A 230,686-nucleotide genomic window follows, 5' to 3' on the forward strand; every position below is an offset into this window, starting at 1 on the left:
CACGTCGGCGACATGGACGACCTCGCCACCCTCACCGCCTTCGAGCGCGCCACCGGCCACCTCACCGACCTGACCGACGTCACCCCGCGCCTCCTGATCGCCGACCGGCACCCCGGCTACCGCTCCACCCAGTGGGCCCGCCGCACCGCCGAGGCCCGCGGCCTGCCGCTGCGCCAGGTCCAGCACCACCACGCCCATGTCGCCTCCACGATGGCCGAGCACGGCCTCGACGGCGCCTCCCCGGTGATCGGGGTCGCCTTCGACGGCACCGGATACGGCGACGACGGCGCGGTCTGGGGCGGCGAGATCCTGATCGCGGACTACGACGGCTTCGAACGCTTCGCCCACCTCCGCTACGTCCCGCTGCCCGGCGGCGACGCGGCGGTCCGCAACCCGTACCGGATGGCGCTGTCGCACCTGCGCGCCGCCGGACTGCCGTGGTCGGAGGCCCTGCCCTGCACCGCCATCGCGCCGCCCGGCGAACGGCGGCTGCTGGAGCGGCAGTTGGAGCGCGGCCTGAACTGCGTACCCACCTCCAGCATGGGCCGCCTCTTCGACGCGGTGTCCTCGCTCGCCGGTGTCTGCCACCGGGTGGAGTACGAGGCCGAGGCCGCGATGCGCCTGGAGAACGCGGCGCTGACCGGCGCGGACGCGGTCCCGGGCGGCGACGACGGGCGCGAGCCCGCGTACGGGTTCATCCTGGGAGCAGAGCCGGACGGGCCGGCGGCCCCCCTGATCGCCGACCCGCGACCGGTCCTCGCCGCCGCCGCGGCGGACGTCCTCGCGGGCGCCCCGGCCTCCACCGTGGCCCGCCGCTTCCACCGCGCGGTGACCGTCCTCGTACGGGAGGTGTGCGCGGCGGCCCGGCAGCGCACGGGCATCGCCACCGTGGCCCTGACCGGAGGTGTCTTCTGCAACGCCCTGCTCACCGAAGGCTGTTGTACGGGACTGGAGGCGGACGGCTTCACCGTACTGAGGCACCGCAAGGTGCCCCCCAACGACGGCGGACTCGCCCTCGGTCAACTGATCGTCGCCGCCCGGACGAAGGAGTGAGGGAGGAGAGCGCCATGTGTCTGGCCGTACCCGGCCGAGTGCTGGAGATCGAGGAACGCGACGCCACGCGAATGGCCAAGGTCGACTTCGGCGGCGTCGTCAAGGACGTGTGCCTGGAGTACGTCCCCGACATGAAGGTCGGCGACTACGCGATCGTCCACGTCGGATTCGCCCTGCAACGGCTCGACGAGGAATCGGCGCGCCAGACCCTGGACCTCTTCGAGAACCTCGGTGTGCTGGAGGAGGAGTTCGGCGACCACTGGGGCAAGGCGGCCAAGGACGCGGGCGCGGAACGCCCGGCCGGGACCGAACTCCCCGCCGACGGGAGTGAGAAGGAGGCGAGGTCATGAAGTATCTCGACGAGTTCAGCGACCCGGTCCTCGCGAAACGGCTCTTCGACGACATCCGGGCGCTCACCACGAAGCCCTGGTCCCTCATGGAGGTCTGCGGCGGACAGACGCACTCGATCATCCGCCACGGCATCGACCAGCTGCTCCCCGACGGGATCCGGCTGATCCACGGTCCGGGCTGTCCCGTCTGTGTCACCCCGCTGGAGATCATCGACAAGGCCCTGGAGATCGCCTCCCGCCCCGACGTGATCTTCTGCTCGTTCGGCGACATGCTCCGCGTCCCGGGCAGCGGCCGCGACCTGTTCCAGGTCAAGAGCGAGGGCGCGGACGTCCGCGTGGTCTACTCGCCGCTCGACGCCCTGCGCATCGCCCAGGAGAACCCGGACAAGCAGGTCGTCTTCTTCGGCATCGGCTTCGAGACCACCGCCCCGCCGAACGCGATGACGGTCTACCAGGCGAAGAAGCTGGCCATCCCCAACTTCAGCCTGCTGGTCTCGCACGTACGCGTGCCCCCGGCGATCGACGCCATCATGAACTCGCCGGACTGCCAGGTCCAGGCGTTCCTCGCCGCCGGACACGTCTGCACGGTCATGGGCACCAAGGAGTACCCGGCCCTCGCCGCCGAGCACGAGGTCCCCATCGTGGTGACCGGCTTCGAACCCCTCGACATCCTCGAAGGCATCCGCCGCGCCGTACGGCAGCTGGAGGCCGGCGAGCACCGGGTCGAGAACGCCTACCCGCGCGCCGTCAACGAACAGGGCAGCCCGGCCGCCCAGAAGATGCTGGCGGATGTCTTCGAGGTCACCGACCGGTCCTGGCGCGGCATCGGGATGATCCCGCGGAGCGGCTGGCGGCTGTCGCCGAAATACCGCGAGTACGACGCCGAGCACCGCTTCTCCGTCACCGGCATCGAGACCGAGGAGTCCACGGTCTGCCGCAGCGGCGAAGTCCTCCAGGGCCTGATCAAGCCGCACGAGTGCGCCGCCTTCGGCAAGGAGTGCACCCCGCGCAACCCGCTCGGCGCGACCATGGTCTCCAGCGAGGGCGCGTGCGCCGCGTACTACCTCTACCGGCGGCTGGAAGCCCCGAAGGGGACCACCGGGTCCCCGGCCAAGGAGGCGAGTTCCGTTGGCTGACATCGCCCCGGCCCCCGCCGACTTCTCCGGCTGGACCTGCCCCGCCCCGCTGCGCGACCACGAACGCATCGTGATGGGCCACGGCGGCGGCGGAACGCTCTCCGCCGAACTGGTCGAGCACCTCTTCGCGCCCGCCTTCGGCAGCGACGTCCTCGCCGAGCTCGGCGACTCCGCCCATGTGACCATGGGCGGCGCCCGGCTCGCCTTCTCCACCGACTCCTTCGTCGTCCGGCCGCTGTTCTTCCCCGGCGGCAGCATCGGCGACCTCGCCGTCAACGGCACGGTCAACGACCTGGCCATGGCGGGCGCCGAGCCGGCCTACCTCTCCTGCGGCTTCATCCTGGAGGAGGGCATCGAGCTGTCGGTGGTGGGGCGGGTGGCGCAGGCGCTCGGCGACGCGGCCCGCACGGCGGGCGTGACCGTCGCGACCGGCGACACCAAGGTCGTCGACGCCGGGCACGGCGACGGGATCTTCATCAACACCGCCGGGATCGGCCTGGTCCCCGACGGCGTCGACATCCGCCCGCAACGCGCCGCCCCCGGTGACGCGGTCCTGGTCAGCGGGCAGATCGGGGTCCACGGCGTGGCCATCATGAGCGTGCGCGAAGGGCTGGAGTTCGGCGTCGAGATCCAGAGCGACACCGCGTCGCTGGCCGGCCTGGTCGCCGACATGCTCGCCGTCTGCCGTGACCTCCACGTCCTGCGCGACCCGACCCGGGGCGGCCTGGCCACCTCGCTCAACGAGATCGCCGGAGCCGCGGACATCGGCATCACCCTGGACGAGGGCTCCCTCCCGGTGCCCGAGACCGTCGCCAACGCCTGCTCCTTCCTCGGCCTCGACCCGCTGTACGTCGCCAACGAGGGCAAGCTCGTCGCCTTCGTACCGCCGGACCACGCCGACGCGGTCCTGGAAGCGATGCGCGCCCACCCGCTCGGCAAGGAGTCGGTCCGGATCGGGACCTGCGTGGCGGAGCACCCCGGCATGGTGGTGGCGGCCACGGGCCTCGGCGGCACCCGGGTGGTGGACATGCCGCTGGGCGAGCAGCTGCCGCGCATCTGCTGAGCTGGTCCGCCCCGTCAGGGCCGCCCCGTCAGGACCGGTGCGCCGCACCAAGCGGCGGGCTCGGGCGGCGGCGGCTTCGGGATCCTGCCCCACGGCTCCACCGCACCCGCATGCGCCGGATTCCGGCGCGGTTCCCGGAGGTGTTGGCCGAGGCCGTCTCGAACCCGCGCCCGTGGAAGGTTAGGCTGGCCTAAGTCAATTCGGTTCTCTCGTCCGGCGGGCGAGGCGTTCAGGCCGACCACGCGTACGAAGGGGCAGTGTCCATGACGATCCACCGAGCCGTCGTCGCCCGAGTGCGGCCGCTCTCCGCGACCATGACCCGCGTCACCTTCCACGGCGAAGGCCTGGCGGGCTTCGGGTCCACCGGGGTCGGCGACGAGTACGTGCGGATCTTCCTGCCGCACGGCCCGGACCGCACCGACGTCTCGCTGCCCCGGACGACCGAGCAGGGCGGGTGGGAGACCCCCGAGGGGCAGCCCGTCGCGCCGATGCGCACGTACACGATCCGCGCGGTGCGCCCGGAGGAGGGCGAGGTCGACATCGACTTCGTGCTCCACGAGGGCGGTGTCGCGTCCGGCTGGGCCGCCGAGGCGCGGCCCGGCGACGTGGTGGGCGTCAACGACCCCACCGGGCTCTACAGTCCTCCGGACGATCTCACCTGGCAGGTGCTGGTCGCCGACCAGACCGGTCTGCCCGCCGTGGCCCGCCTGCTGGAGAACACCCCGGACCACGTCAGGACCCGGGTGGTCCTGGAGGCGCCCGACCCCTCGGCCGTACTGCCCCTGCGGGAGCTGCCCGACTCCAAGGTGACCTGGACCTACGGCGGAAACGGCCACGGGCCGAGCCGGCTGGCCGACCTGGTGGCCGCCGCGGTCCCGCCCGGCACGGATCTCGCGGGCGGGTACGTGTGGGTCGCGGGGGAGACCAACGCCCTGCGTACGGTGCGCCGTTACCTCCGCCGCGAGCTGGGTCTCCCGGCGGAGCGCTTCAAGGTCGTCGGCTACTGGATACCGAACTCCGACACCTGGTCCGAGCGGTTCGAGGCGCTGCCCGACGCGGTGCGCTCCGAGCTGGAGGCCCTCTGGGACAACCCGGCCGGCGACTCCGAGGACCTCACCATCCGCTACGAGGCCCGCCTGAGCGACCTCGGGCTCTGACCGGGCCCGGGACCGGTCTCCTCAGTCGATACGATTGTGGGTAAGGTCAGCCTTACTTCGCGGGGGGCTCCGCCTTGCTCGACCGGTCAACCGGCCTGTGCGACAGGTCGGTTGACGGTACGTGGCGCCACTGCGATGACTGTGGACGCGACGGAAGGCAGCACCAGATGCGGGTGGTTATGTTCGGCTCTCGGACCGGGGGGCCTCGCGCACCGCAGGCATTAGGGGAGGGTCCTCCTCGATCGCTCCTGACGGGCGGGACGCCGACATGACCGCCCCGCCCGCCGCGCTCGGCCGCCGGTCCGCCGCACGGAAGCCGCAGCCGGAACCCACCGCCGCCCGGTCCGCCCTGCGCGGCGGCGGACTCCTCGTCCTCGCCGGGCTGCTGCTGGTCCTCGTCGTGCTGAGCACCTGGATCGGCACCAAGGACACCACGCTCGGACAGGTGTGGACCGCCCTCTGGAACGACGACGGGGCCTACGCCACCGACGTCATCCGCCAACTCCGCCTGCCGCGCACCCTCGTGGGCCTGATGACCGGTGCGGCGCTCGGCGTGGCGGGAGCGGTCATGCAGGCCGTCACCCGTAACCCGCTGGCCGACCCGGGACTGCTCGGCGTCAACGCGGGCGCCTCGGCGGCGGTGGTGTTCGGCATCGGCATCGTCGGCCTGGCCGGCTTCGGCTCGCTGGTGTGGTTCTCCTTCGTCGGCGCCGCGCTCACCACCGTGATCGTGTACGTGCTCGGAGCCTCCGGAAGGGCCGGACCCACGCCCGTACGCCTCGCGCTGGCCGGTGCCGCGGTGAGCGCGAGCCTCAGCGGCGTCATCGCCGGACTCACCGTCTTCGACTCCGCGACCTACGACTACCTGCGGTTCTGGATGGTCGGCTCGCTCGCCGGACGGGAGCCCGAACTCGTCGTGCAGCTCGTGCCGTTCGTGGCCGTCGGCCTGGTGATCGCCCTGCTGCTCGCCCGCCCGCTGAACTCTCTCGCCCTCGGCGAGGAGTTGGGCCGGGCGCTCGGGGCGCGGATCGCCCGGACCCGGATCGCCGCGGTGATCGCCGTGACCCTGCTCTGCGGAGCCTCGACGGCGGCCGCCGGACCGATCGGCTTCGTGGGCCTGGTCGTTCCGCTGGTCGCCCGCTGGCTGACCGGGCCGGATCTGCGCTGGGTGCTGCCGTACTCGATGCTGCTGGCCCCGGTGCTGCTGCTGGTCTCCGACATCATCGGCCGAGTGGCGTTGCCCGGTGATGAGTTGGAGGTCGGCGCGGTGACCGCGGTGATCGGCGCGCCGGTGTTCATCGCGATGGTGTGCCGACGCAAGGAGGCCTCGCTGTGACGGCGACCGACGTCCGTACGGCCCCACAGAAGAGCCCCCGCGCCTCGGACGCCGCCCGCCCCGTGCGGTGGTGGTCCGGCAGGGTCAGCTTCCGGATGCACCGGCGTACGGCCCTGGTGAGCGGCGGCGCGCTGCTGCTCGCGGCGCTCCTGCTGCTGGTCAGCCTGTGCGTCGGCTCCTACCCGGTGCCTGTGCCCGAGGTGGCCCGCGCCCTCTTCTACGGGACGGGCGATCGGCTCGCCGTCCACTTCGTCAACCAGGAACGCCTGCCCCAGGCCCTGTTGGCGATCCTGGCCGGCTGCGCGCTGGGCATGAGCGGTGCGATCTTCCAGAGCGTGTCGCGCAACGCGCTCGCCAGCCCCGATGTCATCGGCTTCAACAGCGGCGCGGCGACCGGGGCGATCCTGGTCATCGTGACGTTCGGCGGAGCCGCCGCCTCGGTGGCCGCCGGGGCGATCGTCGGCGGCCTGGTCACCGCGCTGCTGGTCTCCGTCCTGGCGAGCAGGGGAGGGCTGCACGGCATCCGGCTGGTCCTGATCGGGCTCGGCGTGACCGCCATGCTCGGCTCGGTCAACTCCTATCTGCTGACCCGGTCCTCCCTCAATGACGCCCAGAACGCGCACATCTGGCTCGTCGGGACGCTCAACGGGCGGGGCTGGAGCTCCGTGCAGATCATGGCCGTCGCTCTGGCGGTCCTCCTGCCGGCGGTGCTGCTGTTCGGCAGACGGCTGCGGATGATGGAGCTCGGCGACGATCTCGCCACCGGCCTGGGCGTCCGGGTGAACCGCTCGCGGCTCGCCCTGACGGTGCTCGGGATCGGGCTGTGCGGGGTGGCCGTGGCCAGCGCCGGGCCCATCCCGTTCATCGCCCTGGCCGCCCCGCAGATCGCCGTCATGGTCAGCCGCAGCCCCGGAGTCAGCCTGGTCTCGGCGGGGGCGGTGGGCGCCGGACTGCTCTCGGCCGCGCACCTTGCTTCCAGCCAGTTCTTCGCCGCCCTGGTGTGGGCCGACCGGCAGATCGGATGGATCCGGGTGGTGGAGGAGTCCCAGCGAAACAACCTCCTCCCGGTGGGCGTCACCACCGCCGTGCTGGGCGGTGTGTACCTGGGCTGGGTGCTGTTCAAACGGCGCGGAACCGGCAGCGCGTGACGGGGGCGCCCCGGGCGACGGGACGCCCGGGGCGCTCAATTCAAGCCATCAAAAGCCGTGTTGAGTACGTGAGTTGTGGGATCGGTGAGTCAACCGCGAGATCGGTGGGTAGGGTCGCTATCGATCAAGTAAAGATAGCCTTACCTAAGTCGATGGAGGTTGCGGTGACCAATCCGTTCGAGGACGAGGACGGCACCTACCTGGTGCTCGTCAACGACGAGGGACAGCACTCCTTGTGGCCCGCGTTCGCCGAGGTGCCCGCCGGATGGACCGTGGCCCACCCGGAGGACACCCGCCAGGCCTGCCTGGACTACGTCGAGCAGAACTGGACCGATCTGCGGCCCAAGAGCCTGATAGAGAGCATGGCGGCCGATCCCACATGAGAACTCCCCCCAAGCTGTCGGACCTGGTCGCCCGCCGGGGGTTCCTCATCGGAGCCGGCGTGGCGGGCGCGGGGGCCGCCCTGGGCACCGGACTCGCCCTCCCCGGCGGATCCGGCCGCGCCATGGCCGCCACCGCCCCGCCCCGGTCCGCCCTGATGACGGCGGCCCTCGGCACCCCGCTCGACGACCTGCCCGACGCCGTCCGCGAGGCCCGGGAGGCCGGACCCCGGCTCACCGGGGACGCCGCCGAGAAGGCCGCCCGCGCGGCGAAGGCGGCGAAAACCCTCGTGCCCTTCCTGGACCCGCTGCCCGTACCCCGGGTGATCAGCGGCCGCAAGGGCGAGCTGACCGTCACGATGCGCTCGGCCCGCGTCCGCCTCCACCGCAGCCTCCCGTACACCCGGCTGTGGACGTACGAAGGCACACACGTCGGCCCGACCATCGAGGCGAAGCGCGGCAGCAGACTCCGGATCGCCTGGGAGAACGACCTCACCGGCGGCTACCCCCTGCGGGCCGTCCGCGTGCCGTTCGCCTACGACCCCGAGCTGCCCCTCATGTGGGACCGCCCGGGCCGCGAGGGAGCCGCGGTGCGCGCCGACGTCGCCGCACTGCCCCCATGGGCCGTGGTCCATCTGCACGGAGCCGTCACCGGCGGAGGCAACGACGGCTGGGCGGAGAACGCCGTCCTGCCGGGCGCCGCCCAGCTCGCCGAATACCCCAACGAGCAGCCCGCCGCCGGACTCTGGTACCACGACCACGCCATGCACATCACGCACCTCAACGTGATGACCGGCCTCGGCGCGGGCGCCTATCTCATCCGCGACGAGGAGGAGAGGCGGTTACGCCTGCCCTCCGGCGACCGGGAGATCCCCCTCCTCTTCTTCGACCGCAACCTCGACCTCGACGAGGACGGCGCGTTCACCGGCGACCTCCTCTACAAGGGCATCGTCGTCGCCGACGACCCCTACGAACTGGTCCGCCCCTTCACCGGACCGTTCAACCTGGTCAACGGAGTGATCTGGCCGCATCTGGAGGTCGAGGCCGGGTGGTACCGCTTCCGCGCCCTCAACGCCTCGAACAACCGCCCCTACCTCCTGAAGATCCTCGACGAGGAGGGCAGGGAACTCCCCGCCGACGCGTTCCGGCTGATCGGCACGGACAGCGGACTGCTGCCGAAGCCCGACCCGGTGACCGACGGCGTCCCGCTCACCCCCGGTGAACGCGCGGACCTCCTGGTGGACTTCACCGCCCTGCGCGGCAGACGGCTGCGGCTCGTCAACGCCCTGCCCGAACCCGGAGCCCGCCCCGACCTGATGGAGTTCCGCGTCGCCTCGCGGGCCGGACACGACACGTTCGTCCCGCCGAAGCGCCTCGCCACGTCCTTCACCCCGGCCGAACCGTCGGCCGGCGCCCCCGAACGCCTCGTCATCGTCACCCCCGTCTACCCCAAGGACCCCGAACTCTGGGAGATGGAGGAGACCGAGGCGCCCGAGGGCGAGCTCCCGATCGACGGAATCGTCCAGATCGAGGACGAGCGCGGCACGGTCCGCACCTTCCGGCGGGTCTCCGCCACCTTCGAGGACCCGGTGCGGTTCACCGTCGCCGCCGGAGCCACCGAACGCTGGAGATTCCTCAGCCTGGAGAAATCCGAAGGCGCCTACCCGCACCCGATGCACCTCCACGCGGTCGCCTTCCAGGGGCTGAGCCGCGAGGTGTACGACGTCAGCTCCTTCACCTTCTTCGAGCTGCCGGGCGGCGGTTACGGAGCCGGCACCACCACCCCGATCCGCTGGCGGAAGAACGCCCCGCTGACCGCGGCCGAACAGGGACCCAAGGACGTCATCTCACTCGCTCCCGCCCAACTCATCACGGTCGGAGCCACGTTCGACGGGCCGCCCGGACGGTTCATGCACCACTGCCACGTCTACGAGCACGAGGACATGATGATGATGCGGCCCTTCGTCGTGCAGCCGAAAGCCGTCCTGGCCCTCGCCCCCCACCACGGTCACAGACCCCAGGCCTGACCCACCCCGGGTCCGGCTCCGGGCCCCGCCGAGCACACCGCACCGGGACACCGGCCCGCACCACCGGCCGGTCCCGGTGCCCCTCCGCGCCCGGGCCGCACCACGCCCCCCCACCTGCCCCCCACCCACCTTCGCCCCCACCCCCAGCGTCACACCGCCGCGCCGACGGCCTCGTCCGCGTGCCCTCAGGCACGCCCTGCCCACGAACCTGCCCACCTCACCGGGAAAGCCGGCCGAGGTTTCCTGCCGGGAGAATGCGCATGAGTACCCACCGCGAACGCCTGCCGCTGACCGAGGCCCAGCTCGGTCTCTGGTCCGCGCAGCGACTCGACCCGGCGAACCCCGTGTATCTCACCGCGGAGTACGTCGAGCTGACGGGACCGCTGGACGAGCGGGCGTTCACGGCGGCCGTGACCCGGGCCGTCGGCGAGGCCGACGGGCTCTCCGTACGCCTCACCGCCGACGGCGACGACGTCCACCAGGAGACCGGCGCGGTCCCTCCGGCCGGCCCCGACGTCCTCGACCTGCGCACCGCCGACGACCCGCACACCGCCGCCCTGACCTGGATGGAACAGGAGCGCTCCACCCCGGTCGACGTCGAACGCGGCCCGCTCTACCGCCACACACTGCTGCGCACCGGCGACGAACGATGGCTCTGGTACCACCGCTGCCACCACATCCTCCTCGACGCCTACGGCTACGCCCGCCTCGCCGAACGCGTCGCCGAGCTGTACGGCCACGCACGCGCGGGCACCGAAGCTCCGGCGGCCTCGTTCGGCTCGCTCCGCGACGCGATCGAGGAGGACCGGCGCTACACCGGTTCCGAACAGCACACCCTCGACGCCCGGTTCTGGCAGGAGCTGCTGGCCGACCGGCCGCACCCGCCGACCCCGGCCCGCACCGCACCCACCCGCATCGCCCCGCGCCCCCTGCGCAGCCGCCTGACCCTCGGAGCCGAGGACGCCGAACGGCTCGCCGCGTTCGCCCAGCGGTCCCGCGCCACCTGGCCGGAGGCGGTGACCGCCGCGTGGGCGCTGTATCTGACCCGGCTCACCGACGCACCCGAGGCCGTCATCGGTCTGCCCGTCAGCAACCGCACGGGCAGCGTCCTCGCCCGCACCCCCGTCACCGCCGTCAACGTCGTCCCGCTCCGGGTCACCGTCGACGAACGCGAACCGGTCGGCGACCTCCTGCGCCGCATCACCCGCACCCTGCGCCGCCAGCGCCGCCACCAGCGCTACCGGGGCGAACAACTCCGGCGCGACCTCCAGCTGTTCGGGCACGGCAGACGGCTCGTCGGCCCCCAGCTGAACATCAAGCCGTTCACCACCGAACTCGCCTTCGGCGACTGCGCGGGCGCGGTCCACTCCCTGGCCGCCGGAGCCGTCGAGGACCTCAACGTCACGGTGAACGGACGGGGCGGCCCGGACACCGGGCTCACCGGTCTGGACCTCGTCCTGGACGGCAGCCCCGAGCTGTACGGAGCCGAGGAGCTGGACGCCCACCTCCACCGGTTCGCCACCCTCCTGGACCGGCTCTCCCGCGCGGAACCCGACCTCCCGGCGGCCCGCGTCGGATTCCTGGAGGAGGCCGAACACCGGCGCGTCCTGGAGGAGTTCAACGCCCCCGCCGACCAGGACGCCGAAGCCGCCCCGGCCCCCGGCCTCACTGAGGGCTTCGCCGCGCAGGTCCGCCGTACCCCGCACGCGGTGGCCCTCCGCCACGGCGACGCCCACCTCACCTACGCGGAGCTGGCGGACCGGGCCGACCGGCTGGCAGCGGTCCTCCGGGCCCGGGGCGCGGGCCGGGGCAGCCTGATCGCCGTCGCCCTGCCCCGGGGCGAGGCGCTCCTGGTCGCACTGCTGGCCGTGGCGTCGGCGGGAGCCGCGTACGTACCGCTGGACCCGCGCTACCCGGCCGACCGGCTCCGGCACATGCTGGCCGACAGCCGGCCGCTCCTGCTGCTCACCGACCGGGACCACCCGTGGGGCGCGGACCTGCCGCTGCTCACCGTCGCCCCGGACGGAACGGTCCCCGGCGCGGAGGCGGCCGCGACCCCGGGAGTCGGGGCCGACGCTCCGGTTCCGACGGCGGAGGCCGGCCCGGGCGACCCGGCCTATGTCATCTACACCTCCGGCTCCACCGGCCGCCCCAAGGGCGTCGTGGTGCCCCGGCAGGCCCTCGCCAACTTCCTCACCGCCATGGGCCGGCTGCTCGGCCTGTCCGGCGAGGACCGCCTGCTCGCGGTCACCACCGTCTCCTTCGACATCGCCGCCCTCGAACTCTTCGTCCCGCTCCTCGGCGGGGCCACCGTGGTGCTCGCGGCCGACGACGACGTACGCGACCCCTTCGCGCTCGCCGCACTCGTCCGGTCGAGCGCACCCACCGTGATGCAGGCCACCCCCTCGCTCTGGCGCGTCCTCGCCGACGCCGCCCCGGACGCGCTCGGCGGCCTGCGGGCGCTCAGCGGCGGAGAGCCGCTGCCCGCCGACCTGGCGGACATCCTGACCCGGCACGCGAACGGGCTCGTCAACCTCTACGGGCCCACCGAGACCACCATCTGGTCCACCGCCGCCGTCCTCGGCCCCGGAACCCCGCCGCACGTCGGCCGGCCCGTGCGCCGCACCCGCGCCTACGTCCTGGACCGCATCCTCGCCCCCGCCCCCGTCGGCGTGACCGGCGAACTGCACCTCGCCGGGGACGGGGTCGCCGACGGCTATCTCGGCCGCCCCGCGCTGACCGCCGAACGCTTCGTCGCCGACCCCTACGGCACACCCGGCGGCCGGATGTACCGGACCGGCGACCTGGCCCGGTTCCGCGCCGACGGCACCCTGGAGGTGCTGGGGCGCGCCGACCACCAGGTCAAGATCCGCGGCCACCGCGTGGAGCCCGGCGAGATCGAGGCCGCCCTGCTGGCGCACCCCTCGGTCGCGGAGGCCGCCGTCACCGCCGTCCCCACCCCGGGCGGCGACCTGACGCTGGCCGCGTACTGCGTTCTCACGCCCACGGAAGCTCCCGTCCGCCCGGACGTTCCTGTCCGCCCGGACGTTCCCGTACCTACGGGGCACGAGCCCGCTCGTACGGAGAAGGAGCGTGCCGCCGAGATCGGGGCGGGCGGCGACGGCCGCTGGGCCGATCCGCTGCGCGCCGCGCTCGCCGAGCAGCTTCCCGAACACCTGGTGCCCAGCCACTTCGTGGCGCTGGACCGGCTGCCGCTGACCCCGAACGGCAAGACCGACCGGGCCGCGCTGCCCGCCGTCGGGCCCACCGCCCGCCCCACGGCGGGCCGCGCCCCGCGCTCCGGGGCGGAGTCGCTGCTGTGCGAGCTGTTCGCCGAGGTACTGGGCCGGAGCGGCGCCGCGCCCGACGACGACTTCTTCCTCCTCGGCGGCCACTCGCTGTCCGCCGCCCGGCTGGTGACCGCACTCCGCTCCCGTACCGGGGCCGAACTGCCCGTCCGCACGGTCTTCGACCACCCCACCCCGGCCCGGCTGGCCACCGCCCTGGAAGCGGCCGAGGCCGCCCGGCGTCCGGCCGGGGCGCTGTCTCCGCTGACCCGGCGGCCCCGGCCCGAGCGCCCGCCGCTCTCCTTCGGGCAGCGGCGGCTGTGGTTCCTCGCCCGCAGCCAGGGAGAGGACGGCTCGTACAACATCCCGCTGGCCCTCGACATCACGGGCCGGCTCGACCCGGCCGCGCTGCGCCGCGCGCTCGTCGACGTCGTCGCCCGCCACGAGATCCTGCGCACCGTGCTGCCCGTCCACGACGGCGAGGCCTGGCAGCAGGTGCTGGACACCGCGTCGGCGGAGCCCGGACTCGATGAAGTCACGGTGCCCGAGGACGAGTTGGCGGGCCGCATCGCGGCGGAGGCGGCGAGGCCCTTCGCCGTGGAGCGCGAAACCCCGCTGCGCGCCGTGCTGTTCACCGCGACGACCGAAGCCGGGCCCGAGGGCGGTGCACCGCTACGGGCCGTGCCCGCGGCCGGTGGGCCCGTCCGGCAGACCCTGCTGCTCGTCGTGCACCACATCGCCGCCGACGAATGGTCCCTGCCGCCGCTCCTCGACGATCTCGCCGCCGCCTACACCGCCCGGCTCTCCGGCGCCGCCCCCTTGCTGCCGCGCCTGCCCGTGGACCACGCCGACTTCACGCTCTGGCAGCGGGACGCCGTGGCCGCGAACGAGGAGACGGACGCCGAGCACTGGCGCACGCGGCTGAGCGGAGCCCCCGAACAGCTCACCCTGCCCTGGGCCCGGCCCCGGCCCGACCGGACCGGCGGCCCCGCCCGTACCCACGACTTCGTCCTCGACGCCGAACTGCACCAGCGGGTACGGGCGGTGGCCCGACGCACCCGCACCACGACCTTCATGGTGCTGCACGCCGCGTTCGCCGCCACCCTCTCCCAGCTCGGCTGCGGCGACGACCTGGTCATCGGCACCCCGGTCGCGGGCCGCGACGACGAGGCGCTCCGCGACAGCGTCGGCTTCTTCATCAACACCCTGCCGTTGCGCACCACTCTGCACGGCACACCCAGCTTCCTCGACCTGCTGGAACGGACCAGGCACGACGACCTCGCCGCCCTCGCCCACCAGCGCCTCCCGCTGGAACGCATCGTCGCCGAGATCAACCCGCCCCGCCTGCCGGGCGTGAGCCCGCTGTTCCAGGTGCTGTTCGCCGTACGGGAGGAGTTCCCCGACCGGCCCGTCCTGCCCGGCCAGACCGGCCGGCCCCGCCTCGTGCCGACCGGGACCGCCAAGTTCGACCTCCAGTGCACCATCAGCGAGGACCCGGCCACCGGCCGGGCGACCGGGCAGCTCGAATACCGCACCGAGCTCTGGGACGCCTCCGCCGCCGACCGCTTCGCCCGGACGCTGCTGCACGTCATCGACCAGGCCACCGACGCCCCCGAACGCCCCGTCGTCACCCTCGCGACGGCCCCCGGCGCCCTCCCCGGCGCGGCGTCCGCCACACCCGAGCCGCGCCCCGTCCCGGCCACCTCGCCCGCCGAACTGTGCGCCGCCCAGGCCGCCCGCACCCCCGCCCGCACCGCCCTGGTCAGCGGGGCCGACGAGATCAGCTACGCCGAACTCGACGCGCGCTCCGCCCGGCTGGCCCGGCTGCTCGCCGAACGCGGGGCCGGCCCCGGCGTCCTCGTCGGCGTCAGCCTGCCCCGGGGCGTCGACCTCCTGGTCACCCTGCTCGCCGTCGGCCGCACCGGAGCCGCCCACCTCCCCGTCGACCCCGACTTCCCGGCCGACCGCATCCGGCTGCTGCTGGCCGACGCCGCACCGGCCCTCCTGGTCACCGACCGCGCCACCGCCCGCTCCCTCGACACGGACCCGAGCACCGCCCTCCTCCTGGACGACCCCGCGACCGTGCGCGCCGCCGCCGACGCCGTACCGCTCGCACCCCGGCCCGCCCACGGCGACGCACCCGCGTACGTCATCCACACCTCGGGCTCCACCGGCCGCCCCAAGGGCGTCGTCGTCACCCGGGCCGCCGTCGTCAACTTCCTGCTCTGCCTGGCCGACACCCTCGAATTCCGCGGCTCCGAACGGCTCCTCGCGGTCACCACCGTCGGCTTCGACATCGCCGTCCTCGAACTGTTCCTGCCGCTGATCACCGGCGGCACGGTGGTCCTCGCCGACCGGGAACAGGTCCGCGACCCCGCCCTCCTCGCCGGTCTCATCGACACCGCCCGCCCCACCGTCATGCAGGCCACCCCCTCCCTGTGGCGAGCCCTACTGGACGCCCGGCCCGACACGGTCGACGGCCTGCTCGCCCTCGCCGGGGGAGAGGCACTCGCCCCCGACCTCGCCCGCCGGCTCGTCGCCCACGGCGCGGAACTCGTCAACCTCTACGGGCCCACCGAGACCACCATCTGGTCCACCTCCGGCGCCCTCGACGCGACGGCCGCCGAGGCCCCGCACATCGGCACCCCGCTGTGGAACACCCGCGCCCTGGTCCTCGGCCGGGGCCTGGTCCCGCTGCCCGCCGGAGTGACCGGCGAGCTGTATCTCGCGGGCGACGGACTGGCCCTGGGCTATCTGGGCCGCCCCGGACAGACCGCCGAACGCTTCACCGCCGAACCCGGAGGCCCGCCCGGGGCCCGTATGTACCGCACCGGCGACCTCGCCCGGCTGCGCACCGACGGCACCCTGGAGATCGTCGGCCGTGCCGACCACCAGGTGAAGATCCGCGGCCACCGCATCGAACCCGGCGAGGTGGCCGCAGCCCTCCGCGCCCACCCGGCGGTCGAGGACGCGGCCGTCGTCGCCCACCAGGACCCGTCCGACCCGGCGCCCCGCCTGATCGCCCACCTCACCGGACTCACCGGCACCCCCGAGGCCCGGGCGGCCACCGCGGCCCGGATCCGCGAGGAGCTGCGCACCGTGCTGCCCGGCCACCTCGTCCCGGACCTCTGCCTGCCGCTCGACGCCCTCCCGCTCACCCCCAACGGCAAGCTCGACCGCGCCGCCCTGCCCGCACCCCGGCCCACCGCCGCCCCCGCCGGACGCGCCCCGGCCGGACAGCGCGAGGAACTGCTCGCCGCACTCTTCGCCGATCTGCTCGGCCTCGAACACGTGGGCGCGGACGCCGACTTCTTCGCCCTCGGCGGCCACTCCCTGCTCGCCGCCCGACTGGCGGGCCGCGCCGCCGACGTCCTCGGCCACCCGCTGCCGGTCCGGCAGATCTTCGACACCCCGACCGTCGCCGCACTCGCCGCCCACTCCGCGCCCGCGGCCACCGCGCTGCCCGCGCTCGAACCCGTCGTGCACGAAGGCCCGTCGCCGCTCTCGCCCGCCCAGGCCCGGCTGTGGTTCCTGAGCCGGCTCCAGCCCGGCCCCGGCTACCACCTGCCCTTCGTCCTCACCCTCACCGGCGAGGTCGACCACGACGCCCTGACCGCCGCCGTCGGCGACCTCGCCGAACGGCACGCCGTGCTGCGCACCGTGTTCCCCGAGGCCGAAGGGGAACCGGCCCAGCACATCCTGGACCGCCCCGCACCCGTTCGCGTACGGCCCGTTCAAAGCCCCGAAGAGACAGAGGAGTTGCTCGCCGACCTCAGCGCCGAACCCTTCGACCTCGCCACCGAACCGCCCTTCCGCGTCACCGTCCTCACCGAGCCGGACCGCACCACCGTCCTGCTGCTCATCCACCACATCGCCGCCGACGAATGGTCCGTCGAACCGCTGCTCACCGACCTGTCCGCCGCCTACCGCGCCCGGCTCGCCGGAGACGCCCCCGAACTGCCGCCGCTCCTCGCCCACTACACGGACTACGCCCGCTGGCAGCACACCCTCCTGGACGGCGGCCACCTCCAGCTCCAGGCGGACTTCTGGCGGCACACGCTCCACGGCGCACCCGCCGCCCTCGACCTGCCCACCGACCGCCCCCGGCCCGAAACACCCACCGGACGCGGCGGATTCATCCCCTTCACCCTCCCCGACGAGGTCGTCGCCGGGCTGCGTTCGCTGGCCGCCGACGCCGGAGTGACCCCGTTCATGGTGACCCAGGCAGCGCTGTGCGCCCTGCTCGCCGGACTCGGCGCCGGGGACGACATCCCCCTCGGCGTACCGACCGCAGGCCGGGGCGACCGGCGTACGGAAGACCTGATCGGCTTCTTCGTCAACACCCTCGTCCTGCGCACCGACCTGTCCGGCGACCCGTCCTTCCGTGAACTCCTGGGCCGGGTCAGGGCCGTGGACCTCGACGCCTTCGACCACGCCGACCTGCCCTTCGAGCGGGTCGTGGAGGAGGTCAATCCCGAACGCGGCCCGGCCAACCCGCTGTTCCAGGTGATGCTGACCTACCAGAACCGCACCCCGGTCCCGTTCACCGCACCCGGCGTGGAGGCCGCGTTCACCCTGCGTGAGACGGACACCGCGAAGTTCGACCTCATCGTCGGGTTCACCGACCACCTCGCCGGCGGCTCCATCGACGGGGCGATCAACTACAGCGCCGACCTGTTCGACGCCGCCACCGTCCGGACGCTCGCCGACCGGCTGGTGACCGTCCTGGCCCGCGCGGTCGCCCGCCCCGACACCCCGATCGGCTCCATCGGCGTCCTCACCGCGGAGGAGGAGGACACCCTCCCGCACCGGTGGAACCCGACCGGCGACCACCGGGGCACCCCGTCCGTCCTCGACCGCTTCGCCCGCGCCGCCGCCGAACACCCCGGAGCCCCCGCCCTCACCCACGACGGCGACACCCTCACCTACGCCGAACTCGACAGCCGTACCAACGCGTTGGCCCGACTGCTCATCGCGTACGGCATCGGCCCCGAGGACCGGGTCGCCCTTCTGCTGCCCCGCTCCTCGACCCTCGTCGAAGCGGTCCTCGCCATCGCCAAGACCGGGGCCGCCTACGTCCCCGTCGACCCCGCCCACCCGCAGGACCGCATCGCCTGGACCCTCCAGGACGCCGCCCCCGCCCTCGTCCTCACCGACACCGCGACCGTCTCCAGCACCCCCGTCACCTGCACCGCCCCCGTGCTCGTCCTCGACGAGGAACCGCACGCCGGGAGTTGGCGGCGACAGCCGCACGGACCGGTCACCGACGCCGAACGCACCACGCCGCACCACCAGGACAACGCCGCCTACCTCATCTACACCTCGGGCTCCACCGGCCGCCCCAAGGGCGTCGTCGTCACCGGCCGCAACCTCGCCCGCCTCTTCGACGCCACCGCCGAGGACGCCTTCGGCCCCGACGACGTCTGGACGCTCTTCCACAGCTACGCCTTCGACTTCTCCGTCTGGGAGATGTGGGGCGCCCTCCTCCACGGCGGCCGCCTCGTCGTCGTCCCGCACACCGTCACCCGGTCCCCGGACGACTTCCTGGCGCTGCTGCACCACGAGGGCGTCACCGTCCTCAACCAGACCCCGTCCGCCTGCTACCAGCTCACCGAAGCCCTCACCGCCCCCGGCTCGCCCGGCCTCCCGCCCGCCCTGCGCCTGATCGTCCTCGGCGGCGAGGCCCTCGACCCCGCCCGCCTCGCCCCCTGGCTCCGGACCCCCGACGCACCCCGGGTGGTCAACATGTACGGGATCACCGAGACCACCGTGCACGTCACCACCCACGACCTCGCCCCCGACACCCTCGTCCCCGGCACCAGCCCCGTCGGCCGGGCCATCGACGACCTGCGGATCCACGTCCTGGACCGGCGGCTGCGACCCGTGCCGCCCGGCGTCACCGGTGAGCTGTACGTCGCCGGGGCCGGCCTCTCCCGCGGCTACCGGGGCCGCCACCCGCTGACCGCCGAACGCTTCGTCGCCGACCCGTTCGGCGCGCCCGGCACCCGGATGTACCGCAGCGGCGACCTCGCCCGCCGGTCCGCCGACGGCACCCTCCACTACCTCGGCCGGGCCGACAGCCAGGTGTCGCTGCGCGGGTTCCGCATCGAGACCGCCGAGATCGAGACCGTGCTGTGCGACGCGGGCGGCGCACGCGCCGCCGCCGTCCTCCTGCGCGAGGACCTGCCCACCGGACCCGGCCTCGTCGCCTACACCACCGGCGGCGTCCCGGCCACCGACCTGCGCGCGGCCTGCGCGTCCCGACTGCCGGACTACATGGTGCCGACCGCGTTCATGGACCTGGACCGGCTGCCGCTGACCGCCAACGGCAAGCTCGACCGGGCCGCCCTGCCCCTCCCGGACGCCGGCACCGCTTCGGACGGGCCGCCCACCGGACGCGCCCCCCGCACCGCACAGGAACGCCTGATCGCCCGGCTCTACGGCGAAGTACTCGGCCGCGCCCCGGTCGCCGTGGACGATGACTTCTTCGCCCTCGGCGGCCACTCCCTGCTGGTCACCCGCCTCGCCGGACGCGTCCGCGCCGAACTCGGCCTCGACATCCCCGTCCGGACCCTCTTCGAAGCCCCCACCGTCGCCGCGCTCGCCACGCGCCTCACCGGACTCACCCGCACCCGGGACGCCCGCGTCCCCGTGCTCACCCCGGCCGCCGAACGCCCCGGCCGGCTCCCGCTGTCACCCGCCCAGGCCCGGCTGTGGTTCCTCCACCGGCTCGGCGGCTCCGCCGTCACCTACGCCGTACCGCTGCTGCTGCGGCTGCACGGCCCCCTCGACGCGGACGCCCTCGGCCGCGCCCTCACCGCCCTCACCCGACGCCACGAGATCCTGCGCACCTGCTACCCCGAGCACGAGGGACGCCCGGTCCAGCAGGTGCTGCCCGAGGCCGCCCCCGTACCCCTGACGACCGCGCTCCTGGACGGCGAGAGCATCGAGGACGCGGCCCGGCGGCTCGCGGCCGAACCCTTCGACCTGGCCGACCGGCCCCCGCTCCGCGCCCACCTGCTCACCGGCCCCGGCGACGAACGGGCCCTGCTGCTCGTGGTCCACCACATCGCCTATGACGAGGCCTCCACCGGGCCACTCGTACGGGACCTCGCCCAGCTGTACGCCGTCGAACTCGACCCGGACCGTACGCCGTCACCCGCCCCCGCCCTCCAGTACGCCGACTACACCCTCTGGCACCGCGAGGCGACCGCCGCCCGGGAGGACGGGCTGCTGGCCTACTGGCGCACCGCGCTCGCCGGAGCACCCCAGGAGATCGCCCTGCCCCTGGACCGGCCCCGGCCCGCGGAGGTGGACGAACACGGGGACTCCGTGGAGTTCGCCCTCCCCGCCGACGCCCACCGGGCCGCCGTCCGCATCGCCCGCGAGGGCGGGGCGACGCTCTTCATGGTGCTCCAGTCCGCCCTCGCCGTCCTGCTCACCGCCCACGGGGCGGGCCACGACCTGCCGATCGGCACCACGCTCAGCGGTCGCGGCGAACCCGCCCTGGAGGAGCTGCCGGGCCTGATCGCCAACACCGTCGTCCTGCGCACCGACACCTCCGGCAGCCCCACCTTCGCCGAACTCCTCGCCCGGGTCAGGGCTGTCGACCTCGACGCCTTCGACCACGGCGACCTGCCCTTCGAACGGCTCGTCGACGCCCTCGCCCCGGACCGCTCGCTCTCCCGCCACCCGCTCTTCCAGGTCGCCCTGATCCACCAGAACGCCCCCGACCGCACCCACCCCTTCGGCCCCGGCACCGCCGAGGCGGAACTCGTCGAGACCCGCGCCGCCAAGTTCGACCTGACCCTCGCCGTCGTCGAGGAACCCGGAACTTACGGGCTGCGCGCCGCCCTCAACTACCGCACCGCCCTCTTCGACCGCCCGACCGTCGAAGCCCTCGCCCGCCGGCTGACCGCCCTCCTCCAGCGGCTCTGCGCCCACCCCGACCTGCCCGTGGACCGGGTGCCCGTCCTGGACGAGGCCGAGACCCGGCAGGTGCTCGCCGCCGCCACCGGCCCCGAGGCCGAACTGCCCGCGCGCACCCTCGTCGACCTGGTGCGCGAACAGGCCGCCCGCACCCCGGCCGCCGAAGCCCTGCGCGACGGCACCCGCAGCTGGAGCTACGGCGAGTTCGACACCGAGGCCGACCGGCTCGCCGGACTCCTCGCCGAACACGACGTCCGACGCGGCGACACCGTGGCCGTCGCCCTGCCGCGCTCCGCCGAACTCGTCCTCGCCGTCCACGCCGTCCAGCGCGCCGGGGCCGCCTACCTGCCGCTCGACCCGGACCTCCCGGCCGCCCGCATCAGCTCCCAACTCCAGGACGGGGAAGCGGTCCTGCTGATCACCGACCCGGCCGTGCCGTTGCCCGAGGACGCCCTCGACGGCCTGCCGGTCCTCGACATCACCGCCGACGAGGTGCCCCGCTTCACCACCGTCCTCGACACACCCCGCCCCGCCGACCCCGCCTACCTCCTCTTCACCTCCGGCTCCACCGGCCGCCCCAAGGGCGTCTCCGTGCCGCACAGCGCCGTCGCCAACCGGCTCCGCTGGGCCCAGGACGCCTACCGGCTCACCGACGAGGACCGCGTCCTCCTCAAGACCCCGGCCACCTTCGACGTATCCGTCTGGGAACTCTTCTGGCCGCTGCTCGCCGGGGCCACCCTCGTCACCGCAGGACCCGACGACCACCGCGACCCGGCCGCCCTCGCCCGGCTGCTCCGCGAACACCGCGTCACCACCGTCCACTTCGTGCCGTCGATGCTCACCGCCTTCACCGGCGTCGCCGCACCCGAGGACTGCGCATCGCTGCGCCGCGTCCTGGCCAGCGGCGAGACCCTGACCCCGGCGGCCGCCGACGGACTGCTGCGGCTCGCCCCGCACACCGAGCTCCACAACCTCTACGGGCCGACCGAGGCCGCCGTCGACGTCACCGCCCACCCCGTCACCGCCGCCGACATCACCGCGGGGCACATCCCGATCGGCCGCCCGGTGTGGAACACCACCGCCCTCGTGCTGGACGCACGGCTGCGCCCCGCCCCGCCCGGCGCGGCGGGCGAGCTGTATCTCGCCGGAGCCCAGCTGGCCCACGGCTACCACGGCCGCGCCGCCCTCACCGCGACCCGCTTCGTCGCCGACCCGTACGGCCCGCCCGGCAGCCGCCTCTACCGCACCGGCGACCTGGCCCGGCTGCGGGCCGACGGGGGACTGGAGCACCTCGGACGCGTCGACGACCAGATCAAGCTGCGCGGGCAGCGCATCGAACCCGGCGAGATCCGCGCCGCACTCGACGCCCACCCCGAAGTCACCGGCAGCGCGGTGGTGGCCCACGAGGACACCGCCACCGGCGCCACCCACCTGATCGGCTACGTCGTTCCCCGAGTCGTGTCCCGTGCCGTCTCCCGTGTCGACTCCCGTGTCGACTCCCGTACGGAGGAAGGCGCCGCGCTGCCCGCCGGTCTGGACGAACACCTCGCCGCCCGGCTCCCCGCCCACCTCGTCCCCACCGCCCTGATCCCGCTGCCCGCCCTGCCGGTCACCGCCAACGGCAAGCTCGACCGCGCCGCGCTCCCGGCACCCCGCCTCACCTCACCGGAGACGCGCACCGCACCCCGTACGGACGAGGAAGTGCGGCTCGCCGCCCTCTTCGCCGAACTCCTGCGGGCCGAACACATCGGCGTCGACGACAGCTTCTTCGCCCTCGGCGGCGACAGCATCCTGTCCATCCAGCTCGTCGGCGCGGCCCGCAAGGCCGGACTCGTCTTCACCCCGCAGGACGTCTTCCGCCACCGCACCGTCAGCGGCTTGCTCGCCGTCGCCGAACGCGCCACTCCGGCGGCCGGGCCCGCCGCCCTGCCCGTCGCACCGGACGACGCCGCCCCCGGCCGGCTCACCCCGCTCCAGGAAGGGCTGCTCTTCCTCTCCCAGTACGACGGCCCGGGCGCCACCGCCACCGGCGGCGAGCCGCTGGACGTCTACCACGTCCAGGTCGTCATCCGCCTCGCCGACGACCTCGACGGCGAGCGCCTGCGCACCGCCCTGCGCACCGTCGTCCATCGTCACGCGCCCCTGCGCACCGCGTTCACCGGCGACGAGGACGGCTGGACCCAGCGCGTGCGCGCCGACGCGGAACCGGACTTCGAGGAACTGGACCTGCGCCGACGCAAGCCGAAGGAGCAGGAGCGGCGCGCCGTGCGGCGGGCCGACGACGACCGCCGCCGTCGCTTCGACCTGGCGGCCCCGCCGCTGCTGCGCACCACGCTGATCCGCCGCTCGGATTCCTGCGAACTCGTGCTCACGGGACACCATCTGGTGCTCGACGGCTGGTCGTTGCCCCACCTCGTCCGCGAACTCCTGCACGCCTACGCGGACATCGAGCTGCCCGCCGCGCCGGACTACCCCCTCCACCGCTCCTGGCTCGACGCCCAGGACCAGCAGGGCGCCGCCGAGGCGTGGCGGGCCGCGCTGGCCGGTGTCGCCGAGCCCACCCGGCTCGTTCCCGACGACCCCGGCGAGCAGGAACTCCCCGACGAGCACACGGTGCTGCTCGACGCCGAACTCACTAGCCGGCTCGCGGCGTTCGCCCGGGAACGGGAACTCACCCTGAGCACCCTCACGCAGACCGTGTGGGGGCTGGTGCTGAGCGCCCACACGGGGCGGCGCGACGTCGTCTTCGGCACGGTCGTCTCCGGCCGGCCCGCCGAGGTGCCCGGTGTCACGGACATGATCGGCCTGTTCGTCAACACCGTTCCGGTACGCGTCACCGTGCGCCCCGACGAGACGCTCGCGGCTCTCGCGGCCCGTGTCCAGGACGAGTTCACCGGCCTGCTGCCGCACCACCACCTGGGCCTGGCCGAGATCCAGCGGGCCGCCGGACACGGCGTCCTCTTCGACACGCTCACGGCTCTGGAGAACTATCCGGCCGACGGCGTTCCCGCGCTCGCCGAGGCCACCGGCCTCGCCCTGGAGGGGATCCGGGGCCGGGACGCCACCCACTACCCGTTGACCTTCGCCACCGTGCCCGGCGAACGGCTCACTCTGCGCCTCACCCACCGCCCGGGGGCCGTCACCCCGGCCCGGGCGCGGGAACTCGCCGTACGTGTCGAACACCTGCTGCGCACGCTCGTCGCCGCACCGGACACCCGTATCGCCGCCCTCGACGCGCTGACGGACGCCGAACGCACGACGCTCACCGCCCACCGCGCCGGACCGCCCGCCCCCACCGCCCGCACCTGGGCGCGGCTCTTCGCCGAGCAGCGCGACCGACGGCCGGACGCGGTGGCCGTGGACGCGCCGGACGTCTCCTTGACGTACACGGAACTGGATGGTCGGGCACGCGAGTTGGCCGGTGCCCTGCGTGCGGCGGGGATCGGGGCGGGGCAGTCGGTCGCCGTGATCCTGCCGCGCTCGGTCGACCTGGTCGTCGCGCAACTCGCCGTCCAGCAGGCGGGCGCCGCCCATCTGCCCATCGACCCGGACTATCCGGAGGACCGCATCGCCGCGATGCTCCAGGACGCCCGCCCGGCGGGGATCCTCACACACGTGGCGCTCGCCGATCGCTACCCGGACGCGCTGCTCACGGACGCGCCGGTGGTCACGGGCACGGACGCGTCCCCGGCCGAGGACAGCGCGCCCGCCCCGGACACCGCCGTCACCCCCGACCACCCGGCCTACATCATCTTCACCTCCGGGTCGACCGGCCGCCCCAAGGGCGTGATCACCCCTCACCGGGGACTCGCCGCCCTCGCCACCGCCCAGGCGGAGCGGCTGGGCATCGACGACTCCGCCCGGGTCCTCCAGCTCGCCTCCCCGTCCTTCGACGCCTCCGTGATGGAGACGCTGATGGCCCTGGCGACCGGCGCCACCCTCGTCGTCCCCGAACCCGGACCGCTCGCCGGGCCGCTCCTCGGCGAGACGATCGCCCGCCGCCGCGTCAGCCACGCCCTGATCCCGCCCACCGCCCTCACCGGCCTCGAACCGGACGGCCTCGACTGCCTGCGCACCCTGATCGTCGGCGGCGAGGCGTGCACCGCACCGCTCGCCGCCCGCTGGGCCCCCGGCCGCCGCATGATCAACGCCTACGGGCCCACCGAGGCCACCGCCTGCGTCACCATGAGCGCCCCCCTGAACCCCGGCGCGACCCCGCCCATCGGCACCCCGCTGCACGGCGTACGCGCCCACGTCCTGGACACCCTGCTGCGGCCCGTGCCGCCCGGCGGGACCGGCGAACTGTACGTGGCCGGGCCCGGCGTCGCCCAGGGCTACCTCAGCCGCCCCGGGCTCACCGCCGAACGCTTCACCGCCGAGCCCGGCGGCCCGCCCGGCGCCCGCATGTACCGCACCGGCGACCTGGTGTCCCGGGCGCCCGACGGCTCCCTGCGCTACCACGGGCGCGCCGACGACCAGGTGAAGGTCCGGGGCTTCCGCGTCGAGCCCGGCGAGATCGTCGCCGCCCTCCAGGCCCGCCCGGAGATCCGCGCGGCGGCCGTCGTGCTGCGCCAGGACGACCCGGCGGGGCCGCGCCGGCTGGTCGCCTACCTGGTCCCGGCCGAACCCGGCGAGACGTCCCCGGCCGTCGAACCGGGCGACATCTCCCCGGCCGCCGGCCGTACGGACACACCCCCCGCAGCGGGCGGCGCACCCGACACCGCCGCCCTGCGCACCGCCCTCGCCCGTGTGCTGCCCGACCACATGGTGCCCAGCGCCTTCGTGACCGTTCCCGGGCTGCCGGTCACCGCGAACGGCAAGCTCGACCGCGACGCGCTGCCCGCACCCGACTTCGGCGCGGCCACCGGCGACAGCGCCCCCGAAGGCCCGGTCGAGGAGACCCTGGCCGCGCTCTTCGCCGAGGTGCTGGCCCTGCCCTCGGTGGGCGCGGAGGACAACTTCTTCACCCTCGGCGGAGACAGCATCCTCTCCATGCAGCTGGTGGCCCGCGCCCGCGCCGCCGGGCTGCGCCTCACCCCGCGCGAGGTCTTCGAGCAGACCTCCGTCCGGGCGCTCGCGGCCCTGCTCTCCGACCGCGCACCGGACCCGGCGACCGGCCGGCCCCCGGCCCCCGCCCTCTCCGACGCCGGACCCGCGCCGCTCACGCCCGTCATGCGCTGGATCGCCGAACGGCCGGGCCCCACCGGCAGGTTCAGCCAGTCCATGCTGCTGACCCTGCCGCCCGGCATCGACCAGGCCGCGACGGCGAAGGTCCTGGACGCGGTCCTGCGCCACCACGCCGTGCTGCGCGCCCGTATCGATCTGGCCGCCGGAACGTTCGTGATCCCGGAGCCGGACGCGACCGCCGCCCCGGCCCTGGACGAAGGCCCCTCCGGTACGGGGGCGAGCCCCGAGGCCCTGGCCCGCGAGGTCGACGACCTCGCCGCCCGACTCGACCCGGCCGAGGGGCTGATGGTGCGGGCCCGGCGCTACCCGGGGGCGGACGAGCACCCCGGCAGGCTGCTGCTCGTCGTCCACCACCTGGCCGTCGACGGCGTCTCCTGGCGCATCCTGCTCGACGACCTCGCCCAGGCCTGGAGCGACATCGGCCAGCGGCGGACACCCCAACTGCCGCCCGTCACCACCTCGTTCCGGAGCTGGGCCCACGCACTCGGACGGCAGACCGCCGCCCGCACCGCCGAACTCCCGCTCTGGAACGAGATCCTGGCCGCCCCGGACCGGCTGCCCGCACCCGGCGCACCGGACGAGAAGCCGCGCGCCCTGGGCACGGTCGCCGAGGCCCGCCACCTGGTCCGGACCCTGGACGGCGACCTCACCCGCCCCCTGCTCACCGGGGCCGCCGAACGCCACGGCGCACGCGTCCAGGACCTCCTGCTCACCGCACTCGTCCGCGCCGTACGCGAGTGGAGCGGGCGCGACCGGGTGGACCTCGCCGCCCATGTCGAGGGCCACGGCCGGGAACAGCAGATCGAGGACGGCGCCGACCTCTCCCGTACCGTCGGCTGGTTCACCAGCCTCTACCCCGTACGGCTGACCGCGACGGCCGCCGAACCACCCGGCGACACCCTCGCGCGCACCCGCGACCACCTGGAACGCCTCCCCGACAGCGGCATCGGCTACGGCCTGCTGCGGTACGCGGCGGAGCACGGCGACCCCGGCGGGCCCCTGGCCGCGGCGGAGACCGACGGGCCCGGCGCACCCCTGGTCGCCTTCAACTACCTGGGACGGTTCGGCACAGCGCCCGCGGCCGGGGGAGCGGCCTGGACGCCCGCGCCCGAGGCCGGTGTGCTGGGGGGAGCGATCGATGACGCGCTCACGATGGCGCACGCGGTCGAGATCAACGCCCTCACCCGCGACACCCCCGAAGGCCCCCTGCTGGACACCCGGCTCACCTGGTCCCCGGCGGCCCTCGACGACAAGGCGGCACACGCCCTCGCCGACTGCTGGCAGCGCGCGCTGACCGCCCTCGCCGCCGACACCCCGCCACCTCCCGGACCGGACCCCACGGCCGGACCGGAGAACACCGCCGGACCGGAGCCCGCCAGCGGGCCCGACGGCCGTCCCACCGACAGGCCCGCCCACGGCCTGTCCCCGCTCAGCCCCGAACAGACAGCCATGCTCGAAGCCCGATGGAGGAACCGGTGAGTGCGGACCACGGCCTGGAAGACATCCTTCCCCTGGCGCCCCTTCAGGAAGGCCTGCTCTTCCACGCGGACCTCTCCGACACCGGAGGAGCCCCCGGTACGACCGACGGGCTCGACGTCTACACCATGCGTCTGGTCTTCCGCCTCGACGGCGACCTCGACACCACCGCCCTGCGCCGGGCGACGGACACCGTGCTGGACCGCCACCCGCACCTGCGGGCGGCGTTCCTCCAGGAAGGCCTCGACCGGCCCGTCCAGGCGATCCCGCGCACGGCGGAGGTGCCCTGGCGGGAGATCGACCTGCGCGAAGCGGCCCCCGACCGGCAACGGGCCGAGGAGCAGCGGATCCTGGACGAGGAGCGCGCCCACCGCTTCGACCTGACCCGGCCCCCGCTGCTGCGGCTCACCCTGCTGCGCCACGGCGACCAGGACCACACACTCATCCTGACGACCCATCACATCCTGCTCGACGGCTGGTCGGTGCCGCTGCTCGGCAAGGAACTGTTCACCGCCTACGCCCAGCACACCAAGGCCCCCGCCGCCCCCGCCCTGCCCGCCGTCCGCCCCTACCGGGACTTCCTGGCCTGGCTGGCCGCCCAGGACCGGCCCGCCGCCGAGACCGCCTGGCGCGCGGCGCTCGCCCCGCTGACCGCACCCACGCTCCTCGCGCCGACCGCCGCGGGCGCAGCCGTGCCCGAGCCGACCGTCCAGCTCGATCTGCGGCTCTCCGCCCCGGCCGGCGAAGGGCTCGCCGCCTTCGCAGCGGCCCGGCAGCTGACCACGGCGACCGTCCACCAGGCGGCCTGGGGGATCACCCTGGCCCGGCTCACCGGCCGCGCGGACGTGGCCTTCGGCACCACCGTCTCCGGCCGCCCCGCCGACCTCGACGGTGCCGAGTCCATGATCGGCCTGTTCATCAACACCCTCCCGGTCGTCGTGCACGCACCTCCGCGCGCCCCGCTCGCCGACATCGCCACCACCCTCCAGGCCGACCGCACCAAGCTCCTCGGCCATGAACACCTCGGACTCCCGCGGATCCAGCAACTCGCCGGAATCGGCGAGCTGTTCGACACCCTGCTGGTGGTGGAGAACTTCGGCGTCGACACCCGGGGCCTCGCCGACGCCCAGGCGGCGGGCGGACTCACCGTACGGTCCGTGCGCGGCGAGGACGCCACGCACTACCCCGTCACCGTCGTCGTCCACCCGGGCCCCGAGACCCGGATCGCCCTGCGCTACCGGCCCGACCTCCTCACCGCCGACCGGGCCCGCACCCTCGGCACCGCCTACGTCCGCGTCCTGGAGGCCCTGGCCACCGCCCCGGCCGCCCCGGCGGGCACGGTGGAACTCCTCGCGGCACAGGACCGCCGCCGCGTCCTCGAAGACGGCGAGGCGCTCGCCCCCGACGACGAGCCCCCCACACAGTCCATCCCCGACCGCTTCGCCCGGGCCGTGGCCCTGGACCCCGACGCGACCGCCGTGACCGACGGCGACCGCACGACCGGCTACCGGGAACTCGACGCCCTGTCCGACCGGATCGCCCATCTGCTGCACGCACGGGGCGCGGGCCCCGGCACCCTGGTCGCCCTCTCCCTCGAACCGTCCGCCGAGCAGATCGCCGCGATCCTCGGCGTCCTCAAGACCGGCGCGGCCTATCTGCCGCTGCCCACCGACGCCCCCGCCGACCGCATCCGCCCCCAACTCGCCTCCGCCCGCCCGGTGACGGGCCTCACCACCACCGTGCGGCAGCGGGACGGACTGCCCGCCACCGACGGTGACGCCGACCGCCCCGGCGCGGGCTGGCTGACCCTCGACGACCTCCCGGCGGCGGCCCCCGACGACACCCCGTACCCCACCCCCGCCATCTCCCCGCACGCCGCCGCCTACGTCATCCACACCTCCGGCTCCACCGGACGCCCCAAGGGTGTGGTCGTCGAACACCGCAATGTGCTGCGGCTGTTGGACGCCACCGACGACGATTTCGGCTTCGGCCCGGACGACGTATGGACGCTCTTCCACAGCTACGCCTTCGACTTCTCCGTCTGGGAGATCTTCGGGGCCCTGCTGCACGGCGGACGCCTCGTCGTCGTACCGCGCGCCACGACCCGCGCGCCCGAGGAGTTCGCCGCCCTCCTGCGCCGCGAACGCGTCACCGTGCTCAACCAGACCCCGTCCGCCTTCCACCAGCTCGCCGACGTCCTGCTCGAAGCCTCCGACGAGAACGAACTCGCCCTGCGTACCGTCGTCTTCGGCGGGGAGGCGCTCGACCCCGGACGGCTCACCGGCTGGTTCGCACGGTACGGGGACGACGGCCCCGAGCTCGTGAACATGTACGGCATCACCGAGACCACCGTGCATGTCACCCACCGGGTCATGGAACCCGAGGAGACCGAGGGGGAGGGCGGCCAGGACACCGCGCTCAGCCCCGTCGGCCGGCCGCTCGACGACCTCGCCGTCCGGCTCCTCGACTCCGCCCTGCACCCCGTCGCCCCCGGCGCCACCGGAGAGCTGTACGTCGCCGGGCCCGGCCTGGCCCGCGGCTACCTCGGCCGGCCCGCTCTCACCGCCACCCGCTTCGTCGCCGACCCGTACGGAGCGCCCGGCACCCGCATGTACCGCACCGGCGACCTGGCGCGCTGGACGGCGGACGGCGAACTCGACTACCTCGGGCGCGCCGACGAACAGGTGCAGATCCGGGGCTTCCGGGTCGAGCCCGGCGAGGCGCGCGCCGCACTCGCCGCACTCGACGAGGTCGCCGACGCCGTCGTCCTGGCCCGCCCCGCACCCGGCGGCGGCACCAGGCTCCTCGCCTACGCCACCCCCGCCGCCGGCCCGCTCGCCCCGGACCGGCTCCGCGAGGCCCTGCGCGAACGGCTGCCCGACTACCTCGTCCCGGCCGCCGTCATCCCCGTCGACCACTGGCCGCTGACCGGCAACGGAAAGCTCGACCGCAACGCCCTGCCCGAGCCGGAGGAGGCCCACGCCCCGGGCGGGCGCGCCCCGGCCACCCCGCAGGAGGAGATCGTCGCCCACCTCTTCGCGGAGATCCTGGAACGCGAACAGGTCGGAGCCGACGACGACTTCTTCGCCCTCGGCGGCCACTCGCTCCTCGCGACCCGCCTCGCCTCCCGCATCCGGTCCGCCCTCGACGTCACCCTGTCGGTACGCGACGTCTTCGAGGCCGCGACCGTCGCCGCCCTCGCCCGCCGCGTCCAGCACGCCGGCCGGGCCCCCGACCCGCTCCGGCCCCGGCCGCGCCCCGCCGCCCTGCCGCTCTCCCCGGCCCAGCGCCGGCTGTGGTTCCTCCAGCAACTCCACGGCATCGGGGCCGACTACACCATCCCCTTCGCCGCCCGGCTGACCGGCCCGCTGGACATCCCCGCCCTGCGCGCCGCCGTCATCGACGTGATGACCCGTCACGAGGCGCTGCGCACGGTGTTTCCCGCCATCGACGGACGGCCGTACCAGCACATCGTCGACATCTCCGGGCTCCCCGATCCGCTCATGGTGACCGATGCCGTCGGAGCCGAGGACGAACTCCGGCGGTACGTCGAGGAGATGGCGGGCACGGCCTTCGACGTCGAGCAGGACGTGCCGCTGCGCGCGGGCCTGCTGCGGCTCGCCCCCGACCAGCACCTCATCGTGCTCGTCGTCCACCACATCGCCGCCGACCAGTGGTCGGCCCACCCGCTCCTCACCGACCTCGCCACCGCCTACGCCGCCCGCACCGGTGGCGACGCCCCCGCGTGGCCGCCGCTGCCCGTCCAGTACGCCGACTTCACCCTGTGGCAGCGCGAGACCCTCGGCTGGGACGACGAAGCGCCGGACGCGGACGGGGCGGCCGCCGCCCAGCTCGACCACTGGCGGACCACCCTCTCCGGCCTCCCCGCCGAACTGCCCCTGCCCACCGACCGCCCGCGCCCGCCGGTCCCCAGCCACCGCGGCGGCTTCGCCCGGTTCACCGTGCCGCCCGAGGTGCACACCGCGATGCGCACCCTGGCCCGGACCGAGTCCACCTCGCTGTTCATGGTCGCCCACGCGGCACTCGCCGCCCTGCTCTCCCGCACCGGGTCCGGCCAGGACATCGTCGTCGGCACCCCCGTCGCCGGACGCCACGACACCGCGCTGGACGACCTCGTCGGCTTCTTCGTCAACAACCTCGTCCTGCGCACCGACCTGTCCGGCGACCCGTCCTTCCGCGACCTCCTGCACCGGGTCCGGGAGGCCGACCTCGCCGCGTACGCCCACGCCGACGTCCCCTTCGAGCACCTCGTCGACGCGCTCGCCCCGCACCGTTCGCTCTCCCGTCACCCGCTGTTCCAGGTGATGCTGGCGTACGAGAACCGGCAGGCGGGCGAGATCGGGCTGCCCGGGCTCACCACCACGACCGTCCCGGCGTTCGGGCGCTCCGCCAAGTTCGACCTGACCTTCACCCTCGCGGAGCGCGCCGGGGCCGATGGCATCGAAGGCGTTCTGGAGTACGCCGAGGACCTCTTCGAGCCCGCTACCGCGCAGGCCCTGGCCGACCGCCTGGTGCGGGTCCTGACCGAGGCCGTGGCCGCCCCCGCGACTCCTCTGCACCGGCTGGAGATCCTGAGCACCGCCGAACGCGCCGCACTCCTCGGCCGCCCCGAGGACACCGCCGTACCGCACGGCGACGCCTCCGCCACGCTGCCCGGACTCTTCGCCGCCGTGGCCGCCGCGCACCCCGACGCCCCCGCCGTCGCCGGACCGGACCTGGCCACCGGGCAGCGCACCGAACTGGACTACCGGCAGCTCGACGCCGCCGCCAACGCCCTCGCCCGCGACCTCGCCGCACACGGCGTACGGCCGCAGGACCGGGTCGCGGTCATGCTGCCCCGTACCGTCGAAGCCGTCGTCGCCCTGCTCGCCGTGGCGAAGACCGGAGCCGTCTATCTGCCCGTCGACCCGGACTACCCGGCCGAGCGGATCGACCACATGCTCACCGACGCGGCCCCCACCCTCGTCCTCACCGCCCCGGGAACGCCCGCGTCCGACGGCGTACCCCGCATCGAGGCCGACGCGGCCCTGCTCGGCCGGTCCGCCGACGACCCGGGCCTCTGGCGAACCCAACGGCCCGACGCGGCGGCGTACATCATCTACACCTCCGGGTCCACCGGCCGCCCCAAGGGCGTGGCCGTCACCCACACCGGGCTGCCCGCCCTGGCCCGCACCCTCGCCGACGCCTTCGGGGCCGGGCCGGGCGACCGCGTCCTCCAGTTCGCGTCGCTGAGCTTCGACACCTCGGTGTGGGAGATCGTCATGGCGCTGTTCTCCGGCGCGGCCCTGGAGATCGTGCCCGCCGACCGCCGCCTGGGCGAACCGCTCGCGGAGTTCCTCGCCGAACACCGCGTCACCCACCTCACCGTCCCGCCCGCCGTCCTCGCCGCGCTCCCCGAGGACGCCGTCGCCCCCGGCACCACCCTCATCGTCGCCGGAGAGGCCTGCACCCCCGCCCTCGTCCGCGCCTGGGCCCCGCACACCCGCATGTTCAACTCCTACGGCCCCACCGAGACCACCGTCGACGCCACCCTCTGGCGCTGCGACCCGGACCGGCTGCGCACCGACGACAACAGCCCGGTGCCCGTCGGCACCGCCGTCGCCGAAACCGCCGCCCTCGTCCTGGACGCGGCGCTGCGACCGGTACCGCCCGGCACCCCCGGCGAGCTGTACGTCGCCGGGTCCGGGCTCGCCCGCGGCTACCTGGGCCGCCCCGGCCTCACCGCGACCCGCTTCGTCGCCGCCCCCTACGGCCCGCCCGGCACCCGGATGTACCGCACCGGCGACCTGGCCCGCCGCCGCGCCGACGGCGAGCTGGAATACCTCGGCCGCGCCGACCACCAGGTGAAACTGCGCGGATTCCGGATCGAACTGGGCGAGATCGAGTCCGCCCTCACCGCGCTCGACGGCGTACGGCAGGCCGCCGCCGTGCTGCGCGAGGACCGGCCCGGCAACCGGCAGCTCGCCGGCTACGCCGTCGCCCGGCCCGGCGCGCACCTCGACCCCGACCGGCTGCGTGCTGCACTCGCCCGCACCCTGCCCGACTACGCCGTCCCTGCCACCCTCACCGTGCTGCCCGCCCTGCCGCTCGGCCCCACCGGCAAGGTGGACCGCGCGGCACTGCCCGCCCCGGTCGTCGCCACCGCCGACGACGCCCCGCTGACCGGCGCGGCCGCCACCCTGGCGGACCTGTTCGCCGACGTCCTGCGGCTGGACGGACCGCCCGGCGGCGACGACTCGTTCTTCGCGCTCGGCGGCGACAGCATCTCCTCCATCCAACTCGTCTCCCGCGCACGGAAGTCGGGCCTGGCGCTCAGTGCCCGGCAGATCTTCGAGCACCCCACCCCGCGTGCCCTCGCGGACGTGCTCGCCGAGGAGCCCGCCCCGCACACGGCCGCCGGGCCCCGGCCCGCCGACGCCGACCACCACGCCCCGGCCCTGTTCACCCCGCTCATGGACTGGCTGCGCCGGAGCCCGGAACACTGGGGCGGCTTCCACCAGTCGATGCTGGTCACGGTGGCGGACACGCTCACCGAGGACCGCCTGCGGACCGCGCTCGGCCACCTTCTGGCCACGCACGACCTGCTGCGCGCCCGCGTCACCACCGACCACCCCGACGGCCGCCCCCGGCTCACCCCCTCCGACACCGCACCCGACCCGGCGACCCTCCTCACCGTCGTCCCGGTCGACGGCGACGAAGCCGAACTGCGCCGCGCCGTCGCCACCCAGTCACGCGCCCGGGCCACCGAACTCGACCCGGATCAGGGCGTGTTGGTGCGTGCCGTCTGGTTCCCGCGCGGGCCGGGCCGGGACGCCCGGCTGCTGCTGATCGTCCACCACCTCGCCGTGGACGGCGTGTCCTGGCGCATCCTGCTGCCCGACCTCGCGCACGCCGTCACCACCGGAACACCGCCGGCCAGGCCCGACACCTCCTTCGCCCACTGGACGGGCGCGCTCCACGGCGACACCGAGCGCTTCGCCGCCGAGCGGCCCCACTGGTCCGGCGTCCTGGCGGACCCGCCCGCCCCGCTCGCCCCCCACGACACGGCGAACACCCCGCACACCCCGGGCGAACTGCGCACCGAACTGGCCCCCGGCCTCACCGGCCCGCTGCTCACCGCCACCGCCGCCGCCTTCCACGCCCGCCCCGACGAACTCCTCCTGGCCGCGCTCGTCCACGCCGTCGGCGGCGACTCCCCGGTCCTGGTCGACCTGGAATCCCACGGCCGCCACGAGGAGCTGGCCCCCGGAGCCGATCTCTCCCGCACCGTCGGCTGGTTCACCACCCAGTACCCCGTCCGCCTGGACCCCGGCACCGGAACGGTCGGCCAGGACGTCAAGCGGGTCCGCGACCGGCTCGCGGCCGTTCCCGGCCGGGGCACCGGCTACGGGGCGCTGCACGGGCAGGCCGCCAGCGGGGCCCAGGTCGCCTTCAACTACCTGGGCCGCTTCACCGCCGACACCCCGGACGGGCACTGGGTTCCCGCACCCGAGTCCGACGCGGTCCACCCGGGACCGCAGCCGGTCCTCCTCGACGGGCACGTCCTGGACCTCAACGCCTCCACCCTGGACGGCCCCGAAGGTCCCGTCCTCACCGTGCGCTGGACGTACGCGAGCGACCTCATCGACGCGGACCGGATCCGCACCCTCGCCGACCGGTTCACCGCCGCCCTCACCGAACTCGTCCACCGCCGCGACGAACCCGGCTTCGCCGGACACAGCCCCGCCGACTTCCCGGTCACCCTCGACCAGCACGAGATCACCGAACTCGAAGCGGCGATCCCCGCACTCGACGGCGTACTGCCCCTGACACCCCTTCAGCACGGCCTCGCCTACCACGCGTTGACGGAGGAGACCGGTACCGATCCCTACGTCGTCCAGCTGGAACTGGAGCTCACCGGGCCGCTCGACCCCGGCCGTCTGCGCGACGCCGCACGCGCCGTCGTGGACCGGCACGCCAACCTCCGCGCCGGATTCCGCCGCCTCACCACCGGCCGCCTGGTGCAGTACACGACCGCCGACGCCCCGCCCGAGTGGACCGAGCACGACCTGCGCGCCGACGCCCTGGCCTCCGACGGCCCGACCCGCCCCGACGGCCTCACCGCCCTGGTCGCCGACGACCGCACCCGGCCCTTCGACCCGGACCGGCCGCCGTTGCTGCGCTTCACCCTGATCCGCACCGCCGACGACCGGTGGCGGCTGCTGTTCACCAGCCACCATCTGCTGCTCGACGGCTGGTCCGCGCCGCTCCTGCTCACCGACCTGTTCGACGCCTACGCCGGACGCCCCGCGGTCCGCCGACGCCCCTTCGCCGACTACGCGCGATGGCTCGGCGACCGCGACCGGCCGGCCGCCGAAGCCGCCTGGCGGACCGCCCTGGACGGCATCACCGAACCCACCCTCACCGCCCCCGACGGCACCCCGGCCGCCGCCCAGGTCCCCGAGGAGACCGCGACCGTTCTCGACCCGGCCCTCACCGCCGCGCTCCAGGACCGCGCCCGCACCACCGGCACCACCCTGAACACCGTCGTCCAGACCGGCTGGGGACTCGTCCTGGCCCGGCTCACCGGACGCGACGACGTGGTCTTCGGCAGCGCGGTCTCCGGCCGGCCCGCCGAACTCGACGGCGTGGAAGGGATGCTGGGGCTCTTCGTCAACACCCTGCCCACCCGGGTACGGACCGCGCCCGCCCGCTCCCTGGGGGACGCGGTCGCCGACCTGCACGCCCGCCAGGTCGCCCTGCTCGACCACCAGCACCTCGGCCTCGCCGACATCCAGCGACTCGTCGGCCTGCCCGCGCTGCTGGACACCATGACCGTGTTCGAGAACTACCCCTTCGACGACGAGGCGCTCACCGGCAGCGAACGCGCCGCCGGGCTCGACGTACGCGGCGTCGGCGGGCGGGACGCCACCCACTACCCGCTGACCCTCGCGATCACCCTCCAGGGCGGCCGGCTGCGGCTCGTCCTCAAGCACCGCCCCGACCTCTACGACGCCCCGGCCGCCCGGGCCGTCCTCGACCGGCTGACCCGCGCCCTGGACCACCTCGCCCACCGGCCGGAGCTGCCCGCCGGTCAGGTGGACCTCGCGCCGGAGGCCCCGGCCGGACTCACCGGCCGGCCGGGCGTACCCGCCACCCTGAGCTGCGCCGGCACGGTCGCGGCCGTCGCCGCCGAACGCCCGGACACCGTCGCCGTACGCCCGCTCGACGACGGGCGACCGGTGACGTACGGGCAACTCGTCGCTCGGGCAAGCCGGTTCGCGGACCGGCTGCGGGCGGCAGGAGCCGGGCCCGAGAGCGTGGTGGCGCTGCTGCTGCCGCGCTCCGTGGACCTGGTCGTCACCGAACTCGCCGTGGCCTGGGCCGGAGCCGCCTATCTGCCGCTGCACCCCGAATGGCCCGCCGAACGCATCCGCACCGTTCTCGGAACGGCCGACGCGGTCGCCCTGGTCTGCCGCCCCGGCGCCGACACCGACGCGTACGGCCCCGTAACCGTGCTGCACCCGCCGGTCGAAGACACCTCGGCCGGGCCGGGCGGTACGCGCCCGGCGGCCGCCGCCCCCGACCGGCTCGCCTATGTGATGTACACCTCCGGCTCCACCGGCGAACCCAAGGGCGTCGCCGTCCCCGAGAGCGCGGTCCTCGCCCTCGCCGCGGACAGCCGGTTCACCGGCGACGCCCACCGGCGGGTCCTCGTCCACTCGCCGCACTCCTTCGACGCCGCCACCCACGAGGTGTGGGGCACCCTGCTGCGCGGCGGCGAACTCGTCCTCGCCCCCGACGCACCCCTCGATCCGGCCCGCTGGCACGAGCTGCTGACGGGCGGTGCGGGCCGGGGCGGGGGAGCGGACAGCGCCTGGTTCACCGCCGGGCTGTTCGCCCTCCTCGCCCAGGACGCCCCCAAGACCTTCACCGCCCTGCGCGAGGTGTGGACCGGCGGCGACATCGTGGCCCCCGGAGCCGTTGCCGCCGCCCGCGCCGCCGCCCCGCACCTGCGGGTCGTCAACGGCTACGGACCCACCGAGACCACCACCTTCGCCACCGCCCACCCCCTCGGCCCCGACACGTCCGACGGCGGCCCGCTGCCCATCGGACGGCCGCTCGACGGGATGACCCTCCGGGTGCTCGACAGCGCCCTGCGCCCCGCCCTGCCCGGCACCCCCGGCGAGCTGTACATCGGCGGAGCCGGCCTCGCCCGCGGCTACCACGGCCGCCCCGGGCTCACCGCCGAACGCTTCGTCGCCGACCCCCACGGGCAGCCGGGGGAGCGGCTGTACCGCACCGGCGACCTGGTGCGTATCCGGCCCGACGGGGCCCTGGACTTCCTCGGCCGCACCGACGACCAGATCAAACTGCGCGGCCACCGCGTCGAGCCCGGCGAGAGCGAGGCGGCCCTCCTCGCCGAACCGGGCGTCGCCCGCGCCGCCGTGGTCCTGCGCACCGACCTCCCGGGCGGCCCCGCCCTCGTCGGCTACGCCGTCCCCGAACCGGACACCGCCCTGGACCCCGAGGCACTGCGCCGACGCCTCGCCGCCCGGCTGCCCGACTACCAGCTGCCGGCCCGCATCGTCGCCGTCGAGGCGTTCCCCCTCACCGAGAACGGCAAGATCGACCGCGCCGCGCTGCCCGCCCCGGAGGCCGCAGCCCCGGCGGGCCCCGGCCACCGGCCGCCGCACGACCAGCGCACCGAACTGCTCTGCCGGCTCTTCGCCGACGCCCTCGGGCTGCCCGGCTTCGGCCCGCACGAGGACTTCTTCGAGCGCGGCGGGCACTCGCTGTCCGCCATGAGCCTGGTGGGCCGGGCCCGGGCGCCCCTCGACGCGGAGCTGTCCGTCGGCGACCTGTTCACCGCCCGCACCCCGGCGGCCACCGCAGCCCTGCTGCGCGGACCACGCGGGATCGCCCGGCCGGTGCCGCCCGTCGACCGGCCGCGCCCCGCCGAACCGCCGCTCTCCGCCGCCCAGCAACGCCTCTGGTTCCTCCACCGGCTTGAGGGGGAACCCACCGCCGCCTACAACGTGCCCATCGCCCTCCGGCTCGCCGGAACGCTCGACGCACCGGCGCTGGAGTCGGCCCTCGCTGACCTCACCGCCCGCCACGAGGTGCTGCGCACGGTGTTCCCCGAGCGCGAGGGCCGCGCCGTGCAGCACATCCTCGACCCGGGCGACGCCCCCGTACCCCTCACCGTCCGCACGGTCACGCCGGACGCCCTGGACGCCGCGCTGTCCGAGGCCGCGGGCGTGCCCTTCGCCCTGGACCGGGAGACACCGCTGCGCGCCGGACTCTTCCGGGTGGCCCCGGAAGGCGGCACCGGCGCGCACCACGATGTGCTGCTCCTCGTCCTGCACCACATCGCCGGTGACGAGTGGTCGGTGCGCCCGCTCCTCGACGACCTGGCCACCGCCCTCGCCGCCCGCTCCGAGGGCCGGGCCCCCGCGTGGGCGCCGCTGCCCCTCCAGTACGCCGACCACACCCTGCGGCAGCGGGAACTGCTCGGCGACGAGAGCGACGAGGACAGCGAGATCGGCCGACAGGCCGGCTACTGGAAGGACCAGCTGGCCGGACTCCCGGCCGAACTGCCCCTCCCGCTGGACCGGCCGCGCCGGCCGGACACCGGCCACGACGGAGGCATCGTCACGTTCGGACTCTCCGCCGAGGTCACCGCCGGGCTGCGGCGGCTCGCCTCGCGCACCGGCGCGACCCCGTTCATGGTCGCCCACGCGGCGCTCGCCGTTCTGCTCCACCGGATCGGCGGCACCGACGACGTGCCCGTGGGAACCCTCGTCGCAGGGCGCGACGACGCAGCCGTGCACGACCTCGTCGGCTTCTTCGTCAACACCCTCGTCCTGCGCACCGACGTCGGCGGCGACCCGACCCCCGCCCAACTCGTGGCCCGCGCCAGGGCCGCCACGCTCGACGCACTCGACCACGCCGACGTCCCCTTCGAACGGCTGGTGGACCTGCTGGACGTCGAACGCTCCCTGGAACGCCACCCGTTGTTCCAGGTCATGCTGAACTACCAGACCCGCACCGCCGAAGGACCGGAACTCGGGGGCCTGGCCAGCGAACCCGTCGCGGTGCACACCCGCACCGCCAAGTTCGACCTCACCGTCACCCTGGTCCAGGAACCGGGAGCCGACGGTGCGTTGAACGGCGGCATCACCTACCGCACCGGGCTCTTCGACGAGACGACGGTACGCAGGATCGCCGACTGGTACGGACGCGTCCTGGCCACCTTCGCGGAGCGGCCCGACCGGCCCGTCGGCGGCTGCCGACTGCTCACCGACGCCGAACAGCACCAGCTCCTCACCACCTGGAACAGCGCCGAGGAGCCCGTACAACCGCCATCCATCGCCCGGGAGTTCGCCGAGCGGGCCGCGCTCGCACCCGACGCCCCCGCCGTGATGGACGGCGACCGCACCGTCCGGTACGGCGAACTCCTCGACGACGCCCGGTCGCTCGCCGCCCTCCTCCGCGAGCACGGGGTGAGCCGCGGCGAACCCGTCGCCGTACTCCTGCCCCGCTCGACGGAGCTGGTCACCGCCGCGCACGCCGTGCTCCAGGCGGGCGGCGCGTATCTGCCGCTGGACCCGGACCATCCGGCCGCCCGGCTCGCCGCCATGCTCGGCGACAACCCGCCCAAGGTGCTCCTCACCGACCGCGCCCACCGGGGCCTGCTGCCCGACGGGTTCGACCGGCCGGTCCTGCTGCTCGACGACCCGCGCCCGGCGGCCCCCGCCGGTCCCGCCCCCGCCGAACCCCATCCCGCGCAGCCCGCGTACATCCTGCACACCTCCGGCTCCACCGGCCGCCCCAAGGCCGTCGTCGTGCCGCACGGGGCGCTCGCCAACCGGCTCGCCTGGAACCGGCGGCGCTTCCCCCTCGGACCGGGCGACCGCATGCTGGCGAAGGCCGCCCCCGGCTTCGACGTCTCCGTCTGGGAGCTGACCGGACCGCTGCTCACCGGAGCAGCCGTCGTCCTCGCCGGACCCGACGGCCACCGCGACCCCGCCCACCTCGCCCGGCTGATCCGCGAACACGGCGTCCACGCGGTCCACTTCGTGCCCTCGATGCTCGCCCTGTTCGCCGCCGAACCCGAGGCGGCGCACTGCACCTCGCTGCGATGGATCTTCAGCGGCGGCGAAGCCCTCACCGACGAGCTGGTGCGGCGCTGCGCCGAGGTGTTCGCCGCGCCCGTCGTCAACCAGTACGGGCCGACGGAGGCGGCCGTCGACGTCACCGCCCGCACCGCCGTGCCCGGTGAACAGCCCCTCGTCCCGCTCGGCGCACCGGGAGCCGGCACCCGCGCCTACGTCCTGGACGCGGCCCTGCGGCCCGTACCGCCCGGGGTGAGCGGCGAACTGTATCTGGGCGGGAAGCAGTTGGCGCTCGGCTATCTCGGCCGGCCGGCACAGACCGCCGAACGCTTCGTCGCCGACCTGTTCGGCGCACCGGGGGAGCGGCTGTACCGCACCGGCGACCTGGCCCGCTGGAACGCACACGGCGAGCTGGAGTATCTGCGCCGCGCCGACGACCAGGTGAAGCTGCGCGGTGTACGGATCGAACCGGCGGAGGTGCGCACCGCCCTGCTCGGCCGTCCGGGCGTCCGGGACGCGCTCGTCCTCGTACGCGACGACCTGCCCGGAGCCGCCCGCCTCGTCGGCTACGTCACCCCCGACGACCCGTCCACGCCGCCGACGCCCGCCGATCTGATCGCGCACAGCGCAGGCCTGCTGCCCGGGGCTCTCGTGCCGTCCGACGTCGTCGTCCTGGACCGTTTCCCGCTCACCGTGAGCGGCAAGGTGGACCGCTCCGCGCTCCCCGCGCCCGCCGTCACGGACCCGACAGGAGGGGGGCTGCCGCAGGACGCGACCGAGGAGATCATCGCCGAACTCATCGCCGACCTGCTGAAGGTGCCCGCCGTCGGACGGCACGACAGCTTCTTCGGCCTCGGCGGCGACAGCATCACCTCCATCGTGCTGGTCAGCGCCGCCCGGCGGCGCGGCCTCGTGATCAGCCCCCGCGACGTCTTCGAGCAGCGCACGGTGTCCGCCCTCGCCCGGGCGGCCCGGCGCGAGGAGGCCGCCGCCCTGGTCCACGACCCGGGGGCCGGGCCCGTCCCGCTCACCCCCGTCATGCACGCGCTCCGCCGGCGCGGCGGCGACCACCGCACCTTCCACCAGTCCCTCCTGGTGACGACCCCGCCCGGGCTCACCGCCGAGCGGCTGCGCCGGGCACTGGCGCGTCTCGTCGCCCACCACCCCGTCCTCGCCGCCCGGCTGGAGAGCGAACAGGGCGAACAGGGCGACGCGTGGACGCTGTACGTCCCCGAGGACCCGGCCCTCGGCGACGACGCACTACGCCACGTGGAAGCGCACGCGGGCACGTCCCTCACAGCCGCGATCACCGACGCTTCACGTACCGCAGTCGGCGAACTCGACCCGCACACCGGCCGAATGCTGCGCGCCGCCTTCCTCGACCCCGGCGACGGGGACCCCGGACGGCTGCTGCTCGTCGCCCACCACCTGGTGGTCGACGCGGTGTCCTGGCGGATCCTGCTCCCCGACCTCGCCCAGCTGTGCGCCGACCCGGACGCACCGCTGCCCCCGGTGGAGACCTCCTTCCGCACCTGGTCCCGGGCCCTCACCGCGAACGCCGCCGACCGGCGCACCGAACTCCCGTACTGGAGCGAGGTGCTGGGCGATCCCGGTCCCGCCCCGTACGGCCGGGATCCCGATCCCGCGACCGACACCCCGGACACCGTCCACCGGCTGACCACCATCGTCGCCGCCGACCTGGCCGAGCCCGCCCTGAATGAGGTGACCGCGGCGTTCCACTGCACCGAACAGGACGTCCTGCTCACCGCGTATCTCCTCGCCCACAGCCGCTGGCGCGGCGAAAACGGCGCTCTCGTGCTGCTCGAAGGACACGGCCGTGACGCGGCACTCCCCGAAGTCGCCGCCCCCGCACGGACGGTGGGCTGGTTCACCAGCCAGTACCCGTTCCGGGCGCGCCTCACGGAAGCCGGTCCCGACGCCGTCATCGCCGACCCGGACGCGGCCGGACGGTTCCTCAAGCAGATCAAGGAGCAGCTGCGCGCCGTCCCCGGCCACGGCATCGGCTACGGCCAACTGCGCCATCTGGACGCCGATTCCGGGACCGTGCTCGCCGCCCGCCCCGAACCCCTGACCGGCTTCAACTACCTGGGCCGCTACGACGTCGGCGAGAGTGACGCCGCCGCACCCGAACCCTGGACCCCGAGCCCCGAGTCGGCCGCCGTATGGCGTCCGGCTCCCGCGCTCGGCGTCCACACCGCGGTGGACCTCGACATCACCGCGCTGCGCCGCCCCTCGGGCACCGAGCTCTCCGTCGGCTGGCACCACGCGAGCCGGCTCGTGAGCGACGAGGAGATCGCGGTCCTGGACCGCTGGTGGCGCACCGCCCTGGAAACCCTGGTGGCGGCCGCCCGCACCGGGGCCGCCGGGCACACCCCGTCCGACCTCGGCCTGCTGTCGCTGAGCCAGGACGAAATCGATGAGTTCGAAGACGAGTGGAGGACCACGTGACCGGCGCACCCCAGGGACTGCAGGACATACTCCCGCTGTCCCCGCTCCAACAGGGGCTCTACTTCCTGTCGTCCTACGACGACAGCGCGCTGGACGTCTACAACGTGCAGCTCGGCCTGGACCTGACGGGACCGCTCGACACGGACCGCCTGCGCCGCGCCGCCGAAGCCCTCCTGAGGCGGCACCCCAACCTCAAGGCCGCCTTCCGCACCCGCCGCAACGGCGACCCGGTGACTGTCGTCCCGCACAGGGTGGACATCCCCTGGCAGGACGCCGACCTCTGCGGCCTCGACCCCGCCGAACGCGACCGGCGGGTGCTCCGGCTCACCGACGCCGACCGGCACACCCGCTTCGACCTGGCCCGGCCGCCGCTGATCCGCTTCACCGCGATCCGGCTGGCCCCCGAACGCCACCGGCTGCTGTTCACCCACCACCACCTGCTGCTGGACGGCTGGTCCACCGCCCGGGTCGTCCAGGAGCTCTTCGCCCTGTACGCCGCCGACGGCGCGCCCACCGCACTGCCCGAGGTCCGCCCGTACCGCGACTATCTGGCCTGGGCCGCCGCCCAGGACACCGCTGCCGACGAGCACGCCTGGAGCGAGGCGCTGGCCGGCCTGGACGGGCCGACCGTCGTCGCACCCGGCCTGGACGGGCAGCCGCAGGCCGAACCGGCCGCGCAGGACGTGGAGCTGGCCCCCGGCGCCGGCGTGGCGCTGGTCGCCGCCGCCCGGGCGCTGGACGTCACCGTGCCCGTCGTCGTACAGACCCTGTGGTCCCTCGTCCTGGCCGATATGACCGGGCGTCAGGACATCGTGTCGGGCACCACCGTCTCCGGCAGGCCCGCCGAGCTGGCCGGGGCCGAGTCCATGGTGGGGCTCTTCATCAACACCCTGCCGGTACGGGTCCGGATCCGGCACGACGAGACGCTCGCCGCACTCGTCCGGCGCACCGCCGCCGAACAGGCCGCGCTCCTGGCACACCACCATGTCGCGCTCGCCCGGATCCAGAAGCTCACCGACACCGGCGGCCCGCTGTTCGACACCCTGTGCGTGTTCGAGAACTACCTCGTCGACACCGGGGCCGACGAGCACCCGGCCGCCGAGGCGAAGGAGTTCGCCGGGCTGCGCGTCGAAGCCGTCACCGGCCGGGACGCCACCCACTACCCGCTCACCCTGGTCGCCGCCCCCGGTCCCGACACGGGCCCCGTCCTGCGCCTGCGCTACCGTGCCGACGCCCTGAGCGAGGCCGACGCTGCGCGGGTCGCCGCCCGACTGCGCCGCGCCGTCGAGGAGTTCACCGCCGATCCGCACCGCCCGCTGCCCCGCACCGACCTCCTCACCACCGAGGAACGCCACCGGGTGCTGCGCACCTTCAACGCCGACACCGTCGACGTGGAGCCCGCCACCCTGCCCGTGCTCTTCGAACGGCAGGCGGCCGCACACCCCGCAGTGCCCGCCGTCGACGACTCCGGACGCGTCCTCACGTACGCCGAGCTGAACACCCGCGCCAACCGGCTCGCCCACGCCCTGATCGCGGCGGGCGTCGGCCCCGAGGACATCGTCGGCGTCGCCCTGCGCCGGGGAGCCGAGGTGTACGTGGCGCAGCTCGCCGTCGGCAAGGCGGGCGGCGTCTTCGCCCCGCTCGACCCGGACCAGCCCGCCGAACGCCTCACCGGCCTCATCGCCGACAGCGGGGCCACGGTCGTCCTCGCCCACTCCGGCACCGACCACACCGCCTGGTCCGGCGGCACGACCGTCATCACGACCGACCGGCTGCCCGACGGCCTGCCCGACCACAACCCCACCGACGCCGACCGCCGGGCCCCGCTGCGGCTGCACCACGGCGCGTACCTCATCTACACCTCCGGCTCCACCGGCCGGCCCAAGGGCGTCCTCGTCGAACACCGGCCGCTCGTCGACCTCATCGCCTGGGCCAACGCCTGCTTCGCCACCGGGCCCGGCGACCGGGTCACCCAGTTCGCGTCGCCCAGCTACGACGTCACCTTCTGCGAACTCGCCAACTCCCTGTTCTCCGGGGCCACTCTGGTGATCGTCCCGGAGGAGGAGCGCGCCGGGGCGCCGCTCGCCGGCTTCCTGAACCGGGCCGCCGTCACCCTGGCCGTGATCCCGCCGACCGTCGTCGCCTCCCTGCCGCTCGACGCCTCCCTGCCCGACGGCATGACCCTCATCGTCGGCACCGAGGCACTGCCCCCCGAGGTCGTCCGCGCCTGGGCGAGCCGGCACCGGCTGTTCAACGCCTACGGTCCCACCGAGGCCGTGGTGAACTCCGCCACCTGGGAGGTCCCGGCCGAGTGGACCGGCGGACCCGTGCCGATCGGCCCTCCGGACGTCAACAAGCGCGCCTACGTCCTCGACAGCGCCCTGCGCCCGGTCGCCCCCGGCGTCCTGGGCGAGCTGTACATCGGCGGCCCCGGCCTCGCCCGCGGCTACCTCGGCCGCCCGACGATCACCGCCGACCGCTTCGTCGCCGACCCGTTCGGGGAGCCCGGCACCCGGATGTACCGCACCGGCGACCTGGCCCGCTGGAACGAACGCGGCGAGCTGGAGTACGCGGGCCGCACCGACCACCAGCTGAAGATCCGCGGCTTCCGCGTGGAGCCCGGCGAGGTCGAGGCCCGCCTCACCGCCCACCCCGGCCTCGCCCAGGCCGTCGTCACCGGCCACACCGACCACCGGGGCGTCCGCCGCCTCGTCGCCCACGCCGTCCCCGCCCCGGGCGGCGACCCCCGGCCGGCGGACCTCATCGCCTGGGCCGCCGAGACCCTGCCCGACCACATGGTCCCCGCGGCCGTCGTCCTGCTCGACGCGCTGCCGCTCACCGCCGCCAACAAGACCGACCGATCGGCCCTGCCCGCCCCCGACTTCACCGCTACCGGCGGCGGCACCGCACCCCGCACCGACCGGGAGAAGGAGCTCGCCGCCCTCTTCGCCGAGATCCTCCACCTGGCCGAAGTCGGCGTCGAGGAAAGCTTCTTCGCTCTCGGCGGCGACTCCATCTCCGCCATCCAGCTCGTCGGGGCCGCCCGCCGCCGGGGCCTGCGCCTGAGCCCCCGCGATGTCTTCGAACGGCGTACGGTCGAACAACTCGCCGCCCTCGCCCGCACGGTGGACGACACCGCCGCCCCCGTCGAACGCACCGCGCGCAGCGCCCCCCTCACCCCGATCCTGCGCCGGCTCGTGGAACGCGGCGGGCCCATCGCCGACTACCACCAGTCCACCATCCTGCACACCCCGGCCGGAGCGACCGCCGAACAGCTCACCGCCGGACTGGAGCGCGTCCTCGACCACCACGACGTCCTGCGGGCCCGGCTCACCGACCGCACCCTGGAGATCCCCGCCCCCGGCGACGCCTCCGGGCCGACGCCGCTGACCCGGATCGACGGCGTCGAGACCGCCGACGAGGAGCTGCTGCCCACCCTGCGCGCCCGGGCCCGCGAGGCCGCCCGGCAGCTCGACCCGTACGCCGGAACCATGGTCCGGGCCGTCTGGCTGGACGCCGGGCCCGACCGGGGCGGGCTGCTCGCCCTGCTCATCCACCACGCGGTCGTCGACGGGGTCTCCTGGCGCATCCTCACCCAGGACCTCGCCACCTCCCTCGAAGCCGCACGCCACGGCCGTACCGTCGAACTCCCGCCGGTGGAAACCTCCTTCGCCGACTGGGCGCAGGGCCTGGAACAGGCCGCGCAAGAGCCCGCACGGGCCGACGAGGCCGCGCACTGGACCGCGGTCCTCGGCGACGGGGGAGTGGCCCTGCCCGCCCTCGACCCGGACCGGGACACCCTCGCCACCGTGACGACGGTCCCCGTCGAACTCGCACCCGAGCACACCCTGCCCCTCCTCACCGGCCTGCCCGAACGCTTCCACACGGGCCCCGACGCCTTCCTCGTCACCGCGCTCGCCCTCGCGCTGGCCGCCTGGCGCGGCGACACCGAACCGGTCCTCGTCGACATCGAGGGCCATGGACGCGCCGACCACCTGGTGCCCGAGGCCGAACTGTCGCGCACCGTCGGCTGGTTCACCGCCGTCCATCCCGTACGCCTGGACCTCGGCGGACTGGGCGGCCTCGGCCGGTCGAGCGGCGACGAGCTCACGGGCGCGGTCAAGCGGATCAAGGAACAGCTGGGGGCCGCACCCGACCACGGTCTCGGCTTCGGCCTGCTGCGCCATCTGCGTCCCGAACTGCGCGACACCCTCGCCGCCCTGCCCGAGCCGCGCATCGCCTACAACTACCTGGGCCGCTTCGGGAGTTCCGGCACGACCGGCCGGTCCGGCCCGCCCGCCCCCTGGAGCCCGGCCCTGACCGGATCGCTGGGCGGCGGAGCGGACGACGCGCTGCCCGCCTCGCACACCCTCACGCTCAACGCCTCCGTCGTGGACGGCCCCCGAGGGCCCGTCCTCCAGGCCGGCTTCAGCTTTCCCGGGCGGCTGCTGGAGACCGCGGAGGTCGAGCACCTCGCCGCCCTCTGGGCCACCGCCCTGCAGACCCTCGGCCGACTCCTGGACGATCCGGCGGCCGGCGGACACACCCCCGGCGACTTCCCGCTCGTCGAGGTCGACCAGCCGGAGATCGACGCCCTGGAGGCCCGCGCCCCGCTCGCCGACCTGCTGCCGCTCTCCCCGCTCCAGGCCGGGCTGTACTTCCTCACCGGCTTCGGCGCGGAGGGCGACGGGCCCGACGTCTACACCACCCAGACCGCCCTGGACATCGAGGGCGACCTCGACCCCGAGCGGCTGCGCCGCGCCGGACGCGCCCTCCTGGCCCGCCACCCCAACCTCCGGGCCGGATTCCACGGCCGCCGGGGAGCCGACCCGCTCCAGGTGATCCCGGCCGAGGCCGAGATCCCCGTACACGCCTACGACCTCACCTCACCCGAGCTGACCGAGGGGCGGCGACAGGGCCGGGCGCAGAACATCCTGGCGGCCGACCGGCGGCAGGGCTTCGACCTGACCGCACCGCCGCTGCTGCGGCTCACCCTCGTCCGGCTCGGCGAACGCCGGCACCTGCTCGCCGTCACCTCCCACCACATCCTTCTCGACGGCTGGTCGGGACCGCTGCTCGTACAGGACCTGCTCGCCCTCTACCGGGGCACGCCCGGACCCGCGCCCCGCCCCTACCGCGACTACCTGCTCTGGCTGCGGGACCGCGACCGCGCCACGACGCAGAGCCTGTGGCAGGAAGCGCTCGCCGGGATCGACGGCCCCACCCGGCTCGTCCCGGAAACCGCCGCGATGCCCGCGGGCACGCCCGAACGCGTCGACATCCCGCTCCCCGACGACCTGGTGGCCCGCGTCCAGGCCTTCGCCCGCGCCCGCGACGTCACCGTCAGCACCGTGCTCCAGAGCGCCTGGGGCCTGCTGCTCGGCCGGCTCACCGGCCGCACCGACGTGACGTTCGGCGTCACCGTCTCCGGACGCCCCGCCGACCTCGACGGCTCGCACGACATGATCGGCCTGTTCATCAACACCGTGCCCACCCGCCTCACCCCGCGCCCCGACCAGAGCATCGCCGCACTCGTACAGCAACTCGGCGCACAGCAGGCCGTGCTGATGGACCATCAGTACGAGCCGCTCGCCGAGCTCCAGCGGCTCGCCGGACACCGCGAACTCTTCGACACCCTCGTCCTCTTCGAGAACTTCCCGGTCGACGCGGAGGAGTTGCGCCGCACCGAGGAGCGGGCCGGACTGCTCGTCACCGGGGCGCGCGGCCACGACGCCACCCACTATCCGCTGGTCCTGGTCGCCCTGCCCGGCCGCGACCGCCTCGCGCTCGCCCTCGACCACCGCCCCGAACTCCTCACCGCCGACCAGGTCGCCACCATCGGCGACCAGCTGCTCGCCGTCCTGGAACAGCTCGTCGACCACCCCGACACCACCGCGGCCGCCGTCCTGCCCGGCCTCGCCGAGCCGGCCCGCCTCGACGGGCCCGCGCGCGCCGTCACCCCGCTCGGCCTCGCCGGACGCTTCCTGCGCCGGGCCGCCGAGACGCCCGAGGCGACCGCGCTGCTCGCGGGCGACGAGGAGTGGAGCTACGCCGACCTCGCCGCCCGGGTCACCGCCGTCGCCGGCCGGCTGCGCGACCTCGGGGCCGGGCCCGAGCGGCTGATCGCCGTCGCCCTGCCCCGGAGCGCCGACCTGGTCGCCGTGCTGCTCGCGGTCTCCGCCACCGGAGCCGCGTACGTCCCCGTCGACCCGGACTTCCCGGCCGACCGCGTCGCCTACCTCCTGGCGGACTCCGACCCGCTGCTGGTGATCCGCCCCGACCACCCGGTCCTGGCCCCGGGACCGTACGACGGCCCCCTCACCGAACTGCCCGGCACCACGCCCGCGCCCGAGGCGACCGCGTACGTCATCCACACCTCGGGCTCCACCGGCAACCCCAAGGGTGTCGTCGTCACCCACCGGGCCCTCGCCAACCTCCTCGACGCGGTCGCGGAGAGCCTGGAATCCGGGCCGGGCCACCGGCTCCTCGCCGTCACCACCGTCAGCTTCGACATCGCGGCGCTGGAACTCTTCGTCCCCCTCGTCACCGGGGCCGCCGTCATCCTCGCCCGGCGCGAGGAAGTCCTCGACCCGCTGCTGCTGTCCGGCCTCGCCGAGCGCACCCGAGCCACCCACCTCCAGGCCACCCCGTCCCTGTGGCGCGGCATCATCGACGCCGCACCGGAGCTGCCGGCCGGGCTGTGCGTCCTGAGCGGCGGCGAACCGCTCCCCGCCGACCTCGCCGAACGCCTCGCCACCGGCGGAGCGCGGCTGCTCAACCTCTACGGGCCGACCGAGACCACCATCTGGTCCACCGTCGCCGACCTCGCCCCCGACGGCCGGGCCCCGCACGTCGGACACGCCCTGCACAACACCACCCTGCGCGTCCTGGACCCCTGGCTGCGGCCGGTGCCCCCGGGCGTCCCCGGCGAGCTGTACATCGGCGGCGCGGGGCTCGCCCGCGGCTACCTCGGCCGGGGCGCGCTCACCGCCGCCCGGTTCACCGCCGACCCGTACGGCACACCCGGCAGCCGGATGTACCGCACCGGCGACCTGGCCCGCCTCCAGGACGACGGCACCCTGTCCGTCCTCGGCCGCACCGACCACCAGCTGAAGGTCCGCGGCCACCGCGTCGAGCCCGGCGAGATCGAGACCGTCCTGCGCACCCACCCCGAGGTCACCGACACCGTGGTCGTCGGCCTGCCCGACCCGAGCGGCGCGGTACGCCTCGTCGCCTACGTCACCGGCACCGCCACCGGGCTGCGCCCCTACCTCGCCGAACGGCTGCCCGAGCACCTCGTGCCCTCGGTCGTCATGGAGCTGCCCGCCCTGCCCCTCACCCCCAACGGCAAGGTCGACCGGGCGGCCCTGCCCGCACCCCAGGCCGCCGGAGGGGAGCGGGCCCGCGCGCCCAGGGACGCCCGCGAGGCCGTCCTCGGGGAGCTCTTCGCCGATGTCCTCGGCCTCGCCCACGCCGGACCCGACGACGACTTCTTCCACCTCGGCGGACACTCGCTGCTCGCCATGCAGCTCGCCAACCGGCTCCGCTCCACCCTCGGCGTCGAAGTCGCCCTGCGCGACATCTTCGAGCACCCCACCCCGGCCGCCCTCGCCCGGACCGTGCTGCCGCGCCCGGTCGCCCGCACCGCCCCCGTACGGCGGGAGCGCCGCCCCGGCGAGACGATCCCGCTGTCGTTCGCGCAGAGCCGGCTGTGGTTCCTGCACCGCCTCGACGGACCCAGCGCCACCTACAACCTGTTCATCGTGGTCCGCCTCGGCGGGGAGCTGGACCGGGAGGCACTGAGGTCGGCCGTCGGCGACGTCGTCACCCGCCACGAGAGCCTGCGCACCGTCTACCCGGACGCGGACGGGCTGCCCCACCAGTACATCCTTGAGGAGGAGAGCGCCCGCGCAGTCTGCGACCGGGCCCTCGCCGAGGTGGCCGAGGTCGCCGAGGCGGACCTCGAAGCGGCGCTGCGGGCCCGGGTGACCCAGCCCATCGACATCATCGAGGAGATCCCGCTCAGGGCCCAGCTCCTGCGCACCGAGACCGACCACGTCCTGGCGCTGACGCTGCATCACATCGCTGGCGACGAATGGTCGATGCGCCCCCTCGTCGACGATCTGCGCACCGCCTACACCGCACGCGTCACCGGCACCGACCCCGACTGGCAGCCGCTTCCGGTCGACTACGCCGACTACGCGCTCTGGCAGCGCGACGTCCTCGGCGAGCTGACCGACCCCACCAGCCAGGTCGCCCGCCAGGCCGCCTTCTGGCAGCGGACGCTCGCCGGATCGCCCGACGAACTCGCCCTGCCGTACGACCGCCCGCGCCCCGCCGAGGAGACCCACGAAGGGGCCACCGTCACCTTCGCCGTCGACCCGGCGGTCCACGCGGACCTGCGGACCCTCGCCGCCCGCAACGGCACCAGCGTCTTCATGGCGGTCCAGGCGGCCCTGGCCGTCCTCCTCTCCGCGCACGGCGCGGGCACCGACATCCCGCTCGGCACCCCGGTCGCCGGGCGCACCGACGAGAAGTTCGACGATCTGATCGGTTTCTTCGTCAACACCCTGGTCCTGCGCACCGATCTGAGCGGCCGCCCCACGTTCCACGAACTGCTCGCCCGGGTCCGGGACGCCGACCTGGCCGCCTTCGACCACGCCGACCTGCCCTTCGAGCAGCTCGTCGACATCGTCGCCCCGGAACGCACCCTCGCCCGCAACCCGCTCTTCCAGGTCCTGCTGGTCTTCCAGAACGTCTCCGAGGACACCTTCACCCTGCCGGGGCTCGACGTCACCCCGGTCAGCGCGGACCCCGGAGTCGCCAAGCTCGACCTCCAGTTCACCCTCGCGGAGCGACCCGACGGGGCCGGCATCAACGGCATGCTGATCTACCAGACCAGCCTGTTCGACCACACCACCGCCCAGGCCCTGGCCGACCGCTACGTCACCCTCCTCACCGCCCTGGTCGCCCGCCCCGAACTCCCCGTCCACCGGGCCGCCGTGCTCAGCGCCCCGCAACGGGCCCGGGTGCTCGCGGCCTCCACCGGCGCGGAACACCCCCTGCCGGAGGCGTCCCTGCCGCATCTCCTCGCCGAGCGGTACGCGGCCCGGGCGTCCGCCCCCGCCCTGATCGACGGCGAGAACACCATCTCGTACGAGGAGTTCGACCGGCGCGTGGGGCGGCTCGCCGCCCTCCTGCGGGACCGGGGCGTCGGACCCGAGGCCCGGGTCGCCGTGGCCCTGCCCCGGAGCACCGACCTGGTCGTGGCCCTGCACGCCGTCCAGCGCGCGGGCGGAGCCTATGTGCCCGTCGACCCGGAATACCCGGCCGAACGCGTCGCCCACATGCTCGGCGACGCCGACCCGCGCCTCCTGATCACCCTCACCGCGCTCCGGGAGCGGCTGCCCGTCCCCGACGGCCTCACCGTGCTGGAGCTGGACGCCCCGGACGTACGGTCCGAACAGGACGCGGCCCCGGCCGTCGGCGTCCACCCCGGGCTGCGCCCCGAGCACGCCGCGTACGTCCTCTACACCTCCGGCTCCACCGGCCGCCCCAAGGCCGTCGTCATCACCCACACGGCCCTCGTCAACCGGCTCCGCTGGATGGCCGGCCACTTCCCGTTCACGGCCGAGGACCGCGTCCTGCAGAAGACACCGGCCGGATTCGACGTCTCCGTATGGGAGTTCTTCCTGCCGATGCTCACCGGGTCGGCCCTCGTCGTCCTGCCCGACGGGCTCCACCGCGACCCCGCCGAGGTCGCGGAGGCGATCATCCGGCACCACGTCACCACCGTGCACTTCGTCCCCTCCATGCTGGCCGCCTTCGCCGCCGAACCCCGCGCCGCCGACTGCACCGGACTGCGCCGGATCATCGCGAGCGGCGAGGCACTGCCCGCCTCCCTGGCCCGGACGGTGCGCCGCGTCCTGCCCGGCGCGAGCCTGCACAACCTGTACGGACCCACCGAAGCGGCCATCGACGTCACCGCCTGGGAGGCCACCGGGGAGCCGGACGGGACCGTGCCCATCGGCCGCCCCGTCCACAACACCGGTACGTACGTCCTCGACGCCGGACTGCGCCCCGTCCCGGACGGCGTCACCGGCGAGCTGTACCTCAGCGGCCCGCAACTCGCCCGCGGCTACCTCGGCCGGCCCGCCCTCACCGCCGGCCGCTTCGTCGCCCACCCGTTCGGCGCACCCGGGGAACGCCTCTACCGCACCGGCGACCTCGTACGACGGCGGGCGGACGGCGCACTGGTCTACGTGGGCCGCACCGACGGCCAGATCAAGCTGCGCGGCCTGCGCGTCGAACTCGGCGAGATCGAGGCCGTCATCGCGGAGGACCGGCAGGTCGCCGCCGCGGCCGTCGTCCTGCGCGAGGACACCCCCGGGCGGCCGGTGCTCACCGGCTACCTCGTCCCCGCCGCCGGTGCCTCGCCCGACACCGGGGAGATCACCGAACGCATCGCCCGGCGGCTGCCCGACCATATGGTGCCCACCGCCCTGATCGCCCTGGACGCCCTGCCGCTCACCCCCAGCGGGAAGCTCGACCGCGCCGCCCTGCCCGCCCCCGACCTCGCCGCCACGGCCACCGCCATCGCGCCGCGCGGCATCCGGGAGGCCGTGCTCACGGCGCTCTTCGCCGAGCTGCTCGGCATTCCGGCGGCCGGGGCCGAGGACAGCTTCTTCGCCCTCGGCGGCGACAGCATCCTCTCCATCCAACTGGTCGCCCGCGCCCGCAAGGCCGGGATGACCCTCACCCCCCGGGACGTCTTCGAGCACAAGACCCCGGCGGCCCTGGCCCGTGCCGCCGCGACCGCCGGACCCGTCGCCGTGCCCCGGCTGGACCCCGCCGGACGGGCCCCGCTCACCCCGATCATGCGGTGGGCGCTCCAGCACGGGCCGATCGACGGACTCCACCAGTACGCCCACCTCGTCACCCCGCCGGAGGCCACCCACGCCACCCTGACCGCCGCTCTCGGCAGGCTGATGGACCGTCACCCGATGCTGCGGGCCGCCCTGGTGGGCGAGCCCGGCCGACAGGCCCTGCACATCCCCGGACCCACGGACCCGCCCGCCGAACCGGTGCTGCTCCCGGTGGACGCGGGGGAGGAGACGGCCGAGCGGGCGGCCGGGCTGACCGCCGCCAGGGCCGCCGAAGCCGTCGACCAACTGAACCCCGAGCAAGGTCAGTTGGTGCGGGCCGTCTGGTGCGACCGGGGCCCCGGACGTACGGGACGGCTGGTGCTGGTCATCCACCACCTCGCCGTCGACGGCGTCTCCTGGCGGATCATCACCGCCGACCTCGCCACCGCCCACGACGACGTCCTCGCCGGAAACCCGCCCGCCCCGCCCGGCGACTCCACCTCCTTCCGGCAGTGGGCCCTCGGCCTCGCCGACGCCGCGACCACCCCGGCCCGCCGCGCCGAAGCCCCCGCCTGGCGGGCCCGCGAGGAGCGCGACGCCCCCGCCCTCGGAGCCCGCCCCCTCGACCCGGCCCGCGACACCCAGGAGACCGTCGCCCACCTCGAACGCACCCTGGACCCCGACCTCACCCTGGCCCTGATCACCCGTGTTCCCGCCGCCGTCCACGGCTCTGTCCACGACGTCCTCGTGGCGGCCGCCGCCCTCGCGCTCGCCCGCTGGCGCGAGGAACGCGCCGAGCCCTCGGGGCGCGACGTGATCGCCGTCGAGGGGCACGGGCGCGAGGAGAGCGTCGTGCCGGGAGCCGAACTGTCCACCACCGTCGGATGGTTCACCAGCTGGTACCCGGTCGCACCGGACCTCCCCGCACCGGCGGGATCACCCGGCGACGAGGCCCGCCGCGCGCTCATGGCCGTCAAGGAACACCTGCGGGAGACCCCCGACCAGGGCATCGGGCACGGGCTGCTGCACCACCTGGACGACCCGGCCGGCCCCTCCCGCACCCCGGAGATCGTGATCAACCACCTCGGCCGCTTCTCCGGCCCCGGTGGCACGGCCGACGCCGAACCGGCCGCCTGGTCGCCCGCCCCGGAGGCGCTGCCCGCCCTGCGCCCGGTCCGCAACACCGTCCCGGTGCTCTTCCCGCTGGAGATCATCTCCTCCACGGTCGACGGCCCGGAAGGCCCCAGGCTCGCCACCCGCTGGACGTACGCCACCGGCATCCTCGACGCCCCGGGGGCCGAGCGCCTCCTGGACCTGTGGTGCGAGGCGCTCCGCAGCCTCGCCGACGCCCCGGCCGACCCGGTCCACACCCCGTCCGACTTCCCCCTCGTACGACTGGACCAGGGGCAGCTCGACACGCTCCGGGAACGGTGGCCCGCCCTCCAGGACATCTGGCCGCTCACCCCGCTCCAGGAAGGGTTGTACGCCCTCACCCACCTGGCGGGCGACGACCTCGACGTCTACACCATGCAGCTCGCCCTGCGTCTCACCGGCGAGCTCGACCCCGCCGCCCTGCGCCGGGCCCTCGCCGGACTGCTCGACCGCAACCCCGGGCTGCGCACCGCCTTCGTCGACGCGGGAGGCCGCCCCGTACAGATCGTGCTCGACGACGTCGCCCCCGACTGGGCCGAGAACGACCTGAGCTCCGAGCCCGCCGACGTACGCGAGGGCGCCCTGCGGGCCCTCGCCGAGGACGACCGCACCCGGCCCTTCGACCTCACCGCGCCACCGCTGCTGCGCCTGCGGCTGGCGCACCTGGGGGAGCGGGAACACGCCCTGCTGGTCACCAACCACCACGCGATCCTCGACGGCTGGTCCGTGCCCGTCCTGATCCAGGAACTGCTGTCGCTGTACGCCTCCCTCACCGGCCCCGCCGAACCCCCGGCCCCGCGCCGGTCGTTCAGGGACTTCCTGGCCTGGCGCACCGCCCAGGACGAGCGGGCGGCGAAGGACGCCTGGCGGGAGGCGCTGGAAGGGATCAGCGAGCCGACCCTCATCGCCCCCGCCGACCCCGGCAGGCGTCCCGCCCTGTCCGACCGGATCCCGCACCGGCTCGACGAGGCGCTGCGCGAACGCCTCCAGTCGCTCGCCAGGAGCGCCGACGTCACCCTCAACACGGTGATGCAGTTCGCCTGGGGGCTGCTGCTGGCCCGGCACACCGGCCGCGAGGACGTCGTCCTCGGAGCCACCGTCTCCGGGCGGCCGCCGGAGCTCGACGAGGTCGAGAGCATGACGGGCCTCTTCATCAACACCCTGCCGGTCCGCGTCGACCTGCGCGCGGGCGGCACCGTACGCCAGGCGCTGGCCCGGCTCCAGGCGGAGCAGGCGAAGCTCTCCGCCCACCAGCACGTGGGTCTGGCCGACATCCAGCGGAGCACCGGAGCGGGCGAACTCTTCGACACCCTGCTGGTGTTCGAGAACTACTTCGTCGACGGGGAGGGGCTGCGCCGCGCGGAGCGGTCCGGGGAACTCGCCGTCACCGGCAGCGAGCACACCGACGCCACCCACTACCCGCTGACCCTCGCCGTCGTCCCCGGCGGTCACCTCACCCTGGAATACCGGCCCGATCTCTTCGGTCCTGAGGAGGCGGCCGCCCTGCTGGGCCGGTTCGTGCATCTGCTCGCCGAGGTGAGCAGCCGCCCCGACACCCGCGTCCACCGCCTCCAGGCGCTCGACCCGGCCGAGCGCCGCCGCGTACTCGACGACTGGAACCCCGCCCCCCGGCCGCACCCGGACCGGACCCTGCCGGACCTCTTCGCCGAGGCCGCCGCCACGGACCCCGATGCCCCGGCCCTGGTCTGCGGCGACACGGCCCTGACCTTCCGCGAGGTGTCCGCGCGCGCCGCCCGCCTCGCCCACGAACTGATCGCCCGGGGCGTCGGACCCGAGGACCTCGTGGCCCTGATGCTCCCGCGCACCGAGGAGATGCTCATCAGCGTCCTGGCCGTGCATCAGGCCGGAGCCGCCTATCTGCCGCTGGATCCCGACTACCCGGCCGAACGGCTCGCGTTCATGCTGGCCGACGCCTCGCCCGCCCTCCTGCTCACCACCACCGCCCTCGCCGGCCGGACCGGGCACCCGGCCACCGTGCTGCTCGACGACCCCGGGACAGCGGCCGCGCTCGCCGCCCGGTCCGCCCAACCGCCCACCGACGCCGACCGGTTGCGGCCGCTGCGCCCGGAGAATCCGGCGTACCTCATCTACACCTCCGGCTCCACCGGCACCCCGAAGGGAGTCGTGATCACCCATCGGGGCATCGTCAACCTCTTCCACAGTCACCGCCGGGCCCTGTACGAGCCGGTCGTCGAGCGCACCGGCCGGTCCCGGCTGCACGTGGGGCACGCCTGGTCGTTCTCCTTCGACGCCTCCTGGCAGCCCCAGCTGTGGATGTTCCACGGCCACTGCGTCCATGTGCTGGCCGAGGACATCCAGCGCGACCCGGAGCAGCTGCACCGCTATCTGCGGGAGCACGCCATCGACTTCATCGAGGTCGCCCCCACCGTGCTCGCCCAGTTGGAGCAGGCCGGGCTGACCGAGGGCGGAAGCTGCCCGCTGCCGCTGCTCGGCGTCGGCGGCGAGGCCGTCCCCGACAGCCAGTGGGCCCGGCTGCGGGAGCTGCCCGGCACCGACGTGGTCAACCTGTACGGTCCCACCGAGGGCACCGTGGACGCGATGGTCGCCCATGTCCGTGACAGCGAGAGCCAGTTGATCGGCCGTCCGGTCGACAACGCCCGGGTGTACCTGCTGGACGCGGGGCTGCGGCCGGTGCCACCGGGGGTGCCGGGGGAGATGTACCTCGCGGGCGCCGGTCTGGCCCGTGGCTACCGGGGCCGGGCCGCGCTCACCGCGACACGCTTCGTCGCGGACCCGTTCGCCGCCGACGGCGGCCGCCTCTACCGGACCGGCGACCTGGCGCGCTGGACCGAGGACGGGGCGGTGGAGTTCCTCGGCCGGGTCGACGACCAGGTGAAGATCCGGGGCTTCCGGATCGAGCCCGGCGAGATCGAGACGGTCGCCGCCGCCCACCCGGACCTGGCACGCGCGGTCGTCACCGCCCGGGAGGACGACGGGGTGCGCCGCCTGGTCGCGTACGCGGTGCCCCGGCCGGGCACCGCCCCCGACCCGGTCGCGCTGCGGTCCTGGCTCGCCGAGCGGCTGCCCGCGCACCTCGTTCCGGCGGCGGTCGTGCTGCTGGAGACGCTGCCCATGACCGCCAACGCCAAGCTGGACCGGGACCGGCTGCCCGCCCCGGACTTCGGCGCGGCGGTCGGCGGCCGGGAGCCCGCGGGGGAGCGGGAGAGCGCGGTGTGCGCCGCCATGGCCGAAGTGCTCTCGCTGCCCAGGATCGGTGCGGACGACGACTTCTTCGCGCTCGGCGGCGACAGCATCGTCACGGTGCGGCTGGCCGGGGTCCTGCGGGCCGGGGGCTGGGAGGCCGCCCCGCGCGACGTCTTCCGGCACCGCACGGCCGCCGGTCTCGCCGCCGTACTGCGGCGGCAGGGCACGAGCACGCCCGCTGCCGGCGGGCGCGACGGTGGCTGACCGGACGTACCAGGCCCGAGGGGGATCCGGCCAGTGCCGGATCCCCCTCGGGTGCGCCCCACGGACCACGGGCGCGACACTGCCCGGCGGCCCGCTACATCTTCTTGAGCATGCCCTCGATCTCGTCGACCGTGGCGATGGCGAAGGTGTAGTTGGCCATCACGAAGTGCCGCGAGGGGAAGGCCCGTCCGGCCTTGACCGCGGGCACGCCCTTCCACAGTTTGTGGTCCAGCAGCTGCTGGGTGGTGGGCGTCGCCTTGCCGTCGGCCTGCACCGAGTAGATCAGCGCGTCGCAGTCCTTGAGGACGTCCATCTCCTCGTAGCTCTTCGGCACGAAGCCCGCCTCCTTCTCGGGCAGCCCCGCCCCGATCCGCAGACCGACATCGTGCATCACGGTGACCAGCGGCGTCCCGAGGAAGAACTTGCCGTTCGGGCCACCGCTCAGCGGGGCCCAGGTGGTGGTCTCGATCTGCTTGCGGTAGGCGGTTTTCACCTCCGCGATCCGGTCCTCGTACTCCTTCTTCTTCTCGGCCAGCCGGCTCTCGCGGTTGACCGCCTTCGCCACCTTGGCGATCTGCTCGTTCCAGAACGCCCCGCTGGTGTGCCAGTCGAAGTAGGCCACCGGCGCGATGGTCTTGAGCGGGGCCGACTTCTCCTTGTAGAACTGATCGATGATCAGATCAGGCTTCAGTGCCGCGATGGCCTGGGAGTTGGGCGTACCCGACGCGCCGATCGTGGCGACGTCCTTGAGCTGCTCGTAGCTGTCCTTGGGCAACAGCTGAGGGTTGGCCGCCCCGTCGGGGATGCCGACGGGAACGATTCCGAGGTCGAGGAGCATCAACGCGTCGTAGTTCTCCAGAACCACCACACGCTTGGGGTCCTGCGGGACCTTCACGGTCCCGTTGTCCGTCTCCAGGCTGCGCGTCGCCGCGCCGGACGGCTCCTTCGAGCCGCCGTCCGACGTCTTGCCGTCGGACTCGCTCACGCCACAGGCCGTCAGCCCTAACGCCGCCGCGGCACCCGTGAGTCCGCCGAGGACGCGCCTGCGCTCCACCGGTGCGGACAGGAAACGTGAACGTGCCATGTTCACTCCTTCGTTCAGGAACAGAGAGATCTTCCGACCGCATCAGGACGCAGCCGGAAGTAAGGTATGCCTAACCTATCGCTTCCGGGCAGGATTCAGGGAGCCGACCGTCCCGATCAGTCATGAGGAGTCCGCACGCCATGAGTACGGCCGCGACCGACGAGCACCGAAACCGCAGGCCAGGGCGCATACATGTGACCACCGTGCGCAGCATGCGACGCATCACGCCCCGCATGGTCCGGCTGACCCTGGGAGGTGAGGACCTGTCAGAATTCAGCAGCAACGGGAGCGATCAGCATGTCGCCCTCTATTTCTACGAGCCCGGCGTCGAACTGCCCAGGCCCTTCACGAGCGATGCGGCCCGAGCCCTGCTGCCCGTCGCCAAGCCGCGCCTGCGCCGCTACACCATCCGCGACCACCGTCCCGAACTCCGCGAGGTCGACATGGACTTCGTGCTGCACGGCCCCGACCAGCTCGCCTCCGGATGGGCCGAGCGGGTCCGGCCGGGGGACGAGGTGATCTGGTTCGGCCCGAGCCCGGCCTACCCGGTGGCTCCCGTCACCGACTGGACCCTCCTCCTGGGCGACGAGACGGCACTGCCCGCCATCGGCGCGATCCTCGAAGAACTCCCGCCGGGCCACCGGGTCCTGGCCGTCGTCGAGGTCGCCGACCGGGCCGAGGAACAGCCCCTGCCCACCCGGGCCGACGCCACCGTCACCTGGCTCCACCGCCACGACCGCGCCCACGGCGACCTCCTGCGCGAACACGCCACCACCCTCCGACTCCCGGACGGAAAAGGCCGGGTGTGGGGCGGCGCGGAACGCGGCGTCATGCGGGAGCTGCGCCACCACTTCGTCCATGTCCGCGGCCTCGACCGCGCCGACACCCACCTGACCGCCTACTGGACCCAGGGCGAAACCCAGGACAGCGAGGTCTGACCCCCACCATGCCTTCCGCATTCCTCAACGGCATCGACCTCGTGTACGACGACACGGGCGGCGACGGAGAGCCGGTGCTGCTCGTCAACGGCACGGGCGCCACCCGCACCGCCTGGCGCGCCCACCAGACCCCCGCCCTGGTCACCGCGGGCTACCGGGTCATCGCCCCGGACAACCGCGGCATCCCGCCGAACGCCTTACCTCCCGGCGGCATCACCCTGGAGGCCATGGCCGCCGACCTGGCCGCGCTGATCGAGCACCTGGCCCTCCCGCCCTGCCGCGTCGTCGGCTTCTCCCTCGGCGCGTCGATCGTCGGCGAACTCCTCCTCACCCGGCCCGAACTCGTCGGCCAGGCCGTGCTGATGGCCGGCCGGGCCCGCGTCGACCCCTTCGGCTCCGCCGTCTCCCGCGCGGCCGCCGACCTGTACGACAGCGGAGCCGCCGTCCCCGCCTCGCACCAGGCCGTCTTCAAGGCCCTGTGCTACCTCTCGCCGCACACACTGCGCGACCCGAGCGCCGTACGGGACTGGCTCGACGTCTTCACGTACGCCGACGGCGCGACGGGCCCGGGCGTCCGCGCCCAGTACGAAGCGATGGGCGACATCGACCGGCTGCCCCGGTACGCCACGCTCGACGTACCGCTCCTGTGCATCGGCTTCGCCGACGACGTCATGATCCCGGCAGCTGCCACCCGGGAGATCGCCGACACCGTCCCCGGAGCCCGCTACACCGAGATCCAACGCTGCGGCCACTACGGCCATCTCGAACGCCCCGCGGAGGTCAACGCCGCCATGCTCGACTTCTTCGCCCGCCCTTCCGAAGCCGCGAGCGCGGCCGCCCGGGGCGAGAGCCCCCGCACCTCCGGACGGGGTGGAGCGTGAACGCCCCGGCCGAGCAGCCGCGCCCGTACGAGCCCACCACCCGCGACGGGCTGAGACTCCTCGCGGGCTGTCTGAGGGACCGCCCCGGCCTCGCCGCGCTCGCCGTCCTCGGCGGACTCGTCTACCAGCTCGCCCTGATCGCCCTGCCCTGGTTCATCGAACGCGCCGTCGACCAGGGCATCGTCCACGAGGACCGCTCCGCCCTGTGGCACTGGGCCCTGATCATCGTCGGCGCCGGCATCCTCGCCGCCCTCGCGGAGATGGTCCTCGGCTGGTACTCCACGCTCCTCGCCACCACTCAGGGCAACCGCCTCTACATCGCGCTGGCCGACCGGGTCTCCCGCCTCGACGCCCGGGCCGTCGCCCGGTACGGCGAGGGCGACCTCGGCATGCGCGGCACCCGCGACGTGGACCTGGTCCGCGGCTGGCTCTCCGGCGTCGCCTCCTTCCTCACCGGCGTCACCGGCTTCGTCGTGATGATCGTCGCGATCATGCGGCTCGATCCGCTCCTCGCCCTGATCTGCCTCCTGTGCGTGCCGCCCCTGGTCTGGATCAACACCTACTGGTTCCCCAAGCGGTTCGGCGCGGCCAACACCGCGCTCTCCGCCGCCCACGGCAGCCGCGCCGACGCCGTCGAGGAACTGCTCTCCGCCAGCGCCGCGGTCCGCGGCCTCGGCGGCGAACCCGCCCTGGTGCGACGCCACCACGAGCGCAGCGCCACCGTCACCGAACACACGCTCACCACCGGCCGGGTCTCCGCCGGCTGGGCCGCCCTCTCGCCCTTCGTGCCCGCCCTCGCCATCGGCGCCGGCCTCGGCCTCGGCGGCGTCGCCGTGCTGCGCGGCACCATGTCCGTCGGCGGTATCGTCGCCTTCACCAGCTGGATGAGCATGCTCGTCCTGTGGGTCGGCGTCATCACCCTGCGGATCAGCCAGCTCAGCCAGGCCACCACCGCGGCCCGCCGCCTCCAGGACGTCCTGCTGCCGCACCCCACCGACCGCGCCCCGGGCACGGAGCCGCTGCCCGCGACCGGCGACCTCACCGCCGAGGGAATCAGCAACAGCGCGGGCGGCCATCTGATCCTGGCCCCCGTCGACCTCACCGTCCGCCCCGGCGAACTCGTCGCCGTGACCGGCCCCACCGGCTCCGGCAAGACGACCCTGCTGAGGATCCTCGCCGGACTGCTCCCGCCCACCACCGGCACCGTGCGCTTCGGGGGCCGCCCGCTGGAGGAGGCCGACACCGCCGAGGTCCACGCCCGGCTCGGCTACGTACCCCAGCGCCCCGTCACCGTCAGCGGCACCCTCGCCGACAACCTCCGCCTCGGCTCCGCCCACACCGACGACGAACTGCGCCGCGCCTGCCGTACCGCCGCCCTCGACGACTACCTCGACACGGCCCCCGACGGCCTCGACACCCTCGTCGGCGAACGCGGCAGCACCCTCTCCGGCGGCCAGCTCCAACGCCTGGCCCTCGCCCGCGCCGTCCTGCGCAAGCCCCCCGTCCTCCTCCTCGACGACATCACCTCCGCGATCGACACGACCACCGAACGCACCCTGCTGGAGAGGCTGCGTGCCTGGTCCGGCGAGACCGCGATCGTCTGCGCCACCCACCGCGGCGGCTTCCTCGACGCGGCCGACCGCACCCTGACCCTCGCCCCGGCCGAGGCGGCCGCCCCCGACGACATGGAAGAGCGGGTGACCACCGGTGGCTGAGCACCAGCGCCTGAGCGCGACCCCCGACCAGCGCCGCGTCCTGCGCAGGGCCTGGCCCCATATGCGCCCCGAGCGCCGCGGCATCACCCTCGCGCTGCTGGCCGGCGCCGCCGCGACCGCCACCACCGTCGCCGTGCCCGCCGTCATCGGCGCGGGCGTCGACCAGATCCTGGAGCGGGACCGCTCCGGCCTCTTCACCGCCGTCGCCGCCCTGACCGTACTGGCGCTGCTGCGGCTGTTCCTGTTCCGCCAGTCCGAACTGCTGCTCATCGCCGTCGGCGAACGCGTCGTGCGCGCCCTGCGCGAACTGGCCGTCACCCGGCTCTCCCGCGCCCCGCTCCGCTTCCTCGAAGCCCACCCCTCGGGCGATCTGCTCCGACGCACCACCACCGAGATCGCCGACCTCGCCAACTTCGTGCGCAGCCAGCTCCCCGACGTCCTCACCGTCGCCGCGTACCTCCTCTTCACGACCGTCCTGCTGCTCACCTACTCACCGCTGCTGACCCTCGCCCTGGCCCTAGTGTTCGTCCCCGCCATCGTCGCCGTCCTGCGGCTCTTCAAGAAGGCCGCCAACCCGGCCTTCGCCGCCGAGGCCGCCGCCGCCGGCACCGTCGCCACGACCTACCGCGAGCTCGTGCAGTCCCGCGAGATGCTCCGGACCGGCGGCGGCACCGGCTTCTGGCGCGAGCGTTTCCTCGCGGACAACGAACGGCGCTACCGCGCGGCCCGGCGCAGCCAGCGCAGCCTGTTCCTGATCAGCCTCGCCCGGATCGTCCAGAGCCTCACGACGGCCGTGCTCCTGCTGGTCGGCGGCTGGCTCGCCGCCCGGGGCTCCATCAGCGTCGGCACGGTCGTCGTCTTCATCCTCGCCACCCGCCAGCTGTTCGACTCCGCCACCCAGGCGTCCAACCTCGTCGGACAGGTGCAGATCTCCCTCGTCGGCCTCGCCCGGCTGCTCGACCTGCTGACCACCACGGCCCCCCGCGCCGGGATCCACGCCCCCCGGCCGGCGCCGGACGACGCCGCGCCGCGGGGCCCGGTCACCGCCGAACGCGGCGCCCTGGACATCGAGGACCTCCACTACTCCTACGTGGCGGGCACCGAAGTCCTGGGCGGACTCTCCGTACGGGTGGAGGCGGGCGAACGGGTCGGGCTCGTCGGCCCCACCGGCTCCGGCAAGACGACCCTCGCCAAACTGATGACCGGCCTCTACACCCCGGACAGCGGCACCATCCGCTACGACGGCCACGACCTCGCCGCCCTCGACCCCGCCGAACTGCGACGCCGGATCGTCCTGATCCCGCAGCGCGTCCACATGATCGAGGGGACGCTCCTCGACAACCTCCGCCTGGTGCCCGGCGACCCGGACGAGCACCGCATCGCCGAGGCGGTCGAACACCTGGGCCTGGCCGACTGGATCGCCTCGCTCGACGAGGGCCTGCACACCGACCTCGGACGCGGTACGGGCCGGCTCTCGGCCGGTGAACTCCAGCTGATCGGCCTGGTCCGCGCGGCGCTCCTGGACCCGGCGGTCCTCGTCCTCGACGAAGCCACCGCCGACATCGACCCCGAGACGGCGCGCACCCTGGAATCCGCCATCGACACCCTGCGCGCCGACCGCACCCTCATCGTCATCGCCCACCGCGAAGCCACCATCAAACGGCTTCCCCGCATCATCCGCCTCGACGAGAACGCCCTGCTCGCCCACAACTGAACTCCCGCCGACGGCAGCCCCGCACACCCGTGCGGGGCTGCCGTCGTCACCCGCTCCGACCCCCTAGGCTGCGACTCCGAGCCGGCCCGACCCGACCCAGGAGCGCACACCCTCATGCACGACCCCGTCCGTCAACTCCCCTTCCCCGACGCCCTCCGCCCGGACGCGTCCCCCGCACCGCATCCGCTGCTCGCCCCGGTGACCGGATACCTCGGCACCTGGCGGGGCACGGGCCGCGGCGGGTATCCGACGCTGGAGGCGGAGTTCACGTATGCGCAGGAAGTCACCTTCAGCCACGACGGACGGCCCTTCCTCGCGTACGAGGCGCGGGCCTGGCTGCTCGACGCCGACGGGCAACCCCTGCGGCCGTCCGCCCGGGAGAGCGGCTGGTGGCGGCTGCAGCCGGACGGCCGGGTGGAGGCCCTGATCACCCAGCCCACCGGCATCGCGGAGATCTCGTCGGGCCACGCCCGCGACGGCGTCGTCGATCTCACCACCGAGCAGGTGTCGCTCGCCCCCACCGCCAAGGAGGTCGAGGCCACCCGCCGCCGCTACACGCTGACGGACCGGGACACGCTCGCCTTCGTCCACGATCTCGCCGCGATCGGCCTGCCGTTGCAGCACCACCTCTCGGCCGAGCTCCACCGGGAAGCCCCTGGCCAGCGCATTTAGTTGCCGGAGCGTGACCAAAGCGGCGATTGGCGGCCGCCGCGCGGGGCAGGTGCACGGGAAGCCAGGAGAACAGGAGCACCATCCCGATGTCCCTTCCCTCGTACCCGGATCCCTCGTACCCGGGGCAGCCCGCGGCCGGTCAGGACCCCTACGGCAGCCAGGCGCCCGCACGGACGAACGGCTTCGCGGTCGCCGCGCTCGTCCTGGGCCTCGTCGCCTGCCTGCTCTTCTGGACCGTGCTGGGCGGGCTGCTCCTCGGTCTGCTCGCCATCGTCTTCGGCATCGTCGCCGCGCTCCGCACCCGCCAGGGCCGCGCGCCGCGCCGGACGATGGCGATAGTCGGGGCCGTGTTCGGGGCGCTCGGGCTCATCGGGTCCGCGGTCGTCCTCGTGGTGGCCATCTCCGTGTTCGACTCCGAGGAGTTCAAGAACTTCGAGGACTGTGTGGACCGGGCCAGTGGCCAGGCGGCCGAGAACCGGTGCACGGACGACTTCATCGACGAACTGAGCAACTGACGGACCCGGGAACCCGCCCCGCGGGCCCGGTCCGACGGCGTACGCTCGGCCCATGGTGCACGTACTGGGCAGCAGGATTCTGCTGCACCCCACCGACCCCGAGCGTTCCCGCGCCTTCTACGGCGAGGCCCTGGGCCTCGCCGTCTACCGGGAGTTCGGCACGGGCCCCGAGCGCGGCACGGTCTACTTCCTCGGCGGCGGGTTCCTGGAGGTCTCCGGCCGGAGCGAGGAGCCGCCCTCCCCGGCCGTGCGGATCTGGCTCCAGGTCGACGACGCCGAGGCCGCCCACGAGGAACTGCGGGCGAAGGGCGTGAGCGTCCTGCGGCCGCCGAAACGTGAGCCCTGGGGGCTGGTCGAGATGTGGATCGAGGATCCCGACGGGGTGCGGATCGCGGTCGTCGAGGTGCCGGACGACCATCCGCTGCGCTACCGGCCCTGAGCGACGGCCCCGTCCGTCAACGGCCGCAACTCCCGTGCCACGAACGTGTCGAAGTCGCCCGGCGGCCGCCCGGTGACGCGCAGCACGGTGTCGGTGACCCGGTCCTCGGCCCCCTCGGCGATGGTGCGGTCCAGTCCGGCGAGCAGCTCCGCGAACGGGACGGGTATCCCGGAGGCGGCGAGCCGGTCGCGCATCGCCCCGTGCCCCAGGCGCTCATGGACCACCGGCCGTCCGGTGCCCCGGCCGACGGCCGCCGCGACCTCGTCGTAACTCAGCGCCTGGGGCCCGGTGATGACCAGGTCGGTGTCGGGGGACCGCTCGTCGGTGAGGGCGTGCACGGCGACGGCGGCGATGTCCTCCGCGTCCACGAACCGGACCCGCCCGTCGCCCGTGGCCGTCCTTATGACCCCGGCCTCGCGGATGCTGAGCGCGTGCAGATGGGCGCCGGTGAAGTTCTGCATGAACCAGGACGGCCGCAGCACCGCCCACGCGCCGAAGAGGTCCGGCAGGGCCTGGTGGACGAGGCCGGTCGCGGGCCCGCCGGAGGGGATCGCGGAGGAGCTGAGCAGCACCGCGCGGCCCACACCGGCGTCGCGGGCCCGCTCCAGGAAGGGCAGCATCGGCCCGGCGGGCTCCGGGTGGCCGACCGGCGGCACCAGATAGACCCGGTCCACTCCGGTCAGCGCCGGGCCGTGGCTCGTGGGGTCCTCCCAGTCGAAGCGGACCTCCTCGGCGCCGGGGACCGCGCGGGCGGTCCGGGAGGCGGCGCGCACCCGGTGGCCCGCGGCGGAGAGCCGGGCGGCGACGCGGCTTCCGGTGGTGCCGGTCGCGCCGATGACCAGGGTCGCGGGGGCTGAGTCGGGGTTCATGGAGGCTCCGTCACCTAGAATGTGGACCCTGGGTCCGTTTCATGCCCGACGATACGGACCGCTGGTCCGTTTTGCAATCGAGGAGCGCCATGACCGCCCGCACACCCCGCAAGGACGCCGTCCGCAACCGTGCGGCCGTCCTCGCCGCGGCCGATGAGCTCTTCGCCCGCAGCGAGAGCCCCGCGACCATCACGATGGCCGACATCGCGGCGGCGGCCGGCGTCGGCAAGGCGACCCTCTTCCGCGGCTTCGGCGACCGCACCGGGCTGATCCGGGAGCTGTTCGCCACCCGCCTCGAACCGGTCAGGGCCGCCGTCGAGGACGGCCCCCCGCCGCTCGGCCCCGCCACCCCGCCGCACCGGCGGATCCCCGCCCTGCTCGATGCCGTCCTGTGCCTCAAGCTCGACAACCGTCATCTCGCCCTCGCCCTGGAGGACACCGGCGACGCGGGGCCCTACCGGGCCGAGCACTACGAACGCTGGCACCGCGTCCTGCGGGACATGCTGGAGCGGATCGACGGCCTCGCCGACAGCGCGTTCGCCGCCCACGCCCTGCTGGCGGCCACCCGCGCGGATCTCGTCGAACACCTGGTCGCTGAGCAGGGCATGTCGCACGAGGAGATCCGCGCCCACCTGGCGCGGTACACCGCCCGGGTGATCGGAGCCGGCGCGCCCGACGCCTGACCGGCACACTCCGCACACCTGTCCACACCCGCCCGCCGCGCACCGCCGGTTGCATGCGCACCAGGTGTTTGCCACGGTGTCCCTGGGCAGGCGTCCCGGTGATCTCCGGGCCGTGCCGCCCGGTGACCGCCCGCTACGGAAGCACACCGCAGAGAGAAGGAGGGGTCGATGTCCTCGAAGCGACGTCGTAAGAAGAAGGCCCGCCGGAAGAACGGCGCGAACCACGGCAAGCGTCCGCAGAGCTGAGACGACGCCGCGGCCCCACCGGGCGGAGGAGCCCGGTGGGGCCGCGGCGTTTCCGTGGGCCGGGGGAGGGCCGTGCGGAACTCGGGTCCCGATGGTGATGCCCGACCAGCGCCGGGTTCACACCCCAAGCGGTGCCGTGGGTTCCGTTCCCGCCCTGGCGCAGACCGACGCCGCCGTCCCGACCGCGTACTCCAGCATCGCCTTCGTCCGCCCGGCGGACAGCGCCGGATCCCACCCGGCCTCCGCCCCGAGCCAGGTCAGCATCCCCGCCATGAACGCGTCGCCCGCGCCGATGGTGTTCACCACCCGCACCGGCAGGGCGGGGACCGAGACCGCCGGGGCGTCATGGACGTACGCGGTCGCGCCCCGCGCCCCCCGTGTCATCACCACCAGCCGCCCCTGCCCGGCCAGCCTGCGGCAGCTCTCCTCCGGGGCCGCGTCCGGCCACAGCCGCACCAGGTCCTCGTCGCTCGCCTTCACGACCTGCGCCAGCGAGCACAGCTCGCGCAGCCGCTCCAGGCTCCGCACCGGATCGAGCGTCCGGTCCTCACGCACATTCGGGTCCACCACGAGCAGCCCCGCGCGGGAGGCAGCCCGCGCGGTCGCGGCCACGACGCCGGCCGCCGGCTCCACCACCGCGGCGAGCCCGCCCACGTACACCGCGCCGAAGCGCGCCGCCTCCGGCGCCCGGTCCGGCAGCCGGAAGGTCGCCGTGTCCCGGAGATGGAAGTGGTACGTGTTCCCGTGATCGCCCAGGTCGGCCACCGCGAGCGCCGTGGGCAGCGCCGGCCGGGCGCTCAGCGAGAGGTCGACGCCCGCACCGGACAGCCACGCCTCGATACGGCGCCCGAAGGCGTCGTCGCCGAGCCCGCCCACGAAGGACGGCCGCCCGCCGAGCCGGGCCAGGCCCACCGCGACGTTCGCGGGCGCGCCGCCCGGCTGGGCCGACAGCACCCCGGAGTCACCGCCGGCCGGGACCAGATCCACCAGCGCCTCGCCCAGCACGAGGACGGCGCCGGGGTCCGGAGCGGCGTCCGGGAGCGCGGACTCCGTCACGGCTCCACCACGATCTTGCGGCCGATGCCCGCCTGGAAGCGCTCGATCGCCTGCGGGTACTGCTCCAGCGGCAGCCGGTCGCTGATGAACACCGACGCGTCCAGCACCCCGCTCGCGAAGAGCGCGGCGGCCCGCTCGTAACTGTGCAGGACCGCCATCGAGCCGGTGATGGTGATCTCCTGGTTGTAGATCCGGTACGGCTCGATCACCGCCGTCGTCGCGTAGTCGGCGACCCCGAACTGGAGGAACGTACCGCCCTTGGCGACCCTCCCCAGACCGTCCTGGATCGCCCCGGCGTTGCCCGTCGCGTCGATGACCACGTCCCAGCCGCCCGGACGGTCCAGCTCCTCGGCACGGGCCGCCGCACCGGTGCAGCCGAGCGTCGTCGCGGTGGCCAGCCGCTGGGCGTTGACGTCCAGCACGTCCACCGACGCGGCGCCGGTGCGCTTGGCCAGCTCCAGCATCATCAGCCCCATGGTCCCGGACCCGTAGATCAGCACCTGGGCCCCGAGATTGCCGTTGAGGACGTCGTAGCCGCGCACCGCGCAGGACAACGGCTCGATCAGCGCCGCGTCCCGGACGTCGATGTGCTCCGGCAGGCGTACGCAGTTGGCGACCGGCGCCACCGCGAACTCCGCCGCGCCGCCGGGCACCGTGACACCGATCGCCGCCCAGTTGTCACAGAGGTTGCCCCGGCCCGAACGGCAGTATCGGCACTCGTGACAGTGCAGCGAGGGGTCCACGGCCACCTTGTCGCCGATGGACAGCTCGGTGACGTCCTTGCCCAGGCCCACGATCTCCCCGGCGAACTCGTGCCCCGGGACGATCGGCAGGGTCGGCGCGAACTCGCCCTGGAGGATGTGGAGATCGGTGCCGCACAGACCGCACGAGGCGACCTTGACGACCACGTCGCGGGGGCCGGGCGTGGGGTCCGCGACGGTGGTCACGGAGACCTTGCCGACGGATTCGACGATGGCTGCCCTCATTTGACTGCTCCCAGCGAGAGGCCCTGGACGAGTTTGTCCTGGGCGGCGTAGCCGGCGACGAGCACCGGCAGGGACACGACCACGGACGCCGCGCACAGCTGGGCGAGGAAGAGACCCTGGCTGGTGACGAAGGTGGTCAGATGGACGGGTGCGGTACCGGCGACCACGCCGGTCAGCACCCGTGCGAACAGCAGCTCGTTCCAGCTGAAGATGAAGCAGATCAGGGCGGTCGCGGCGATCCCGGGACCGGCGACCGGGGCGACCACCCGGCGCAGCACGGTCGGCAGCCGGGCCCCGTCGACCTGCGCCGCCTCGATGATGGAGACGGGGACGTCGGCGAGGAAGGACTGCATCATCCACACCGCGATCGGCAGGTTCATCGAGGTGTAGAGCAGGACCAGCAGCCAGATGTTGTCCAGCAGGCCGGTGTTCTTCGCGAACAGGTACACCGGCAGCAGTCCGGCGACCACCGGGAGCATCTTGGTGGACAGGAAGAAGAACATCACGTCCGTCCACTTGCGCACCCGTCGGATGGACAGCGCGTACGCGGCCGGAAGCGCGAGCAGCAGCACCAGCACGGTCGAGAAGAACGAGGCCGCCAGCGAGTTGACCAGCGGGGGCCACGGCGTCGGGCCGCCTCCGCCGCCGAAGAACGTGCGGTAGCCGTCCAGCGTCAGCGCGGCGGCGAGCGAGGGCGGGTTGGTCGCCGCGTCGGCCTCCGCGTGGAAGGACGTCAGCACCATCCACAGCGCGGGCAGACAGAAGCCGATCCCCACCACCCAGGCGACCACGCCCAGGGCGGCCGAGCGCCGACGCGCCTTGCGCGTGGTGGCGTCGGCGGAAGCGGCGGATGCGGACACGGATGTCGCGGTCGAGACGCTCATGCGCGGCTCGCCTCCTCACGGAAGAGGGAGGAGACCACCCGGAGCGCGAAGGTGGCGATGATGATCGTGCCGATCACCACGACCACACCCGCGGCGGACGCCAGCCCGTACTCATGGGCCCGGTAGAAGGTCTCGTAGACGGTGTACGGGAGGTTGGCGGTGCCGAGACCGCCGGAGGTGATCGTGAACACCGCGTCGAAGTTCTGCACGATGTACACCGACCCGAGCAGGATGCCCAGTTCGAGGTAGCGGCGCAGATGCGGCAGGGTCAGATAGCGGAATATCTGCCAGGGCCCGGCCCCGTCCAGCCGCGCCGCCTCCATGATCTCGGCCGGCCGGCTCTGCAGCCCGGCCAGCAGGATCAGCATCATGAACGGCGTCCACTGCCACACCAGCGACGCCTCGATGGCGATCAGCGGCATCTCGGTGGTCCACTCGGGCTGCACCATGGACTCGATGCCGAACAGCTCGCCGAACCAGGTGAGCGCCCCGTTGAACAGCCCGTACTCCGGGTTGTAGAGCGCGTGCTTCCACAGCAGCGCGGCGGAGACCGGCACCAGCAGGAACGGGGTGATCAGCAGGGTGCGGACGAATCCCCGGCCGAAGAAGGTGCGGTCCAGCAGCAGGGCGAAGACGAGCCCCAGCACGACGCTGACGATCACGACGGACGCGGTCAGGACGACGGTCGTCACGACCGATTCGCGCAACGCCTCGTCGGTGAAGACCGATGCGTAGTTGGACAACCCGGTGAAGTGGCGCTTCTCCGGCTTGAGGGAGTTCCAGTCGAAGAGCGAGATCACCAGGGTCGCCACGAAGGGCAGCTGGGTGACGGCGATCAGGAAGATCAGCGCGGGCAGCAGGGGAGCGCGGGTCGCCCAGGCGCGCCGACGGTTCCCGGCGCCCGGCTTCTTCGCCGGAGCCTGCGGTGAGGCCGTGGTCTCTCTGGTTGCGGTGACGGTCATCGGTACTCCTCCGCGACCTTCTCGGCCAGCTTCTGGGAGGCGGCGAGCGCGGCGTCCACCGACTGGCGGCCCGCGATGGCGGCGCTGATCTCCTGCGCCACCCGGGTGCCCAGATCGGTGAACTCCGGTACGCCGACGAACTGGATGCCCGCCGTCGGGCGGGGCTGGGTGCCCGGGTTCTTCGGATCGGCCTCGGAGATGGCCCGCTCGGTCACGTCGGCGAACGCGCCGGCCTCCGCCCGGTAGTCCGGGTTGGCGTAGGTGGAGGCCCGTTTGCCGGCGGGCACGTTGGACCAGCCACTGGTGGCCCCGACGAGCTCCTCGTACTCCTTGCTGGAGGCCCAGGAGACGAACTTCCAGGCGTCGTCGGACTTCTTGGACGCCTTCTGCAGCCCCCAGGCCCAGGTGTAGAGCCAGCCGGAGCTGTCGGTCCGCTCGACGGGGGCGGGGACGTAACCGATCTTCCCCTTCACCGGGGAGCCCTTCGCCTCCAGGGAACCGGCGCCCGCGGTGGCGTCGTACCACATGGCGGTCTTGCCCTGCGTCATGTTGTTCAGGCACTCGGCGTAGCCGGACTGCGGCGCGCCGAGCTCACCGTGCTTGCGCACCAGGTCGACATAGAACTTCGTCGCCTTCTTGAACTCAGGTGCGGTCAGGCGCGGTTCCCAGTCCTCGGTGAACCAGGTGCCGCCCATCGTGTTGACGACGGTGGTCAGCGGGGCGATGACCTCGCCCCAGCCCGGGAGACCGCGCAGGCAGATGCCCTTCATCCCGCGCTCCGCCCCGTCCGTCTGCTCGGCGAGCTCGGCCACCTGCTCCCAGGTCGGCTTCTCGGGCATCGTGAGGCCCTGCTCCTCGAAGACGTCCTTGCGGTACATCAGGAAGGACGACTCCCCGTAGAACGGCTGGGCGTAGAGCTTGCCGTCCTCGGCGGTCAGCGAGTCCTGGAGCGGTTGAAGGATGTCCTCCTGATCGAAGGCGGTGTCGGCCTTCGCGTAGTCGTCGAGGGGGTGGAGCCAGCCGTTCTTCGCGAAGAACGGCAGCTCGAAGTTGCTGATGGTGGCGATGTCGTACTGACCGGCCTGGTTGGAGAAGTCCTGGCTGATCTTGTCGCGTACGTCGTTCTCGGGCAGCACCGTGAAGTGGACCTTGATGCCGGTCTCCTTCGTGAAGTGCTTCGCCGTCAGCTTCTGCAACTCGACCATCTGCGGGTTGTTCACCATCAGTACGTTCAGCGCGTCACCGCCGCCGAAGGAGGTCCCGCCCGCTCCGGCACAGCCGGTGGCGAGCAGGGCCAGGGCGGCGGTCACGGCACAGGTCCGACCGCGCATACGTGGTCGGCGGCGGCGTCCTGGATGAGGCATGGGGGCTCCTGATCAGTCGTAGCGGCTCGGTGATCGGGTCGTTGAGGGCATGGCGAGCCAGGCCCCGGCGGGTGGGGTGGAGCGGTGGTTTGGGGAGCGGCTGCGGGAGCCGTGCGGTGGCGGTACCGGCGGGGGGCCCGGTCAGACGCGGATGACCTGGGGGCCCAGGAGGGAGTAGCGCTGGGCCTCGGCCGAGGGGAGCCCGGCGTCGGTGACGATCGCTTCGAAGTCACCGACCCCGGCGAACCGGCAGAAGCTCACCGCCCCGAACTTGCTGTGGATCCCGGCGAAGATCCGCCGCCGCGAACTCCGCAGCGCCTGCGCCTTCACCTCGGCGACGGCGGGGTCCGGGGTGGTGAGGCCGTACTCGCGGGAGATGCCGTTGGCCCCGAGATACGCCAGGTCGATGACGAAGTCCGCGAGCATCCGGGAGGCCCAGTGGTCGACGGTCGCCATCGTCGAGCCGCGCACCCGGCCGCCCAGCAGCAGCACCGAGGTCTTCTCCGCCCCGGCGAGGGAGGTGGCGACGGCCAGGGAAGCGGTGACCACGGTCAGCGGCCGGTTCTGGGGAAGCGCCTCGGCCACCAGCTGCGGGGTGAAGCCCTCGTCGACGAAGACCGTCTCGGCGTCGCCGAGCAGATCGGCGGCGGCGGCCGCGATCCGCGACTTCTGCGGAACGTTACGGGTGGTGCGGACGGCGAGCGTGGTCTCGAAACCGGCCGACTCCACCGGGTAGGCGCCGCCGTGGGTCCGCCGGACGAGCCCGTGCTCCTCCAGCACGTGCAGATCGCGACGGACGGTCTCCTTGGCCACCTTGAACAGGTCCGCGAGGGCGTTCACCCCGACCGACCCCTCCCGCCGGGCCGTGTCCAGAATTCCCCGCCGGCGTTCCTCGGTGTCCACGGCGCACTTCCCTGGTCGCTGCTGGGCCCGTTACGGGCAGGGCCCGCTTGTCCGTTCGGGCTCATGTGTCGTTTGTACAAGCAGTACCGGGGCCACGAACAGCCGCTTCACCAGATCCGCTCGGTCCGTTCATGCCCGTTTCCGTGAATACGGCGGTGCTGGTCAGGGCCGGTGCGGCCGTTGATCCGGTCGCCCGGGACGCCCGTTTTCCCGTGATCGATGCCCGAATGGCGCCCGAAGCGCGGAGGCGCGGCCTCCGCGGTGCCGGGAAGAGGCACGGGAAGGCCGGCTCACGAGGCGCGGGAAGACCGGGCCCGAGGTCGGCGAGGACCAGCCGCTCGGGACGACGGGTGCGACGTGTCGACAGGTGGGGCTCGGGTGCGTCAGAGCCCGTCGCCGAACGCCTCGGCCAGCTCACGCCATGCGGCCCGCGGCAGCCCCGCCCCGCCCTCCTCGGCGGTGAGCACCTGCAACGCGACATGGTCCGCACCCGCGTCGAGGTACTCCTGGGTCCGGCGCCTCACCTGCTCGGCGTCGCCCAGCGCGAAGAGGGCGTCGAGCAGGCGGACGCTGCCGCCGCCGTCGAAGTCGCCCTCCGTGAACCCCAGGCGCAACAGGTTGTCGGTGTAGTTGGGCAGTTGGAGATACATCCCCAGCATCGTCCGCGCGGTGGTGCGGGCCCGATCGAGGTCGGTGTCCAGCACCACGGTCAGCTCCGGGGCGAGCAGCGCGTCGGGGCCGAGCGCCTCGCGGGCCTCCGCGGTGTGCTCGGTGGTGACGAGATAGGGGTGCGCCCCCAGCGACCGGCCGGCCGCGAGCTTCAGCATCTTCGGCCCGAGAGCCGCCAGGACCCGATGTCCGGAGCCCACGGACGGTTCGGCGGCGTCGAGCGCGTCGAGGTAGGCCACCATCGCGCTGTACGGCTTCGCGTACTGCGGCACCATCGGTCCGTGGCTGACGCCCAGACCGAGGACGAACCGGCGACGTGCCTCCGGATCGATCGCCGCGACCCCGGCCGCCACCTCCTCGGCCGTGTGGTTCCAGATGCTCAGGATGCCGGTGGCCACCGTGAGCGTACGGGTGGCGGCCACGACGGCGGCGGCGTCCCCGGGCGTCGGACTGCCCCCGATCCACACGGTGCCGTACCCCAGCCCTTCGAGCTCGGCGAGCGCCTCGGTGATCGCGCCCCTGCCCGCGTCGTCCACCCGCGAAGGGTGCAGGGCGCCGCTCCAGATCCCCACGCGTCCGAAAGCCCTGCCCGTACCGGAAGTCTCAGAAGTCATGGTGTGATCAACAACGGTCCGGGCCGACTATTCCTGCCCGGCCGGGATTCACCCGGCCGGGTGTGCGGATCCTGCGCGCTCCTCAGCCCTCCGGGACGTCCTTCATGAACACCACGCCGTCGATACGGGCCAGATGCGCCGGGTCGAGAGGCGCGTAGCCGAAGTACGGGGAGGTGCGCCGCACGGGGCCCGTCGCGGCGAGGGCGGCGGCCAGCTCGGAGGCGCCCAGCAGACCGGCCTCCTCGGGGAGCGCGTACAGAGCCCCTTCGAGGGTGTCCGGCGGCGGGACGTCGACCCCTTGGTGCCGCATCGTGCCGAAGGCGGTGGCCAGAAAGCCGTACTCCTCGCCCAGGCGGGCGTCGACGATGGAGCCCGCGCTCCACCACTCCAGCCGCCGGCCGCCCATCCGCATCGAGCTCATGTCCCGCTGGAGATGGGCGTTGTGGGCGTGCACCAGGACCGGCCCCCGCTCGGCGAGCGCGAGGAGATTGTCGGCCATCATCTGATCCCGCAGGCCCGTCAGCCGTGACAGCCGGCTCGGCGAGGTGTCGGCCATCCAGAAGTGGTAGCGCAGCAGACCCGAGGCGGACCGTGCGTACAGGCGCGCCCGGTCGAACGCGTCCCGCGAGGTCTGTGCGATCAGCCGCGGGGTCCACGCGTCGAGCAGCGCGCCCAGATCATCGGCGAGCAGCCGCAGTTCCCCGGCCTCGGCCGACCGCCCGAACGACGCGGACGGATCCAGCATCGCCGCCGGGTCGGTCCACCGGTCGTCGGCGCCGAGCAGGCGGTCGAGCGTCTCGGCGGTGCAGGGGAGCAGATCGGGGTCCACATGGTCCGCGAGACAGCGGTGCAGCCGGGTGAGGGCCTGCCGGGGGCTCGCGGCGTACGCCATCTCCAGCGGGCCGTCGAAACCGGCGAAGCGAAGCCGGTCGGAGGAGGGCCGGCCGTCGTTGAACGCACGCATCCAGCGCACCAGTTCACGATTGGCCGTGGATGCCCCGAGACCATGGCTGAAGCCCCGCTCCAGCACCTCCTCCGGCGAACCCGCGCCCGTCGTCACATGGTCGTCCACCAGCAGCCCCGCGACGCAGTCGCTCTCGATGGCGATGGTCCGGTAGCCCTCCCGCTCGACGAGCTGCCGGAAGAGCGCGTTGCGCAGCCGGAGCGGAGCGTCCACCCCGTGAGTGGGCTCGCCCAGGGCCAGCATCCGGGGCGGGGAGGCGAACAGCTCCATGACGGCGGCCGCGTCTACGGCGTGGGCGATGTCCCTGATGTCGTTGGCCATGGCTTCAACCGTATCGTTGAACCCTCGGTTGAAACTTTTCCGCGATAGCGTCAGGGATCATGCGGCACAACCTTCAAACCACGGAACGCCTCAGGCCCGTCGACCTGGCCCGCCGGCACGGGTTGTCGACGCAGGCCGTCAGGAACTACGAGGAGGCGGGCATCCTCCCGGCCGCCGGACGTACGCCCCACGGCTACCGCACCTACACACCGCTGCACGCGCACGCCCTCGACGCGTTCGTCGCACTGATCCCCGGCCATGGGCACGGGGGCGCGACGTCGATCATGCGGGCGGTGAACCGCGACGAGCCGGAGGAGGCGTTCCGTATCGTCGACGAGAGCCACGCCCAGCTCCTGGAGGACCGGCGGACGCTGCACGCCGTCGAGAAGGCCCTCCGGGACCTGGCACCCGGCGCCGTGCCCGCACCTGACGAGGCATCGGGCCCCGGCGACATGTTCGTGGGGCCGCTGGCGGGCAGGCTGGGCATCAGGCCCGCCACCCTCCGGAAGTGGGAGCGTGCCGGTCTCGTGGCCCCGCGCCGCGACCCGCGGACCGGGTACCGGGTGTACGACGCGACCGACGTACGGGACGCGGGCCTGGCCCACCAACTCAGGCGGGGCGGCTACCGGCTGGAGCAGATCGCCCCGCTGATCGCCCAGGTGCGGGCGGCCGGCGGCCTGGAACCGCTGGCGGCCGCCCTGGGCGACTGGCACGCCCGGCTGACCGCCCGGGGACGCGCGATGCTGGCCGGGGCCGCCGAGCTGGACGCCTACCTCCGCCGTCAGGCCGGCAGCCGCCCCAGCAGCGCCGCGAAGTCCGTGCCCGCGGGAAGCGTGCCGAAGGCGAGCCCCTGATCCCCGGCGAGGCGGGAGGCGCAGAACGCGTCGGCCACCGCCCCCGGTGCGTGGCGCACCAGAAGGGAGCCCTGGAGCACGAGAGCGGCCCGTTCGACGACCCGGCGGGCCCGGAGCTGCGCGTCCTGCGGGCGCGCCAGCTCGTCCCGCAGCTCCCGCCAGGCCGCGTCCAGACGCGCGTCCGTCCCGGCCGCCGCCTCGATCTCGGCGTGGAAGGCCGCGACGGACTCGGGCTCACGCGTCAACGCCCGCAGCATGTCCAGGGCGTTGACATTGCCCGAGCCCTCCCAGATGCCGTTGAGCGGGGCCTCGCGGTACAGCCGCGGCATGCCGGACGCCTCGTCGTATCCATTGCCGCCGAGGCACTCCAGGGCCTCGGCGACCGCGACGGGCTGCCGCTTGCACACCCAGTACTTCCCGACGGCGGTGGCCAGGCGCAGGAAGGCACGTTCCCCGCCGTCGCCCCGGTGCGCACGGTCGGCGGCGCCCGCCAGCCGCAGGGCCAGGGTCGTGGCGGCCTCGGACTCCAGGGCCAGGTCCGCCAGAACATTGCGCATCAGGGGCTGGTCGATCAGCTTGGCGCCGAACACCGAGCGGTGGCGAGCGTGATGGGCCGCCTGCGCCAGCGCGGCACGGATGCCCGCGGCGGAACCGAGGACGCAGTCGAGCCGGGTCATCGTCACCATGTCGATGATGGTCCGCACCCCCTTGCCCTCGTCACCGACGAGCCAGGCGACGGTGTCGTCGAACTCGGGCTCGCTGGAGGCGTTCGAGCGGTTTCCGAGCTTGTCCTTGAGCCGCTGGATGCGGAAGGTGTTACGGCTCCCGTCCGGCAGCACGCGCGGCACCAGGAAGCACGACAGTCCGCCGGGCGACTGGGCGAGCACCAGGAAGAGGTCGTTCATCGGGGCGCTGGTGAACCACTTGTGCCCGCGCAGCCGCCAGGTGCCGTCGGCCTGCTCGACGGCGGTCGTGGTGTTGGCCCGCACATCGGTGCCGCCCTGCTTCTCCGTCATGCCCATACCGGCGAGCAGACCCTGCTTGGCGGTGGGGGTGCGCAGGCCGGGCTCGTACACCCGGCTGGTCAGCAGCGGTTCGTACACCTTGGCGAGGTCGGGGGAGCGGCGCAGCGCCGGGACGACGGCGTACGTCATCGAGACCGGGCACAGGTGTCCCTGCTCCAGCGTCGTGGCCAGCATGAAGCCGCCGGCGCGGGCGACATGGGCCCCGGGGCGCGTGTCGGCCCAGGCGGAGCCCGCTAGACCCGCGCCCACCGACGCGCTCATCAGGGAGTGGTAGGCGGGGTGGAACTCGACCTCGTCGACCCGGTGGCCGAAACGGTCATGGGTGCGCAGCTCCGGCTCGTGGCGGTTGGCCTGGTCGGCCCAGCGCTGGGCCTCCTCGCTGCCGACGTAGCGGCCGAAACGGTGCAGCTCGTCGATGTGCCACTCCGCGCCCTCGCGGCGTACCCCTTCGAGCAGCACCGCGTCGTCGGCGGCGTCGTGCCCGGTGAGCGGCGGTGGCTGATTCGTCACCTCGTGCGTCACGGCGGTGGGGTGGCTGCGCGGTGCGTCGGACGTGGGCATCGGATCTCCTCCGGGAGGCGGGGTGGCGGCGGGGTGCACGGGGGCAGGACGGCGACGGCCCTGGTCAGGGGCGCGCGCCCGCGCCCGCGCACCGCAGGGCCAGGGCGGTGAGGCGGTCGATGAGCCGGTCGGTGTCCTGCGCGGCCGAGGCGCTCAGCGGGTACACCAGGACCTCGCCGATGGCGCCGGTGAGCGCGGCGGCGGTGCTCTCCGCGTCCTGGCCGGGCAGCAGCTCCGCGGAGATCCCCTCGTCGATCACCGCGGCGAACAGCGCACGGTAGCGGCGCCGGAAGGCGAGACGCTCCGCGCCGACCGCCGGTTCGGCGGGCGCCGCGAGCAGCGCGTACGCCAGGCCGGGGTTCTCCAGGGCGCGGCGGGCGAACACCTCCACCCCCAGGCGCAGCCGCCCGACCGGGTCGCCGTCGCCCTCCAGCACCTCACCCAGCACGTCCACCTCGCGCTGTGCGGCGCGCCGGAACACCTCCACGGCGAGCGCGGACTTGGACGCGAAGTGCTGGTAGACGGAGCCGGCGGCGATCCCGGCGGCGTCGGCGACGGCCGTCACGGAGGCCTGCGCCCAGCCGACGTCCGCCACGACCTCGGTGGCGCGGACGACGAGATGTTCCCGGGCGGCTTCGAGGCGACGCACCTCGGCCGGTGTCTTGCGGTAGGCCATGAAAGAAGTGAACCATCATTCAGAGCTTCCCGCCATGCCCGCTTCAGCCGAAGTCGTCCGGGACGATGCGCAGCTTCTCGGCGATGCGGACGAGGGCCTTCTGGTCGGTCGTGTTGAGCGAGTCGAGGACGGTACGGCGTACGGCGCGCAGGTGGGTGGGTGCTGCCAGGCGCACGATGTCGAAACCGGCGTCGGTGAGTGCGGCGAGGGTGTACCGGCCGTCGGCGGGGTCCGGGGTCCGTACGACCCAGCCACGCTGTTCGCAGCGCTTGATGACGTTGGACAGCCGGGAGAGCGACCCGCTGGCGAGAAAAGCGAGCTCACCCATCCGCAGCTTGCGCCCCGGCGCCTCGGAGAGATGGCTGAGTACGAGGTACTCGAACAGGGTGAGACCGTGCTCCTGCCGCAGCGGCGACTCCAGCTTGCCGGGCAGCAGCAGGACCAGGGAGATCAGCCCCGTCCACGCCGCCTTCTCCTGCTCGTCGAGCCACCGCAGCTCCTCGTCGTCCTCGTGCCCGTTCGTACCGCTCATGGGCCCTCCCGTGCTGCTCATGGACCTTTCCATCCCTTCGGCGAAGCCCGCCATCACTTTGCGCTTGAAGTCATTGCTTGCTAGTCTCACTTTACGCGTGAAGTCATATGAGGGGAAACGCGCCCCCACGGCCAGGAAGAGGAATCATCATGAGCACCGTCACCTTCGGCATCGTTCCGGGCTTCGGCGAGAAGCTGCACGCCGCCCTCGGCTACAGCGGGGCCGTCCGCGTCGACGACCGGGTCGAGATCTCCGGCCAGGCAGGCGTGGACGACGACCTGAACATCCCCGACTCGCTGGAGGACGAGATCGTCCAGGCCTTCGACAACGTGGAGCGCACGCTCGCCACGGTCGGCGCCACCTGGAAGGACGTCATCCACGTCAACTCGTACCACAAGGTCGCACCGGGGGATGACGTCATCGGCGACGACCACAACGCGGTCATGGCGGAGCAGTTCCGCCGTCGCCTGGACGGCCGCGCGCCGATCTGGACCGAGACCGGAGTGACGGTCCTCGGCCTCGCCGCCATGCGCGTGGAGATCCGCGTCACCGCTATCGTCGGCTCCGGGAACTGAACCGCGACGCTTCGCGACAGGGCGCGGTCGCACGTCGGCACCATGCGATCGCCGGCCGACCCGCTACTCGTACCGGTACTTCAGCGAATCCGCCTCCGTCTGCTCGATGTCGGCGATCGTCAGCTCCGGGTTCCGCAGCTGGGTCAGCGTCACCTCCGCCGAGGTCGGCTGGGCGTCCGCCGGCAGCCACTGCTCCGGCTTCCACGCCGCGCTGCGCAGGAGCGACTTGGGGCAGTGCGGGTAGACCTCCTCGATGCCCAGCACCAGCGCACTGGCCGGCGGCTTGCCCACGGCGGTCAGCTGGGACAGCAGCTCCGGCCGGGTGGAGACACAGGCCCGGCCGTTCACCCTGAGCGTCGTGGTGCGCCCCGGGATGACGAACAGCAGCCCGGCCCGTCCGGTGGCGATGACGTTCTGCAGGGTGTCCAGACGCTTGTTGCCGGTCGCGTCCGGTATGGCCACCGTCCGCGCGTCCAGGACGGAGACGAACCCGGCAGGTCCGCCCCGGGGGGAGACGTCACAGTTGCCCTCGGCGTCCGCGCTGGCGACCAGGACCAGTGACGAGCATCCGATCAACTGCCGGGTCTGATCGGTGAGCTCGGTCGTCTGCTTGCGCAACGCCGCGTCTCTGGGGAGCTCGTAGGCGCGTCGCAGTGTTTCCTGGTCGGACACGGCGTCGAGACGGAGGGAGTCGAAGGCGGTGCCGGTAAGGGGTGGTGTCATGCCCCGACCCTAATAGGCCCGGCTGCCCGCCTTCCGGTGCTCCGGTGTCCTGATCGATTGACGGAGGCCGAGGCCGAGGGCGGCACGTGCGCGTCAGGAATGCATGGCCGCACGGTCGGACTCGCTGCGCAGAACGCAGAATTCGTTTCCTTCGGGATCAGCGAGAATCGCCCAGCCCGAGCCGTCGGGATTCCGGTGATCGGCGACGAAGGCCGCACCGAGCTCCAGCAGCCTCTCCACCTCCCGGTCGCGCGTGGTGTCGGGGCGCAGGCACAGATGGATCCGGTTCTTGACCGTCTTGGCCTCGGGCACCTGGTTGAAGTGCAGCACCGGTCCCTCCGCCAGCAGCACCTGGGTCTCCCGGCTGCCGGGACCGTCCTCCGGGTGCAGCGGACGACCTGTCACACCGCTCCAGAACCGCGCCAGCTCGTAGGCGTTCGCACAGTCGATGGCCACGTTCTGCAGTACCGAGATCATGCGCGCGAGCCTCCCCGATTCCCCCGCGGGACGCAACCGGGTTGCCCCCTCCTCGACGAGCGAGGTCAGCTCCCGACGACACCGTCGTTCCTCCCCCGCGCGAGGGAGGCGGATGGTCTTCGCGGGGGATGCGGCAGGTGTGGCGGCGGCGGGAATCTTGAGTCCCAACACGCGGAACCGGAGGTCACGGTGGCTGTTCCCACGACATGGCGGACCTGCGCGGGCTCCGGCCCGCCGTTACGGGACACGGGGTGGGCGGTGTGGTCGCGGCGCTGGCCCGCGTGGGCGCCGCACGCCGCCGCGGTGTGGGGCGTGGTGTTCGCCGCGGTCCAGGTCGTATGGGCCGCGTCGGGCGCCACCGTGCTCTGGTCGCCGGATGTCGCGTACGCGCCGGCGGTCCAGCTTCTGCTGGCGGCCATCGCCGTGCTGGCCGCCGTGGCCTGCCTGGCCACCACCCGGACGCTTGCCGGGCGTGGCCGAACGCTGGTGGCGGCGGCGCTGACCCTGGCGGTCCCGGCCGCTGTGACGGGGATGGCCAGTCTGCCGGCGCACTTCGTGATGCTGGTGTCGTTCTCCGGGGTGGACAGCGTCACCGGCCTGGCGCACGACCTGTTGAGCGCGGTGGGCGCCGCGCTTCTCATCCTCGTCGCACTGTCGTACCGCCGACGGCTGCGAGGCCGATGCCCCCGGTGCGGACAGGAGCACTCGGGAGGATTCGACGGTCCGCTCGCCCACCCCGCCCCTTCCGTCGCGTCGAAGCGCACGCGCGTCACGGTCCACCTGCTCTTGTTCGGGCTTGTCCCGTGGGCCGGGGTCAAGACCGTCTGGACCCTCGGTGGCGATGCGATCGGCGTCACGGCCCAAGGATGGCGGGAGGCGAACGCAGGCGAGTCGGGGGTGGCGAAGGCCCTCGCGACGGTGGGCATCGATGTCACCGTGCTGGCCGCGCTGGCCGCGATCTTCCTGTCGCTGGGACTGCTGTACCGGTGGGGGCAGGTGTTCCCCCGATGGACCCCGGTCCTCTCCGGACGGCGCGTCCCCCGCCTGCTGCCCCTGCTGCCGGCGTGGCTGAGCTCCGTCGGCCTGTCGGCGTACGGGGTCTGCCTGCTGTTCTACGCCTCGCTCAGCGCCGCCGGTGTACTGCCGAGGCTGAAACCGTCGGGGGTGTTCACCACCGGTTCCGGGGTCACCTGGATGGTCGCCTTCGGCGGTCTCGCCTTCGCCGGCCTGGGCTTCGGCCTCATAGCGGCCGCCCGCTCCTACTCCGCCCGCACCCGTCCCGTCTGTGCTTCCCCGTCGGCCTGACGGGGCGAGCGGAGCACGAGCAGGGTGATCTCGCTGGGGGCGAAGACACGGAACGGCGGGCCCCAGAAGCCGGTGCCGCGACTGGTGTAGAGGAGGGTGCGGGCGCCGTGGCGGCTGAGGCCGGCAAGGGCCGGCTGGTCGATGCGGACCAGGTGGTGGAAGGGCCAGATCTGGCCGCCGTGGGTATGACCGGAGAGCTGGAGGTCGATGCCGTCGGCTGCCGCCCGGTCGACGAACTTGGGCTGGTGCGCCAGGAGCAGGACGGGCAGGTCGGGGTCGGCGCCGCTCAGGGCACCGGCGAGGTGGGCGCCATGGCCTGCCAGACCGGAGGACTCGGCGGTGACGTCGTCGACGCCGGCGACCACCAGGGTGTCGCCTCCGCGTTCGAGCAGCAGATGCCGGTTGCGCAGCGGCTCCCAGCCCAGCTCGCCCATCAGATCGACCCAGCCCTGGGCCTCGCTGTAGTACTCGTGGTTGCCGGTGACGTACACACGGGCCCGGGTGGCCTGCACGGTACCGAGCGGGACGGCCTGGGCGCGGCGGCGTTCGGCCGTGCCGTCCGCGATGTCGCCGGTGTGGCAGACCAGGTCGGCCTCCAGTGTGTTCACCGTCTCGCACACCCGCGCCGACCACCGAGCCCGATCGAGCGGGCCGTAGTGGGTGTCGGTGATCAGGACGACGCGGAGGCCGTCCAACCCCGCGCCCAGGCGCGGGAGTCGCACATCGAGTCGGCGCACACGTGGTACGCGACGGGCCTCGGCGTATCCCCAGGCGAGCAGGGCGGCGGACACACCGAGGACGGCCCAGGTGACGATGCGGGCCCGGTCCTGGCTCTCGCCGACTCCGGCCACGGTCAGGACCAGACGCAGGAGGACCCCGAACAACACGGACCAGGTGAACAGCACCCAACAGGCGCCCAGCAGGGTGTCACCGATGATCGCCGCCGCGTCCTGCTGACGCCGGCCGTGGCCGCGCGCCATCGCGAGCGGCATACCGACAAGGCCGAGGACGAACAGGGCGGTGCCGGCCACGGTGACGGCCGACGGCCAGTGCTGGCCGCCGTACAGGAGTACCCAGCAGGGCACGGTCCAGAGCAGGACGGGGGCGATCAGGGGGATGTAGCGCATCAGGCGGCGCAGTCGGTTCTGCCGCGATGCTTCCGCTGCACCCGCGGCGGGCTGAGTGTCGCTCGTGTCGGTCACCGTTCGCCTGTCCCCTCCTCGGCCGGGCTGACGTCTGGCGCACTGTATCCGGTCGCCCCAGGACCGGTGTCCACGGGGGAGTCCGGCTGCCGGTGGGACGGAAGGAGTAGCCGGAAGCACGCTCCGCGGTCCGAGGGGACGAGGTCGAGGGTGCCTCGGTGGCGATGGGCGAGTTCGCGGGCGATGGCGAGGCCCAGGCCGGTGCCCCCCTGGTCACGGGAGCGGGCGTCGTCACGGCGGACGAAGCGTTCGAAGATGCGCTCGGCGTCCTCGGCGGGCACGCCCGGCCCGTCGTCGTGCACGGACAGGACGACCTGCTCGTCCTGGTTCCGGACGGTGACCCGGACGCGGTTCGCGGCGTGGCGAGCGGCGTTGTCGAGGAGGTTGCGCAGCAGCCGCTCGTAATCGCCGGACCCGCCGTGCACGTGTGCGGGTCCGGAGGCTTCCGCGATGAGTGCCACCGGCCGGTCCGGCTGCTCGTACTCCGCGACGAGTCGGCGGACGAGGGCGGCCAGGTCGGTGGACCCGTCGGCGGTCGTCGGTGCGTGGGCGTCGAGGCGGGCGAGGAGCAGCAGATCCTCGGCGAGGGTCTGAAGGCGTTCGGTCTGCCGTGCGGCGGTGGCGACCGCTCCGGGCCAGTCGGTGCGTTCGGGATAGGCGAGCGCCACTTCCAGACTGGCCAGCAGAGTGGTGAGGGGGCTGCGCAGTTCGTGTGCGGCGTCCGCGACGAAGCGTCGTTGCTGCGCGGCGGCCTCGTCGAGACGTTGCAGGGTGGTGTTGATGGTGGCGGCCAGGGCGCTGATCTCGTGCCCCGTGGCGGGCACGGTGACGCGCTCTCTGGGGTCGTTCGCGGTGACCGAGGCGGTGACCACGCGGATCGCTTCGACCGGCCGCAGCGCGATGCGTACGGTGAAGTAGGTGACGGCGGAGATCAGTACGAGGCTCACGAGCCCGGCCCGCAGCAGCAGGAGGTCCATGTTGTGGGTGATCGCCTCGGCGGTGTGGGGGAGCACCACCACATGGACCCGCAGGGTGGCATCCGCGTCGACTCCCAGAGCGGCGGCTTCGGCACCGCTCAGCTCACCGGCCCAGATGTCGGTGTAGAGGACCGGGTAGGTCCGGCCGGCCATGTCGAAGCTGCCCGCGGGATCGTCGTCGCCGCGCTCCGGAATGCGCATGTCGATGGTCGTGTAGGACCAGCCCGGACCGGTGTCAGCGGGTTCGGAGAGCGGGGGCGGGGCGGGCAGCACGGGGCGGGCGCCCGGGGCGAAGACGTCCATTCCTCCGCCGGCGGCGACAGCCGTACCGCGGCCGGTCGCGACGACCTCGTACGGCACCGCGCTTCTCCTGCTGGGAATCACGCCCTCACGCAGTTGGTCGGCGAGCGCGAGCAGCGGGTCCCGGGCCTGGTCCTGGGCGATCTGCGTGCTCTGCCGGTAGACGTCGTGGTGCAGCCACCAGCCGATGGCGACCAGGATGACGGCGGCGGTCGAGGCGACGGCCACGGCGGTACGGGCGCGTACGGACCGGGGCCACCAGCGGCGTCGCGGCTCAGCCGTGTTCACGGTCGTCGACCAGACGGTAACCGATGCCCCGTACGGTCTGCAGGGACTGCCGGCCGAACGCCGCGTCCACCTTCTTGCGCAGAACGCTGACGCGCGCCTCCACCAGATTCGGGTCCAGGGCGTCATCGGGCCACGCGTGGTACAGCAGATCCGCCTTGGAGACCGCCTGGCCCGCCCGGCGGGCCAGCAGCTCCAGCACCGAGAACTCCCTGGGGGTGAGGTCCACCCGCGCCCCGGCCGGCGGCAGACCCGGGCGGCGACATCCAGCGAGAGGTCGCCCACGGCGAGGACGGGCGGGGCGACGGCGGCGGCCCGCCTGACCAGGGCCCGCAGCCGTGCGACCAGCACCGGGTACGAGAAGGGCTTGGCCAGGTAGTCGTCGGCACCCGTGTCCAGGGCCTCCGCCTGGTCCCACTCCCCGTCCTTGGCGGTGAGCACCAGGATCGGGGTCCCGTTGCCCTCGCGGCGCAGCTGGGCGCAGACCTTGTAGCCGTTGAGGCCGGGCAGCATCAGGTCCAGGACGACCACGGCGTACTCACCGCTCCTGGCCATCCACAGCCCGTGCCGGCCGTCATGGGCGAGATCGACGCTGTAGCCCTCGGCGGTCAGACCGGTGTGCAGGGTCCGGGCAAGGTCCACCTCGTCTTCGACCACCAGGATGCGCATGCCGTGCAGCCTCGCACAGTGCAGGCGGCGGTTCCTGATCGGCCGGTCAGGTCGGGTCAGCAACCGGTCAACCGGGCCCGGGCACGCTGGCGACGTGTCCACGCCGCCGAAAGGTCCCGCCGACGATGTCCCTCGATGTACGTGCCCCCGCCGCTGCCACCCGGACGGTTCCGTCCCGGCCGCCCGTCGCCCGGGCGCCCTCCACCCCGGCCAAGGCCCTGGTCGTCATCGCCCCCGCGGCGCTGACCGCCGCCCTCGGCGCGTGGGGTGTCCGCAGACAGAACACGATGTGGGGTGACGAGGCCGTCACCTATCAGCTCGCGCACCGCGAGCTGTCCCGGATCTGGGACACGGCCCAGCACGTCGACCTGGTCCATGCCCTGTACTACGCCGTGATGCGGGTGATCTTCGATCTGTTCGGTTCGGGCCTGCTGTCCTTGCGGCTGCCGTCCGTGCTGGCCATGTCCGCCGCGGCGAGCGGGGTCGGTCTTCTCGGGCTGCGCCTGGCGGGACCCCGGGCCGGAACGCTGGCCGGGCTGGTGTTCCCGCTCCTTCCCCAGGTGCAGAAGTACGCGCAGGAGGGCCGGTCCTACGCGATGGTGTGCGCACTGATCGCCTGGGCGACCTATGTCCTGGTGGTCAACGTTTCGCGGCGCGCCCGGTGGTGGTGGGCGGTGTACGGCTTCACCATGCTCCTGGCGTGCCTGCTCCATGAGTTCGCGGTCCTGGCCCTGGCCGCACACGGCGTCACGCTGATCGTCTCCCGCCCTCCGAAAGGGGTGCTGAGGGCGTGGAGCGTCACTGCTGCCGGTGTGGTGATCGGACTGCTGCCGCTGGCAGTCGTCAGCGCGGGGCAGTCGGAGCAGGTGTCCTGGATCGGCGGACCGGTGCGCCCCGACCACCTGCTGGTCGCGATGGTCGTCGGGGTGGCGTGTGCGCGAGCGACGCCGCGTGGCCGGGGCCCCGTGAGCCTTGCCGCGCTGGCTGTGCCGATGCTCGTGCTTCCGGGTGCTCTGCTGCTGACCGCCTCGCTGGTCAAGCCGCTCTTCGTCGACCGGTACGTCCTTTTCAGCAACATCGGGATCGCCCTGTTGCTGGGCGCCTGGCTGGACCACGTCCGCCGACTGCCGCGCTGGTCCCCGACCGTGTACGTCGCGGCGGTCGCGGCCCTGGTCGCGCTCGTACCGGTGAGCCTTTCACTGCGGACCCCCCAGAGCCGGAGCAACGACGCCACCGCCGTCGGCGCCGCCGTCCGCGAAGCGGGCCGGCCCGGCGACGGCCTGCTCTATCTCTCCGGCCGGCAACGGATGCTGACCGCCGCCGCCCCCGAGGACACCCGCCTCCTGGTGGATCTCGCCCTGGCCCAGGACCCCGTGGCATCGAACACGCTCGCAGGCATCGAGCTCGCCGCCCCCGAGATCGCGGCCCGCATGAGGCAGTTCGACCGGATCATCGTGGTGCGGGCGGTGGGGGTGCACGCACCGGGCAACCCCCAGGAGGAAGCGAAGGAAGCCACCCTGCGGCGGCACTTCCGCGTACACGGAACAGCCGAGGTGAACGGCGCACGGGTATCCGTCCATGTCCGAGAGGAAGGCTCCTCCCGTCCCGTGCGCCGATCCGGCGGAGGGTCTCCCTGACCCGGCCGGGCGAAGGGCCCGGCGCGCGACGACTTAGGGTCACAGGTATGACGCCGCTCCTTGCCGACCGTGCCTTCGACCCGCCGCCCGGGCCCGCGCTCGCGGCAGGGCTGCCGCGCACTCGGACCACGACGTATTTCCACGGAGGACTGTGTCATGACTGACCGGCCGTTGACCCTCATGGCAGTGCACGCCCACCCGGACGACGAGGCCACCAGCACCGGAGGGGTCCTGGCGCAGTACGCGGCGGAAGGCATCCGCACGGTGCTGGTGACCTGTACCGACGGCGGTTGCGGTGACGGCCCGGGAGGGGTGAAGCCGGGCGAGCCCGGGCACGATCCGGCGGCCGTCGCCCGCATGCGGCGCACGGAGCTGGAGGCGAGCTGCGAGGTCCTGAGGATCAGCGACCTGGAGACGCTGGACTACGCCGACTCCGGGATGACGGGCTGGCCCGGCAACGACGCCCCCGGCTCCTTCTGGCAGACCCCCGTGGAGGAGGGCGCCGCGCGCCTGGCCGAACTCATGCGCCACTACCGGCCCGATGTCGTCGTCACCTATGACGAGAACGGCTTCTACGGCCATCCCGACCACATCCAGGCCAACCGCATCACGATGGCGGCGCTGGAGCTGACCGAGCTCACTCCGAAGGTGTACTGGACGACGGCGCCGCGCTCGATGATGCAGCGCTTCGGCGAGGCCATGCGCGAGTTCGGCGAGGACATCCCGGAGCCGGACCCCGAAGAGGCCGCCGCGCTGGCCGAGATCGGGCTCCCGGACGACGAGATCACGACCTGGGTGGACACCACCGCCTTCAGCGGCCAGAAGTTCGACGCGCTGGCCGCGCACGCCAGCCAGGGCGAGAACATCTTCTTCCTCAAGATGGGCAAGGAGAGGTTCGGCGCGTTCATGGGCATGGAAACCTTCGTCCGGGTCAGGGACACCACCGGCGCGCCCGTACCCGAGAACGATCTCTTCGCCGGACTGCGCTGACCACGCCCTCCGGCCCGGTGCGCGAGTGGGCCCCCCGCCCGTCCGCCGTGGTTCAGGCGCTCGGTGCCAGTACCGCCGTGCGGTCCCGGAGAACGGCGGAGAACCGGTCGGTGACCTCGGCGAGCGCCTCCGCCGCGCCTGCCGCGAGGCTCACGGCCCCGTCCTCGCCGACGGTGATGTCCTTGTCGAGCGTGAACCAGCCCGGTACGACGTGGGCCGCGCCCATCGAGGTGAGCACCGGGCGCAACGCGTAGTCGATGGCCAGCACATGGGCCACGCTGCCGCCGGTGGCGAGCGGCAGCACGGTCTTGCCGGTCAGCGCGTACTGCGGCAGCAGGTCGAGCAGCGACTTGAGCAGCCCCGAGTAGGCGGCCTTGTAGATCGGGGTGCCGATCACCACCCCGTCCACCCGCTCGAACAGGGCGGTGGCCCCGACGATCGCCGGATGCCCGAAGTCGGCTCCCAGCAGGGCTTCGGCGGGCAGGGTGCGGACGTCGAGGGAGACCACGTCGTGGCCGTGGTCCCGGAGCCGGTCGTCGAGGTGGAGCAGGAGCCGCGCGGTGCGGGAGGTGGCGGAAGGGCTTCCGGAGACGGACAGGATGGTGGCCATGGGCGACCTTTCAGGATGCGGTGTGCGCGGGGTGGCTCGCCGGCGGGGGCCGGGCGGGGTGCCCGGGCCGCCGGGCTCGCTCACCAGGCGCTGGACTCCACGGTGACGAGCGGGACGAGTTCGTTGCGCAGGGTTTCGAGGAAGGTGACGATCTCGGCGGCGACCGAGCGGTGCTGCATGTCGTTGAGGACGTCGTGGTGGGCGTCCCTGACGACGGAAAGGCGGGCCCGGGGCAGGGACTTGGCGGTACGGGTGAGAGCGTCGCGGTCCGCGAGCGGATCGGCGTCCCCGGCCAGGATCAGCGCCGGGACGTCCGCTTCGCTCGCGTAGGCCGCCGCGAGGAGGCGCTCGGGCACCACCTCGTCGAGCGCTCCCCGGCCGAAGGCGGCATCGTCGGTGAGGGTGGAGCGGTGGGCGGGACAGAAGGTGCGCACGTCGAGCTCGTCGTCCCAACCGCCCGACGGAGGGGCGGTCGTCCGCGCCGGGAGCCCGGCGAGGACGACGGCGTCCGGGCGGAGGCCGGACGTCCCCGCACCGTCCTCCCGGCCGAGCAGCGCCGCCACCGCGACGGCCCCCGTGTCGGAGCCCACCAGGATCACGGGGTGGACGACGGCCCCGTCCGGATCCGCCGTGCCCGCGACGGCTTCGGCGATCCGGCCGCCGAGGCGGGTGAGCGATCCGTCGGGGTCCTCGGCGTCGAGCCGGGCCGCGTCCACGACGCGCACCCGGTAGGCGTCGGCGGCGAGCCGCTTGCCGAGGCGGGCGTAGGTGTCATGGGTCTCTCCCCGGCCCGGCACCACGACGACGGTGCCGCGCACGGCGGGCCCCCGGGGGCCGAAGTGGTCGGTGTACCGAAGGTCCTGCTGGGTGTTCCGTTCGGTCATGAGGGTCTCCTCGTTCGGCGGCAGGGCCGCTCAGCCGCCCGCGAGTTCGCGCTCGCGGGTGTGGCGGTTGGCGGGGATCGGGAGGCCGAGGTTGCCCCGCAGGGTGTCGGCCTCGTACTCGGTGCGGAACAGGCCCCGCTTCTGGAGCAGCGGCACCACCCCGTCGACGAAGAGTTCGAGGTCGTCGTTGTTCCGGAAGGCGAGGTTGATGCCGTCGAGCGTGCCGGCGTCGTACCACTGTTCGATGGTGTCGGCGACGGTCTCGGGCGCCCCGACGAACGGGGACCGCCGGAACGCGTTCGCGCCCTCGGCCACCTGGCGCAGCGTCAGCTTCTCCTCGCGGGCCCGCTCGATGATCTTCGCGGCTCCGGTGCGGCCGCCCTTCTCGGCGAGATGGGCGACGTCGGGGAAGGGGGCGTCCAGGTCGTGGACGCTGAAGTCGTACGCGCCGAACGAGCGGCCGAGGAGGGCGAGGTTGCGCTCGAAGTCGTTGTCCTCCTCGAAGATCTCCCGCTCGCGCCGCCGGGCCGCCTCGTCGGTGGCGGCGACGATCGGTCCGCCGTGGATGAAGACCTTGATGTGCTCGGGGTCGCGGCCGTGGGCCGCGGTGCGCTTCTTGATGTCCGCGTAGTACTCCTGGGCCTGCTCCAGGGTGCCGCCGGGGGCGTAGATGCCCTCGGCGACCCTCGCCGCCAGATCGCGGCCCTCCGCGGAGACCCCGGCCTGGAAGATGACGGGCTGGCCCTGCGCCGAGCGGGAGATGTTGAGCGGTCCGGCGACCTTGAAGTGCTCCCCCTCGTGGTCGAGGGCGTGCAGCCGCTCCGGGTCGAGGAAGACGCCCCGCTCCACGTCGGCGGGGAACGCGTCGTCCTCGTAGGAATCCCACAGCCCTCGGGCGACCTGCACGAACTCCAGGGCGCGGCCGTAGCGGGTGGCGTAGTCCAGGTGCTCGTCGAGGCCGAAGTTCTTCGAGGTGCCGGTGTCGAAGCTGGTCACCACGTTCCAGCCGGCCCGGCCGCCGCTGATGAGGTCGAGCGAGGCGAACCGGCGGGCCAGATTGAAGGGGGAGTTGTAGGTGGAGCTGGCGGTGCCGACCAGGCCGATGTGCCGGGTGTGGGTGGCGACGGCCGACAGCAGGGTCAGCGGTTCCAGGCGGTTGAGGTAGTGCGAGGGGTAGGTGGAGTTGATGAACTGGCTGTCGACGACGAACAGGGCGTCGAAGAGCGCGTGTTCGGCCGCCTGCGCCTGCTGGATGTAGTAGTTGATGTCGATGCTGGCGTTCTTCGCGACGCGCGGGTCCTTCCAGAGGCCGTGCTGACCGGGGCCTCCGACGCCGTACGGGTGCAGGGCGAGGTGGATTCTGCGGGACATGGCTGTTCCTCTCGGCAAGGGGGGTGGTGGGGTACGGGGCTGTGTTCAGGCGTCCAGCAGCGCCCGGAGGGCTTCGCGTTCGGCGCGGTCGGCGGGCCGGCCCCGCAGGGTGGGCGCGGAGCCGAGCAGCAGCCGGGTGTACGGGTGTTGGGGCCGGCGCACCACGTCGTGGGCGGTGCCGGTCTCCACGAGTTCGCCCCGGTACAGGACGGCGATACGGTCGGCGGTCCCGGCCACGGAGCCGAGGTCGTGGGAGATGAGGACGAGGGCGACGCCGGAGGCGCGCAGCTCCTTGAGGATCTCCAGGATCTGGACGCGGTTGGCGGAGTCGAGGGCGCTGACCGGTTCGTCGAGGATGACGAGCCGGGGCTCGGTGACCAGGGCGCGGGCCACGGCGACACGCTGGCGCTGACCGCCCGACAACTCGCCGGGCAGCCGTTCGAGGAGATCGGGGGCGAGCTGGACGCGGTCGAGGAAGGAACGGGCCCGTAGGACGGCCTCCTTGCGGGGGACACCCTGGATGAGCAGGGGTTCGACGAGCGAGTCCTCGATGGTGAGATCCGGGTCGAGGCTGCGGAGCGGGTCCTGGAAGACGTACTGGATCACGCCGCGCCGCCGCAGTTCGCGCCACCGGCGGGAGCCGTACGCGCTCACCTCCTCCCCGGCGATACGGACCGAGCCGGCCGACGCGGGGACCAGCCCGAGGACGGCGCGGGCCAGGGTGGACTTGCCGGAGCCGGTCTCGCCGATCACGCCGACGGCCTCGCCGGGCGCGATGTTCAGGGTGACGTCGTGCAGGGCCCGTCGTCGCTTGCGTCCCCGGCCGTAGTGCACACCGAGGCCGGAGACCTCCAGCACCGGACCGGTCCCGTCCTCGGAGACGGCTTCCTCGGCCTGTGGTGCCGCGGTGGTCATGACGCCCCCTGGGGTGCGAGGAACTTGTCGAGGCCGTAGCTGTCGTGCTCGGCGATGAGCAGGCGGGTGTAGTCGTGCTGAGGGTCGTGCAGCACCGCCCGGGTCGGCCCCTGCTCCACCACCTCGCCCTGCCGCAGCACCAGGACCTCGTCGCAGAGCTGGGCGACGACGGCCAGGTCGTGCGAGACCACGACGAGGGCCAGGCCGGTGCGGGTGCGCAGCTCGGCGAGGAGATCGAGGATCTCGGCCTGGACGGTGACGTCGAGGGCGGTGGTGGCCTCGTCGGCGATGAGGGCCCGGGGTTCGACGGCGATGGCGGCGGCGATCAGGACGCGTTGGAGCATGCCGCCGGAGAGCTCGTAGGGGTACTGCCCGTAGACGAGTTCCGGGTCGCGCAGCCTTACGGCTCCGAGGAGTTCCACGGCCCGGCGTCGGGCCGCGCGCCGCTTCAGCCCCTGCTTGACGCGGACGACCTCGGCGATCTGGGCCCCGACCTTGATCGCCGGGTTGAGATAGGAGGCGGGGTCCTGGAAGACGGCGCTGATGGTGGCGCCCCGCAGCTCCGTCCACCGACGGGGTGTCAGGGTCGCGATGTCGCTGCCCGCGAGGTCGATGCGGCCGCCGGAGATTTCGAAGTGCGGGGGCAGGATGCCGAGGGCGGCACGGCAGGTGAGGGTCTTGCCGCTGCCGGACTCGCCGACGATGCCGACCGCCTTGCCCGGGGTCAGGTCGAAGGTGACCCCGTGGACGATCTCCCGGTCGGTGACGCGGTCGGTGATGCGTACGTCGTGGAGGGCGAGGACGGGTTCGGCGGGCGGTGCGCCGGGGACGTCCGCGGCCGGCCGGTCGGTGTCGGCGGGGCGGGAGGTGAGGGTGTCGGGGGACAGCGGGCTCATCGGGAACCTCCGGCGGGAAGGGGTTCGGCCGCCGCGCGGCGGTTGGCGCGGGCCTTGCGGTCGTTGGCCAGCGCCCGGCCCGCCTCTCCGGAGACGTCGCGGATGGCGTCGGCGAGGAGATTGCAGGCCCAGACGGTGATCATGATCAGTAGGGCGGGCGCCACCGGGGCCCAGGGCCGGTGGCTGAGATAGCCCAGGTCGGAGGCGAGCAGCCCGCCCCAGGTGGGCTCGGGAGGCTGGACGCCGATGCCGAGGAAGGTGAGGCTGGAGACGATCACGAAGCCGACGCCGATGGTCTGGGCGAGCGCGACGGCGATCGGCGGGAGCACCTTGGCGAGCACATGGCGTCGTACGATCCAGCCGATGGAGGCGCCGGAGACGATGGCCGCCTCGACGTACGGGGAGCGGGCGACGGCCAGGGTCGCGGCGCGGGAGACCCGGTAGAACAGCGGGGAGACCAGCGCCCCGGTGACCAGCATCGCCTGGGTGATGCCGTTGCCGAGCAGGGCGATCACCGCGATGGCGAACAGCAGGAAGGGCAGGGCGACCAGGGTGTCGGCGATACGGAGGGTGAACCATTCGAAGGCGCGGCCCAGGTAGACCGACAGGATCCCGGGGACCGCGCCGACGACGAGGGCCACCAGGGCGACCTCCAGTGAGCCGAGGACGCTGATGCGGGAGCCGTCCAGCAGCCGGCTGAGGACGTCGCGGCCCAGGTAGTCGGTGCCCAGCCAGTGGCTGCCGGAGTAGGCGGCGAGCGCGTTGTCGCTGGTGGCCAGCGGGTTCTGCGGTGCGAGCCAGGGGCCCAGCAGCGCGAGGAGCGCGATCACGGCGAGGATGACGACGGCGATCCGTCCGGACGTGAGGGCGAGCACGCGGCGCACCATGGTCACACCCCCCGCTGGGAGGCCGGCATCACGCGGGCCAGCACCAGGTTGATGACGAGATTGAAGGAGACGACCAGCGCGATCGAGACCACCAGGACGCCCTGCACCGCCGGTACGTCGCCGGCCTGCGCGGAGTCGTTGGCGAACCGGCCGAAGCCCTGGAGGCCGAAGATCCACTCGGTGACGACGGACGCGCCGACCAGGGCGGGGAACTTCTGCCCCAGGGTGGCGAGCGTCGGTCCGAGACCGTTGCGCAGGACGTGTCCGAAGAAGATGCGCCGCGGGCTCAGTCCGCGGACGACCGCTCCGGTCACGTAGTTCTCCTGGTAGGCGCCGATGAGGCTGGAGCGGAGCTGGCGTGCGACGTCCGCGATGACGTCGAAGCTCAGCGCGAGGGCGGGCAGGGTGATGTGGGCGAGCCAGGGGCCGACGCCCTGCTCCGCCGGTACGTAGCCGGCGGAGGGGAAGAGACCGAACCCGACGGCGAGGATGGACACCAGCACGATGCCGACGACGAAGGCGGGCATCACCGAGATCACGGTGACGAAGCCGGTGATCGCCCGGTCGATGGCCGTGGTGCGCCGGAGCGCCGCGACCGTACCGAGGCCGAACCCGACGAGGACCCCGATGACCAGGGCGAACGTGGCGACCGAGAGGCTCACGCCGAGGCCGAGGCCGATGAGGGTGGAGATGTCGGCCCCGTTGACCCAGCTGGTGCCGAGTTCGCCGTGCAGGACTCCGGTGAACCAGTCCCAGTACTGGGCGAGGAAGGGCTTGTCGAGCCCCCATTGGGACTCGATCCGGGCGATGGCCTCGGGGGTGGCCTCCTCGCCCAGCTGGATGCGGGCGGGGCTGAGTCCGCTCAGCGAGCGGAGGGCGAACGTCACGAAGGTCGCGACGAGGAACACGGGGACGAAGATGGCGACCGACCGGGCGAGGACGGCCAGGACTCGGCCCGCCGCGTGCCGGGTCCTGGCCACGGCGGCCCTGCGACGGCGGGCAGGGATGATCGGTGGCTCGGTCGTCGTCATGGGGCTGCCCCTCTCTGTGCGATGGGCTGATGCATGGGTGGTGAGCGGTGCTGCGGGCGGGTCAGTTGGCGCCGGTGACCTTCACACCGGTCCAGTCGATGTGCCCGGGGTTCTTCGGGAGCGCGGACACCGACGTCGTCTTGGCGAAGAGGTTCGGCGAGGAGAAGGTGAACACCAGCGCCTTGCTTCCGAGCCCCGCCCGGGTCGCGGCCTGCAGGGTCTCGGCGTAGTCGGGCGAGTCCAGCGGGGTCCGGCGGACCTTGGCCACCGCCTCCTCGAAGCCGTCCGGCTCGTAGGGGGTGGAGAGGTTGAGCGGTCCGTCGGGGCCGAAGTGCGCGGTGAGGGTCTGCACGGCGGAGTCGCGCCCGGTGGTCGAGTACAGCGAGAAGGCGAGGTCCTTGGCGAAGAACGGGGTGGCCCAGTTCTTGTCGATCTTGATGGTGACCTTGATGCCGACGGCGGCGAGCTGCGACTGGACGATCTCGGCCTGGGGGTCCTCGGACGGGATGACGAGGTTCAGCTTGAGGTCACCGGGCCGGTGGCCCGCCTCGGCGAGGAGCTTCTTCGCCTTCGCCGGATCGTAGGGGTAGGCGTCCTCGGACTTCGGGTCGTAGGCCACGTACCCCTTCGGGAAGGGCTGGTCGGTCGCCTCGCCGTGGCCGAAGGTCAGCTTCCGGACGAACTCCTCGCGGTTGACCGCGTGCCGGACGGCGTCGACGACCCGGTCGTCGTCGAAGGGCGCCTTGTTGATGTTGAGACTGAGGTTGGCGGCGTTGAAGCCGGGCTGGACGAAGACGTCGAGGCCGGCCTTCTTCGCGGCGTCGGCCTGGCTGGGGTCGATGTCGGCGAAGTTGTAGACGCCGGTCCGCAGACCGGAGACGACCGTCGAGGCGTCGGGGGCGGAGACCAGTTCGACATTGTCGATGTGGATGTTCTTCGCGTCCCAGTAGTCCGGGTTCTTCTTCAGGACCGCCTTGGTGCCCGGGATCAGCTGCTCGACCACGAAGGGCCCCGCGCCGACAGGGTTCTGGTCGAGCCGGGTGGGGTTGCCGGCCGCCTTGGGGCTGGCGATCTGGAGCACGCGCTGTCCGAGCAACTGCGGTATCTGGTAGTCGACCTGAGTGAGGTTCAGCGTCGCTTCGAGTCCGTTCGCCTCCACCGATCCGATCGAGGTGAGATCGCCGAAGAGGGCGGAGTTCTTCTGCTTCTGGGCGCGTTCGATGGCGGCCTTCACCGCGGTGGCGTCGACCGGCTCGCCGTCGCTGAACTTCTGGCCGGGGCGCAGCTTGAACGTGATGCGGTCGCCCTTGTCGTTGTACTCCCAGCTCTCGGCGAGGTCGGGGACGGGCTTGCCCTCCTCGTCGGTGCGGGTCAAGGAGGCGTATACGAGAGAGAGTTGACGGAACTGGGCGCCACTGCCGGAGACCACCGGGTCCCAGTGGGCCGGGAAGTAGGAGGACGCCCACTTCAGCGTGGCGTTGCCCGCGGCCGAGGAGGTGCCCCCGCCGCAGGCGGTGAGCGTGGGGACGAGGAGGGCGGCGAGGGCGGTGCCGAGCGCCGTGGCCCGCAGGCCCCGGGCCCTTCGGCCGGGCCGGAGGCGGAGTGCGGGGCGGAGGTTCGTCGGACGTGCGGACATCTGGGTGTTCTCTCTGTGATGGGCCCCGGCCCGGGGCAGGGCGGAGGGGAGCGGGGCCGGGGGCGGCCGACGCCCGCGCCGGTTCCGTGCGACGGCACCCGGGCAGGGCGGCGGGAGCCCCGACGCGGCCGGGGGTGACCGGTGTTCGGGGCCGTCGGCGTCGACGGGGACACGGGGGGACGCACGGATGCGGCGGGGAAGGCCGTCGAGGGTGCGCGACGGGAGAGTGCGAAGAGGGCGGTCGGACCGTTCGGCGCGGCGACGGGCAGCGATGGTGCTGCGGTCGGCGGTCGGGGAACGCCTGCGGGCCGCCGGTGGCGGTCGGTCAGCGACAGAGGGCGCTGGAGGTGCGCCGCAGGTCCACGTAGCGGCACATCACGCCGGGGTGCGTCGTGAGCATGCGGCACATCCTGGCGGCAGCCGGCACCGGATGTCAATGGACACCTTTTGGTGTCTCATTCGGTGGAACGGTGCTGGGCCGCAGCTCAGCGCGGTGCGGAGCCGTCCGGGCCTACGGCGGGGTGCAGTTGGGCCTCGTCGGGATGGAGCCACAGAGGCCCCTGCCCGGTGGCCACGCGCACCGCGCCCGGCGGCGGCCAGACGCCCTCGGCGAGCACCAGCCGCTCGGGGTCGGTCAGGCTTCGGTAGCGCTCCAGCGCCCCGGCCGGGTCGAGCGGCGGGGCCGGGCGGAGCAGCCCCGGCGCGAGCGCGTCGACAGCGTCGGCGTACGCCTCGAAGGGCCGCCAGCCGGGCACCGCGCGATGGCCGGCCGGGGTGCGGAACAGCAGGGTCGGCAGGGCGTAGCGGAGTTCGCCGTCGGGGGTCTCCTTGGCGGTGCCCGGATGCGGCGACTCCGCGCGGACGGAGAGCACCTCGGGGACCGGGCGGCGTGCCTCCGCCCGGTCGGCGCGCACCTGTTGCCGTACGCCGGAGGAGGCGGCGTCCCGGGCGAGCCGGTCGATGTCGAGGCCCGGCACCCCCTGGACGCACCGGAGCGTGAGGGCCGGGGTGTCCGCCGGTTCGCCGAGGACGAAGACGCTCTCCCGCAGACGGCGGAGCACGCCGTCGGCGACCTCCGGACCCTGGAGTTCGGCGGCCTTGGCCGTCAGCGAGGAGGGCCAGGAGCTGGCTGCGACCCGGCTCAGGGTGTGCGCGCGAGGGGCCAGGGTGTGCGCGCCGATGTCCGCCAAGTGCCGTGCGTACCAAGCGGTTTCGGCGGCCGGGTCGGGCGGCGGGTCATCGTCGTCGTCGAAGAGGATGGCGTAGGCCCGCCGCCAGTGGACCCGTCCGGCGAGCGCGGCCCGGAGCCCGCGGAAGACGGGCTCGGAGCCCCAGGCCCACGGGCAGAGCGGATCGGTGTACTCCACGACCTCCAGCAGTGGCGACGGATCCTCCCCGGGTGCGGCCTGCGGCGCGGACGGCGGCCGGGACGTCGCGCCTCCCGCCGCCGGGGGCGTCCGCTCCGGTGTGTCCGTCATACGGCGCCGGCCTTGGAGCGCTGGTCCTGTGCGGTGGCCGCCGGCAGCAGCGTGGCGAGCGTGAGACCGCCCAGGACCGCGGCCGCTCCTGCCTCGATCTGCCGCCACACGTCGGGCAGGGGAGCGGCGGGGCCCGGGTAGCCGAGCGCGTCGAGCGGCTCGCCGCGCAGGGTGAGCACGTCGCCGTCGATCGCGCGCACCACGTCGAGCAGGGTGACCTCGTCGGCGGGTCTGCCGAGCCAGTAGCCGCCCTCGCAGCCGCGCTGGCTTCGGACAAGCCCGGCCCTGCGCAACTCGCCTACCACGGACTTCAGGAACCGGAAGGGAATCTCCTGCGAGGAGGCGATGGCTTCGCAGGTGAGCGGACGGCCAGGTTCACGGGCGAGCTCCAGGAGGGCCCGCGTGGCGTAGTCCGCTTTCGCGGAGATATGCATGCCGCTCATCATGCACGAAGGGGCGCCCGGAGGCTCGGACTCCGCCGGTTCCTTCTCCGTCGGGCGGCACATGTGTCAGCAACATTGCCGCAGATGAACCGCAAAGGACACCTCTTGACATCCTTTTCGGCGCCCCTCTAGCGTCCCGCCCATGAGCGAGCCCCTGACCACCGCCGGCGAAGGCTTCCACCCGCATCTGCACACCACCGGGGAAGACCGCCCAGCAGCGCCGCTGCACACCCGCCTGCACCACATCCGCGCGGACGCGCTGGACGGCGACACGGCCCAGACCGGGGGCATGCGCCGGTTCGCGGCGATCAGCGGGAAGACCACGGGCTCCGAGAAGCTGTGGATGGGCCAGACCCATGTGGCGCCCTCGACCTCCTCATCGGACCACCACCACGGCGCGTCCGAGACAGCCATCCATGTGGTCAGCGGCCACCCGGAGTTCGTGTTCCTGGACGACTCGGGCGACGAGCCCGAGGAGGTACGGCTGCGCACCGGCCCCGGTGACTACATCTTCGTGCCGCCCTTCGTGCCGCACCGCGAGGAGAACCCCGACCCGTCCGAGGAGGCCGTGGTCGTCATCGCGCGGTCGACCCAGGAGGCGATCGTGGTGAACCTGCCGGGCCTGTACGCGCTTCCGGCATCGGAAGCCGGGCAGGGCGCCTGACCGACGGAACGCCCGGTCGGACGGCCTGCCTCGGCGGCGGCTGGAAGAAGCCCCGCCGATCGTTTTCCGTCATCCCGCTACTGCGGCAGGGCTCCAATGTGCCGATTTGGCGGTGTCTGGATCTCGCCGGATGGCTGATTGTCGGCCAGCCCCACCCTCGGGGGTCTTGTGCGGGGGTCCAGGTCTGACCAGCATGGAACAACGTTGTCAGGGACATGATAGCTCCATCATCTTCCTGATGACGTGTCATGGGCGTCCACCCAACGCCCCGAGTTCCCCCCCCCCACGATCTGGAGGACTACAGTGCGACTCTCTCACCCCCACAGCAGTTCGAGACGAGCACGACTCATCGCCGGGGCGACCGGCCTCGCCGCCGCCGCGGCGCTTGCCGTCCCCGCCGCCACCGCATCCGCCCAGCCGGCCCCCAAGGCGTTCAGCGCCACCGAGCTCAGCCAAACGGCCGACTCCGTGCGTACCGCCGACGTCGGCGGCACCGCCTGGTATGTCGATGGCGAGTCGGGCAAGGTCGTCGTCACCGTCGACAGCACGGTCAGCAAGGCCGAGATCGCCAAGATCGAGAACGAGGCCGGCGTGAACGCCGACGCCCTCGAGGTCAAGCACACCCCCGGTAAGTTCTCCAAGCTCATCGCGGGCGGCGAGGCCATCACCACCGGCGGGGCCCGGTGCTCCCTGGGCTTCAACGTGCAGGACAGCGCGGGCACCAAGTTCGCCCTGACCGCCGGCCACTGCACCAACATCGGCAGCTCGTGGTCCATCGGCACCACCACCGGGTCCAGCTTCCCCGGCAACGACTACGGCATCATCCGGCACTCCGACCCCGGCGCGGCCGACGGTCGTGTCTACCTCTACAACGGCGGCTACCAGGAGATCACCGGCGCCGGGAACGCCTCGGTCGGCCAGTCCGTCCAGCGCAGCGGCAGCACCACCGGCCTGCACGGCGGCTCGGTCACCGGCCTCAACGCCACCGTCAACTACGGTGCCGACGGCATTGTCTCCGGTCTGATCCAGACCAACGTCTGCGCCGAGCCCGGCGACAGCGGCGGCGCGCTCTTCTCCGGGACCACCGCACTCGGTCTCACCTCCGGCGGCAGCGGCAACTGCTCCTCCGGCGGCACCACGTTCTTCCAGCCCGTCACCGAGGCGCTCAGCGCCTACGGTGTGAGCATCATCTGATTCCCGCGCCCACCAGGGTCATGCGCCATCGGCCCTGATGACTGTCCCCGCCCGGTTCGCCGGCGGGGACAGTCTTCGTTCCGGAGCCCCCCAAGTCATCCGGCACGATCCACGGTGACGACGGCCGCGAGGGCTCGGCCGCCATGCCAGGTCCGCCGTGCGCGCGCGGACCTGGCGGGCAAGGACCCGAGTACGCCCAGTACATGAGGGCAAGGGCGAGGGACTGGGGCTGACCAGCGATCCGGCCCCCCCGCCACGCGGGTTAACGGCCAAGCGACCGACGCGCCGGTGGGCCCGGTCCGCCCACGCGATCAGCGTGCCGGTGGCCCCGGTCCGTCAGCGGACCGACAGCCGTACGAGACCGCCGCGCCCCTCCGGGGTGCCCGAGACCCGCAGCGCCACATAGCGCGGGGAGCCCGTCGCCCGCAGACTCCGCACCCGGCCATGGCCGGTGAGCGCGCCCGCCCGGCGGTAGCGGATCCCGTCGTCACTGAATTCCACGGACAGGCCCGGGACCCGCCCGGCCGACCACTCGGCCTCCACCCGGCCCACCGCGCGCCGCGCCCCGAGGTCCACCACCAGGCGGCCGTCGCGTCCCGGCCGCCACACCGTGTCCGGGTCACCGTCGACGGCCGCCGACGGCTCCGACATCCCCGTCGGCAGCGGCGCGTTCGGGAAGACGGCCCGGCCCAGGGCGAGGTCCGTCGTCGGATACGCCCGTGCCCCGCGCACCGTGACCTCCGTACCCCGGCCCGGCCGCACCACCGCCACCGTGCTGTGCCCCTGTGCCTCGACCCGCACCCGGCAGACCGGTCCGGCCAGCCGCACCGTGGCGGCGTCCACGACCTCCACCCGCAGCCCGTTCGGCAGCGACCGCCCCGACAGGGGGACCAGCGTGAACCGGGGCGGCAGCAGCAGCGCCGATGCCGCCTCCAGCCGCGCCTCGTACCGCAGCCCGTCCCGGGTCACCATCTGCTCGCCCTCGTAGACCTCCCGGCGGCGGCCCTCCTGCACCAGGGCGACCGGGGTGCGCACCGCCCGGTCCGACAGGTTGAACAGGCTCAGGTGTCCGTCCGTCACCGCCGCCCGCACCTTCTCGTCCCCGGCCGCGGGCACCGGCCGGCGGGCGAGTTCGCGCAGGCCGGCGACGGACACCCCGCAGTGGCCCTCCACGAGCAGCGGGCCCGTACCGCCGCCCTCCGCCAGGACGACGGTGTCCCCGTACACCGCCAGCGGACCCCGCCCGCCGCGTACGACCAGGCCCGCGCGGCCGTCCACGTCCAGCCAGCCGCCCTCACTGCGCAGCGCAGGCACGGGCCCGCTCGCCAGGTCCGTCCACCGTTCGCCGTCGTCCGAGCCCTGCACCAGGTAGCTCCGGCCCGCCGCGCTCTCCCAGCGCAGGGTGACCCGGTCCAGGGCGCGGGGCTCTCCGAGGTCCACGGCGAGCCAGCTGTCGGGGCGCGGCCGGTCGGCCGTGGACACCGCCCAGCGGGTCGTGCCGTCCCCGTCCACGGCCAGCTCGGGTCCCCGGCCCGGCGTGTACGAGGACGCGGTGGCCCGCCCGCCGCGTGCGAGGTCGGGCCCGTCCGACCCGTCCCGGGCCTCCACGGCGAACAGCGAGTAGCCGTACGCCGGATCGGGTGTCACGCCCTGGACCCGCAGGTGCCGGACCGTCGTACGGTCGAAGGACAGCTCGTCGACCCGGCCCGTCGAGCCGTCGGAGGAGTCCCGGGACGCGACCGTGGCCGACCCCTCGGCGAAGCGGTAGGTCCGCCCGCCGTCCAGCCCCGCCACGCCCGGCATGGTGAGGTTGTGCACCTCCAGCCGGCCGCCCGCGGTGTCCGGTCCTTCGGCGGCGTGGACGACCGCGCCGGTGGGCAGCGTGGTGAACCCCGCGAAGCCGTCCTTCAGCCGCAGCACCGTCGCGCTCCCGTCGAAGCCGTCGCGCAGCCGGGTGTGCGTGCGCACGGAGCGGCCGGTGACCTCCACGGCGGTCGAGGGCAGGAACATCGGCGTGGCGCCGCTGATCCGGAACAGCCAGTCGTCGTGGCCCGGCTGCCACGCGAACTTCACGAGCTTCGGCTTGGACACCGCGCCCGCCCAGGCGGCGGGGGACTGGTGCGAGACCAGGCCGGGCCCCTCCCCGAAATCGGTCACCCCGGAGGCGTACGCGAACAGCTCCCGCTGCGACAGCGGCACGACCGGCCGGCCCGCCCCGGGCCACACGTGCAGCAGGTAGCTGATGGCCAGTTCGGCGCGGGCCTCCGGCTCGTACTTCGGCTCACCGGAGAACTTCGCCAGCCGGTGCTCCGGCGGATACGCCTGGTACGCCTCCAGCCGCGCCGCGAGCTCGACTTCGGCGCGGGCCGCCGCCCGGTCGCCCATCACCCGGGACAGGAACGCCAGCGGGATGACATCCCGGCCGTAGAGGTGCTCGCGGTCGTTCACCATCGGCATCAGCGGCTCACCCGCGTCCGACATCACCCCCAGCAGGGTCCGCCACAGCGGCCCGGCGTTCGGCTGCCGGGTCAGCACCTCGGGCAGCGGTTCACCGGCGGCGAGGAAGTGCGCCGCGTTGCGCCCCGAGGTCCGCCACAACTCCGCCTGGTAGTGCGGGCCGAAGGAGCCGTGGTTCTCGACGATGAACGTGTCGTAGACGTTCCGTGCGGTGTTCCGGGCCACCGGAACGCCGTCCACGCGGGCCGGGTTGGCCAGGTCGGCCTCCGGCAGCCCGGCCTCGTTGCGCGACCAGGTGCCGTAGTCGGCCGCCCACGCCGCCCGGCGGCGGTCGTCGGGGGCCCAGGCCAGTGCGGGGGCCAGCGCCTGGGCGTAGATGCCCATCTCCTCCAGCTTGGTGTCACCGACGTGGCCGCCCGTCAGCCCGTTCGGCGTCCAGGACCCGGACGCCGGGTCGTCGCCGGTGCCCAGGGCATGCGTGTACGCGGCCTGCTCCCGGACGATGGTGTCCACCAGGGAGCGGGTCCGCGCGTCCAGCTCGTCCCAGAGCAGCCGGGCGGCCAGCACGAAGTACGACTGGAACGTGGTGTCGAAGAACAGGGTGCGGCCCCACTGGGTGCCGCCGGCCAGCCGGTTGGAGGCGGCGAAGTGCCGCAGCGTCGCCAGCGTCCGCCGCTTGAGCGTGTCCCGGTCCACCCCCGCCAGCTCCGCGTCGTAGCTGCCACGTGTCAGCAGCACGGCGTGGCCGAGGACCACCGCGAACCCGAAGAACTTGTCCGTATAGATGCCCCGGGCCTCGTCCCACTGCGTCTCGGACCAGCGGGTGTGCCGCAGCAGCACCCGGTAGTACGTGGCGGCGACATCGTCCTCCGCGCCGCTCCCGCCGGTCCCGGCGAGCGGGGACGCGGCCGCCGACGATGAACCCGCGCTCAGCCGCAGTGCGGTCACGGCCCCGGACGCGCCGAGGATCTGGAGCAGCCGACGGCGGTCGAGGGGAAGGGAGGTCGGGCCCACGGTGGTTCTCCTCTGGGTGGACAACGTTGTCAAAGGTTGAGGGCCACCCTTGGCCGCCCCGGTATCTTCCGTCAAGGGAAAACGCACGATTGAACACGACGACTACGGAACGACGGAACGACCGAACGAGGGAACGAGGAGGGACGCGGCAGTGAGGACGATCGGGCTCATCGGCGGCATGAGCTGGGAGTCGACGGCGGAGTACTACCGGCTGATCAACGAGTACACCCGGGACCGGCTGGGTGGGCTGCACTCGGCGCGGTGCGTGCTCTACTCGGTCGACTTCGCCGAGATCGAGCGGCTCCAGACGGAGGGGCGCTGGGAGGAGGCCGGCGAGGTTCTGGCCGATGCCGCCCGCGCGGTGCAGAGCGCCGGGGCCGACATGGTGCTGATCTGCACCAACACCATGCACAAGGTGGCCGATGCGGTGGCGTCGGCGGTCTCGGTACCGCTGGTGCACCTCGCCGACGCCACGGCGGACGCGGTCCGCGCGGCGGGGGTGCGGAAGGTGGGCCTGCTCGGCACGGCGTTCACCATGGAGCAGGACTTCTACCGGGGCCGGCTGCGGGACCGGGGGCTGGACGTACGCGTCCCGGACGCGGCGGGCCGGGCCCTGGTGCACGAGGTGATCTACGGCGAACTGTGCCTGGGCGAGGTGCGCGCCGAATCCCGTGAGGCGTACCGGAAGATCATCCGAGGTCTGGTGGCGGACGGGGCGGAGGGCGTGATCCTCGGCTGCACGGAGATCGAACTGCTCATCGGCCCCGAGGACAGTCCGGTGCCGGTCTTCCCCACGACCCGGCTGCACGCCCTGGCAGCGGTGGACGCGGCACTGTCCGGGGGCGCCGAGTAGGGGCCTCCCGGACAGTGCCCGGCTTGGATCGAGCCCGGCTTGGCACGTTCAGATTCGGCGCCGAGGGCCCCCTCCCGTACGAAGTCCGCATCGCACCGCACCGGTTGGAGGTACGGGAGTCCACGGGCGGGGTGCGACGGCCTCCGCCCGGGTAGCGGCGGCTCCCTTCCGCGACGGAACACGGAGGGGTCAGAGCGAGGCCGCCACCCGGACGAGGTCGGCCACCGGCCGCGACCGGCTCTCCGGCAGCCAGGCGAGCACCGTCGTCACGGGCGGCGCGTCCGTCACCGGCACGGCGACCAGGTCCCGCCGCAGGTCGACGGCGGCCGAGGCGGGCACCACCACGGTGGCCCGGCCGAGGGCGATCAGCTGGAAGAGCTGGGTCAGGTTCCGCACCGCGACTCCGGGGCCTTCGGGGCAGCTGCCGTCCGGGCCGGGCCAGCGGGCCGGGGGAGGGCCGGGCGCTGCGGACACCTCGGCCTGCCGCACCGTTGTCCGGCCGGCCAGCGGGTGGTCGCCGGGCAGGACCGCGACCTGCCCTTCGGTCAGCAGCGCCTCCGTGTCGAGTCCGGTGACGGCGTCGAACGGCAGATGCAGCAGCGCCACGTCCGCACGCCCCGAGCACAACAGCTCCCGCTGCTCGTGCGCCTCGCACAGCAGCAGATCGACCGCGCACGCGCCGGGGTGTGCGGCGTACGCGTCGAGGACCTTGGCCAGCAGCTCACCCGCCGTACCGGTCTTGACCGCCAGGGCGATACGCGGCCGCCGCTCGGCCGCTTCCCGGGTACGGCGCTCGGCGGCCTCCGCCGCCGCGAGGATCGCACGCGCCTCCGTCAGCAGCACCGCTCCCGCGTCGGTGAGCCGGACCCGGCGGCTGGACCGCTCCAGCAGCACCACCCCGAGCCGTCTCTCCAGGCCGGCGAGCGCACGCGACAGCGCGGGCTGGGCGATCCCCAGCCGCTCGGCCGCTCTGCCGAAGTGCAGTTCCTCCGCGACCGCGACGAAGTACCGCAGCTCACGCATCTCCATGTCGGCACCGTAACCCGCCAACCCGCCCGGACCGCGACCGATGCCGCGGAGGCATCGCTGCCAGGCCCGTACGGTGTTGGTTCCCGGCGCCCGGCCGCCGATGCTGGCTGACATGAGCGAACAGACGATCGCGCTGGTCACCGGCGCGAACAAGGGAATCGGATACGAGATCGCGGCGGGCCTCGGCGCGCTCGGCTGGAGCGTCGGCATCGGCGCCAGGGACCGGGAGCGCGGGGCGCAGGCCGTCGCGGAGCTGTGCGCGAGAGGGATCGACGCCTTCGCCGTCCCGCTGGACGTCACCGACGACGCCGACGTGAGCGCCGCCGCCCGGCTCGTGGAGGAGCGTGCGGGCCGGCTCGACGTGCTCGTCAACAACGCCGGTGCGGCGGGCGGTTGGCCGGACGAGCCGACGTCGCTCGACCCCGCCGCCCTCCTGCGGCTGGTCGACACCAACGTCGTCGGGGTCATCCGGGTCACCAACGCGATGCTGCCTCTGCTGCACCGCTCCGCGCATCCGCGGATCGTCAATCAGTCCAGCCACGTCGGCTCCCTGACCCTGCAGACCGACCCCGACGCCGATCTCGGAGGGATCAGCGGGGGCTACGCACCGACGAAGACCTTCCTCAACGCGGTCACCGTCCAGTACGCCGCGGAGCTGCGCGACACCCCGATCCTCGTGAACAACGCCTGCCCCGGCTATGTGGCCACCGACCTGAACGGCTTCAGCGGGACCCGTACCGCCGAGGAAGGAGCACGGGTCGCGATCAGGCTCGCGACCCTCCCCGACGGCGGGCCGAGCGGCGGCCTCTTCGACGACGAGGGCCCCGTGCCCTGGTGAACCCTCCGGGGTGGCGGCTGCGCGCACCGCCCGTCACCCCGAGCCGGACGTCGATACGGATGTGCGGACTAGGCGATCTCGTCGATGTGGTCTTCCACCCAGGTCCGCAGTTGTGCCAGCGGCTGAGCCACGCTGCGGCCCAAGCCGGTGAGCTCGTACTCGACGTGGAGCGGCACGGCCGGGTAGATGGTCCTCTCGACGAAACCCCTCTCCTCCAGACGGCGGAGCGTGGAGGTGAGGACCTTGGAACTGATGCCTTCCAGCCGGCGCTGCAGGGCGCCGAACCGCTGCGGCCCCTCTTCCATCGCGCCGATCGCGAGGGCCGACCACTTGTTGGCCAGCAGGTCGAGCACGTCACGGCAAGGACACTGGGCTGCATAGACGTCGTGATGGTCGTGGCGATCGGTTGCGCATGTCGTCACCATCGGGATGGGGTTCCTTCCGCCGCTCACCAGGTCACTTCCCTATGGGAAGTAGGCTCCCTTGAAGGTTACTACCTCCTCGGAGTTACGTTGCTGGGGTGGCGGAGATCCGCTGGCACCGAGCGAGGAGTACGAGAAATGACCGAGATCCCCAGCACCATGCCTGCCGTCGCCTACCGCAAGAGCCTGCCCGTGGGCGATGCGGAGAGCCTCGTGGATGTCACGCTGCCGGTGCCGCGGCCCGGCCCCCGTGACCTGCTGGTGCGGGTCGAGGCGGTCGCGGTCAACCCGGTGGACTACAAGGTGAGGAAGAACAGCGACCCGGGTGGCGAGCCCAAGGTCCTGGGATGGGACGCCGCCGGCGTCGTTGTCGCCGTCGGTGACGCGGTGACGGGGTTCGAGACGGGTGACGAGGTCTTCTACGCCGGCGCCATCGACAGGCCCGGCGCCAACGCCCGCTTTCACGCCGTGGACGAGCGCATCGTCGCCCGCAAGCCCACGACTCTCTCGTTCGCGGAGGCGGCGGCCCTTCCCCTGACCGCACTCACGGCCTGGGAGGGACTGTTCGAGCGCCTCGGGCTGCATGACGGCGCCCTGAAGAACTCCGGCACGCTCCTGGTGACCGCGGCCGCGGGCGGCGTGGGCGCGATGGTCGCCCAGCTGGCGCGAGCACTGACCAGCCTCACGGTGATCGGCACCGCCTCGCGTCCGGAGACGGCCCGGTTCGCCCGCCGTATGGGAGTGGCCCACGTAGTCGATCACCACAAGCCCCTGATCCCCCAGGTGGCGGCGGTCGCGCCTGACGGTGTGGACTTCGTCTTCAGCACCGCGGGTACCGACGTGAACCTGGCCGCCTACGCGGACGTGCTCAAGCCCATGGGGCACATCGTCGCGATCGACGACTTCGGCCCCGTCGAGATCGGGCTGCTGAAGTCCAAGAGCATCTCCTTCCACTGGGAGCTCATGTTCACCCGCTCGCTGCACCAGACCCCGGACCAGGCCGTTCAGCAGCACATCCTGAACCAGATCGCCCGCCTGGTCGACGCCGGTGTCCTCACCACCACGGCCACGACCGACCTCGGCACGATCAACGCGGAGAATCTGCGCGAGGCTCACCGTGTCCTGGAATCGGGCAAGGCGATCGGCAAGACCACCCTGACCGGCTTCTGACCCACCGGCGTGACCGACAGGCGGCGAGGCACGCGCAACGTGGCTCCGCCCCGAGCGGGCCGAACGGAAGGCGCCTGACGGGCAGAAGTCCGGGTCAGGCGCCCTCTCGCGTGCTTCTGTTCGCGTGCTCCTAGAAGAAGCCCAGCTTCTTCGGCGCGTACGACACCAGAAGATTCTTCGTCTGCTGGTAGTGCTCCAGCATCATCTTGTGGTTCTCCCTGCCGATGCCCGACTGCTTGTAGCCGCCGAACGCGGCATGGGCCGGATAGGCGTGATAGCAGTTCGTCCAGACCCTGCCCGCCTTGATCCCGCGCCCCGCCCGGTACGCCGTGTTGACGTCGCGGGTCCAGACCCCGGCTCCCAGCCCGTACAGCGTGTCGTTCGCCGTGCTGATGGCGTCGTCGAAGTCCGTGAAGGAGGTCACCGCCACCACCGGGCCGAAGATCTCCTCCTGGAAGACCCGCATCCGGTTGTCGCCCTCGAAGACCGTCGGCTGGACGTAGTAGCCGCCCTCCAGCTCACCGCCGTGCTCGATGCGCTGACCGCCCGTGAGGATTTTCGCGCCCTCCTGCTGCCCGATGTCCAGATACGAAAGGATCTTCTGCAGCTGGTCGTTGGAGGCCTGGGCGCCGATCATCGTGTCGGTGTCCAGCGGGTGGCCCGGTACGATCTGCTCCGTCCGGGCGATGCCCGCCTCCAGGAACGCGTTGTAGTGGCCGCGCTGGATGAGAGCGCGCGACGGGCACGTACACACCTCGCCCTGGTTGAGGGCGAACATGGTGAACCCTTCGAGGGCCTTGTCGAGGAAGTCGTCGTCGGCGCGCGAGACGTCGTCGAAGAAGATGTTCGGCGACTTGCCGCCCAGCTCCAGGGTCACCGGCTTGATGTTCTCGGAGGCGTACTGCATGATCAGCCGCCCCGTCGTGGTCTCACCCGTGAAGGCGATCTTCGCGACGCGGGGGCTGGAGGCGAGCGGCTTGCCCGCCTCCGCTCCGAAGCCGTTGACGATGTTGACGACGCCCGGCGGCAGCAGATCCGCCACCAGGCTCAGCCAGTAGTGGATCGAGGCGGGCGTCTGCTCGGCCGGCTTGAGGACCACCGCGTTGCCCGCGGCCAGCGCCGGGGCGAGCTTCCAGGTGGCCATCAGGATGGGGAAGTTCCACGGGATGATCTGGCCCACCACGCCCAGCGGCTCGTGGAAGTGGTACGCGACGGTGTCGTCGTCGATCTCGCTGAGCGAACCCTCCTGGGCGCGCAGAGCCCCCGCGAAGTACCGGAAGTGGTCGATGGCCAGCGGGATGTCGGCCGCCAGCGTCTCCCGCACCGGCTTGCCGTTCTCCCAGCTCTCGGCGACCGCCAGCTCCTCCAGACGGGCTTCCATCCGGTCGGCGATCCTGTTCAGTACCGCGGCCCGGTCCCCTGCGGACGTGGCGCCCCAGCCCGGGGCAGCCGCGTGGGCGGCGTCCAGGGCCAGTTCGACGTCCTCGGACGTGCCGCGCGCGATCTCCGTGAACGGGCGGCCGTTGACGGGGCTCGGGTTCTCGAAGTACTGCCCCCGGGCCGGCGGGACGTACTCCCCGCCGATCCAGTGGTCGTAGCGGGACGCGTACGTGACGATCGCGCCCTCGGTGCCCGGCGCAGCGTAACGGGTCATCTCTGTGGCCTCCCGGATCCGGTGCCGCCCGCCGTTGGACGGCCCTCGGCGCGAGGCTAGGGACGGCGACGTTGCAAGGGCGTTGCAACGGCGTTACGACGGCGGGCGGGAGAGGAAGGAGCCGTCCCCCAGGGGTGAGCGACCATTCCGTTCGGCGGCGCGCGGCGGGCGTCGTCCGCCGGTACGGGCAGGCGGCCGCCGCTAGCCGCGCTGTTCGGCGTCGAGGCTCCGGACCCGGGCCAGCAACGCCGCCCGCTGATCCGCCGGAACCGCCCCGGCCAGCGCGCGCCACACCGGCAGATCCTCCTCGCCCCACGGGCTGTACGCCCAGTCGGCGAGCAGCCCCGGATCACCCCGGGCGATCAGCGCGGCCCGCAACTGCTCCGTGATCCGCCGCCGCAGCCGTACGACGGACGGGGCCCGGGAACCCGGCAGCAACGGGCCCGCGTACGCCTCCAGCGCCGCCGCCACCGCGCCCGAAGCCAGCCGGCGCGTCACCGTGTCGAAGTCGGCGTCCACCGGAACGGCCAGCCGGTACGGGCGCGAGTCCAGCAGATCGGGCCCCAGCAGCCGACGGAGCCGGGAGAGTTCGGCCCGAAGCGTCACCGGGGTCACCGACTCGTCCTCGTACAGCTCGATCAACAGCTCGTCACCGCTCAGGCCCTCCGGCCGACGGGCCAGGGCGACCAGGATCTCGCTGTGCCGTCGGCTGAGCCGCAGCCGCCGCCCCCGCGCCACCAGCAGCGCCTCGTCCCGGCCCAGCGCGCCCAGCCGCACCGCCTCGACGTCCGGCGGCGGGGCCAGCAGCGCGAGTTGCGACTCCGCGGCCCGGGCCACCGCCTGGACGAACGCCAGACTGTGCGGATGGGCGAGACGGTCGCCGCCCGTGATGTCCACGGCCCCCAGCACCCGGCCCGTGTGCGGGTCGTGCAGCGGCGCGGCCGCGCAGGTCCACTGCTGGACCGGCCGCAGGAAGTGCTCGGCGGCGAAGACCTGCACCGGGCGGTCCACCGCGATCGCCGTCCCCGGCGCGTTCGTGCCCGCCACGGATTCGGCCCAGCGGGCGCCCTCCACGAAGTTCATCAGGCCGGCCCGTCGCCGCGCAGCGGTGTGGCCCTCGACCCACAGGAGCCGGCCGTGGGCGTCGCAGACGGCCAGCAGATGCTCCCCGTCCGTCGCGTACGCGCCCATCAGCTCGCGGATCACGGGCATCGCACGGGCCAGCGGATGCGCGGCCCGGTAGGGGCCCAGCTCGTCCGGGCCGAGCTCCACCGCCGGGGCGTCGTCCGGGCTGACCCGCGCCCGCGCCGAGCGCCGCCAGGACGCGCCGACCACCGCGCGGACCGGCCGCTCCAGCCGTCCCGCCGAGGTGAACACGTCATGGGCGCGGCGCAGCGCACCGCTCTGTTCGCCGGGATCGGTGTCCGCCGCCAGGGCCACCCAGGGATCCGTCAACTTAACCCTCCCGTCCAAGGGCCGTCGTGCCCACCCATCGTCGTCGCCGCCGGTCTCCGCGACAACCTCGGTGCGGAGAGTCATCAATACGGGGGATGCGGAGGGGCGGCTCAGGTGACGGGGGTGGCGGCGGTGACGAGCCGGAGGTAGCGCTCCCAGTCCCAGTGGACGCCCGGATCGGTGTGGTCGCTGCCCGGTACCTCGTGGTGGCCGACGATGTGCTCCCGATCCTTGGGAATGCCGTGGCGCTCGCAGATGTCCGCGGTGAGCCCGGCGGACCGCAGATACATGATGTCCGTGAAGAACTCCGGGCGGTCCACCCACCCTTCGTGCTCGATCCCGATGCTCCGGGTGTTCCAGGCCCAGTTGCCCGCGTGCCAGGCGATGTTCTTCTCGCGTACGCACTGGGCGACATGGCCGTCGCCCGAGCGCACCACGTAGTGGGCGGACACCTGCTTGGAGGGGCTCCGGAAGATGCCCGTGGTCGGTGTGAACAACTGCTGGGCGACATGGATGACGATCCGGTCGACCCGGCGCTCCGAAGGGTGAGCGGGAACGGTGTAGTTGGCGGGCGCGGCCGGGGCCCAGAGGGCCGCCGCGAAGTCGGTGGGGCCCTGCGGGGCCGCCACCGCCCGGGCGGAGGACGGCAGGACGGCCGCCGCCAGCGTCGCGGCGGCGCCCTGAATGATCCTTCTGCGGTGCAACAGCTCTCCTGGGGCCGGGGGGCGTACGGGGGCGGGGCAGGGGGACGGAGCGTAAGGCCGGAACCGAGCAGGTGGGGCCCGTCCTGTGAATCACCCGCCCTGTGGATCACCCCTGCCGATGCGGATGACGAGTCCGCCGTCCATCCGGTTCCCCGCAGAGCAGAGCAGAGCAGGGCAGGGCAGGGCAGAGCGAAAGCGGCGGTGGGCACCCAGCACCGGGTCTTTCGGACTGCCGCACCCGCCGCGCCCGTAACCTCCTACGCCCCGCCCTCGGCGCCCGCCAACGCGCCCGCCGGGTCGTCGTCCGCCGGCCCGGCGGGCACCCAACGGCCGTGCTCCTTGCGGTAGGGCCACCACCGGCCGTTCGGGTCGAACCGCAGCTGGACGTCGGCGCCCACGACCGTCCAGCGGGCCCGCCCGCTCGCCCGCAGCGTCGGCCGCTCGCCCGTCTCCCACGCCTCGCCGAGCCGGGCGCGGGCCCGCCCCAGCTGCTCCTCGTCCGGCGTCCACTCCTCGTCCAGCACCGCGAGTGCCGCGACCCCGCCGTACCGCCAGGCACGGACCGCGGCCTTCAGGTCCGCGTGCGGCCGGCCCGACCCCGTGGCCAGCCGGACCCCGAACCGCGGCTCCGGCCGGGCGTCCGCGGCCAGCCGCACCGCGTCCTGCTGCGGGGTCAGCTCCACCGGGAGCGGCTGTCCCTCGTGCCCCGGAGCCAGGGCGTCCAGCAGCATCCGGCGGGCCCGCACCGCGCTGTCGGCCGCCAGCACCTCCAGCGCCGCCGGGTCGATCCCGGGCACGGGGCCGGTCTCCGTGTCCAGCGACGGCCCGAGCCCCGGCTCCGCGGGGGCCGACGGGGGCGCGGGGAGCGGCGGCAGGATCCCGGCGGCCGCGAACGCTTCCCCGGCCGGGACTCCCTGAACCTCCCGCTCCTCGATGTCGTCGCCCTGTCCCTCGCCCTCGCCGGCCCGGACCGCGCGGGCCGTGCTGCGTACCTGGAGCTCGTCCAGCAGCCGCCGCTCGTCGCGCCCCCGCATCAGCAGCAGGACGAACGGATCCTCGTCGAGCAGCCGCGCCACCTGGTAGCAGAGCGCACCCGAATGCGGGCAGTGGTCCCAGGCACCGCAGGTGCACTCCGGCTCCAGATCGCCGATGCCCGGCAGCAGATCGACCCCGGCGCCCGCCGCGTCCTCCACCAGATGCGGAGGCATCTCCCGGTCCAGCAGCGCCGCGATGTGCCCGGCCCGGTCCACCGCCATGTCCAGGAACCGGTCCCAGTCACCCGCGCCGAGCTGCTGGAGCAGGACATCGCTGCGGTGGGCCGAGCCGTCGCGGTCCCGCACCACCGCCGTGATCCGCCCCGGCCGTACGGAGACCGCCCCGACCCTGCCCTCCCGGGCCAGCCGCCGCCCCTGCTTGAGCTGCTGACCGTCGAGCGCCGTGTCCTCCAGCGCCTTGAGCCACGCCCGGCCCCACCAGGACGTGGCGAACCCCCGGCCCTGCGCCGGCGGGAACGCCGCGAACGTACGCTCCGGCCCGCGCCGGCCGTCCGGCGATGCCCCGTCGTCGCCGTCGTCCCCTCGGTCGGAGGCGTCCGTATCGCCCGCCCCGGACTCCGGCCCGTACCCGTCGTCGTACGCGTATGCGTAGTCGTCCTCGTACGCGTCGCTCATCGTGCGCCCCCTCGCAGCTCGACCAGGTCGGCCAGTTCCGCATCGGTCAGTTCGGTCAGCGCCGCCTCGCCGGAGCCCAGCACTGCGTCCGCCAGGCCCTGCTTACGGGCGAGCATCTCGGCGATCCGGTCCTCGATCGTGCCCTCGGCGATCAGCCGGTGCACCTGCACCGGCTGGGTCTGGCCGATCCGGTACGCCCGGTCCGTCGCCTGCGCCTCGACCGCCGGATTCCACCAGCGGTCGAAGTGCACCACATGACCGGCCCGGGTGAGGTTGAGCCCGGTGCCCGCCGCCTTGAGGGACAGCAGGAACACCGGCGCCTCGCCCGCCTGGAAGCGGGCCACCATCTCCTCGCGCCGGGCCACCGGCGTACCGCCGTGCAGGAACTGCGTGCCCACCCCGCGCGCGGCCAGGTGCTCCTCCAGCAGCCGGGCCATCTGCACGTACTGCGTGAAGACCAGCACCGAACCCTGCTCGGCCAGGATCGTGTCCAGGAGCTCGTCCAGCAGCTCGACCTTCCCCGACCGGTCCGCGATCCGCGGCTGCTCCTCCTTGAGGTACTGCGCCGGGTGGTTGCAGATCTGCTTGAGCGCCGTCAGCAGCTTCATCACGAGACCGCGCCGCTCGAAGCCGTCGGCGGCGGAGATCTCCGCCAGGGTCTCGCGGACCACGGCCTCGTACAGACCGGTCTGCTCCGGCGTCAGCGACACGGCCCGGTCGGTCTCGGTCTTGGGCGGCAGCTCGGGCGCGATGCCCGGGTCGGACTTCCGGCGGCGCAGCAGGAACGGCCGCACCAGCGCCGCGAGTCGCTCCGCGGCGCCCGGGTCGTCACCGCCCTCGACCGCGGCGGCGTACCGCGCACGGAAGGTGCCGAGCCGGCCGAGCAGACCGGGAGTCGTCCAGTCCAGGATCGCCCACAGCTCGGAGAGGTTGTTCTCGACGGGGGTACCGGTGAGCGCGACACGGGCGCGGGCCCCGAGGGTCCGCAGCTGCTTGGCCGTCGCCGAGTGCGGGTTCTTGACGTGCTGGGCCTCGTCGATGACGACCATGCCCCAGGACACGGCGGCGAGCCGGGGTGCGTCCAGGCGCATCGTGCCGTACGTCGTCAGGACGAACTCGCCGTCCACCAGGCCTTCCAGGGAACGCGACGCGCCGTGGAAGCGGCGGACGGGGGTGCCCGGAGCGAACCTCTCGATCTCCCGCTGCCAGTTGCCCATCAACGACGTCGGGCACACCACCAGCGTCGGGCCCGCCGCGTCCCGGTCGCTCTGCCGGTGCAGATGCAGGGCGATGAGCGTGATCGTCTTGCCGAGCCCCATGTCGTCGGCGAGACAGGCTCCGAGGCCGAGCGAGGTCATGGTGTTCAGCCAGTTCAGCCCGCGCAGCTGATAGTCGCGCAGGGTCGCGGTGAGCGCCTCGGGCTGCCCGATCGCCTGCTGGGCGGCGGACTCCGGATCGGCCAGCCGGTCCCGCAACCGCTGGAGCCAGCCGGTCGCCGCCACCTCCACACGGCGGCCGTCCACCTCCGTCGAACCGGTCAGCACCGCGCCGAGCGCGTCGATCGGGGTGACCTTGCGGTCCTGGGTCTCCCGGGCCCGGCGCGCCTCCTCGGGATCGATGAGCACCCATTGGTCGCGCAGCCGCACGATGGGCCGGGAGGACTCGGCGAGCCGGTCCAGCTCCTCGCGGGTCAGCTTCCGGTCGCCCAGGGCGAACCGCCAGTCGAACGAGAGCAGGGCGTCGGCGGAGAGGAACGAGGGCACATCCGCAGCGGTACGTCCGCGCCGCCCGGCCGCCTGCTCGTCGCCTTCCCGGTCCGTGAGGTCCGCGTCGTCCGCGTCGTCCGGGCCGATCACGGCGCGCGCGGTGAGTTTCCTGGCCAGCTCCCTGGGCCAGTGCACCTGTACCCCGGCGGCGGCAAGAGCACGCGAGGCGGGCCCCAGCAGCTCGGCGATCTCCTCGTCGGCCGGTTCCACCGAGTCCGGCACCGCGGCGGAGAGCAACGGCGCCAGCGGGGGCCAGGCGCGGGCGGCCCGCCGCAGGGTGAGGAGGGCGTCCATCCGGGCCCGCGGCCCGAACGCGGCAGCGGTCCGCGAGCCGCCCGCCCATACCTCGGCCGCATCGGCGACCAGCGTGGGATCGCTGACGCTGTGGATCTGAGGCACGGCCCGGAACGACGGAACGACCGCGTCCGGACCGGACGCCGCCCGTACCGCCCCCGGGGCGGGCTCGGAGTCCCCTTCCACGCCGCTCGCCCGCGAGGTCACGCCCGTGACCTCGATACGCAACGAGAGCCGTACACCCGCGTCGTGACCGGCCGCCACATCGGCCGCCCAGGCCCGCCCCTCGGGCAGATGCTGCGGCTGCCGGGCGGCGAACGCGGGTCCGGCGGCGACGAATCCGGCAGCCGGTGTACGGGGCATCGCGTCGGCCACGGCGTCGAGGAACGCACGCAGCAGGCGCTCCGGTTCGGGCAGCAATGGTTCGGACAACGACCGTTCGGACAACGACGGTTCCGGCAGGAACGGTTCGCCCGCGGTGTCGTCGGTCGGTACCGGAGTCGCGTGCGCGGTCGGCGGCATCGACGCGGCCAGCTCCCGGACCCGTTCGAGGTCCTCGGCGACCAACGGGCCGATGCGCCAGGCGTCGTGGTCGGTGGCGCTCAGCCCCGGCAGCAGAAGGCCGCGGGCCACGAACTGGAGAGCCAGAAGCGCGGCGGCACCCCAGAAGGCGGTCGCGGGGGAGGCGTGCGCGGCGGCCCGCGCCCGGGTCAGTACCGGCAGCGCGTCCCGGACGGGCAGGCACAGCGCCGAAACCGTGCGGGGTCGCAGGTCGGCTCCGACCACGGTCAGTTCCGACGAGGTCCCGGGAGTGCCGGAAGGGGTGCTACCGTCCGGATTCCAGAACGCGATCCTGCCGGTACGGGCCGGATCCGCGGGGACGAAAACCGCGGAGCAGCGGGACAGTTCGGCGATCTCGGAGGGCGTTGCCGCAGGGTGCCTGTGCACAGCGATGTCAGATTCCTCAAATTTGACTAGTGGGCGGAGTCGCCGAGGGTACTCCACTTCACGCGGCGACAGGCCGCACGCCTGTGTGGCGTGCGTCACTTTTTCTCTCTTTCGGGCCTGATGGTGCAGTCAGCCCCACCATCGGGCCCGGGGGCCTGCCCCAGGGGAACCAGGGTGGTGGCGCCATGGCTCCCACCGTCCTCCGATCCGTACGTTCGATCAGGTCAGCGCAGATGTTCCAGAGACCGGAGACGTCCATGCCCCAGGCGACAGCCACTGTTGCGGATCCCGCCGACGAAAGCAGTCCGGGCCGCCCCGCCGGCGCCCAGGGGGCGGCGGCGGGAAGCGACTTCGCGCCGCTGCTGCGCGCCGTGCGGGACCAGGACCTGCTGGAGCGCCGCACCGACCGGTACGTCCTCGGCATCGCCGCCAACCTGGTGGCCCTGGGCGCGCTGATCACCGGCTTCGTCCTGTTCGGAGACACCTGGTGGAGCCTGCTCCTCACCCTGCCGTTGGCGGTCCTGTGGACCCGTACGGCCTTCGTCGCCCATGACGCCGGGCATGCGCAGATATCCGGTGACCGCAGGACGAGCAGACTGATCGGTCTCGTGCACGCCAATCTGCTCCTCGGTATGAACGAGGCGTGGTGGAACGACAAGCACGTACGCCACCACGCCAACCCCAACCACATCGACAAGGACCCCGATGTCGGTGTCGGCGCGCTGGTCTGGACTCAGAAGCAGGCGGCACAGCGTGAGGGATTCGCCCGCTGGCTGACCAGGAACCAGGCCCGGCTGTTCTTCCCGATGCTGCTGCTCGAAGGCATCGCGCTGAAGATCTACGGCTTCCAGTTCCTGCGCCGCCAGCCCCTCCGGGAGCGGGCCGTCTCGGCGCTGCTGCTGACCGCGCACATCGGCCTCTACGCCGCGCTGCTGCTGAGCACACTCTCGGCGGGCAAGGCGATCGTCTTTGCTCTGGTGCTGCACGCGCTGTTCGGTCTCCACCTGGGCATGGCGTTCGCCCCGAACCACAAGGGCATGGAGATGCCCGACCCCGACGGCGAGCGCTGGGGCCACCTCCAGCGGCAGGTCCTGACCTCGCGCAACGTACGCGGCGCCGTCCTGACGGACTGGTTCCTCGGCGGGCTGAACTACCAGATCGAGCACCACCTCTTCCCGAGCATGCCGCGCCCCAACCTGCGGCTCGCCCAGCCCCTGGTCAAGGCGCACTGCTCCGCGATCGGCATGCCGTACACGGAGACCGGACTGATCGAGTCCTACCGGCAGGCGCTGTCGCACATGCACGAGGTCGGTGAACCGCTGCGACAGGGCGGGCCGACGGGGAACGTACGGGAGCGCGAAGGCGTTCACTGAACAGGAGCGGCGCCGGCCGCGAAGGAGGCGTGGACCATGTCGAATGGTGCGAAGGTCGCTATCGGGGGAGTGCTCGCGGCAGCCATCCTGTGGCCCCTGATCGGATTCTGGTGGGCGCTGCTGGTCGTGATCGGGGTTCCGGTCGCCGGCTATCTGCTGCTGGACCCGTCCCAGCGGCGCAGGCTCCGTAGGATCAACCGCAAGGAGATCGGCCGCTGAGCCCCGACCCGGACCTGCCCTGTGCGGGATCACCGCGTAGGAACCGTGCGGCTCGGGTGGCGCGCGGGTGACCCGGATCGGCCCGGGTGACCCGCGAGGGTGTCACGTGGGGTGGACGGCCAGCTCGTCCAGGGCGGTGAGCAGGCCGGGCAGCGCCGCTCCACGGCCGACCGGGATGACCGTTCCCGGCTCCTCGTCCAGCAGGAACAGCGCGATGTCGTCGGTCCGGGCCACCATCGACCACCCCGGCCCGTCGACGCGCAGCGTGCGTGCGTCGGCCGATGCGTACGAGGAACGGATCCGCCCGGGAGGCGGCGGCGTCTTCGTATAGCCGTCCGCCTCCGACAGGGCCCTGCGTACGCCGGGGTGCCGGGAGGGCGGGGAGGACGCGCCCTCCGGTTCTCCCTCGGCCCCCGGCCGTACGAACTGCTCGTCGTCGATCTGCTCACGCCATGTGGACCACTGCGCGGCGATCTCGTCGGCCCCGAGCCGCCGCTGCGCCGGACCCCAGGCCTCCGCGTCGGGAGGGGCCAGCGGCGCGGGTCCCTCCCCGTCCGTCTCGGGATCGTGCGGATCCGGGACGCCGGGCGCCGAGACGGCCAGGTCCATCGGCCAGCCCGGCAGCGCGCACACCATGGAGCGCTCGTCGGGGGAAAGGTCGTGCTCCATGCCGCAGTCCCACGCGGCGATGGCGACTGCCACCTGGGAGGCGTCCTCGACGACCACGGTCCACCGGGCCCCCTCGCCGTCCTGGCCGAGGATGAGGCCGTAGCCCTCCTCGTACGGTTCGAGCGCGAGCGCGCCGCACGCGGCCACGTAGTCGTCGCCCAGCACGCTCGGGAACCGCGCGGGTGTCAGCAGCATCGCGGTCAGTACCAGCAGTGCGTCATCGGCGGCCGCATCCTTCGCACCGGCCACGGTGTCCTCCCCATCGCTCATCGCCCACCCGCCCATCGCTCGGTCCCGTGTTCCTTGGTCGTCGGCGCACCCTAACTACTCGGTAACCCCCTCGTCGAGGCCCTGGCGAGCAGCGGCGGACCGAGGCCGGGCCCACCCCGTCCGGGTGGCGGAAGGCCGAAGGGCCGGGTGCGCGCGTGAGGCCTCCGCGTAAACTCGGACGTCCGGCCGAACGAGGGGAACAGCATGGTGAAGCGGTACGACCGGCTGAAAGAGATTCAGCGCCTGGACCCCGAACGGGACTTCCTGGAGATCTACCGCCTCACCGTCACCTACGAGTTCCCCTGGGACATTACCCGCGCCCTCGAACTGGCCCTCTACCGCACCTATGCGGTGCCGAGCATCGGCCGACTCCTCGACGAGACTGCGGAGTTGACGGAGCGTTCTCAGAAGCGATACGACGACACGGCCTTGCTGCTCGACGCGGTGGTGGAGCACGGTTTCGAGACCGACGAAGGCCGCACGGCCGTCCGCCGGATCAACCAGATGCACCGCAGCTACGACATCAGCAACGACGACATGCGCTACGTCCTGTGCACGTTCGTCGTCACCCCGAAGCGCTGGCTGGACAGTTTCGGCTGGCGGCGGCTGTGCTGCCACGAGCTGGGCGCCTTCGCCGCCTACTACCGCACGCTCGGCGCCCGCATGGGGATCAAGGACCTCCCCGGAACGTACGAGGAATTCGAGAACACCCTCGACGCCTACGAGCGCGAGCACTTCGGCTGGGACGAAGGAGCCCGCCGGGTCTCCGACGCCACCTTGGCGCTGATGGGGTCCTGGTATCCGGCGCCTCTCGCCCCGGTGGTGCGCGGCGCCAGCCTCGCGCTCCTGGACGACTCGCTGCTCAGGGCGTTCCGCTACCGCCGCCCGGGGCCGGTCGCCCGCGGGCTGACCAGGGGCGCGCTCCGGCTCCGGGCCCGTGCCGTCAGGCTTCTGCCGCCCCGGCGGACGCCCCACTACGCACGCCAGAACCCCGAGATCAAGGGATATCCGGAGGGGTACGAGATCGCGGAGCTCGGTACGTTCCCCACGCCGGGCGTCCGCGGCTGCCCCGTTCCCAGCCGCAGGCCGTCGCAATCGCCCGCCGAGTGATGCGACCGCCCCGGCCGTCCTGACGTGGCCGTACGCGCCTTCGGCCCTCAGGCCTCCCTGGCGGCGAGGGCGAGAAATCGGTCGTCCTCGTCGGTGTAGGACTCCAGCCGCCACCCCGCGCCGGCCAGCAGCTCACGCAGCCGGGGCTCGGCCCGCAGGTCGTCGTCGGTGATGGCGCGACCCTGACGCGCGGCGAGAGCGGCCCGGCCGATCGGATGGAACAGAGCCAGGACCCCGCCCGGCCGGACCACCCGGGCGAGCTCCGCCATATCGGCCCCGGGGCGGGTCAGATGCGAGATCAGCCCGGCTCCGAACACCGCGTCCAGGGCTCCGTCGCGCAACGGCAGCCGCGCGACGTCCGCACGGAGCAGCGTCCCGCTGTCCCCTCGGCCGGCCCGCGCCGCCGCCTCCAGCATGGCGGGAGTGAGGTCGGCGCCCAGCACCGTGCCCCGTGGCCCGACCACCGCCCGCAGTGCGGGCAGCGCACGGCCCGTTCCGCAGCCCGCGTCGAGCACGGCATCACCGGGGCGCAGCCCCAGCATTCCGGCCGCTGCGGCGTAGGCGGGTCCGTCGTCGGGGAACCGGCTGTCCCAGCCGGCCGCACGCGGGGTGAAGAAGTCCAGGACATGAGCGTGGTCGTCGGCCATGGGGACATGATCGCGCAACCGGCGAGGGCTGCGCGATCACCGGACGCCCGACCGGTCCGCTCAGACGTTGACGCCGTAGTCCGATGCGATGCCCGCAAGGCCCGAGGCGTAGCCCTGGCCGACGGCCCGGAACTTCCACTCGGTGCCGTGTCGGTACAGCTCGCCGAAGACCATCGCGGTCTCGGTGGAGGCGTCCTCGCTGAGGTCGTACCGGGCGAGCTCGACGCCGTTGGCCCGGTTCACCACACGGATGAAGGCGTTGCGCACCTGACCGAAGCTCTGGCCCCGGCTCTGGGCGTCATGGATCGAGACCGGGAAGACGATCTTCGCGACCTCGGCGGGGACCGAGGACAGATCGACCTCGACCGACTCGTCGTCGCCCTCGCCCTCACCCGTCAGGTTGTCACCGGTGTGACGGACGGAACCGTCGGGGCTGTTGAGGTTGTTGTAGAAGACGAAGTGGCTGTCGGAGAGGACCTTGCCCGCCTCGGAGCACAGCAGCGCACTGGCATCCAGGTCGTGATCGGCGCCGGTCGTGGTCCGCACGTCCCAGCCGAGCCCGACCGTCACGGCGGTCAGGCCGGGGGCCTCCTTCGACAGGGAGACGTTGCCGCCCTTGGCCAGGGTCACACCCATGAAATTCCTCCAGTGTTCCGTCGGTCCGCACATGCGATCCGGTGCCCGTGGCTGCTCCGCGTACGTGCCCGGGGGATCGGTGCTGTTCTGCTGTCACTCTTGTGGCCGCTACCTGTACGAACGCTCGGCGCGGCGTTCCGGGTTCCCGGATTGCGCAAGCCGTGAAATGAGCGGCGGCCGAAGGAGGCCGGGGAAGGCTTGTTCTTCGCCCGGCCATGGCGCGTCAGTGGGCGTTCTCGTCCTTCATCGCCTTGGCCTCGCTCTTGAGGATGCGCATCGACTTCCCCAGGGCGCGGGCCGTGTCCGGCAGCTTCTTCGAGCCGAAGACGACGATCACGATGACCGCCAGGATCAGCAGGTGCCAGGGCTCCAGGCCGTTGCGCAACATTCTGGTCCCGCCCTTCTCTCCGTTCGCACGGCAACAGTTGCCGCATTGCGCAACTGTACAACTATGGATGCGGGCCGGACCGGGCGCCCCTCGGAGTGGTGCCCTCAGTGTCCGGCGTGCTCTCCCCGCCGTTCCGTCACCTGGTCCGGTGCGGCGTCGGGCAGGTGGCGGCGCTCGTAGCGGCGGCGGGCCGCCGTGAGCCCGACCGCGTACAGCCCCAGGACCGAGCCGAGCAACAGGTAGTAGAGGGGCGGCAGGGCGCTCATGCCCAGCAACGGCCCGAGCGGGGTGAGCGGAAGGGCGACGCCGACCGCCGCGAGGCCCGCCGCGGCGGCCCGCAGCGGGCCGCCCGCCCGGCGCTCGGCGGCGCTGCGCCCGGTACGCAGCAGGATCATCACGAGGGCCTGGGTGAGCAGGTTCTCCGTGAACCACCCGGCATGGAACGCCGCCTCCCCACCGTCCCCGGAGGCGTTGTGGAGGGCGAGCGCGAGCACCCCGAAGGTGGCGAGGTCGGCGGCCGCGTTGAGCAGGCCGAAACCCGTGATGAAGCGCAGGAAGTCACGCGGCCGCAGGGCGGTGGGGCGGCGCAGGACCGATGCGGCCGGCCGGTCGAACGCGAACGCCAGCTGCGCCGCGTCGAAGCAGAGGTTCTGCACCAGCACCTGCGCCGGGAGCATGGGAAGGAAGGGCAGCATCAGCCCGGCCGTCAGCATGGCGATGACATTGCCGAGATTCGAGGAGAGCGTGATCCGCAGATAGGTGGCGATGTTCCCGCTGCTGCGCCGGCCCGCCAGCACCGCACGGTCGATCGCGGTGAGGTCCTTCTCCGCCAGGACGACATCGGCCGCCTCCCTGGCCACATCCACGGCGTTGCGCGGGCAGATGCCGACGTCGGCGGCGTGCAGGGCGGGCAGGTCGTTGACGCCGTCGCCGAGGAAGCCGGTCGTGTGGCCGCCCGCGCGCAGGGCCGAGACGATCCGGGCCTTGTGCTCGGGGGTGCAGCGCGCGAACACCGTGGCCCGGTCCGCCACCCGGACCAGCTCCGCGTCCGACAGGGTGTCCACCAGCTCGGCCGTCACCACATCGTCGGGCCCGGGCCTCCCCGCCGGGTGCAGACCGAGGTCCGCGCACACCCGGGCGGCCGTGCCCGGATGGTCACCGGTGAGCACCTTGACGCTCACCCCCCGCCGCGCGAGCACCCCGAGGGCGTCGGCGGCGCTCGGAGCCGGAACATCCCGCAGCGCCACCAGACCCAGGAAGGTCAGCCCCCGCTCGTCCGCGGGGGTGTACGCGCCCGCCCGTGCCACCCGGTCGGCACGGGCCACGGCCAGCAGGCGCAGCCCGGTCCCGGCCTTCCGGTCCGCCAGGGCGAGCAGCCGGTCGCGCTCCTCCCCGTCCATGGCACAACGGTCGAGCACCGCCTCGACGGCGCCCTTGGTGACCAGGGTGTGGACGCCGAGCCGCCCGGGCCTCCGCACCACGGCGGTCGCGACGCGGCGCACCGGATCGAAGGGCAGCACGGCGACACCTTCGTACGCCTCCGGATCCACCTGCCCGGCAGCGGGCGGACCGCACGCCTCGGCGGCGTCCAGCACCGCCTCGTCCAGCGCGTCGGCCGCGGGCAGTTCCGCCAGCTGGAGTGTCCACAGCGCGCTGACCGCAGCCCACCGCAACACGTCCGGATCGGACCGGTCCGCACCGTCGGTCGCCCCGGCGACGACAGGCCGGTCCTCGGTCAGCGTGCCGGTCTTGTCCAGGCACAGCACATCCACCGCACCCAGGTCGTGCAGCGCCGGGAGCCGCTTGACGATCACTCCGCTGGTGCGTGCCAGCCGGGCGGCGCCCCGTGCGAGCGTCGTCGTGACGATGACCGGCAGCATCTCCGGGGTGAGCCCGACGGCGACGGCCACGGCGAAGGGCAGTGTCTCCAGGCCCCGGCCACGCAGCGCCGCATTGGCCATCAGCACCAACGGCGGGGTCAGGAGCATGAAGCGGATGAGGGTCCAGGAGATCCCCTGGACCGACCGGTCGAAGGCGCTCGCGCCCCGCTGCCCGGCCCGCCCCTCGTGGGCGGCGGCGAACCGGGTCTCCCCACCGGTGGCCACGATCACCGCCGTACCGCTGCCGGAGGTGACACTGCTGCCCTGGAAGCACCACTGCGGCTGCGCGAACGGCCCGGCCCCGGACAGTGCGGGGTCGGGGACGTCGAGGGCCTGTTTGACCACGGGCACCGACTCCCCGGTCAGCGCGGACTGATGGACGGTGAGGCCGTCGGTGCGCAGCAGCAGCACATCGGCGGGTACGAGATCGCCCGGCCGCAGCCGGATCACGTCCCCCGGCACCAGGTCGGCGACCGGCACCTCCCGCTCCAGGGGAGGAGCCTCTTCCGAGGCGCGGCGCACCACGGTCGCCGTGGTCGCCACCAGCTCCCGCAGTGCCGCGGTCGACCGGTCGGCGCGGTGTTCCTCGGCCGAGCGCAGCAGACAGCTCACCGCGACGAGCGTCAGGATGACGCAGGCGGTGCCCCAGGCGGAGACGAGGGCCGACACCAGGCCGAGGCCGAGCAGTACCGAGGTGAAGGGGTCCCGGAGGCTGCGCAGGAAGCGCCGGGGCCAGGGCACGGGCCGCCGGGCGGGCAGAACGTTCTCGCCCGTCCGGCCGAGCCGGATCTCGGCCTCCGCCTCCAGCAGCCCGCGCGGCCCGCTGTCGAGAGCGCGGAGCGTCTGCAGAGCGGTGGGGCCGGTGCCGGAGGCCGGGGCGATGGCCGTGAGGCTCCCGCCGGACCCTGCCGCGGAATCCGTGCCGGTGCCCGCGCCGGGAAACGGTGTGACGGAGGCCGGTGCGGCGGCGAGGTGTCCGGAGCCCGCGGCTGAACTGCTCTCAGGCACCGAGCTCACGCAGGCGGACGGGCTCCTGGGAGGCGTGCCCGGCGCGTTCGGCCAGTTGGCCGACCATGAGCCGGACGACCGTCACCACATCGGGATCGTCGACCAGATAGACCTGCCGTCGGCCTTCGCGGCGGGAGCGGACGAGACCGGCCAGTTTCAGCTTCGTCAGATGCTGGCTGACCGAGGGAAGCGTGCCGCCCACCCGCTCGGCGAGCCCCGTCACATCGCTCTCGCCCTGGGCCAGCGCCCACACGATGTGCAGCCGTGCCGGAGTCGCCAGGAGCCCGAACGCCGCCGCGGCCTCCGCGAGCACCTCCGCGGGCGGATCCTGGAAACCGCCGCCGGAACCTGTCGACACGCTCGAATCTCCTCGTCCCCGGACCGTCTGCGCGGGCCCGGCACCGCTGCCCGTTCCAGGCAGCCGAAAAGACCAGTGTAGGGGCCACTCCGGAAGGGCCCGGGGCGGGCGCAGGACATCCGGCTCGTCCAAGAGGGACGTAATGAGGTCGGGATGCGGCAAGAAACGACCATGGCGAAGTCGCATCGGTCAAGAACGATCAACCAGCTCGGACGAGGCCGACGGGTTGCCATGCTGTCGGCCCGAACCATTCCTGAGCCCCGCAGCCCGACGCCCGAAGCGATTCCTGAAGAGAGACAGAGAGGGACGCACGCCCATGATCGGAGAGGACATCGCGCTCACCCTGAAGATCGTCGTGGCGGGCGGCTTCGGGGCCGGGAAGACGACCCTGGTCGGCTCGGTCAGCGAGATCCGCCCGCTGTACTCGGAGGAGACGCTGAGCGAGAGCGGCCGGGACCGGGACGACACCGACGGGGTGGAGCGGAAGGCCACCACGACCGTAGCGATGGATTTCGGCCGTATCACCGTCCACGAGGGCCTCACCCTCTATCTGTTCGGCACCCCGGGCCAGCACCGCTTCTGGTTTCTCTGGGACGAACTGTGCGAGGGCGCCCTGGCGGCGATCGTGCTCGCCGACACCCGGCGGCTGGAGGACTGCTTCGCCGCCGTCGACTACTTCGAGCGCAGGCGGATACCGTTCGTCGTCGCCGTCAACCGCTTCCCCGGCGCTCCCGACCATACGGAGCGCGATGTCGCGCGGGCGCTGGACCTCGACCCGGGCACGCCGGTCGTGCCGTGCGACGCCCGGGACCGGGCCTCCGGAAAAGAAGTCCTGATTTGTACGGTCGAGTACGCCGGGCGGGTGCACACCGCCCGGCTCCTCGCCTCCGTCGGCTGACGGCGCGGCGTCGAAACCCCGGTCCGTCAGTCGGCCATGTCCGCCATCGCGACCACCTTGTCGATCCGCACCCGCACGACCAGTTCGCCGGGCACGCCGTTGCGTCGGCCGAACTCCTCGGCCACGTCGGGCGCCACGTAACGGCCGGCGATCCGCGTCGCCCACCGCAGGAGTTCTTCCGGGTCCTCGCTCAGCTCGGCATGCCCCTGCACCACCGCGAACGCGTACGGAGGCCGGTCGTCGTCGACGCACAGGGCGACCCGCCCGTCGCGTGCGAGATTGCGCCCCTTCACGCTCTCCTTGCCGGTGTTGAAGACCACCGAGTCGCCGTCGAGAAGGAACCAGACGGGTGCGATGTGCGGACTGCCGTCGGCCCGCACTGTCGAAACCTTCGCCGTGCGCGTGCCCTCGGAGAGGAAGGCCCGCCATTCTTCATCGGTCATGTGGTGTGCCATGGGCCCATCCTGAGCCCGATCCCCGCATGGCGCGAAGCGGCACCCCGGGCGGTGAGGGGCGCTTGCCCCCACGGGGCCGTTGCGCGAGGCTTACGCGCGTAGCGGGGCACGGGGAACGAAGGTACGGGGAGGACGAGCACATGCCGCTTGACCGGGGACTTGACTGGCTCCTTGACGATCTCACCAACAGGGTGCAATTCATACGGCACGCCTTGGTGCTGTCGAACGACGGGCTGGTCACCGGGGCCAGCACCGGTCTCGCCCGTGAGGACGCGGAGCATCTGGCGGCGGTCTCCTCGGGGCTGCAGAGCCTGGCGCGCGGATCGGGGCGCCACTTCCGGGCGGGCCGGGCCCGCCAGACGATGGTCGAGTTCGACGAGGCCCTGCTCTTCGTGACGGCCGCGGGCGACGGCAGCTGCCTGTGTGTGCTGACGGCGGCCGAAGCCGACGTCGGCCAGGTCGCCTACGAGATGACCCTGCTCGTCAACCGGGTCGGAGAACACCTCGGCGTCTCCGTCCGCCAGGGCGGGCCCGAGGACGTCGAACCTTTCTGACCTGCAACTTCCGTCGCCGGTGAAGAGTTATCCACAGGGCTGACGGGTGATGACTCCCTCGGGCTACCGTGATCACGGAGAGTATTCGAGCCCACGGGGGAGGACAGTCATGACGGTCAGGGAAGTGTTCCGAACGCACACCGGGACCCAGGACGCGCGGGCGCAGGACATCCGGGCGGACGAGCCACGAGCCGAGGGTGCGGGCGCAGCGTCCGAGGGCGGGCGCACCTCGTGTGCCGCCCCGGCGGGTACGGTCGCGGCCGGACGCGCGGCCAAGGAGCTGGGCCTACGACGCGCGGAGTTCGAGCTCGCGGTGCATCTGGGACTGATCGCGGTCGTCGGCGCATCGGGCGGTGGGCGGCCACGGGTGCCGGAGGAGGAGATCGCGCGCCTGCGGGAACAGCCCGGCTTCCCCGATTCCCTGGCCGAGCGGGTCCGCACCGTCGGTACGGCTGCGGGCGCGGCCCTGCTGGACATCGCTCCGGCACGGTTCACCCGGCTGGCACGAGCGGGCTGCTTCTCACCGGTCACGTTCTATCTGAACCGGTATCGCGCGGTGGTCTGGCTCTACCTCGCGGACGAACTGGCCGCGTTCGCCGGCCGGGAACCCGAACTGCTCGCCGGACGGACGCCTCCGGGAATGCGCACGATGCTGGAGTCGGGCGCCGACTGGCGGGCCCGCAACTGGCGTTCGCAGCGCATCGACCGGCTGCTGAGCCGCACGCCGGACCCCTGGGCGCGGGCGGCTGTCCAGGCGTCGGCACTGGACCCCGTACAACTGGCGGAGGTGGTGGACGACCCCTATGAACGCGCCTATCTCGTACGGGTCCGGCCGGAGCCGGTCTTCGGACGGCCGGCGTCCCTGGCGGCGAGGGAGGCCATGGGCGAGCTGACGCCGGCCGACGACCCCGACGAGATCCTCTGGCGACGGATCAATCTGACGCTGGAACTGGACGCCGCGCGCGAGGACCGGCCGGCCCCGCGCCCCGGCGGTGGCGGTGGCGGAGAAGCCCGGGCGGTGCCGGCCGTCCGGAGCGAGGCCGCCGGTGTGAGCCTGCCGACCGGAAAGGGGCTGCTGGCCAGGCTGGGGTGGCGTGGGCGGGGCGCCGGATAAGACATGGCGCCGCTCGTACGGATAGGCCATCCTGTCCGGATGTTGATCAGGGAAGCTACCCCCGAGGACTGGCCCGCCATCTGGCCTTTCTTCCATTCGATCGTCTCCGCGGGAGAGACCCTCACCTATCCGCTCGATCTCGGTAAGGAGGACGCCGAGGGATGGTGGTTCGTCCCGGCGCCGAGCCGGGTGGTCGTCGCCGTGGACGATGCCGGGACGGTGCTCGGTACGGCGAAGATGAACCGCAACCACATGGGCAACGGCTCCCACATAGCCAGCGCCACCTATATGGTCGACCCCGCTCACTCCGGCCGGGGAGTGGGGCGCGCGCTGTGCGAGTACACGGTCGACTGGGCTCGCGCCGCAGGGTATCGGGCCATGCAGTTCAACGCGGTGGTCGAGACCAACACCTACGCCGTCAAGCTCTACCGGTCGATCGGGTTCGACGTGATCGGCACTCTCCCGGAGGGCTTCCACCACCCGACCCAGGGCTATGTGGGGCTGCACATCATGCACAAGGCCCTGTGACGCCGGCGTCTCTTCCCCTTGCCCAGCATCAATGGGTCTGCCTCTTCGAGCGTGCCCCTGTGAGCCTGCCGCCATGAGGGGGAGAGGGCGCGGGGGTCAGACGATGGGCTGACCACCCGTCGGTCCCTGCTCCGGTCGCAGCTCCGTGACCGGCAGCGTTCGGCCGGCCGGGCCGCCGTCCGCCCGGCCGCTCGCGGTGACCCCCGGAACGACCCTCCCGGCCCAGGAGGTGGCCGTCCATCCCGAGTCCGGCGATCCCTCGACCACCACCACACCCGTGTTGTCCAGGCTGTGTTCGGCGGCGAACTCGACCGTCACGTTCCGCGCCCGGGCGGCTGCCCACACGCGGATGGCGGCACCATGGCTGACGAGGGCCACGGTCCCGTGCTCCACGGCCCGCGCCGCCTCGGCCACCACCGCGTCGAAGCGGGCCAGTGCCTCCGTCCCGTTCTCGCCCCCGGGCATCCGGCGGCCGGTGTCCCCGGCCGACCAGGAGAAGGCGGTCGTCAGATACTGCCGGGCGGCGTCCATATCGGCCCGCATCTCCAGGTCACCGGCCGACAGTTCCCGGATCCCGTCCCGGATCAGAACCTCCAGGCCCCGCTCCGCGGCCAGCGGCGCGGCCGTGAGCTGCGTACGCGTCAGGGTGGAGGCGTACAACGCGGCGATGTCCTCCCCGGCGAGCGCCCCGGGCAGCGCCGCCGCCTGCCGCAGACCCAGGTCGGTGAGGCCGGGGCCGGGGTGCGCGGTGTCCAGGAAGTGGCCGAGGTTGGACGGTGTCTGGCCGTGACGGATCAGCAGCATGCGCATAGAACGGGTCAAGCTCCAGGCTCGGGCGCGTGGGCGGCGGCAGATAGATGCACAACCCACCCTCTCATTCGGCCACCACCGAAGGACAGTTCCGCGAGAGGCCTGCCCGCCTTGCCGGAAGTAGCGCGGATATGGACCGAGTTGGTGCCGGGAACTACGCACGGGGCGGATGCGCCGTTCCGGGGCGATGGCAGTACTGTGCGCCCCACCGCCATTCGGGCGATGAGAAGTATCTGGAGGAACAATCCATGACCATACCCAGGAGATCGTGGCGTGGCGCGGGAGCACTCGTGGCCGCTGCGGTCGTCGGTCTGACCGGAGGCGTCATCGCCGCCGGTCCGGCCGTCGCACACACCCCCACCTGGGCCGTGACCTGCTCCGAGGTCACCGTTGACCTCACCAACTACACGAGCGACGTCCCCAACACGGTGACGGTCTCGGTGGACGGCAAGGACCTGCTTCCGACCGAGACCTTCGGCCGGGAGTTCCACAAGAAGCTGGCGCTCCCCGACCACGACAAGCCGGTGACCGTCCGACTGGTCGTCAAGGACGCCGACGGCGACGGCAAGCACTCCCTCGACGACTCGAAGACGGCGGAGGTGTGCGACGAGCCCAGCCCGACGCCGACCGAGCCGACGCCGACCGAGCCGGCCCCGTCGGAGACGCCGTCCACCGAGCCGCCCGAGCCGAGCGCCACCCCCAGTGAGCAGCCTTCGGAGTCCGCGCCCGCAGCGCCCGCCCCGAGCCCGAGCACGCCGGACCTGGCCGAGACCGGCTCGTCGTCGTCGACGCCGGTCATCGGTGGCGCCGCTGTCGCGGTGCTGCTGGCCGGTGGCGGCATTCTCTGGGCCGTCCGCAAGCGGCGTACCGCCCAGAACTGACGCTCCTATGCTCACCGGCCCGCGGCGCCGGCAACACCGGGCGGCGGGCCTCGTGAGCCGTAGGAACGCAGAGAGCGGCCGGAGCCCGTCCGGGACCGGCGGCCGAGGCCGCCCGAGCCACGGTTGAGGCCGTACGAGCCGTGGTCGAGGGGTGTGTCGCAGCACCACGGTGCTGCGACACACCCCTCTTCGTTCGTCACGGCTCCACGATCGTCGACGGCGGCGCGGTGGACGGCGGGGAAGCGGGCGTCGGGGGAGTGGGGCCGATCTCGCACCAGACGGCCTTGCCCTCGCCACGGGGTTCGATGCCCCACCGCGTCGCGACCGCGTCGAGCAGAAGCAGCCCCCGGCCGGAGGTGGAGGTCTCGCCCGGTGTACGTCGACGGGGCCAGGCGCTGGACCGGTCCTGGACCGACAGCCGGATCCGCCGCACCGGTTCGGGCAGCACCTCCAGGGTCAGGACGGCCCCGCCCTCGGTGTGCAGGAGGACGTTCACCAACAACTCGCCCGTGACGAGCTCCGCGTCGTCGGCGAACTCGGCCATGTCCCAGTCGGCGAGTGCCTGGCGCACGATCGCGCGGGCGTCCGAGAGTCCTTCCGGGTCCGCCTGGTGGATGTACTGGTGGAGCCGTGGCGCGTGCGTCGACCCGACGTCCGGGCTCCGGCGCAGCACCAGAAGGGCCACATCGTCGCCCGACCCCCACCGTTCCCACAGCCGTTCCGACAGATGATCCGCCAGCGCCTCGGCTCCGGCGGGTCCGGCGCTCACCTCGTTGCGCAGTGCGTCGATCCCGGTGTCGAGGTCGGCTCCGGGCTCCTCCACCAGCCCGTCCGTGTACAGCACGAACGTCTCACCGGGCACCAGGTCGAGCCGGGTCTCCGGAAACTCCTCGTCCAGAAGGTCCGTGGAGGTGCCCAGCGGCAGCCCGCCGCGCACCTGCGGACTGCCGACCCGCCCGTCGACGTGGCGGATCAAGGGGCCGAGGTGCCCGGCCCGCACGACCTTCACCGTTCCGGACGCCAGGTCGACCTGGGCGTATGTGCAGGTGGCGAAGCGCTCGGTGTCGAGTTCGGAGAGGAAACGGGAGGCCCGTGCCAGCACGGTGGCCGGAGGGTGCCCCTCGGAGGCGTAAGCGCGCAGGGCGATGCGCAACTGGCCCATGATCGCGGCGGCGTGGGTGTCGTGCCCTTGAACGTCCCCCACGACCAGCCCGTAACGGTTCTTGGGCAGGGTGATCACGTCGTACCAGTCGCCGCCGACCTGCCGGCCGCTCCACGCGGCGTGGTACCGGACGGCGATCTCACCGCCCTCGACGTCCTGTATCCGGGGCGGGAGCATCGCGGACTGGAGCTGGGTGGCGAACTCACGCTCCTCGTCGAAGAGCATCGCCCGCTGCAGCGACTGGGCCACGATCGCGGCAAGCCCCAGGCACAGAATGCGCTCGTCCGCGTTGAAGACCGTGCGTTCGCGGTAGAAGAGGGCCAGACCGCCGAGCGAACGGGCCTGGGCCACCAGCGGGAGATACGCCGCCGCCCGGAATCTGAGCCTCCCGAGATGCGGCTCCAGCTCCGGATAGCGCCGGGCCAGCGCGGCGAGGGAGGTGATGAACCGGGGGCGCCCGCTGCGGATGGTGTCCGCGAGGGGGAGGTTGCGGTCGAGGTCACCGGAGCCCAGACCGTCGAGCACCTCGAGCGACTCGCCGCTCAGAGCGACGATGTTCAGCGCGGAGTTCTCCACGAGCCCCAGGGCGAGACCGTCCGCGCCGAGCCGGGCCAGTCCGCCGGGGCCGGTGAGGGCGGCCGTCACATCGTCCACGGTCACCGCACGGGACATGGCGCTCGTTGTGCGTTCAACGATATTGGTCTGGCGCTGCCGCCGCTTTTCCAGATCGAGGACGAAGGCCGAATGGGTGACTTCCGCCGTCGCGTCCCGGACGACCCCCACGATCCGGTGGGCCCTGCCGTCCTTCGATCGCAGAATGCGGGCCTGGACATGGGTCCACTGCGTGGTCCCGTCGTCCAGCGGTACACGGAAGTGGACGCTGTAGGAATTGTTGCCGCCGGTGATGGCCTCGTCGATCGTGACGTCGAGCCGGGCCCGTTCCGCCGGTTCCAGGCGCTCCATCAGCGCGCCCGGACGTGCGTCGAACGTCGCCGGATCCACGCCGAACACCATGAGCCCGGCCTCGTCGATGTCCAGGGTGCGGGTGTCCAGATCCCAGTCGAAGCTGCCGGTCCGGTTCATGGCGAGGCGTTCCGTCGGCCGGATCTCACCGTTGGTCTTCCGGTCGATCCGGCGGAGCGGAGATGCTTCGGCGTCCTGCCGCCGTTCGTCGTCGGTCATTCCTGCTCCGGAGGTCGCCCGGCGGGGCCTGCGTCGGCGCACCCCGTAGGCCTCAATTGTCGAGCCGTATCCATCGGAGTGCCACAGCGGCCCGCCCCGCAAGGGCCCCCACCGCTTCCGGCTCGATCCGAGGGTCGCAGAATGGCCGCCGAGGACCGTCCGCCACCATGGACGGTGTCCGAGGTGTCCACGAGCCCAGCGAGCGGAGCGCACGCATGAACGACGACCGGCCCGTCCTGCTGGAGACGCGGGGCACCTGCCTGCACCTCACACTGAACCGCCCGCGAGCCCTCAACGCCCTCAGCCACACCATGGTGCGGATCCTCGACGAGGCCCTGGCCCACGCCGAGCAGGACGAGGCGATCGAATCGGTGCTGCTGTCCGGCGCGGGCGACCGGGGCCTGTGCGCAGGCGGCGACATCCGGGCCCTGCACGACGACGCACGGGCCTCGGGGCGTGCGTCCCTGGAGTTCTGGCGTGACGAGTACCGCCTCAACGCCCGGATCGCCCGCTTCCCCAAGCCGTACGTCGCACTGATGGACGGCATCGTGATGGGCGGCGGGGTCGGGGTGTCGGCCCACGCCGGAATCCGTGTCGTCACCGAACGCTCACGCGTCGCCATGCCCGAGACCGCGATCGGTTTTGTACCCGACGTCGGGGGCACCCGTCTGCTGGCCGCCGCCCCCGGCGAACTGGGCACCCATCTGGCCCTCACGGGCCGTTCCGTCGGAGCGGCCGACGCCATGCTGTGCGGTCTGGCCGACCACCACGTCCCGGCCCGCCTGCTGCCGGCCCTGATCGAAGCGCTGGGCGACCCTGCCGCCACGGGCACGCCCGTGGCGGGCATCGTCCAGCGGTTCGCCACGGATCCGCCCGCCGGTGAGCTCGCCGCCCAGCGCGACTGGATCGACGCCAGCTACGCGGCGGACACAGTCGAGGAGATCGTGCGACAACTGCGCGGGAGCGGTGCTCCCGAGGCGCGGACCGCGGCGGACGAACTCCTGACCAAGTCACCTGTCGCGCTCAAGGTCACGCTCGCCGCGGTCCGCCGGGCAGCCCGGCTCGACAGCCTGGAAGCCGTTCTCGACCAGGAGTTCCGGGTCTCCAGCCGGGCGTTCGAGCACCCCGATTTCGTGGAAGGGGTGCGTGCCCGGATCATCGACAAGGACAACGCCCCGCAGTGGAAGCCGGGCTCGCTCGCCGAGGTCGACGATCAGGAGGTCGCCCGGTTCTTCGCGCCGCTCGGCCTCGGCGAACAGGAACTCGGGCTCACTCCGCTGCCCACGGGCGCCCCTGCGCGGGAGGGGAAGGCCGGCCAGGACTCACCCGGCGCACAGGGCTGACCCGGCTCGGACCCACCCGGCGCAGGCCTGTCCGACGCGTCTTATCTGCCGCTGCCGGAAAGGCTCGGCTGCAGCGCCCGGACGAGAGCGAACAGCCGATCCTCGTTACCCGTCAGTCCCGCACTGCGCAGAGCACGGTCGGCCTCCCGCATCGGGGAGGTGAGCAGCGGCAGGTAGACCGGTGCGTCGTCGGGGTCGGCGAGCGCTGCTCGGGTGGCCTCCAACAGGCGGACGTACGCCTGCGCCGCGGCGAGCTCGTCGTTGTCCATCTCGGCATCTCCTCCTCAGAGCTGTCTGGCCGTCAAGCATCCCCCATGGGTCTGACAACGCGGCCTCAAGCCCGGCCGTGCCCGCCGGACAACCCGCTCGGCGGCTCCACCTCCAGATAGCGCCGTCTGCGGGGCCCCCGGTAGAGCAGCACGGTCCAGCCCAGTCCGCGCAAGGTCGAAGCACAGTCGGCCAGCGCCTCCTCCTCGTCGTGAGCGGCGCCGCTGCCGGGCGGCCCGGCCCACTCGACCCGTACCGAACCCGCCGACTCCCCGCCGCTCACCCGGTATCCGGCCGATACCCGGAGCCCCGACGGATCGACGGCCGACGGTGTCGCCCCTGAACTCTCCAGAGCCAACGCGACCGCCCTGACCGGGCGGTTGAGTTCCCACGGTGCGGGCACCGCCTCGGGGTCGGGCCGCCCGGCACCGGTGAGGCGACGGATCTGCAGCAGCCCCTCGAACGCCGTCCGCACCGATGCGGCCCGTGCCTCGGGGGGCTCGGCCGCCGCCGGGCCGTCGCCGGTGGCGGGCTCGAATCCGGTGCTCTCCTCGGTGCCCATGCGTCCCCCTCGTCATACGTACGGCGCCCAGTGTGCACCGGCGGAAGCCGACCCGGAGCGCCACTGCCCGGCGCTTCGGTAGACTCGTGCGCCCTACACCCGGACTTTCCGCAGCACCATCCACGCGAGGACCCGCCACCCGTGCCCGACAACGATCCGACCGCCGTGCCCGACGACGGACGGGAATCTCTGCGCGCGGACTGCACGAACTGTTTCGCTCTCTGCTGCGTCGCGCTCACGCTGACGGCCTCGTCGGACTTCGCGATCGACAAGGACGCCGGACGCCCCTGCCCCAACCTCCAGGACGACTTCCGCTGCGGCATCCACACCCAGCTGCGTCCGAAGGGCTTCTCCGGCTGCACCGTGTACGACTGCTTCGGCGCCGGGCAGAAAGTCTCCCAGGAGACCTACGGAGGCCGCGACTGGCGTTCGTCCCCCGACCTCGCCACGCAGATGTTCCAGGTGTTCCCGGTCATGCGCCAGCTCCATGAACTGCTGTGGTACCTCACCGAAGCCCTCACCTTGCCGGCCGCACGCCCCCTGCACGCCGAGATCCGCCGGGCCCTGGAAGCGACGGAGCGGCACACCGAGCGGCCCGCCGTCGACTTCGCGGAACTGGACGTCGCCGGTCACCGCGACCGGGTCGCCGGGCTGCTTCTGCGGACCAGCGAACTCGTCCGGGCCACCGCGCCCCGCCGCAAGAAGCGCAACCACCGCGGCGCCGACCTCATCGGGGCCCGGCTGCGGGGCGCCGACCTGCGCGGCGCGGACCTCCGCGGGGCCTATCTGATCGCCGCCGATCTCAGCGGCGCCGATCTCCGCCTGGCCGACCTCATCGGTGCGGACTTCCGCGACGCCGACCTTTCGGGCGCCGACCTGACAGGAAGCCTGTTCCTCACCCAGGCCCAGCTCAACGCCGCCAAGGGCAACGCGAAAACAGCACTCCCCACCTCCCTGAGCCGCCCCCCGCACTGGGCCGCCTAGCTCCCGGCACCCCGGACGTCTGCCTCCAGTGCTGCCTTGAGACGCTTCAGCGTCGTACGGATGTTGCCGCCCTGGAACTGCGCAAAGGTCTTCCCGCCCGTCGCGATGCGGTCGAAGGCGTTGGCGAGGAAGTCCGGCCAGCGACGGCGGTCGTCGGTCCAGGTCTCGGTGACCCGGGTCGCGCCGTCCACCGCTTCGAAACGGTATTCCCAGGTGGCGATCGGCCCCGGGAGCACCGGGCGTCGGAGGCCGATCGCATGTACCCGGAAGGCGAAGCGCTCGCCGGGGTCCGCCGCCGTCACCGTGCACCGTGTCGTCCAGCGCACAGCGCCGCGCTTGTTCCGGCCGTCGAAGACCATGCCGACGTATGCGCCGCGCCGATCGGCACGCACGGTCGCTCCCCGGTTCTCGGGGCTCCAACGCCCCATCGCCGTAGGGTCGCTGAGCTGTTCGTAGACCTGCGCCGGGGTGGCTGCGATGACGATGCTGTCCGCTACGGACATGGTGCGGGGCATGGCGCGACTCCTTGTCCACGGCCGTCGTCGGACCACGTCCGGGTGCCGTACGGACCGTGGGGCCGACATCCCGGAACCCCTACCTTACTCGCGAGTAGATTTCGTGGGGTGGCGGGTGGGAGAAGGTCTGCGGCGGTTCAGCGGGTCCGTCGCTCCCGGCGGTTCGCGACCCGTATCCGTATGTCGGCGGGCAGGGCCTGTACGCCGCTGCTGTCGCGGGCGTCCGTGATGACTCCGGCCACGGAACGCGCGGCTTCTGTCGGCCGGGCCTCGGGCTCCACGACGACCGTCACCGCTGCCCGCAGCGGTCGGCCCACCAGACGCACCCGAGCACGCGCCACGTCGTCGATCCCCGCCACCTGCGTCGTCATCGCCCGCTCCCACGCGCGCCTGCGCAGCACCGGCCCGGTCCGCGGCAGCACCGCCCACCGAGGCCCGCCCGACACCGCCTGACGGGCCAACCACCACACCAGCAGCACCAGTACGACAGAGAGCCCGGCGATCACGGCGGGACTCCACCAGCCGTTCTCCCGGAGCCGTGCCAGCAGCTCTCGGTCCAGCAACACCCCGTCCGCCGCAGGTGCCGGCCACCAGCGCGGCACACGGTCTCCCACCGGGCCCCACGCCGAACCGTCGCCCACGGCCAGCCAGCCGCCGCCCACGATCAGCACCAACCCGACGGCACCGAGCAGCGACCGGTTGACCACGCCGCGCCTGATCACCGACATCCCCTCACACCTCTTTCCGTTCAGCCGAAGCCGAAGCCGTCGAGGCTGCCGTGGAATCCGTCGGCTCCTCGGTCGACGGTGGCTGCCCGTGCAGTTCACCTTGGGCCCGCACCCGGATCCGGACCCGGGGCGTAGGCGTCCGCGTCAGTCCCAGCTCCGGTAGGGCCACTCCCACAACCCGGACCACCTCGGCCTCCACCTGATCCGGGTCACCGAACCCGACCTCTGCCCGCACTCTCAGACGCCGCCGCCCCGCGCTCACCCGGGCCCGGACCACCCCCGGCACGGCGGTGGTCCTGTCCTGGACGACCCGGGCGGCGGCCGTACGGTCGAGCGCGGCCCGCAGCCTCGGCGCGGGCACGGTCATCTCCAGCCCGCGTCGCAACCCAGGAAGCAGGGCGCACCCCAGCAGCCAGAGCCCGATCAGCGCGGCCAGCACCCCGCCGACTCGTACCGCCGTGTCCGCCGGGCCGTGTGTCGACGCCCAGTCGACCAGCCAGGTCCGCCAGGCGGCGGGCGTGCTGCCGAGCCGGACCGCGACGAGATCCACCAGGAGCAGCGCACAGCCGGCGGCGCCCACGGCAGCCGTCACCGCAGCGGGGACCCGGCGCTGCGCCCGGATGCGGCCACCCTTGCCCACGCTCCCGATGGAGTGCTCCGCCTCGCGAGCCGGATCGTCGGCCGCTGGTGGCTCACCGTCCGCGGGCTGCCGGGCGGGTGGTGCCGGAAGCACCGAGAGCGCGTCGATCCGGATGTCCGTGTGCGGAACGGACAGGCCCGTGAGGGAGGCCGTCCGGGTCTGTGCGTGTTCACGGACCTGTCCTGCCGCCTCATCGGCCCGCACCGGATACGGCAGCCGCACGCCGAGCGAGACCCGTGCCGAGGCGCCGCGCACGGAGGCCGACCCCCGAGTCACCACACCGCCGTCGGGCAGCGCCTCGCCCGCCGCCCGCTCGGCGATCCGTCGGACGGCGCGGGGCGCCACCGTCGTCCTGCCACGCCCGGTGGCCGGGACCGTCATGGCCGGCGCCCCGTCACCGCGTCCAGGAACTCGCGCAGACCGGTGCCCCGGTCCACCAGGTGCCCGGCGAACCATCCCACCGCACCGAGCGACGCGACCACGAGAAACGCCCCGAACCCGCCGAACCAGCCTGCGAACCCCAGCGCCATGCCGGCCGCCGCCCCGAACACTCCCCGGCCCGGTCCACCGCCCACCGGGCCGGATTCGTCCATGCTCCGTGTCACGCCGTCACGCCACGCGGGTCTCGGACGTGGCGGCCTCGTCGTCGTCCTCGGGCAGATGCACGTCGTTGACCGTCACATTGACCTCGACGACCTCAAGGCCCGTGGTGCGCTCCACCGCCGCGATGACGTTCTCGCGGACGTCGTGCGCCACATCGGTGATCGCGACCCCGTACTCGACGACCAGGTCGAGATCGATGGCCGTCTGGCGCTCGCCCACCTCGACCTTGACGCCCCGACCGACGTTCGGTCGGCCGCCCGGCACCCGGTCGCGGACCGCGCCGAGGGTGCGGGAGAGGCCGCCGCCCATGTCGTGGACGCCCGGGATCTCGCGAGCCGCCATGCCCGCGATCTTCACGACGACCGTGTCCGCGATGGAGGTGCGGCCCCGTGTCGCCGCCGGCTCGGCCGCCCCGGTGGCCCCGCTGCCGAGGGTGGTCGTCCCGCCCGCGGAGCCGACCTGCTTCGTCCCTGCCGTCCGCGAAGCCGCGCTCGTGGCGGGCACGGTTGCTGCTGCCTGGGTGGTGGTCATGGAAACTCCTCGCGTCTCGCTCGGCTCGTTGTGCCTGACATTTCGTTGGACACGCCGTCCGGCGATTCGTCACGCGGGTCCGCAGAAATTTCCCGCCGGCCGGACCGCGGCGGGCGACGGCCGACCGTGCCGCGCACAAAACCTCGCGCGGTGCGTGACGTTCGGCCGCGGCGTGTGTCCAACGACGAGAAGCGGTCATGAGACGCGTGGAGAGACGCGTGGAGAGTCATGCACCGGACGCGAACAGAGGCAGGAGCGAGCGTCGTGGAAGCGAGCGGGGAAGGGGTTGGTCCGTGCCCGGCAACGGGAATCAGCTGACGGAGCGCGCGCCGGACGTCGTGCCGGCCGACGAGGCGCTGCTCGTCGTGCGGGCCGGGGAGGGCGACGAGGAGGCCTTCGAGGTGCTGGTGCGCAGGCACAGCCCCGCCATGCTGCAACTGGCCATACGCCTTCTCGGCGACCGGTCGGACGCCGAGGACGCGGTGCAGGATGCCTTCGTGAACGCCTGGCGCAAACTTCCCGAGTTCCGTCGGGACGCCTCGTTCCACACATGGCTCTACCGGATCGTCACCAACCGCTGCCTCAACCGGCTCAGAGCCCGCAGACCGGCGGCCGACCTCGACTCGGTGCCCGAGCAGGCCGCCCCCGAGCACCAGGCGTCCCCCGCCCGGGCGGTGGAGTCACGGGCCGCCGTCGACGCGCTGGCCGAGGCGATGGCGGACCTCTCACCCGAACAACGTGTGTGCTGGGTGCTGCGTGAGATGCAGGGACTGTCGTACGAGAGCATCGCGGCAACGGTCGGAATCAGTCTGCAGGCGGTTCGGGGCCGGGTCTTCCGCGCCCGCCGCTCCCTGACGGAGGCGATGAGCGCATGGCGATGAGCGCCAATCCGGACCGGCCGGAGGAGAGCCGGTACGAGGAGGACGAGCGGCTGGCCTGCGGGCGGCTGCTCACCGACGTCTGGGAGGCCTGGGACACCGGCCGCCCGACGGACGACCCCCACTTCGGCACCTGCCCCTTCTGCTCAACCGCCCTGGCCGATCTCACGGGCCTCGGCGACGCGGTGCGCCGCACCTGTGCGCAGGAGCCGGGCACACCGGACGCCACGGCCGTGACGGCCCGCGTCATGGACCTCGTACGCCTCGAACTGCGCCCGGGGCGCCCACTGCCGCTCGGGGAAGCGGGGGAGGACCACTGGATGGTCGAGGCCGCCGTCGCGCGGATACTGCGGGCGGCGGTCGACCGGCTGCCCGGGGTCCGGGCCGGTAGCTGCCGTATCGCCCCGCTCGACCCGGCGGACCCCGCCGGAGAGGTGCACGTCCGGGTCGAGGTCGCGGCGAGCATCGGCCTGCCCATGCGGGACCTGGCCGACGATGTGCGCGCGCGGATCGCCGAGGTCGCCGACCAGGACATCGGCATCCGCCTCGCCACCACCGATGTGTTCGTCGTCGACATCCTCGACCCTCCCGACACTCTCGACATCTTCTACGAGGACGTCGGACACACCCGGTACGGGGAAGGGGAGGACGGTACGGGCGTGGCCACCGGCGATCAGGCGGACGGCCGGGCGGACGGACAGGGGACGGGAGCAGTGCGATGACCGCGGACACACGACGGGACCGGCTGGCCGGGGCAGCTGCCGAGGCCGCTCGTGGTGTGCCGGGCGTGGCCTTTCTTCGTCCCGGCGTGGTGGACTTGCTGCGCACCCGGATCGCCGGCCGGACCCCGCTGCGCCCCCAGCTCACCGGGAACAGGACGCCGGGAGTGCGAGTCAGCAGGGATGAGGGCGACGGCTGGCACCTCGACATCCGACTCGTCCTGCACCGCGGTCACCGGGCGCTCGACGTGACCCGGCTCGTACAGAAGGCGGTTCTCGCCGCGCTGCCCGAGGAACAGGAGGAACAAGCGGTCTCGGTGCGGATCACCGTGACCGGCGTGGTCTGAGGGCTGCCGACGATCCGGCCGGGCGGACACCCCCGTCTCCCGCCCGGCCGGAGTCTTCGCCCGGCCGCCCCTCCCGTGTGACGCCCGCCGTCAGGCGCGCCACTCCGCAGTACGTTCCGGCGAGGCCTCCGAGAGCGCCTTCACGATGGCATCGACGTCGCCCTGACTGCCGTACACCGGGGTGCCGGGCTGCTGGCGCCACGAATCGTCCAGGCCACCGCTGTCGACCGTGTCGAAGCCCAGCTCGTCGATGAGGTCGCGCACCGTCTGCTTGGCCGCCGGGTCGTCACCCGACACCGGGAGCGCCTGCCGACCGGGAGTGCCCTGCGGACGGCCCCGGTCCAGGATGTCCTGCGCGTAGGTGCCGTTGAACGCCTTGATCACGGGGTGGCCGATCTGCTGCTCCGTCCAGCGGCTCTCGGGCAGCCCCTCCTCGATGGCGGCGATGCGGCCGTCGCGCTGCTGCGGGTAGTAGTTGCCTGTGTCGATGACCGCGGCGCCCTCGGCCGCGCCGTCGAGAAAACCGTCGGGCAGGTCGGGCACAGCCTTGAGCGGCACGGTGACCACGACCACCTGGGCGCCCTTGGCCGCCTCCGACGCGGTCACCGGCGTCGCCCCGGTCTCCTCGGCGAGGGCGGTGAGCGTCTGGGGGCCGCGGGAGTTGGCGACCGCGACCTCGTGCCCGAGGGCGGTCAGACGCCGAGTCAGGTTGCCGCCGATGTTGCCCGCGCCGATGATGCCGATCTTCATGGATCCGACCTTCCGAGCTAGCCGAGTGGAGAGATGGAGAGAGAGATGGGGAGCAGTGGAGAGAAACGAAAGAGCGAGGTGGTTCTGTCGGTTCATCAACTCCGGGGCCGGAGACGCTATTCCGTTCTCCGTAAGGGAATATCCGATCGGCTCCCGGACGTTGACGTGCATTTTCGGTTGTGCCGGCCGAGGACCGAGCGTTGGCCGTAGGCCATTTGAGTGTCCTTGTCGGCCGCTCGCGCCGGACGGGGAAGGATGTCCCACCGCACCGATCGCCAGGGGTCCATTCTGGTCGCCGAGTCCACACGGGCCGTCGATCGAAGGAGCGTCGTAGTGACGACGAGGGGCATCTCGCAACCGGTGGAGACCGATACCGCCGAACAGGACGAAATGCCGGTACGGCGCGGGGAACCCGGCAACGTCATCATCAAGTGGATGACCTCGACGGACCACAAGACGATCGGCACGCTCTACCTCGTCACCTCCTTCGCGTTCTTCTGCGTGGGAGGGCTCCTGGCCCTGGTGATGCGCGCCGAACTGGCCCGGCCCGGTATCCAGCTGCTCTCGAACGAGCAGTTCAACCAGGCGTTCACGATGCACGGCACGATCATGCTGCTGATGTTCGCGACGCCGCTGTTCGCCGGATTCGCGAACTGGATCATGCCGCTGCAGATCGGCGCGCCCGATGTGGCGTTCCCGCGGCTGAACATGTTCGCGTACTGGCTGTACCTCTTCGGCTCGCTCATCGCGGTGGCCGGCTTTCTCACCCCGCAGGGAGCCGCGGACTTCGGCTGGTTCGCCTACTCCCCGCTCAACGACGCGGTCCGCTCGCCGGGCATCGGCGCCGACATGTGGATCATGGGTCTGGCCTTCTCCGGCTTCGGCACGATCCTCGGCTCGGTCAACTTCATCACCACGATCATCTGCATGCGCGCCCCCGGCATGACGATGTTCCGCATGCCGATCTTCGTCTGGAACGTCCTGCTGACCGGTGTCCTGGTCCTGCTGGCCTTCCCGGTCCTCGCCGCGGCCCTGCTGGCGCTGGAGGCCGACCGGAAATTCGGCGCGCACGTCTTCGACGCGGCCAACGGCGGCGCACTGCTGTGGCAGCACCTGTTCTGGTTCTTCGGCCACCCCGAGGTCTACATCATCGCCCTGCCGTTCTTCGGCATCGTCACCGAGATCTTCCCGGTCTTCAGCCGCAAACCCGTCTTCGGCTACATCGGACTGGTCGCGGCCACCATCGCCATCGCGGGCCTTTCCGCGACCGTATGGGCGCACCACATGTTCGTCACGGGCGCCGTGCTGTTGCCGTTCTTCTCCTTCATGACCTTCCTCATCGCCGTGCCGACCGGTGTGAAGTTCTTCAACTGGATCGGCACGATGTGGAAGGGGTCGCTGTCCCTGGAGACCCCGATGCTGTGGGCCATCGGGTTCCTGGTCACCTTCCTGTTCGGCGGTCTGACCGGGATCATCCTCGCCTCACCGCCGATGGACTTCCACGTCTCCGACTCGTACTTCGTCGTCGCCCACTTCCATTACGTGGTGTTCGGTACGGTGGTGTTCGCGATGTTCGCCGGATTCCATTTCTGGTGGCCGAAGTTCACCGGGAAAATGCTGGACGAGCGGCTCGGTAAGGTGACGTTTTGGACGCTCTTCATCGGGTTCCACGGAACGTTCCTCGTGCAGCACTGGCTCGGTGCCGAAGGCATGCCGCGCCGTTATGCCGACTATCTCGACGCCGACGGATTCACCGCGCTGAACACCATCTCCACCATTTCCTCCTTCCTGCTCGGCCTGTCGATCCTGCCGTTCTTCTACAACATCTGGAAGACCGCCAAGTACGGCAAGAAGATCGAGGTCGACGACCCGTGGGGCTACGGCCGTTCGCTGGAGTGGGCGACCTCCTGCCCGCCGCCGCGGCACAACTTCGTCACGCTGCCGCGGATCCGTTCCGAATCCCCGGCGTTCGACCTGCACCACCCGGCGGTCCGCTCCCTGGAAGAAGCCACCACCCGTCCCGGGGACTCCACGATCATCGCCCCGGGGGACAAACAGGAGTGAAGGCGGCTCCGGCCCGGACGACCCGACGGAGAGGTGAACGGTGAAACCCGACAAGGACAGCGCCCGGGGCCTGGCCCAACTGGAGGGCTTTCTGCTGTGGAACGCCGAGGTCGAGCGGGCGCGACGGCACGCACGCCGATTCACCGACCAGCTGCCCTGGCTGACCACGGCACAGCGCGAGGACGTCGAGAGGGTGTTCATCGCCGAACGGGTCACCGCGTCCCGGGAGTCGCTCACCCGCATCCGCGACCGCGCGGACGAACTGCGCGCGGAGTACACCGAGCGCTACACGCGGCTCCGGGCCCGCTGCGTGGCCGTCTCGGCCGGCACGGTGGGCGCGGCGATCTGCCTCGGCACGGCGCTGACGCTGGTCCTGCGCTGAGCACTGCCGGCTCCGGGGCGGCTCACCGGCCGCCCCGGACGGGACCCGGCCCCGGATCCCTGACAGCCGCGCGCCCGAGCAGCCGGATTCAGTGCCGTACCAGGCAGAAGGGGTGTCCTGCGGGATCCGCGTACACCCGCCAGCCGCGCGCCTCGTCCCCGGCGTCGAGGAGAGACGCCCCGATCGCCAGGACCTGTTCGTGCGCCCGTTCCTGGTCGGTGACGCCGAAGTCCAGGTGGAACTGCTGGGGCGGGTCCTGGCCGGGCCAGCGAGGCGGCTGGTGGTCGGCCACTCGCTGAAAGGCCAGGACGAGCCCACCGGGCGTGTGCAGCGTGGACCAGTCCGCGTCGCATCCCCACCGCCGGTCGGGGCGGTCGACCTCGCCCCCGAGCAACGACGCGTAGAAGCGGGCCAGTTCCCTCGGGTCGCGGCAGTCCAGGACCACACACTCCAGGTCAGCGATCATGACCGCATCCTAGAGGCGGCTCAGCGGGCCCCGAACACCTGCGTCCACACAGGACCGCCGCCGGAATCCACCTTGCCCACACCGATCTCCTTGAAGGAGCAGTTGAGGATGTTCGCCCGGTGCCCCGGGCTGTCCATCCAGGACCGCATCACATCGGCCGGGGTCCGCTGGCCCTTGGCGATGTTCTCGCCGTACGTGGACCAGCGGTATCCCGCGGCGGTGATCCGGTCACCCGGGTCCCTGCCGTCCTGCGAGGTGTGCGAGAAGTAGTCGTTGGCGTCCATGTCGGCGGAGTGCCGTTGCGCGGCCGTGTTGAGCTGATCGTTGACGGTCACCGGACCACAGCCCTCCTTGGCCCGTTCCGCGTTGACCAGCTCGGTGACCTGACCCGCGGTACCCGCCGGGGCGGGCGGCGCGGGCGCGGGCGGGGCCGGCTTCGGAACCGGGGCGGCGGAGCTGGGCGCGGGCGGCGGCGGGGTGCTCTTCTTCGGCTTCGCCTTGGGCGTACGCGAAGGGCTCGGCGACGGGGAGGCGGAGGCGCTGGGCGACGCGGACGCGGATACGGAGGGGGAAGGGGACGAGGTCGTCGAGGCCGTCGTGGGCACCTCGGAGCGGGGTGCCGGAGCGTCGGCCGTGACGGTCGTCGCGTCCCGCTCGCCACCGTCGGTGTAGAGGTGCACTGCCGCGCCGCCCGTACCCAGGGCCGCGACCGCGACCACGGCGGCGACGGCCGAGTTACGGCGCCGGCGCCGGGCCTGCACCCGTCTGCGCTCGGCGCGCCCCGCCCCGGCGCTGTCCACGCCCGGCCCCGGCGCTTGAAGATACGCCGCGGTGGCGAGCAGTTCGGGAGCCGCCCCGGCTCCCGCAGCCGCGGCCACCGGCACCAGCGCGAGACCCACGAGCAGCCCCTCGGCGGGCACGAGCCCCGAGCCGTGCCCCGAACACACCGTGCACTCGCGAGCATGGCGGGCCAGCCGCTTGCGCCACAGGGCGGAGGGGACGCCGTCCCAGCCGGCGGTGATGTCCTCCAGCAGCACACACGGCGGATCGGCCGCCAGCGCGCCCACCACGACCCGCGCCGCCTCCAGCTGCGCCTTCATCCGCTGTACCCGTACGGCGGTGTGCTGCGGGGAGAGTTCGAGAGCGGCGGCGACCTCGGCCCGGGACAGGTGCCCGGCGGTCTCCAGCCACCACAGCGACAACAGGGCGCGGTCGTCCTCGTCCAGCCAGCGCGTCGCCTCCGCGACCTGCCGTCGCTGGCCGGTCAGGCCGAGCTCCAGGATCGTCACCTCGACGAAGTCCGCGCGCGGATCCGGCAGGTCGTACGCGGCGTCCAGCCGGTCCGCCGGTATCGCACCCGACTGCTTCTCGCGCCAGTGCGTGCGTATCTCGTTCATGGCTATCGCCACCAGCCAGGAACGGAAACGTTCGGGGTCGCGCAGTTCGGGCAGGCCCCGGAGCATGCGCAGCACCGTCTCCTGCACCACGTCGTCCACGTCCGCATGACCGTCCAGCGCACGTCCGACGACGTTGTACAGCAGCGGCAGGTACGCCGAGACGAGCTGGTCCTTGGCCTGCTGATCGCCGCTCCGCGCCGCCTCGATCAAGGCGGTCGGGTGATCCTTGCCCATGCTGTGCTCACTCTTCCGGGGTCGGGTGCTGTCACTTCCCACACTCGGGAGATGGGGTGCGGGCGGGACAATAACAAGAATCCGGTGGGCAACCCCGGAAACCTTTCCCCGCGGACCTCGTCCGACAGGCCCCGCCGGGCCGGACATAGCCGTCACATAGCCGTCCCGCACACCGGTCTGTGCCACGGAACACGTTCCGTGGCACAGACCGGTGTGCGGGACGAGTGGCGGCCGGTCACCGGCCGCGGTTGCTCAGGTGCGAGGCGGTCCGTCCTGGTCGCGGTCCGTTCCGAGCTGCTGCTTGAGCTTGTCCTGGGCGGTGTCGACGTGCTTCTTGTACTTGCCCTGCGTGCGGTCGTCGACCATGTCGCCGGCCTTGTCGATGCCCTTGCCGGCCTGGTCCTCGTGGCCCTTGAGCATCTTCTTGATCTTGTCCAGTGCGGACATGCGTCCTCCTCATCGACGGTGCGCCCCCACACCTCCAGGGTCACCGCACCCGGCCCGGCCCGCATCCGCTCCGCCACCGGGCGCTGATGCCGGCCGGAGCCCGGGGGAGCCGGGAAGTGTGAAGCGGCCCTGGCTGGGCAGATACCGGTTGACCAGGAGGAGGTGGTGGCAATGGGCCGCATCCGAGTCGTCGTCCGTCGTCCCCCGCCCCCTTCGGGGCCGCCGCCGCTCGATCTGCGCACCCCTTCTGGCCGCCCCCTGCCGTACTGACCCCGGCGCCGGCCCCCGGTCGAGGACCGGCGCTACGGGTGATCCGGATGCGGGCCGCCGTCCAGCGGCCCGTGCCGCCGAGGTCTGTCCCCGTACCGTGCCGAGGCCGGCCCGGACAGCGGAGCCAGCTGCTCCACCAGGGCCTCCAGTTCCTCGACGGCGTGTTCCGTCTCGCGGCGGATGTTCCTGTGCTCCGCGACGATCGCCCCCAGCAGCAGCGCGGTGAGCGCGACGCATCCGTTGAGGAGCGAGAGGTTCGCCATGATCTCCATCAGGCTGTGCCCCGCGAACGGCCCCAGGGCATCCGTACCGGCCAGGATGGCGAGCACCGAGACCACCAGGGCGCACGGCGCGCTGCCGGGCAGCTGGAAGCGCAGGGCCGCCCAGATGATCACCGGGAACACCAGATAGATCATCCCCAGCGAGCTGCGCGTCGCGATCAACGACGACAGCACCACGACGGCCGCGAGCACCGAGGCCTCCAGCCACCGGTCACCCGGCCGGGGCCGTCGCACCTGGCGCAGTACCAGCAGCACCGGGGTGACCACCAGAACCCCCATCGCGTCGCCCGCCCACCAGGACGCCCAGACCAGCCAGAACCGTCCCGGCGGAACCTTGTCGTCGAGCAGCAGGGTTAAGCTGCCGAGGGTGGCGCTGATCAGCATCCCCGCGAACGCGCCGAGGAAGACCAGACAGACCCCGTCGCGCAGCCGGACCAGCTCACTGCGGAAGCCCACCTTCCGCAGCAGGGCGTACGAGGCGAGCGGCGCGATCGTGTTGCCGAACATGATGGCCAGACGGCTCACCGTGAACGCGTCGCCGATCTCGGAGACGGTGACCAGCGTGCCCAGCGCGATCCCCGGCCAGACCCGGGTGCCCAGGCACAGCAGTGCGGCCAGCGCGATGCCGGTGGGCGGCCACAGCGGCGTGACGACCGCGCCGTCCACGACGACCTGGCGCATCAGCCCGAGCCGCCCCGACAGGTAGTAGGCGCCGGCCACGCCCAGGACCTGCGCCACGTACACGGCCCGACGTCTGTCTTCCTTGCTGCGGATCACACCACTCATCAGACACCGACCGTGACGGGAGTCGGCAGGTGACACGCGCGGTACGGCTCGGCGTCACCGCGGGCCGCGCCCGGAGGCGGCGTGCCGCAGGACCAGGACGGCGGCGTCGTCCTCGTGCCCCGTCACCTCCGCCGCGCCCAGGACCTCGTCGGCCAGCTGCGCCGCGCTCGCCCCGCTGTGCGCGGCGACCAGCTGCCGGACCCGTTCGAGACCGTCCTCGATCAGCAGCGACGGCCCCTCGACGACCCCGTCGGTGAGCAGCACGATCGCCCCGTCGGAGTCGAGCGTGTGCCGCGTGACGGGGTAGCACTCGCCGGGCTCGATGCCCAGCGGCATGCCGCCCGGGTCCTCCGTGATGCCGGACCGGCCCTCCGTGGTGGCCCAGACGCACGCCACATGCCCGGCCCGCGCGCTGTGCAGCTCCCAGGTCGTCGGGTCCAGTCGCATGAAGGTGCAGGTGGCGAAGAGTCCCGAGTCCACGGACAGCAGCAGATCGTTCGTCCGGCCCAGGACCTCGCCCGGATCGGACGCCGTGCCCGCGATGGCCCGCATCGCGATACGGACCTGCCCCATGAAGGCGGCCGCCTCGACGTCATGCCCCTGTACGTCGCCGATGGCGAAACCGAGCGCCCCGTCCGCGAGCGGGAAACCGTCGTACCAGTCGCCGCCGATGTCCAGACCGTGGCGGGCGGGCGCGTAGCGGGCCGCGGCCTGCAGGCCGGGCAGCGTGGGCAGGGCCGCCGGAAGCATGTCGCGCTGGAGTGCTTGCGCCAGCTCCACCCTGGCCTGGTGGAACTCCACTTCGCGCCGAGCGCGGGCGGTGAGGTCCTGCAAGGTGTTGAGCAGGTCTTCGGCGCTGGCCGAGCGGGGACTCCGACGCCGGTTCATGTGCCGCTCCGCGGTGCGTTAAGTCCCTGAATCATATGGCGGGCGGCCCCGAGCGGCGACTGCGGCGACCGCCGGGGCGTCGCTCAGGACGGCCGGGCGCGGTACAGATCGCGGAGCAGAGCGATCTCGGCGCCGTGGTGCAGCACCTCCTGGTTGACCCACCAGACGATGTCGACGAACGGGTCCTCGGCGTCACTGCCGTTCGGATACGTGCTGTACCCGACGGTGTCGAGGGCCGTGTCGTCCGCGCCGGTCAGAGCCTCGCGCCAGGCGGCGGACGCGGTCTCGAAGGCGGCCACGGCCCCGGCGGCGTCGCCCGGGGTGCGGTGGTCGTCGCGGGTGAGCGCGCGTCCGCCATGGGTGTACTCGGCGCGGAGGGAGAGCATCTCGGTGAGATGGCTCAGACGCCACGCGATGGTGGTGAACGGCGGCGGAAACGGATGCGGGGAGTCCGCCGAGTCCCGCCCCCAGTCCCCGGCCCCCGCCAGTACGGTCGCCCGCGCCCCGGGCCCGTCGCCGCGACGGCGTACGGACCAGCAGTCGCGCACGGGTTCCCAGAGGTACTCGTCGTCACCGAGCGGGGTGACGCCGATGTCGACACCGTTGCCGCTGTCCATGACAGGACCGGCCAGCCGGCCGAGAAGCCGCTCGCAGGCGAAGTCGAACTGCTCCAGCAGGGGGACCGTGCGCGATGGGAGGGTCATCGGTGGAGCGTGCCACAGCCGATGGACGGGCGCGCGCCCATTTCCGGCGCCCCGGCCCGCCGGTCCGGACGGGTGGGCGGGGCGGCGGGAGGTGGCCGGATGGACCCTCGTACCGAGCCGTTGTCAGTGCCCGGTGGGATGCTGCCCGCATGGACGAGCTGATGAGGCTGCGACGGGTGTACGGCACCGATCACGACGACCCCCACCCGGGGCCGAGGCCGGGTCATGACTACCGCGAGCTGGTCGGCGGCCCCCTCGACGGGCTGCTGCTCGACGTCACCGGCTGGGACGACGCGGATCTGCGCGACGGGGTCGGACTGGTCACGGAGATCGGCGCCTACGGGCCGGGCGGACGGGCCGAGTACGGCCCCCGGTCGCCGGACAGCCACCAATGGGACTGGCGCGGCGACGTGCGGTGATCGACCGGGTGGTGCTGGCAGGGGCGGCAGGAATCGAACCTGCGACATACGGTTTTGGAGACCGCCGCTCTGGCCGCTGAGCTACGCCCCTTCGGTTACGGGTGAAGCCTGACACGCCCCGATGCGCGCGCCAACAGGTTTACGCGGGCACGGAGTCGAGCACCGTGGCGCGGAAGGCGCCCACCACGGGCCGCAGATCGATGCGGTGCCAGGCCGCCCACAGCCGTGCGGACCCGCTGTGCCAGGGCAGTTCGCGTACGGCCACGCCGGGCTCCGTGCCCCGCACCATGCTCCGCTGCACCAGCGCCAGCCCGAACCCGGAGGCGACGAGCCCGAGCGCGGTGAGGGGTTCGGCGGCGTCCAGAGTGATGTCCGGGGTGAAGCCCGCCGCCACGCACGAGGCGACGAACGCGTCGTGCCGGCCCGGGTCGTGGCCGCTCTCCACGGCGATCCATGGCTGTCCGTCCAGGTCCGCCGGTACGAGGTCCGCCCGGTCCGCCAGTGGATGACCGGCAGGCAGCACGAGCAGCAGCGGGTCCTCCAGCAGCAGCGCCGAGCTCAGATCCGGGTCGTCCCTGGCCGGCGGCTCCTGGACCAGGGCGATGTCCAGGCTGCGCTGCCGCAGCCCCTCGAACTGCTCGGCGCTCTGCTGCCCGTACAGCGCCACATGGATCCCCGGCCGCTCCAGGCGCAGCGTGCGCAGTGCGGCGGGCAGGAGCCCCGTGTGCATGGCGTCCGGTACGTAGCCGACGCAGAGTCCGCCCTCCTCACCGCGTCCCAGTCGGCGCCCCAGGTTCTCCAGCCGCCCGGCGTGGGTCAGCAGGGCCCGGGTCTCGGCGAGGAAGACACGGCCGTCCGACGTCAGGCGGATCCGCTGCCGGTCCCGCTCGAACAGGACCAGGCCGAGCTCCTTCTCCAGCTGGGCGATCTGCCGGCTGAGCGGCGACTGGGAGATATGGAGCTGTTCGGCGGCGCGGCCGACGTGTTCCGTCTCGGCGACGGCGACGAAATAGCGGAGCTGGCGGAGATCGAGCATGTCACGTCCTCGTAAGACCTTCGGAGACTCAAGTCAGCCCAAACAAGTCTTGGACAGTCTCAACGTCCGATCCTAACCTCGAATGCGTAAGGCCGACAGAGCATGTGCAACCGGAACATTCCGGTGTAAAACCATGCCGATGGTCGGCTCCTTCGCAGAGTCAAGGACCCACACGTGAGCATCACCCACCTCCTCCCCGGCCGGCTCGGCTTCGGCACGGCACCGCTCGGCAACATGTTCCGGGCGATCCCCGACGACGAGGCCGCCGCCACCGTGCAGGCCGCCTGGGACCAGGGCATCCGCTACTTCGACACCGCCCCCTTCTACGGCGCCGGCCTCGCCGAGATCCGGCTCGGCGACGTCCTCGCCCAGCACCCGCGCGACGCCTACGTCCTCAGCACCAAGGTCGGCCGGGTCATCCTGGACGAGGCCGAGGACCCGGCCGCCCGTGACCTCGGCGAGAAGGGCGGGCTCTTCGAGCACGGCCGCCCCAACAAGATGATCAACGACTACAGCGCGGACGCCACCCTGCGCTCCATCGAGGACAGCCTGAAGCGGCTGCGCACCGACCGCCTGGACATCGTCTGGGTCCACGACGTCGCCCAGGACTTCTACGGCGACGAGTGGCTCGCCGCCTACGAGAGCGCCCGCACCGGCGCCTTCCGGGTCCTGACCCGGCTCCGCGAGGAAGGCGTCATCAAGGCCTGGGGCCTCGGCGTCAACAAGGTCGAGCCGCTCGAACTCACCCTCGACCTCGACGAGCCGCGCCCCGACGCGTTCCTCCTCGCCGGCCGCTACACCCTCCTCGACCACGACCGCGCCCTGCAACGGCTCCTCCCGGCGGCCGCCGAGCACGACGTCGACCTCGTCGTCGGCGGACCGTACAGCTCCGGCATCCTCGCGGGCGGCGCGCACTTCGAATACCAGAAGGCGCCCGCGGACATCGTCGCCAAGGTGGAGCGCCTCAAGGCACTCGCCGACCAGCACGGCATCGGCATCAAGGCCGCCGCGCTCCAGTTCGCCCTGGCCCACCCGGCCACCGCGGCGGCGATCCCCGGCGCCACCCGGCCCAGCCGTATCGCCGAGGACCTCGCCGCCCTCGACGAGAAGATCCCCGCGGCCTTCTGGGCGGCCCTGCGCGAGGAGAGGCTGATCTCCGCCGACGCCCCCACCGCCTGAACCACACGCGCCCCACCACATCAAGGACGTCACCCCATGACCAGCACCACCGCCTCCACCGAACTCCCCGTCCCCGCCGACCGCGTCTGGCAGCTCATCGGCGGCTTCGACGCGCTGCCCGACTGGCTCCCGTACATCCCGACCAGTGAGCTGAGCGAGGGCGGCCGCGTCCGCACCCTCGTCAACGAGGAGGGCGGCGTCATCGTCGAGCGCCTCGAAGCCTTCGACAACGCGGCGCGCAGCTACAGCTACTCCATCCTCCGCGCCCCGTTCCCGGTCACGGACTATCTGTCGACCATCGCCGTGCGCGAGGGATCGGCGCCGGACCGGGCGCTCGTCGAGTGGTCCGGCACCTTCACCCCGGACGGGATCGGCGACGACGAGGCCGCCGCCCTCTTCCACGGCATCTACGCCGACGGCCTCGCCGCCCTCACGCAGTCGCTCGCCGGCTGAACGCCACGGGCGCCCGGACCTGATCCGGGCACCCGGCCGGCCGGGGGAGCGGCTGTGGGGGCAGACCCGGCCGTCCGATAGGTTGGCCGGTCATGTGGGCTTTGAGTGCGGTCGGACACCGTCGGCTGGGTGCGGCAGGATCCCTGGCGGTCGTCGCCGGCGGCTGGTTCGCCGGAAAGCTGCCGGTTCACGACCCCTGGGGGCTGTGGACCGACCACGGGTCGACCGCGAAGGCCGCCGCCGCGGTCCTCGCCTACGCCGGACTGACCGTGCTCGTCGTCGCCTGGTGGCAGTACGGCAAGACCGCCTCCACCGCCCGCGAGACCCTTGTCACCCTCGCCTGGTGGACCGCCCCGTTCCTGCTCGCGCCCCCGCTCTACAGCGCCGACGTCTACAGCTACATCGCCCAGGGCTCGATGGTCGTCGAAGGGCACGACGTCTACACCGTCGGCCCCTCCGCCCTGGACCCGGGCGGGATCGGCGGCGACGCCGCCGCGAGCGTCGGCAACCACTGGCGCGACACCCCGGCCCCCTACGGGCCGCTCTTCCTGCTGATCTCCGCAGCCGTCGCCTGGACCACCGGCGGCACGATCGTCCCCGCCGTCCTGGCGATGCGGGTCGTCGCACTTCTCTCCCTCGCCCTGATCGTCTGGTCGCTGCGACGGCTCGCGCGGGAACACGGCCGCAGCGAGAGCCGCGCCCTGTGGCTGGGAGCCCTCAACCCGCTGCTGCTGATCCATGTCGTCGGCGGCATGCACAACGACGGGCTGATGATCGGCCTGATGCTCGCCGGTTTCGTACTCGCCCTGCGCGGAAAGTGGATCGCGGGCAGCGCGCTGATCGGACTCGCCATGATGGTGAAGTCACCGGCGGCCGTGTCGCTGCTGTTCATCGGCGTCCTCGTACACGCCTCCGCGACGGGCCCCCAGTGGCGCCGCTGGGCCAAGGGGCTTCTCGCGCCCGGCCTGATCGCCTGCGCGGTCGCCGGAGGCGCGACGCTGATCAGCGGCACCGGATTCGGCTGGCTCCACACCCAGGGCGTCGCCGCGAACATCCACACCGCGCTCTCCGTCAGCAGCGACCTCGGCCTCGGGCTGGGAGAGCTGGCCCATCTGCTCCTGGACGTCGAGGTGACGCCGGTCAAGTCCGCCGTCCAGACGCTGGGCCTGGCGGTCGCGCTCGGCCTGATCCTCGTGCTGGCCCGGCGTGCGATGCGTGGCGGAGTGACGCCCGCCCACGCGCTCGGCCTCTCCCTGCTCGCCCTGGTCGCCCTCTCGCCCATGGTCCAGCCCTGGTATCTGCTGTGGGGCATGGCCGTCGTCGCCGCGACCGAACAGTACGGCCGGCTGTCCGCCGTCCTGATCGTGCTCTCGGCGGCGCTGGTGTACGAGACCCACCCCATGGGCGCCACCCCACCCTACGGATTCGCCCTCGCCGGCCTCGCCGCCGTCCTCGGCACCCTCGCCGTCCGCCGGAACCCCGTCGTGCCGCCCGATGCCCGCCTCCCCGGCCAGCGCGGCCCCACGGAATCGCCGGAGAACCAGGAGGCTCCCGGCTCCGCCGCAACCCCCGCCCCGGCCCCGCAGAACGCCCCGTAGAGAAGTCCGCTCGAAGAAATCCCCTCGACGCCCGACAAGATCCTCGGCTACGCTGAGCGAGTCCTGTTGTCTCCGATAGAGGTGGACGTTGCGCATCTGAGGTCCGCGATCATCGCGCGGTACGGCCCTGGCCCGTACACGGTCACGACGTTGTCGGCATGTCTGCCGCCCGTGACTTCCGCGTGGATGCGACCTCGGTGCTGAGCCGTCCCTCACTTCGCAGGACTGTTCTTTCCCACCGCTTTCCGGCCCCAGGGCCGGGTCGCCGCGTGCTGTTCGCATACGAAGCCCCCCGTACCTTCCGCTTCCGACTGCGAGAACACCATGAGCCATCCCACCGCGCCCGGCGCCTCCGTGGCCGCATCCAACCTCACCTTCCAGTGGCCCGACGGCACGAAGCTCTTCGACGGGCTCTCCCTCACCGTCCCCCGGGGCCGCACCGGTCTGGCCGGCGTCAACGGGGCCGGCAAGTCGACGCTCCTGCGCCTGTTCGCGGGCCTTCTGCGTCCCGCCTCGGGGTCGGTCACCGTCGGCGGAAACCTCGCCCACCTGCCCCAGAACATCACCCTGGACACCACCCTGCGCGTCGACGCGGCCCTCGGCATCGCCGAACGACGGGCCGCCCTGCGCGCCATCGAGTCCGGCGACGTACGGGAGGAGCACTTCGAGACGGTCGGCGACGACTGGGACGTCGAGGAACGCGCCCTGGCCACCCTCGGCTCCCTCGGGCTCGGCGACGTCGAACTGGACCGCACCGTCGGACAGTTGTCCGGCGGGGAGACCGTCCTGCTGCGCCTGGCCGCGCTGCTCCTGGAACGCCCGGACGTCCTTCTCCTCGACGAACCGACCAACAATCTGGACCTGTTCGCCCGTCGACGGCTCTACGACGCCGTCGACTCCTGGCGCTCCGGGATCCTGATCGTCGTCAGCCACGACCGGGACCTGCTGGAGCGGGTCGACCGCATCGCCGAACTGCGATCGGGCTCGGTGAGCTGGTATGGGGGTGGCTGGTCCGCCTACCAGGAAGCCCTCGCCGTCCAGCAGGAGGCCGCCGGGCGGATGCTGCGCGCCGCCGACGCCGACGTACGCCGTCAGCAGCGCGAACTGGAGGAGACCCGGATCAAGGTGGCCCGCCGCCAGCGCCACGACAAGAAGCTGGACGGTCAGCGGAAGGCCCCGCGCATCGTCGCGGGAGAACGCAAGCGCTCGGCCCAGGAGTCCGGGGACCGGCTGCGCGGGCTGCACGAGGACCGCCTCGACGAGGCCCGCGAACGCCGGGAGGAAGCCGCCGAGGCCATCCGCCGGGACGCCGAGATCAAGGTGAGCCTGCCCCACACCGCTGTACCGGCGGGCCGCACCGTCCTGACCGTACGGGACCTGAGCCTGCCCTACGGACAGCTGCGCGAGGGCAGCCTCCAGGTGCAGGGCCCCGAACGCATCGCCCTGGTCGGCCGCAACGGGGCCGGCAAGACGACCCTGCTGCGCACGCTCACCGGGGAACTCGCGCCGAGCACCGGAGAGGCCACGGCGGCGGTACCGCTGAAATTCCTGCCGCAGCGGCTGGACGTCCTCGACGACGCACTGAGCGTCGCCGACAATGTCGCCCGCACCGCCCCGGGCACCACCGACAACCAGATCCGCTCCCAGCTCGCCCGGTTCCTCTTCAAGGGCGCCCGCGCGGAGCAGCCCGCGGGCACCCTCTCGGGCGGCGAACGCTTCCGCGCCGCGCTCGCGGCGACGATGCTCGCCGCCCCCGCCCCGCAGCTGCTCCTGCTGGACGAGCCGACGAACAACCTCGACCTGGCGAGCGTGCGGCAGCTGACGAGCGCCCTGGAGTCCTACGAGGGCGCGCTCGTCATCGCCAGCCACGATCTGCCGTTCCTGGAATCCGTGGGCATCACCCGCTGGATCGTCCTGGACGACGCGCTGCGCGATACCGACGCCGATGAGGTCCGCGAACTGTTCGGGAGCCCGGAATCCACCGCGGCGGGCGCGTCGTGACGGGCGTCGACCCGGGCCCCTGCGTCGTCCTGATCACCGGAGTGATGGCGGCGGGCAAGTCCACCGTCGCCCAGCTCCTGGCGGAGCGCCTGCCACGAGCGGTCCATGTGCGCGGCGACGTCTTCCGCCGCATGATCGTCTCGGGCCGCGCGGAGATGACACCCGACGGGGCGGCGGAGGCACGGAGCCAGCTCGACCTGCGCCAGCGCATCTCGGCGCAGGTGGCCGACGCCTACGCGGACGACGGCTGGACGGCCGTCGTCCAGGACATCGTCCTCGGCGACGACCTGCCCCGCTACATCGACCGGCTCCGGACCCGTCCGCTCCACGTCGTCGTGCTCGCCCCCTCGCCGGGGGCCGTGCGCGAGCGGGAGGAGGCGCGGGCCAAGACGGGGTACGGGGAGTGGACCGTCGAAGCGTTCGACGCGCATCTGCGGAGCGGGACGCCTCGCATCGGCCGCTGGCTGGACACATCCGGTCAGTCGCCCGAGGAGACGGTTTCGGCCATCCTCGACGGTCTGAGCGGTGGGGGAGGTGCGGGTGGCGCGGCCGCTCAGGCCGCCTCGTAACGGTGGGCGCGCCCGCCGCGCCACTCCACCCAGACCGGATTGTCGAGGAGCCGGTCCGCTTCTTCGAGGCCGGCCTCGCTCAGGAACACGATGACGTCGTGGTCGCTGTGGGCCAGCCCGAGTATCTCGTCCCGGCCTTCGTAGTGCACGGTCACCCGGCGGCCGCCCGAGGGGGTCGGACGGTGGATGACGATCGGGGGATTTGCCATGGGTCCACCCTGCGGCGCGCCCCGCCCCCGCGCATCCCCGGCCGGCCCTCCCCACGAGCGGGCCGCAGCCGGTACCCGGCAGGCGCCCGCGCCCGCCCGGGGGCCCTGCGGCCCCTCACCGCCCGTCGGCCGCCAGTTCCACCGTTGTGGTGACGCGCACCAGGGATGGGCGGCGCGGGGCGGAACCGAATCCGAAGGCGACCGGCGGATCGAGCGGCGCGAGCGCGCCCAGGTCCGCCCCGTCCAGCGCGGCGTCGGCGGCCACGACCGGCCGCAGATCCCGCGCCCCGTACCACTCCCGCCGCCCCGGACCCGCGCGGCCCAAGGTGCGTACGCCGGGCATCAGCACCCGGGCCGGCACATCGCAGAGCGCGGCCCAGACCGGACTGCGGACGAGCGGGGCCGGTACGGCGGAGAGCAGCAGCCCGAGGGCGGTCCGGCGTCCGGTCCGCAGCCGGAGGCGCAGCGGACCGGCCTCGACGAGCAGGCTGTCACCGGCGACGGCGGTCACGGTCACGGGCACCACCTCGATCCGGTCGAAGCGGTAGGTGGCGGCGACGAAGTCCGCGACCCGCCGGGTCGGGGCCAGCAGGACCCGTTCGCCGTCGGGATGCTCGACCATGACGTCGCTGAACGCGCCGAACGGCGACCGCGGCCAGTGCCCGACCACCAGCCGGGTACCCGAGGAGGTCCCCACACCGGCGATCCAGCCGTCGAACCGCAGTCGCTCAGTCACGCCCGCCAGTCTGCCCCGCGGCCGCACCGGATCACTCGAAGCGCGACGTGTCCCCGGCTCCGCGGCGTACGATCTCGGGCTCGTCGCCGGAGAAGTCGATGACCGTGGTCGGCTCGGTGCCGCAGTCGCCCGAGTCGATGACGGCGTCCACCTCGTGGTCGAGCCGCTCCTTGATCTCCCAGCCCTGCGTCAGCGGCTCCTCCTCGTCCGGCAGCAGCAGGGTGCTGGAGAGCAGCGGCTCGCCGAGTTCGGCGACCAGCGCCTGGGTCACGACATGGTCGGGGATCCGCACACCGACCGTCTTCTTCTTCGGATGCAGCAGCTGACGGGGAACCTCCTTCGTCGCCGGGAGGATGAAGGTGTAGCTGCCGGGCGTCGCCGCCTTGACCGCCCGGAACACGTCGTTGTCCACACGGACGAACTGCGCCAGCTGCGCGAAGTCGTGGCACACCAGCGTGAAGTGGTGCCGGTCGTCGAGGTTCCGGATCGACCGGATCCGGTCGATGGCGTCACGGTTGCCCAACTGGCAGCCCAGTGCGTAGCACGAGTCGGTCGGGTACGCGACGAGCGCACCGGACCGGATGCTGTCGACCACCGTGGAGATGGTGCGGGGCTGGGGATTTGCGGGGTGCACGTCGAAGTACTTGGCCATCCGCCGAGCTTACGCGTTCGGGCCGGGCCGACAGGGCCGTTGGCCGGGAACGGCGAGAGGCGGCCCGTCGTACGACGGGCCGCCTCTCCTTCCGTTTCACCCGGCGGTGTGCACCGCCGCGCCGGTCAGACCGCGGCGGCCCCCACCAACTCGTCCAGCACGTCCTCCATCGTCACGAAGCCGATGACCGTGCCCTTGTCCCCGGCGACCGCCGCGAGATGGGTACCGGCGGCGCGCATCGTGGTGAGGGCGTCGTCGAGCGGGGTGTCGATCTCGACCCGGATGACGGGGTGGAGGGAGCTCGTGGGCAGCGCCTTGGTGCGCTCGGCGACACCGAGGGCGTCCTTGATGTGGAAGTAGCCCAGCAGCTCGTCGTCGGGTCCGGTGACCGGCAGCCGGGAGAAGCCCGAGGCGACCGCGGCCCGCTCCAGGCCCTGCGGGGTGATGCCCAGGTCGACGGTGACGGTCCGGTTCAGCGGGACCATCACCTCGCCGACCGGCCGGGTCCCGAGCTCCAGGGCGTCCCGCAGCCGCTCACCGTCGGCCGGGGCGAGCAGCCCGGCGTCGCTGGAGTCCTTCACCAGCCGTACGAGCTCGTCGTCGGTGAACACCGAGGCGACCTCGTCCTTGGGATCGACCTTGAGCAGCCGCAGCAGCATGTTGGCGAAGGCGTTGATGCCGAAGATGACCGGACGCAGCGTCCGTGTCAGACCCACCAGGGACGGACCCAGCGCCAGCGCGGTGGCGACCGGGGCGGCCAGCGCGATGTTCTTCGGGATCATCTCGCCGATGAGCATGTGCAGATACGTCGCCAGCGTCAGCGCGATCACGAAGGCGATCGGGTGGACCAGCGCCTCCGGCACGCCGATCGCGTCGAACGGCGGCTCCAGTAGATGCGCGATGGCCGGTTCCGCGACGGCGCCCAGCACCAGCGAGGAGATGGTGATGCCGAGCTGCGCGGTGGCCATGGCGGCCGACAGGTGTTCGAGGCCCCACAGGGTGCTCTTGGCGCGTCGGCTGCCCTGCCGGGCCTGCGGCTCGATCTGGCTGCGGCGGACCGAGATCAGGGCGAACTCGGCGCCCACGAAGAACGCGTTGGTCAGGAGGGTGAGCGCGCCGATGGCGAGCTGGATGGCGGTCATCGGGCGTCCTCCTCCACGAGGGCGGGCGCCGCTGCGGGCGCGGTGATCCGGACCCGGTCGGCCCGGTGGTGCTCGATGTCGAGCACGTCGAACTGCCAGCCGTCGACCTCCACCCGGTCGGTGCGGACCGGGATGCGGGCCAGCTGGTTGGCGAGCAGACCGGCGAGCGTCTCGTACGGGCCTTCCGGCGCGCGGAAGCCGATCCGGTCGAGCTGGTCGAGCCGGATGCTTCCCTCGGCCGCCCAGACCGGGCGCCCGTCGCCGAGCGGCTCGGCCGGTGCGAGGTCGGGGCGCTCATGGGGGTCGTGTTCGTCGCGGACCTCGCCGACGACCTCCTCGACGATGTCCTCGACGGTGGCGACGCCCGCCGTACCGCCGTACTCGTCGATGACCACCGCCATGGTCCGGTGCTTGCGCAGCTGCGCGAGCAGCCGGTCCACCGGCAGCGAGTCGGGGACGAGGAGCGGCTCGGTGGCCAGCGCCGTGACCGGGGTCCGGGACCGCTCGGTCTCGTCCAGGGCGAGGACGTCGCGGATGTGGACGGTGCCGATGACCTCGTCCAGGCTGTCGCGGTAGACCGGGAAGCGGGACAGACCGGTGGCCAGCGTGAGGTTGGCGGCGTCGGCGGCGGTGGCGTGCGCCTCCAGCGCCCGGACGTCGACACGGGGCGTCATCACGTTCTCGGCGGACAGCTCCGCCAGATGCAGGGTGCGGACGAACAGCTCGGCCGAATCCTGCTCGATGGCGCCCTCACGGGCGGAGTGCTGGGCGAGCGCGATCAGCTCGTCCGGCGTACGGGCGGAGGCCAGCTCCTCGGCCGGCTCCAGGCCAAGCCGCCGCACGGCGCGGTTCGCGGTGTTGTTGAGGTGCCGGATCAGCGGGGCGAAAGCCGCCGTGAACGCCCGCTGCGGGGTCGAGACGACCTTGGCGACCGTGAGCGGGCTGGAGATCGCCCAGTTCTTCGGGACCAGCTCACCGATGACCATGAGGACCACGGTGGAGGCGGCCACGCCGAGCAGGGTGGCGACCGTGGACACGGCGCCGGTCGGCAGCCCGGCGCCCTCCAGCGGACCGCGCAGCAGCACTGCCAGGGACGGTTCGGCGAGCATGCCGATGACCAGGGAGGTCACGGTGATGCCGAGCTGTGCGCCGGAGAGCTGGAAGGTGAGCCGCTTGGCGGCCTTGAGCGCGCTCTCGGCACCGCGCTCTCCGGCCTGCGCGGCGCGTTCGAGTTCGCTGCGCTCGATGGTCGTCAGCGAGAACTCGGCCGCGACGAACACCGCACAGGCCAGTGTCAGCGCGAGGGCGAGGAGGAGCAGGATCACTTCGCTCACCGTGTCACCTCCGTCCCCTGGCGCGCGGGATCGGGGATGACACGGTTCGTACTGGGAGGCTCACCCATTGCGGTGCCGCAGCTCCTTCTCTGTTCGGGTCGTCGGGATCGACGTGAGGGACGGGTGTGAACCCGCCTGATAGATAGTAAAGGGAACGCAAAGCAAAGGGGAGTGGCGAGTGTCACACGGAGTACCGGCCGGGAAAGGCCGCCCTTGATCTGGATGGCCAAAACCGTGCGTAGCGCTCGTGAGCTTGGGAAATCCTTTACTTCCCGGGGCGTTCCGCCCCGGTGAGGTGGTCTCAACAGAAGGAGCGGACGCCGCACATGGTGTTCAAGAAGTTGCTCGGAGCCCTCGGGGTCGGCGGACCCTCGGTCGACACCGTTCTGGAGCCCGGCCCGGCGCTGCCCGGCGGCCTCCTCTCCGGAGAGGTCCGTCTGCGCGGCGGCGGAACGGACGTCTCGGTCGACCGGATCTCTCTGCTCCTCGTCGCCAGGGTCGAGCGGGAGGACCAGGAGGAGGAGCACGAGGGCACCGTCGTCCTCGAACGGTTCACCGTCGGCGGCGGCTTCCGGCTGGCGGAGGAGGCCGACCACACCGTGCCGTTCAGCCTCACCCTGCCGTGGGAGACGCCGATCACCGAGCTCCACGGCCAGCCGCTGGGCCCGGTGCTCGGCATCCGGACGGAGCTGGAGATCGCGGGCGCCCGCGACAAGGGCGACCTCGACCCGCTCGCGGTGGGGCCGCTGCCCGCGCAGGAAGCGGTCCTGGAGGCCTTCGGGCAGCTCGGCTACGCGTTCCGATCCGCGGACCTGGAGCTCGGGCACATCCGGGGGACCGGTCAGCAGCTGCCCTGCTACCAGGAGATCGAGATCCTCCCGCCGGCCGGCCACGCGCACGCCGTCAACGAGATCGAGGTGACCTTCCTCGCCGCGCCGGGCGGTCTGGAGGTCGTGATCGAGGCGGACAAGCGCGCCGGACTCTTCTCCGAGGGCCACGACACGATCCACCGCTTCACCACCTCCCACCACGCGGTTCCGCAGACCGAGTGGAACGCCCGGGTCGATGCCTGGCTGAAGGAGGTCATCGCCGGCCACGCGGGGCACGGCGCGCCGTCCCCGTACGGCACGCCCTCCTCGTACGGAGAACACCACGGTGACCAGCACCGCTCGGGCCCCGGCACGGGCGCGGTGGTGGCCGGGGTCGCCGCGGGCGTGGCGGTCGGTGTCGTCGGCGGCATGGTCGCCGCCGAGGTCGTCGACGAGATCGGCGACGCCTTCGAGGACGAGGAGGGCGACGAGGACGCGGGAGGCGACGAGGGCTGACGCCCTCGGGGCGGGCGGCTTCCCAGCCGTCTCTCCTCCATGGCGGGCGACGGGCTGTCCGTCGCCCGCCCGCGTCATCGGCTCACGCGCCGCCCCGGCCCGCCCCGTTCGGAGCCAGCCGGTCGGCGAGCGCGTCCAGATCCGGGACGAACCAGATGTCCCGGCCGCGGTTGGCCTCGCGGACGAGATGGGGAAGGGCCGAACTGGCCGCCAGATGACGGCTGATGTCCCCGACGACGACCAGCCGCAGCCGGTAGTTCGCGAACTTCTGCAGGACCTCTCCGGCGAAGCCGGTGCTCAGGTCGAAGAAGCTGTCGTCCAGCCGCGTGGACGGCACGGCGACCACCTCCGCGCGCTGGAACGCGGCACCGATCAGATGGTCCAGAGCGCCCTGGACGTCGGCGACGGTCTCCCCGTCGGCATCGCACTCCAGGACCGGGACGCCGTGGTGCTCGACGATGTCAGGCACGGTCCGCCCCCTGCCCGCCCGTGGAGGTGAACAGGCCGTTGTCCGGGCCGAGGAGGCCGTCGATCATGTGCAGCAGATCGGCGGTGGCGGCCGCGCCGCCGAGAATGACGATCTTCATCCGGGTTCGCTCCTTGTCGTAGACCGTCTGGACGCGCAGGGGATCCGATGTGTCCCGCGCGGACTGTGTGCTCGCCGTGATGAACGTGCTGAGCCGGTGCGCGGCGTCCGGGCCGAGCGCGTCGATCTGCACGATGCTCGACACCTCGACGTGTCCCGGCTCGGGTGCCGGTTCCGGGGCCGTGCCGTCGGCCGGGTGGCCGGCGGTGCCATCGACCGGCCGGCCGGTCAGAGCCGCGAAGTCCTCCTTGCTGATCCGGTACTGCTTGCCGATCCGGACGGCCTTGAGCCGGCCCTCGCGGACATAGTTCCGGACGGTCCGCACATGCAGTCCCAGCAACTCGGCCACTTCGCCGACCGAGTAGAGCTCCCGCTCGTCATTCCCCATAGGTAGGGATCGTACAGTAAACAACCTTGTAGAGCGCCTGATAGGCGAAGATGCAGCAGTTTAGGGAATGTCGCGGTCGGTGATTACTCGTTCCGGACCTGCTCGGCGGGTGCGGCGCAGCCCGCCGCAGCAAGGTGGGTTACGCACGGCCGCCCACGCGGACAGGAGGGAGAGGAGCCCTATGAAGCCCGGAGCTCGGCCGCCCGATCCGCGGCACCAGCGACCCGAGGGCGTCACCGATACGACCGTGGAGGCGCTCGGGGCCCTGTCGAAGGCGCTGGAGACCGCCGAGCGTGCGCGCGGCGCCCTCTACGACTTCCACCAGCTCACCGGAAGCGCCGATCTCGCCCTCGACGACGCCGTGCGACTGCTCCGTGCCGCCGGGCACGGAGACCGGGCCGATCAGGTCGAACGCGAGATCATCGGCCGCAACGTCATCCCCGGACACTGGACGTTCCAGATCGTCGAGGAGTACAACGCCACCTACTACGACGTGTTCCGGACGATCGAACAGCAGATCAGACAGGAGCTCGCCGAGGGCCGGGACCATCTCTACGAGGCCGAGATGAAGGCGGACCGGCGGACCGAAGGACATCCGGACCACACCGCCGACTGACGGGCGCGCTCAGGACGCCTGTCACGACGGCCCGTCCGTCGCCGCCCCTCCCGCACCCCGCCTCCTTCGTCGTCACCGAACGTGACCGCACGAGATGCGGTGCGGACCGACTCCGGTGACGCTGGGGCTCCGGTCGCGCACACGACACCGGTTGCCGACGGAGGACCCACGACGGAGGACACCCCATGAACCTGTACGACAGTCCGGTGGAGCGAGCCCGACGCACCCGCGAACGCGCCGAGGAACTGGGCCGCGCCGCCGACCGGGCCACCGACCCCGAGCACCGGCAGCGGCTGCGGGAGAAGGCCCTGCGGCTGCTGCGCGAGGACCCGGCACCCGATTCCCGGCCCTCCTGACCGGATTACGGGAAAAGCCGATTGCCCGCGCGGTCGTGGCCCGGGTAGCGTCGCGCGCCGTGACCCCGACGCTGCGCACCGAGAGACTCCTGCTGGAGCCGTACGTCCCCGAGGACGAAGAGGACTTCGTCGCCCTGTTCCAGGACACCGAGGTGTCCCGGTGGATGGGCGACGGCCCTTCCACCGAGGCGGAGGACCGGGCCCTGTTCGGGCGGGTCTTCACCAAGGTCTACGCCCAGGACCTGTTCGCCGTCTGGGCCGTCCGCCGCGACGGACTCCTGGTCGGGCACGCCGAGATCAAGCGGACCGACGACGTCGACGGCCACGAGATCATCTACGCCCTGGCTCCGACGGCGTGGGGGTGCGGCCTGGGGACCGAACTGGCACAGGCCGTCGTCGCCCACGGCTTCGGCACCCTCGGGCTGACCGAGGTCCACGCCACCGTCGCCGCCGCGAACGAGGCTTCGCTGCGGCTGCTGGACCGGATCGGCTTCGAGTACGTGAGGGACGTCGTGGAGGACGACGGCAGCACCACCCGCGTTCTGACCCGCCGCCGCTGACGGTCGGTCAGGCGGGTGCCTGTGCCCGGGTCGCCTCCCTCCGCCGGCGCTGCTCCGCGACGTCCGCGACAGGTGCGGCGAGCATCAGCGCCCGGGTATAGGGATGCCGGGGCTCGGAGGTGACGCGCCGGGCGTCGCCCGTCTCGACGAGTTCGCCGCCCCGGATGACCGCCACCCGGTGGCTCATGAAGCGGACCACCGCCAGGTCGTGCGTGACGAAGAGATAGGCGACGCCGGTCTCCTCCTGGATCTCCAGAAGCAGTTCGAGCACCGTCCGCTGGGTGGTGAGGTCCAGCGTGGACACCGGCTCGTCGCAGATCACCAGCCGGGGCCGCAGCGCCAACGCCCGGGCGATGGCGACGCGTTGGCGCTGCCCGCCGGAGAACTCCCGGGGCAGCCGGTCCGCCGAGTCGGCCGGCAGCCGCACCCGGTCGAGGAGTTCGGTGATCCGGGCGCGCGCCTCCTTCGCCCCGGTGCCCCGGCCCAGCAGCGGTTCGCCGAGGGTGTCCCCGACCGTACGGGACGGGTTGAGCGAGGTGTACGGGTCCTGGAAGACGACCTGGAGGTCGCGGCTGAGTGCCCGTCGGCGTGCGGCCCCGGCCCGCTCGATGCGCTCGCCCGCGAAGGTGATGCCGCCCGACCGCCCGGGCGCGAGCCCGAGGACCGCCCGGCCGATCGTCGTCTTGCCGGGACCCGACTCGCCCACCAGACCGAGGGTCTCGCCCGGCCGGATGTCGAGGGACACCCCCTTGAGGATCTCGGCGCGCGGCGGCCCCGGCCGGGATAGGAGACGCGCAGGTCGCGGAGGCGCAGCAGCGCGTCCGGCAGGCCGTCGGGCCCCTCGTCGGCGATGTCGCCGACCACGGTGCTGGTCATACGGTGGTGCTCCTCGCCTCGCGCGGCTGCCACGGCTCCCGGGCCGGCGCGTCGTCGAGGACCGCGCCGAGCAGGGACCGGGTGTAGGGGGCCCGGGGGGAATGGACGATCTGTTCGGCGGTGCCGGTCTCCACGATCCGGCCGTCGCTCATCACCGCGACCCGGTCGCAGAGATCCGCGACGACACCGAGGTTGTGGGTGACCACGAGGACCCCGAGCCCCCGGTCGCGCTGGAGCCGGCGCAGCAGATCCAGGATCTCCGCCTGGACCAGGACGTCCAGAGCGGTGGTCGGCTCGTCGGCGATGAGGAGTTCCGGGTCGCAGGACATCGCCCCGGCGATCAGGACCCGCTGGGCCATGCCGCCGGATATCTCGTGCGGATACAGCCGCATCGCCCGTTCCGGCTCGGGGATCTCCACCAGCCGCAGCAGATCCAGCGCGCGGGCGGCGGCCTCCTTGCGGGAGAGGCCCAGCACCTGCCGGATCGGCTCCATGAGCTGGCTGCCGACTCGCCGACCAGACCGACGATCTCCGCCGGGGCCGACGGAACCGGCGCCCCCTTCGTACGACGCGCGTGCGTACGGCGCGCACCGCGTCCGCCGTCCTGCACCTCCGCCGTGCTCCTCCAGCACGTCGCGCACCGCGCCCGCCAACAGGACCAGGGCCCCGTTCCGGGTGTCTGACAGCCCGGAGACCTTGGCGGCGTCCACGTACAGCTCCTTGCGGACGCCCGCGACGATGTCGCGTACCAGGCGGAAGAAGCTCGGCGCGGCGAGCACGATCATCAGCACCCAGCCGTTGGGGCCGAGGACGGCCCTGGAGGCGAGCAGCACCACCATGGCGGGCAGCGCCATGACGAGGTCGACGCCCCAGTTGGCCACCGAGTCGAACCGGCCGCCGTAGTACCCGGCGTACAGACCGGACGGCACGCCGAGCGCGAGGGCCACCGCGACTGAGGCGGTCCGGTACGGCCCCGACCTCCTCCGTCACCCGTTCGGCCCGCTCTCCGCTGCACGGCCCGCCCCGGCCGTACGTCAATGGACCTGGCGTGTGCGTCACGCACGGGGGAACCGGCCGACCTGGAGGCACTGTGCGGAAGAACGATCAGCCGTCGCACGACATCGCGGACGACGGGCCGGACGCCCAGGACGCGGACCGGGGATTCATCGCCGCACTCCGGCCGGGCGTGGTGAAGGACGCCTCGGGCCGCGTCGTGTGGGACAGCGACGCCTACGCCTTCCTCCTGGAGGGCGACCCCGCCCCGACGGTCCACCCCGCACTGTGGCGACAGGCGGCCCTCTGCGCCCGGCAGGGCCTCTACGAGGTGACCGAAGGCGTCCACCAGGTCCGCGGGCTCGACCTGTCCAACATCACGTTCGTCGAAGGGCAGCAGGGCGTCGTGGTCGTCGACCCCTTGATCTCCGCCGAGGTCGCCGCGGCCGCCCTCGCCCTCTACCGCTCCGAACGCGGCCCGCGCCCGGTCACCGCCGTCGTCTACACCCACCCGCACTTCGACCACTTCGGCGGCGTGATGGGCATCATCGAGCCGGACGACGGCACGCCGGTCATCGCCCCCGAGCACTTCATGGAGCACGCGGTCTCGGAGAACGTGTACGCGGGCACCGCCATGGTGCGACGCGGTATGTACTTCGGCGGCTACGGCATCCCGGTCGGCCCGGAGGGCCAGGTCAACACCGGCCTCGGCATGGCAGGTTCGGCCGGATCGGTCGGTCTGATCCCGCCGACGCTGGAGATCACCGCCACCGGCCAGGAGGAGGTGCTGGACGGCGTCCGGTTCGTCTTCCAGATGACCCCCGGCACCGAGGCCCCGGCCGAGATGAACTTCTTCCTGCCCGAACGCCGGGCCCTGTGCATGGCGGAGAACACCTGCCACACACTCCACAACCTGCTGACCCTGCGCGGTGCCCAGGTCCGCGACGCCCGTGCCTGGTCCCGCTACATCAACGAGGCCATCGAGCTCTACACCGACGAGGCCGACGTCGTCTTCGCCTCGCACCACTGGCCGGTCTGGGGCCGCGAGCGGATCCTCACGTTCCTCTCGCAGCAGCGGGACATGTACGGCTACCTGCACGATCAGACCCTGCGGATGATGAACACCGGCCTCACCGGCAGCGAGATCGCCGAGGAGATCGAGATCCCGCCCGCGCTCGAGGCCGCCTGGCACGTGCGCGGCTACTACGGCTCGGTCTCCCACAACGTGAAGGCGATCTACCAGCGCTACATGGGCTGGTTCGACGGCAATCCGGCCCATCTGTGGCAGCACCCGCCGCAGGCCCAGGGACAGCGCTACGTCCGGGCGCTCGGCGGAGCCCGCCGGGCCCTCGAACAGATCCGGCTCTTCGCCGACGAGGGGGACCTGCGCTTCGCCGCCGAACTCGCCTCCCACCTCGTCTTCGCCGACCCGGAGAACCAGGACGCCAAGGAGGCTCTGGCCGGCATCCTCACCCGGCTCGGCCACGGCGCCGAGAACGCGACCTGGCGCAACTTCTACCTCCAGGGAGCGCACGAGCTGCGCAACCCGATCGCCGAGACCGCCATCGCCCTGGCCGCGAGCATGGCCTCCGCGCTCAGCGTCACCCAGGCCTTCGACTCCCTCGCGATCCGCGTCAACGGCCCCCGGGCCTGGGCGGAGGAGCTCAGCATCCTCTGGCGGATCACCGACGTCGCCGAGACCCACCGGACGGTCCTCTCCAACGGGGTCCTCATCCACTACGAGGACCCCAAGGACACCACCGCCGACCTCAGCCTGACCCTCACCAAGGCGCAGCTGCTCGGCCTGCTCGCCACGGGCAGCCTGCCCGACGCCGTCGAACGGGACGGGGACGCCGGCGCGCTGGTGCGGCTGATGTCCGTACTCGACGCACCCGACGCCAGCTTCCCCATCGTCACGCCCTGAACCCGAACGCCGTGAACACCCCGGGTGTTCGGCGGAGGTTCAGGCCGCGGGCGCCACGGACGCGCCCTCGACGCCGTGACGCTTCAGGGCGTCGGCGACGAAGCCGGCCGCCTTCATCTCCTCCACGAACGAGGCCAGCAGCTCCTGCGCCGCCGCACCTCGCCCGGACGGCACCCCCATGGCCTGCCGGATCACCATGAACCGCCCCGGCAGCACCCGTACGCCCGCGGCCCGGGCCGCCTCGGCCTCCAGCAACTGCCGGATCCCGGCGGCCACATCGACCTCGCCCGCCCGCAGGGCCGCGAGCGCGCGCGGGGCGCCCTCCAGCCGGACGACCTCGGCCCGGCGGATCTCACGGGTGAGGAAGAGGTCGTACGCCGACCCGGCCCCGACCGAGATCCGGGTGCCCTCGGCGTCCACCTGGTCGTTCTCGGACACCTCGGACCGGTCCGGCACCAGATAGCTGCCCTCGATGAGGACATAGGGGGCGGTGAACCGCAGCCCCTCGCCCCGGGCGGGGTCGACCGCGAAGAACCCGATGTCCGCCCGCTCGGCCCGCACCGCGTCGACCGACAGCGCGGCCCTCTCGAAGGCCACCAGCTCGACGGGGACCCCGAGCCGCCGCCCGAACTCCCGGGCCAGGTCGACGGAGACCCCGGCCACCTCGCCGCTCGCCGGATCCCGGTGGGCCAGGATCGGATTGCCCAGGTTGATCGAGGCACGCAGGGTGCCGCCGGGCGCGAACACGGAGACCAGGGCGGGAGCTGTCGGCTGCTGAGTCATGGAGCCGAGTCTACGAGCGCGCCCGCCGCCACCGACGGGCGTACAACCGCGCCCACCGCCGCCGTAGGGCGTACGGGACCGGCCGCCCGGCGCGGTCTCACGCACCCACCGTCCCGTCCACCCCTTCCCGCAGCAGGTCCGCGTGACCGTTGTGGCGGCCGTACTCCAGCAGGACGTGCACCATGACCATCCGCAGCGAGACCTCCTTCTCCCACCGCGGCTGATACCCCACCAGATCCAGCGAGGCCGCCTCCCGCTCGATCCGGCGCGAGGTCTCCACCTCGGCCTCCCAGGCGGCGAACGCCTCGGCCCGGGTCGAGGCGCTCGCGTCGTACGCCGCCTGGAAGTCGAAGAGCTTCTCCGACCACACCATCGGAGCCGACCCGTCCTCGAACACCCGCCGGAACCAGGTGCGTTCCACCTCCGCCAGATGCCGCACCAGAGCCAGCAGCGACAAGGTGGACGGTGGCATCGACCGCTCGCGCAACTCCTCGTCGTCCAGCCCCGCGCACTTCATGGCCAGGGTCTCCCGGTGGTAGTCGAGAAAGGCCCGCAGCGTCTCGCGCTCGCTCCCCAGCAGGGGAGGCCCGATCCGGTCGTCGTTCGTCATGATGAGGTTCCCCAGTCCGTGTGCCGGCCGACAGTATGACGGGCCCGCGCCCGCCCGGGCAGGCGAGTTTCCCGCCGGGGCCTAGGGTGGTGAGGCATGGACGAGACGGAACTGCTGCGACGCTCCGACGGCCCGGTGACCCGGGACCGGATCCGGGACGACCTGACCGGACTCGGCCTCGCCCCGGGCGACACCGTGATGTTCCATACGCGGCTGTCCGCGATCGGTTACGTCCCCGGCGGCCCCGGCACGGTCATCGACGCCCTGCTGGACGTGGTGGGACCGGCCGGCACCCTGATGGTCACCTGCGGCTGGAACGACGCCCCGCCCTACGACTTCACCACCTGGCCCCACGCCTGGCAGCAGGCCCTGCGCGCCCACCACCCCGCCTACGACCCGGAACTGAGCGAGGCCGAGCACGCCAACGGCCGGCTCCCGGAGGCCCTGCGCCACCGGCCGGGCGCCCTGCGCAGCCGCCACCCCGATGTGAGCCTCGCGGCGCTCGGCCTCTCGGCCGCCGCGCTGACCGAGGCCCACCCCTGGGACGACCCGCACGGTCCCGGCAGCCCGCTGGCCCGGCTGGTCGCCCTCGGCGGCCGGGTGCTGCTCCTCGGCGCGCCCCGGGAGACGATGACGCTGCTGCACCACGCCGAGGCGCTCGCCCAGGCCCCCGGCAAACGGTTCGTGACGTACGAACAGCCCGTCCGGGTGGAGGGCGAGCGGATCTGGCGCACCTTCCGGGACATCGACTCCGAGCACGGCGCGTTCGACTACTCCCCGGTCGTGCCCGAGGGACAGGACCCCTTCGCGGTGATCGTCGGGAGCATGCTCGCCGCCGGCATCGGACGCGAGGGGTTCGTCGGCGCGGCCCGGAGCTGTCTGTTCGACGCCGGACCGGCCGTGGACTTCGGCGTCCGCTGGATCGAGGAGCACCTGAACCCGCCGGCCGCCTGAACACCGGCGCCGACGCGGCTCAGGACAGCCGCACCTTGATCGTCTGCGTCGCCCCGCGCGTCCCGGACAGGTCGCCGAAGACCAGGCGCAGCGAGGACCCCGTCGTCGCCGATGTCACCGTCGCCGGCTTCGACACGACCGCGGCGACGGCACGGTTCCAGGTGAGGGTCAGGCTCGTGCGCATCCGCATCGGATCGCTCACACACACCGTCGCCGTACCGTCCGTGTGCTCGGTGACCATCACGGAGCACGGGGCGTCCGCCACCAGCGGCCCGACGCTGCCGCCGAACCAGAAGTTGACGGCGGTCAGCCCGAGCGAGGCCACCGAGACCCCCTGCTGATCGTCCGTGTTGGCGAGCACCCGCAGCCAGCCGCCGTCCGCCGCCCGCTCCGCCGTGCGCTGCTCGGACGCGCCGGGCAGCAGCTGGTACGCGTACGTGGCGTCCGTCGGGTCCTGGCCGTGGTCGAACCAGAGGGTGAGGTACTTCCGGGAGACCGGATCCGTGGAGCCTGCGGCGTTGATGTCGCGCCAGCGGCCGGTCCGGTTCTCCCGCAGCGCCTTTACGGTGGCCCCGCCCGGGAAGACGTAACCGCCGTGCCCGGCCAGGTGCGCCCAGGACGCGCCGGACAGCGTCGCCGACCAAGGAGCGGTGACCGGTTTCGCCGAACCGTCCACGGTGAACGGGGCGTTGCCCGTCGGCCCCAGGTTCCGGTTGTCGACCGTGGTCTCCACGGCCGCGCCGTCGCGGCCGTGGATGCCCGCGCCCAGGCACACCACGGTGTCGTCGAGGAAGAACCACGACTTCTTCGCCATCAGCGTGCTGGACAGACCCTTGAGGTACTGCCCCACGGCGGCGCGCTTCTTGTCGGTGACCCCGCCGACCCAGTTCACATCGGGGAGCGCGACGCCCCAGTCGCCGCCCGCCCCGTCGGCGAGCACCTTGCGCGAGGCCGTGGTGCCGGGCAGCCGGTACGGATCGACGGTGGGCCAGAAGGCGTCGCTGTACTGGCCGTTGGCGAAGGTGTCGCCCCACCAGTAGAGCATCCCCGAACCGGTGTGCCAGCCGCGCAGGTTCTCGCCGTTGCCGACCTCGTAATAGGTGATCCGCCGGTCGGCCATGCTCAGCGACGCCGCCCAGCCGGGGCGGCGGTGTGTGGCCCGCGCCATGTCGGGGAACAGCCGGTGGCCGTCCGGCTCGGGGACCGGGGTGAGCGAGGTGTCGTCCAGGACGCTCTTGATCCGGGCCAGCGCGGTGAGCCCGAGCGAGGGGTTGCTCAGCGGCGGGCTGTAGTAGTCGCGCTGCGCCCAGCCCTTGACGAGCGCCCGCCACCGCGCGTTCTCGGCGTCCGACGCGCCGCGCCCGAGCAGCACGACGGAGGCGAGGATGGGGTGCCCGCGCCGGTGGTCGTCGACCTCGCCCCGGCTGATCGCGCGCCCCGCCACGGAGTCCATGACGAGTCCGTTGAAGAGGAACGGCGCCCAGGCGTTCTCCACCGCGTCGAACACCACCTGCCGCTTCGGGTCGGTGACCTCCCACGTGGTCCCCTTCAGCAGCGCGAACAGCAGCCCGAGCCCGCCGAGCATCACCGATCCGTAGCTGCCGGTGTACGGCACGGTGGTGTGCTGGATGAACGAGCCGTCGGCGTACAGCCCGTCGCCCTTGGCCACCAGCGGGAAGACGGGGGAGAGGGCGTCCCGGGCCAGCGCGATCTTCGCCGGGCTCCCTCCGACGACCCCGCGCAGGGCCAGCACCCGGCACAGGTCGACCCGGTTCGCCCCGGTGCTGGTCCCGGTGTACGAGGCGACGGCGGAGTCCGGTACGAAGTGGTCGACGGCGGCGCAGTAGCGCGCGAGCCGCTCCGGGGCGATCACGTCGTACATCAGCACGCACACGTCCAGCAGGGCCTGCGGCGCGCCGATCTGCCAGCTGTACCAATTGCCGTACCGGGCCTGCCCGTCGTTGTAGACCTGGGTGTTGAGGTGCTCCAGGCCGGTGAGCACGGCATCGCGCAGTCCGGTGTTCCCGGTCAGTCCGGTGCCCTGCTGGCGGTAGGCCTGGGCCATGGTGTTCAGGCGGACGAAACTGTCGGCCATCCGCCCCGAGAAGACGTACGACTCGGCGTCCGTGTCCGGGTCCGGATCCGCGAAGACGGCGTCGGGCCAGAGCGAGCCCTCCGCCGGGGCCATCGTCTCCAGCCACTGCGAGGCCTTCGCGCCGAGGTCGGCCAGCCGACTCCTGAACGGCTCGGCGGTCGGGCTGAACCCCTCGCCGAGGATCAGCGCGCTCCAGGTGGTGCGGAGCGCGGCGTACGGGTCGTCCTCGGCGGCGGACGCGGCGGACGCGGCGGCGCCGGGTGTTGCGAGCAGCAGCGCGCCGCCACCGGCGGCGGTGAGCGCCGCGGAGGTGGCCAGGAAGATACGGCGGGACCAGGCAGACGTCATGGGAGAGCTCCGGATCGGTGAGGTGTCTCCGGCGGGAACCCGGCGCGCGGGGGCGTTGAACTGATCCCGGGATCCGACTGTTCTGAGCGGGCGGGCACTTTCTAGCAGCCGCCGGGCGACTCGCTCAATGACTTTGGCCGAATTGATCGTATCGATCGCTTCTCGGGGCGTGTATGTCGCTGCCGGGTGCGAACCGGCGCGCGCCCGTCGCACCGGGGCAAAACCCTGCTCGGATCGTTTCGAGCGCATGTGATCGATATGGTTGGGGCAGGCCGGACGGCGGCCGCCCGGGAGCCGGAACCCACGCGCTTCCGCCGCCGGGACACCGTCGGGCCGGGGCCCAGCCGTCTCCGAGTCCAGGGGGATCCATGCGACTGCACGTCGATCAGCGCCACGAGCGGGTGCTCGAACTCGTCCGCGAGCGCGGCAGCCTGCGCGTCGCCGAACTCGCCGAGGAACTCGGCATGTCCGCCGTCACCCTGCGCCGGGACGTCGAGGCGCTGGCCGCCCAGGGGCTGGTGGAGCGGCTGCACGGCGCGGTGGTGTGGCCCGCCGGGCAGTCCCGGCCCGCCCCCGCCGCCGCGCCCCCCGCCGAAGGGCTGGTGGTGGGCATGGTGGTGCCGACCACCGAGTACTACTACGCGGACGTCGTGCGCGGCGCCCGGCGGACGGTCGAGGCCGCGGGCGCCCGGCTGACGATCGGGCTCTCCCGCTACCTCCCCGGCGAGGACGCCGCCCAGGCCCGCCGGCTGCTGTCCACCGGCGCGGACGGGCTGCTGCTCACGCCTAGCTGGGAGCGCGGCTGCCCTGAGCAGGGCGAAGGGCTGTGGACGGTCGAGCAGGACACCCCGGTCGTCCTGGTGGAACGCTCGGCGCCCCTCGGCCATCCGGCGGCGCGCCTGGACCGGGTGCGCTCGGACCATGCGCACGGCGCCGCCGAAGCGGTGGCGCACCTGGCCGGGCTCGGGCACCGGGCGATCGCGCTCGCTGTGCAGGACAGCCCGACCGCTCCCCGGCTCCGGGTCGGATACCGGGCCGCCGTGGAGGCCCTGGGGCTGACCCCGGTATCGGCTTCGCCGCTGGACGACGCCCCGTCGCGGTCGGAGGCCGATCGTTTCGAGCGGACGCTGGAGTATCTCTGCGAGGGCGTGGCGAGCGGCGATGTGACCGCCGCGATCGTGCACAGCGACGCGGACGCGATCGTCCTCATCCCCCGGCTCCAGGCCCGGGGGGTGCGGGTGCCCGAGGACCTCGCGGTGATCGCGTACGACGACGAGGTCGCCTCGCTCGCCGATCTGCCGCTCACCGCCGTGGCCCCGGACAAGCACGCCGTGGGGGCCGCCGCCGCCCGCCTCCTGCTGTCCAGGCTCGGCGTGGCCGAACCCGGCGCGACGGACGCGGACGCGGGTGCGGCGGGCGGGAGTTCCTTCGCCCGACGGCACCTGGACATCCTGCCCGCCCTGCGGGTTCGGGTCTCCTGCGGGGCGGCCGCCGCCGCTCCCTGACCGGCGAGAGCCGCGCCACGAGCCGTGCCCCGGGCCAACCGGCCCCGCGGGCACGGCTTTTCGCGTTCCCGGGTCCGGCGGGCCGCACGGAGGGGTGGTGACCCCGCTCGTGATCGATTCGATTGATTTGGTCATTTGCTCTTGACGGCGATCGGTTCTGCGCAAAATGATGTGTGCCGTTCACCTCATCTCCCGCAGTTCGAGGTCTCGTAGGAGCCGGCCCATGCCCTGTATCGCCCGCACGTCCCGCCTCGCCCTGGCGGCTTCCGCCGCTTCACTCGCCCTGCTCGTCACCGCCTGCGGCGGATCGGGATCGGACGCCTCGGGCCCCGGGGACGGCAAGCCCGTCACCCTCACCTTCTGGTCGGCCACCGCGGGCGCCAAGGAAACGGCCGACGCGTTCAACAAGACGCACACCGACATCAAGGTGAAGTTCTCGATGGTCCCCGCGGGGCCCGAGGGCGTCACCAAGCTCTCCAACGCGGTCAAGGGCGGCAACGCCCCCGACGTGGCGACCATGGACTACTCCGCCCTGCCCGAGTACGCCAGCGAGGGCAACCTGGAGGACCTCACCGCCGGCTCCGGCGAGCTGGTGAAGAAGGAGTTCCCCGAAGCCGTCCAGTCCCTGGTCAACCTCGGCGGCTCCACCTGGGCCGTGCCGTTCGACGTCACGCCGATCCAGCTCTTCTACCGCAAGGACCTGTTCAAGAAGTACGGCGTCGAGGTGCCGACGACCTGGGCCGAATACCGTACGGCCGCCGAGAAGATCCATAAGGGCGACCCGGATGTCACCATCACCAACTTCGGCGGCGGCGACCCCGCCCTGCTCTCCGGCCTCGCCTGGCAGGCCGGCGCCCGGTGGTACGGCACCAGCGGCGACGCCTGGAAGGTGAACATCGACGACCCGGCCTCCCGCAAGGTCGCCGCTTACTGGGACGGCCTCCTCGCGGACGGTCTCGCCTCCAGGACCCCGCTCTGGGGCGAGGGCGAGAACAAGGAACGCGCCACCGGCAAGGTGGCCACCATCATCGGCGCCGCCTGGAGCGCCGGGAACTTCCCCGTCAGCTACCCCGACTCCAAGGGCAAGTGGGGCATAGCCCCCCTGCCCACCTGGGACGGCAAGCCGAGCACCGGCATGTACGGCGGGACCTCCTACATCGTGCCCAAGGGCAGCGAACACACCGAGGCCGCCGCCGAGTTCATCAAGTGGGTCACCACCGACCCGGAGGCCATGACCGCCCGCCTCAGCTCCCTCAAGACCCCCAGCAGCGCCCTGCCCGCCAACGAGGGCATGCGCGCCGCGGCCGCCGAGCAGTTCGACAGCTCCTACTTCGGCGACCAGGACGTCTATGCCGTGGCCGGCGAGGCCGCCGACACCATCGTGCCCGGCTGGACCTGGGGCCCGGTGCAGCAGCAGGTGACCTCGGCGCAGATGGCCGCGGGCGGCGACCACACGAAGATGCTGACCTCCGGCCAGGCGAAGGGTGAGAGCGCGGTCACCGACCGCGGTCTGAAGCTCGACAAGTAGGCGCGAGCGCGACCAGCTGTCGCGCGGCTGCCCGGGACGGACCGTTCCGGGCAGCCCCACCACCTCACCCCGCCCACCCCCGCCGAAGGAGCAACAGGTGGCAGCCCCACTCGCCCGGCCAGACCGGACCACGGCATCCCAGCCCGCGCCGCCGCCCCCCGGTCCCACCGGATCCGCCCGAGCCGCCGGACCGGGAAAGCCCGGCGCCCCGGGCGGCCCCGGCACACGACGCGGACAGCGCCGGGCCCTCGCCCTGTTCACGGTGCCGTTCTTCGCGCTCTTCATCGCCGTCACCGTCCTGCCGATGATCTACGCGGCCTGGATGAGCCTCTACCGCGAGGAGTCCTCCGGCCTCGGCTTCGGCGGAACCGAGCGGGTCTTCGCCGGGTTCGGCAACTTCACCGAAGCCCTCGGCAACGAGGCGTTCCTCCGCTCGTTCGGCAACATCGCCCTCTACTGCGCCCTCTACATCCCCGCGATGGTCGGCGGCGCGCTCATCCTGGCCCTGCTCGTCGACTCGACCATGGCCCGGGCCCGGCGCTTCTTCCAGATCGCCTACTTCCTGCCGCACGCGGTGCCCGGCCTGATCGCCTCGCTGATCTGGCTCTACCTCTACACACCCGGCCTCAGCCCGGTCACCGACGCCCTCGACGCCCTCGGCGCGAACTGGAACTTCTTCGGCCAGGACGAGGCGATCTTCTCGGTCGTCAACATCTCCGCCTGGCAGTGGACCGGCTACAACATGATCATCTTCTACGCCGGGCTCCAGGCCGTTCCCCGCGAGGTCCTGGAAGCCGCGACCGTCGACGGAGCCGGAGCCCTGCGCACCGCCCTCCAGGTCAAGATCCCCATGATCCGGCCGACCGTCGTCCTGACCCTGCTCTTCACCTGCGTCGGCGCCATCCAGCTCTTCGACGCCCCCAAGCTCGTACAGCTCCGCGCCAACACCATGGGCGAGGACTGGTCGCCGACCATGTTCATCTACACCGCGGCCTTCAAGGGCCACGACTACGGCCTGGCCGCCGCGAGCTCCCTCCTGCTCGCCCTCTTCGCCGGCCTGCTGTCCTTCGTCGTCACCAAGCTCGGCAACCGGTGGAAGGCCTCATGAGCATCCAGACAGCCAACCGCGAAGCACCGGCCGCCACCGCACGGCGCGGCCGGGCCGACCGCCGCACCGCACCACGGCCGCCCGCCCGCCGGGCCCGTACCGGAAGCCTCACCTCGCGCGTCATGGTCAACGGCGTGCTCGCCGTCGTCGCCGTCTACACCCTGATGCCGCTGACCTGGCTCCTCATCGCCTCCACCAAGAGCTACCGGGACCTGTTCGCCACCAACCCGTTCAGCCTCGGCGACTTCCGGTTCCTGGCCAATCTGACCGCCCTCCTCGAATACAACGACGGGGTGTTCGTCCGCTGGCTGCTCAACAGCCTCCTGTACACCGTCGTCGCCTCCGGGCTCTCCACCCTCATCTCGGTGGCCTGCGGCTACGCCTTCGACAAATACGCCTTCCGCGGCCGGGAGAAGTGGTTCGGGGTCGTCCTCGTCGGCGTCCTCATCCCCTCCACCGTCGTCCAGCTCCCGCTCTACCTGATGGCCTCCGAACTGGGCCTCGTCAACACCTACTGGGCCGTCCTCGTCCCCAGCCTCGTCAACCCGTTCGGCGTCTACCTCGCCCGCGTCTTCTCCGAGGGGTACGTGCCGGGCGAGGTCCTGGAAGCCGCCCGCATGGACGGGGCGGGAGAGGTGCGGACCTTCACGAAGGTCGCCCTGCCGATGCTCGCGCCCGGCTTCGTGACCATCTTCCTGTTCTCCTTCACCGCGAGCTGGAACAACTTCTACGGCGCGCTCATGATGCTCAACGACGACCAGCTCTACCCGGTCAACCTGGGCCTCTACATGTGGAACCAGAACGTCTACCAGCAGCCGGAGCTCTACCCGCTGGTCATCATCGGCTCCCTCGTCGCCGTCGTCCCCCTGATCATCGCCTTCCTCTGCCTCCAGCGCTTCTGGCGCTCGGGCCTCACCGCAGGAGCCGTCAAGTGAGCCACCCCGCCCCGCACCGGCGGACCCGTCCCCGCACCGTCCTGGCGATGAGCGGCGAGACCCGTGCGGCGATCCTGGCCCCCGAGGCCCTGGACCGGCTCGCCCGCGTCGCCGACCTCGACCCCGGCCTCCTCGTCACCGACTTCGACGCCGACGACCCCGCCCAGCGCACCGGACTCCACGAGGCCGAGGTGCTGTTCACCGGCTGGGGCTGCCCGCCGCTCGGCCCGGCCGCCCTGAGCGCCATGCCCCGGCTGCGCGCCGTCATCCACGCCGCCGGCTCCGTCAAGCACCACATCACCCAGGACGTCTGGGACCGCGGCATCACCGTCAGCACCGCGGCGACGGCCAACGCCTTCCCGGTCGCCGAATACACGGTCGCCGCGATCCTCTTCGCCAACAAGCACATCTTGGAGAGCGCCCGCGTCTACCGGGAGGCACGCACCCGGGTGAACCTCCTCGAACGGTTCCCCGGCGTGGGCAACTACCGCCGCACCGTGGGCATCGTCGGGGCCTCCCGCATCGGACGCCGCGTCGTGGAACTGCTGCGCCCCTACGATCTGCGCGTCCTGGTCCACGACCCGTACCTGGACGAAGCCGGCGCCCGGACCCTGGGCGTGGAGCGCGCCGAACTCGACGCCCTGGCGGCCGAGAGCGACGTCGTCAGCATCCACGCCCCCGAACTCCCGGCGACGCGGCACCTGTTCGACGCCGGACGGCTCGCCCTGATGCGGGACGGGGCGACGCTGGTCAACACCGCGCGCGGCTCCCTGGTGGACACCGACGCACTCGTGAAGGAACTGGTCTCCGGACGGCTCAACGCCGTGCTCGACCACACGGAACCGGAAGTCCTGCCCGCCGAATCGCCCCTCTACGACCTGCCGAACGTCCTGCTCACCCCGCACATCGCCGGGTCCCAGGGCGGCGAACTCCACCGGCTCGCGGACGCCGCCGTCGACGAACTCGAACGCTACGCGCACGGCCTGCCGTTCGCCCACGCCGTGGACCCCCGCACCCTGCACCAGCAGGCCTGACCCCGTACCCGTACACCCCCTCGTACCACCCCCGGGAGACCCGCCATGTCCCGTACCCGCCGGGTGCTCGTCGTCGGCATCGACGGTGTGCGTCTCGACACCCTGAACCGTGTGCCGACCCCGCACCTCGACGCGGTGGCCGACGCGGGATTCCTGGCCCCGGTGGCCGTGGGGGAGGGCACGCCCACCATGTCCGGGCCCTGCTGGGCGACGATCCTGACGGGCGTCGGCGTCACCAAGCACGCCGTGTGGAGCAACGACTTCAGCGGCCACCGGCTCGGCGTCTTCCCGGACTTCACGACCCGCCTGGCCCGCCAGGACGGCCGCCGCACCTATGCGGCCGCCGCGTGGGAGCCCCTGGTCACCGTCGCCGACGGCGGCCCGATGCTCCGCAGGCCCACGCGGCTCACCCACCATGCCCCGGCCGCCGACACCCCCGCCGCCTGGGAGGAGGCCGACGCCTCGACCGTGCGCGACGCGGTGGGCGTCCTCACCCACGAGGACCCCGAGGCGTCCTTCGTCTACCTCGGCGCGCCCGACGAGACGGCCCACCACCTCGGCTGCGGCGACGCGTACGAGGCGTCGATCCGGGCGGCCGACCGCCGCCTGGGCGAGCTCCTGACGGCCGTGCGCACCCGCCCCTCGTACGAGGCCGAGGCCTGGACCGTCCTCGTCGTCACCGATCACGGACACCGGGACGAAGGCGGTCACGGCGGCGGCAGCCCGGCCGAACGCACCGCGTGGCTGGCCTGCGCGGGCCCGGACATCACGGCCGGGGCGCGCCCCGGCCGCCCGGTCCGGCACGAGGACGTCGCCGCCCAGGTGTACGCGGCCATGGACCGTACGCCCGACTCGCACTGGACGCTCGACGGCAGCCGGATCCCCACCGTGCCGCGCGCCGTCCTCCTCGACATGGACGGCACCCTCGTCGACACCGAACCTCTCTGGCTGGAGGCGGCCCGCACCGTGGCGGCGGCCCACGGCCACACCCTCACCGACGCGGAGGGCGCCGGAGTCCTCGGCCGCACCTGCGCCGACACGGCCGTTCTTCTCGTACGCCTGTGGGCGGAGACCGCCGCGGAGCCGAATGCCGTCGGGCCGGAAGTCGTTTTGCTCGCGTCCGAGTTGGAGGACACGTTCCTCGCGTCCGTGGAAGCGGGTGTCCGGCTCCGGCCCGGGGCCCGCGCGCTGCTGGACCGGCTGGAGCGCGACGGGCTGCCCGCGGCGCTGGTGTCGGCCTCGCCGCGCCGGGTGGTGGACGCGGTCCTGCGGGGGCTTGGCGGCGAGGCGTTCCGTACGACGGTGGCGGACGGCGAGAGCGACCGCTCGAAGCCCTTCCCCGACCCCTATCTGAAGGCGGCCGCGCGTCTGGGCCTCCCGCCCGGGGCCTGTCTCGCGGTCGAGGACAGCCCGACCGGAGTGGCCGCGGCCGAGGCCGCGGGCTGCCGGGTGCTGGCCGTGCCGTCGTCGGCGCCCATCACGCCCGCCCCCGGACGACAGGTCCGGCCGGATCTCACGTTCCTGCTGCGGGAATGGGGGCCGGAGCAGCCCGTATGACGTGACGACAGGAAGACGCCGGGGCCGGCGGGCATCGCGCCCGCCGGCCCCGGCGTCTTCCCGCTCGTCACGCGGCCTGCGCCCTCCCCGAGGGCAGCAGCGAGATCATCCGGGCCACCGTACGGGCCATCGCGTCCCGCCCGTCCGCCAGATAGCGGCGCGGGTCCACGCCCCGGTCGTCCCGGGCCAGCCGCTCCCGTATCGCGCCGGTCATCGCGATGTTGAGCGCGGTGCCGATGTTGACCTTGCGGATCCCGCCCGCCACGGCGCGCGCCAGCTCCTCGTCGGAGGCCCCGGACGAACCGTGCAGCACCAGCGGAACCGGCACGGCCTCCCGCAGCCTGCCCAGCAGCGCGTGGTCGATGACGGCGTCCCGCGACGTCATGGCGTGCGAGGTGCCGACCGCCACGGCCAGCGCGTCGACCCCGGTGGCCGCCACGAACGACCGCGCCTCGTCCGGATCCGTGCGCGCCCCCGGCGCATGGGCGTCGAGCGCCGGCTCGCCGTTCTTCCCGCCGACCTGCCCGAGCTCGGCCTCCAGCCACAGACCCCGCTCGTGCGCCCATACGACGGCGGCGCGGGTGGCCGCCAGGTTCTCCGCGTACGGCAGCTTGGCGGCGTCGAACATCGCCGAACTGAAACCGCAGTCCGCCGCCCGGTGCAGCAGCTCGGTCGACTGCACATGGTCGAGGTGCAGGGACACGGGGACGGCGGCCTGGTCCGCCACTTCCGCCGCGGCGCGCGCGAGCGGACGGGGCCGGCCCCGGTGGTAGGCGACGGCGTTCTCGCTGATCTGCAGGATCACCGGCGACCCCGCGGCCTCCGCGCCCTCGGCGATGGCTTCCGCGTGTTCGAGGGTGATGACGTTGAACGCGGCGACCGCACGCTGCTGCGCGGCGGCCTCGGCGATCAGATCGCCGGTGGCGGCGATGGGCATGGCGACTCCGGAATGAGGGACCGTCGGCGGGGGAGGGGCAAGGAAGGGGACTGCTCGGGCCGTCAGGCCGTGGTGCTGAGGATGACCGAGCGGGTGAGGTGGCGGGGCCGGTCCGGGTCGAGACCGCGGGCGTTCGCGATGGCCAGCGCGAGCCGCTGCACCCGGACCAGCTCCGCCAGCGGGTCGAGGCCGCCGGCCACCCAGCGGGCGCCGGTCGCGTGCACCTCGTCCATCAGCCCGGCCGGAGCCTCGCCGAGCATCCAGGTCGCGGTGGAACGGGTGGAGATGCTGATCGGGCCGTGCCGGTACTCCATCGCCGGGTACGCCTCGGTCCAGGCGAGCGCCGCCTCGCGCATCTTCAGCGCCGCCTCGTTGGCGAGCCCCACGCTCCAGCCCTGGCCGAGGAACGTGAACTGGCTGCACTCCACGAGACCGACGGGCAGCGGCTCGGCGAGCGCCACCTGGGCGTCCTCGACGACCGCGTCGGTGTGCAGGCCCAGATGGGCGCGGAGCAGGGTCAGGGCGGAGGTCGCGAAGCGGGTCTGCACGACGGACTTCTCGTCGGCGAACTCCAGCACGATCGTGTCGTCGGCCATCGCCGCCATCGGGGTGTCGGGGTCGCCGATGACCACCGTGCGGCGGGTCGTGTCACCGATCTGCCCGAGGAGCCCGAGCACCTCGGTCGTGGTGCCGGAGCGGCTCAGCGCGACGACCCGGTCGTAGGGCCGGCCGGCCGGGAACTCCGATGCGGCGAAGGCGTCGGTCTCGCCCTGGCCGCTGCCCTCCCGCAGAGCCGCGTAGGCCTGCGCCATGAAGTACGACGTACCGCAGCCGACCACGGCGATGCGCTCGCCGGCCGCCGGAAGCCGGTGGGCGAGCCCGTCCGCCATACCGGCGGCCACCTGCCAGCAGTCGGGCTGGCTGGCCAGCTCCTGAGCCACGTGCGTCATCTGTGCTCCCTGTTCCCGTACCCGGCGGATGATGCTCGAAGCTGCATATTAGGCAAGTGTTTCAAGCAATATCAAGCAGATGTGTGCAGGGTTTGTCTGCCTCGGCACGAGCTGTCGCCGCTCGATCACGCGGTCGATCACGCGCTCGATCACGCGGTCGGTACGCCCCCGGTGGCGTCGTCCCGGGCGCCGCTTCGCGGTCGCGCATTCCGCCCCGCGCCGGTGGGTAGGGTGGCTGCGTTTCATGAGTTGCGCGGAATGCACGAGGTAGGGGGATTGATCCATGGGTTCGCTGACGGGGAAGGTCGCCTTGGTCACCGGCGCCAGTCGCGGTATCGGCCGGGCGATTGCACGGCGGCTCGCGCGTGACGGCGCCTTGGTCGCCGTTCATTACGGCGAGCGGGAAGAAGCGGCGCACGAGGTGGCCGAAGAGATCCGGAAAGCGGGCGGACAGGCTTTCGCGGTGGGCTCCCTGCTGGGAGTGCCGGGAGACGCCGAAGGGCTGTACGAGGCGTTCGGCGCGGGAATGGCGGACCGGGGCGAGGAACCGGTGCTGGACATTCTGGTCAACAATGCCGGAGTCAGTGGATCCGGGAGAATAGGTGACGCTTCACCGGAGGTCTTCGACCGGCTGTTCGCGGTGAACGTGAAAGCACCGCTGTTCCTCATCCAGCAGGGTCTGACCTTGATGCGGGACGAAGGACGGATCATCAACATCTCGTCGGCCGCCGCGCACCGGTCCTTTCCGGAATCGGTGACCTACGCCATGACCAAGGGCGCGGTGGAGACGCTGACGCTTGCTGTGGCAAAGGAAGTGGCGGGCCGGGGCATCACCGCGAACACCGTGGTGCCCGGTTTCGTGGAGACGGACATGAACGCCCGGCGGCGCGAGACGCCCGAGGCCGCGGCGGCGCTGGCCGCGCACTCGGTGTTCGGACGCATGGGCCAGCCGGCCGACATCGCCGACGTCGTGGCCTTCCTCGCCTCGGAGGACGCGCGCTGGGTCACCGGCCAGAGCATCGACGCCACGGGCGGCATCGGGCTCTGAGAGTCCCAGGCCCAGGCACATGCCGGGGGGCGAGGCCGAGGGCGCGGTGCCGGGGGTGGATGACCTCCCGGCACCGCACACAACCACCCACGCCCCGCACCTCGGTCATGAGCCCGAGAGCAGCGACTCCCACGCGGTGGCGGTCTCCGGGTGACGGGCCGACAGCGCCGCGCCCGGGGCTCCCGTCGCATCCGCGTCGGGCGAGGCCCAGGCGCCGTCGCAGCCGAGCAGCTCCGCGACCGCGTCGAGCGCCCCCGGGTGGGCGAAGAGCAGGGCGGCGCCACGGCTCCCACCGGCGGCCGCCTTCGCGGGGCCGGCGGCGGACGCGGCCACCTCCGGCACCTCCCGCCACGGCGGCACCCACGTATCCAGCGCCGCGAGCCGGGCCGGGAAGATCCGCCCGGCCTCACGGATCAACAGCGGGGCCAGGTCCGCCGCTCCGGCGCGCAGCGTCGTGATCAGCGTCGGCAGCCACGGCAGCAGAACCGGATCCGGCAGCCGCCCGAACGCGTTCGACACGGCCTCCACCACCACGTCCGCCAGCCCCGGCACCGGCACCAACGCGTGCACGAAGCCGCTGAGATAGCGCGGATAGGCGGGCACCACCATCGGGTTGGCCAGCAGCTCGCCGCAACGTTCTCGCAGCTCGGCCCGGGACAGGGAGCCGAGCTGCACCTGCGCTGCCCACAGGAGTGCCGTCCGCTCCGGGTCCGTGGGGCGCGACTGGGCGACGGCCAGCTCCAGCTGGGCCCGGTCGCAGCCCAGGGACAGCGCCAGGCTCTCCATGCTGAACAAGAAGCCCAGCATCGCCGCCACCTGCCCCACGGTCGCGTCCTCGTCCGTGAACGCCGTCGGCAGCAAGGTGCAGTAGTGGGCGTAACCGGCCTTGACGAACGACTCCACCCACGGCGGCAGCACCGGCTCGCCGGTGCGGTAGTACGCCAGCAGCCCCCGTACCCGGCGCAGCACCTCCGGCGCCCCGTCCACGGTGCGTTCGGTGGCCAGGACCTCCAGGGCCCGGCGCCCCAGCTCGTCGGCGAGCCGGCGGCCGCCGAGATACAGCGTGGCGTCCTCGACGGCGGCGAGGACGACCGCCGTCGTCGCCCGCGGCCCGTACGCGTCGCGGCGCAGCCGCTGCTCCAGGACCTGCTCGATGCTCACGCCCTCGTAACCGAGCTCGATCAGCGCCCGCTGGTGGGTGCCCAGCGCCAGGTCCCACGACTCCTGGATCGAACGCTCACCGAGCTTCCGCTCGCCCATGATCGGCCGGGCCGCACCGTGCGGCATCAGCCGGCGGAGCATCCACAGCACATCGGAGCAGGCCCTGAGCTCCGGGCTGGAGTGCAGGTCCAGCAGGGCACGCTGCACACCACGCTGCTGGAGCTTCAACTCCAGCGGCGCGAGCCGGTCGTGCACATCGCGGGCCAGCGGCGGCAGCGCGTCGTAGCCGACCCGGCCGATCCGGTCGCCGCCCATCATGATCTCGACGAGACGGCGTACGTCCCGCCTCCCCGGCACCGAGTCCTTCTCGATGCAGGTGATCGCCGCGTCCTGGAAGTCGTACGGAGTGGGCTTGGCCCGGTCCCGCATCCCGGCGAGCAGGATCGACGTCTCGAACACCGCGATGGCGTCGGCGGTGGACGCCAGATAGCCGCTGCGCCGCGCCGCCCGCACGATGTCCACCGACCAGCCGAGCAGTTCGGCCTCGTCGAGCGTGTCGAGGACCGGCGGCCGTCGCAGAAACCCGGAGAGCCGGTCCGCGGCGCCTTCCTCCGGGGAAGCGGAAACGGCCGCCGGGGCCTTCCTCGGCGCCACCGCCTTCTTCGTGGCCCGCGGCTTCTTCGCACCGTCCTGCCCGGCCAGCCGGTAGGGCTGCACCCGGGTGCGCTTGAGGTTCTTCGCCCACTGCGTCGCGGCGATCGACACCGACCCGGGCACCAGCCCGAACTGCGCCTCGATCGCCGCATGGCTGGACGGGATCAGCCCGTGCTGCCAGGTGGTCGCGGAGCGCGGCGAGATCAGATACGACCCGCTGCCCGCCACCCCGAACTCCTCGACCCGGCTGGCCGCGTGGAAGGCACCGCACACATACAGGCAGTCCTCCGGACCGGCCCCGCCCGCCGCCAGATGCTCGCGGATCCTGGTCCACATGTACCGCTCGCGCTCCTCGTCCACCCGGACCCGGTCCCCGTCGCCGGGGGCGAGCCGCCGGAACAGGCTGCCGACGAGGAACATGACCTGGCGGTAGGCGTCGTGGTCGCTGTCGCCGAGCGGAACCTCGACGTACTGGTGCCACCACTCCGACCAGTGCCGCACCTTGCCGTGGCGCAGCAGATGCTCCTCCAGCTCCGCGAAGCGGGGCCGCAGGTCGCCGATCTCCACGCCGACCGCCTCGCCGTGCAGCGCCGCTTCGGGCTCCGGCGTCCCGGCCGCGGCACCGGACTCCTCCTCGGGGGCGCGTTCGCCGTGGCGGCCGTCCCACTGGAAGACATGGTCCGACGACCGGTCGACGAGGACCAGCTCGACGCCCGGGGTGTCGAGGGCGTACGCGATGGCCTGGTACTCGGCGGACGCCTCGGTGATCGGGGCGACGACCGACAGCGGGGCCCACTCGGCGGGGAACCCGTCGACATCGCTCGCGAAGGCCTGGACCGCCACCGGCAGGCGGCAGTTGCGCAGCTCATCGAGGAGCGGCGCCATGTCCTCGCACAGCTCCAGATACACGACCTTGGGCTGCTTCTCGCGCAGCCGGCGGGCCATGGCCAGGGCGGAGGCGGGGGAGTGGTGGCAGACCGGGAAGATCTCCAGCGGTTCGCGCACCGCCCGGTCGACGTCGTCGACCATGCCGAGGAGGATGCCCTCCAGCGCGTCGGGCCCGTCGGCGAAGGCGGTGGCGGCCTCGTGCAACTGCCCGCGCAGCGCGGAGAAATGCGTGGCTTCGAGGTCGTTCGCCGGGGAGCCGCTCATGACAGGGTGGCGATCGTGTCGCGGCCGCCGTCCAGGAACTCCGGCCACGAGCCGCCCTCCTCCTGGCTGCGCGGCTCGACGACGCCGTGCAGGTACTTGTTGAAGATGGCCAGGTCCTCGGGGTCACGCCGGGCGAGGGAGCCGACGAGCGAAGCGGCGAGGGTGCGGGCGGTCAGCGTGGTCTCGCCGAAGAAATTGCTGTGCAGGACGGCGTCCTCCAGCACACCGATCTGCTCCGCCGTCGACAGCGCGGACTCCAGCTTCTCGTCGTCGCTGCCCGCGGCGGCCGCCGAGGCCCGCAGATCGGCGAAGCTCCGGAGCAGGATGTCGAGCAGCGTCGGCGGCACGTCCAGGTCGATCGCGTGGCGGCGCAGCAGTTCCTCGGTGCGGAAGCGGACGATCTCCGCCTCGCTCTTCCTGTTCGTCACGACCGGGATGCGGACGAAGTTGAACCGGCGCTTCAGTGCGGACGACAGGTCGTTGACGCCCCGGTCGCGGCTGTTGGCGGTCGCGATGATCGAGAAGCCGGGCTTGGCGAAGACGATGTTGTCGGCCGCGTCCGTGCCGTCGCCCTGCAGTTCGGGGACGGAGATGTACTTCTCCGAGAGGATCGAGATCAGCGCGTCCTGGACGTCGCTGGTGGAACGGGTCAGTTCCTCGAAGCGGCCGATGGCGCCCGTCTCCATCGCGGTCATGATCGGCGACGGGATCATCGACTCGCGCGACTGGCCCTTGGCGATGACCATGGACACGTTCCACGCGTACTTGATGTGGTCCTCGGTCGTGCCGGCCGTACCCTGCACCACCAGCGTGGAGTTGCGGGAGATCGCGGCGGACAGCAGTTCCGCCAGCCAGCTCTTGCCGGTGCCGGGGTCTCCTATCAGGAGCAGACCGCGGTCGGAGGCGAGGGTGACGATCGAGCGCTCGACGAAGCTCCGGTCGCCGAACCACTTCTGGGAGATCTCCCGGTCCAGGCCGTCGGCGCGCTCGGACCCCAGGACGAACAGCCGGACCATCTTCGGGGACAGCCGCCAGGAGAACGGCTTGGGGCTGTCGTCGATGGACTCCAGCCAGTCGAGCTCCTCCGCGTACTTGGTCTCGGCGGGGGCGCGCAACACGTCGGACATGGAAAGGGCCTTTCTGAACGAGTGGAAAAATGTCGGGGGAGGGGCCGGCTACGCCAGGTACGCCGGACATCTCAGGGACGTCGGGCGCCCGGGGCCGCAGGCCTCCGGCCTCAGGTGAGGAACGTCTTGAGTTCGTGCACGAGCTTGTCGATGTGTCCGGAGACCACGGGCGTGCCCAGAGCCTTGAACCGCTCCCGGAACCAGGGATTGACCTCCTGCCGCCCGGAGCTGGTCACCGAGCCGACGGGTATGAACTTCACCCCCGAGCGGTGAACGGCCTCGATGCCCTCGAACAGCGGCTGGGAGCGGTCGAACTCGTAGAAGTCCGAGATCCACACCATGACGGTGTTCTTCGGCTCGGCGATCTTCGGGCGGGCCATCGCCATCGCGACGGGGCCGTCGTTCCCACCGCCGAGATTCGTGCGCAGCAGGACGTCGAACGGGTCGTGCACCCACGGCGTGAGATCGATCGAGCGGGTGTCGTAGGCGATGAGATGGACGTCCACCTTCGGCAGCCCGGCGAAGATGGAGGCCAGGATGGTGCAGTTCACCATCGAGTCGACCATCGAGCCGGACTGGTCCACCACGACGATCAGCCGCTGCGGTGTCGTCCTGCGGACGGTGTGCCGGTAGTAGAGGCGGTCGACGTAGAGCCGCTCCTCCTCCGGGCTCCAGTTGGTGAGGTTCTTCCAGATCGTGCGGTTCAGGTCCAGATTGCGGAACACCCGCTTCGGCGGCACGGAACGGTCCAGCTCGCCGACGGTGGCCTTCTCCACCTGCGTACGCAGCACCTCGGCGACCTCGTCGACATACCGGCGGATGAGCGACTTGGCGTTGGCGAGGGCCACACCCGACAGATTGCCCTTGTCCCGCAGCAACTGCTCGATCAGCGACATGCTCGGCGTCAGCCGCGCGGCCAGCGCCGGATCGGCCAGCACCTCCCGCAGCCGCATACGTCCCACGAGATCGCCCTCGATCGCCGCCAGCTCGGGCCCGAGGCCGCCGGCGTCCAGGCCCGCTCCCGCCGCCCGCCCACCGCGGAGCCCGCCGGGCGGACAGCCCAGCGCACGCTCCAGCCAGCCCGCGTCGGACTGCCAGCGCGCCAGCTGCTCGGCGGTCACCGCGCCGGAACCGGTCGTGAAGACGTTGAGCAGCACCTTCGAGACCAGCGCCGCGCGCCGCACCTCCGCCGCCCGGTCACGGGCCTCGTCCGCACCGTCGTCCGGTGTCATCAGCCCGTCGAACTCGGCGGCCAGCTCCGGGTGGCGCTGCACGACCGAGTCGAGCGACGTCCCGGGATCCAGCAGCGCGGACGGCAGCCCGATGTCCTCGACCACCCCCAGGCTCGCCGACTCCAGCGCGGGCTGCTCCTCACCGTCGAAGAGACGGGCCAGGAGCCGCCAGTACAGCACCTGACGGCGGTTGTCGTACGGGTCGGGCCCGGCTTGGGCCAGGGCTTCGGGGCCCGGCGGTCGCCGGGCGAGATCCTCGGTCATTTCCGCAACAGCCTTCCGGCGCGCTCGCGCAGCACGGCGACGGCGTCGGTGGCGGCCTTCTCCGCCCGGACACCCGCCTTGTCGGTGGTGCCGCCCGCCCACGCCCCGGCGTGCACGGCGACGGCCTTCTTCCGCACGGTCGCCTCGACCGCGAGCGGCTGAACGTAGAACTCCCCGGCGTCCCAGCGCAGCAGCCCGACACAGGCGCGGGAGGCGGCGACCGCCTCGGGCGTCAGCGGGCCGGCGGTGGGCAGCCGGTCGGCGTCGACGGCGAGCGGCCGACCCGCCAGATCGAAGGCGAGGCGGCCCTCCTCGCTCTGCGCGGTGTACCCCTCCAGCAGCACCGGCACGGCGATCCGGACGGGATGCCGGTCCAGCGGGGCAGTGCGGGCCGCCGTCGCCGCGGACAGCATCACCCGGGCCGTGGCGAAGGCGTCGGCGGGCTCACCCGCACGCGCCCGTTCGTCGTCCCAGACCAGATCCCCCTCGGCGGTCACCGGCATGGCGTCCAGCTCCATCGAGCGGCCCTCGCTCACGGCCCCGAGCAGCGACAGACGAGGACGCAACAGCTGCCACAGGCCCGCCCCGACGACCGTGTCGGGCTTGGGTGCCGAGACCCCGGCGCGTACGAGACGGGGCGCCCCGCCGTCCGCGGGCTCGAACACGGCGTGGACCTGCGCCTGCACGGCCGTCGCGTGCTCCTGCACATCGACGCCGAGCGGCAGCAGCCGACCGGTCACCGGAGCGACGGACGGCTCCCCGGCGGCGCCGGGCACGGTCAACAGCAGGGCACGCGACCACAGATCGGCCCAACGGCGCACCGGCACACGCTCCAGCGTCGCCCCCGGACAGGACGCGGCCAGCTCGGCGGCGAACCCGTCGAGCAGCGTCGCCGGACGGCGCAGGGCCGGTTCGGGCAGCATCGCGGAGACGACCGGCGCGGACCCGGCGACCAGCTCGTGATCGATGCCCCGCCAGCCGCTGCGCGCGAGATCGCACAGCCAGCTGCGGGCCGCCGCGAAGAGGTTCGACCCCTGCCCCGGCTCGGCGGACACCGCACCGGAGCCCGCAGCCCGCTCCCCCTCTTCCTCGGCGGCGGGCCGACCGACGGCCTCGTCGATCCGGTGCGTCAACGCGTCGTGCACCGAGCCGAGCAGAGCACAGCGGGCGGCGGCGAGGGCCACGAAGTGATCCTCCCCCGCGGCCCCGGCCGCCGCCTTGTCGGCCGCCTCCGCGACCCGCGCGGCCAGCGGGGTCCCGCCGACCGCCTCGGCGAGCCCGGCGACCGCCGCCGCCTGGGCGGGCCCCGGCCGCAACAGCCCGGCCACCAGCGCCCCGTCGAAGGCGTCCACGGCGGCGAGCGCCTCGTCGAGCCCGTCGACCGGATCGAACAGCAGATCGCCGCGCATCACGCCACCGCCCGGGTCGGCGGGAACCACTGCATCTCGGGCAACGGTGCGTTGACCGGGGCCAGTTCGAGATAGGCGAGGTGCCGCAGGAACCGGCTGAAGACCTGTGCGGCCGCCGAGGAGTCGCCCAGCACCGGCCGCGTGGCGGTCATGGCGGCGGTGAGGGACTGCGCGTCGGGCTCCCCGTCCGGCGTGTCCACCGCGAGGTACCGGGCGACGCGCTCCGCGCCGTACTGCAGCATCGCCTCGCCGACGAGCGCCTGGATGTGCTTGCAGAACATGCCGCGCGCACCGCCGCAGGGCCGGTTGTTGTTGGTGCTGCACGCGAACGCGTACGTCCGGGCCGCCACGGACGACACATACACCCGCCCGATGTCCGATCCGCTGGAGACGACGCCCTGCAACCGCCCGTCGGCCAGTTCGACGAACGGCACCTTGGCCAGCTTCCGCGGCCGCGCGGGCGGCACCACCCGCGCGGTACTCGACTTCTCCCAGACCGACAACGCGCCAACTCCCATGCATGCGAAAGGGGACGTCCACGCCATCGCGGCGGGACAAGAACGAACTTAATCCCGACCACTGACAACGCCCCTCCGGCGCCCGGTACGTGGAACGGTCATGGCCTCCAGGGGCGCCGCGTGAGCATGTCCGGGTCGATGGTGCGGGTGAGGAGGTGAAGCGGCGCGGCACGGATGCCGGACGCCTCCGCCGCATCCCAGTACGCCAGGCCGGTGGCCGCGTCGACCGGACCGCGGACGAGCGGCACATCGACGCCCGAGGCCTGGAGCAAGGACTCCAGCCGGCAGGACGCGATGCTGTCCGGCACCATCGGCTGCGCGAGGTACCCGGCCACCGCGGCGGCGGGCAGGCCCTCGGCCACCAGCCGTTCCGTGGGGCCGGCACCCAACAGCCCACCGCCGACGACCAGGACGTCCTTCTCCCGCTCCATCCGGGCGATGGCGCGAGCCGTGTCGAAGCAGTGCGGGAACGAGTCGTCGACCACCGTCGTACCCGGTGCGAGCCGGTCGACGTCCAGGAGCGTGCCGCCTCCGCCGACCGCCGCGACGATCAGCCGGGCCCCGTACACGGTATCGGGCAGTCCCTGGTGCGACTCGACCACCTCCACGGTCCCGGCCAGTCGGCGCTCCAGGAGGCTGTCGGCCAGCTCCTTCAGACGCGGCCCGCTGCCCGGTACGTCGCAGAGCAGCAGCCGGGCGGGCGGCCGGTGGGCCCGGGTGAGCAGCAACTCCAGCGAGGAGGAGCCGATCGAGCCGAGCCCCACGAACGCGACGGTGGCAGAGCCCAGTTCCTGCCCCGTCGCGTCGAGAGCGGCGTGCACGGTCCTGACGACGGACACGACGGTCGCCGCGTGACCGGTGGTGACAGCGGGAAAGGTGTGACCTGTGGTGACGGCGCGACCGGTCGGGGTGGTGACGGCGGGTGCGGCTCCGGTCGTTCCGACGGCCCGCAGGACATCGAAGCCGTAACCGGTCAACGAGGGGATCATGCCCGCCAGGGACACGGCCCGCGCACCGAGCGACGAGGCGAGCTCCACACCACGGGTGGTGTGCCCGAGCAGGCCGTCACCGGGGGCGAGTTCGTCCGCGAACAGCGGGACGCACACGAAGCCCGAACGGCCCAGCGGCGTACGCAGCGTCTCCAGGAGCCGTGGCCGCCCGCCGGGGAACAGCAGGCTTCGCAACTCCTCGCGCGGCAGCGCCGCCTCCGGCAGCCCGGCCAGCCCGGCGAGGTCGGCTGGTGACGGCAGATAGCCGATGAGCGCGGCGTCCATCCGCCGGTCCCGGCCGGAGCCGCCCGGCCGGCCGGGGTGGGCGGGACGGGGCGTGGTCGAGGCCGCCGCCTCCGCCAGACCGTCGCGTACCGAGTCCGCGAACGCGGCCGATGCCTCCGGGGTGAACGCCGTCGCCGCCGCGCGGACCGTGATCCGCAGCCGCCCGTCGTCCGGGGCGGCCGACAGGAACACGTCCGTGCCGGCCGGAGGCGGCGTGTACGCGCTGTCGCCGTCCTCCCGGGTGACGGTCAGCGACCCGCCGCTCTCCGGTCCCAGAGCGGAGAAATCCAGATAGGTGAAGAAGAACTGCGAGGCCAGGGGCAGCCCGTTGGGTAGCGGAGGCACGGCCCCCTCGTACGTCTGCGCCTCGACGGCCTCGGCCGCGACGCGCCGCACATCGTCCTCGAACCCCGCGTCGTCGGGCCGCCCGGACGCCGGACCGGCCGGCCGCAGGGGAACCGCCGTGGCGAAGGGACCGAACACCCGGTGCGCGTCGGGCAGAGCGGGGTCCCGGCCGCTCACCGCGAGACCGAGCAGCAGATCCGCCTGGCCGGTGGCCGCCACGAGCGCCCGGTAGTAGGCGGTGAGCACCGGCGCGTGGAGGGTGGAGCCGGTGCGTGCGGCGAGGTCGCGCAGCGCGTTCGCCCGGCCGGCGTCGACCGTGAACCCGTGGGTGTGGAAGAGCGCGTTCGCGGCGCTGTTCGGAGACGTGCCGGCGGTCGAAGCGGCGGAGAGCACGGGGGGCCGGTAGGGCGCGGCGAGTCGTGCCCACCGGTCGTCGACGGCCGGCCCGCCGGAGCCCGCACCGGGGACCGTCGCGGAGGCGGTGCCCGCGCGCGCTGCGAGCCGGCGGGCGTGGTCGCGGAAGGTGCTGCGCAGGGGGACCGGCGCCGGTTCCTCGCCGCGGGACAGCGCGTCGTACGCGGTCGTCAGCTCCCGTATCAGGAGCGCGGCGCTGTAACCGTCGCCGATGATGTGGTGGGCGTGCGCCACCAGGACGTGTTCGGCGGGGGCGACGGTGAGCACCCGCAGCCGCAGCAGGGGCCAGGCCCAGGGTTCGAAACGGCGGGCGCGTTCGGCGGCGACCCGTTCCTCGACCTGCTCCGGGCCGGTGAGGGTCTCGAAGTCGACCGGCAGCCGCAGCGAGGGCGGAAGCTCCTGCTGGACGGCCGGGCGCGCCCCGGCGGGGAAGACGGTGCGCAGCATCGGATGCCGCACGACGAGCAGGTCCACCGCGCTCTGGAAGCGGGCTCGGTCGAGGTGGCCGTGCAGCCGCAGCCGCGTGAGCCCGGACGAGGTCGCACCCGGTGCGATGGCCTCGGCCAGCAGGAAGCCCCGCTGGGTGGGCGTGAGGGGGAAGGGCTCCGGAGCCACGGCCGGATCGTGGGCCGGGGAGGGGGCAGCGGCGGCCTCGACGCCCGTGTCTGCGTCCGCCGCATCCACCGCGCCCGCGAGGGCCGCGAGCGTACGGTGACGGTAGATCACGGTCGGCCGGGGGAGCGGCCCGCCCTGCTTCTCCAGCCGGGCGAAGACCTCCAGCACGAGCAGGGAGTCGCCGCCCAGGGCGAAGAAGTCGTCCTCGCGGCACACGTCGTCGGCCCGGAGCAGAGCGGACCAGACGGCGGCCAGCCGGACCTCGGTCGGAGTGCTGGGCGGTGTACGGAGGTCGCCGGTGGGCGCGCCGGTCGGGACGGACTCTTCTCGATGGGGCCCGCGGGATGCGTGGGACCGGTGTGGTCGCAGGGCAGACAGCCCACGGCGGTCGATCTTGCCCGTGCTCGTGAGCGGCATCGTGCCGACACGGGTGATCCGGGACGGAAGCATGTACGGGGGCAGTGACTCCGCCAGATGGAGCCGCAGCGCCACGGTGTCCGCCCGGGACGGTCCGGGCCCGGGTGTCACAAAGGCGGTGAGGCGTCCTTCCTCGGCGATGACGACGGCGTGGGTGACATCGGGATGGGCCTGGAGCACCGCCTCGATCTCGCCCGGCTCGACCCGGTTGCCCCGGATCTTCACCTGGTCGTCCAGTCGCCCGAGGAACTCCAGGGTGCCGTCCTCGGAACGCCGCACCCGGTCGCCGCTGCGATACCAGCGCCGCCCGCGCCGGACCGTGAACGCGGCCTCGGTGAGGGCGGGTTCGCCGAGGTAGCCCGGGGTCAGGCCGACTCCGGAGATGAGGAGTTCGCCGGCCTCGCCGGGCGGCAGGGGCTCGCCGTCGGAGCCGACGACCTCCACCTCCGTGCCCGAGACCGGGCGCCCGATGGGGAGCCGCCGCACCTGGTCGCCGGGCCGGGCGCGGATGATGTGGCAGCTCGTGTTGATGGTCGCCTCGGTGGGCCCGTACAGGTTGGCGATGTGCTGGCCATCGCCGAAGAGGTCGAACCAGCGGCGTACGTGGGCGGGGGACAGGGCCTCGCCGCCGACATGGATCCACCGGAGCGCGGACAGCTCCGGACGCGGCGCCCCGTTCCGTACCCGTTCCTCGGACGCGGAGAGGAGCTGTTCCCAGAGCGTGGGGACGGAACTCCAGACGGTGATCCGGCTCCGTTCGACGTGCGTCAGCAGCCGGTCGGGGTCGCGCAGCAGATCCCAGGCCACGGTGACCACGGCGGCGCCGACGAGCAGCGGGGCGAGGAGCTGACGGACGGAGGCGTCGAAGCAGGGCGACGCGGTCTGGGCGAGCCGGTCGTGTTCGTCGTACCCGAAGGTGCGGATCGCCCAGTCGAGGTAGTTCTCCATCGACCGGTGGGTGATGGGCACCGCCTTGGGCCGGCCGGTGGATCCGGAAGTGAAGATCACGTAGGCGATCTCGTCCGCGTCGACCGGGCGGTCGGGTGCGAGGACTTCGCCCGGGGAGTCGGGCGCAACTCCCTCGCCCGGGGACCGGAAGGAACGGGCGGCCGGGAGCGGCGCGGACGCGTCGACGGACACGAGCGTCACATCGCCCAGCGTTTCCCCCACCGCCCGGGTGGCGGCATGACAGAGCACCGTACGGGCCCCGGAGCGGGTGAGCTGGTCCACCAGCCGCGCGGTCGGATGGCCGGCGTCCAGCGGAACCCAGCCCGCCCCGGCGCGCAGGGCCGCGACGACCGAGACGACGGTGTCGGCACCGGGTTCGGTGAGCAGCCCGACGAGGCTTCCCGGGGTGACGCCGTGTGCCAGGAGCGAGGCCGCGAGTGCGTGGGAGGCACGGTCGAGCTCGGCGTACGTGAGGGTGGCGTCGCCGGTGTCGACGGCGACCGCGTCCGGGGTGGCCCGGAACCGTTCGACCAGCCGCCGCACGACCGTGGCGGACCCGGACCCGGACCCGGCCCCGGACGCGGACCCTGACCCGGACACGTCCGGGATGTCGGGCCGAGGCCGGACGAGAGCGGCCAGTTCGGCGTGGAAGTCGCGGTCCAGTCGGGCGACCGTCGCCGGGTCGAAGAGCCGGACGGGGAAGTTCCACGAGAAGCGCAGTGCCGTCTCGTCCTGCCAGCACAGCAGGCTCAGGCAGGTCGCGGCGGTGGCGGTGCCGGCCGCAGTCGGCCGCACGCTCACCGGACAGCGCTCGTCGAGAGCGGCGGGGAAGCGCGAGAAGCTGAATCCGGCCGGGCTCACCGTCCGCGGTCCGGCCCCGGACGGGTCCGTCGGCAGCAGCCGGGCCAGGTCGAGACCGGTGAGGCTCGCGTGCTGCTCGCTCTCCAGCCAGATCCCCGCCAGCCGCTCGGCCAGGGGCCCGACCGGCTCGTCCGGATCCGTCTCGCACACCAGCGGGAGGGTGTCGGCGAGCGGCCCCACCAGATGGTCCAGACCCGCCAGGCGGCCCTCCCGCCGGGCGCGCGCGACGTTCACCGCGACCTCTCGCTGCCCGCTCCACCGGGCCAGACAGCGCACGTGCACGGCGAGCAGCAGATGGAAGAGGCTCACCCCGTGAGCCGCGGCCCGCTTCTCCAACGCGGTGGTCAGTTCGGCGTCGAGGGCACTCTGACGGGTGGCCAGGGGAGCCGTGGGAAGAGCGGACGGATCACCGTCGTAGGGCAGGCGCAACGGCTCGCCCCGGGAGGCCAGCCGCTCCGACCAGTACCGCCGGTCGACGGCGAGGGCCCGTGCGCCGTCCGTGGCGGACCGCTCGGCGGCGGCAGCGGCCGCGTACCGCGCGAAGTCGGTGCCGAGCGCGGGCAGCGTCGGCGTACGCCCGTGGGCGAGGGCGGTGTAGAGCGACCAGAGTTCCCCGGCAAGGACGTTGAGGCTGTATCCGTCACCGGCCGCATGGTGGATCACCAGCACCAGATGGGACAGCTCCGGGCTCTCCCGCGCGAGGACCGCGCGTACGGGAGGCTCGGCGGCGAGGTCGAACGGCCGGTTGCACAGGGCTGTTTCGAGCTCCTCGATACGCCCGGTGAGCTCGTGGACCTTGTACCAGGCGGAGAGCGCTGCGGGCGGCGCGACGTACTGCCGCGGTGTCGCCGGGCCGAGCCGGTCCACGCCGTTCCCGGTGTTTCCTGTGTCCCCGATGTTCCCGGCGCTCTCGATACGGATCCGCAGCATGGTGTGCCGATCGGCGAGCGCGGCGAGCGCCCGGCCCAGGAGCCGGGTGTCCAGGGGGCCTCGGACGGTCTGGCGGACGTAACCGTGGGCCGGGACCTCGGGGTGGAGCCGAGTGCTGGTGTACAGGGCCTGTTGGACGGGGGTGAGCGGGAACGGTACGCCGTCCGGAACAGGAACAGGAACAGGAACAGGAGCAGAAGCGGGCACGGCAGCAGGCCCGGGAGCCGGCGCCGGAGACGAGGCCGGGTCGGGCGATGAGTCGAGGTGCGCGGCCAGTTCGCCGACGGTCCGGTACTCGAAGAAGAGCGTGGCGGGCAGGGCCCTGTCCAGCTCCCGTTCGAGCTGCCTGACGAGGTCGACGGCGGCGAGCGAGTCGAGGCCGAGGGTGAGGAACGGCTCGTCGTCGGGAATTCCGGCGACGGGCACCCGCAACGCGGAGGCCAGCAGCCGGCGGAGCAACGCGGCTGTACCGGTACTGGTGTCGGCGCCGGTCTCGGTTTCCGGGGCCGTTCTCGTCAGATCCGTCGGGGGCGCTACGACCGCAGGGCGCGGGGCCGGCGTCAGGTCGGCGATCAGCAGCTGTGACGCATCGACGCCACACGCCTCACGGAGAGCTGCCAGTCCGGCAGCGGGGGCAACCGGCCTGCCTCCGGTGCTCCGCCCGGCGGTGGAGTCTCCGCCCGCCCCGGTGCCGAGGGCCGCCGCCATGCCCGTACCGGCGAACGCGGCGAGGTTCACCGACAGCCAGGGCCGGCCCGCGTGTCGTTCCGATGCGGCGAACGCGTCGAGGAAGGCGTTGGCAGCGGCGTAGTCGCCCAGCGCGCCCGCAAGTCCGGGCAGCACGGCGCTCACGGAGGAGAACACGACACGGACCGCCGGGTCGAGGCCGTGCCGATGGAGGGCCAGTGAGAGCAGCACACTGCCCCGGGTCTTGGCGGCCAGGGCGTCCGCCGTCTCCTCCGCGCGTCTGTTCCGCAGAGTGGCGGGCCGCACCACTCCCGCGGCGTGGAAGAGCGCGTCGAGGCGGGGCAGCCCGGAGAGGAGCGCGTCCACATCGCGCTCCACCGAGACGTCCGCCACGCGGTAGTGCACGGTGGCGCCCAGTGCGCGGAGCTCCTCGGCCAGCCCCACGGGAAGCTGCGGGGTGCGCCCGGTCAGCACGAGGGTCGGGCGGCCCCGGCCGGCGAGGTCCCGGGCGAGCGCGGCGCCGATTCCGCCGCCGCCCCCGGTGATGAGGTAGGTGCCGTCGGGCGGCAGCGGTGACCGGGGCGCACCGGTCGATGCTGCGGCACCGCTCGTCAGCGGATCGAAGCAGCGGGTGAGCCTGCGCCCCGCCCGCCAGGCCACGGAGGCTGCGCTGCCAGGGGTGCTGTCCGACCCCAGCTCGGCCAGCACGGCGGCCAGGCGCTCGGACGGGGTGTCCAGCGAACTGAGGTCGACGGCGACGGCCGAAGCACCCGGAGTCTCCTGCGGCAGCGCCAGCAGAAGTCCGCCGAGGACGGCGTGGGCCGGCCGTGGCCTCTCCCGTACGGTTCCCGTGGCGTGCACGTCCTCGGTCAGCACCAGCAGCCGGTCCGCGCGCGACTCGTCGAACCGTGCGAGGGCCTCGTCGAAGGCGGCCAGCGCGGCGTTCTGCGCCCGGTCGAGCGCGTCGGCGGTGTCCTGGTGGCCGGGAGCGGGCCCGGCCACCAGGACCACGGCGTCCGGCGGCCCGTCGCCCGGTGCGTGCATCCGGATGCCCTCGGCGGTGAGCTGCGAGGCGAGCCGGTCGACGGACGCGGAGTCGGGTCCGGTCAGCAGCACCGAACGCCCGGCCTCCGCCGGGCTTTCGGGCAGGGCGGCGTCCGCCCACCGGACCCGGTGCAGCAGAGGGCTCGCGGGCGGACCGGCCCAGTACCGGGTGCGCTGGAAGGGGTAGGTGGGCAGCGGAACCCGGTGGTGCCCGGCGTCGAGCGCGGTCCGGTCCAGCGGTACGCCGTGCGACCACAGCCGGCCGACGGTCTCCAGGAGCGCCCTGCTTCCGCCGTGCTCGTCACCCGGCGCACCGGGCAGTTGCTTCTCCGGGGCCGCGTGGCCGTCGGGACGTCCGGGCAGAGCGCACATGACGGTCGTTACGCCACCGGAGCTGCCGGTCGTACTGGTCCCGCCGTGGGCGTACGCTCCCGTCGCCGCGCGGACCGCACTCGTCAGGGTCGCGCCGTGGCCGACCTCGACGAAGGTGTCGTACCCCTCCCGGGCCAGCCGTTCCACGGCAGCCCCGAACAGCACCGGGCGCTCGGCGTGTTCGCGCAGGTACTCCGGGCCGAGGACCGGCTGCCACTCGGCGGTGACGGTGCTCATGAGGGCGATGGACGGGGCCCGCGGGTCCAGTGCACGGGCCGCGTCGGCGAGCCGGTCGGCGATCGGCCGCATCAGCGGTGAGTGAAAGGCTCGGGAGACTCGCAGGCGACGGGTGGGGACGCCCTGCGTTTCGAGGCCGAGGACAGCGCGCTCCACGGTGGGGACGGCCCCGGAGAGGACCTGAAGCCCGGGACCGTTGTACGCGGCGACGGCGAGCGTCCCGTCGGACGCCGCCACCGCCGCGGCGACCGCGTCCTCGTTCCCGCGAACGGCGATCATGGCGCCCGGCTCGGTGAACGTGCCCATGAGACGGCCTCGTTCGGCCGCGAACCGTACCGCCTCCTGAAGCGTCAGCACCCCGCTGACGCAGGCCGCCGTGATCTCCCCGACGCTGTGCCCCGCAACCGCGTCGGGCGCCACGCCCCACGTACGCAGCTGGCGCGCGAGCGCCACACCGGAGGCGACGAGGAGCGGCTGCGCCACCTCCGTCGCGGCCTGGGCGACGGGGTCCACCTCCGGATCCAGCGCCCAGTCCAGCAGGGGCCGGCCGCACACCGGACCGAGGAGCGCGGACGCCTCGTCCAACGTGTCCCGGAACACCGAAGCCGTCCGGTACAGCGCCCGGTCCCGGCCGGGGAACTGCGTACCCTGCCCGGGAAACAGGAAGACCACACGCGGCCGGGAACGGACGACGCTCCCGATGCGCCCGCCCGTTTCATCCGTGCCCGTGCCCGTGCCCGTGCCCGTGCCGGTGCCGATGCCCGTGCCGGTGGTGGCGGAGGCGATGGCGGCGAGCCGTTCCCGCAGATGACCGTCCGCAACGACGGCGAGCCGGTGCGGCCCCTCGTCCCGGGACGTGCTCGCGGTCCGGCAGACGTCGCCCTCACGCAGCTGCGGATGGCTTTCCAGATGCGCGGAGAGCTGGGCCACCGCGTCCCGCAGCCCACCCGCGCTGCGCGCCGACAGAGTCAGCAAGTGGGTTTCCTCATCCGTGACTTCGCGAGCGTCACCTGCCGACGGCGACAGCGACGTCGACAGCGATGGTGCCGGCACGGGCGGAGCCTCTTCGAGGACGGCATGGGCATTCGTGCCGCCGAAGCCGAACGCGTTGATCCCCGCGACGAGCGGACCGGCGGACGTCCAGTCCCGGGCCTCGGACACCACGGAGAAGCCGGCGGGAGCGAGGCCCGGCGAGGCCGGGGTGCGGTGCAGCGACGGCGGCAGCCTGCGGTGGCCCAGGGCCAGCACGACCTTCACCAGCGCGGGCAGCGCCGCGGCGTTGAGCAGATGCCCGATGTTCGTCTTCACCGAACCGAGCAACCGCGGCTCGCCGTCGGGCTGTACGGGAAACGCGTGGGCCAGCGACCGCAGCTCGATCGGGTCACCCACGGCCGTGCCGGTCCCGTGGGCCTCCACATAGGTCACCGCTGCGGGATCCACGCCCGACGCCTCGTACGCCCGGGCGATGGCCTCGCGCTGCCGCAACGGATTGGGCGCCATGAGGCTCATCGACCGGCCGTCGTTGTTGACGGCCGTGCCCCGGACCACCGCGAGTACCGGATCGTCCGCGAGGCGGGCCGCGTCGAGGCGCGTCAGGACGATGGCCGCACCGCCCTCGCCGGGTACGAAGCCGTCGGCGCCGGTGCTGAAGGCGCGGCTGCGCCCGGTGGGGGACAGGGCCCCCGCCTCCTCCAGCAGCCGGTGCGGGGCGGAGGTCAGGTGGAGGTTGACCCCGCCGACGACGGCCAGGTCGCACTCGCCGTCCAAGAGGCTGCGCCGGGCCAGGTGCAGGGCCACCAGCCCCGACGAGCAGGCGGTGTCCACGGCGAGTGCCGGGCCGTCGAGGTCGAGGCTCTGGGAGACCCGGGCGGCGATGAGAGAGGGCAGATTCCCGGTGAGCGCGGTGGGCGGCGGAGAGCCGTCGGCGGAGGCCCGGTCCAGGACCTCCCGGTAGCCGCTGTCCCCGACCGCCGCGAACACACCGATCCTGCGCCCGCGTCGGCGGGGCCCCGCGTATCCGGCGCGTTCGAGGGCCTCGTGGGCGAGTTCGAGGAAGAGCCGCGCCTGCGGGTCGAGTGCGCGCGCCTCGTCCTCGCCGATGCCGAAGTAGCCGGCGTCGAAGGCGGCGGGATCGTCCAGCAGGGCCGCCCAACGCTTCCGGGGAGCGGACGGCCGTGCCTCCGGACGGTCGTGGCCGTCGTCCCAACGCTCCTGCGGTACGGGGCCGACGGCGTCGTGCCCGTCGACGAGCAGGTCCCAGAAGGCCTCGGGGGTGTCGGCGCCGGGGAACCGGCACGCCATTCCGATGACGGCCGCATCGGTGCCGGCCCGCGACGCAGCGCTCCCCACGGCCTCCGGTGCGGACAGCGGCAGACCGACCTCCGGTGCGGACGACCGCGAACCGACCTCCGGTGCGGACGACTGCGGACCGACCTCCGGTGCGGGCGACGGCGGACCGGGGACAACCGTCAGAAGGTGACCGGCGAGAGCCGCCACCGTGCCATGGTCACGGATGACCGCGGGCGGCAGCGTCACACCGAACGCGTCCTCCAGCGCCACCAGCACCTCCATGGCCTTGAGCGAGGTCCCCCCGAGGCTCCCGAACGGCTCGTGCACCCCGATCGACCCGGCGGACCGGCCCAGCACCCGCGCCCACACCTCCCGCACGATCTCGACGGTCCCCGCCGCCGACCGGGGTCCCGGGGCCGTCCGGGGCTCCTCCGACGACCGGGCGGCTTCCGCCCCGCCGGGAGCCGCAGACAGGGCAACCCCTCCGCCACCCACCCTCTGCTCGTCCGTCCCCTGCTCGCCCGCCTCGAACCGCTCCCGCAGCAGCCGACGCTGGAGCTTGCCGCTCGTCGTACGGGGGAACGCCCCCGGTGGCAGGGCCAACACCCGCACGTCGTCATGGAACAGCGCCTCGCGCACCCGGGCCGCGACGCGTTCGAGGACCTCCGCCGCATCGCGCGGGGGCCGTGCCCAGGGGACGAACACCACGACGCGCTCCGCACCGGTGACCGGGTCGGTCGAACCGATCACCGCCGGGGTGCCGGTAGGCAGCCCGGGCGTCGCCGCCGCGACCGTCTCGACGTCCGTGGCGTGGAACGTACGGCCGTTGAGGAACAGCACGTCCTTGTGCCGGCCCGTGACGCACAGCCGTCCGTCCCGGAGGAACCCGAGATCACCGGTGCGGAGCCACCCCTCGGCGAACACCTCCGCGCTCACGTCCGGCAGCCCGTGGTAGCCGCGGGCCAGTTGGGGACCGCTCACCATGATGTGACCGACCCGCCGGTCCCCGAGGACGGTGCCCGCGTCATCCACGATGCGTACGGCGCAGCCGGCCACCGGCAGCCCGACGTCCATCAACTCCACGGCCCCTGCGCCCGGTTCGGCGTCCACCGCCACTCCACCGCTCAACGAGGCCCGGTCCAGGATTAGCGGCACGGCCACCTCTCCCGGCGGCGGGAAGGTCACCGCGAGCGTGGCCTCCGCCAGGCCGTAGACGGGCTGCGCCGCCGCCGGGTCCAGCCCCGCGGGCCGCGTCTTGAGGGCGAAGGCGCGCCACACCGCGGGCGCGATCGGTTCCGCCCCGACCAGGAGCAGCCGTACGGCGGACAGGTCCAGCCGGGCCAGGACCTCGTCGGGAACACGGCGTACGGCCAGCGACAGGGCGAAGTTGGCGGCGGACAGCACCGTGGCCCGGTGCCGGGCCGCCACCTCGAACCACATCCGGGGGCGCTTGGCGAACGTCAGCGGACCGATCTTGACCTGCCTGGCCCGGGCGGCCAGGGGAGCGAGATGGGTGCCGATGAGCCCCATGTCGTGGAAGTACGGCATCCAGCTGACCACCACGTCGTCGGCGCCCAGCGCCGAGGCGGCCCGTATCTGCTCCAGATTGGCCAGCACCGCGGCGTGCGTCACCTCCACGCCCTTGGGCGCGCCGGTGCTCCCCGAGGAGAACTGCACGAACGCGACGTCCTCGGGCCCGGCGGCGACAGGCTCCCGCAGTGCGGGCCCCTCCCGCAGGGCATCCAGGACCAAGGCGGTTGCACCGCCGGGGAGTTCACCGGCCACCGACGCGGTCGAGGCGTCCACGACGACGGGCGGCCGCTCCAGGTGCTCCCAGACCGGCAGCACCCGACGGGCGTCCGGAGCCAGCGGAACCGGCACCAGACCGGCCGCCAGAGCACCCCAGAACATCGGCTGGAAGTCCTCGCTGCGGTCGGCGAGCAACGGCACACAGGTCCCCGGCGCCACCCCCGCCGCCCGGAATCCGCCGGCCACGCGCAGGGAGTCGTCAAGGAGTTCGCGCAGCGTGACGGTCAGCTCGCTGCCGTCGCCACGCACATGAACGACGACCTGCCCGGGAGCCTCACGGACCGCGTCCAGCAGTACATCCAGCAGCGTCATGTCGTGCTCCACCGGTCGATCCGTCCGTTCTCCGAAGAATGATCTTAAAAACGTGCAGGACACGAGGAATCAACCGACGGGAGGAGACGGCCTGCACCTTGGGAGTGACGTGACGGAAGCCTGACGGAAGGTCTTCGCCGTGCTGGGCGAACGCGACCGGCCGGAGGCGGCGGCCATCGGCCCGATCGAAGGAGAGACAGACCTGCCCGGCCGGTCATGAGCCGGTCCGGGCAGGTGACACATCGGTGCGCGCCGGCCTACGAGCCGGTGCGCGCTCGCCTACGAGCCGGCGGGCCCGGCCTGCTGCACGACCTCGAAGGACCACACCGAGGAGCTGCTGGAGGCCGGCTTCGGGCGATCGCCGCCGCCCTGGTGGGCCGCCTTCATCGGGCCCTCCATCCACGCCTGGAACGACTCCTCGTCACGCCACCGCGTGTACACCAGGTAGTCGTCGGTCCCTTCGACGGGACGGAGAAGCTCGAACCATTCGAAGCCGTCGGAGTTCTCCACGGCGCCGGCCCGGGACGCGAAGCGCTTCTCGAGGGTTTCCCGCTGCTCGGCGGGAACGGTCAGCACATTGATCTTGACTACGCTCATGGCCCCATCCTGCCGTACGACGTCCGGGCAATGACGCCCCAGGGTGGACGGGAACACCTCGGCCGACCACGACCGAGCTGCGACGATGACACACTTCCCGTTCCTGACGGCAGAGCTCCGGCTCTCACCCGGGCGGGGCCGCCGCGGGCAGTTCCACCGTGACGCGGAGCCCGCCGCCAGTGCGCGGGGTGAGGGTGAGCGTCCCGTCGTGCGCGCGGGTGATGGTCTCGACGATGGCCAGCCCGAGACCGACGCCCGTGTGGTGGGTGCGCAGGCGCTCCGCGCCGCGCTGGAACGGTTCGGTGAGCGTCGACGCCGCCTCAGGGGTGAGCCGCGCACCGGTGTTCTCAACCGTGAGTTCCACGGTCTCGGGGTGCACGCTCGTCGTGACCCGGACGGTGCCCCGGTCCGGCAGGTTGTGGACGATCGCGTTGTGCAGGAGGTTCGTGGTCAGCTGCAGCAGGAGGGTCGGCGAGCCGACCGTGGGGGCGATGTCGCCGTGCGTCCCGACGGTGACGCCGCGCTCTTCCGCGAGGGGCAGGAGGGTCTCGGCGGCCTCCTCCGCCAGGAGCGACAGGTCGACGCGTTCCCGGGGGAACGAACGCCGGTCGGCGCGGCTGAGCAGGAGCAGCGCCTCGGTGAGGTCGATCGCCCGGCTGTTGACGGCGTGGAGGCGGTCGATGATCTCGCCGGTGTCGCGGTCCGGATCGGCACGGGCCACTTCGAGGAGCGTCTGCGACACCGCGAGCGGCGTGCGCAGCTCGTGGGAGGCGTTGGCCGCGAATCTCTTCTGCTCGGCGACATGGGCTTCGAGCCGGGCGAGCATCGTGTCGAAGGCGTCGGCGAGTTCCCGGAACTCGTCCTTGCGGCCCGGCAGCCGGATCCGGTGGGAGAGCGATCCGTCCGTGGCCGCCCGGGTGGCCTCCGTGATACGGGTCAGCGGAGCGAGCATGCGGCCGGCCAGGAACCACCCGCCCACGAGTCCGAAGACCAGAAGGATCGCCAGCACGGTGGCCGCCGCCGGGGCGAAGGTGTACGCGAGGAGCTGACGATTGGGGTTCTGGTGGAGCATGCGCTGGTTCCAGTCGTCGGGCACGTACTCCAGGAGGTACACCCAGACCGCGGTGAGCAGCAGGACACCCGCGACCATGAGGAATCCGGCGTAACTGAGGGTCAGTTTGAGGCGGACGCTCAGCCCTCGCCGCCTAGCCACGGTCGCTTCCTTCGCTTCCTTCGCTTCCTTCGCCCCCGTCGCTCCCGTTGCCCTCGTCGCCGCTTCCGGCTCCGGCTGCCGCGTCGATGCGATAGCCGACGCCGGGCACGGTCGCGATGACCCCGGGCTCACCGAGGCGTTTGCGCAGCGCCGATACGGTGATGCGCACGGCGTTGGTGAACGGATCGGCGTTCTCGTCCCAGGCGCGTTCGAGAAGTTCCTCGGCGCTCACGACACCGCCTTCGGCGGCGATCAGGACCTCGAGGACGGCGAACTGCTTCCGGGTCAGCGCGACATACCGCCCGTGCCGGTACACCTCTCTGCGGAACGGATCGAGCCGCAGCCCCGCGATCTCCCGCACGGGAGGCCTGCTGTGGGCGCGTCTGCGGTCGAGCGCCCGGAGCCGGAGCGCGAGTTCCCGCAGCTCGAAGGGTTTCGTGAGGTAGTCGTCGGCGCCGAGTTCGAACCCGGAGGCCTTGTCGTCGAGCCGGTCGGCCGCGGTGAGCATGAGGATCGGCGTACCGCTGCCGGAGGCGACGATGTGCCGGGCGATCTCGTCGCCGGAAGGGCCGGGGACGTCACGGTCGAGGACGGCGATGTCGTACGTGTTGACGCCCAGCAGTTCCAGAGCGGTGTCGCCGTCGCCCGCGATGTCGGCCGCGATCGCTTCGAGGCGCAGACCATCGCGGATGGCTTCTGCCAGATAGGGCTCGTCCTCGACGATCAGCACACGCATGTCCTCGATGGTAGGAGTCGGCGCATATCGTCCGCGTATCGAAAAGCGCATACGCGCCGGCAACCGAGCGCCGCCTTCACTGGCAGCATGACTCGAACCCCGCCGTCGTCGCGCACGTCGACCCACCGGATCCGCCGGCCCCTCGTCGTCGGCCTGGTGGCCGTCCTTGCCGCGATCGTCGTCACCCTCGGCCACCCGCTGCTGAAGCCCTCCTCGGACTCGGACTCGGCCTCGGGCTCGGGCTCGGCCATGCCGGGCCGGGGCTCCTCGGTTCGCCCACCGGCCCCGTCCCTCCCGGACCGGGCGCCCCCGGACTCCTCCCAGCGGGAGCGCCGGGGCACGCTCGACGAGGCCGACGGTGTCGTCCCCGACGGAGTGACGGTGCTCGACGACGACGTTCCGGCCGTGGCCAACCTCGACGCGGATCTGCTCGCGGCACTGCGCCGGGCCGCGCCGGAGGCCGCGGACGACGGAGTCGCGTTCACCGTCAACAGCGGCTGGCGTTCACCGGAGTACCAGAATCAGCTGCTCCGCAAGGCGGTCTCGCAGTACGGCTCCGAGGCCGAGGCCGCCCGGTGGGTCGCCACCGCGACGACGTCTCCCCATGTGTCGGGGGACGCGGTCGACATCGGGCCCGACGCGGCGACGGCGTGGCTCGCCGAACACGGCGCCGCGTACGGGCTGTGCCGGATCTACCGGAACGAACCCTGGCACTTCGAACTGCGCACGGACGCGCCCGACCGAGGCTGTCCGCGCACGTACGCCGACCCCACACAGGACCCGAGGATGCGGCCGTGAGCGGCCGTGAGCGAGGACGGACGATGACGCAGGTAGACACGCCGAGCACGCCGAACCCGGTGAACCCGCCGAGCTCGGTGAACCCGCCGAACCCGGTGAACCCGCCGGGCAGTACGGACACGGCGGGCCCGGTGGAGGCGCCGGAGGCGTCGGGGACCTGGAGGCGCGGCCGGTTGCTCGCGGTGTCGGCGCTGCTGCTGGGCCTCGTCCTGCTGCTGCACGCGAGGATCCCGAACCGGATCGGAAACCTCGGCAGCCTGGTCGAGACCTTCCTGCCGTGGTTCGGCCTGCTCGTCCCGGTGCTGCTGGCCGGTGCGGTGCTGCGCCGCTCCGCCCTCGCGGCGGTCGCCCTGCTCCTGCCGCTCGTGGCATGGCTGAACCTCTTCGGCGGCCTGCTCACCGACAAGTCGCAGGCGGGCGGCGACCTCACGGTGGCCTCCCACAACGTCGGCGCGGAGAACGCCGACCCGGCCGGCACCGCCCGCGCCCTGGCCGGCTCCGGTGCGGACGTGCTGGCACTGGAGGAACTGGCCGCGCACGCCCGGGGGACGTACGGGAAGGAACTGGCGAAGGCCTACCCGCACCACACGGTGCAGGGCACGGTCGGGCTGTGGAGCAGGTTCCCCTTGTCGGACACCCGGCCGGTCGACGTCAAGATGGACATCGGGCCGCTGGGGGACGCCAAGCCCGCCGAGGTCAAGATGGTCTACAACCGGGGGCTGCGGACCACGGTGGCCACGGACCGGGGGCCGCTGGCGGTGTACGTGGCACATCTGGGGTCCGTACGGGTGAACCCCAGGGCCGGGCTCTCGACGGGCCAGCGCGATGCCGGCGCACAGTCGCTGGGACAGGCGCTGGCCGCCGAACGGAACGAGCGGGTGGTGCTGCTCGGCGACCTGAACGGCAGCCTCGACGACCGTGCGTACGACGGCATCACCGCGCGGCTGGAATCGGCCCAGGAAGCGGCCGGCGACGGCTTCGGCTTCAGCTGGCCGGCCACGTTCCCCGTCGTACGGATCGACCAGATCCTGGTGCGGGGCGTGGAGCCGAAGAGCTCGTGGGTGCTGCCCGCCACCGGCAGCGACCATCTGCCGGTGGCGGCCCGCATCAGCTGGTGAACGCCGAGGAGAGCCCCGGACAGGCCCTGGGCCGCAGGACCGCCCGCCTTACCGCTCGGGTGCGCCCGTCGCCCCTGCGGGAAACTCCTCGATGCCGAGGACCCGCAGCAGGTCCAGCCGCTCACGGGTCCCGGCGTCCGCCGGGGTGAGAACGAGCAGCAGCTGACCGTGGTCCGGGGTGACCAGCGTTTCGCAGTCCATCACCAGCCGGCCCACCCGGGGGTGCAGCAGGGTCTTGCGGTCGGCCCGCCGCACCGCCACCTCGTGCTCCGCCCAGAGAAGGCGGAACTCCTCGCTCGCCGCCCGCAGCCGGTCGATCAGCCCGGCGACCACGGGGTCGCCGGACCGGCGACCCGCGGCGGCGCGCAGATCGGCCACGAGCTGCCGGGCCTGGTGCTCGTGCTCCTCGGGCGCGCCCGCCGCGCGGACGGCGGGGTCGGTGAACCAGCGGTACACCAGGTAGCGCCGGTCGCCCGAGAAGCCGGTGTGGTCGCCCGCCAGCAGCAGCGACATCCGGTTCTGGGCGAGCACCTCGCCCAGGTCGGAGACCACCATGGCCGGGGTGTCGCCGAGCAGATCGAGCATCCGGACCAGCCCGGCGCGGGCCAGGCCCGCCACCGAGTCGGCCGGCGGCGGCTGGTGACCGGCCAGATGGAACAGATGGTCCCGCTCGTCGTCGGTGAGGCGCAACGCCCTGGCCAGCGCGGTGAGCAACTGCGGCGAGGGCTGACTGCTGCGCCCCTGCTCCAGGCGTACGACGTAGTCCACCGACATCCCGGCGAGCATGGCCACCTCCTCCCGGCGCAGACCGGAGGTACGGCGGCGGGGACCGTCGGCGATGCCCACCTCCGCCGGGCGGATCGCCTCCCGGCGCCTGCGCAGGAAGTCGGCCAGCTGATCACGTTCCATGCCCCCATGGTCCCGCGCGGCGGCGGGCCGATCCAGGGAGCGCCGCTCCCATGATGAACGCTCCGCTCCCGCCGGGCGCGGCACCGGCGCAGGGTGGGTGGCAGACCGACGACGAAGGAGCACGCCATGCAGACACGAACCCTCGGCGCCACCGGCCCCGCCGTCTCCGCGCTGGGCCTGGGCGCGATGGGCATGTCGGACGCCTACGGCCCGACCGACCGCGCGGAGTCCGTCGCGACCGTCCACGCCGCACTGGACGCCGGCGTCACACTGATCGACACCGGCGACTTCTACGCCATGGGCCACAACGAACTGCTGCTCGCCGAAGCGCTGCGCGGCCGGGACCGGGACAGCTACGCGCTGAGCGTCAAGTTCGGCGCGCTGCGCGGGCCGGGCCACGAGTTCAGCGGGCAGGACGGCCGCCCCGAGGCGGTGAAGAACTTCCTGGCCTACTCCCTGACCCGGCTGGGCACCGACCACATCGACATCTACCGCCCGGCCCGGCTGGACCCGGCCGTGCCGATCGAGGAGACGGTGGGCGCGATCAAGGAGATGGTCGACGCCGGATACGTACGGCACATCGGCCTCTCCGAGGTGGACGCGGCGACGATCCGCCGGGCGCACGCCGTGCACCCGATCGCCGACCTCCAGATCGAGTACTCGCTGATCTCCCGAGCGGTCGAGGCGGACGTCCTGCCCACGCTGCGGGAGCTCGCGTCGGCCTCACCGCGTACGGAGTCCTGGGCCGCGGCCTGATCTCCGGCCACTGGTCCACGACCCGTTCCGTTCCCGGCGACAGCCGCGGCTTCGGCCCGCGCTTCTCCAGCGGGAACGTGGAGCACAACCTCGCCCTCGTGGACGCCCTGCGCCGGGTCGCCGAGGCCAAGGGGTGCACCGTCGCCCAGCTGGTCATCGCCTGGGTGGCCGCCCAGGGCCGGGACATCGTGCCGCTCGTCGGCGCCCGCACCCGTGAGCGGCTGGCCGAGGCACTGCCCGCGCTGGACCTGGAGCTCACCGCGGACGACCTCGCCGAGATCGAGAAGGCGGTTCCGCCGGGCTCGGCGCGCGGCGACCGCTACCCGTCCGCGTTCATGGCGGGCCTCGGCGTGGGCAACTGAACGAGCCCACGCGGACCGGGCCACGGGCAACTGAACCAGCCCCGCAGAGAGCGGGCCGCCGTGTCAGTCCCGCGCGTCGGCCTGCCGGTTCGTCAGGACGATCCGCCGCCGGGACAGGTCCACGTCCACGATCCTGACCCGCAGGGTGTCGCCGGCCCGGAGCGCGATCTCCGGGCCGGCGAGGTGTTCCTCCGCCAGCTCGGAGATGTGCACGAGCCCCTCGTACCCGTCCTCCGCCTCCTCGACGCGTACGAACACACCGAAGGGCAGGACCTTGGTGACCGGGCCGACGAGCGTCCGGCCGATCTGCCCGGTCAACAGCCGCAGCGGATCCTCGTGGAGGGACTTGAGGGACAGCGACACACGCTCGGGCAGGAACGCGACACCGAGAATCTCGGCTTCGACCACCTCGCCGACGGAGACGACATCGGACGGGTGCTCGAAGCGACGCCACGACAGCTCAGGGATGTTGATCATCGCTTCGAAGCCGCCGATGTCCACGAAGGTGACGCCGAAGGAGGCGATGCGGGTCACCGTGCCGGTGACGATCTGCCCCGGGCGAAGGGTCCGGAGAAGGGCCCAGTGCCGGTCGCTCGGCGTCGGTTCGTTGCCCCAGCGGGCGCGCAGCACCCCGTCGGCGTCCGGCATCACGCCCGTGAACAGCGGAACGCGTTCGTCGGCGGTCAGGGGCAAGGACACCATGGCGGCGTCACCGGACAGGTCCGGCCAGACGGCGATCCGGGCCCGGGGCGCGATCCGGGCCCGGACCGCGTCGACGCCGTCCCGGGTGAGGCGGTGCCGGCGCGAGGCGCCCTGGACGTACATCTCCTCCAGCACGCCCGCGCGGCACGCCGAGACCATCCGGCGCAGGCCCGACCAGAACGCGTCGTCGGCCGGGCGCCGCACCTCCTCGCCGTCGGTCTCCATGGCGTACGGGGAGGAGTCCAGGCGCTCCGGGAACAGCCCGAGCCGCCGGGTCAGCGCGAGCGCCCGCTCGCAGGGCCGGTCGCTGCCGACGTAGAGGTACTGGTCCCAGCCGACATGGACCGTGAACCTGTCCGCCACCTCCAGACGGCACCAGGCGCCGTTGTCGCGCAGCATGGAGCGCACCAACTCCAGCCCGACATCGAGCGATACCTCGGCCCCGTCATGAAAGCCCGCCGGAAGAACGGCCGTTGAGCCGACCGGAAGGCCGGCCGGAAGACATTCCGGCGGTTCCTCCGGTGCGCCGCCGTCCTGGCCGGGCGGGAACAGGCCGGTCAGCCCGAAGCCGTCCACCGGCGGTTCGGCACCGAAGTGGGCGAGGGACGGGACCTGCGGTTCGCGTATCACCGGCTGGTCGACACCCGAGTCCTCCGCGAAGGCCGCGACCGCCCGGAGGTACGCGGCCTCGACCGCGCCCCGGTCGCTGACGGTGTCCTCCGGGCCGGTGTAACGCCCGTGTTCATCACGGTGGTCGGGGTCGTACTTGGTCACGCGGTAGACATAGGTCGGCACCCACCCATCCTCCAGCACCCACGGGCGTACCCGCTAAGCTGCGGATTCCCCGCGGGGGAAGTCCGGTCGAAATCCGGCGCTGACCCGCAACGGTAGGCGGAGCCATCGGTTCCGCGAGCCCGATCACCCGTGGGGGAGAAGGCTCCTGACCATTCGCCGTGGACTGCGAAAAGGCGCTGCGCGGGGCGGCCGTCGTCCGGGGCCGCTCCTCCTCGCGGAGACGTACGGCCCGAGGCGAAAGCGACCGACCCGTGGCCACGTCGCTCGACCGCATACCCTCCAAGCCGTCCCGCCCGGCCCCCGTCGGCACCGGATCGGCGCCACCCCGCCGCGTACCCCTGCCGCTCCTGCTGACCGGTCTCTGTCTGGCCCTTCCCCTCTCGCTCGTCTGCGGAGCGGGCCTCGGAGCCTCGGGGCTCTCCTGGGCGGAAGTGCTGCGCTACCTCTGGGCGGGACTGACCGGCGGGGCCATCGGCCCCGACGAGGTCCCGGCCTACACCATCGTCTGGGAACTGCGCCTGCCCCGAGCGGTCCTGGCCGCCGTCGTGGGAGCCGGTCTCTCGGCCATCGGCGTCGCCGTCCAGGCCATGGTGCGCAACGCGCTCGCCGACCCGTTCGTGCTCGGCATCTCCTCGGGCGCGGCGGTCGGCGCCAACGCCGTCCTCATCTTCGGGGCCCTGGGCGCGCTCGGCATCTGGGCCCTGTCCACGGCGGCGTTCCTCTCCGCGCTCCTCGCGATGCTGCTCGTGTACGCGGTCGCCCGCACCGAACGCGGGCTGACGCCGCTCCGGCTCGTGCTGACGGGGACCGCGATGTACTACGGCTTCTCGGCCGTCACCACGTTCATGGTGTTCGCGGCCGAGCGCGGGGAAGCGGCCCGCTCCGCGATGATGTGGCTGCTCGGCAGCCTCAGCGGCGCCAACTGGGCCGCCGTGCCGATCGCCGCCGGAGCGGTGCTCGCCGGACTCGCGCACCTCGGCTGGTCGGCCCGGCGGCTGAACGCCCTCGCCATGGGCGACGAGACCGCCGCCGCGCTCGGCGTCGACGCCGGGAGACTGCGCAAAGAACTCTTCCTGGTCTCCGCCGCCGTCACCGGGGCGGTCGTCGCGGTGAGCGGAGCGATCGGCTTCGTCGGCCTGATGGTCCCGCACGCCGTACGCATGCTGGTCGGCGCCGACCACCGCCGGCTCCTGGCCGCCGCTCCGCTCGCGGGAGCCGTCCTGCTGATCTGGGTGGACATCCTCTCGCGCGTGGTGCTGGCACCGGCCGAACTCCCGGTCGGCGTCCTCACCGCGGTGATCGGTGTTCCCTGCTTCCTCCTCCTCATGCGGCGGCGCGCCTACTCCTTCGGAGGCATCTGATGCGGATCGACATCGACGCGCTCACCGTCGAGATCGCCGGCGCACGGCTGGTGGACCAGGTCACGCTCGGCGCGGCCGACGGACAGCTCGTCGGCCTGGTCGGCCCCAACGGCAGCGGGAAGTCCACCCTGCTGCGCTGCGTCTACCGGGCCCTGCGCCCCTCGGCCGGCGCGGTCAGGATCGGCGGTGAGGACCTCCACGCCCTGAGCGTCAGGGAAGGCGCCCGCCGGCTGGCCGCGCTGCCGCAGGACGCGGTCGCCGAGTTCGACTTCACCGTGGCCGAGATCGTCGCCATGGGGCGGCTGCCGCACCAGGGTCCGGTGGCCCGGACGACCGACGAGGACCGCCGGCTCTGCGCCGACGCCCTCGAAGGCGTCGGCGCGGGACACCTCGCCGAACGCGGCTTCCTCACTCTCTCCGGCGGCGAGCGGCAACGCGTCCTGATCGCCCGCGCCCTGGCCCAGCAGCCCCGGGTCCTGGTCCTCGACGAGCCCACCAACCACCTGGACATCGCCCATCAGCTGGAAGTCCTCGCCCTGGTCCGGGGCAGCGGCCTGACCGTGCTCACCGCCCTGCACGACCTGAACCTCGCCGCCCTGCACTGCGACCTCGTCCACGTCATCGACGGCGGCCGGATCGTCGCCTCAGGCGCTCCGGACGCCGTCCTGACCACCGAACTGCTGGCCGACGTCTTCGGCGTACGGGCACACCGCGTCGCCCACCCCGAGACCGGCGCGCTCCAGCTGCTCTTCGACCTTCCCCCCGCCCGTCCCGCCTCCTGAGGAGCCCCGACCACCATGCCGAACCCCCTGCGCCCCGCAGCACTCGCTCTCGTAGCCGCACTGGCCCTCACCGGCTGCGGAGCGGACGTCACCGACCGGGCCGACAAGAAGGACGACAAGGCCGGCGCGGACCGGCACTACCCGGTGACCGTCGAGAACTGCGGCGAGAAGAAGAGCTACGACAAGGCCCCGCAGCGCGTCGTGACCAACGACGTCGGCATCACCGAGATCATGTTCGCCCTCGGTCTCGCGGACCACATGGCCGGATATGTGATGCCCGACGACAAGGGCGACATGACGTCCGTGCCCTGGAAGGACGGCTACCGGAAGACCAAGTGGCTCTCCAAGGAACGGATCAACAAGGAACTCGTCCTCGACGCCCGCGCCGACCTGGTCTTCGCCGGCTGGAACTACGGCTTCAACGAGGGGGAGGGGTTCACCCCCGCCGAACTGAAGCGCGTGGGCGTCGACTCGTACCTGCTGAGCGAGTCGTGCCGCAACGGGCAGGGCAAGGCCCGCGGAGTCATGCCGCCGCTCGAAGCGCTCTACACCGACCTGCGGAACCTCGGAAAGATCTTCGACGTCGAGGACCGGGCGGACACCCTCATCACGGCCTTCGAGAAGGAGGTCGCCGACGCGCGGGCGAAGGCGGCGAAGGGCGATGACCGGCTTCGCGTCTTCCTGTACGACGACGGGAAGGACAAGCCGCTGACCTCGGGTGCGTACGCCGGACCGCACGACATCATCACCAAGGCCGGCGGCGACCACATCATGAAGGACCTCAAGGACAGCTGGACGACGGTGGGATGGGAGACGGTGGTCGACCGCGACCCCGAGGTCATCGTCATCAACAACTACGGTGACACCGGCGCCGACCAGAAGCGGAAGTTCCTGAAGTCCTACAAGCCGCTCGCCAATGTCTCGGCGATCAAGAACGACCGGATCGTCGTCCTCGACTACGTGGACCTGGTCGAGAGCCCCCGCAACCCCGCCGCCATCAGCTCGCTGGCGGAGAACCTGCGGAAGTTCGCCCGGTAGGCCGGGCTCGACACGGGACCCGAAACGGCCGAGGAGACCGACGCGATCCGAGCCTCGACCAGGCCCCGCCACCTCACCCGGTCCCGGCGGCCTCCGCGTCGTCCTCGACGGGAACGCCCAGCCGGCCGGCCACGGTGGTGAGGGCCGCTCCCAGCGGAAGGGCGACGCGGGTGACGGCATGCCGGTCGCCCCGGGTCGGGTCCCGGTTGACGATCAGCACCGGCGACCCGGCCCGGGCGGCCTCGCGGACGAACCGGAGACCGGACATCACGGTCAGGGAGGAGCCCAGGACCAGCAGCGCGCTCGCCGCACGGACCAGTTCACGGCAGTGTTCGACCCGCTGCGGGGGCACGGCCTCGCCGAAGAACACCACATCCGGTTTGAGGACGCCGCCACAGACGGCGCAGGGCACCACCCGGAAGTCCCCGACCTGCTCGTCCGTGAGGTCGGCGTCGCCGTCAGGGTTGATCGCGGCGGCCACCGGCGCGAAGCCCTCGTTCGCCTCCTCCAGCCGGCGGGCGAGTTCGCGCCGTGGGCTGAAGGCGCCGCAGGAAAGGCAGACGACCCGGTCCAGGCGACCGTGGAGGTCCACGACGCCCTCGCTGCCGGCGGCCTGGTGCAGCCCGTCGACGTTCTGGGTGATCACACCCGAGAGCAGACCGTGCCGCCCGAACGCGGCCACGGCCCGGTGCCCGGCGTTGGGCCGGGCCCGGCCGAAGGTGCGCCAGCCCAGATGGCTGCGCGCCCAGTACCGGCGGCGCGCCCCGGCGTCGGCGGTGAAGTCCTGGTAGGTCATCGGGGTGTGCCGGCTCAGACTGCCGCCCTCGCCCCGGTAGTCGGGGATGCCCGACTCCGTGGAGATGCCCGCCCCGCTCAGGACCAGGACCCCGCCGCCGCCCAGAACCTCGGCGACCGGCTCCAGGTCCGTGGTGCCCGGCGGCAGCTCCTCGGTGGAGGTCCAGCTCAGAGTGGGTCGCATACGCATGCACCCAGGGTACGGAAGCGGCCTCCGGTACCGATGGCGTCGCGCGGCTCCGATGGCGTCGTGTGATCACGGGGCGGCGGCTGCCCACGAGGGGGCAGGGTGTGTTTCCGGCCGACTTCTCTTGGCAGGGGCATGATCAAGCCGCTGGGGCGGCATAGGTTCTGCGGCCCCGGGAGGAGCGGCAACCGGCCAGACCCGTACAGCGGTTCGGTCCGCCGCGACCTTCCTCCCACTCCCTCGGCTCCCACGCGGAGCCGAGCCCCCCATGAGTGAAGGGACAGCAATGCTGACATTCAGATGGCTCAAGGCGGCCGGTGTCGCCGCGGCGATCACCCTGGCCACGGCCACGGCGGCGCACGCCGCTCCCGCGCCGGACCCGGCGGCGGAGAGCACGGCGGCGGTGGTGACGCTCCGGTACGACGACAGCCGGGCCGGCGGCTGGGAGGCGGCGATCGCGGCAGGCGTCGCCTCGTGGAACGCCAACGTCGCCAACGTCAAGCTCGTCGAGGCGGCCCCCGGCACCCGAGCCGAGATACAGATCGTGGCCACCAGCGGCTGGCCGCAGGCCACACTCGGACCGGTCCGCCCCGGCGGCCAGGCCAGGGTGGAGCTGGGCAGCCAGGCGGTCACCGAGGGCCACGACAAGACCCGTATCGCCGCCCATGAGCTCGGCCACAGTCTGGGCCTGCCGGACACCAAACCCGGCCCCTGCTCCCAGCTGATGTCGGGCTCCAGCGCCGGCACCGCCTGCACGAACGCCGTCCCGAACGCGGCCGAACGCTCCCGTGTCGAATCCGCCTACGCGGGCGGCCTCGCCGCACGCACCCCGGCCGACGGCCGCATCCTGGTGGACGCCCCGTAACCGGTCGTACGACGGCACGCGAGGTTCCGGCCTTGTTCTGAACCCGGCCCTCGTCCGCCCCGGGTCACCCGCCCTTCGTACGGAAGGGGCCGCCGTCGCCGAACGCGAGACGGGCGAAGCGTTCGGCGATGAGCCGGTGGGTGGCGGGGTCCGGGTGCAGATCGTCCGGCAACGGCAGTTCGGCGTTGTCGGCCTCTCCGTAGAGTCCGAGGCCGTCGAGGTAGTGCAGATGGGGGTCGGTGGTGGCGCGCTCTCCGACGATCCGGGCCAGCTCGTCCCGGATGACGGTGAGGGTGAGCTTCCCGGCGGCGGTCTCCGCAGGGTCACCGGTGGCCTTGAACCGCAGCCGCCCTTCGCTCATCGCGCTGTAGTCCGGGGCTGCGGGGCCGGGCGTGGTCTCGTGGATGGGGCAGCAGATCGGCGAGACGACCAGCAGCGGGGCGGTGGGGTGCCCTTCGCGGATGGTGTCGAGGAAGCCGTGGACGGCCGGGCCGAACGCGCGCAGCCGCATCAGGTCGGCGTTGACGACATTGATGCCGATCTTGACGCTGATCAGGTCGGCGGGGGTGTCGCGCAGGGTGCGGGCGGTGAAGGGGTCGAGCAGGGCACTGCCGCCGAACCCCAGGTTGATCAGCTCGGCCTCGCCGAGCGCGGCGGCCAGGGCGGGCCAGGTGCCGGTCGGGGTGGTGGCGTTGGACCCGTGGCTGATGGAGCTGCCGTGGTGCAGCCAGACCGGCCGGCCGCTGGGCCGGGGGTCGTGGACGGGCGCGTCGGTGCGCAGGGCGACCAGCTGCGTGGTCTCGTCGTGGGGCAGCCAGATCTCGACGTCCTTCTCGGCGTCCGGCAGGCCGGTGAACCGGAGCGTCTCCACGGGGCCGGTCCGGAACTGTGTGCTCATCGTGGCCATGTCGATGGTGAGCGTGTCGCCGTCGGCGGCACTGGCCCGGGCCGCCGGGCGACCGTCCACGAGGAGCTCGTACACCCCGTCGGGGCGCGGCGGCGCGCCGGTGTAGACCCGCTTGGTGGCCACCACGTCCAGCTCGACAGCGGTGGCCCGGGTGCGGAACGCCAGCCGGACCCCGGAGGGCTGCGACTCGGCCATCGCCAGTTGGCCGTCGGGGATCTGCAGCCGTGCGCGGGCGGGCAACCGGTGCGGCAGCACGCCGCGTTCGGTCTGCTCCAGGTCCAGCGCGCCACGCAGGATGCCGGGGGTGATGGGGGTCGTCGTCCAGTCCTGCCGGGCCTGGTGCCGGGCGTCGTGCCGGGTGGTCATGTTCTCGTTCTCCTCATCCGTCGAGGGTGCTGGTCGGGGACCTGGTCGAAGGGCTGGGGGGCGGTCAGGACCGGGCGGGCCAGTTGCGCAGCAGGGCGTCGAGTGCGTCGAGGATCTCGGTCCAGCTCTCCTCGGAGCCGGGGGAGCTGTGTCTGAAGGCGCCGGCCGTCTCCAGCTCCACGAAGCCGTTGAAGACGCTGCCCAGGAGCCGGACCGCGTGGGTCTCCTGGAGCTCGGTCAGGGCGTAACCGCGCAGCACCGCCCGTGTCATCCGCGAGTGCCGCATGCCCGCGCTCGCCACCGCCGCGTCCGGGTCGAGCCGGAACCGGGCCGCGGTGAAGCGCCCCGGGTGCTGGAGGGCGTAGTCGCGGTAGGCGTCGGCGAAGGCGCTGAGCGCGTCCTTGCCGGCCCGCCCGGCGATGGCGGCCGACGCCCGGTCGGCGAGCTCCTCCAGGGCGAGCAGCGCGATCTGCGTCTTGAGGTCGTGGGCGTTCTTGACGTGTGAGTAGAGGCTCGCGGTCCTGATGCCCAGCTTCCGGGCGAGCTCCGAAGGGGTCACGTGCTCGAAGCCGATCTCGTCCGCCAGCTCGGCCCCCGCCCGCACCACCCGCTCCGCGGCCAGTCCTGCTCGTGCCATGCCACCCTCCGAACGCTGCTCCGTGATCGCCTAAGCAAATAATAATTTGCCTAACACTATTAGGCAAATTAGCGTGGGTCGCATGGAACCGCTGACCGAGCAAGAGATCCGTACCTCATTCGTGAACTGCACCAAGGGCGAGGCCAAGCGCCTGTCCGTCCCGCGCGACCTGGCCGACCGCCCCTGGGGCGACCTGGACTTCCTGGGCTGGCGCGACCCCCAGGCCCCCGACCGGGCCTATCTCGTGATCCCGTCCGACCAGGGGCCCGTCGGGGTCCAGCTGCGCTCCTCCGACGCGGGCTCCTGGCAGACCCGCCGCAGCATGTGCTCGATGTGCGTGACCACCCACACCGGGGGCGTCTCCCTGCTGGTGGCCCGGCGATCCGGGAAGGCGGGCCAGCAGGGCAACTCGGTCGGCGCCTATATGTGCAGCGACCTCGCCTGCTCGCTCTACGTACGCGGGAAGAAGGACGCGGGAGTCGGGGCGCGGCTCCATGAGTCGCTCACCCTGGAGCAGAAGATCGAGCGGACCATGACGAACCTAGGCGCGTTCATCGCCAAGGTGAGGGCCTGAGGCCCTGGGTGTGAGCGGCGCGAGGGGTGGGATCAGGCCGACGGCGCTTCCCCGTCCCGCAGCCGCTCGGCGAAGGCGCGGGCCCCGGACAGGTCGTCGGCATCGGGCCTGTGCTTGTTGACTCCGCCGAGGAGCCTGAAAGGCGCCCAGGTGTCGAGGGCCCGGCAGGTGAAGCTCCCGTCCACGGCGAACCCCCTCTCTTCGAGGCGGCGGACCAGGGGGCGGGTGAACGGGATCACCGGCGCTTCGGGGAGGCCGCTGGTGGCGAACACGAAGGCGCGGACGTTCCGCCGGTCCGGGCGTCGCCCGGTGGGGAGGGCGTTCACGAAGCCGGTGAGGCGCGGGTGGAGCCTCCCGTAGAACACGCCGGAGCCGAAGCCCACGAGATCGGCTGCGGCCAGTTCCCTCGGATCGGCCTCTTCGGGGCTGACGACCTTCGCGCCCAGTGGCTGGGCCATGGTGTCGGCGATACGAAGGGTGTTGCCGTGCGACACGGAGACGCACACGATGACGGCCTTCATGGTGAAGTTCCCCTCTCCGGCTTCCGCGGTGCTGCTGCGGTGCGCGGTGCTTGCGGTGCTTGCGGTCCTGGTTGTTCGTGCGGTGCTTCCGAAGTGAAGACAGCGCAGCACCACCGGATATGACACCGCGCCCGTGTTGCGTGGGCCACACGCGTGACACCCGCCCGCGGGGGCGTATCCGCCGATCCCGGACGGCATGATTCCGGACGTCGTCGTGAACAGTTCCGGCCGTCGGCGCTCCGGTGATCAGTCCGGCGCCGGTCCGTCGCACCCGTGGGACCTGAGCGGATACGGCATGGCTCGCGCGGGTGCGAAAGACATCGGCCAGATCGGCCGTCCCGAGAACTGGCCGGTCCGCCCATCGACCACATAGGTGCCTTAGGCATCCAATTGGTGTGCGGTGCGGAGCGACCCGCTCCGCACCCACCACCGAGCTCTGCGAGGCGACCGCTCCATGACGGAATCCACGACGGAACCGGCCCGCCAGGACCCTGCCCCCACCTGCCCCGTCACCCGACCGAGCACCGGACCGATCACCGCGACCCCGGCCACTGCCGCACCGCCCACCGCCACACCGTTCCCGCAGGACCGCGACTGCCCCTACCACCCGCCCACCGGTTACGCGCCGCTGCGCGAGGACCGGCCGCTGAGCCGGGTCACCCTCTACGACGGACGCCCGGTCTGGGCGGTCACCGGGCACGCCCTGGCCCGACGACTGCTGGCGGATCCACGGCTGTCGACCGACCGCACCCACCCCGCCTTTCCCGTACCGGCCGAGCGGTTCGCCAACGCGCGGCAACGGCGCGTGGCACTGCTCGGCGTCGACGATCCCGAGCACAACGCCCAGCGCAGGATGCTCATCCCGAGCTTCTCCGTGAAGCGGATCGCCGCGCTGCGCCCGAGCATCCAGGAGACCGTGGACCGGCGACTGGACGCGATGGAGCGGAAGGGGCCGCCGGCCGAGCTGGTGGCCGACTTCGCGCTGCCGGTGCCGTCGATGGTGATCTGCGCGCTCCTCGGGGTGCCGTACGCCGACCACGAGTTCTTCGAAGAGTGCTCGCGGCGGCTCCTGCGCGGCCCGGGCGCGGCCGATGTCGACAGCGCCCGGACCGAACTGGAGGAGTACCTGGGCGCCCTGATCGACCGCAAGCGGACGGAACCGGGGGACGGGCTGCTGGACGAGCTGATCCACCGCGACGGCCCGCACGGACCCGTCGACCGTCAGGACCTCGTCGCGTTCGCCGTGATCCTGCTCATCGCGGGGCACGAGACGACGGCGAACATGATCTCGCTCGGTACGTTCACCCTGCTGGGACACCCCGGACAACTGGCGGCCCTGCGCGCCGGAGAGACGACGACGTCCGTGGTGGTCGAGGAACTCCTGCGGTTCCTGTCCATCGCCGACGGGCTCCAGCGGCTGGCTGCCGAGGACATCGAGGTGGCCGGGACGACGATCCGCAAGGGCGAGGGCGTGATGTTCTCGACCTCGCTCATCAACCGCGACACCGGGGTGTTCGCCGATCCGGACACGCTCGACTGGGACCGGTCGGCCCGCCACCATCTCGCCTTCGGCTTCGGCGTCCACCAGTGCCTGGGCCAGAACCTGGCACGTACCGAGCTCGACATCGCGCTGCGCACGCTCTTCGAACGGCTGCCGGATCTCCGGCTCGCCGTGCCCGCGCACGAGATCGAGCACAAACCCGGGGACACGGTCCAGGGCCTGCTGGAACTCCCGGTGGAGTGGTGAGCGGCATGGGCGTCCGGGTCGACAAGGAACGCTGCGTGGGAGCCGGCATGTGCGCGCTGACCGCTCCGGACGTGTTCACGCAGGACGACGACGGGTTCAGCGAGATGCTTCCCGGCCGCCCGGCGGCGACGGGCGACCACCCGCTGGTACGGGAAGCCGTACGGGCCTGCCCGGTGGGGGCGGTGGCCCTGACCGACGACTGACGGACCCGGGGCCCGGTCGCCGCGACCGGGCCCCGGCCCGCCCGGTGGGGCGCGACACGGTCGCGCCCCACCGGGTTTCCGCGGTTACGCGGCGGGGGTCGGGTTGACCGTCACCCAGCCCTTGTTGTTGCCGGGCTCGGGGTCGTGCGGGAAGCCCGTGCCGGCGATCACCGGCTGCAGGGCGACGCGGCCCTTGGCGTCGGGAACGACACTGTCGACACGCAGGTCGAAGCTGAACGTGCGAACGGTGTTCTCCAGCACCCAGTACGACATCTCGCACACGTAGCGCGGCGCGCCGAGGTGGCCCGGGCGGTAGCCGCCGGCCGGGGTGCGGGCCTGGCACGCGGAGGGGGCGCCGGTGACGGTGACACCCTCGGGAACCGTGAAGTCGACGAGGGCGACCGGGTCGCCGGAACCGAGGTTGCCGAGCCAGCCCGGGCCCTTGTTACGGAAGGTGAGGGAGGCCTTGACCGTCTCTCCGGCGGCGCCGCTCACCCGGGAGCCACGCACCGCGAAGTCGGCGGTGTTGACCGCGTTCACGGCGACGATCCCGTAGTTGTCGCTCGTGTCGATGTCGGTGGCCCCGCCCGCGGGCTGCACATCGATGTCGAGGCGCTCCCGGAGCGCGTGGTCCGCGACGGAGATTCGGAGCGGCTCCGGCAGCGTGAAGGTGTCACCGGGCTGGAGCACCTGGTCGAAGGCGCACTCGGCGTGCGACATGGGCGCGTACGCGCCGCCCGTCTGCGTGTACGCGCACGCGGCGTACCGCGCGTCGAACCCGAGGCCGTACGACGCGGCCATGCCGAGCGTGAAGCCCTGGGCGGGCTCGTGACCTTCGTTGGTCACCGAGAGCGGCACCGTGTGGACGGTGCCCGGTGTGGCGCCCTCGACCGGGGCGAGCCCGTTCAGGACGAGGTTCGGGCCGGAGGCGACGGTGAGCGTCGTCTCGAAGGAGTCCAGAGGAGCCTCCAGCGTCCCGTCCGGGCCACCGGTCGCGGTCGCGGCGTAGGTGATGCGGCCGTGCGCCCCCGCCTCGGCGGTGTCGGCGGCGCGGACCTCCAGGCGCACCTGGGGGCTGTAGTCGGCGCCGATCGCGGGCACCTGGGCGACGCTGCACACGGCGGTCGTCCCGGTGGGCGCGCAGTTCTCGGGCCAGGTCACCTCGGCCATCTGCGCGATGCCGGAGACGTCGACGGTGAGACGGCCGTCCGTGACGGTGAAGTTGTCGTTGTCGTGGTACAGACCGACCTCGACAGGTGTACCGGTCTCGGCGCCTATCTGCAGGTTCTTCTCGTACGGCGCGTTGATCCACAGCTGATCGGACTCCGCGGCGGACTCCACGGCGGAGGCCGGCGCGGACAGACCGGCCAGCAGGATTCCGGCGGTCGCGACGGCACTTGCGCCGAAGCGTACGAAAGGATGGACGGAGACGGGTCTCATGGCTCTCCAGTGACTGGGCACGATGCACTCCCGCCGAGGGCCGACGTGCCCCCGACACCGGTTGGACGATCAAGAAAGCCACAGGGTTGTGCGGGTGGTCAGGTGATCCGTGCCGGCCCGCCGACGGCCCGTCGGACGGTCGGCACCGCACGGCCCGTCAGAAGGCGCGCACCGCGCCGGGCGGGGCCCGCCCGTTATGTACGGTGCGGGCCCCGCCCGTTGCCCGTCCGGATCAGAGGCCGAACTCCTGCGGGGACACCCCGAGTGCCACACAGGCCTCCCGCAGAACCTGCGCCTCCGCCGGGGCGATGTACCCGTCCGCACCGGCGATCACGAAGCCGGTCTGGACGACCGCCTTGGCCTCCACGGGCTTCTTCGCCGCCTTGGCGATCTCCTGCATCGCCTCGGCCTTGCCTTGCGGGAAGTTGACCGTCATCTGGTCGACGTGCTTGTTGAACCTCTGCCTCAACTGCTCGGGCGGGAAGTTCTGCAGGACGTCGTTCTGAACGATCAGCGACTCCACGTGATGCCGCTCGGCCGGGTCGACGGACCCGTCGGCGGCGGCGACCAGAGCGCACATCGCCATACTGGCGTCCCGGTAGGCCCCGCTCTTGAGCTCCGTCTTGAGAGAGCCGAGCTGGGACTTGAGCAGCCCGACCAGCTTCTCCTTCGAACCCCCGGAACCCCCCGTACCCGACTGCCGCGAGCCGGCGGCGGGGCCCCGCGCGCCCTGCGACTGCTGCTGCAGGCCCTTGGCCTGGTCCTTGATGCGGTCCCACATAGCCATTCGTGCCACCTAGTCGATCGGTTCGATGTCCCGCGCGATGTGCGCGGCCAGTTGCAGCGACTCTTCGCGGACCGCTTCCGGCGGCCCGCGAAGGGTGATCGGCGGGCCGCCCGTGGCAAGGAGCTCAGGACGGTTCACCGAGCCGTTCATACGAGGTCCTGTTGCCGATCGGCTCGACGGGCACGCACCCTGCGAACGACCGCGACCGCCAGCGCGGCGACGACCAGCACCAGGACGGCCTTCGAGAGCACGCCGACGTAACGCTCCACGAGATCCCACCGGTCACCCAGCAGATATCCGGCCATGACGAGGATGAAGTTCCATAGGAAGCTGCCGAGGGCGGTGAGGAGTACGAAGGTGGGCAGAGGCATCCGCTCGATGCCCGCCGGGACGCTGATCAGACTGCGGAAGATCGGAATCATCCGGCCGAAGAAGATGGCCTTCATGCCGTGCTTGACGAACCAGGCCTCCGTCTTCTTCAAGTCGGACACCTTCACCAGCGGCATCCGCTCCCACAGGGCGTACATGCGGTCCCGGCCGAAGAGCGCACCGATCTGGTAGAGCGCGACGGCCCCCACCACCGACCCCAGCGTGGTCCAGAACAGGGCGGAGTAGAGGCTGATCACGCCCTGCCCCGCGGCGAATCCGGTCAGCGGCAGAATGACTTCGCTCGGCAACGGAGGAAAGAGATTCTCCAGGGCGATGGCCAGCCCGGCCCCGGGACCACCCATGGTGTCGACGAGGCCGGTCGCCCACCCCGCGATGCCGCCGGACGGCTCCGAGGCGAGGGGGAATTGATGCATGTGTGGTTGCTCCAGGACTGAGTAGGGGGGCTGAGGAGGGCGACAGCTGAACGGGTCCCCGAAGGTGCGTATTTCGGGATTCTCGATTTCAGCCCCGGGATTGCGCGAAGTGCGATGCGGCGCGCGTTTCGAGGAATGCCGAAGAACGAACCGTCGAACGATGTCAGGCGATTCGGGGCCCGCAGGGCTGCCGCGGGAGAAGCAAGAGGTGAAAGAACAACAGGAACTTCAGCAACTTCAGGAGTTCAGGGATCTCCGGGATCTCCGGAATTTCCAGAAGGTGAAGGTGTCGGCCGGCTCGCTCAGCAGCGAAGGATCCGGGCACGGTCAGGACCGCGTGACTCGGAGTGCGAAGCATGCTGCCGGGTCACGCCCGCCGCGCAGTCGTGAAGATCCGGCGAGGTGAGGGGAACGGCCGCCTGAACGGTGGGCGAAACCGTCGTGTTCCCCGCCTTGTGGCGGTGCTGGAGCGTGACGTCACCGTCCAGGCCCTCCAGCGGAGTGCTCTGCCCCGACGCATCCAATACGGACACGGCCTGAGAATGAGCTGCCGTGTCGACGGCCCCCGGAGTCGGGTCAGGGGCACCGAAAGCGAACGCGGATACGATCAGGAGCACGGCGATACCAGCGCAGAAGGCCAGCATCTCCTTGCAGCGCATTCCTACGCTCCCTGTCCCGTGGATTCCGCTCGTCCGAACGAAGCGTCAACGCGGCTCGGTGAATGGTCGCCGCAGGGCTGCACTCTAACAGCCCTGGATGAAGGGAACCTGAAGCTCAATCAGCCGTCCGGTCCGCCGCCGGCAGCTCAGGCTTGCCCGCTAGGAGCCGCTCAGTGGCGATGCCCATGCGGAGTCGTGCCGAGCACTGCCCATCAGGTGAGTGAGCAGGCTCTCCGCCGTGCTCGGGGCGGTCTCGTGCGGGGCGCCCGCCGCGATCAGGGCGGCGCTGAGCCTTGCCGGTGCTGTCCGCGGCGCGTCCAGTTCGTCGAGAAGAGGAAGGAGGAGCAGGAGGCGGGCTGCGGAGTCCTGGACACCGTCGGCCTCGGGGTCGGGGCTGTCGGCGATGCGGACCAGCTCGTGCCAGGGCAGCCCGGTCCCCGAGAACCCTCCGTCCCCGCCGGTGATCCGCCGCGCGCGGCTCCGGTCCTGGCGGGTGAGGAGGTGGTCGATGCCGTAGTCGCCCACCAGGTTGCGGTAGATCACCACGACGCCGGTGCCGTCCGCGGCCGGTACCCGGAACACCGGCCAGCGCTCGGGATCGAACAGGATCTCGGTGAGGGCATCCGTATCCGCGCCGTCGTCGCCGAACCACTCCGGAACGGCACGCTCGGCGCCCGTCCCGGTACCGCCCAGCGCCATGAGGTGGTTCGACCAGAAGCCCGGTCGAGCCAGCAACGGCTCCCCGGCGACCAGCGGGCCCTCTTCGTATCCGTTGATCAACACTCCACCTGCTCTTTGCGGCTCATCGCGGTGACCTGACCGCCCGTCGGGCGCTGCATCCGTCGTCGTCGGGGCGCCCGATCGTACGAAGAACCTCTCCGGGTCCGGCGGCCGGGGGTGCCCGGAAACGAGCCGCGGCGAGCCTCGGCCGCGCCGACGACCGCCGATGCAGGATGGCCGGGGGCGGCCCCGGACCGCCCCCGTACCGTCCTGTCGCGTGGAGAGGCCCCGGCCATGAAACAGCTCGACGAACCACCGATCCCTTCGGCCGGCGGACCAGGACCGTGCCCGAACCATCCGAACCACCCGAACAGGCGGGCCCGATCCGGCCTCGTAACGGTGGCGGCGTGACCGCCCCTCCGCCCGAGGGCACGCCGGGCGACGGCCGTTACGGCGAGGCGTACTTCCGCCCCGATCGGGCGGGCGAGGCAGAGCGCATCGACTTCGGGGCTCTCGCCTACGACGACCTGACCATGGCCCGGCTGCTGGCGCTCGGAGCCGGCCCGGGATGGCACTGCCTCGACATCGGCGCCGGTACGGGCACCGTGTCCCACCGGCTGCTGGGCGAGGCCGGGGTGGGAAGCGTGCTCGCCGTGGACCGAGACGTACGGTTCCTGAGCGCGCGCCCCGCACCCGGCCTGGAGGTGCTGGAGGCCGACATCACCGCCCCCGGCTTCGCCCCCGGCCGCTTCGACCTCGTCCACGCCCGCTTCGTGCTGATGCACCTGCCGGAGCGGGACCGCCTGATCGGCAAGCTGGCCGAACTCCTCGTGCCCGGCGGCGTCCTGGTGCTCAGCGACGCGGTCGACCTCACGAGCGACCGGCCGCCGACGACCCCGTACGCCACGGCGATGCGGGCGATGTGGCAAGGACTTCGGACCACCATCGGGACCGACGTCACCCAGGTCCCGTCGTATCCGCACCTGTTGCGCGGGGCCGGCCTCGAACCCGTCGCCGCCGAGATCCACGTACCGCCGCTGCTGCCCGGCAGCCCCATCAGCCGCTTCTGGGCCGACACCTGGCAGCGCAGCAGAGAAGCGATGCTCGCCACCGGCCTGGTCGACGACGCGGCTGTCGACGAAGCGGTGCACTACCTCGAAAGCACCGCGTGCGCCGCGCTGTCGGCCGGCATGCTGACGGCCTGGGGACACAGGCCGACCGAGACGACCACGCGGTCGTCCCCGCACCCAAGAGGCTCCGGCCCCAGGTGAGCGGGTCGAGACGGAGAGGGAGACGCTTCCCGGGACGGCCGGCCGTTACGACGGTCCGGCATGCGCTCCCGCTGACGCTTGCCCCGTCACGTCCACGGCACGCCGAGTTCCGAGAGCGCGGCGCGCTGTTCCTCGGCGAGCCTGTCCCGGCGGCTCCTGGTGTTGGACATCCACACCCCCAGCCGCACCTTCACCGGGCCGGGTTCCTCCTCCACCGTGATCTCCTCGGTGTGGGCGCGCGGGACACGGTGGTGCCCTTCGCGGGCGGTGTACTGGGCGAGAGCCCGTACGCCGCGTTCGAAGGACCCCGTCCTCCCGGCCGCAGGCCGCTCCGGTTCGGCCGGCGGGCGCAGGCCGAGCCGTTCCAGGCGTTCGCGCTGCTCGGGCATCAGGGCCTGCCAGACGGACCGTTCGCACTGCCGGTGGGCCCAGGCCCCGACGTCGAGTCCGTGGACGGTGACGCCGGGCAGGATCGCGCTGGGGGCGTGCTCCCCGGTGAGCAGCAGGCGGGCGGCGGCGTAGTACCGCTGCCAGTCGACCGGCCACCGCGGATTCCAGTCCGGGTCGATCGCCGCGAGGGCCTGGCGGCGGTGTGCCGCCCGCTCCTCGTTCCTGCCGAGGCCGCCGGGCCTGCGGAGGTTGGCGAGCCACTGGCCGACCGCCACACCGTCCGTCACGGCGTCCTTCGGAGCGGCGAGCGTGGCGTGCTTCGCGTGGTAGGCGCGGGCGGCCGCGAGCTTCTTCCAGAAGGCGGCGTCCGCGACGGACCAGACCATGCCGAGTCCGTCGAGAAGTTCGGCCCGCCACGGCTTGAGGGTCCCGAGCCGGAACGCCCTCCTCTGCTCGCTGACCCAGGAACCGAGCGGAAGGGTGCCCTCGCCGCCGTCTAGGGGGACGACGGTGCCCACGGGAACGCGGGCGTTCCCGTGCTCCTGGGCCCAGGCGTACAGGGCGTTGTAACCGGTGAGCCAGACCTCGGAGTCCGGCTGCAGGACGCGGGTACGCAGGAACGCGGCGATGACGCCGGGGTCATGGGGCTGGGAGAACCGGAGCAGGGGCACCCCCACGTCGCTGCTCGCACGCACCCTCGTACGCGCGTCCGCGGTGCCGGCCGGGCCCGCGTCCGGGGTGCCGGCCGGGCCCGCGTCCGGGGTGCCTGTCACCGCGTCGCCGCCGGTGTCGTCCTCCTGGACCGGGTCGAGGCCGACCACGGAGAGGGCCTTGCCCCGGGCGGTGGTGGTGCGCAGCGCCATGCGCTCGACGAGCCGTTCGTCATGGGCCCGGAGTCCCTGCAGCACGGCGACCAGAGGGCGGTAGCTCGGCGAGGCCATCATCCGGTCCGGGTCCTCGCCGGGGCGGAGGAACACCGGGACCACCAGCCGGGACACCTTCCCCTCGCCGGGTTCCTGGCGCAGGCCCCGGCCGGTGATCTGCACGATCTCGACGGGGGAGCTGCGGGTATCGGCGAAGACGACCCCGGCCACCCCGCGTCCGCCCCTGATGTCGACCCCCTCACCGAGCACCCGGCAACTGCTCAGGAAGCTCAGGTCGGTCACCCAGC

At 72.8% G+C, this 230,686-nt stretch carries 167 protein-coding genes, 1 tRNA gene, 4 pseudogenes and 1 riboswitch (2 of these 173 running past the window's edge); of the genes and pseudogenes, 76 read left to right on the forward strand and 96 right to left on the reverse strand.

What is annotated here, in order from left to right; translation table 11 throughout:
- From hypF to ACSMXR_RS34985, 12 genes are all read left to right on the forward strand, one after another.
- A protein-coding gene (hypF, locus tag ACSMXR_RS34930; RefSeq protein WP_473170766.1) for a carbamoyltransferase HypF crosses the window boundary here: on the forward strand, window positions 1-1,053 show its final stretch. Its footprint begins 1,332 nt before the window's first position; only the last 1,053 of its 2,385 coding nucleotides appear in the window; its start codon lies beyond the left edge, outside the window; it ends in the stop codon at window positions 1,051-1,053.
- 14 nt (window positions 1,054-1,067) lie between these two features.
- Window positions 1,068-1,403: a HypC/HybG/HupF family hydrogenase formation chaperone gene (locus ACSMXR_RS34935; RefSeq protein ID WP_137235097.1), complete on the forward strand. Its 336-nt coding sequence runs from the start codon at window positions 1,068-1,070 to the stop codon at window positions 1,401-1,403.
- The gene (gene hypD / locus ACSMXR_RS34940) at window positions 1,400-2,539 is read left to right on the forward strand and encodes a hydrogenase formation protein HypD (RefSeq protein WP_218523655.1); all 1,140 of its coding nucleotides are present in this window, start codon (window positions 1,400-1,402) and stop codon (window positions 2,537-2,539) included. The genes ACSMXR_RS34935 and hypD overlap by 4 nt, the downstream gene beginning before the upstream one ends.
- Before the next feature lie 73 nt (window positions 2,540-2,612).
- Window positions 2,613-3,602: a hydrogenase expression/formation protein HypE gene (hypE, locus tag ACSMXR_RS34945; protein ID WP_381793965.1), complete on the forward strand. Its 990-nt coding sequence runs from the start codon at window positions 2,613-2,615 to the stop codon at window positions 3,600-3,602.
- Between the two features lie 263 nt (window positions 3,603-3,865).
- On the forward strand, window positions 3,866-4,759 hold the full coding sequence (locus tag ACSMXR_RS34950) for a siderophore-interacting protein (RefSeq protein WP_473170767.1): 894 nt from the start codon (window positions 3,866-3,868) through the stop codon (window positions 4,757-4,759).
- 268 nt (window positions 4,760-5,027) lie between these two features.
- Window positions 5,028-6,095, forward strand: coding sequence for a FecCD family ABC transporter permease (locus tag ACSMXR_RS34955; RefSeq protein ID WP_137235101.1), 1,068 nt, complete (start codon window positions 5,028-5,030; stop codon window positions 6,093-6,095).
- Window positions 6,092-7,243 carry a FecCD family ABC transporter permease gene (locus ACSMXR_RS34960; RefSeq protein WP_473170768.1) on the forward strand — a complete coding sequence of 384 codons (1,152 nt, stop codon included), beginning with the start codon at window positions 6,092-6,094 and terminating at the stop codon, window positions 7,241-7,243. The genes ACSMXR_RS34955 and ACSMXR_RS34960 overlap by 4 nt, the downstream gene beginning before the upstream one ends.
- Before the next feature lie 164 nt (window positions 7,244-7,407).
- Window positions 7,408-7,626: an MbtH family protein gene (locus tag ACSMXR_RS34965; RefSeq protein ID WP_065479820.1), complete on the forward strand. Its 219-nt coding sequence runs from the start codon at window positions 7,408-7,410 to the stop codon at window positions 7,624-7,626.
- On the forward strand, window positions 7,623-9,650 hold the full coding sequence (locus ACSMXR_RS34970; protein WP_381851091.1) for a multicopper oxidase family protein: 2,028 nt from the start codon (window positions 7,623-7,625) through the stop codon (window positions 9,648-9,650). The genes ACSMXR_RS34965 and ACSMXR_RS34970 overlap by 4 nt, the downstream gene beginning before the upstream one ends.
- Window positions 9,651-9,910: 260 nt before the next feature.
- Window positions 9,911-27,532, forward strand: coding sequence for an amino acid adenylation domain-containing protein (locus ACSMXR_RS34975; RefSeq protein WP_473170769.1), 17,622 nt, complete (start codon window positions 9,911-9,913; stop codon window positions 27,530-27,532).
- Entirely contained in the window at window positions 27,529-43,116 is a 15,588-nt protein-coding gene (locus tag ACSMXR_RS34980; RefSeq protein WP_473170770.1) for a non-ribosomal peptide synthetase, read from the forward strand. The genes ACSMXR_RS34975 and ACSMXR_RS34980 overlap by 4 nt, the downstream gene beginning before the upstream one ends.
- The gene (locus tag ACSMXR_RS34985; RefSeq protein WP_473170771.1) at window positions 43,113-58,583 is read left to right on the forward strand and encodes an amino acid adenylation domain-containing protein; all 15,471 of its coding nucleotides are present in this window, start codon (window positions 43,113-43,115) and stop codon (window positions 58,581-58,583) included. The genes ACSMXR_RS34980 and ACSMXR_RS34985 overlap by 4 nt, the downstream gene beginning before the upstream one ends.
- Before the next feature lie 94 nt (window positions 58,584-58,677).
- On the opposite strand, the gene ACSMXR_RS34990 is transcribed toward ACSMXR_RS34985, so the two are convergent.
- Complete coding sequence (locus ACSMXR_RS34990) at window positions 58,678-59,667, reverse strand: ABC transporter substrate-binding protein (RefSeq protein ID WP_240805964.1); 990 nt, start codon at window positions 59,665-59,667, stop codon at window positions 58,678-58,680.
- A gap of 212 nt (window positions 59,668-59,879) precedes the next feature.
- Here ACSMXR_RS34990 and ACSMXR_RS34995 point away from each other — a divergent pair, with 212 nt between their 5' ends.
- The 7 genes from ACSMXR_RS34995 to ACSMXR_RS35025 all read left to right on the forward strand — a co-directional run bounded on the left by ACSMXR_RS34995 (window position 59,880) and on the right by ACSMXR_RS35025 (window position 66,541).
- Window positions 59,880-60,605 (forward strand): siderophore-interacting protein, encoded by a 726-nt coding sequence (locus ACSMXR_RS34995; protein WP_473170772.1) that lies wholly within the window; start codon window positions 59,880-59,882, stop codon window positions 60,603-60,605.
- Window positions 60,606-60,613: 8 nt separating this feature from the next.
- Window positions 60,614-61,486: an alpha/beta fold hydrolase gene (locus ACSMXR_RS35000; RefSeq protein WP_473170773.1), complete on the forward strand. Its 873-nt coding sequence runs from the start codon at window positions 60,614-60,616 to the stop codon at window positions 61,484-61,486.
- Complete coding sequence (locus tag ACSMXR_RS35005; protein WP_376185100.1) at window positions 61,483-63,201, forward strand: ABC transporter ATP-binding protein; 1,719 nt, start codon at window positions 61,483-61,485, stop codon at window positions 63,199-63,201. The genes ACSMXR_RS35000 and ACSMXR_RS35005 overlap by 4 nt, the downstream gene beginning before the upstream one ends.
- A complete protein-coding gene (locus tag ACSMXR_RS35010; protein ID WP_473170774.1) occupies window positions 63,194-64,915 on the forward strand; it encodes an ABC transporter ATP-binding protein in 1,722 nt (573 codons plus the stop codon). The genes ACSMXR_RS35005 and ACSMXR_RS35010 overlap by 8 nt, the downstream gene beginning before the upstream one ends.
- 114 nt (window positions 64,916-65,029) lie before the next feature.
- Window positions 65,030-65,587 carry a nitrobindin family protein gene (locus ACSMXR_RS35015; RefSeq protein WP_473170775.1) on the forward strand — a complete coding sequence of 186 codons (558 nt, stop codon included), beginning with the start codon at window positions 65,030-65,032 and terminating at the stop codon, window positions 65,585-65,587.
- Between the two features lie 86 nt (window positions 65,588-65,673).
- On the forward strand, window positions 65,674-66,102 hold the full coding sequence (locus tag ACSMXR_RS35020) for a DUF4190 domain-containing protein (protein ID WP_218523647.1): 429 nt from the start codon (window positions 65,674-65,676) through the stop codon (window positions 66,100-66,102).
- A gap of 52 nt (window positions 66,103-66,154) precedes the next feature.
- Window positions 66,155-66,541, forward strand: a complete 387-nt coding sequence (locus ACSMXR_RS35025) for a VOC family protein (RefSeq protein WP_364883112.1) — start codon at window positions 66,155-66,157, stop codon at window positions 66,539-66,541.
- Here ACSMXR_RS35025 and ACSMXR_RS35030 read toward each other — a convergent pair.
- Window positions 66,529-67,410 carry an NmrA family NAD(P)-binding protein gene (locus ACSMXR_RS35030; RefSeq protein WP_473170776.1) on the reverse strand — a complete coding sequence of 294 codons (882 nt, stop codon included), beginning with the start codon at window positions 67,408-67,410 and terminating at the stop codon, window positions 66,529-66,531. The genes ACSMXR_RS35025 and ACSMXR_RS35030 overlap by 13 nt on opposite strands.
- 89 nt (window positions 67,411-67,499) lie before the next feature.
- Here ACSMXR_RS35030 and ACSMXR_RS35035 point away from each other — a divergent pair, with 89 nt between their 5' ends.
- Window positions 67,500-68,093: a TetR/AcrR family transcriptional regulator gene (locus ACSMXR_RS35035; RefSeq protein ID WP_473170777.1), complete on the forward strand. Its 594-nt coding sequence runs from the start codon at window positions 67,500-67,502 to the stop codon at window positions 68,091-68,093.
- 168 nt (window positions 68,094-68,261) lie between these two features.
- Window positions 68,262-68,339, forward strand: a complete 78-nt coding sequence (locus tag ACSMXR_RS35040) for a 50S ribosomal protein bL37 (protein ID WP_370454205.1) — start codon at window positions 68,262-68,264, stop codon at window positions 68,337-68,339.
- Window positions 68,340-68,456: 117 nt separating this feature from the next.
- On the opposite strand, the gene ACSMXR_RS35045 is transcribed toward ACSMXR_RS35040, so the two are convergent.
- The 8 genes from ACSMXR_RS35045 to ACSMXR_RS35080 form a co-directional block, all read right to left on the reverse strand.
- Complete coding sequence (locus ACSMXR_RS35045; RefSeq protein WP_364883103.1) at window positions 68,457-69,395, reverse strand: carbohydrate kinase family protein; 939 nt, start codon at window positions 69,393-69,395, stop codon at window positions 68,457-68,459.
- On the reverse strand, window positions 69,392-70,381 hold the full coding sequence (locus tag ACSMXR_RS35050; RefSeq protein ID WP_137233210.1) for a zinc-dependent alcohol dehydrogenase family protein: 990 nt from the start codon (window positions 70,379-70,381) through the stop codon (window positions 69,392-69,394). Before ACSMXR_RS35050 ends, ACSMXR_RS35045 begins: the two co-directional genes overlap by 4 nt.
- Window positions 70,378-71,265 (reverse strand): carbohydrate ABC transporter permease, encoded by an 888-nt coding sequence (locus tag ACSMXR_RS35055; RefSeq protein WP_137233209.1) that lies wholly within the window; start codon window positions 71,263-71,265, stop codon window positions 70,378-70,380. The genes ACSMXR_RS35050 and ACSMXR_RS35055 overlap by 4 nt, the downstream gene beginning before the upstream one ends.
- Complete coding sequence (locus ACSMXR_RS35060; RefSeq protein ID WP_103508498.1) at window positions 71,262-72,227, reverse strand: carbohydrate ABC transporter permease; 966 nt, start codon at window positions 72,225-72,227, stop codon at window positions 71,262-71,264. The genes ACSMXR_RS35055 and ACSMXR_RS35060 overlap by 4 nt, the downstream gene beginning before the upstream one ends.
- On the reverse strand, window positions 72,224-73,591 hold the full coding sequence (locus ACSMXR_RS35065) for an ABC transporter substrate-binding protein (protein WP_137233207.1): 1,368 nt from the start codon (window positions 73,589-73,591) through the stop codon (window positions 72,224-72,226). Before ACSMXR_RS35065 ends, ACSMXR_RS35060 begins: the two co-directional genes overlap by 4 nt.
- Before the next feature lie 141 nt (window positions 73,592-73,732).
- Window positions 73,733-74,494 (reverse strand): DeoR/GlpR family DNA-binding transcription regulator, encoded by a 762-nt coding sequence (locus tag ACSMXR_RS35070; protein WP_030632474.1) that lies wholly within the window; start codon window positions 74,492-74,494, stop codon window positions 73,733-73,735.
- Between the two features lie 383 nt (window positions 74,495-74,877).
- Window positions 74,878-75,777 carry a TIGR03620 family F420-dependent LLM class oxidoreductase gene (locus tag ACSMXR_RS35075; RefSeq protein WP_218523642.1) on the reverse strand — a complete coding sequence of 300 codons (900 nt, stop codon included), beginning with the start codon at window positions 75,775-75,777 and terminating at the stop codon, window positions 74,878-74,880.
- A gap of 82 nt (window positions 75,778-75,859) precedes the next feature.
- Complete coding sequence (locus ACSMXR_RS35080; protein ID WP_473170778.1) at window positions 75,860-77,062, reverse strand: erythromycin esterase family protein; 1,203 nt, start codon at window positions 77,060-77,062, stop codon at window positions 75,860-75,862.
- A 59-nt stretch (window positions 77,063-77,121) separates the two neighbouring features.
- On the opposite strand from ACSMXR_RS35080, the gene ACSMXR_RS35085 reads away from it, so the two are divergent.
- A complete protein-coding gene (locus ACSMXR_RS35085; RefSeq protein ID WP_381908685.1) occupies window positions 77,122-77,916 on the forward strand; it encodes a TioE family transcriptional regulator in 795 nt (264 codons plus the stop codon).
- Here ACSMXR_RS35085 and ACSMXR_RS35090 read toward each other — a convergent pair.
- The 3 genes from ACSMXR_RS35090 to ACSMXR_RS35100 all read right to left on the reverse strand — a co-directional run bounded on the left by ACSMXR_RS35090 (window position 77,844) and on the right by ACSMXR_RS35100 (window position 80,731).
- Window positions 77,844-79,502, reverse strand: coding sequence for an acyl-CoA dehydrogenase family protein (locus ACSMXR_RS35090; RefSeq protein WP_473170779.1), 1,659 nt, complete (start codon window positions 79,500-79,502; stop codon window positions 77,844-77,846). The two genes, ACSMXR_RS35085 and ACSMXR_RS35090, sit on opposite strands and share 73 nt — an antisense overlap.
- Window positions 79,503-79,566: 64 nt before the next feature.
- Window positions 79,567-80,178 carry a TetR/AcrR family transcriptional regulator gene (locus ACSMXR_RS35095; RefSeq protein WP_473170780.1) on the reverse strand — a complete coding sequence of 204 codons (612 nt, stop codon included), beginning with the start codon at window positions 80,176-80,178 and terminating at the stop codon, window positions 79,567-79,569.
- Between the two features lie 43 nt (window positions 80,179-80,221).
- Complete coding sequence (locus ACSMXR_RS35100; RefSeq protein ID WP_473170781.1) at window positions 80,222-80,731, reverse strand: MarR family winged helix-turn-helix transcriptional regulator; 510 nt, start codon at window positions 80,729-80,731, stop codon at window positions 80,222-80,224.
- A 128-nt stretch (window positions 80,732-80,859) separates the two neighbouring features.
- Between ACSMXR_RS35100 and ACSMXR_RS35105 the strand changes: the two genes are divergently transcribed.
- Window positions 80,860-81,285, forward strand: coding sequence for a Rid family hydrolase (locus tag ACSMXR_RS35105; RefSeq protein ID WP_137233200.1), 426 nt, complete (start codon window positions 80,860-80,862; stop codon window positions 81,283-81,285).
- A gap of 63 nt (window positions 81,286-81,348) precedes the next feature.
- Here ACSMXR_RS35105 and ACSMXR_RS35110 read toward each other — a convergent pair whose 3' ends face one another.
- Both ACSMXR_RS35110 and ACSMXR_RS35115 read right to left on the reverse strand, forming a co-directional pair.
- A complete protein-coding gene (locus ACSMXR_RS35110) occupies window positions 81,349-82,008 on the reverse strand; it encodes an MSMEG_1061 family FMN-dependent PPOX-type flavoprotein (RefSeq protein WP_137233199.1) in 660 nt (219 codons plus the stop codon).
- A gap of 93 nt (window positions 82,009-82,101) precedes the next feature.
- Complete coding sequence (locus ACSMXR_RS35115; RefSeq protein ID WP_218523635.1) at window positions 82,102-82,485, reverse strand: VOC family protein; 384 nt, start codon at window positions 82,483-82,485, stop codon at window positions 82,102-82,104.
- A 189-nt stretch (window positions 82,486-82,674) separates the two neighbouring features.
- On the opposite strand from ACSMXR_RS35115, the gene ACSMXR_RS35120 reads away from it, so the two are divergent.
- Entirely contained in the window at window positions 82,675-83,790 is a 1,116-nt protein-coding gene (locus ACSMXR_RS35120; protein WP_473170782.1) for a hypothetical protein, read from the forward strand.
- Here the strand turns inward: ACSMXR_RS35120 and ACSMXR_RS35125 are convergent.
- From ACSMXR_RS35125 to ACSMXR_RS35135, 3 genes and pseudogenes are all read right to left on the reverse strand, one after another.
- On the reverse strand, window positions 83,745-84,992 hold the full coding sequence (locus tag ACSMXR_RS35125; RefSeq protein WP_381908673.1) for a metallophosphoesterase: 1,248 nt from the start codon (window positions 84,990-84,992) through the stop codon (window positions 83,745-83,747). The two genes, ACSMXR_RS35120 and ACSMXR_RS35125, sit on opposite strands and share 46 nt — an antisense overlap.
- The gene (locus ACSMXR_RS35130) at window positions 84,989-86,557 is read right to left on the reverse strand and encodes a sensor histidine kinase (RefSeq protein ID WP_473170783.1); all 1,569 of its coding nucleotides are present in this window, start codon (window positions 86,555-86,557) and stop codon (window positions 84,989-84,991) included. Before ACSMXR_RS35130 ends, ACSMXR_RS35125 begins: the two co-directional genes overlap by 4 nt.
- Window positions 86,544-87,223: pseudogene (locus ACSMXR_RS35135) on the reverse strand (response regulator transcription factor). The gene ACSMXR_RS35130 and the pseudogene ACSMXR_RS35135 overlap by 14 nt, the downstream one beginning before the upstream one ends.
- 125 nt (window positions 87,224-87,348) lie before the next feature.
- Between ACSMXR_RS35135 and ACSMXR_RS35140 the strand changes: the two are divergent.
- Window positions 87,349-88,860 carry a glycosyltransferase family 39 protein gene (locus tag ACSMXR_RS35140; RefSeq protein ID WP_473170784.1) on the forward strand — a complete coding sequence of 504 codons (1,512 nt, stop codon included), beginning with the start codon at window positions 87,349-87,351 and terminating at the stop codon, window positions 88,858-88,860.
- A gap of 156 nt (window positions 88,861-89,016) precedes the next feature.
- On the forward strand, window positions 89,017-89,850 hold the full coding sequence (locus ACSMXR_RS35145; protein ID WP_376187680.1) for a PIG-L family deacetylase: 834 nt from the start codon (window positions 89,017-89,019) through the stop codon (window positions 89,848-89,850).
- A gap of 52 nt (window positions 89,851-89,902) precedes the next feature.
- On the opposite strand, the gene ssuE is transcribed toward ACSMXR_RS35145, so the two are convergent.
- From ssuE to ACSMXR_RS35195, 10 genes are all read right to left on the reverse strand, one after another.
- Window positions 89,903-90,460 (reverse strand): NADPH-dependent FMN reductase, encoded by a 558-nt coding sequence (gene ssuE / locus ACSMXR_RS35150; RefSeq protein ID WP_137233192.1) that lies wholly within the window; start codon window positions 90,458-90,460, stop codon window positions 89,903-89,905.
- Between the two features lie 80 nt (window positions 90,461-90,540).
- Entirely contained in the window at window positions 90,541-91,344 is an 804-nt protein-coding gene (locus ACSMXR_RS35155; protein ID WP_473170785.1) for an alpha/beta hydrolase, read from the reverse strand.
- A gap of 30 nt (window positions 91,345-91,374) precedes the next feature.
- On the reverse strand, window positions 91,375-92,715 hold the full coding sequence (locus ACSMXR_RS35160; RefSeq protein ID WP_137233190.1) for an NtaA/DmoA family FMN-dependent monooxygenase: 1,341 nt from the start codon (window positions 92,713-92,715) through the stop codon (window positions 91,375-91,377).
- 45 nt (window positions 92,716-92,760) lie between these two features.
- Window positions 92,761-93,630: an ABC transporter ATP-binding protein gene (locus ACSMXR_RS35165; protein WP_137233189.1), complete on the reverse strand. Its 870-nt coding sequence runs from the start codon at window positions 93,628-93,630 to the stop codon at window positions 92,761-92,763.
- Window positions 93,627-94,526, reverse strand: a complete 900-nt coding sequence (locus ACSMXR_RS35170; protein ID WP_473170786.1) for an ABC transporter ATP-binding protein — start codon at window positions 94,524-94,526, stop codon at window positions 93,627-93,629. Before ACSMXR_RS35170 ends, ACSMXR_RS35165 begins: the two co-directional genes overlap by 4 nt.
- A complete protein-coding gene (locus ACSMXR_RS35175) occupies window positions 94,523-95,413 on the reverse strand; it encodes an ABC transporter permease (RefSeq protein WP_364883053.1) in 891 nt (296 codons plus the stop codon). Before ACSMXR_RS35175 ends, ACSMXR_RS35170 begins: the two co-directional genes overlap by 4 nt.
- Window positions 95,414-95,415: 2 nt before the next feature.
- Entirely contained in the window at window positions 95,416-96,444 is a 1,029-nt protein-coding gene (locus tag ACSMXR_RS35180; protein WP_473170787.1) for an ABC transporter permease, read from the reverse strand.
- Window positions 96,445-96,505: 61 nt separating this feature from the next.
- The gene (locus ACSMXR_RS35185; RefSeq protein WP_473170788.1) at window positions 96,506-98,080 is read right to left on the reverse strand and encodes an ABC transporter substrate-binding protein; all 1,575 of its coding nucleotides are present in this window, start codon (window positions 98,078-98,080) and stop codon (window positions 96,506-96,508) included.
- 485 nt (window positions 98,081-98,565) lie between these two features.
- A complete protein-coding gene (locus ACSMXR_RS35190; RefSeq protein ID WP_473170789.1) occupies window positions 98,566-99,558 on the reverse strand; it encodes a DsbA family oxidoreductase in 993 nt (330 codons plus the stop codon).
- A complete protein-coding gene (locus ACSMXR_RS35195) occupies window positions 99,555-99,992 on the reverse strand; it encodes an RrF2 family transcriptional regulator (RefSeq protein WP_137233183.1) in 438 nt (145 codons plus the stop codon). Before ACSMXR_RS35195 ends, ACSMXR_RS35190 begins: the two co-directional genes overlap by 4 nt.
- A 151-nt stretch (window positions 99,993-100,143) precedes the next feature.
- Between ACSMXR_RS35195 and ACSMXR_RS35200 the strand changes: the two genes are divergently transcribed.
- Together ACSMXR_RS35200 and ACSMXR_RS35205 are read left to right on the forward strand one after the other, a co-directional pair.
- Window positions 100,144-100,665: a cupin domain-containing protein gene (locus ACSMXR_RS35200; RefSeq protein ID WP_218523624.1), complete on the forward strand. Its 522-nt coding sequence runs from the start codon at window positions 100,144-100,146 to the stop codon at window positions 100,663-100,665.
- Between the two features lie 303 nt (window positions 100,666-100,968).
- Window positions 100,969-101,859: a S1 family peptidase gene (locus ACSMXR_RS35205; protein WP_364883042.1), complete on the forward strand. Its 891-nt coding sequence runs from the start codon at window positions 100,969-100,971 to the stop codon at window positions 101,857-101,859.
- 336 nt (window positions 101,860-102,195) lie between these two features.
- Here ACSMXR_RS35205 and ACSMXR_RS35210 read toward each other — a convergent pair whose 3' ends face one another.
- A complete protein-coding gene (locus tag ACSMXR_RS35210) occupies window positions 102,196-105,330 on the reverse strand; it encodes a discoidin domain-containing protein (RefSeq protein WP_473170790.1) in 3,135 nt (1,044 codons plus the stop codon).
- 151 nt (window positions 105,331-105,481) lie between these two features.
- Between ACSMXR_RS35210 and ACSMXR_RS35215 the strand changes: the two genes are divergently transcribed.
- Window positions 105,482-106,183: an aspartate/glutamate racemase family protein gene (locus ACSMXR_RS35215; RefSeq protein ID WP_473170791.1), complete on the forward strand. Its 702-nt coding sequence runs from the start codon at window positions 105,482-105,484 to the stop codon at window positions 106,181-106,183.
- Between the two features lie 189 nt (window positions 106,184-106,372).
- Here the strand turns inward: ACSMXR_RS35215 and ACSMXR_RS35220 are convergent, their stop codons facing one another.
- Window positions 106,373-107,212, reverse strand: coding sequence for a LysR family transcriptional regulator (locus ACSMXR_RS35220; RefSeq protein ID WP_473170792.1), 840 nt, complete (start codon window positions 107,210-107,212; stop codon window positions 106,373-106,375).
- A gap of 100 nt (window positions 107,213-107,312) precedes the next feature.
- Here ACSMXR_RS35220 and ACSMXR_RS35225 point away from each other — a divergent pair, with 100 nt between their 5' ends.
- Window positions 107,313-108,050: an SDR family oxidoreductase gene (locus tag ACSMXR_RS35225; RefSeq protein WP_218526339.1), complete on the forward strand. Its 738-nt coding sequence runs from the start codon at window positions 107,313-107,315 to the stop codon at window positions 108,048-108,050.
- A gap of 68 nt (window positions 108,051-108,118) precedes the next feature.
- Here ACSMXR_RS35225 and ACSMXR_RS35230 read toward each other — a convergent pair whose 3' ends face one another.
- On the reverse strand, window positions 108,119-108,475 hold the full coding sequence (locus ACSMXR_RS35230; protein WP_218523619.1) for a winged helix-turn-helix transcriptional regulator: 357 nt from the start codon (window positions 108,473-108,475) through the stop codon (window positions 108,119-108,121).
- 135 nt (window positions 108,476-108,610) lie between these two features.
- Between ACSMXR_RS35230 and ACSMXR_RS35235 the strand changes: the two genes are divergently transcribed.
- Entirely contained in the window at window positions 108,611-109,642 is a 1,032-nt protein-coding gene (locus tag ACSMXR_RS35235) for a zinc-binding alcohol dehydrogenase family protein (RefSeq protein ID WP_381908663.1), read from the forward strand.
- 130 nt (window positions 109,643-109,772) lie between these two features.
- Here ACSMXR_RS35235 and exaC read toward each other — a convergent pair whose 3' ends face one another.
- The 5 genes from exaC to ACSMXR_RS35260 all read right to left on the reverse strand — a co-directional run bounded on the left by exaC (window position 109,773) and on the right by ACSMXR_RS35260 (window position 118,133).
- Window positions 109,773-111,296 carry an acetaldehyde dehydrogenase ExaC gene (exaC, locus tag ACSMXR_RS35240; protein ID WP_473170793.1) on the reverse strand — a complete coding sequence of 508 codons (1,524 nt, stop codon included), beginning with the start codon at window positions 111,294-111,296 and terminating at the stop codon, window positions 109,773-109,775.
- A gap of 201 nt (window positions 111,297-111,497) precedes the next feature.
- Window positions 111,498-112,751, reverse strand: coding sequence for a GAF domain-containing protein (locus ACSMXR_RS35245; RefSeq protein WP_364883027.1), 1,254 nt, complete (start codon window positions 112,749-112,751; stop codon window positions 111,498-111,500).
- Window positions 112,752-112,861: 110 nt separating this feature from the next.
- Complete coding sequence (locus ACSMXR_RS35250) at window positions 112,862-113,455, reverse strand: N-acetylmuramoyl-L-alanine amidase (protein ID WP_473170794.1); 594 nt, start codon at window positions 113,453-113,455, stop codon at window positions 112,862-112,864.
- A 257-nt stretch (window positions 113,456-113,712) separates the two neighbouring features.
- Entirely contained in the window at window positions 113,713-115,125 is a 1,413-nt protein-coding gene (locus tag ACSMXR_RS35255; protein WP_473170795.1) for an SWIM zinc finger family protein, read from the reverse strand.
- Window positions 115,122-118,133, reverse strand: coding sequence for an SNF2-related protein (locus ACSMXR_RS35260; RefSeq protein ID WP_473170796.1), 3,012 nt, complete (start codon window positions 118,131-118,133; stop codon window positions 115,122-115,124). Before ACSMXR_RS35260 ends, ACSMXR_RS35255 begins: the two co-directional genes overlap by 4 nt.
- A 257-nt stretch (window positions 118,134-118,390) precedes the next feature.
- Here ACSMXR_RS35260 and ACSMXR_RS35265 point away from each other — a divergent pair, with 257 nt between their 5' ends.
- A complete protein-coding gene (locus ACSMXR_RS35265; protein WP_473170797.1) occupies window positions 118,391-119,506 on the forward strand; it encodes a fatty acid desaturase family protein in 1,116 nt (371 codons plus the stop codon).
- 36 nt (window positions 119,507-119,542) lie between these two features.
- Entirely contained in the window at window positions 119,543-119,725 is a 183-nt protein-coding gene (locus ACSMXR_RS35270; RefSeq protein ID WP_010062402.1) for a hypothetical protein, read from the forward strand.
- A 102-nt stretch (window positions 119,726-119,827) separates the two neighbouring features.
- On the opposite strand, the gene ACSMXR_RS35275 is transcribed toward ACSMXR_RS35270, so the two are convergent.
- Entirely contained in the window at window positions 119,828-120,664 is an 837-nt protein-coding gene (locus tag ACSMXR_RS35275; RefSeq protein WP_137233169.1) for a hypothetical protein, read from the reverse strand.
- Between the two features lie 204 nt (window positions 120,665-120,868).
- Between ACSMXR_RS35275 and ACSMXR_RS35280 the strand changes: the two genes are divergently transcribed.
- Complete coding sequence (locus ACSMXR_RS35280; RefSeq protein WP_473170798.1) at window positions 120,869-121,774, forward strand: oxygenase MpaB family protein; 906 nt, start codon at window positions 120,869-120,871, stop codon at window positions 121,772-121,774.
- Window positions 121,775-121,821: 47 nt separating this feature from the next.
- On the opposite strand, the gene ACSMXR_RS35285 is transcribed toward ACSMXR_RS35280, so the two are convergent.
- From ACSMXR_RS35285 to ACSMXR_RS35305, 5 genes are all read right to left on the reverse strand, one after another.
- Complete coding sequence (locus ACSMXR_RS35285) at window positions 121,822-122,421, reverse strand: class I SAM-dependent methyltransferase (RefSeq protein WP_473170799.1); 600 nt, start codon at window positions 122,419-122,421, stop codon at window positions 121,822-121,824.
- Window positions 122,422-122,481: 60 nt separating this feature from the next.
- The gene (locus tag ACSMXR_RS35290) at window positions 122,482-123,057 is read right to left on the reverse strand and encodes a TerD family protein (protein ID WP_103508461.1); all 576 of its coding nucleotides are present in this window, start codon (window positions 123,055-123,057) and stop codon (window positions 122,482-122,484) included.
- A 223-nt stretch (window positions 123,058-123,280) separates the two neighbouring features.
- A complete protein-coding gene (tatA, locus tag ACSMXR_RS35295) occupies window positions 123,281-123,445 on the reverse strand; it encodes a Sec-independent protein translocase subunit TatA (protein ID WP_473170800.1) in 165 nt (54 codons plus the stop codon).
- Window positions 123,446-123,549: 104 nt separating this feature from the next.
- A complete protein-coding gene (gene mgtA, locus ACSMXR_RS35300) occupies window positions 123,550-126,333 on the reverse strand; it encodes a magnesium-translocating P-type ATPase (RefSeq protein ID WP_473172484.1) in 2,784 nt (927 codons plus the stop codon).
- On the reverse strand, window positions 126,326-126,691 hold the full coding sequence (locus ACSMXR_RS35305; protein ID WP_030084704.1) for an ArsR/SmtB family transcription factor: 366 nt from the start codon (window positions 126,689-126,691) through the stop codon (window positions 126,326-126,328). The genes mgtA and ACSMXR_RS35305 overlap by 8 nt, the downstream gene beginning before the upstream one ends.
- A gap of 316 nt (window positions 126,692-127,007) precedes the next feature.
- Between ACSMXR_RS35305 and ACSMXR_RS35310 the strand changes: the two genes are divergently transcribed.
- Window positions 127,008-127,589 carry a GTP-binding protein gene (locus ACSMXR_RS35310; protein ID WP_137233165.1) on the forward strand — a complete coding sequence of 194 codons (582 nt, stop codon included), beginning with the start codon at window positions 127,008-127,010 and terminating at the stop codon, window positions 127,587-127,589.
- A gap of 26 nt (window positions 127,590-127,615) precedes the next feature.
- On the opposite strand, the gene ACSMXR_RS35315 is transcribed toward ACSMXR_RS35310, so the two are convergent.
- Entirely contained in the window at window positions 127,616-128,044 is a 429-nt protein-coding gene (locus ACSMXR_RS35315; RefSeq protein WP_103509634.1) for a PPOX class F420-dependent oxidoreductase, read from the reverse strand.
- A gap of 140 nt (window positions 128,045-128,184) precedes the next feature.
- Between ACSMXR_RS35315 and ACSMXR_RS35320 the strand changes: the two genes are divergently transcribed.
- The 3 genes from ACSMXR_RS35320 to ACSMXR_RS35330 all read left to right on the forward strand — a co-directional run bounded on the left by ACSMXR_RS35320 (window position 128,185) and on the right by ACSMXR_RS35330 (window position 130,240).
- Window positions 128,185-128,598: a roadblock/LC7 domain-containing protein gene (locus tag ACSMXR_RS35320; protein WP_030627870.1), complete on the forward strand. Its 414-nt coding sequence runs from the start codon at window positions 128,185-128,187 to the stop codon at window positions 128,596-128,598.
- Between the two features lie 109 nt (window positions 128,599-128,707).
- A complete protein-coding gene (locus tag ACSMXR_RS35325) occupies window positions 128,708-129,712 on the forward strand; it encodes a DUF6397 family protein (protein WP_473170801.1) in 1,005 nt (334 codons plus the stop codon).
- Between the two features lie 39 nt (window positions 129,713-129,751).
- A complete protein-coding gene (locus tag ACSMXR_RS35330; RefSeq protein ID WP_137233163.1) occupies window positions 129,752-130,240 on the forward strand; it encodes a GNAT family N-acetyltransferase in 489 nt (162 codons plus the stop codon).
- Between the two features lie 96 nt (window positions 130,241-130,336).
- Here the strand turns inward: ACSMXR_RS35330 and ACSMXR_RS35335 are convergent, their stop codons facing one another.
- Window positions 130,337-131,050 (reverse strand): histidine phosphatase family protein, encoded by a 714-nt coding sequence (locus tag ACSMXR_RS35335; RefSeq protein ID WP_218523608.1) that lies wholly within the window; start codon window positions 131,048-131,050, stop codon window positions 130,337-130,339.
- Window positions 131,051-131,298: 248 nt separating this feature from the next.
- Between ACSMXR_RS35335 and ACSMXR_RS35340 the strand changes: the two genes are divergently transcribed.
- Entirely contained in the window at window positions 131,299-131,931 is a 633-nt protein-coding gene (locus ACSMXR_RS35340; RefSeq protein WP_050504903.1) for an LAETG motif-containing sortase-dependent surface protein, read from the forward strand.
- 196 nt (window positions 131,932-132,127) lie between these two features.
- On the opposite strand, the gene ACSMXR_RS35345 is transcribed toward ACSMXR_RS35340, so the two are convergent.
- Window positions 132,128-134,275 carry a SpoIIE family protein phosphatase gene (locus ACSMXR_RS35345; RefSeq protein WP_473170802.1) on the reverse strand — a complete coding sequence of 716 codons (2,148 nt, stop codon included), beginning with the start codon at window positions 134,273-134,275 and terminating at the stop codon, window positions 132,128-132,130.
- 215 nt (window positions 134,276-134,490) lie between these two features.
- Here ACSMXR_RS35345 and ACSMXR_RS35350 point away from each other — a divergent pair, with 215 nt between their 5' ends.
- Window positions 134,491-135,618, forward strand: coding sequence for an enoyl-CoA hydratase/isomerase family protein (locus ACSMXR_RS35350; RefSeq protein WP_473170803.1), 1,128 nt, complete (start codon window positions 134,491-134,493; stop codon window positions 135,616-135,618).
- A 41-nt stretch (window positions 135,619-135,659) separates the two neighbouring features.
- On the opposite strand, the gene ACSMXR_RS35355 is transcribed toward ACSMXR_RS35350, so the two are convergent.
- Window positions 135,660-135,887 carry a hypothetical protein gene (locus ACSMXR_RS35355; protein WP_137233159.1) on the reverse strand — a complete coding sequence of 76 codons (228 nt, stop codon included), beginning with the start codon at window positions 135,885-135,887 and terminating at the stop codon, window positions 135,660-135,662.
- A gap of 65 nt (window positions 135,888-135,952) precedes the next feature.
- The gene (locus tag ACSMXR_RS35360) at window positions 135,953-136,447 is read right to left on the reverse strand and encodes a hypothetical protein (protein WP_137233158.1); all 495 of its coding nucleotides are present in this window, start codon (window positions 136,445-136,447) and stop codon (window positions 135,953-135,955) included.
- A 141-nt stretch (window positions 136,448-136,588) separates the two neighbouring features.
- On the opposite strand from ACSMXR_RS35360, the gene ACSMXR_RS35365 reads away from it, so the two are divergent.
- Window positions 136,589-137,431, forward strand: coding sequence for a pentapeptide repeat-containing protein (locus tag ACSMXR_RS35365; RefSeq protein ID WP_473170804.1), 843 nt, complete (start codon window positions 136,589-136,591; stop codon window positions 137,429-137,431).
- Here the strand turns inward: ACSMXR_RS35365 and ACSMXR_RS35370 are convergent.
- From ACSMXR_RS35370 to ACSMXR_RS35390, 5 genes are all read right to left on the reverse strand, one after another.
- Window positions 137,428-137,946, reverse strand: a complete 519-nt coding sequence (locus ACSMXR_RS35370) for an SRPBCC family protein (protein WP_473170805.1) — start codon at window positions 137,944-137,946, stop codon at window positions 137,428-137,430. The genes ACSMXR_RS35365 and ACSMXR_RS35370 overlap by 4 nt on opposite strands.
- 137 nt (window positions 137,947-138,083) lie before the next feature.
- Window positions 138,084-138,674 carry a hypothetical protein gene (locus ACSMXR_RS35375; protein WP_473170806.1) on the reverse strand — a complete coding sequence of 197 codons (591 nt, stop codon included), beginning with the start codon at window positions 138,672-138,674 and terminating at the stop codon, window positions 138,084-138,086.
- Between the two features lie 4 nt (window positions 138,675-138,678).
- Window positions 138,679-139,695, reverse strand: coding sequence for a DUF6286 domain-containing protein (locus ACSMXR_RS35380; protein ID WP_473170807.1), 1,017 nt, complete (start codon window positions 139,693-139,695; stop codon window positions 138,679-138,681).
- Window positions 139,692-139,919 carry a hypothetical protein gene (locus ACSMXR_RS35385; protein WP_473170808.1) on the reverse strand — a complete coding sequence of 76 codons (228 nt, stop codon included), beginning with the start codon at window positions 139,917-139,919 and terminating at the stop codon, window positions 139,692-139,694. The genes ACSMXR_RS35380 and ACSMXR_RS35385 overlap by 4 nt, the downstream gene beginning before the upstream one ends.
- 4 nt (window positions 139,920-139,923) lie before the next feature.
- On the reverse strand, window positions 139,924-140,448 hold the full coding sequence (locus ACSMXR_RS35390; protein ID WP_473170809.1) for an Asp23/Gls24 family envelope stress response protein: 525 nt from the start codon (window positions 140,446-140,448) through the stop codon (window positions 139,924-139,926).
- A 293-nt stretch (window positions 140,449-140,741) separates the two neighbouring features.
- Between ACSMXR_RS35390 and ACSMXR_RS35395 the strand changes: the two genes are divergently transcribed.
- From ACSMXR_RS35395 to ACSMXR_RS35405, 3 genes are read left to right on the forward strand one after another with little or no spacing between them, the layout of a single operon-like run.
- On the forward strand, window positions 140,742-141,329 hold the full coding sequence (locus ACSMXR_RS35395) for an RNA polymerase sigma factor (RefSeq protein ID WP_137233151.1): 588 nt from the start codon (window positions 140,742-140,744) through the stop codon (window positions 141,327-141,329).
- Window positions 141,326-142,048, forward strand: coding sequence for a hypothetical protein (locus ACSMXR_RS35400; protein WP_473170810.1), 723 nt, complete (start codon window positions 141,326-141,328; stop codon window positions 142,046-142,048). Before ACSMXR_RS35395 ends, ACSMXR_RS35400 begins: the two co-directional genes overlap by 4 nt.
- On the forward strand, window positions 142,045-142,392 hold the full coding sequence (locus tag ACSMXR_RS35405; protein ID WP_473170811.1) for an Asp23/Gls24 family envelope stress response protein: 348 nt from the start codon (window positions 142,045-142,047) through the stop codon (window positions 142,390-142,392). The genes ACSMXR_RS35400 and ACSMXR_RS35405 overlap by 4 nt, the downstream gene beginning before the upstream one ends.
- A 90-nt stretch (window positions 142,393-142,482) precedes the next feature.
- Here ACSMXR_RS35405 and ACSMXR_RS35410 read toward each other — a convergent pair whose 3' ends face one another.
- The gene (locus tag ACSMXR_RS35410; RefSeq protein WP_473170812.1) at window positions 142,483-143,313 is read right to left on the reverse strand and encodes an NADPH-dependent F420 reductase; all 831 of its coding nucleotides are present in this window, start codon (window positions 143,311-143,313) and stop codon (window positions 142,483-142,485) included.
- 219 nt (window positions 143,314-143,532) lie between these two features.
- On the opposite strand from ACSMXR_RS35410, the gene ctaD reads away from it, so the two are divergent.
- Together ctaD and ACSMXR_RS35420 are read left to right on the forward strand one after the other, a co-directional pair.
- Complete coding sequence (gene ctaD / locus ACSMXR_RS35415; protein WP_473172485.1) at window positions 143,533-145,206, forward strand: aa3-type cytochrome oxidase subunit I; 1,674 nt, start codon at window positions 143,533-143,535, stop codon at window positions 145,204-145,206.
- Window positions 145,207-145,246: 40 nt separating this feature from the next.
- Entirely contained in the window at window positions 145,247-145,588 is a 342-nt protein-coding gene (locus tag ACSMXR_RS35420) for a hypothetical protein (protein WP_103539045.1), read from the forward strand.
- An 88-nt stretch (window positions 145,589-145,676) separates the two neighbouring features.
- On the opposite strand, the gene ACSMXR_RS35425 is transcribed toward ACSMXR_RS35420, so the two are convergent.
- The 6 genes from ACSMXR_RS35425 to ACSMXR_RS35450 all read right to left on the reverse strand — a co-directional run bounded on the left by ACSMXR_RS35425 (window position 145,677) and on the right by ACSMXR_RS35450 (window position 151,061).
- The gene (locus tag ACSMXR_RS35425) at window positions 145,677-146,054 is read right to left on the reverse strand and encodes a VOC family protein (RefSeq protein ID WP_381908645.1); all 378 of its coding nucleotides are present in this window, start codon (window positions 146,052-146,054) and stop codon (window positions 145,677-145,679) included.
- A gap of 20 nt (window positions 146,055-146,074) precedes the next feature.
- Window positions 146,075-147,685: a sigma-70 family RNA polymerase sigma factor gene (locus ACSMXR_RS35430; RefSeq protein WP_473170813.1), complete on the reverse strand. Its 1,611-nt coding sequence runs from the start codon at window positions 147,683-147,685 to the stop codon at window positions 146,075-146,077.
- A gap of 252 nt (window positions 147,686-147,937) precedes the next feature.
- A complete protein-coding gene (locus ACSMXR_RS35435; RefSeq protein ID WP_030080644.1) occupies window positions 147,938-148,132 on the reverse strand; it encodes an antitoxin in 195 nt (64 codons plus the stop codon).
- A gap of 302 nt (window positions 148,133-148,434) precedes the next feature.
- Window positions 148,435-149,460, reverse strand: coding sequence for an MASE1 domain-containing protein (locus tag ACSMXR_RS35440; protein ID WP_473172486.1), 1,026 nt, complete (start codon window positions 149,458-149,460; stop codon window positions 148,435-148,437).
- A 63-nt stretch (window positions 149,461-149,523) separates the two neighbouring features.
- The gene (locus ACSMXR_RS35445; RefSeq protein WP_381792420.1) at window positions 149,524-150,357 is read right to left on the reverse strand and encodes a PP2C family protein-serine/threonine phosphatase; all 834 of its coding nucleotides are present in this window, start codon (window positions 150,355-150,357) and stop codon (window positions 149,524-149,526) included.
- 83 nt (window positions 150,358-150,440) lie between these two features.
- Window positions 150,441-151,061 (reverse strand): DinB family protein, encoded by a 621-nt coding sequence (locus ACSMXR_RS35450; protein ID WP_473170814.1) that lies wholly within the window; start codon window positions 151,059-151,061, stop codon window positions 150,441-150,443.
- A 149-nt stretch (window positions 151,062-151,210) separates the two neighbouring features.
- Here ACSMXR_RS35450 and ACSMXR_RS35455 point away from each other — a divergent pair, with 149 nt between their 5' ends.
- Window positions 151,211-151,480, forward strand: a complete 270-nt coding sequence (locus tag ACSMXR_RS35455) for a hypothetical protein (RefSeq protein WP_030080638.1) — start codon at window positions 151,211-151,213, stop codon at window positions 151,478-151,480.
- A 15-nt stretch (window positions 151,481-151,495) separates the two neighbouring features.
- Here the strand turns inward: ACSMXR_RS35455 and ACSMXR_RS35460 are convergent.
- Both ACSMXR_RS35460 and ACSMXR_RS35465 read right to left on the reverse strand, forming a co-directional pair.
- Window positions 151,496-151,571, reverse strand: a tRNA-Trp gene (locus ACSMXR_RS35460).
- Between the two features lie 48 nt (window positions 151,572-151,619).
- Window positions 151,620-152,516, reverse strand: coding sequence for a LysR substrate-binding domain-containing protein (locus ACSMXR_RS35465; protein WP_473170815.1), 897 nt, complete (start codon window positions 152,514-152,516; stop codon window positions 151,620-151,622).
- Between the two features lie 174 nt (window positions 152,517-152,690).
- Here ACSMXR_RS35465 and ACSMXR_RS35470 point away from each other — a divergent pair, with 174 nt between their 5' ends.
- The 5 genes from ACSMXR_RS35470 to ACSMXR_RS35490 all read left to right on the forward strand — a co-directional run bounded on the left by ACSMXR_RS35470 (window position 152,691) and on the right by ACSMXR_RS35490 (window position 158,316).
- The gene (locus tag ACSMXR_RS35470; protein WP_473170816.1) at window positions 152,691-153,695 is read left to right on the forward strand and encodes an aldo/keto reductase; all 1,005 of its coding nucleotides are present in this window, start codon (window positions 152,691-152,693) and stop codon (window positions 153,693-153,695) included.
- Between the two features lie 36 nt (window positions 153,696-153,731).
- Complete coding sequence (locus ACSMXR_RS35475) at window positions 153,732-154,148, forward strand: SRPBCC family protein (protein WP_376189088.1); 417 nt, start codon at window positions 153,732-153,734, stop codon at window positions 154,146-154,148.
- 92 nt (window positions 154,149-154,240) lie between these two features.
- The gene (gene mptB / locus ACSMXR_RS35480) at window positions 154,241-155,746 is read left to right on the forward strand and encodes a polyprenol phosphomannose-dependent alpha 1,6 mannosyltransferase MptB (RefSeq protein ID WP_473170817.1); all 1,506 of its coding nucleotides are present in this window, start codon (window positions 154,241-154,243) and stop codon (window positions 155,744-155,746) included.
- Between the two features lie 324 nt (window positions 155,747-156,070).
- Window positions 156,071-157,747: an ABC-F family ATP-binding cassette domain-containing protein gene (locus ACSMXR_RS35485; RefSeq protein WP_455680197.1), complete on the forward strand. Its 1,677-nt coding sequence runs from the start codon at window positions 156,071-156,073 to the stop codon at window positions 157,745-157,747.
- Complete coding sequence (locus tag ACSMXR_RS35490) at window positions 157,744-158,316, forward strand: AAA family ATPase (protein ID WP_473170818.1); 573 nt, start codon at window positions 157,744-157,746, stop codon at window positions 158,314-158,316. Before ACSMXR_RS35485 ends, ACSMXR_RS35490 begins: the two co-directional genes overlap by 4 nt.
- Here ACSMXR_RS35490 and ACSMXR_RS35495 read toward each other — a convergent pair.
- The 5 genes from ACSMXR_RS35495 to ACSMXR_RS35515 form a co-directional block, all read right to left on the reverse strand.
- A complete protein-coding gene (locus tag ACSMXR_RS35495; protein WP_030080623.1) occupies window positions 158,301-158,525 on the reverse strand; it encodes a hypothetical protein in 225 nt (74 codons plus the stop codon). The two genes, ACSMXR_RS35490 and ACSMXR_RS35495, sit on opposite strands and share 16 nt — an antisense overlap.
- 115 nt (window positions 158,526-158,640) lie before the next feature.
- Entirely contained in the window at window positions 158,641-159,270 is a 630-nt protein-coding gene (locus ACSMXR_RS35500) for a hypothetical protein (protein WP_473172487.1), read from the reverse strand.
- Window positions 159,271-159,292: 22 nt separating this feature from the next.
- A complete protein-coding gene (locus ACSMXR_RS35505; RefSeq protein WP_103509598.1) occupies window positions 159,293-159,913 on the reverse strand; it encodes an L-threonylcarbamoyladenylate synthase in 621 nt (206 codons plus the stop codon).
- A gap of 125 nt (window positions 159,914-160,038) precedes the next feature.
- Entirely contained in the window at window positions 160,039-161,055 is a 1,017-nt protein-coding gene (locus tag ACSMXR_RS35510; protein WP_137233136.1) for a hemolysin family protein, read from the reverse strand.
- Window positions 161,052-162,389: a hemolysin family protein gene (locus tag ACSMXR_RS35515; RefSeq protein ID WP_137233135.1), complete on the reverse strand. Its 1,338-nt coding sequence runs from the start codon at window positions 162,387-162,389 to the stop codon at window positions 161,052-161,054. The genes ACSMXR_RS35510 and ACSMXR_RS35515 overlap by 4 nt, the downstream gene beginning before the upstream one ends.
- 326 nt (window positions 162,390-162,715) lie before the next feature.
- Here ACSMXR_RS35515 and ACSMXR_RS35520 point away from each other — a divergent pair, with 326 nt between their 5' ends.
- Entirely contained in the window at window positions 162,716-163,714 is a 999-nt protein-coding gene (locus ACSMXR_RS35520; protein ID WP_473170819.1) for a sporulation protein, read from the forward strand.
- A gap of 82 nt (window positions 163,715-163,796) precedes the next feature.
- Here ACSMXR_RS35520 and ACSMXR_RS35525 read toward each other — a convergent pair whose 3' ends face one another.
- Window positions 163,797-164,183, reverse strand: coding sequence for a DUF4180 domain-containing protein (locus tag ACSMXR_RS35525; RefSeq protein ID WP_473170820.1), 387 nt, complete (start codon window positions 164,181-164,183; stop codon window positions 163,797-163,799).
- Window positions 164,176-164,688, reverse strand: coding sequence for a helix-turn-helix domain-containing protein (locus ACSMXR_RS35530; protein ID WP_473170821.1), 513 nt, complete (start codon window positions 164,686-164,688; stop codon window positions 164,176-164,178). The genes ACSMXR_RS35525 and ACSMXR_RS35530 overlap by 8 nt, the downstream gene beginning before the upstream one ends.
- 181 nt (window positions 164,689-164,869) lie before the next feature.
- Here ACSMXR_RS35530 and ACSMXR_RS35535 point away from each other — a divergent pair, with 181 nt between their 5' ends.
- From ACSMXR_RS35535 to ACSMXR_RS35545, 3 genes are all read left to right on the forward strand, one after another.
- Window positions 164,870-165,304 (forward strand): hypothetical protein, encoded by a 435-nt coding sequence (locus ACSMXR_RS35535; RefSeq protein ID WP_381792400.1) that lies wholly within the window; start codon window positions 164,870-164,872, stop codon window positions 165,302-165,304.
- A gap of 185 nt (window positions 165,305-165,489) precedes the next feature.
- Window positions 165,490-165,660 carry a DUF6381 family protein gene (locus ACSMXR_RS35540; RefSeq protein WP_167396280.1) on the forward strand — a complete coding sequence of 57 codons (171 nt, stop codon included), beginning with the start codon at window positions 165,490-165,492 and terminating at the stop codon, window positions 165,658-165,660.
- 59 nt (window positions 165,661-165,719) lie between these two features.
- A complete protein-coding gene (locus ACSMXR_RS35545) occupies window positions 165,720-166,220 on the forward strand; it encodes a GNAT family N-acetyltransferase (RefSeq protein WP_473170822.1) in 501 nt (166 codons plus the stop codon).
- Between the two features lie 7 nt (window positions 166,221-166,227).
- Here ACSMXR_RS35545 and ACSMXR_RS35550 read toward each other — a convergent pair.
- Both ACSMXR_RS35550 and ACSMXR_RS35555 read right to left on the reverse strand, forming a co-directional pair.
- Window positions 166,228-167,096: pseudogene (locus tag ACSMXR_RS35550) on the reverse strand (ATP-binding cassette domain-containing protein).
- Window positions 167,093-168,052: pseudogene (locus ACSMXR_RS35555) on the reverse strand (ATP-binding cassette domain-containing protein); the annotation flags it as partial. The pseudogenes ACSMXR_RS35555 and ACSMXR_RS35550, both read right to left, overlap by 4 nt.
- A 134-nt stretch (window positions 168,053-168,186) precedes the next feature.
- Here ACSMXR_RS35555 and ACSMXR_RS35560 point away from each other — a divergent pair.
- Window positions 168,187-170,013, forward strand: coding sequence for an alkyl/aryl-sulfatase (locus ACSMXR_RS35560; protein WP_473170823.1), 1,827 nt, complete (start codon window positions 168,187-168,189; stop codon window positions 170,011-170,013).
- A 39-nt stretch (window positions 170,014-170,052) separates the two neighbouring features.
- Here ACSMXR_RS35560 and ACSMXR_RS35565 read toward each other — a convergent pair whose 3' ends face one another.
- Both ACSMXR_RS35565 and ACSMXR_RS35570 read right to left on the reverse strand, forming a co-directional pair.
- The gene (locus tag ACSMXR_RS35565; RefSeq protein WP_376189032.1) at window positions 170,053-170,796 is read right to left on the reverse strand and encodes a transporter substrate-binding domain-containing protein; all 744 of its coding nucleotides are present in this window, start codon (window positions 170,794-170,796) and stop codon (window positions 170,053-170,055) included.
- Between the two features lie 97 nt (window positions 170,797-170,893).
- Window positions 170,894-171,406, reverse strand: coding sequence for a DinB family protein (locus ACSMXR_RS35570; RefSeq protein WP_473170824.1), 513 nt, complete (start codon window positions 171,404-171,406; stop codon window positions 170,894-170,896).
- Window positions 171,407-171,502: 96 nt separating this feature from the next.
- Between ACSMXR_RS35570 and aac(3) the strand changes: the two genes are divergently transcribed.
- Entirely contained in the window at window positions 171,503-172,360 is an 858-nt protein-coding gene (gene aac(3) / locus ACSMXR_RS35575; protein ID WP_473170825.1) for an aminoglycoside 3-N-acetyltransferase, read from the forward strand.
- 19 nt (window positions 172,361-172,379) lie between these two features.
- Here the strand turns inward: aac(3) and ACSMXR_RS35580 are convergent, their stop codons facing one another.
- Window positions 172,380-174,803, reverse strand: a complete 2,424-nt coding sequence (locus tag ACSMXR_RS35580) for a polysaccharide lyase 8 family protein (protein ID WP_473170826.1) — start codon at window positions 174,801-174,803, stop codon at window positions 172,380-172,382.
- Window positions 174,804-175,171: 368 nt separating this feature from the next.
- On the opposite strand from ACSMXR_RS35580, the gene ACSMXR_RS35585 reads away from it, so the two are divergent.
- From ACSMXR_RS35585 to ACSMXR_RS35610, 6 genes are all read left to right on the forward strand, one after another.
- Complete coding sequence (locus ACSMXR_RS35585; RefSeq protein ID WP_381908632.1) at window positions 175,172-176,308, forward strand: substrate-binding domain-containing protein; 1,137 nt, start codon at window positions 175,172-175,174, stop codon at window positions 176,306-176,308.
- Window positions 176,309-176,531: 223 nt separating this feature from the next.
- Complete coding sequence (locus ACSMXR_RS35590; RefSeq protein ID WP_376189029.1) at window positions 176,532-177,836, forward strand: ABC transporter substrate-binding protein; 1,305 nt, start codon at window positions 176,532-176,534, stop codon at window positions 177,834-177,836.
- 97 nt (window positions 177,837-177,933) lie between these two features.
- Window positions 177,934-178,944 (forward strand): carbohydrate ABC transporter permease, encoded by a 1,011-nt coding sequence (locus ACSMXR_RS35595; protein ID WP_170994596.1) that lies wholly within the window; start codon window positions 177,934-177,936, stop codon window positions 178,942-178,944.
- Complete coding sequence (locus ACSMXR_RS35600; protein ID WP_218527249.1) at window positions 178,941-179,879, forward strand: carbohydrate ABC transporter permease; 939 nt, start codon at window positions 178,941-178,943, stop codon at window positions 179,877-179,879. The genes ACSMXR_RS35595 and ACSMXR_RS35600 overlap by 4 nt, the downstream gene beginning before the upstream one ends.
- Window positions 179,876-180,913 (forward strand): hydroxyacid dehydrogenase, encoded by a 1,038-nt coding sequence (locus ACSMXR_RS35605; RefSeq protein WP_381908630.1) that lies wholly within the window; start codon window positions 179,876-179,878, stop codon window positions 180,911-180,913. The genes ACSMXR_RS35600 and ACSMXR_RS35605 overlap by 4 nt, the downstream gene beginning before the upstream one ends.
- A gap of 45 nt (window positions 180,914-180,958) precedes the next feature.
- Window positions 180,959-182,470, forward strand: a complete 1,512-nt coding sequence (locus tag ACSMXR_RS35610; RefSeq protein WP_473170827.1) for an HAD-IA family hydrolase — start codon at window positions 180,959-180,961, stop codon at window positions 182,468-182,470.
- Window positions 182,471-182,537: 67 nt separating this feature from the next.
- On the opposite strand, the gene ACSMXR_RS35615 is transcribed toward ACSMXR_RS35610, so the two are convergent.
- Together ACSMXR_RS35615 and ACSMXR_RS35620 are read right to left on the reverse strand one after the other, a co-directional pair.
- On the reverse strand, window positions 182,538-183,407 hold the full coding sequence (locus tag ACSMXR_RS35615) for a class II fructose-bisphosphate aldolase (RefSeq protein WP_218527252.1): 870 nt from the start codon (window positions 183,405-183,407) through the stop codon (window positions 182,538-182,540).
- A gap of 62 nt (window positions 183,408-183,469) precedes the next feature.
- Window positions 183,470-184,357 (reverse strand): SIS domain-containing protein, encoded by an 888-nt coding sequence (locus tag ACSMXR_RS35620; RefSeq protein ID WP_030080582.1) that lies wholly within the window; start codon window positions 184,355-184,357, stop codon window positions 183,470-183,472.
- A 283-nt stretch (window positions 184,358-184,640) separates the two neighbouring features.
- Here ACSMXR_RS35620 and ACSMXR_RS35625 point away from each other — a divergent pair, with 283 nt between their 5' ends.
- Window positions 184,641-185,405, forward strand: coding sequence for an SDR family oxidoreductase (locus ACSMXR_RS35625; protein WP_473170828.1), 765 nt, complete (start codon window positions 184,641-184,643; stop codon window positions 185,403-185,405).
- A 105-nt stretch (window positions 185,406-185,510) separates the two neighbouring features.
- On the opposite strand, the gene ACSMXR_RS35630 is transcribed toward ACSMXR_RS35625, so the two are convergent.
- The 9 genes from ACSMXR_RS35630 to ACSMXR_RS35670 form a co-directional block, all read right to left on the reverse strand.
- Window positions 185,511-188,372, reverse strand: a complete 2,862-nt coding sequence (locus ACSMXR_RS35630) for a DUF5682 family protein (protein WP_473170829.1) — start codon at window positions 188,370-188,372, stop codon at window positions 185,511-185,513.
- A complete protein-coding gene (locus ACSMXR_RS35635) occupies window positions 188,369-189,499 on the reverse strand; it encodes an ATP-binding protein (RefSeq protein WP_103507299.1) in 1,131 nt (376 codons plus the stop codon). The genes ACSMXR_RS35630 and ACSMXR_RS35635 overlap by 4 nt, the downstream gene beginning before the upstream one ends.
- Before the next feature lie 110 nt (window positions 189,500-189,609).
- Window positions 189,610-190,995: a VWA domain-containing protein gene (locus ACSMXR_RS35640; protein ID WP_473170830.1), complete on the reverse strand. Its 1,386-nt coding sequence runs from the start codon at window positions 190,993-190,995 to the stop codon at window positions 189,610-189,612.
- Complete coding sequence (locus ACSMXR_RS35645; RefSeq protein ID WP_473170831.1) at window positions 190,992-192,434, reverse strand: hypothetical protein; 1,443 nt, start codon at window positions 192,432-192,434, stop codon at window positions 190,992-190,994. Before ACSMXR_RS35645 ends, ACSMXR_RS35640 begins: the two co-directional genes overlap by 4 nt.
- Window positions 192,404-192,907 (reverse strand): hypothetical protein, encoded by a 504-nt coding sequence (locus ACSMXR_RS35650; protein WP_473170832.1) that lies wholly within the window; start codon window positions 192,905-192,907, stop codon window positions 192,404-192,406. The genes ACSMXR_RS35645 and ACSMXR_RS35650 overlap by 31 nt, the downstream gene beginning before the upstream one ends.
- 113 nt (window positions 192,908-193,020) lie before the next feature.
- Window positions 193,021-205,488 (reverse strand): amino acid adenylation domain-containing protein, encoded by a 12,468-nt coding sequence (locus ACSMXR_RS35655; RefSeq protein ID WP_473170833.1) that lies wholly within the window; start codon window positions 205,486-205,488, stop codon window positions 193,021-193,023.
- 267 nt (window positions 205,489-205,755) lie between these two features.
- Window positions 205,756-206,073: an antibiotic biosynthesis monooxygenase family protein gene (locus ACSMXR_RS35660; RefSeq protein ID WP_359143034.1), complete on the reverse strand. Its 318-nt coding sequence runs from the start codon at window positions 206,071-206,073 to the stop codon at window positions 205,756-205,758.
- 124 nt (window positions 206,074-206,197) lie between these two features.
- Window positions 206,198-207,286, reverse strand: coding sequence for a sensor histidine kinase (locus ACSMXR_RS35665; protein ID WP_473170834.1), 1,089 nt, complete (start codon window positions 207,284-207,286; stop codon window positions 206,198-206,200).
- Window positions 207,279-208,022 carry a response regulator transcription factor gene (locus tag ACSMXR_RS35670; RefSeq protein WP_473170835.1) on the reverse strand — a complete coding sequence of 248 codons (744 nt, stop codon included), beginning with the start codon at window positions 208,020-208,022 and terminating at the stop codon, window positions 207,279-207,281. Before ACSMXR_RS35670 ends, ACSMXR_RS35665 begins: the two co-directional genes overlap by 8 nt.
- Before the next feature lie 87 nt (window positions 208,023-208,109).
- On the opposite strand from ACSMXR_RS35670, the gene ACSMXR_RS35675 reads away from it, so the two are divergent.
- Both ACSMXR_RS35675 and ACSMXR_RS35680 read left to right on the forward strand, forming a co-directional pair.
- Entirely contained in the window at window positions 208,110-208,820 is a 711-nt protein-coding gene (locus tag ACSMXR_RS35675) for a M15 family metallopeptidase (protein WP_473170836.1), read from the forward strand.
- A gap of 23 nt (window positions 208,821-208,843) precedes the next feature.
- Window positions 208,844-209,938 carry an endonuclease/exonuclease/phosphatase family protein gene (locus tag ACSMXR_RS35680; protein WP_473170837.1) on the forward strand — a complete coding sequence of 365 codons (1,095 nt, stop codon included), beginning with the start codon at window positions 208,844-208,846 and terminating at the stop codon, window positions 209,936-209,938.
- Between the two features lie 48 nt (window positions 209,939-209,986).
- Here the strand turns inward: ACSMXR_RS35680 and ACSMXR_RS35685 are convergent, their stop codons facing one another.
- Entirely contained in the window at window positions 209,987-210,847 is an 861-nt protein-coding gene (locus ACSMXR_RS35685) for a helix-turn-helix transcriptional regulator (protein WP_381908618.1), read from the reverse strand.
- Window positions 210,848-210,973: 126 nt separating this feature from the next.
- On the opposite strand from ACSMXR_RS35685, the pseudogene ACSMXR_RS35690 reads away from it, so the two are divergent.
- Window positions 210,974-211,965, forward strand: a pseudogene (locus ACSMXR_RS35690) (aldo/keto reductase).
- A gap of 63 nt (window positions 211,966-212,028) precedes the next feature.
- Here the strand turns inward: ACSMXR_RS35690 and ACSMXR_RS35695 are convergent.
- The gene (locus tag ACSMXR_RS35695; RefSeq protein WP_473170838.1) at window positions 212,029-213,462 is read right to left on the reverse strand and encodes a S1 RNA-binding domain-containing protein; all 1,434 of its coding nucleotides are present in this window, start codon (window positions 213,460-213,462) and stop codon (window positions 212,029-212,031) included.
- 32 nt (window positions 213,463-213,494) lie between these two features.
- Window positions 213,495-213,611: riboswitch (cobalamin riboswitch) on the forward strand.
- A gap of 102 nt (window positions 213,612-213,713) precedes the next feature.
- On the opposite strand from ACSMXR_RS35695, the gene ACSMXR_RS35700 reads away from it, so the two are divergent.
- From ACSMXR_RS35700 to ACSMXR_RS35710, 3 genes are read left to right on the forward strand one after another with little or no spacing between them, the layout of a single operon-like run.
- Window positions 213,714-214,823, forward strand: a complete 1,110-nt coding sequence (locus tag ACSMXR_RS35700; protein WP_137233109.1) for a FecCD family ABC transporter permease — start codon at window positions 213,714-213,716, stop codon at window positions 214,821-214,823.
- Window positions 214,823-215,605 (forward strand): ABC transporter ATP-binding protein, encoded by a 783-nt coding sequence (locus tag ACSMXR_RS35705; RefSeq protein WP_170994592.1) that lies wholly within the window; start codon window positions 214,823-214,825, stop codon window positions 215,603-215,605. The genes ACSMXR_RS35700 and ACSMXR_RS35705 overlap by 1 nt, the downstream gene beginning before the upstream one ends.
- Before the next feature lie 15 nt (window positions 215,606-215,620).
- Entirely contained in the window at window positions 215,621-216,643 is a 1,023-nt protein-coding gene (locus tag ACSMXR_RS35710) for an ABC transporter substrate-binding protein (RefSeq protein ID WP_137233108.1), read from the forward strand.
- Between the two features lie 73 nt (window positions 216,644-216,716).
- Here the strand turns inward: ACSMXR_RS35710 and ACSMXR_RS35715 are convergent, their stop codons facing one another.
- A complete protein-coding gene (locus ACSMXR_RS35715) occupies window positions 216,717-217,622 on the reverse strand; it encodes an NAD-dependent protein deacetylase (protein WP_170994598.1) in 906 nt (301 codons plus the stop codon).
- 289 nt (window positions 217,623-217,911) lie between these two features.
- Between ACSMXR_RS35715 and ACSMXR_RS35720 the strand changes: the two genes are divergently transcribed.
- Window positions 217,912-218,490 carry a snapalysin family zinc-dependent metalloprotease gene (locus ACSMXR_RS35720; protein WP_137233106.1) on the forward strand — a complete coding sequence of 193 codons (579 nt, stop codon included), beginning with the start codon at window positions 217,912-217,914 and terminating at the stop codon, window positions 218,488-218,490.
- A 64-nt stretch (window positions 218,491-218,554) separates the two neighbouring features.
- On the opposite strand, the gene ACSMXR_RS35725 is transcribed toward ACSMXR_RS35720, so the two are convergent.
- Window positions 218,555-219,763 (reverse strand): GDSL-type esterase/lipase family protein, encoded by a 1,209-nt coding sequence (locus ACSMXR_RS35725; RefSeq protein ID WP_473170839.1) that lies wholly within the window; start codon window positions 219,761-219,763, stop codon window positions 218,555-218,557.
- A gap of 64 nt (window positions 219,764-219,827) precedes the next feature.
- On the reverse strand, window positions 219,828-220,400 hold the full coding sequence (locus tag ACSMXR_RS35730) for a TetR/AcrR family transcriptional regulator (RefSeq protein ID WP_381908613.1): 573 nt from the start codon (window positions 220,398-220,400) through the stop codon (window positions 219,828-219,830).
- Window positions 220,401-220,482: 82 nt separating this feature from the next.
- Here ACSMXR_RS35730 and ACSMXR_RS35735 point away from each other — a divergent pair, with 82 nt between their 5' ends.
- On the forward strand, window positions 220,483-220,974 hold the full coding sequence (locus ACSMXR_RS35735; protein WP_364891347.1) for an FBP domain-containing protein: 492 nt from the start codon (window positions 220,483-220,485) through the stop codon (window positions 220,972-220,974).
- A 32-nt stretch (window positions 220,975-221,006) separates the two neighbouring features.
- On the opposite strand, the gene ACSMXR_RS35740 is transcribed toward ACSMXR_RS35735, so the two are convergent.
- Entirely contained in the window at window positions 221,007-221,495 is a 489-nt protein-coding gene (locus ACSMXR_RS35740) for a flavodoxin family protein (RefSeq protein ID WP_473170840.1), read from the reverse strand.
- 454 nt (window positions 221,496-221,949) lie between these two features.
- Between ACSMXR_RS35740 and ACSMXR_RS35745 the strand changes: the two genes are divergently transcribed.
- Together ACSMXR_RS35745 and ACSMXR_RS35750 are read left to right on the forward strand one after the other, a co-directional pair.
- Window positions 221,950-223,242 carry a cytochrome P450 gene (locus ACSMXR_RS35745; RefSeq protein WP_473170841.1) on the forward strand — a complete coding sequence of 431 codons (1,293 nt, stop codon included), beginning with the start codon at window positions 221,950-221,952 and terminating at the stop codon, window positions 223,240-223,242.
- 5 nt (window positions 223,243-223,247) lie between these two features.
- On the forward strand, window positions 223,248-223,445 hold the full coding sequence (locus ACSMXR_RS35750) for a ferredoxin (protein ID WP_030627717.1): 198 nt from the start codon (window positions 223,248-223,250) through the stop codon (window positions 223,443-223,445).
- A gap of 84 nt (window positions 223,446-223,529) precedes the next feature.
- Here the strand turns inward: ACSMXR_RS35750 and ACSMXR_RS35755 are convergent, their stop codons facing one another.
- The 5 genes from ACSMXR_RS35755 to ACSMXR_RS35775 form a co-directional block, all read right to left on the reverse strand.
- Window positions 223,530-224,885, reverse strand: a complete 1,356-nt coding sequence (locus tag ACSMXR_RS35755; RefSeq protein WP_473170842.1) for a COG1361 family protein — start codon at window positions 224,883-224,885, stop codon at window positions 223,530-223,532.
- Window positions 224,886-225,117: 232 nt separating this feature from the next.
- Window positions 225,118-225,672 (reverse strand): tellurite resistance TerB family protein, encoded by a 555-nt coding sequence (locus ACSMXR_RS35760; protein ID WP_170994591.1) that lies wholly within the window; start codon window positions 225,670-225,672, stop codon window positions 225,118-225,120.
- A 9-nt stretch (window positions 225,673-225,681) separates the two neighbouring features.
- Window positions 225,682-225,822 carry a hypothetical protein gene (locus ACSMXR_RS35765; protein WP_181010834.1) on the reverse strand — a complete coding sequence of 47 codons (141 nt, stop codon included), beginning with the start codon at window positions 225,820-225,822 and terminating at the stop codon, window positions 225,682-225,684.
- Entirely contained in the window at window positions 225,819-226,475 is a 657-nt protein-coding gene (locus ACSMXR_RS35770; protein WP_364891426.1) for a DedA family protein, read from the reverse strand. The genes ACSMXR_RS35765 and ACSMXR_RS35770 overlap by 4 nt, the downstream gene beginning before the upstream one ends.
- A gap of 818 nt (window positions 226,476-227,293) precedes the next feature.
- A complete protein-coding gene (locus tag ACSMXR_RS35775) occupies window positions 227,294-227,917 on the reverse strand; it encodes a hypothetical protein (RefSeq protein WP_473170843.1) in 624 nt (207 codons plus the stop codon).
- Window positions 227,918-228,261: 344 nt separating this feature from the next.
- Here ACSMXR_RS35775 and ACSMXR_RS35780 point away from each other — a divergent pair, with 344 nt between their 5' ends.
- On the forward strand, window positions 228,262-229,125 hold the full coding sequence (locus tag ACSMXR_RS35780) for a class I SAM-dependent methyltransferase (RefSeq protein ID WP_381792334.1): 864 nt from the start codon (window positions 228,262-228,264) through the stop codon (window positions 229,123-229,125).
- A gap of 86 nt (window positions 229,126-229,211) precedes the next feature.
- Here the strand turns inward: ACSMXR_RS35780 and ACSMXR_RS35785 are convergent, their stop codons facing one another.
- Window positions 229,212-230,686, reverse strand: the 3' portion of a protein-coding gene (locus tag ACSMXR_RS35785) for a helicase associated domain-containing protein (protein WP_473172488.1). 1,132 nt of this gene lie beyond the right edge of the window; only the last 1,475 of its 2,607 coding nucleotides appear in the window; its start codon lies off the right edge, out of view; its stop codon occupies window positions 229,212-229,214.

The sequence above is a fragment of the Streptomyces sp. DSM 106670 genome (assembly GCF_055792845.1).

Coding starts and splice junctions, on each gene's coding strand:
- ACSMXR_RS34935 (WP_137235097.1), top strand. CDS start 1,068: ATGTGTCTGGCCGTACCCGGCCGAGTGCTGGAGATCGAGGAACGCGAC.
- hypD (WP_218523655.1), top strand. CDS start 1,400: ATGAAGTATCTCGACGAGTTCAGCGACCCGGTCCTCGCGAAACGGCTC.
- hypE (WP_381793965.1), top strand. CDS start 2,613: ATGGGCCACGGCGGCGGCGGAACGCTCTCCGCCGAACTGGTCGAGCAC.
- ACSMXR_RS34950 (WP_473170767.1), top strand. CDS start 3,866: ATGACGATCCACCGAGCCGTCGTCGCCCGAGTGCGGCCGCTCTCCGCG.
- ACSMXR_RS34955 (WP_137235101.1), top strand. CDS start 5,028: ATGACCGCCCCGCCCGCCGCGCTCGGCCGCCGGTCCGCCGCACGGAAG.
- ACSMXR_RS34970 (WP_381851091.1), top strand. CDS start 7,623: ATGAGAACTCCCCCCAAGCTGTCGGACCTGGTCGCCCGCCGGGGGTTC.
- ACSMXR_RS34975 (WP_473170769.1), top strand. CDS start 9,911: ATGAGTACCCACCGCGAACGCCTGCCGCTGACCGAGGCCCAGCTCGGT.
- ACSMXR_RS34990 (WP_240805964.1), bottom strand. CDS start 59,667: ATGGCACGTTCACGTTTCCTGTCCGCACCGGTGGAGCGCAGGCGCGTC.
- ACSMXR_RS34995 (WP_473170772.1), top strand. CDS start 59,880: ATGCGACGCATCACGCCCCGCATGGTCCGGCTGACCCTGGGAGGTGAG.
- ACSMXR_RS35000 (WP_473170773.1), top strand. CDS start 60,614: ATGCCTTCCGCATTCCTCAACGGCATCGACCTCGTGTACGACGACACG.
- ACSMXR_RS35015 (WP_473170775.1), top strand. CDS start 65,030: ATGCACGACCCCGTCCGTCAACTCCCCTTCCCCGACGCCCTCCGCCCG.
- ACSMXR_RS35020 (WP_218523647.1), top strand. CDS start 65,674: ATGTCCCTTCCCTCGTACCCGGATCCCTCGTACCCGGGGCAGCCCGCG.
- ACSMXR_RS35025 (WP_364883112.1), top strand. CDS start 66,155: ATGGTGCACGTACTGGGCAGCAGGATTCTGCTGCACCCCACCGACCCC.
- ACSMXR_RS35030 (WP_473170776.1), bottom strand. CDS start 67,410: ATGAACCCCGACTCAGCCCCCGCGACCCTGGTCATCGGCGCGACCGGC.
- ACSMXR_RS35035 (WP_473170777.1), top strand. CDS start 67,500: ATGACCGCCCGCACACCCCGCAAGGACGCCGTCCGCAACCGTGCGGCC.
- ACSMXR_RS35040 (WP_370454205.1), top strand. CDS start 68,262: ATGTCCTCGAAGCGACGTCGTAAGAAGAAGGCCCGCCGGAAGAACGGC.
- ACSMXR_RS35050 (WP_137233210.1), bottom strand. CDS start 70,381: ATGAGGGCAGCCATCGTCGAATCCGTCGGCAAGGTCTCCGTGACCACC.
- ACSMXR_RS35055 (WP_137233209.1), bottom strand. CDS start 71,265: ATGAGCGTCTCGACCGCGACATCCGTGTCCGCATCCGCCGCTTCCGCC.
- ACSMXR_RS35060 (WP_103508498.1), bottom strand. CDS start 72,227: ATGACCGTCACCGCAACCAGAGAGACCACGGCCTCACCGCAGGCTCCG.
- ACSMXR_RS35065 (WP_137233207.1), bottom strand. CDS start 73,591: ATGCCTCATCCAGGACGCCGCCGCCGACCACGTATGCGCGGTCGGACC.
- ACSMXR_RS35075 (WP_218523642.1), bottom strand. CDS start 75,777: ATGACTTCTGAGACTTCCGGTACGGGCAGGGCTTTCGGACGCGTGGGG.
- ACSMXR_RS35080 (WP_473170778.1), bottom strand. CDS start 77,062: ATGGCCAACGACATCAGGGACATCGCCCACGCCGTAGACGCGGCCGCC.
- ACSMXR_RS35085 (WP_381908685.1), top strand. CDS start 77,122: ATGCGGCACAACCTTCAAACCACGGAACGCCTCAGGCCCGTCGACCTG.
- ACSMXR_RS35090 (WP_473170779.1), bottom strand. CDS start 79,502: ATGCCCACGTCCGACGCACCGCGCAGCCACCCCACCGCCGTGACGCAC.
- ACSMXR_RS35095 (WP_473170780.1), bottom strand. CDS start 80,178: ATGGCCTACCGCAAGACACCGGCCGAGGTGCGTCGCCTCGAAGCCGCC.
- ACSMXR_RS35100 (WP_473170781.1), bottom strand. CDS start 80,731: ATGAGCAGCACGGGAGGGCCCATGAGCGGTACGAACGGGCACGAGGAC.
- ACSMXR_RS35105 (WP_137233200.1), top strand. CDS start 80,860: ATGAGCACCGTCACCTTCGGCATCGTTCCGGGCTTCGGCGAGAAGCTG.
- ACSMXR_RS35110 (WP_137233199.1), bottom strand. CDS start 82,008: ATGACACCACCCCTTACCGGCACCGCCTTCGACTCCCTCCGTCTCGAC.
- ACSMXR_RS35115 (WP_218523635.1), bottom strand. CDS start 82,485: ATGATCTCGGTACTGCAGAACGTGGCCATCGACTGTGCGAACGCCTAC.
- ACSMXR_RS35140 (WP_473170784.1), top strand. CDS start 87,349: ATGTCCCTCGATGTACGTGCCCCCGCCGCTGCCACCCGGACGGTTCCG.
- ACSMXR_RS35145 (WP_376187680.1), top strand. CDS start 89,017: ATGACTGACCGGCCGTTGACCCTCATGGCAGTGCACGCCCACCCGGAC.
- ssuE (WP_137233192.1), bottom strand. CDS start 90,460: ATGGCCACCATCCTGTCCGTCTCCGGAAGCCCTTCCGCCACCTCCCGC.
- ACSMXR_RS35155 (WP_473170785.1), bottom strand. CDS start 91,344: ATGACCGAACGGAACACCCAGCAGGACCTTCGGTACACCGACCACTTC.
- ACSMXR_RS35160 (WP_137233190.1), bottom strand. CDS start 92,715: ATGTCCCGCAGAATCCACCTCGCCCTGCACCCGTACGGCGTCGGAGGC.
- ACSMXR_RS35165 (WP_137233189.1), bottom strand. CDS start 93,630: ATGACCACCGCGGCACCACAGGCCGAGGAAGCCGTCTCCGAGGACGGG.
- ACSMXR_RS35170 (WP_473170786.1), bottom strand. CDS start 94,526: ATGAGCCCGCTGTCCCCCGACACCCTCACCTCCCGCCCCGCCGACACC.
- ACSMXR_RS35175 (WP_364883053.1), bottom strand. CDS start 95,413: ATGGTGCGCCGCGTGCTCGCCCTCACGTCCGGACGGATCGCCGTCGTC.
- ACSMXR_RS35180 (WP_473170787.1), bottom strand. CDS start 96,444: ATGACGACGACCGAGCCACCGATCATCCCTGCCCGCCGTCGCAGGGCC.
- ACSMXR_RS35185 (WP_473170788.1), bottom strand. CDS start 98,080: ATGTCCGCACGTCCGACGAACCTCCGCCCCGCACTCCGCCTCCGGCCC.
- ACSMXR_RS35190 (WP_473170789.1), bottom strand. CDS start 99,558: ATGACGGACACACCGGAGCGGACGCCCCCGGCGGCGGGAGGCGCGACG.
- ACSMXR_RS35195 (WP_137233183.1), bottom strand. CDS start 99,992: ATGCATATCTCCGCGAAAGCGGACTACGCCACGCGGGCCCTCCTGGAG.
- ACSMXR_RS35200 (WP_218523624.1), top strand. CDS start 100,144: ATGAGCGAGCCCCTGACCACCGCCGGCGAAGGCTTCCACCCGCATCTG.
- ACSMXR_RS35220 (WP_473170792.1), bottom strand. CDS start 107,212: ATGGAGATGCGTGAGCTGCGGTACTTCGTCGCGGTCGCGGAGGAACTG.
- ACSMXR_RS35225 (WP_218526339.1), top strand. CDS start 107,313: ATGCTGGCTGACATGAGCGAACAGACGATCGCGCTGGTCACCGGCGCG.
- ACSMXR_RS35230 (WP_218523619.1), bottom strand. CDS start 108,475: ATGGTGACGACATGCGCAACCGATCGCCACGACCATCACGACGTCTAT.
- ACSMXR_RS35235 (WP_381908663.1), top strand. CDS start 108,611: ATGACCGAGATCCCCAGCACCATGCCTGCCGTCGCCTACCGCAAGAGC.
- exaC (WP_473170793.1), bottom strand. CDS start 111,296: ATGACCCGTTACGCTGCGCCGGGCACCGAGGGCGCGATCGTCACGTAC.
- ACSMXR_RS35255 (WP_473170795.1), bottom strand. CDS start 115,125: ATGAGCGACGCGTACGAGGACGACTACGCATACGCGTACGACGACGGG.
- ACSMXR_RS35265 (WP_473170797.1), top strand. CDS start 118,391: ATGCCCCAGGCGACAGCCACTGTTGCGGATCCCGCCGACGAAAGCAGT.
- ACSMXR_RS35270 (WP_010062402.1), top strand. CDS start 119,543: ATGTCGAATGGTGCGAAGGTCGCTATCGGGGGAGTGCTCGCGGCAGCC.
- ACSMXR_RS35275 (WP_137233169.1), bottom strand. CDS start 120,664: ATGAGCGATGGGGAGGACACCGTGGCCGGTGCGAAGGATGCGGCCGCC.
- ACSMXR_RS35280 (WP_473170798.1), top strand. CDS start 120,869: ATGGTGAAGCGGTACGACCGGCTGAAAGAGATTCAGCGCCTGGACCCC.
- ACSMXR_RS35285 (WP_473170799.1), bottom strand. CDS start 122,421: ATGGCCGACGACCACGCTCATGTCCTGGACTTCTTCACCCCGCGTGCG.
- ACSMXR_RS35290 (WP_103508461.1), bottom strand. CDS start 123,057: ATGGGTGTGACCCTGGCCAAGGGCGGCAACGTCTCCCTGTCGAAGGAG.
- tatA (WP_473170800.1), bottom strand. CDS start 123,445: ATGTTGCGCAACGGCCTGGAGCCCTGGCACCTGCTGATCCTGGCGGTC.
- ACSMXR_RS35310 (WP_137233165.1), top strand. CDS start 127,008: ATGATCGGAGAGGACATCGCGCTCACCCTGAAGATCGTCGTGGCGGGC.
- ACSMXR_RS35315 (WP_103509634.1), bottom strand. CDS start 128,044: ATGGCACACCACATGACCGATGAAGAATGGCGGGCCTTCCTCTCCGAG.
- ACSMXR_RS35320 (WP_030627870.1), top strand. CDS start 128,185: ATGCCGCTTGACCGGGGACTTGACTGGCTCCTTGACGATCTCACCAAC.
- ACSMXR_RS35325 (WP_473170801.1), top strand. CDS start 128,708: ATGACGGTCAGGGAAGTGTTCCGAACGCACACCGGGACCCAGGACGCG.
- ACSMXR_RS35330 (WP_137233163.1), top strand. CDS start 129,752: ATGTTGATCAGGGAAGCTACCCCCGAGGACTGGCCCGCCATCTGGCCT.
- ACSMXR_RS35335 (WP_218523608.1), bottom strand. CDS start 131,050: ATGCGCATGCTGCTGATCCGTCACGGCCAGACACCGTCCAACCTCGGC.
- ACSMXR_RS35340 (WP_050504903.1), top strand. CDS start 131,299: ATGACCATACCCAGGAGATCGTGGCGTGGCGCGGGAGCACTCGTGGCC.
- ACSMXR_RS35345 (WP_473170802.1), bottom strand. CDS start 134,275: ATGACCGACGACGAACGGCGGCAGGACGCCGAAGCATCTCCGCTCCGC.
- ACSMXR_RS35350 (WP_473170803.1), top strand. CDS start 134,491: ATGAACGACGACCGGCCCGTCCTGCTGGAGACGCGGGGCACCTGCCTG.
- ACSMXR_RS35355 (WP_137233159.1), bottom strand. CDS start 135,887: ATGGACAACGACGAGCTCGCCGCGGCGCAGGCGTACGTCCGCCTGTTG.
- ACSMXR_RS35360 (WP_137233158.1), bottom strand. CDS start 136,447: ATGGGCACCGAGGAGAGCACCGGATTCGAGCCCGCCACCGGCGACGGC.
- ACSMXR_RS35370 (WP_473170805.1), bottom strand. CDS start 137,946: ATGCCCCGCACCATGTCCGTAGCGGACAGCATCGTCATCGCAGCCACC.
- ACSMXR_RS35375 (WP_473170806.1), bottom strand. CDS start 138,674: ATGTCGGTGATCAGGCGCGGCGTGGTCAACCGGTCGCTGCTCGGTGCC.
- ACSMXR_RS35380 (WP_473170807.1), bottom strand. CDS start 139,695: ATGACGGTCCCGGCCACCGGGCGTGGCAGGACGACGGTGGCGCCCCGC.
- ACSMXR_RS35390 (WP_473170809.1), bottom strand. CDS start 140,448: ATGACCACCACCCAGGCAGCAGCAACCGTGCCCGCCACGAGCGCGGCT.
- ACSMXR_RS35400 (WP_473170810.1), top strand. CDS start 141,326: ATGAGCGCCAATCCGGACCGGCCGGAGGAGAGCCGGTACGAGGAGGAC.
- ACSMXR_RS35405 (WP_473170811.1), top strand. CDS start 142,045: ATGACCGCGGACACACGACGGGACCGGCTGGCCGGGGCAGCTGCCGAG.
- ACSMXR_RS35410 (WP_473170812.1), bottom strand. CDS start 143,313: ATGCACGTCAACGTCCGGGAGCCGATCGGATATTCCCTTACGGAGAAC.
- ctaD (WP_473172485.1), top strand. CDS start 143,533: ATGCCGGTACGGCGCGGGGAACCCGGCAACGTCATCATCAAGTGGATG.
- ACSMXR_RS35425 (WP_381908645.1), bottom strand. CDS start 146,054: ATGATCGCTGACCTGGAGTGTGTGGTCCTGGACTGCCGCGACCCGAGG.
- ACSMXR_RS35430 (WP_473170813.1), bottom strand. CDS start 147,685: ATGGGCAAGGATCACCCGACCGCCTTGATCGAGGCGGCGCGGAGCGGC.
- ACSMXR_RS35435 (WP_030080644.1), bottom strand. CDS start 148,132: ATGTCCGCACTGGACAAGATCAAGAAGATGCTCAAGGGCCACGAGGAC.
- ACSMXR_RS35445 (WP_381792420.1), bottom strand. CDS start 150,357: ATGAACCGGCGTCGGAGTCCCCGCTCGGCCAGCGCCGAAGACCTGCTC.
- ACSMXR_RS35450 (WP_473170814.1), bottom strand. CDS start 151,061: ATGACCCTCCCATCGCGCACGGTCCCCCTGCTGGAGCAGTTCGACTTC.
- ACSMXR_RS35455 (WP_030080638.1), top strand. CDS start 151,211: ATGGACGAGCTGATGAGGCTGCGACGGGTGTACGGCACCGATCACGAC.
- ACSMXR_RS35465 (WP_473170815.1), bottom strand. CDS start 152,516: ATGCTCGATCTCCGCCAGCTCCGCTATTTCGTCGCCGTCGCCGAGACG.
- ACSMXR_RS35475 (WP_376189088.1), top strand. CDS start 153,732: ATGACCAGCACCACCGCCTCCACCGAACTCCCCGTCCCCGCCGACCGC.
- mptB (WP_473170817.1), top strand. CDS start 154,241: ATGTGGGCTTTGAGTGCGGTCGGACACCGTCGGCTGGGTGCGGCAGGA.
- ACSMXR_RS35485 (WP_455680197.1), top strand. CDS start 156,071: ATGAGCCATCCCACCGCGCCCGGCGCCTCCGTGGCCGCATCCAACCTC.
- ACSMXR_RS35495 (WP_030080623.1), bottom strand. CDS start 158,525: ATGGCAAATCCCCCGATCGTCATCCACCGTCCGACCCCCTCGGGCGGC.
- ACSMXR_RS35505 (WP_103509598.1), bottom strand. CDS start 159,913: ATGGCCAAGTACTTCGACGTGCACCCCGCAAATCCCCAGCCCCGCACC.
- ACSMXR_RS35510 (WP_137233136.1), bottom strand. CDS start 161,055: ATGACCGCCATCCAGCTCGCCATCGGCGCGCTCACCCTCCTGACCAAC.
- ACSMXR_RS35520 (WP_473170819.1), top strand. CDS start 162,716: ATGGTGTTCAAGAAGTTGCTCGGAGCCCTCGGGGTCGGCGGACCCTCG.
- ACSMXR_RS35530 (WP_473170821.1), bottom strand. CDS start 164,688: ATGGGGAATGACGAGCGGGAGCTCTACTCGGTCGGCGAAGTGGCCGAG.
- ACSMXR_RS35535 (WP_381792400.1), top strand. CDS start 164,870: ATGAAGCCCGGAGCTCGGCCGCCCGATCCGCGGCACCAGCGACCCGAG.
- ACSMXR_RS35540 (WP_167396280.1), top strand. CDS start 165,490: ATGAACCTGTACGACAGTCCGGTGGAGCGAGCCCGACGCACCCGCGAA.
- ACSMXR_RS35565 (WP_376189032.1), bottom strand. CDS start 170,796: ATGACTCAGCAGCCGACAGCTCCCGCCCTGGTCTCCGTGTTCGCGCCC.
- ACSMXR_RS35570 (WP_473170824.1), bottom strand. CDS start 171,406: ATGACGAACGACGACCGGATCGGGCCTCCCCTGCTGGGGAGCGAGCGC.
- ACSMXR_RS35580 (WP_473170826.1), bottom strand. CDS start 174,803: ATGACGTCTGCCTGGTCCCGCCGTATCTTCCTGGCCACCTCCGCGGCG.
- ACSMXR_RS35585 (WP_381908632.1), top strand. CDS start 175,172: ATGCGACTGCACGTCGATCAGCGCCACGAGCGGGTGCTCGAACTCGTC.
- ACSMXR_RS35590 (WP_376189029.1), top strand. CDS start 176,532: ATGCCCTGTATCGCCCGCACGTCCCGCCTCGCCCTGGCGGCTTCCGCC.
- ACSMXR_RS35600 (WP_218527249.1), top strand. CDS start 178,941: ATGAGCATCCAGACAGCCAACCGCGAAGCACCGGCCGCCACCGCACGG.
- ACSMXR_RS35610 (WP_473170827.1), top strand. CDS start 180,959: ATGTCCCGTACCCGCCGGGTGCTCGTCGTCGGCATCGACGGTGTGCGT.
- ACSMXR_RS35615 (WP_218527252.1), bottom strand. CDS start 183,407: ATGCCCATCGCCGCCACCGGCGATCTGATCGCCGAGGCCGCCGCGCAG.
- ACSMXR_RS35620 (WP_030080582.1), bottom strand. CDS start 184,357: ATGACGCACGTGGCTCAGGAGCTGGCCAGCCAGCCCGACTGCTGGCAG.
- ACSMXR_RS35625 (WP_473170828.1), top strand. CDS start 184,641: ATGGGTTCGCTGACGGGGAAGGTCGCCTTGGTCACCGGCGCCAGTCGC.
- ACSMXR_RS35630 (WP_473170829.1), bottom strand. CDS start 188,372: ATGAGCGGCTCCCCGGCGAACGACCTCGAAGCCACGCATTTCTCCGCG.
- ACSMXR_RS35635 (WP_103507299.1), bottom strand. CDS start 189,499: ATGTCCGACGTGTTGCGCGCCCCCGCCGAGACCAAGTACGCGGAGGAG.
- ACSMXR_RS35640 (WP_473170830.1), bottom strand. CDS start 190,995: ATGACCGAGGATCTCGCCCGGCGACCGCCGGGCCCCGAAGCCCTGGCC.
- ACSMXR_RS35660 (WP_359143034.1), bottom strand. CDS start 206,073: ATGAGCGTAGTCAAGATCAATGTGCTGACCGTTCCCGCCGAGCAGCGG.
- ACSMXR_RS35670 (WP_473170835.1), bottom strand. CDS start 208,022: ATGCGTGTGCTGATCGTCGAGGACGAGCCCTATCTGGCAGAAGCCATC.
- ACSMXR_RS35675 (WP_473170836.1), top strand. CDS start 208,110: ATGACTCGAACCCCGCCGTCGTCGCGCACGTCGACCCACCGGATCCGC.
- ACSMXR_RS35680 (WP_473170837.1), top strand. CDS start 208,844: ATGACGCAGGTAGACACGCCGAGCACGCCGAACCCGGTGAACCCGCCG.
- ACSMXR_RS35685 (WP_381908618.1), bottom strand. CDS start 210,847: ATGGAACGTGATCAGCTGGCCGACTTCCTGCGCAGGCGCCGGGAGGCG.
- ACSMXR_RS35705 (WP_170994592.1), top strand. CDS start 214,823: ATGCGGATCGACATCGACGCGCTCACCGTCGAGATCGCCGGCGCACGG.
- ACSMXR_RS35710 (WP_137233108.1), top strand. CDS start 215,621: ATGCCGAACCCCCTGCGCCCCGCAGCACTCGCTCTCGTAGCCGCACTG.
- ACSMXR_RS35715 (WP_170994598.1), bottom strand. CDS start 217,622: ATGCGACCCACTCTGAGCTGGACCTCCACCGAGGAGCTGCCGCCGGGC.
- ACSMXR_RS35720 (WP_137233106.1), top strand. CDS start 217,912: ATGCTGACATTCAGATGGCTCAAGGCGGCCGGTGTCGCCGCGGCGATC.
- ACSMXR_RS35725 (WP_473170839.1), bottom strand. CDS start 219,763: ATGACCACCCGGCACGACGCCCGGCACCAGGCCCGGCAGGACTGGACG.
- ACSMXR_RS35730 (WP_381908613.1), bottom strand. CDS start 220,400: ATGGCACGAGCAGGACTGGCCGCGGAGCGGGTGGTGCGGGCGGGGGCC.
- ACSMXR_RS35735 (WP_364891347.1), top strand. CDS start 220,483: ATGGAACCGCTGACCGAGCAAGAGATCCGTACCTCATTCGTGAACTGC.
- ACSMXR_RS35740 (WP_473170840.1), bottom strand. CDS start 221,495: ATGAAGGCCGTCATCGTGTGCGTCTCCGTGTCGCACGGCAACACCCTT.
- ACSMXR_RS35745 (WP_473170841.1), top strand. CDS start 221,950: ATGACGGAATCCACGACGGAACCGGCCCGCCAGGACCCTGCCCCCACC.
- ACSMXR_RS35750 (WP_030627717.1), top strand. CDS start 223,248: ATGGGCGTCCGGGTCGACAAGGAACGCTGCGTGGGAGCCGGCATGTGC.
- ACSMXR_RS35755 (WP_473170842.1), bottom strand. CDS start 224,885: ATGAGACCCGTCTCCGTCCATCCTTTCGTACGCTTCGGCGCAAGTGCC.
- ACSMXR_RS35760 (WP_170994591.1), bottom strand. CDS start 225,672: ATGGCTATGTGGGACCGCATCAAGGACCAGGCCAAGGGCCTGCAGCAG.
- ACSMXR_RS35765 (WP_181010834.1), bottom strand. CDS start 225,822: ATGAACGGCTCGGTGAACCGTCCTGAGCTCCTTGCCACGGGCGGCCCG.
- ACSMXR_RS35770 (WP_364891426.1), bottom strand. CDS start 226,475: ATGCATCAATTCCCCCTCGCCTCGGAGCCGTCCGGCGGCATCGCGGGG.